Here is a 230,686-nt window from a genome sequence, read left to right on the forward strand (position 1 = left end):
CGCCAGCGGAATATCCACCGACTGTAGCGACAGCGTATGGCCCATCTGACGCCAGTCGGTTGCGATCATATTGGTCGCCGTCGGCAGACCGGTGGCGCGACGGAACTCCGCCATCACTTCACGACCGGAGAAGCCCTGCTCGGCGCCGCACGGATCTTCCGCGTAGGCCAGCGATCCCTTCAGATATTTGCCGATCTTAATCGCTTCATTCAGCGACCACGCGCCGTTCGGATCCAGAGTTACGCGCGCCTGCGGGAAGCGCTTCGCCAGCGCGACGATAGATTCCGCCTCCTCTTCCCCGGCCAGCACGCCGCCTTTCAGTTTAAAGTCGTTAAAGCCATATTTCTCATACGCCGCTTCCGCCAGGCGCACCACCGCATCCGGGGTCATCGCTTCATCATGACGCAGGCGATACCAGTCGCATTTGTCATCCGGCTGGCTCTGATACGGCAGCGGCGTGGCTTTACGGTTACCGACGAAGAACAGATAGCCGAGCATTTCCACTTCGTTGCGCTGTTGACCATCGCCCAGAAGAGACGCCACGTTCACGCCCAGATGCTGGCCCAGCAGATCCAGCATCGCCGCTTCGATCCCGGTCACTACGTGAATTGTGGTACGCAGATCGAAGGTCTGCAAACCGCGTCCACCGGCGTCGCGGTCGGCGAAAGTATTGCGCACGGCGGTCAGCACGTTTTTATACTCACCCAACGTCTTACCAACCACCAGCGGGATCGCATCTTCGAGAGTCTTGCGGATTTTCTCTCCACCGGGGATTTCGCCGACGCCGGTATGGCCGGAATTATCTTTAATTACCACAATATTACGCGTGAAGAACGGGGCGTGCGCGCCGCTCAGGTTCATCAGCATGCTGTCGTGGCCCGCGACCGGAATGACCTGCATAGAAGAAACAACGGGGGTCGAAAATTGTGCGCTCATAGTTCAATCCTTATTCAAATCAGTGACGACCGAAAACGGGGCGTTTACGGTCAAAAGTCCATCCGGGGATCAGGTACTGCATTGGGCCTGCGTCATTACGCGCGCCGCCGGGCAGCCTTTTATAGGCCTCATGTGCCTTCTGTACCTGCTCCCAGTCCAGCTCAACGCCAAGTCCTGGCGCGTCCGGAACCGCGATTTTTCCGCGCTTAATCTCCAGCGGATTTTTGGTCAGGCGGCAATCTCCCTCCTGCCAAATCCAGTGGGTATCAATGGCCGTGGGGTTACCCGGCGCCGCCGCGCCGACGTGGGTAAACATGGCCAGTGAAATATCAAAGTGGTTATTGGAATGGCAGCCCCAGGTCAGGCCCCAGTCATCGCAAAGCTGCGCCACGCGCACCGCGCCGGACAGGGTCCAGAAGTGCGGATCGGCCAGCGGAATATCCACGGCGTTCAGCATCACCGCATGGCCCATTTCGCGCCAGTTGGTGGCGATCATGTTAGTTGCTACCGGCAGACCGGTAGCGCGGCGGAATTCCGCCATCACTTCGCGGCCGGAAAAGCCCTGCTCGGCGCCGCAGGGGTCTTCGGCGTAGGTCAGCACATCGTTCAGCCCTTTACACAGAGCGATGGCTTCGTCCAGCAGCCAGGCGCCGTTAGGGTCGACCGTAATGCGCGCATCCGGGAAACGCTTCTTCAGCGCGCGGGCGGTTTCGATCTCCTGCTCGCCGGGCAGCACGCCGCCTTTCAGTTTAAAATCTTTAAAGCCGTAGCGATCCTGCGCGGCTTCCGCCAGGCGCACCACCGCCTCGCTGTTCAGCGCTTCCTGATGGCGCAGGCGATACCACGCGTGGCTGCCCGGCGTGCTTTCCAGGTAGGGCAGATCGGTTTTCGTACGATCGCCTACATAGAACAGATAGCCCAGCACGGTCACCGCATCACGCTGCTTGCCCGGCCCGAGCAGTTCGCAAACCGGCACGTTGAGCGCTTTGCCCAGCAGATCCAGCAGCGCTGCTTCCAGCGCCGCCACCGCGTTCACCCGCAGTTCGAACGTCCAGGCGCCTTTACCGAAGGTGTCAAAATCCGCGGCCTGGTTGCCTTTATGCACCTGCTGAACCACTTTATTCAGGCGGGCGACTTCCTGGCCCAACACCTGCGGGATAGCGTCAACCAGCGTCTGATAAATCACCTCGCCGCCTGGCGCTTCGCCGACGCCTGTATTGCCGGCGTTGTCGGTCAGCACCACGATATTGCGGGTGAAATACGCGTTATGGGCGCCGCCGATGTTGAGCAGCATACTGTCCTGCCCGGCCACCGGGATAACCTTCATGTCCGTGATAACGGGACTCGATTGCGTTGTCATGATGATTATCCTGCCACTGGTTTCAGTTCAATACGCTTAATATCACCGACCAGCACCAGATAGCTCAGCACCGCCACCAGCGCATGGACACCCACATAAATCAGCGCGCCGTTAAACGAACCGGTGGTTCCGACGATATAGCCGATGGCAATTGGCGTCACGATGCCGGAGATATTGCCGAACATATTGAACAGACCGCCGCTCAGGCCGCTGATCTCTTTCGGCGCCGTATCCGCCATCACCGCCCAGCCCAGCGCGCCGATGCCTTTACCGAAGAAGGCCAGCGCCATAAAACCGATGATCATCCACTCCACGTTGACGTAGTTACAGAACACCATCACCATCGACAGCAGCATTCCCATCACGATCGGCGTTTTACGCGCGATGTTCAGCGAGCCGGTACGCCGCATCAGCCAGTCGGAAATAATCCCGCCGAGCACGCCGCCCGCGAAGCCGCAAATTGCCGGCACCGACGCGACAAAACCGGCTTTCAGAATGGACATGCCGCGCGCCTGCACCAGATAAACCGGGAACCAGGTGATGAAGAAATAGGTTAAAGCGTTGATGCAGTATTGACCGATATAGACGCCGATCATCATGCGGGAACCCAGCAGCTGCTTGATTTGCCCCCATTTTACGCTAAATGGCACTTTGGCTTTGGCTGCCGCCTGATCCATGTTGATCAGCGCGCCGCCTGCGGCAATGTAATCCAGCTCTTTTTGGTTCACACCCGGATGCTGGTTCGGTTCATGAATCACCTTCAGCCAGACAAAGCTGATGATAATCCCGAGGCCGCCCATAAAGAAGAACACGTGCGACCAGCCCACCTCATGGGTCAGCCAACCCATGATTGGCGCAAAAATAACGGTGGCAAAGTATTGCGCGGAGTTAAAAATAGCCACCGCCGTGCCCCTCTCCTGGGCGGGGAACCAGGCCGCGACGATACGGCTGTTTCCGGGGAAAGATGGCGCTTCGGCCAGGCCGACAAGGAAACGCAGGGTAAACAACGCGACGATAATGCCGAAGCCGCTAAAGATATCGACGAAGCCCTGCAGTAGGGTAAACATGGACCAGATAAAAATGGACCAGAAATAGACGCGTTTTGAACCGAATCGGTCAAGCAGCCAGCCGCCTGGGATCTGACCGATAACGTAGGCCCATGAGAAGGCGGAGAAAACATAACCCATGCCAACGGCGTCAAGACCAATATCTTTGGCCATCTCCGATCCGGCAATGGATAAGGTGGCGCGGTCGCCGTAGTTGAAGGATGTGACGATAAACAGCATCACCACTATCCAGTAGCGAGCATTGGTGCGCTTTTCAGCGCCGCTCGCCGCCTGACTTAATGAACTCATTGTTGCACTCCTGAATCATAGCGTTAGCTACGTTCATTCTGAACAGCACAACCTGTAGGGTACTCAGAATGACGTGTTAGTGTTTTTCATTGTTTTCGTTATATCTGGCACTGCATTGGGAACTGGCAGGGAAAGTATAAAAAGAGGGGCTGCCGGGCTCACCGTGCAAATACACAGCTTTCACCGGCTGAGCAAATCTGATTTATGGCGTATGCCTAACGAGATGGGGGATGGTTCACGGAAATGAAAAACCGCGCCCGTTGAGAGGTGGAGAGGGCGGTACAAAAGACAGGAGTGTGAATCAACTCTCTTGACCCCGTGAAATAGCCCGGTAAAGACCCTGGCATAACACAGGTTTTAAGGCAAATGCCCGAAGCCAGCCGCGCGGAGAATTGGTACGATCTTTTTGACCGTTAATCTGGCACTGGCATTGAACATCAGTAATAAAAGGGGCGCCCTCTATTGTAGGGAGAGGGCGAAACTTTTTAATCAAGCAGCGTCGCCCACTGCGTTACCCATGGGTTAGAGACGCTTTCGGGTTCCGGATCTTCGCTGGCGTCAATCATCAGCATATCGCCCACGCGCGTGCCGCCCTGCTCCTGCAATAACGCATCAAACTTCAAACCGCCGCCGCAGAAGTTGGCGTAGGTGCTATCGCCCAGGGCGATAATGCCATAGCGTAAATGCGGCTGGTACATATCTTTGATGCCTTCGTACAAGGGCACAATGCTGTCCGGTAAATCGCCCTGCCCGGTGGTCGAAGTCACCACTAGCGCATATTTCCCGGTATATGACTCCCAGTCTTTGACTTCAGGATCTTCAAAGACTTTCGCCTGATGACCCAGCCCGCTCAAAATAGCCTGCGCCTCTTCGGCGACCAGGAGCGAATTTCCATACATCGTACCGACAAAAATTCCGACTTCCGCCATGACTAGCTCCCTGAATTGACCTGTATCTCTTCATCCTGACCGCAGTCGTCGGCAAACTCAACCCTTTCATTTAGCGGGAGAAGGCCGCGCCAGCCAAACTGCGACAGCGCGCGCATCCAGACGTCGTCAAGACCGGCGCGAATGACCAGCGGTTCGCCGGTAAAGGGATGCGTTAACGAGAGCTGGCTGGCGTGCAGCATCAGCCGATCGCAGCCAAAATGTTCCGCCGCGCTGCGATTCTGCCGCAAATCGCCGTGTTTGCTATCGCCGATAATCGGATGGCGAAGATGGGCAAGATGGCGACGCAGCTGATGTTTACGTCCGGTTTTCGGTTCCAGTTCCACCAGGCTATAGCGGGTCGTGGGGTAACGTCCGGTCGCCACCGGCATCTCTACCGTCGCCAGGCCGCGATAATGCGTCACCGCCGGTTGCGGGTCTTTATTTTCGCGAGCGAACTTATCGGCGATTTTATCCAGCTCCTCAACCAGCGGATAATCAAGCACCGCTTCGTCGTTGAGCCAGCCGCGGGCGATCGCATGATAGCGTTTCTGCATTTGATGCTGCTCGAACTGCTGCGACAGCAATCTTCCTGCTTCGCTCGATAGCCCCATCAACAACACGCCGGACGTCGGCCTGTCGAGACGATGGGCGGTGAACACGTGCTGGCCTATCTGGTCGCGCACGGTCTGCATTACCACCACTTTTTCATCACGATCCAGCCAGCTACGGTGCACCAGCCAGCCCGAAGGTTTGTTTACCGCGACCAGCCAACGGTCCTGATATAAAATTTCCAGCATCAGGCTTCGCCGCCGGCAAACAGCGCATCCAGCAGGACCAGTTCGGCCAGCAACCGCTCGCGTACGGGGTGAGCGTTATCGAGAGCCATCTCATAATAGGGGGCAACGGCGAAGTTCTGCGGTAGCGGCATTCCGCTTTCCAGCAGCTGGCGCATACGCGGAATCAATACCCACTGCAGCCATTCAATCGGCTCCATGGTGTCGAGGCAAAACGGCTGTTCGCTGGCAAACGCGCGGCTATCGGGGGCACTATCCTGCCAGTGTTCCGTTTCGCGCAGCAGCGCTTCAATGGCGAGCAGGCGCTCGCGCACGCGATGGTCAAGAGTCATGGGAAACCTCGGTGAGTTGAAAACCGGCGCAGAATAGCAAATTCAGACGAGAAATAAAAAAAGGGAGCACTGTATAAAACAGTGCTCCCGGTTCGTTTTGCAGCAATCCAGCTACATTGGTGCTCCCTGCTCGTCCTTGAAAACTTTTCCTGAGGTCTCCTGACCATGTTCATCCATAAACAGTTGCATCCTGCTTTCACACCACCCCGATGCGAAATAACTCATCCTTAAGTCTATCCTGATCTTCCTGATCCACCGAACGTCCCGCTCGGCTCTCGTTCTCCTTCCTGGAGGTGTCCTTTTACGCAATCCTGCGTTATCCTGTGCTTCATCCTGAAGCCTGTCCTTGCAACGCCGTCCTGGCGGGTCCTGCAGAAGCGTCATCATCCTGATGTTCACTTCGTTTATCAACTCCCTGTCGATGTGTATAGAATCCCTGATTCCGCCCTGTCTTACAACCCTTGTTAAGACAATATCTTAAGATTATTCGTCAGTATCCTTAATAAGAAAATCATTAATCACTTGAAAAATCTTAAATTTCTTAAAATATAGTCCTTGAAGGATCGGCTTAAATGATGACGATCTCTTACAGGTCTTGTAAGAGATCTCTCACAAAAATTTGAGTAGTCTGGATTACAGAACAGGCTTAAGGGAATTGAGGAAACTCGCAAGCGAGGGGGAAAGGGTCGCGCGTTTTCGGGTGCCAAGGGTCTCTTTGATCACTTCACCGCTCATATTACAGACCGAAATGACATCCAGTTCGCTGTCGAGGGTGGCGATAAACAGGGTCGGCGACAGCTTCAAACGCTTTTGCACCAGCAGATGACCGATCAGATTTTCCTGCACCCGCTGGAAATCATCCGGGCTCCAGGTTTGCAGCAGCGTCATGGTTTCATCGGCGAAACGCGCCTGCATATCACCGGCAAACTGAGTGGTATAATAAGCATGAAGCGGTTGTTGTACCACAATCTCCAGCGCCCGTTCAACTGCGTGAATGTTTTGTTCTAATGAAAACGGCTGCGGCTGCCAGAAAACACCGTCATCATCCGTGCCGTTGACGCACGGCGACGGAATACCGTAAAGCTCTTCGCTACGCGGCAGGCTGGAGCGCTGCTGCTGCCACGCCTCACAGTAACGTTGGGTAAATGCTTGTAGCGCTTCTGCGGTTTGCTGATCCACCGGTTTCTCTCTTCACGTTAGACAGGATACACTTGGCATATAGTGTAACCGCTTTAACTATGGTGAAACATGTCTTCTTACGATAATCATCAGGCGCTGGCCGGCCTCACGCTCGGAAAATCAACCGATTACCGCGATACCTACGACGCCAGCCTGCTTCAGGGCGTCCCGCGCAGCCTGAACCGCGACCCGCTGGATCTGCACGCCGATAATCTGCCGTTTCACGGCGCCGATATCTGGACGCTGTACGAGCTCTCCTGGCTGAACGCCAAAGGTCTGCCGCAGGTCGCCGTGGGCCACGTTGAGCTCAGCGACACCACCGTAAATCTGGTGGAATCAAAAAGCTTTAAGCTCTATCTCAACAGCTTTAACCAGACGCGTTTTGCCGACTGGCAGGCGGTCGAGGCGACGCTGGCGCGCGATCTCAGCGCCTGCGCCGAAGGGGAAGTGAAGGTGTCGCTGTATCGCCTTGATGAGCTCGAAGGCCAGCCGGTGGCCCATCTGCACGGCACCTGCATCGACGACCAGGATATTGAAATCGATAACTACCAGTTTAGCGCCGATTACCTGCAGGACGCCGCTGCCGGCAAAGTGGTCGAAGAGACCCTGGTCAGCCATCTGCTGAAGTCCAACTGCCTGATTACCCATCAGCCTGACTGGGGCTCGGTGCAGATTCAGTATCGCGGGGCGAAAATCGATCGCGAAAAACTGCTGCGCTATCTGGTGTCATTCCGCCATCACAACGAATTCCACGAGCAGTGCGTAGAGCGCATCTTTAACGATATTCAGCGTTTCTGCCAGCCGGAAGCCCTTTCGGTTTATGCGCGCTACACGCGACGCGGCGGTCTGGACATCAACCCGTGGCGCAGCAATACCGATTTTGTGCCGGCCACCGGTCGCCTCGCCCGTCAATAATCAACATTTTCACAATTTGCGTGCGTTAACCCGCGCGCAAGGTTGTGAAAACGCCATCAGCAGGGCTATTGTAATCACAGGAAGACGATAATCGTCCTGTAAGGAGTTCACTTGATTACACATGTTAGCCCGCTTGGTTCAATGGATATGCTGTCGCAGCTGGAAGTGGATATGCTTAAACGCACCGCCAGCAGTGACCTGTATCAACTCTTTCGCAACTGCTCGCTTGCTGTGCTCAACTCGGGGAGCCTGACCGATAACAGCAAGGAGCTTCTGTCTCGTTTTGAAAACTTCGATATTAACGTGCTGCGTCGCGAACGCGGCGTGAAGCTGGAACTGATCAACCCGCCGGAAGACGCTTTCGTTGACGGGCGTATTATCCGTTCCCTGCAGGCCAACCTGTTTGCCGTACTGCGCGATATCCTGTTCGTCTACGGCCAGATCCACAACACCGTCCGCTTCCCGAACCTCGATCTTGAAAGCTCGGTGCATATCACCAACCTGGTCTTCTCCATTTTGCGTAACGCCCGCGCCCTGCACGTTGGCGAAGCGCCAAATATGATTGTCTGCTGGGGCGGCCACTCGATTAACGAAAATGAGTATCTGTACGCCCGCCGCGTAGGCACCCAGTTGGGTCTGCGCGAACTTAACATCTGCACCGGCTGTGGACCGGGCGCGATGGAAGCGCCAATGAAAGGCGCCGCCGTCGGCCACGCGCAGCAGCGTTACAGAGACAGCCGCTTTATCGGGATGACCGAACCGTCAATTATCGCCGCCGAGCCGCCGAATCCGCTGGTGAACGAACTGATCATCATGCCGGATATCGAAAAACGTCTGGAGGCGTTCGTGCGCATCGCCCACGGCATCATCATCTTCCCGGGCGGCGTGGGCACGGCGGAAGAGCTGCTCTATCTGCTGGGCATTTTGATGCACCCGTCGAACAAGTCGCAGGTTCTGCCGCTGATCCTCACCGGGCCAAAAGAGAGCGCCGATTATTTCCGCGTACTGGATGAGTTTATCGTCCATACGCTGGGCGAATCCGCCCGTCGTCACTATCGCATCATCATCGACGACGCCGCAGAAGTTGCCCGTCAGATGAAAAAAGCGATGCCGATGGTCAAAGAGAACCGCCGCGAAACCGGAGACGCCTACAGCTTCAACTGGTCGATGCGTATTGCGCCGGACCTGCAGATGCCGTTCGACCCCACCCACGACAATATGGCCAACCTTAAACTCTATCCGGACCAGCCGGTGGAAGTGCTGGCAGCGGATCTCCGCCGCGCCTTCTCCGGTATCGTCGCCGGTAACGTTAAAGAGGTGGGTATCCAGGCTATCGAGAAATTCGGCCCGTATAAGATTCACGGCGATCCGGCGATGATGCGCCGCATGGATGACTTGCTGCAGGGCTTTGTGGCGCAGCATCGTATGAAGCTGCCGGGCGGCACCGCCTACATCCCCTGCTACGAAATCTGTTCCTGAGTTCTCTTGTGCTCTTCTCCCGGGCGGCGGCTTACGCCCCCCGGGCATTTCTCCCCGCCCTTGCCGCAATATTTCCCCGCGTCTTCAGTTCTCAATACGCCCGAATGCTTTCCAAATAAATCATTCCTTTTATGAATTTTTAGCGCCATTTCCACAAAAGCCAATCGTTTGCGTTTCCAAAAATGGCAATAAATATCACCAGGAAAGATGACTTTTAACGTAAAAACGTCGAGAACATCGCATTTTTACAGTAAAAACCTCGTTATTACGTCCCGCCACTATTCTCTCATATGCTGAAAATGATAGCCTCCGCGCCACAAATCTCTGGCTGATCACCAGAAACAGGCTGTTGGACTAAAATTGCTTACATTTAAAGTGGATTATTGCATTTGAGATCGCGATCACTGATGCATTCACCATATAAATGTATCTTCCCGCACCAATTGTTACGGAGAAAATGCCTAAAAAACCGTAAACAAACGAATTTCATATTATTTGGTCTTTTTTATTCAATAGATTTTGTTGCTTCCTCCAGGAGATACAGATGGAAACCACTCAAACCAGCACCATCGTTTCGGATGCTACCCGTAGCGGTTGGCGTAAGACGGACACCATGTGGATGCTGGGCCTGTACGGCACGGCTATCGGCGCGGGCGTCCTGTTCCTGCCGATCAACGCCGGCGTCGGCGGTATGATCCCGCTGATCATCATGGCGATTCTGGCCTTCCCGATGACCTTCTTCGCCCACCGCGGGATGACCCGTTTCGTGCTGTCCGGTAAGAATCCAGGTGAAGACATCACCGAAGTGGTCGAAGAGCATTTCGGCGTCGGCGCAGGTAAGCTGATTACCCTGCTCTACTTCTTCGCCATCTACCCGATTCTGTTGGTTTACAGCGTGGCGATCACCAATACCGTCGAAAGCTTTATGCTGCACCAGCTGCATATCACGCCGCCGCCGCGCGCGATTCTTTCCCTGATTCTGATTGTCGGCATGATGACCATCGTGCGCTTCGGCGAGCAGATGATTGTGAAAGCGATGAGCGTGCTGGTGTTCCCGTTCGTGGTCGCGCTGATGATCCTGGCCTTTTATCTGATCCCGCAGTGGAACGGCGCGGCGCTGGAGACACTCTCCCTGAGCAGCGCGACCGCGACCGGCAACGGCCTGTGGATGACCCTATGGCTGGCGATTCCGGTCATGGTGTTCTCCTTTAACCACTCGCCGATCATCTCCTCCTTCGCCGTGGCGAAACGCGAAGAGTACGGCCAGGGCGCAGAGAAAAAATGTTCCAGCATTCTGGCCCGCGCGCACATTATGATGGTGCTTACCGTGATGTTCTTCGTCTTCAGTTGCGTACTGAGCCTCTCCCCGGCGGATCTGGCGGCGGCGAAAGATCAGAACATCTCGATTCTGTCTTACCTGGCGAACCACTTTAACGCGCCGATCATCGCCTGGATGGCGCCGATCATTGCGATGATCGCCATCACCAAATCCTTCCTTGGCCACTACCTGGGCGCTCGCGAAGGCTTTAACGGCATGGTGATTAAATCCCTGCGCGGTAAAGGCAAGTCCATCGAAATCAACAAACTGAACAAAATCACCGCCCTGTTCATGCTGGTCACCACCTGGATTGTGGCGACGCTGAACCCCAGCATCCTTGGGATGATCGAAACTCTGGGCGGCCCGATTATCGCGATGATTCTGTTCCTGATGCCGATGTACGCGATTCAGAAAGTCCCGGCGATGCGCAAATACAGCGGCCACGTCAGCAACGTATTCGTAGTGATTATGGGCCTGATTGCTATCTCCGCGATTTTCTACTCTCTGTTTAGCTAATATCCCCCGCGCCGCTTAACGGCGGCGCGCCTCCCGACAGCACTGGATGCATCATGATCAGCGTATTCGATATTTTTAAAATCGGCATTGGCCCTTCCAGCTCCCACACCGTTGGACCGATGAAAGCGGGCAAACAATTCACGGACGATCTTATTGAGCGCGGGCTGCTTCCCGAGGTAACCAAAGTCGTCGTCGATGTCTACGGCTCCCTTTCCCTGACCGGTAAAGGCCACCATACCGACATCGCGATTATTATGGGCCTGGCGGGCAACCTGCCGGATACCGTCGATATCGACGCGATTCCCGGCTTTATCCAGGACGTCAACACCCATGGCCGCCTGATGCTGGCGAACGGCCAGCAGGAAGTGGCGTTCCCGGTCGATCAGTGCATGAATTTCCACGCCGACAACCTGTCGCGGCATGAGAACGGCATGCGTATTACCGCCCTCGGCGGCGAGAAGGTTCTCTACAGCCAGACGTACTACTCCATCGGCGGCGGGTTTATCGTCGACGAAGACCATTTCGGCGTGACCGCCGAAGCGCCTGTCGCCGTCCCTTATCCGTATAAAAGCGCCGCCGACCTGCAGCGCCACTGCCGCGAAAGCGGGCTATCGCTCTCCGGCCTGATGATGCAAAACGAGCTGGCGCTGCACAGTAAAGAAGCGCTGGAGCAGCACTTTGCCGCGGTCTGGGAGGTGATGAGCAGCGGAATTGAGCGCGGCATTACCACCGAGGGGGTTTTGCCGGGCAAGCTGCGGGTTCCCCGTCGCGCCGCCGCGCTGCGCCGGATGCTGGTAAGCCAGGACAATACCAACAGCGACCCGATGGCGGTCGTTGACTGGATTAATATGTTCGCCCTGGCGGTTAACGAAGAGAACGCCGCCGGCGGGCGCGTGGTGACCGCGCCGACCAACGGCGCCTGCGGTATCGTACCTGCGGTGCTGGCCTACTATGACAAGTTCATCCGCAAAGTGAACGCCAACTCGCTGGCGCGCTATATGCTGGTCACCAGCGCCATTGGCTCGCTCTATAAGATGAACGCCTCAATTTCCGGCGCCGAAGTGGGCTGCCAGGGAGAAGTCGGCGTAGCCTGTTCAATGGCGGCGGCCGGTCTGGCTGAACTGCTGGGCGGCAGTCCGGGTCAGGTATGCATCGCTGCGGAAATTGGTATGGAACACAACCTCGGTCTCACCTGCGATCCGGTTGCCGGCCAGGTGCAGGTGCCGTGCATCGAGCGTAACGCTATCGCGGCGGTCAAGGCGGTCAACGCCGCGCGTATGGCCCTGCGCCGCACCAGCGAGCCGCGGGTGTGCCTCGATAAAGTCATCGAGACCATGTACGAAACAGGCAAAGATATGAACGCCAAATATCGTGAAACCTCGCGCGGCGGCCTGGCAATGAAGATTGTCGCCTGCGATTAACCCCTCTCCCGGTATGCTGCGGTATGCCGGGCTGTCTTTTCCCTGCCCTCACCCTTCATTTATGTTATATAAATGATAATTTAGTTATTTATTAGTTATAAAGACGATTTGTTACCTTACGGAAAACCGCTCAAGGAGAACAAATCATGCTCAGATTATCCCGCCCGACGCTGCTGCTCCTGCTTGCAGGCTTATCCACTTCCGCGCTGGCGAAGGCGCCGGAGACCGTGAACATCGGTTATCAGAAAGCGAATATCTTCGCGCTGCTTAAATATCGCGGCACCCTCGATGAAAGCTTCAAAAAGCAGGGTATCGCCGTACGCTGGATTGAATTTCCCGCCGGGCCGCAGATGCTGGAAGGACTGAACGTCGGCAGCATCGATCTTGCCGCCACCGGCGATGCGCCCCCGGCCTTTGCCCAGGCGGCGCAGGCGGATCTGGTCTATTTAGCCCACTCTCCGGCGAACCCAAAAACCGAAGCCATCGTGGTGGCGGAAAACTCGACGATTAAGAGTGTCGCCGACCTTAAAGGCAAGCGCGTGGGGCTCAACAAAGGCTCCGACGTGAACTATCTGCTGGTGACCGCGCTGGAGAAAGCCGGGCTGAGTTATAAAGATATCACGCCGGTCTATCTGCCGCCTGCTGACGCCCGCGCCGCCTTCCAGCGCGGCGCCATTGACGCCTGGGTTATCTGGGATCCGTTCCTCGCCGAAGTGGAAACGAACGCCAAAGCGCGGCAGATTCGCAATGCCGAAGGGCTGGTGCCGCACTACACTTTCTACCTGGCCAGCCGCAAATTTGCCGACACGTATCCGGATACCGCAAAGCAGGTGGTGGATGAGCTGGGTAAACTGAGCGAATGGGCCAACGGTCATCAGGACGATGCCGCCGGGATCCTCTCCACCTCTACCGGGCTGGATAAAGCTATCTGGCTGAAGACGCTGGCGCGTCTGCCTTATGGCGCAGAGCGTATGACGCCTGCGGTCTATAACGAACAGCAGGCGCTGGCGGATACCTTCACCCGTATCGGCCTGCTGCCGGTGAAAGTCGATGTGCGTAGCGCAACCTGGTCGCTGGATAAACAGTAAGCCTTCCCTTCCTTCCCGGGTCGCGGCGCCAGCGCCTTACCCGGGCTACCGGCCCGCAGATGGTGATAGACCCTTAGCCCGGACAGGCTTGTCAAGCGCCGCCTCCGGGAAAAACCTTCCGCCCCACAGTTCAGCCCCTCACCCTTCGGGGAGAGGGGGACCGGCAAAATTAACTCACCTTCTCTTCACGTCCGACCACGACCTGCGCGCCGTAGCGATAGCCTGCGCCCGGATGCGGCGCAGCCAGCCGCGGGCCGGCGCCAAACAGCTTCTCGCGCAGGGTTCCCTCGCGATACTCCTGCTTAAACACGCCGCGCTTTTGCAGCTCCGGGACCAGCAAATCCACCACGTCGCGGAAGGTTTCGTGGGTCACTGCATAGGCGAGGTTAAAGCCATCGACGTCGGTCTCCTCGACCCAGGACTGCAGCTCATCGGCGACCGTCTGCGGGCTGCCGACCACCAGTGGCCCGAAGCCGCCGATCCCCGCCCAGTCCGCCAGCTTCTGTACGGTCCACTGGCTATTCGGATCGGCGGTGGAAAACGCCTCTACCATCGACTGAATCGCGTTGGTATGCAGATACTCCAGCACCTGATCCGGCTGATACTGACCAAGGTCGATGCCGGTCCAGCCGGAGAGCAGCGCCAGCGCCCCTTCGTAGCTAACGTACGGTTTATACTCCTGCCATTTCGCCTGAGCTTCACGGTCGGTTTCGCCGACAATGACCGTCTGCATATTGAAGATCAGGATGCTGCGCGGATCGCGCCCGGCCTCCTCGGCGCGACGGCGAATATCCGCCACCGTCTTTTTCAGCAGCACTTTCGACGGCGCGCCGACAAATACGCACTCCGCGTGGCCGGCGGCGAACTGCTTGCCGCGGCTGGAAGCGCCCGCCTGATAGAGCACCGGCGTACGCTGCGGCGATGGCTCGCAGAGGTGGATCCCCGGCACCGAAAAGAAGTTGCCCTGATGGTTAATCGGATGAATTTTTCGCGGATCGCTGAAGATCTTACGTTCCCTGTCGCGTAGCACCGCGCCATCCTCCCAGCTCCCTTCCAGCAGCTTATAGACCACCTCCAGATACTCATCGGCGTAGTCGTAGCGGGCATCGTGGTCGGTCTGCGCTTTCTGGCCAATATTACGCGCCCCGCTCTCCAGATAGGAGGTCACGATATTCCAGCCCACTCGCCCCTTCGTCAGATGGTCGAGCGTCGACAGGCGGCGGGCGAACGGATAGGGATGCTCAAAAGAGAGCGAAGCGGTCAGACCGAATCCGAGATGCTCCGTCACCAGCGCCATCGGCGTAATCAGCGCCAGCGGATCGTTGACCGGCACCTGCGCCGCCTGGCGGAGCGCCGCATCGCCGTTGCCGTTCAGCACGTCATAGACGCCCAGCACGTCGGCGATAAACAGCCCGTCAAACTTGCCGCGCTCCAGCAAACGCGCCAGGTCGACCCAATACTCAAGGTCTTTATACTGCCAGGAGCGGTCGCGAGGATGGGCCCACAGCCCCGGCGACTGATGGCCGACGCAGTTCATATCAAAAGCGTTCAGACGAATTTCACGTTGTGATGACATAGCGCTCTCCACGACGCGCCCCGCTGTCGGGACGCGCGCATAATCATTAAAGGAATCAGGGGATAAAAGGCGTTCAGAACGCCGGACATCGGGCGGATTGCTTAATGCCCAGCGCCAGTAATGCTTCGGCAGCTACGGCGGCGGCATGGTCAGCTACCTGCGGTAGCCCCATCAGTTCACCGAAGTGGGCCCGCGCGGCGGGCCCGGAGACCAGCAGATTGGGCGCGACCCGCCCTTCCCGGCCAATCGCCCGCGAGCGGCGATCAACGTCCAGCCCGAGGCCAAACGCGTCGGCGCGAATCAGCCCATCCTGGCTCAGCTGGCGCAGCAGCGGCTGGCTGTCGGTGAGGGCCCCGTGCGCCGGGCCGGTGGTTAAAATAAAATGGTCAACGCTCACCCGCTGCGCTTCACCGCCCCGGGGCGAGAGGGTGAGCGTCAATTTTTGCGCGTCGCCTGCCAGCGCAGTAATCCTGGCCGCCAGCACTCGCAGGCTGCCGTTGCGCTGGCGCTGCTCAAGAATCCCGGCGACCTGGGGAGCGATACGGTAGCGGTGAACGTCCCAGTAGCTGCGTAAATGACGCAGGAAGCGCTGACGATCGGCCACCGACAGCGCCTGCCAGATCTCCTGCCCCTGATTACGCACCGCGTCCAGCACCACCTGCCAGGCCTGCCCCCGCTCTGCGGCGCGGTCGATATCCCGGCGGATTTGCCGCAGCCGCTGGCGCAGCGATCCGTAGGTATACTCGCCTTCCCAGGGGTCAGCGCTGCCGCTCAGGTTGCTGCGGGAGAGTAGCCCACGGCGTGAAAATGCCGTTATCGGCCCCCGATGTCCCAGCCGCGTCAGCGTCGCGACGGTATCCGCCATCGTCAGGCCGGTGCCCATGACCGCGACGCTCGCCTCCGGCGCGATAGCGTCCAGCACGCCCGTTCGCCAGGGGTTAGCGATGAGCGCCGGATGGATCGCGAACGGCGTCGCCAGCGACGGCAGAGAGGGCGGCGGATGGCTGATGGCCAGCACCAGCAGATCGGCCCGCAGCCGATGCCCGCCATCGGTGATAATCTCGCCATCTTCAAACCTTAGCGCCTGCTCGCGCAGATGCGTCAGCCGCCCACCGCTGGCGCGCGCCTTCTCGGCAAAACGCTGGGCGACGTAGCGGCCAAACTGGCCGCGCTGCGGATAGACCGCGCCGTCTTCCAACAGAGCCTGCGGATCATCAGCAAAAGCAGGCTGGCTGCGGTACCAGCGGTCGAATGCGCCCTCCTCTTCCCCGGCAAGCTGCATCCGTGCGGCGGGAACGTTAATCCGATGGCTCGGTTCGGTCGTGGAGTAGGCCACGCCCGCACCGGGCACCTCGCGCGGCTCCAGCAGCGTGACCCGCACGCCAGTCGGCGCCAGGCGCAGGAGATGAATAGCCACCGCCGCACCGCTAAATCCGCCGCCGACGATCACTACGTGCGGTTCAGTTTGCATAGCCCACCGCCTTCAGAAACCGGTGTAACATACGCGCCTCCTCAGCTTGCGCTGACCTGTTTCACCGGACGCTTATCGCCGCCGATGGTTTCGCCGAACGGGCCGGTATTGACGCTACGCGCCTTCGGCTGATCGTGGCCTGCCAGCGGCAATAGCGGCATGACCAGGTCAGCGAAACGATGGGCTTCTTCCAGATGCGGATAGCCGGAGAAGATAAAATTGGTGATACCGAGCGCCTGATATTCGCGAATGCGTTCTGCCACCTGCTGCGGATTGCCGACCAGCGCCGTTCCCGCCCCGCCGCGCACCAGCCCTACGCCCGCCCACAGGTTCGGCGCAATACGCAGATTGTCGCGCGATCCTTTATGCAGCGAGCTCATGCGCGCCTGGCCGGTGGAGTCCATACGGGCAAAAATTTTCTGCGCCTGGGCGATGGTCTCGTCATCAAGGTGAGAAATCAGCCGATCGGCGGCGGCCCACGCCTCCTCTTCGGTTTCGCGAACAATCACATGCAGACGAATCCCGTACTGCAACGTGCGGCCCCGGGCGGCGGCGCGCTCGCGCACTACCGCCAGCTTTTCGGCCACCAGCGCCGGCGGCTCCCCCCAGGTCAGGTAGGTATCGATTTGATCGGCGGCAACGTCGATGGCTTCCTCAGAGGAGCCGCCAAAAAACAGCGGCGGGCCGTTTTCCTGTACCGGCGGAAACAGCACTTCCGCGCCTTCCACGTGGATATGCTCGCCGTGATAATCCACCTTTTCACCTTTCAGCAGGCGCGAGTAGACGTCGAGAAATTCGCGGGTGACCTGATAGCGTTCGCCGTGGCTGAGGAAAATACCGTCGCCTTTGTTTTCCACCGGATCGCCGCCGGTGACGACGTTAATGAGCAGCCGACCGCCCGACAGACGGTCGAGCGTCGTCGCCATCCTCGCCGCCAGCGTCGGCGGCTGCAGGCCCGGACGAACGGCCACCAGATAGCGCAGGCGACGGGTCAGCGGCGCCAGCGCCGAGGCCACCAGCCAGGAGTCCTCGCAGCTTTTCCCCGTTGGGATCAGCACGCCGTAGTAGCCGAGGCTGTCGGCCGCCAGCGCTACCTGCTGCAGGTAAGGCAAATCAACCGGCCGCCCGCCCTCCGCGGTGCCCAGGTAGCGACCATCGCCGTGGGTGGGCAGAAACCAGAACACATTGATTTTGTCGTCGGTTTTTTGCGTCATTATCGATTTCCTATATAACCATATTCGATATTTATCGAAGAGTTGTTTTAATTTGGTTATATGAGTGTTAGCGATAATCGTGCCAATGGTGAATAAAAAATTAACAATACAAAATCAGTCGGTTAGATAAAACGGGACCGTATACCGCTGTTGCAAATGCCGCAGCCAATGCGTTCGGACTGCGGCATTTGCAACTGACCGGCGAGTTAGCCCTCTGGTTTCCGTCCCCGGCACAGGATAACTTCAGGATATCAAAAGCCGGAGGTCAACCATGCTGAATCCTGAATTTCCATCCTCAACGCCCACGCTGATCGACCCGGCGTCGAAAGCTTTTCAGAGCCTGCTGGATAAACTGGCCCCAACAGAGGCGACCGTACTGATCGTCGGCGAAACCGGCACCGGTAAAGAGGTCGTCGCCCGCTACCTGCATCACCATAGCCCGCGCCGTCACCGGCCGTTCCTGGCCGTCAACTGCGGCGCGCTCAGCGAAAGCCTGGCGGAAGCGGAGCTGTTCGGCCATGAAAAAGGAGCGTTTACCGGCGCGGTACAAAGCCATCCCGGCTGGTTCGAAGCGGCGGAAGGCGGCACGCTGTTGCTCGATGAAATCGGCGAGCTTAGCCTGGCGCTCCAGGTGAAACTGCTGCGCGTCCTGCAGGAGCGCGAAATCACCCGCGTCGGCTCGCGCAAGGCCATTAAGGTCGATGTGCGGGTGATCGCCGCCACCCACGTGGATCTGATGCAGGCCATCCGCGAGCGTCGTTTCCGCGAAGACCTCTACTATCGACTGAATATCGCCATCGTGCCGCTGCCGCCGCTGCGCCAGCGTCGCCAGGATATTCCGGTGCTGGCGGACCATTTTCTCTCGCTCTACGCCCGCCGCTTAGGTCGCCCGGTTCGCCGTCTGGCCCCGGAGACGCTGGCAAGACTGATGGCGTACACCTGGCCGGGCAATATTCGCGAGCTGGAAAACACCCTGCATAACGCGGTATTGCTGAGTAAAGAAGAGGAGATCGGCCCCGCCCAGCTGCGGCTGACGACCCTGAACAACGAGCCCTCGGCAGTTGGCGATAATGAACTCGACGATTTTATTCGTCGTCAGCTTTCCCTGCCGGGCGAACCGCTGTGGGAAAGGGTCACCGGGGCGCTGATACGCGGCGCGATGGCCCACAGTGACGATAATCAAAGTCAGGCCGCGGCGCTGCTCGGTATCAGCCGCCACGCGCTGCGCACGCAGCTGGCAAATTTAGGCATCATTAAAAGCCGCCGCCGTCAGGAGCCCCGCTACAGCGCGGCGGTCAAAAAGATCTCTCGCGACCGGGAACTGCGTATCGGCTTCCAGCGCTTCGGCAATCTTGGCATCCTGAAAGCGCGACAAAGTCTTGAGCAAGCCTTTGCCAGCCGCGGCGTCAGCGTGCTGTGGAGCGAGTTCCCCGCCGGGCCGCAGCTGCTGCACGCGCTAGCCTGCGATGAAATCGATTTTGGCACCACCGGCGAAGCGCCGCCGGTTTTCGCGCAGGCCAATAACAGCGAGCTGGTCTACGTCGCCTGGGAACCACCCGCGCCGCAAAGCGTGGCGATGGTCGTCCCGCAGCACAGCGACATTCGCACCCTTACCGACCTGCGCGGCAAGCGTATCGCGCTGAATAAAGGTTCTAACGTGCACTGGCTGCTGCTGCATATCCTGGAAGAGGCCGGGCTGGGATTACATGACGTCAAAGTGGTCTATATTCCGCCGAAATATCCACTGACCGCCAGCGATTACCTGGCTGTGGACGCCTGGATGATGTGGGATCCGCTGCTCAGCGACGCGGAAGATAGCGGTGAATTACGGGTTGTCGCCAGCGGCGAGGGGCGCGTCAATAACCACCAGTTCTACCTGTCGCGCCGCGACTACGCCAGCCGCAATAGCGATATCATGCAGCGCCTGCTGGCGGAACTGACGCAGACCGGGCAGTTTATCGACCAGCATCGGGAGGAAGCCGTCGGACTGCTCTCCGCCGAGCTGGGGCTTAACGCCGCTTCTCTGGCCCGAGCCCTGGCGCGCCGCAGCCATCGACCGCGGCCAATGGATCTCCACGTGATTCGCGCCCAGCAAAGTATCGCCGATCGTTTTTACGCGCTGGGCCTGATCCACAAACCGGTGTCGGTACGCGAGGCGGTCTGGTACGGCGAGGCCACTCATAGCGATCCTCGCCTGCTGATGCACGTTGGTTAGCCCGAAACTGCGAGGCATCTTCCTGATTTTCCTGGTGCCAATAGCCTCATCCGCGCGGTGGTGTTACCCTAAAAGACGTTGAGAATAAGGGGGATCCGTGGCCGTTCATTTGCTAATCGTCGACGCACTTAATCTGATTCGCCGCATCCATGCGGTGCAGGGGTCACCCTGCGTCGATACCTGCCTGCATGCGCTCGAACAGCTGGTGGTTCATAGCCAGCCGACCCACGTGGTGGCGGTATTTGATGATGAAGACCGCGGCCACGGCTGGCGGCATCAGCGCCTGCCCGATTATAAAGCCGGGCGCGCGCCGATGCCGGAGACCCTCGAAGCGGAAATGCCGGCGCTGCGGGCGGCGTTTGAGCAGCGCGGGTTTCGCTGCTGGGCGCTCAGCGGCAGCGAAGCTGACGATCTCGCCGCGACCCTGGCGGTAAAGGTGGCGCAGGCCGGCCATCAGGCAACCATCGTTTCAACCGACAAAGGCTACTGCCAGCTGCTGTCGCCGACGATTCGCATCCGCGACTATTTCCAGAAGCGCTGGCTCGACGCGCCGTTTATCGCCAAAGAGTTTGGCGTGACGCCGGAGCAGCTGCCCGACTACTGGGGGCTGGCGGGCATCAGCAGCTCAAAGGTTCCCGGCGTGGCGGGGATTGGTCCAAAAAGCGCCGCCCAGCTATTAACCGATTTCCAGGATCTGGAAGGAATCTACGCGCGGCTGGCGGACGTGCCGGAGAAGTGGCGCAAGAAGCTGGAAGAACAGCAAGAGATGGCCTTCACCTGCCGGGAAATCGCACGTCTGCAAACCGATTTACAGCTGGACGGCAACCTGCAGCAGCTGCGGCTGGCCCGCTAGCGCTGGGGCTTCCCGGAGGCAATGCTGCGCATCTTTCCGGGCTACCGATCCGCAGACGGTGATGACCCAGTAGCCCCGGTAAGGCGCCAGCCACCACCGGGGGAATAAGCGAAGCCGCACTGGATCTGTTTCCCGGAAGCCGTCGGCAGAAACCTTCGCTTACGGCATCACTCTTCGATACGCAATCCGTAGGTTTTGAATTTCTCCAGCACAACGGCGATGGCCTCGTCATCAAGAACCGGCACCGGATCGATAATCGCCAGGGTACTGAGATAGAGCTGCGCCAGTACCTCAACTTCATGCGCCAGCCACAGGGCCTTTTCCAGATTCTCTTCACAAGCGATCAGTCCATGGTGCTGCAGCAGCGTCGCTTTACGATTTTTCAACGCCACGGCCACATGTTCAGACAGCTCGCGGGTACCGAACGTGGCGTATGGCGCGCAGGGGATAGAGTTGCCCCCCGCCGCCGCAATCATATAGTGAATGGCGGGAATGGGGCGATTGAGGATCGACACCGCCGTGCAGTGAACCGCGTGATTATGCACCACCGCGTGCGCGTCAGGGCGGGTCTGATAGGCCGCCAGATGAAAACGCCACTCGCTGGACGGCAGTTTACCCTGTTCGTGCTGGCCTTCGGCATCGATATACACAATATGCGCCTCCGTCAGCTTTTCATATGGAATACCCGTCGGCGTGATCAGCATTCCCCCTTGATAACGCACGCTCACGTTGCCGGCGGTCCCCTGATTTAACCCCAGCCGGGTCATTTCCAGGCAGGTATCAATAATCTGCCGGGCCAGTCTATTTCGTTCCATTCTTTACCTCTCTTTATGATGCGCAATGCCACAACAGACGGCTCGTCGGATAAGACGCGCGACGCTGTTGAATAACTCGAATAATTGCCCATCATCTTCATCCCGAATAATCAGAAAGGAATTTACATTCACCGGTTCTGTGATACCTCTCACTTATTTCAGGCTAAAAAAAGCGTTCTCTCGTTTTTGCCTGATAAAAAAATGCCCGTTCTTACTCATAGATTTAAAAACGGGCATTTTGCTGATAGTTTTAACAACTGACCGTTTTCTTTATTATAAATTAAATCGGGCATTCAACCTGTGGGTTTTAGAATTAACTTCCTCAAACGGTCATGTTTTTCTGATAATTAAAGTGATGATAATCACATAAAATCACCGAGGGGATGCTAAATGTGACCGTCATCATATTAAAAGGCGTTTTTAATTTGAAAATGCATTCATGAGTTCATTCCGTGATGTTTATTTCACTGTTGACGTCGCCGCAAGAGCTCACCTGATTATTGTGGTCTGGTGGGCATAAGCCGGCCGCTGAACACGCTTCTGAACCAATGAGGATGCTATGGGAAACACAACAATACAAACGCAGAGTTTTCGTGCGGTAGAGACAGGGAAAAGCAAGCGCTACATTATTCCCTTCGCCCTGCTGTGCTCGTTATTTTTTCTTTGGGCGGTCGCTAATAATCTCAACGATATTTTATTACCACAATTTCAACAAGCCTTTACGCTGACGAATTTTCAGGCCGGACTGATTCAATCCGCCTTTTATTTCGGCTATTTCGTCATCCCTATTCCGGCCGGAATCTTGATGAAAAAGTTAAGTTATAAAGCCGGCATTATTACCGGACTGTTCTTATATGCTTTTGGCGCCGCGCTATTCTGGCCCGCCGCCGAGGTCATGAATTACACCTTATTTCTGATTGGCCTGTTTATTATTGCTGCGGGCTTAGGGTGTTTAGAAACCGCGGCAAACCCGTTTGTTACCGTGTTAGGCCCAGAAAGCGGCGGTCACTTCCGGCTTAATCTTGCCCAGACCTTTAACTCGTTTGGCGCCATTATTGCGGTGGTTTTTGGGCAAAGTCTTATTTTGTCTAATGTGCCGCATCAATCGCAGGATGTGCTCGATAAAATGGCTCCGGAGCAGCTTAGCGCCTATAAGCACAGCCTGGTGCTCTCGGTGCAAACCCCGTATATGATCATCGTCGCGGTTGTCTTACTGGTCGCTCTGTTGATTATGTTGACCAAATTTCCGGCCCTGCAGAGCGACGACCATAGTGACGCCAACCAGAGTTCTTTCTCCGCTTCCCTTGCTCGCCTGGTCCGCGTTCGCCACTGGCGCTGGGCTGTGCTGGCGCAGTTCTGCTACGTTGGCGCGCAAACCGCCTGCTGGAGCTATCTGATTCGCTACGCTATCGAAGAGATCCCCGGCATGACGCCCGGTTTCGCCGCCAACTATCTGACCGGCACCATGGTGTGCTTCTTTATCGGCCGCTTCTCCGGTACCTGGCTCATCAGCCGCTTCGCGCCGCATAAAGTGCTGGCGGCCTACGCCCTGCTTTCCATGATCCTGTGCCTGATTTCCGCTTTCACCGGCGGCCACGTGGGTCTGCTGGCCCTGACGCTGTGCAGCGCTTTTATGTCCATTCAGTATCCGACCATCTTCTCGCTGGGCATCAAAAACCTGGGGCAGGACACCAAATACGGCTCCTCTTTTATCGTCATGACCATTATTGGCGGCGGGATCGTCACCCCGGTGATGGGCTTTGTCAGCGACGCCGCCGGCAATATTCCCACCGCGGAGCTGGTTCCGGCCCTGTGCTTTGCCGTCATCTTCATTTTCGCCCGTTTCCGTTCGCAAACGGCAGCTAACTAAACATTTATCCGAATAACGTGAGGAATCTGTAATGAAAAAAATCAGCTTACCGAAAATTGGCATTCGCCCGGTGATCGATGGACGCCGCATGGGAGTACGCGAGTCGCTGGAAGAACAAACCATGAACATGGCGAAAGCCACCGCCGCGCTGATCGCGGAAAAACTGCGTCACGCCTGCGGCGCGCAGATTGAGTGCGTCATCGCCGACAGCTGCATCGCGGGTATGGCGGAGTCCGCTGCCTGCGAGGAGAAATTCAGCAGCCAGAACGTCGGCGTCACCATTACCGTCACCCCGTGTTGGTGCTACGGCAGCGAAACTATCGATATGGATCCGCTGCGGCCAAAAGCCATCTGGGGCTTTAACGGCACCGAGCGCCCCGGCGCGGTTTACCTTGCGGCGGCGCTGGCGGCGCATAGCCAGAAGGGTATTCCGGCATTCTCCATTTATGGCCACGACGTACAGGACGCCGACGACACCACCATTCCGCCGGATGTCGAAGAAAAACTGCTGCGCTTTGCCCGCGCCGGCTTAGCGGTCGCCAGCATGAAGGGCAAAAGCTATCTTTCCGTCGGCGGCGTGTCGATGGGGATTGCCGGTTCTATCGTCGATCACAACTTCTTCGAGTCCTGGCTCGGTATGAAAGTGCAGGCGGTGGACATGACCGAACTGCGCCGCCGCATCGACCAGAAAATCTATGATGAAAGCGAGCTGGAAATGGCGCTGGCGTGGGCGGATAAAAACTTCCGCTACGGCGAAGACCAGAACGCGCAGCAGTATAAGCGCAATGCCGAACAGAGCCGCGCGGTGCTGAAAGAGAGCCTGCTGATGGCGATGTGCATTCGCGACATGATGCAGGGCAACAGCAAGCTGGCGGAAAAAGGGCTGGTCGAAGAGTCATTGGGCTATAACGCCATCGCTGCGGGTTTTCAGGGCCAGCGCCACTGGACCGATCAATACCCCAACGGCGATACCGCCGAAGCGCTGCTCAATAGCTCGTTCGACTGGAACGGCGTACGCGAACCCTTTGTCGTCGCCACGGAAAACGACAGCCTCAACGGCGTGGCAATGCTGATGGGCCACCAGTTGACCGGCACCGCTCAGGTATTTGCCGACGTGCGCACCTACTGGTCGCCGGAAGCGGTAGAACGCGTCACCGGACAACCGCTCACCGGGCTGGCGGAGCACGGCATCATCCACCTGATCAACTCCGGTTCGGCGGCGCTGGACGGCGCCTGCAAACAGCGCGATGCGGAAGGCAAGCCAACCATGAAACCGCACTGGGAAATCAGCCAGCAGGAGGCCGACGCCTGCCTGGCGGCCACCGAATGGTGCCCGGCGATTCATGAATACTTCCGCGGCGGCGGCTTCTCCTCCCGCTTCCTGACCGAAGGCGGCGTGCCGTTCACCATGACCCGCGTGAATATCATCAAAGGTCTTGGCCCGGTACTGCAAATCGCCGAAGGCTGGAGCGTAGAGCTGCCGAAAGCGATGCATGACCAACTCGATGCCCGCACCAACTCCACCTGGCCCACGACCTGGTTTGCGCCGCGCCTGACCGGTAAAGGCCCGTTCTCCGACGTCTACTCGGTGATGGCGAACTGGGGCGCTAACCACGGCGTGCTGACCATCGGGCACGTCGGCGCCGACTTTATCACCCTGGCGTCGATGCTGCGGATCCCGGTCTGCATGCATAACGTAGATGAGGCGAAAATTTATCGCCCCTCCAGCTGGTCTGCGCACGGTATGGATAGCGAAGGCCAGGATTACCGCGCCTGCGAAAACTACGGCCCGCTGTATAAACGTTAATGCGGCTTTGCCCGGTGGCGCAGGCTTACCGGGCCTACAGAACCGTAGGCCGGATAAGCGCGGCGCCATCCGGCGACGTTTATGGAGTTCACTATGAAAAAAGACGTCATCCTGGTCCTCGACTGCGGCGCCACCAACGTGCGGGCGATTGCGGTTGACCGCCAGGGGAACATTATCGCCCGCGCCGCAACGGCCAACGCCAGCGATATCGCCGTGGAGAACAGCGCATGGCACCAGTGGTCGCTGGAGGCGATCCTGCAACGTTTCGCCGAGTGCTGCCGGCAGATTAGCGATGCGCTCTCGTCCTGCACGGTTCGCGGCATCACGGTCACCACCTTCGGCGTCGACGGCGCGCTGGTGGATGAACAGGGCAAGCTGCTCTATCCGGTCATCAGCTGGAAATGTCCGCGTACCGCGGCGGTGATGGACAATATCGGCCGCTTTATGCCCGCGCAGCAGCTCCAGCAGATTGCCGGCGTCGGCGCATTTGCCTTCAACACCTTGTATAAGCTGATCTGGCTGAAAGAGAACCACCCGCAGCTGCTGGAGCAGGCCCATGCCTGGCTGTTCATCTCCTCGCTTCTCAACCAGCGTCTGACCGGGGAATTCACGACCGATATCACCATGGCGGGCACCAGCCAGATGCTGGATATCCACCAGCGGGATTTCAGCGCGCAGATCCTGCAGGCGACGGGGCTGCCGCGCCGCCTGTTTCCCCGGCTCGTTGAGGCGGGCCAGCAGATCGGCACGCTACAAAGCGATGCCGCGAATATGCTGGGTTTAGCCGTCGGCATTCCGGTTATCTCCGCCGGACACGATACCCAGTTCGCGCTGTTTGGCGCGGGCGCGGAGCAGGATGAACCGGTGCTCTCTTCCGGCACCTGGGAAATCCTGATGGTGCGCAGTGCTCAGGTGAATACGCCGCTACTCAGCCACTACGCGGGATCCACCTGCGAGCTGGATAGCCAGCCGGGACGCTATAACCCCGGCATGCAGTGGCTGGCCTCCGGCGTGCTGGAATGGATACGCCAGCTGCTGTGGACGCCTGAAACGCCGTGGCAAACGTTGATTGAAGAGGCCCGCGCCCTCCCCGCCGGCGCTCAAAAAGTGAAGATGCAGTGCGACCTGCTATCCAGCCCAAATGCGGGCTGGCAGGGCATCACGCTGAATACCACTCGCGGTCACTTCTACCTCGCCGCGCTGGAGGGATTAGCCGAACAGCTGGCGAACAACCTACAAACGCTGCAAAAAATCGGTCACTTTAACGCCAGCGAGCTGCTGCTGGTCGGCGGCGGCAGCCGCAACGCGCTGTGGAATCAGATCAAAGCCAACAGGCTGGAGATCCCGATTAAAGTACTGGATGACGCCGAAACCACCGTCGCCGGCGCCGCCATGTTTGGCTGGTATGGCGTCGGTGAATTCAGCAGCCCGGAGCAGGCCAGAGCGCAGGTGAGCTATCAGTATCGCTATTTTTACCCGCAAACCGATCCCGAACTGATTGAGGGAGTATGAGATGCTAAAAACAATTTCCCCGTTAATATCGCCGGAGCTACTGAAAGTGCTGGCGGAAATGGGGCACGGAGATGAGATCGTCTTTTCCGATGCCCACTTCCCGGCGCACAGCATGGGGCCACAGGTCATTCGCGCCGACGGCCTGCAGGTCAGCGACCTGCTGCAGGCGATTATTCCGCTGTTTGAGTTAGACAGCTACGCTCCGCCGCTGGTAATGATGGCCGCCGTGACCGGCGACGCCCTCGATCCGCAGGTGGAAACCCGCTACCGCGAGGCGCTTTCCGGCCCCGCGCCCTGCCCGGATATCACGCGCATCGACCGTTTTGCTTTCTACGAGCGAGCGCAAAAAGCCTTTGCGATCGTTATCACAGGTGAGCGCGCTAAGTACGGGAATATTCTTTTAAAAAAAGGAGTAACGCCGTAATCTCATGCCGGAGCGCCCGTCTGATGCGGGCGCTCAGCGAACGCCAGGGTGAGAAAAATGAAAGCGGCACGACAGCAAGCGATACTAGACCTGCTCATTAACCATAACAGCCTGACCACCGAAGCCTTATCGCTGCAGCTGAACGTCAGCAGAGAAACCATCCGCCGCGATCTCAGCGAGCTCCAGTCCCAGGGAAAAGTGCTGCGTAACCACGGCCGGGCAAAAGTCATTCACCGGCAAAGCCGGGATAGCGGCGACCCTTTTCATATCCGTTTGAAAAGCCACTACGCGCACAAAGCGGATATCGCCCGCGAGGCGCTTGCGTGGATAGAAGAGGGGATGGTTATCGCCCTTGATGCCAGTTCCACCTGCTGGTATCTGGCCCGCCAGTTGCCTGATATCGACCTTCACGTCTTTACCAACAGCCAGCCAATTTGCCAGGAGCTCAGCAAGCGAGAGAACATTCAGCTCACCTGCTCCGGCGGTACGCTCCAGCGAAAATACGGCTGCTACGTCAGCGCGTCGCTTATCCCACAGCTCAAAGCGCTGGAGATCGACCTGTTCATTTTTTCCTGCGAGGGTATCGACAGCGAGGGCGCGCTCTGGGACTCAAACACGGTGAACGCCGAGTTCAAATCGCTGCTGCTCAAGCGGGCGTCGCAATCGTTATTGCTGATTGATAAGAGCAAATTTAATCGCTCAGGAGAGGCGCGGATCGGCCATCTGGATAATGTGACGCATATTGTTTCGGACGTGTCGCAGTCGTAACGGCTATGGCAGCGCCGGATAGCAACTTAGAGCCTATCCCAATAGGCGTTATTGGTGCAGTCAGTTTGAACACGGACAGCGCGGAAGAACCGGAGCGTACACGTAGTACGTGAGGATTCTGAGCACTGCCCAGGTTCAAAATGGCAAACAAAATAGCCCTAATGGGATAGGCTCTTAGTGCCCTATCCGGCCTACAAGCGGGCAAACTAGCGTTCGTCGCGGCGACCGCCGACGGCAGCCCACAGGCGGCGAACGTGAACCGTCACCTCTTCGCGATCGTGATACAGCTGGCGCGCCTGGATCTGCGCGTTGATACCGTGCTCGTCGAGCTGTTCCTGAATATAGGCCAGGTTACGCGATAGCTCTTCGTAGCGTTTTTTCATCGGCAGCTTCAGGTTAAAGATGGTTTCCCGGCACCAGCCGTTCACCAACCACTGCGCCATCAGCGCAGCCACTTTCGCCGGTTTCTCTACCATATCGCACACCATCCACGAGATGTTGCTGCGCGTTGGGCGATACTTGAAGCCATCTTCACGCAGCCAGGTCACCTGGCCGGTATCCATCAGGCTTTGCGCCATTGGGCCGTTATCCACCGAGGAGACCCACATATTGCGTTTCACCAGCTGATAGGTCCAACCGCCGGGGCAGGCGCCGAGATCCACCGCGTACATACCGTTCGCCAGACGCTCATCCCACTCATCCGCCGGGATAAAGACGTGAAACGCCTCTTCCAGCTTGAGAGTCGAACGGCTTGGCGCATCGGACGGGAACTTGAGGCGAGGAATGCCCATATAGAACGGCGAGTTGTTGTTAGACAACGAATAGCCGGTGTAGCAGCAGCCCGGCGCGATAAAGAACACGTGGACCACCGGACGTTTTGGCGTTTCATAGTTGGTCAGCACGCCCGCTTCGCGCAGCGCCGCGCGCAGCGGTACCGTAAACTTGCGGCAGAACTTCATCAGCTCTTTGCTTTCGTTGGTATCGGCCACTTCCACGCGCAGCTCGCCGCCCTTCTCCACCACGCCCTGCAGCATACCGACGATCGGGGAAATACGGTCTTCCGGCGGCAGGTCGCGCAGCAGTTCGCCAACCACAAACATCTGGCGGGCAAACACCAGCGAGCTGAACGGCAGCTCGCGCACCAGCTTTTCGCCGTCTTCGGCCTGATAGCACTCAAAAATCACATAGCCGGAGTCGTCTTTGACTCGGGCAAAACCAAACACCTCAAGGCGCGAGGCCTTATCGGTAATTTCTGCTGCGCACTCTTTCTCAAACCCAGGGCGACAATAGAGGACAACTTTATTCATGAACAACGCCCTTACGTTTCAGACGAATTGCACCAATTAACATTAATACCCAACCGGCGAGGAAGCAGACGCCCCCGACCGGCGTAACGAACGCCCACAGGCGTAAATGCGAGAGCGCCAGACAGTAGAGGCTGCCGCTAAAAAGAACGGTACCGAGCGCCATAAAGACGCTGCTCCAGTAAAACCAGATGCTGATCCGGCGCTGCATCGCCACCGCCAGGCCAAAGATCGCCAGCGTATGGAAAGCCTGATACTGCAGGCCGGTGTGGATCCAGCCCATTTCCGCAACGCCCATCGTTTTACTTAAAACATGCGCGCCAAAAGCGCCCAAAGCCACAAAGATAAAACCGCTTATCGCGGCGAAAATCAGCATAAAACGGCTGGTCATGTGTTTACCCTACGATGATTTATTGTTCATAACGAAAGCGAAATTTTTCTTGTTCATTAGCCGCTTTTGCCAGAATCCACTGGCGGAAGGCGGCTATTTTACCCAGTTCTGCCTGACTGTCATGACAAACGAGATAAAACGCATTCTTACTGACCAGAACATCATTAAACGGACAGACCAAACGGCCTGCCTCAATCTCGGACTGCGCCATCACATTGTTGGCCAGCGCGACCCCCTGTCCATGGATTGCCGCCTGCAGTACCATTGCGCTGTGGCTAAATATAGGTCCCTGTTGAACATTGATATGGTTTAGACCCAACTGACGGGTATAAGTTTGCCAGTCGCGGCGGGAAGCGTCGTGCAGCAGGGTATGTTGCGCCAGATCGGCAGGCATTTTCAACGCTTTATCACCGGTGAGTAACAGCGGGGAGCACACCGGGAGCAGATATTCGGCGTATAGTTTTTCCACCCGTAGCCCCGGCCAGTTGCCGCGGCCGTAAAAAATCGCCACGTCGACATCGTCGGCTAGCTTATCTTCCTGACGGTCCACGGCCTGGATTCTGACGTCGATTCCCGGATAAGCTGAGTTAAAGCTTGTGAGTCTCGGCACCAGCCACTGAATGGCAAAACTGGGCAGCATACTGACGGTTAAAGCCCCTTTTGCGCTTCGCGCCTGAAGCTTGCGGGTCGCTTCGGTGAGCTGCGAAAAAATCTCTTTGATATCCTGAAAATAGCTCTGCCCCTCCTCCGTTAAAAGAAGAGAACGATTGCGTCGACGGAACAGCTTGAGGCCGAGGAAATCCTCCAGAGACTTGATTTGGTGGCTGACTGCGGCCTGGGTCACAAAAAGCTCATCGGCGGCGCGAGTGAAGCTAAGATGACGGGCGGCAGCATCAAAAACACGTAATGCATTCAGAGGTGGCAAACGCTTGGACATAGTTATTCTGGCTTAGATGTTAAGGCAATTTAACAAACAGGAAACAATAGTTAACCTATTAGTTTTTTTTATCTGAGCTATTATAATTTGTCCGTTGAGCTTCTACCAGCAAATACCTATAGTGGCGGCACTTCCTGAGCCGGAACGAAGAGCTTTTTTTGGAATGCGTGTTCCAACAAGCTTTTGGCTTACGGTTGTGATGTTGTGTTGTTGTGTTTGCAATTGGTCCGGGTTTGCGGACCATGGTAGCTCAGCTACCCCTTTTCACTTCCTGTACATTTACCCTGTCTGTCCATAGTGATTTAATGTAGCACCGCACTGCGCGGTGCTTTTTTTTGCCTGCTATACCCGTCATACTTCAAGTTGCATGTGCGTTGGCCTCGGATTACTCGGCCGATCCGTGGGCCTCACCCTGGCGGGCCGTCGCAAGCGACGTTCAAATCTGCTCCCGGCAGATTTGTCGTTCACTCCAGTCACTTACTCGATAAGCTCCTGGGGTTCGCTCACTTGCCCCCTTCCTGCAACGCGAATTATTTAGGGTATATACGCTAATCACTTATCCAGCTCGCCCAGCTGTTTGACGTCAGAACGGTTAATCTGCTGCTTGTTACCCCAGGCATCTTTGTACGAAATCATGCCAGTATCATTATCCGTTTGCGGTTTGCCGTCGGTCACGATGGTGCGCCCATCGTTGGTATGCATCACGTAGTTGGAGGAGCACGCGCTCAGGCCAAAGGTCAGCACACAGGCAGTAATAATTGCGGCAGTCTTATTCATTTTCATCTTTCTCTCCTTTCGACTATTTATACTGTTTATGATTCGTTCTGTACCAGGTTAAAACGCAAACCCAACACTATTCAGCATAACTATCTTTTACCCACCCGAAGCCATATTCAGAAAATTCCAGTCGTTAGCACAAACCTTGTATCACCCGCCGATTTGCGCGACGATCCTGATATCGATACGAGGAATCTCATGAACGCATTCAACCCCGTCCAATTTCGCGCCCAGTTCCCGGCGCTGGCCGACGCCGGCGTCTATCTTGATAGCGCCGCGACCACCCTCAAACCGCTGGCGGTCATTGAGGCCAGCGACCAGTTCTATCGCCTTAGCGCCGGCAACGTCCATCGCAGCCAGTTCGCCGCCGCCCGGCAGCTAACCGAACGCTATGAGAACGCGCGCGAACGCGTGGCGGCGCTGCTTAATGCCCCATCCGGCGAAGATATCGTCTGGACGCGCGGCACCACCGAAGCCATTAATATGGTGGCGCAGAGCTACGTGCGCCCGCGTCTGAAACCCGGCGATGAGATTATCGTCAGCGAAGCGGAGCATCACGCCAACCTGGTGCCGTGGTTAATGGTTGCAGAGCAAACCGGCGCGCGGGTGGTGAAGCTGCCGCTGGCGGGCAACCGTCTGCCGGACGTAGCGGCGCTTGGCGCGCTCATCACGCCGCGCAGTCGGGTGCTGGCGATTGGCCAGATGTCCAACGTCACCGGCGGCTGCCCGGACCTGGCGCTGGCGATTCGCCAGGCTCGCGCTGCCGGGATGGTGGTGATGGTCGACGGCGCGCAGGGGGCGGTGCATTTCCCGGCGGACGTCCAGGCGCTGGATATCGACTTTTATGCTTTTTCCGGCCATAAGCTCTACGGGCCGACCGGCATCGGCGCGCTGTATGGCAAACGCGAACGGCTGGCGGAGATGTCGCCGTGGCTCGGCGGGGGAAAAATGATTACCGAAGTCACCTTCGACGGCTTCAAAACCCAGCCCGCCCCCTGGCGCTTCGAGGCCGGGACGCCCAATATCGCCGGGGTGATTGGCCTGAGCGCGGCGCTGGAGTGGCTGGAGGAGACGGATATCGCGCAGGCGGAAAACTGGTGCCGCAGTCTGGCCACGCTGGCGGAAGAGGAGCTGGCGAAACGTCCGGGATTCCGTTCGTTCCGCTGCCAGGGCGCCAGCCTGCTGGCGTTTGATTTTGACGGCGTTCACCATAGCGATATGGTGACGCTGCTGGCGGAATCGGGTATCGCGCTGCGCGCCGGTCAGCACTGCGCTCAGCCGCTGCTGGCGGCGCTTGGCGTCAGCGGCACGCTGCGGGCCTCCTTCGCGCCTTATAATACGCAAGACGACGTTTACGCGCTGGTGCACGCCGTTGACCGCGCTCTGGAAATTCTGGTGGACTAATGACGACTTCTCACCCTTTTGGAACCCGCATCACCGAGGCATTTCTACGGCAGACCTTTACTCCGCTCAGCCAGTGGGAGGATAAATACCGCCAGCTGATTTTACTGGGCAAGCAGCTTCCCGCCCTGCCGGACGACCAGAAAGCGCGCGCCAAAGAGATTGCCGGGTGTGAAAACCGCGTCTGGCTGGGCTATTCCGTCGATGCCGAGGGCAAGCTGCATTTCTTCGGCGATAGCGAAGGCCGTATCGTGCGCGGCATGCTGGCGGTGCTGTTGACCGCCGTTGAAGGCAAAAGCGCCGCCGAGCTGCTGGCGCAGGATCCGCTGGCGCTGTTTGATGCGCTGGGAATGCGCGGCCAGCTGAGCGCCTCGCGCAGCCAGGGGCTCAGCGCCCTGAGCGAGGCGGTACTCGCCGCCGCCCGCGAGGTTGAGGTTTAAGCTCATCCCGGGGGCGGCGCCTGCGCCGCGACCCGGGAATTTACGCCGTCAGCCGCTCCGCCTTCGCCAGCATTTTCTTCAGCGCGTGGGAGACGGCGACAAAACCAAAGGTCGCAGTCACCATCGTCGCGGCGCCAAAACCGGATGCGCAATCCATTCGCTTCGGCCCCTCAGCGGTGCTTTTCATCGCGCACACGCTGCCGTCCGCCTGCGGATAAACCAGCGCTTCGGTGGAAAACACACAATCCACGCCGAGCTTACCTTTGCTGTTCTTCACCACCCCGAACTGGCTCTTCAAACGCTCGCGCAACTTTGCCGCCAGCGGATCCTGGATGGTTTTCGCCAGATCGGCGACCTGAATTTGCGTCGGATCGATTTGCCCGCCCGCGCCGCCGGTGGTCACCAGCGGAACCTTATGGCGACGACAGTAAGCGATCAGCGCCGCTTTCGGGCGCACGCTGTCGATGGCGTCAATCACGTAGCTAAAACCAACGCCAAGATACTCCGCGACGTTTTCCGGGGTGATGAAATCGTCCACCACCGTGACCCGGCACTCGGGGTTGATCAGGCGAATGCGCTCCGCCATCACCTCGGCTTTCGCCAGGCCAACGTTACCGCCAAGCGCGTGGATCTGGCGGTTGGTGTTGGTCACGCAGACGTCATCCATATCGATGAGGGTTATCGCGCCAATCCCGGTTCTCGCCAGCGCTTCCGCCGCCCAGGAGCCCACGCCGCCGATGCCGACCACGCAGACGTGCGCATCGGCAAAACATTGCAGCGCCTTTTCACCATATAAACGCGCCGTGCCGCCAAAACGCTGGCGCCAGGCATCGCTGATTACAACAGACATAAAACCTCAGAATAAGTGGATATTCCCGGGCCGCGGCGCAAGCGCCTTACCCGGGCTACCGTAGCCCCGGTAAGCGCAGCGCGACCGGGGAAAAGAACGTGAGTACTAGCCGCTAAAGACGTTGCCCGCGCCCGGCGCGTTTTTCAGCACCCATACGCGGCCATAGTGGTTATACCAACCGGCACGGTGTCCGGCATCCGGACCAATGCCCTGGTAAATATCGAAGTGCTGGCCTTTAATCGCGCCGCCAACGTCGAGGGCCACCATTAAACGCAGCTCGTACTGGCCGTTGAACTTACCGTTATTGTCCAGCAGCGGCACTTCCGCCAGCAGCGTGGTGCCAGCAGGAACAATGGAACGGTCGGAGGCCACCGACGCGCGGCCAATCAGCGGCACCGCGCTGGCGCCTTTCACCGGCGCAAAGGACTGCGGTTTAAAGAAGACGAACGACGGGTTCTGCTCCAGCAATTCACGAACCTCCGCCTCGCTGTGCTTTTCGCCCCATTCGCGGATCGCCTGCATCGACATATCTTCGCGCTTCACTTCGCCGCGGTCGATCAGCACTTTACCGATGCTGTAATAGGGCCAGCCGTTTTTCCCGGCATAGCTGAAGAAGTTCAGCGGCGAACCGTCGCCAAAGTCAATGTAGCCGCTACCCTGCACGTCCATGATGAAATTATCCATCAGCGAGTTGCTGTAGGCCAGGATGTAGTTGTCGCTCAGAGCGCCGGCGTAGATGCTGGCGCGGGACGGCAGCTTGCCGCGCTTCGGCGGCATCCGGTAAATCGGATACTGGAACTCGCCCTGGCGAGTATGACGCGCCTGCACCACCGGCGTGTAGTAGCCGGTAAACTGAACGTTACCGTAGTTATCCGTCCCCTGCATCTGCCAGGCGTCGATACCAAACTGGCTCAGCGTGCGAGTGTCGCCGCCGGAACGCAGCCACTCCTGAATCGCATTGTAGACGTTGCTCTGGCTGGTGTAGAGACGCGGAGAGGCACTACGAATCTGTCTCACCTGCTCGGAGAAGTCGCCGGCGTTAATCGGCGAGCCGACCGCATCAGGTTGGTTAACCAGCGAAAACGGCTGGGTGAGTTTACCTTCATTATACTGCTGACCGCGATCGGTCGGTTTTGAGGAACAGGCGGCCAGCATTGCCAGCATCGCGCCTGTTACTGCATATTTTGCCCAACGTCCTTTCATGGTATCTCTTCTTTATGCTGCTAAGCCCGGGTGCGTGATGAAGATAACAAACCGCCAGGGCTAATGAAATGCGCTTGGGCACCGCAAAGGCAGTTTTGCGCAAAAAACAAGCGGGAAGTGCTTCTGTATGCACCATTTTTTACAAAATCGACGATTTCTGTCAAAAAGGGTTGCATCAAAACGTTAGCGGAGTATAGTGCGCTTCCACGGACGCGGGGTGGAGCAGCCTGGTAGCTCGTCGGGCTCATAACCCGAAGGTCGTCAGTTCAAATCTGGCCCCCGCAACCAATTAAAATCAGAGAAGTAACGTTACTCGATGGAAGAGTAATGACGGACGCGGGGTGGAGCAGCCTGGTAGCTCGTCGGGCTCATAACCCGAAGGTCGTCGGTTCAAATCCGGCCCCCGCAACCAATTAAAATCTGATGCAAGTTTACTCGATGAAGAGTAAAGACGGACGCGGGGTGGAGCAGCCTGGTAGCTCGTCGGGCTCATAACCCGAAGGTCGTCGGTTCAAATCCGGCCCCCGCAACCAACATCATAAACACCCTCAAGGGTGTTTTTTTGTTTCTGCGTTCCGCAAAATCTTCCATGTGATTCAGGGAACGGCGCAGCGCCGCTCCCCAGCCCTTTCTCAGCCCTTCGGCAACACAATATTGCTCGCCGCCAGCATGCCCATCTCGTGGTACATCGCGCAGGCTGCTTCAACGATCGGCATCGCCAGCGCCGCGCCGCTGCCTTCGCCCAGGCGCATCCCCATATTCAGGTAGGGCTCCAGTTCGAGATGCATCAGCGCCGTACGCGCGCCCTTCTCTGCCGAATAGTGGGACGGGATCAGATAGGGTTTCACTTCCGGCGCAATTCGGCACGCCGCCAGCGCCGCCGCGTAGGAGAGAAAGCCATCGAGCACCACCGGCAGGCCGCAGGAGGCCGCGCCCAGCATCACGCCCGTCATCCCCAATAAATCAAAACCGCCCACTTTCGCCAGTACATCCAGGCCATCATTCGGGTCGGGTCGATTGACGGCAATTGCCCGACGCACCACCTCCACTTTGTTAGCGACTTTCGCCAACGGCAGATTAGCGCCAATCCCGACCACCTCCTGGGCATCGCTACCGGTCAGAACGCTGACAATCGCCGCCGCCGGGGTGGTATTGGCCATTCCGAGCTCCCCGACGCCAAACAGCGTCACGCCATCCTGCGCCAGCCCTCGCGTATAGCGCATCACCTCCAGCAGCAGCTCTTCCGCCTGGCCGCGGCGCATTGCCGGACCGACGGCGATATTGCCGCAGCCGCGCGCCACGCGCATGTTGATAACGCCCGGAATAAGCTCGGCATCGATCCCGACATCAATCACGTGCACCTTCGCACCCGCCTGCGCCGCCAGTACGCAAACGCCAGTTTTGCCCAGCGTCATATTCGCCGCCTGAATCGCGGTCACCGCTTTTGGCGAGATGGCGACCCCTTCGTCCCACACGCCGTGGTCGGCGCACATCACCAGCAACGCCTTCTTTTTCACCTGCGGGACGCCGTCAAGGCCAGGCATGCCCGCCAGCTGCACGGCAAGATCTTCAAGGCGTCCAAGGCTTCCGGGCGGCTTCAGCAGACCATCAATATGAAGCCGGGCGCGCGCCATCGCTTTTTCATCAGGCGCAGGGATCGCACTCAGTAGAGAGGTTAAGCTTTGCATAAAGGTTCTCGTCATGTTGGCTGGCTCAGGGCAGAGCCAGCAAGAAGAATAACGCCCGGTACGGCGCGCCTGATTTACTTGATTTTCACACCAATGCCCGACACCACCAGCCAGACCTCGTCCGCCGCCGCCGCCAGGCGCTGATTGACGCGCCCGGCGATGTCGCGGAAATGGCGGGCCAGACGATTCTCCGGCACAATCCCCATTCCCACTTCGTTGGTCACCAGCACCACGCGGGCCGGACAGCGCTGGCAGGCGGCGATCAGGACGTCGATTTCGGCGTCGATCGCCCGCTCCATCGCCGCATAATCCCAATCGTCCGGCGCGCTGTCGCCGCCCAGCGCAAACAGCAGGTTGGTCACCATGGTGGTAATGCATTCCAGCAAAATCGCCTCTTCCGGGGCGATATCCGGCGTTATCAGCTCATCAAGCTGCCGCCAGCGCTCGGCGGTGCGCCAGTGTGCGGGCCTGCCATCGCGGTGGTGCTGGATCCTCGCCGCCATCTCGTCATCAAAGATCTGTGAGGTAGCGATGTACAGTACCTGCGGCGCATGGGCGATCAGCGCTTCGGCATGACGGCTTTTACCGCTGCGCGCCCCGCCGGTGACTAAAGTCAGCATACGGGCTCCTGATGTTGACGCATGATGGCGTAGATTTTTTCGATATCGATATGCTGGCGCATCGCGTCGGCCAGCAGATCGAACTGGCGGGATTTATACTGCGCATATTCGACATCGCTATCCAGCGCCGCCAGCCCTTTACGCTGGCGCAGGCCGTTAACCAGCGCGCGGGTAAATTCATCGCTATCAAACAGGCCGTGCAGATAGGTGCCAAACGCCAGGCCGTCATCACTGACCGCGCCGTCCGCTACGCTCAGCCCATTTTTATGGAGTTGCATCAGCGAACGGCAGCCATCGCGCAGCTCAGTTTCGCCCATATGGATCTCATAGCCGCGCACGGCCAGCCCCGCCGTTGCCGCCAGCCACGCCGGCAGCCCTGGAGCGAGGGTCGCCCTCACCTGGGTGGTCGTTTTGCTGTGCGCAAAGTGGGTGACGGTATTGAGCAAACCCAGCCCCGGCTGCGTGCCAAGCCCCGACTCCACCTCATCGATAATGGTTTCGCCGAGCATCTGGTAGCCGCCGCAGATCCCCAGCACCGGTACGCCCCGATGCCGGGCCTGCAGCACCGCGTGCGCCATGCCGCTCTCGCGCAGCCAGCCCAGGTCGCCAAGCGTATTTTTACTGCCCGGCAGGATCACCATATCCACGCCCGCCAGTTCCTGCGGCTGGCGAACATAGCGGACGCGGACGTCCGGCTGCGCCGCCAGCGCGTTGAAATCGGTAAAATTGGCGATGTGCGGCAGCTGAACCACGGCAATCTCAATGTCGCGCCTGTCGGTGCGCAGATATTTGCCCTTTTGCAGCGCGACGCCGTCCTCATCTTCGAGATCGACGTCCAGCCACGGCATCACGCCGAGTACCGGGACGCCGGTGAGCGCTTCTATCTGCTCGATCCCGGAATATAGCAGCGCCACATCGCCGCGAAATTTATTGATAATCACCCCTTTGACCCGCGCGCGCTCGTGGTCGTGCAGCAGCGCGAGGGTGCCGTAGATAGAGGCGAATACGCCGCCGCGATCGATATCGGCCACGAGGATCACCGGGCACTGGGCCATCTCGGCCATGCCCATATTGACGATGTCGCGATCGCGCAGGTTGATCTCCGCCGGGCTGCCCGCCCCTTCCAGCACCAGCACGTCATGTTCGGCGGCCAGGCTATGATAGACCGCGAGGATCTGTTCGCGCAGGCGCGGCTTGTATTCGTGATAGCTCACCGCGTCCATATCGGTCGCCACCTTGCCCATCAGCACCACCTGCGCTTTGCGGTCGCTGGTCGGCTTAAGCAGCACCGGGTTCATGCGCACGTCCGGCGCGATCCCCGCCGCTTCGGCCTGGAAAATCTGCGCGCGGCCCATCTCTTTGCCATCCGGCGTAATACCGGAATTGAGCGCCATATTCTGCGATTTAAACGGCGCGGTGCGCTGCCCGTCCTGATAAAAAATACGACACAGCCCAGCGACCAGCACGCTTTTACCGACGTCGGAAGCGGTGCCCTGTAACATAATTGCCAGCGTCATGACGCCTCCTTCATCGCGTTGCTTCGCATCCGCGTAAAAAATTCTTCTTCGGTTTTACACAGCGGCAGCCCGAGCTGCGCGTGCAGCTTCACCAGCCACGGCTGGGTTAGCCCGGCCTGGGCCATCAGTTCGCTGCGGGCAAACACCTCGCCGGGTTCGCCATGCGCCAGCACTTCGCCGCGGCGTAACACGTAAACCGCATCACTGACTTCATAGATCAGATCGATATCATGGCTGGAGATCGCCACGTGGTTGCCCCGATCGGCAATACGCTTAATGATGTCGATCATCTGCGCGCGTCCCGAAGGATCGAGCCCTGCCGTAGGCTCGTCGAGCAGTAAATAGCGCGCCTGCAGCACCAGCGCGCCGGCTATCGCCACGCGCTTTTTCTGCCCGTGGCTCAGGCACTGAATCGGCTGGTGACGAAACCCCTGGGCATCGACGAGAGTCAGGGCATCGTCCACCCGGCGGGCAATTTCCTCTTCCGCAACTCCCAGGTTACGCAGGCTAAAGGCGATATCGCTGTCGATATCGGTATAGAAAATCTGCTGGTCCGGGTCCTGGAAAACGGTCGCCACCTGCTGACGCAGCGCCAGCAGGCCGCGCTTGCTGTAGTCCAGCGGATTTCCCTGCCACAGCACCGCCCCGCTCTGCGGGCGCAGCAGACCGCTCAGGTTCATAAACAGCGTCGATTTTCCGCAGCCGTTCGCCCCCACCAGTCCGGTCACCGCGTGATGGGAAAAATCCAGCGTCAGCCCCTTCAGCACCGGCTCGTCCTGATAGCGAAACCAGAGATCGGTCGTGGCAAGCATACTTATCCTTAGAGGTGAAAATCACCCTGATACAATTTGATATCCAGCGTGGTGCTCATCTGCTGGTAGCGGATCATCACCCGGGTAAACAGCAGCCCTACCAGCATCGCCAGCGAACGATAGCCCTTCGGCACGCTACGGTAGCCAAAACGTAATGTTTGCGCACGGTGAATCGCCAGCGCTTCGTCTAACAGAATAAAAATAAAGCGCCAGGTCAGCAGGATTTGCTCGGTCAGCAGCCGCGGCACCCGCCCGCGCTTGAGCAGCACAATAAGCTGCGGGAACGGCAGATTCAGCACCAGCCAGAAGGTGGACGCCAGCGCCGCCAGGCTGCGCCAGAAGGTCTGATTGGCGGTCGTCAGCCCCTCCGACGTGATGCCCAGCCAGACGCTGCCCAGCGGCAGGCTCACCAGCAGATCCTGCGGATCGCGGCTGACGCTGAACAGAATGGTCAGCACGCCGATCAGTAGGAAGCCAAACGGCAGCGCCATCCAGCGGCACCAGCGCCACGGCGAGACCCGCAGCAGCCAGCAGGTTAAGGCGGCAATCAGCGCCATTTCGATACCCTGCCCCAGCGGGGGCAGGGTAAAGGCCAGTCCCATCAGCAGCAGCCAGAACAGGAACTTGCGCTCCGGCGCGACGTGAAACCAGCGGCTCTGATAGCTGAGTCGGTCAAACCCGGTCATCACGGCGCTGTCTGCCTTTGCTGTAGCCCAGAATATAGAATATCACCGCCGCGCCAAGCGAGCCCTGGAGCGTAAACAGCAGGCTCTCAATCTCCCCGCTTGCCGGTTCATACAGCGGCTGGAACCACGGCTCATAATGCGGCGCGACCACCTGAATCTGGCTCTCCGCCTCGCCGTCCGAGCCGCCAAACTCGCCGCCGTGATTGATAAAGAACGGTAGGATCACCAGCGCCACCACCATGGCTAACAATATCAGCGTCTTTTTCATGTTAATGCCCCTGTGCGGTAATCAGCTGACGTTTGGTCAACTGGTCGTAGATCATGACGGTTAACAGCCCTTCAGCAATGGCGATCGGGATCTGGGTCAGGCAGAAGATCCCCATAAACTTAACGATCGATCCGGTCGCGCCGGCGGTCGGATCCGGGAAGGCCACGCCGAGCTGGACCGAGGTGACAAAGTAAGTCACCAGATCCGCCAGCATGGCGCAGAGAAATACCCCGACATCGCGACGAATGCCCGCGCGGCAGGCCATTTTCCACACCATATAGCCGACCACCGGCCCGATGACCGCCATCGACATGCCGTTCGCGCCGAGCGTTGTCAGCCCGCCGTGCGCCAGCAGCAGCGCCTGGAACAGCAGCACGATGGCGCCAAGGATCGCCACCACGCCAGGCCCGAAGAGAATCACCGCCAGGCCGACGCCGGTCGGGTGCGAGCAGCTGCCGGTAACGGAAGGAATTTTCAGCGCCGAGAGGACAAAAATAAACGCCCCGCACAGCGCCAGCAGCACCTTCTGGTTGTTATCTTCCTGCACGATGCGGCGCAGGCGCACCAGCCCGTACCACAGGCAGGGTAAAAACAGCAGCCACCACGCCAAGGCCCACATCGGCGGTAAAAACCCCTCCATGATGTGCATCGCGAAAGCCTTTTCGGGCACCACTATCAGCAATAGCGCTGAAGCTAACCCGCTGAAAGACAGCTGTTTTAGCTGTTGTTCAAGTTTCATTCTGCATACTCCCACTGTTTGTTGACCAGAATGGTCGAGAAATAGGGCAGCGGCTGGTCGTCGCTGACTTCAGCCAAATGACGCCAGCACTGCTCGCCCGGCAGCGTGGCTTCGGACATCATCAGGGCGGCATCCAGCAGGCCATTTTTCGCCAGCAGCGCTTTAATGCGGGTAAAGCGTCCGTAGACTTTCATCAGCACCAGGCTTTCATGCTGGCGCAGCGCCTGTTCGATTTCCGTTTCCGGCGCGGTGCAGGAGATCACCGCCAGCGACTGCTGCTCCATGGCCAGCGGCGTTTTTGAACGCGCGGCAATGGCGGCGAAAGAGGTGACGCCGGGTACAATCTCCAGCCACTCCGGGCAGCCGATGCGCTGGAGTAAGAACACCCAGGTGCTGAACAGCATGGCGTCGCCGAGGGTAATAAAGCCGACCTGCTTGCCCGCCGCCACTTCCTCAACTAGCGCGGCGGCGACCTCGTCCCACACCGCTTCTTTTTCCGCACTGTCGGCGCTCATCGGGAAATGGCAGCAGCGCACTTCAGTCTGCTCGCCGATATATTCACGCACGATGGAGAGCGCGAGGCTGTCGCCGCCTTTACGTCCGGCGGGCGCGTAGAGAATGTCCAGCGTGCCCAGCACGCGCGCCGCGCGCACGGTGATCAGATCGGCGGCGCCGGGGCCGGTGCTCAGGGCATACAGTTTGCCGCTCATGCCGCCTCCTCCATCGCCAGGCTCAGCGCCTGCTGCAGGTGAGCGACGAACATCGCGCGCACCGCCGGATTCTCTCCCAGCCCGTTCAGCCACGGCGTCGCCGTGATACCGGCGGCGTTGAACAGCGTTTTCCAGGAATCCTCTTCGTCCGAGGCCATATCGTTAATGGCGTGATCGCCGGCCACCAGCATCAGCGGCATCAGGTGCACGCCCTTCACCCCCTGCCGGCGCAGGCTGTCGATAAGAATATCGACCTCCGGATAGCTTTCGACCGCGCCGACCCGCGCCGGAAATCCCTTCGCCGTCATCATATGGTCCAGGCAGGCGTAGGCGGCGAAAGCGTGATGGCTGGCGCCGTGGCCCATAAAGACCACCGTTTCATCGGCGGCAAGCGGCGGCATCTGCTGGCGCAGCGCCTGCATCAGCTGAACGTAATCGTTATGGCTGCTCAGCAGCGGCGCCCCCAGAGTCAGGCGGAGGAACAGCGGGCGCAGGCTCTGCACTTCGCGGACGATCTTTTCATACTCATCGCCGTTGATAATGTGCAGCGACTGAATCGCCACATCCTGGTAGCCCTGCTCGGCCAGCTTCTGCAACGCCTGCAGCGGCGTATCAATCTCGATACCGTCGCGCTGTTTGAGCTTGCGGATAATCATCCCGGAGGTAAAGGCGCGAAACATGTCGCGGTCCGGGCAGCTGGCCGCCAGCTCGCGCTCGCAGGCGACGATGTTCTTTTCACAGGTGTCGGGATAGCTGGTGCCAAAACTGACCACCAGAAGCGCTTTTTTCATTTCTGACTCCTTAAGCAGCGGCCAGCCAGCGCGCTAAGCGCCGGGCAAAGGCAGCCTGACTTTCCAGTAATTCTTCACCGGTCACCAGCGGCGCCGGGCGCGTAATCACGATGCAGGGGATACCGGCATCCAGACAGGGTTGTACTTTTTCCTGATAGCCGCCCTCGGCGCCGGAGGCCTTAGTGATCACCACATCGGCCCGGCACTGGCGGTAGAAAGCGGCGTTGAACTCGGCGCTGAACGGCCCGCACAGGGCGAAGATCTCGCCAACGCCAAACCCCAGCGCGGCGCACTGCGCGATGACATCGGCTACCGGCAACACACGGGCCAGCAGCGTTTTTTCGCCTAATCCCGTCCGCCAGCGCGCCAGATCTTTGCTTCCGGTGGTGAGCAGCACGCGCGGACCGAAGCGCCGCGCGACCTCGCAGGCCTGTTCAACGCTCTCCACGGTATAGAGCAGCGGATGGGTCAGGCCGCTCAGCTGCTCAGGGCGCTGATAGCGGCTCAGCAGCACGCCGGCGGTTTCGCAGGCCTGGACGATATTGCGGCTCACCGCTTCGGCGTAGGGGTGCGAAGCATCAATCACCCAGCGGGTCCGGTTAGCCTTCAGCCAGGCGATCATCTCCTCCAGCTCAAGACGCCCGCAGCGCACCCGGCCGCGAATATCCCCCGCCAGCTGCTGGCCGGTCGGCGTCGCTACCGACAGGGTGTAGCGAACCTGCGCCGCGTCAAGCTGTTGGCACAGCGCCCGCGCGTCGCTGGTTCCCCCCATCACCAGCACCTCGCCGTGGCTCACAGCACGTAGCCCCGCGGCGTGATCATCAGGCCATCCTGGATATAGGTCGCTTTGTTGCCGACGATCACCAGGCTGGTCATATCGACCGGTTCAAAATCCATCTCCCCCAGGGTGGTCAGCCATTTCTCCTGCTTTTTACGTCCGGCGGACTTCACTACCCCCACCGGGGTCTGCGCGCTTTTGCTGGCCGACAGCAGCTCGAAAGCGCGCGCCAGATGCCCTTCGCGGCCGCGGCTGCGCGGGTTGTAAAAACAGATCACAAAGTCGGCTTCCCCGGCGGCGACAATGCGCTTTTCAATCACCGGCCACGGGGTCAGCAGGTCGCTGAGGCTGATATGGCAGAAGTCGTGCATCAGCGGCGCGCCCAGCAGCGAGGCGGCGGCGATGCTGGCGGTCATCCCCGGGATCAGGCGAACCTCCACATCCAGCTTCTGCTTGCTGACCAGTTCAAGCACCAGTCCGGCCATGCCGTAAATACCGGCGTCGCCGCTGCTGATCAGCGCCACGTTATGCCCGGCCTGCGCCAGCTCAATCGCCGCCTGGCAGCGCTCAATCTCTTTGCACATCCCGGTTTTGATCACCTGCTTATCGCCGGTAAAGGCTTTCACCAGGTGGGTGTATGTTTTATAGCCAACGACGATTTCCGCCGCCTGCAGCGCTTCAATGGCCTCCATGGTCATCATGGACTGCGAGCCAGGGCCGATTCCGATTACGCTTAACATCAGTGTGAAACTCCCAAAGTAATAGTGACGCCCTGTTCGCGCAGGGTTTCGCCCAACAGTTGTCCATGGCTCAGCAGCCAGGCCGCCGGGCCGGATACGCTCCCCACGCCGACGGTGTTTCTGACGAACGATGAAGCGGGAAAGTGATGCTCATGCTCGCGCAGCGCATCAGCGGTAAAGGTTTCAAACGGCACGCGGCAGCAGGAGGCCAGCTGAATCAGCCCCTGTTCGTGTTTCTTCAGCGTGACGCTGCCGATGGCTTTCAGCGCCAGCGGATCGAGGCGCTGCGCCTCAAGCTGGCGCGCCAGCAGCGCCGCTAACAGCGGGAATGGCGTATCGCGACGGCAGCCAATTCCGGCGACTACCCGCTGCGGCACCAGCTTCCAGTGCGGCACGTCGATCGCCGGCAGTTCGTTGCGCAGGGTGACGCAGACCAGCGCGTCCAGCTCGGGAAGCTGGTGCAGATCGGTCACGGTAATAAACCCGCGCCGGTCGCAGCGGCTGACGTCTTCATCCAGCTCGTCGTCCCACCACAGGCCGACGCGTTGATGGCTGACCAGCATCTGGTTGACGGTTTTCACCGCCGCGCGGAAGTCGACCATTCGGGCATTAAGCTGGAACGCCAGGGTATCCAGCGCCGCCATCTCGTTGACGTCGGTGGCGGTGGTGATCACCGGGTCGGCGCCGAGCATCCCGGCCAGATAGCGGCTCAGGGCATTCGCGCCGCCCGCATGGCCGGAAAGCAGGCTAATAACGTGCTGGCCGCGCTCGTCAATCACCACCACCGCCGGGTCGCTAAACTTGTCATTCACCAGCGGGGCCAGCACGCGTACCGCGATCCCGGTGGCGCCGATGAAGATCAGCGCCGAATAGCTGCTGAAGGCCTCGCGCGCGGCGCTGGCAAAACCGTTTTCAAAGGGAAGAAACCCCTCCTCCAGCAGCTTCTCGCTGGTAAAACAGGTTAACGGCAGCATCGCCGCCAGCCGTTTCGCCAGCCGGACGCCGCCTGGGGTCAGGCAGAAAAGCGCAATCGATTCAGGCTTTACGGTATTCATGGCTAAAGTCCGCCGCGTAGAGTTTTGAGTAGTGATACTCAGAGCCCAGGAAATTCCCGACCAGAATGAGCGCCGTTTTGCGGATCCCCGCCTCGCGCACCTTGTCGCCGATATCCGCCAGGGTGCCGCGTACGGTCTGGCTTTCCGGCCAGGTCGCTTTATAGATCACCGCCACCGGCGTGGTTGCCGGGTAACCGCCTTCAATCAGGCGCTCCGCCACCCGATGAATACGCTGCACAGAGAGGTAAATCGCCATCGAGGTCTGGTGGCTGGCAAACGACTCAAGCTGCTCACGCTCCGGCACCGGAGTGCGCCCTTCGAGGCGGGTAATAATCAGGCTCTGGGAGACTTCCGGGACGGTGTATTCGACCCCCAGCTCCGCCGCGGCGCCGAGAAACGCGCTGACGCCCGGCACCACCTGCCAGTCGATGCCGCGTTTAGTCAGCTCTTCGCCCTGCTCGCGTACCGAGCCGTACAGCGACACGTCTCCGGTCTGTAAACGCACCACCGTTTTCCCGGCGTTAACTCCGGCTTCCATCAGGTTAAGAATTTGCTCCAGATGCAGTTCGGCGCTGTCGTGACACTCGGCGCCAGGAGGACAGTACTCCAGCAGCTCGGTGTTAATCAGCGACCCGGCGTAGATCACCACCTGGGCCTGCTGAAGCAAACGGTACCCCTTGAGGGTAATCAGTTCACGATCGCCCGGCCCTGCGCCAACGAACCACACACTACGGGGATCAAATGTCTCAGCCATGGTTTTCTTCCTTCTGACAGGCGATAACAAAAACGGGATTATTCGGTTTGAAATAGTGGCCGCTGCCCAGCGTGGTCAGCGCTGAAACGTTCAGCTGCAGGCAATCAACCTGTTCGATTCCCTTCAGCCGCAGATAGTCGAGAGCGGCATTCAGGTTCTCCTGGAGGATAAAGGTCATCACCAGACGACCGCCGGGGTAGAGCTGCTGCCACGACCAGTCAATAAGCTCGTCGAGGCGGCCGCCGCTGCCGCCCATAAATATGGCGTCGGCCCGCTCGGTCATCACCATCGGCGCTTCGCCGGGCAGGATCTCAATGTTGCCGCAGGCGAAATGCTGGCGGTTTTCGTCCAGCAGCTGCAGGGCCGCGGGATTGCGTTCGATCGCCGTTACCTGCAGCGAGGGGTACTGCAGCGCCGCCTCAATCGACACGCTGCCGGTACCGGCGCCGATATCAATCAGGTGGCTTGCCCGGTGCAGTTCAAGTTTGGCCAGCGCCAGCGCGCGAACCGCCTCTTTGGTCATCGGCACCTTCTCGCCGCGCAGAAAAAGCTCATCTTTCATCGAGGATCACCACCGCGTTCATCTCATATTCACCGTTGACCTCACTGACCGGTAGCCAGCGGATCCGCTCGTTATCCATCGCCAGATTTTCGCCAATCACCATCCAGCGATACCCTTTTCCCCGCGCCGCCAGCTGGGCGGCGATTTCCCGCGGCCCGCAGCGCCCGTCGGTCACCATCGCCACCTTGCGCTGGCGCGCCAGCTCATCAAAACAGACCTCCCGCCCGTGGCTGCTGGTCAGCCAGATATCGTTCATATCGATACCAGCCTTCGCGCAGAGATACTGCACCGCGCTGATGCCGGGGATAATGCGCACGCGCTCGATGCCAAAGTGGGCTATCAGCCGCGTACCGATGCCGTAAAACAGCGGGTCGCCGGAGGCCAGCACCACCACCTTCTGCGCGTCACGCTCGCCGAGCCATTCCAGCAGTTCGGCGATATTGGCCCCCAGCGCAAACCGTTCGCCGTCAAACTCAGGGAACTGCTGCAAATGCCGCTTGCCGCCCACCAGCGCGTCCGCACTGGCGACCGCGTCCCGCGCCGCCGGCGTCATCAGATGCAGGCCCGACGGGCCCATGCCAACGACCGTTAACATGACATCTCCCGCGCAATCTCGGCGATCGGCCGATTGCTGCCGAGGACCTTGTTATCAAAGGAGAACATGATGGCGTCGCAGACGGGCGGCGCTTTGGTAAAGCGCAGCATCTGCGTCACCCGCAGGCAGATGCGTTCGGCAAGATGGTGATAGATATGCTGAAAACCGTACGCGTCGATGTGCTCCATCGCCGCTTCGGTGGTATCGCATTCGCTCACCAGCTGCAGAAGCGCCAGCGGCGCGCCCAGCAGCGCCAGATGCGCGACCAGGGTTTCCATCCGCGCATCGGCGATATGGCTGTGGGTGTGGAAGATCCCGGCGGCGACTTTAATCAGCTTGCCAGGGTGGCCGATCAGCACAATCTGGCGGAACCCGAGGCGCACGGCCTCTTCAATCATGTAGCCGACGAAGTTGCTCATGGTGACCACCACCTGCGCATCAATACCCATCTGCTCGCGGACGAAGCGCTCGCCGTGGTTGCCCGGCACCAGCACCACCCGCTCCAGCCCCGCCGCGCGCTTAATTTCCAGCTCCAGCGATAGCGAACGCTTCCAGCTCTCCTCCGACATCGGCGTCACGATACCGGTGGTGCCGATAATCGAGATGCCGCCCAGGATCCCGAGCCGCGAGTTATAGGTTTTCTGCGCCCGCGCCTCGCCTTCCGGGGCGAAAATCTCGACTTCGGCTCCGCGCGACGGGCCAATCGCTTCGCGCACCGCCGACTCAATAGTGTGGCGCGGGGTACGGTTAATCGCCGGGCTGCCGATGGGCAGGCCGATTCCTTTGCGGGTGACCGTGCCGACGCCTTCGCCGCCGCGCAGGATAATCTCGCCGGAATCGTCGAGCGTCACGCGGGCAAAAATCAGCATCCCGTGGGTGGCGTCAACATCGTCGCCGCCGTCTTTACGAATGGCGGCGATCGCCTGCTGCCCTTCAACGTGCGGCGACTCGACGTTAAGGCACAGGGTGACGCCGGAAGGGGTGACAATGGAGACCTGATGAATCAGATGCTGGCGCATCACCATCAGCGCCGCGACCTTGGCTGCCGCCGTCGCGCAGGATCCGGTGGTATAGCCTTTGCGCAGCGCCTTGCCGTTGTGCCACACCGGGGCGTCAAAGGATTGCTCGCTCATCGCGCCCCCTGCAGGTGGTACAAAATGGCGTTGACGATGGCGGCGGCGACGTTGCTGCCGCCTTTACGACCCAGCGCGGCGATGCCCGGCAGGCCGCTCTGCGTCAGGGCCTCTTTCGACTCCGCCGCGCCGACGAAACCGACCGGCACGCCGATCACGCCGTTGACCGCGACGTCATGCTCCAGCAGACGAAACAGTGCGGTGGGCGCATTGCCAAAAACAAACACCTTCTCGCCCTCTTCGGCGACCGCGATATCGACCGCCGCCATCGAGCGGGTCATCCCCTGCGCTTTGGCCTCCGCCACCACCCGCGGATCGCTGATATAGCAGCGGCACTCGCCGCCGAATTTCGCCAGCAGAGTTTTATTGATCCCGGAAAGGGCCATGGTGGTATCGGTATAAAGCGTGCAGGGATGGCTCAGGGCGGCGCTTAAGCGCGGAAGCACGTCGGGCGAAAACCACAGGATATCCAGCCAGTCAAAATCGGCGGTGGTGTGGATCACCCGCTTGATAATGGCTTCGTGCAGCGGGCTGGCAAAGCGGTAGTCCGGGCGGGTCTGCGCAATAATGTCGCCAATAATGTCGAAGCTTTTCGCCTCAATCGCCTGCGGTTGCTGGATATAGTGCATTCATTTGTCCTCAGGCTGCGCCGACCAGCCAGTACCGGACCGCCATAAACAGCGCCAGCGCCAGGGTCGAAGACACCCACATCAGTCGAATCGTTCGGGAAATATCATCTACGGAAATATCGCGCGTCGCGTCGCCGATCCACGGCTTCTCCACGCGCTGGCCAAAGTAATCGTTAGGGCCGCCAAGCCGGATGCCGAGCGCCCCGGCGACCGCCGCTTCCGACCAGCCGCAGTTCGGGCTGCTGTGGTTGTAGCGGTCGCGCCAGCCGATACGCAACGCGCGGCCGCCCGCTTCACCGCAGAGGAGAGCGGCGAGGCTGATAAGCAGCCAGCTCAGGCGGGCGGGGATAAAGTTGGCGACATCATCGAGGCGGGCGCTGACCATGCCGATGGCACGATATTTTTCGTGCTTATAGCCAACCATCGAGTCCAGGGTGTTGACCGCTTTATAGGCCATCGCCAGCGGCGCGCCGCCCAGCAGCAAAAAGAAGAGCGGCGCGATAATGCCGTCGACGGTGTTCTCCGCGACGGTTTCCACCACCGCGCGATTAATCTGCTGCGGCGCAAGCTGCGACGTATCTCGCCCGACGATCCACGACAGTTTGATACGGCTCTCCACCTGATCGCCCGCGCGCAGCGGACGCTCGACATCCCGCGCCGACTGCGCCAGACAGCGTCCGGCCAGCACGGTGAAAATCATCCATACTTCAACGAGCCACCCAAGCCACGGATGGATCGCCTGCGCCAGGGTCAGCACGCCCCAGGAGACGCCCCACGTCAGCCCGACCACCACCAGCCACATCATCGCGCCGCCGAGGCGCAGGGCCGCATCGCTGTGACAGCAGCGACGCACGCCGCGCTGAACGACGGCGATCAGGTTGCCAATCCAGCGCACCGGGTGCGGCCAGCTCTGCGGATCGCCGATGAAAAAATCAAGGAGCCAGGCAACGCCCCAGGCCAGCAGCGTCATAGCGCGCTCCTTGCCGCAGCCAGCCAGTGGTTAAGCATCATGGGACGCTGCGCAAAGTGCAGGTGCAGATAACTGGCGAACGTGTTGCCCACCTGCCAGCCGCCCGACCACTGCTGGAGGGTGATGCCGTCGCGGACTTTGCGGCAGGCCAGGACCGCAGGGGACTCGGGGGTAAAATCCGAGTAGTGAAACTCGTGCCCGCGCAGGATTTCGCCGGGCGCCGCCAGCAGCGTTTGCCGCATCGCCCGCGCCTCACAGTAGCCAAAGCGGGTGAGCCGTTTGCCCATCTTGCTGTGACCGGGAATAAGGTTGGCCATCGGATAGATGTCGCCGCTGGCGTCTTCAAGAGTGCTGCCGAGATACATCAGGCCGCCGCATTCGGCGTAAATCGCCACCCCGCGCCGGTGCGCCTCCTGCAGCTGCGCCAGCATCCGCGTGTTCGCCGCCAGCGCGGCGGCATGAATTTCCGGATAGCCGCCGCCGAGCCAAATCATCTGGCACGGTGGAAGCTCGCTATCGCGCAGCGGGCTGAAGCGCACGATATTCACCCCGCAACGTTCGAGCAGCGTGAGGTTATCCGGGTAGTAAAAGTTGAAGGCTTCGTCGTCGGCCAGCGCCAGCGTCAGGCCCGCGCCGGCGTCGGGCGACGGCAGCGGGGACCACTCCCCGGCGGGTAGGGTAATGAGTTGGCTAAGGGCAAGGAGCCGTTCAATATCCAGCGTTTGCGCCAGCGTGTGGGCAAAATCGCGCCACGGCTGCTGGTTAACCAGCGACTCGCGGGCGGTAACCAGTCCCAGATGGCGTTCCGGTAACGCCACCCCTTCCACCCGCGGCACGTAGCCGAGCACCGGCAGCCCGCAGTAGCGTTCAATGGCGCCTTTGAGAAGTTGATAATGGGTGTCGCTGTTGACGCGATTGACGATAACGCCGGCGATATTCAGGCTGGGGTCGAAGTGCTGAAATCCCATCACCGTGGCGGCGATGGAGGTGGAAACCGCTTTACCGTCTACCAGTAAAATGACCGGACAGCCGAGCTGTTTGGCCATCGCGGCGGTACTGCAGTAGCCGGGGTCGGCGCCGAAACCGTCATACAGCCCCATGACGCCTTCAATGACCGCGATATCCGCCCGCTGCATCCGTTCGCAAAACAGCGCGTTAAGCACTGGCTCCGGGAGCATAAAGCCATCGAGGTTGCGGGAAGCGACGCCGCTGACGGCGGTGTGCCAGCCGGTGTCGAGGTAGTCCGGGCCGACTTTGTACGGCTGCACCCGCATGCCGCGCTGCTTCAACAGGCTGAGCAGACCAAGCGTAACGGTGGTTTTACCACAACCGCTGCCGGTACCTGCGAGAATAAATGCGTGCTGCCTGGCTGCCATACCCCGATCCTGTGCCGGGTGGTAGGGCTGCGTGCATTCCCAGTCTTTCGACTGTACGCATCTGAGCAACCCACTTCCCACCGAAGTTGTTGATTATTACCGGCAGGCAGGTCTTCTGGCTTAGCGTCGTCCTCCCCCATCCTTCCCAATCCGGTAAGCAGATCAGTGGCTAAATATGGGTTCGTCAGCATCACAGCAGCGGGGGCTGCGGGGGATTCACACCCCCTTCCCTGGCGCCTGTCGGTTTAGTCCGTCGTGATTCGAGCGGGACTGCCCGGCTCGAATGCTTTCAGGAACATCTTACGGAAGCTGGATGGCTCCCGTCGTGTTTAATCTTTAATTGCAAAGGCTGCTTCATTACGCCGATAGCGCTCTGAAAAGCATTTCAGTTGTCACTCTATCCCATCAAATAAATAAAAACTGGTGCAGCTTATCGTTCTCTCATTATTATTTTGTTGCGCTATGACAATTTATTGCTCTGAATGAGATATTTTCATTTTATAATGAGCCAGATACGAGGGCATATCAAAAATCGGCAATAACAAAATATTGTCATTTAAATTGACTCAGTTTGTGATCTGGCGTTAATTTGCTGGCGATAGGCCTGCGGAGTGACCTGATAAGCCTGGCGAAAAACTTTGCAAAAATAGCTGGTTTGCGAAAATCCTAAATTCCGCGCAATGCTGGCGATGCTCCAGTCGCTGTGGCAAAGCAGCTCTTTGGCGCTCACCATCCGCTGATGGTTAACCCACGCGTTAAAACCGATTCCCTGATATTTTTTGAACAGCTTACTGAAATAGTAGGGACTGAGATAAACGTGGGCGGCGACGTCTTCCAGGCGAAGCTCGTCGGATAAATGGGCGTCAATGTAGCGCAGCGCCTTCTTCATTTTACTGTCGTGGGGGCTGACCGCCCGGCTGGCGCGCGCGGGTTCAGGCGGCTGGGGATTGTCTTTAATCACCACAAAATTAAGCTGCTTTTTCAGGCAATTCTCGACGATCAGCTTCAGTAAATCCGCGGAGGCAATCACTCTGGAGTAGTCCATCTCCGGCACGTCGCGGAACGCTTTAAGCAGCTCGGGGTCAGCCTGCCAGCGGTCGTCAACGTTGAGGATATCCACCAGTTCAACGTCGTTGCTTAAGCGCACCTGGCCACAAAGCACGAAGCCCACAAGGTGCCCGGCGATAACCAGCGGAATGGAAAAATCGGTTAACCCGGCGTGGCAGCGGTAGATACAGAGCGCATCGGTTTTCGAGGCCTCGAGTCCGCCGCAGCGGTCGCTCATTCGGCAGCGGGTGCTGTGCTGGGGATGCTGGCGCATCAGCTGGCAGAAAGGAGTGAAATTAAACAGTTCGGATATTTCATCACCGTGAATATTGACAACCACAACCGCCAGACTGGTGGCCTGCGCAAAATCCTGTGCGATTTTATTAATGAGTTCTGAGTTCAGTGTGCTCGCAGAAATCATGATAAAACCTCTCAGTTAATTTTTTGTTATAAATAAAACATTTTTTTAATATTCACTGCCTTTCATCATCATTTACCGCCAACGATAAAAGAATATTACGATAGCAAAAGTCTCCCATCCGTGGGAGACGTTTTTGGCCAGTTCGTGATACCGGTTCATGAAATTTTTTAGCTATTTCAGCCGATACATTAATCCTCTAATTTACAGGTATTACACGGTAAGTTATTCCCTATCAGATAACGATAGATCGCCGCGCCGAGGCAGGCGCCGATCAGCGGCGCAATAATCGGTACAATAAAATACGGAATATCCCTTCCGCCGGTCATCGCGATATCGCCCCAGCCCGCCATCCACGTAAACAGCTTCGGTCCAAAATCACGTGCCGGATTCATCGCGAAGCCGGTCAGCGGCCCGGTTGAGGCGCCAATGACCGCCACCAGCAGACCGATCAACAGCGGGGCCAGCGGCCCTTTCGGCACGCCGTTGCCATCGTCGGTCAGCGCCATGATCATCCCCATCAGCATGGAGGTGATTACCACTTCGACCAGCGCCGCGTGCCAGATGCTCAGCGACGCCGCCGGGTAGGTGCTGAAAATACTCGCCAACTGCAGGCTCTCCACACTGCCGCGAGCAATATGGTGGGCGGATTCAAACTCGGTAAACATAGTGCTGTACAACACATAGGCCAGCACCGCGCCGCCAAAGGCGCCCGCGACCTGTGAAACGATATAGGGGAACACTTTTCGTCCGGGAAAGCAGGCAAATAGCCATAAAGCCACGGTCACCGCCGGGTTGAGATGGCCGCCGGATATTCCCGACGTCAGATAGACGGCAAGCGAGATCCCCAGCCCCCAGATAATGCATATCTCCCATAGCCCGAGGCTCGCGCCCGCCACTTTCAACGCGCTCAGGCAGCCGATGCCGAAAAACAAAAACAGCCCGGTGCCCAGAAACTCGGCGGTACATTGCGCTTTTAACGAATCATTCATGGTGACACCTTCTTAGCAGAGTTCGTGTCCTGACCAGCCAACCTCCTGCTGGCAGTAGAGTACAACGAGCATCACTATATGAACTCCGCTCCACAAATTGTTGGCAACCTGCCGACGGCGGCTCCGGAAAATTCGGGCATCAATAACAAATTATTGTCATGGAATAAGCCGGAAGAGCTACGCTGACGCGTGGATTCTGTAATTAACCTGTCCCTTTGGCATGCAAAAATATTGCTAAAACCAACTCCTCTTTTTCCAACAAACATCACAAATCAGTTTTTCTCGCATAGCAGATAAAATTAAATTCGTCATGAATAAATTTGTAAATATGGAATATACAAAACAAGATAATCACATAAGACAAAATAAAAATATATAATAAAATCATTGCATTAAATTTATAAATGACAATTTTATATTATTAAACACCCACTATTTTTTCACCATCAAATTCAAGTCAGCCATTCTTTTTCCTCGCATCTTCTTATAGTCCCAACTATCGGAACACTCCATGCGAGGTCTTTATGCAACAAGAAGCACTAGGAATGGTAGAAACCAAAGGCTTAACCGCAGCCATAGAGGCCGCTGATGCAATGGTGAAGTCAGCCAATGTGATGTTAGTGGGCTATGAAAAGATTGGCTCCGGGCTGGTCACCGTCATCGTGCGCGGCGACGTTGGCGCGGTGAAAGCGGCCACCGATGCCGGTGCCGCCGCCGCACGTAACGTGGGAGAAGTGAAAGCCGTACACGTCATCCCACGCCCTCACACCGATGTAGAAAAAATCTTACCGAAGGGAATTAGCCAATGAGCAGCAATGAGCTGGTTGAACAGATCATGGCTCAGGTGATTGCCCGTGTGGCAACGCCGGAACAGCAGGCCATCCCTACTGAAAACCATCCAATACGAGAGACGGCTATGGCAGAAAAAAGCTGCAGTTTAACGGAATTTGTCGGGACCGCCATTGGCGACACCCTGGGCCTGGTGATCGCCAACGTCGATACCGCCCTGCTGGACGCGATGAAGCTTGAAAAACGCTATCGCTCCATCGGCATTCTCGGCGCCCGCACCGGCGCAGGCCCGCACATTATGGCGGCGGACGAAGCGGTGAAAGCAACCAACACCGAAGTGGTCAGCATTGAGCTTCCGCGCGATACCAAAGGCGGCGCGGGCCACGGTTCGCTGATTATTTTAGGCGGCAACGACGTTTCCGACGTTAAGCGCGGTATCGAAGTCGCCCTGAAAGAGCTCGACCGCACCTTCGGCGATGTTTACGGCAACGAAGCCGGACATATCGAGCTGCAGTACACCGCTCGCGCCAGCTACGCCCTGGAAAAAGCGTTCGGCGCGCCGATTGGCCGCGCCTGCGGCATCATCGTCGGCGCGCCGGCTTCGGTTGGCGTACTGATGGCCGATACCGCGCTGAAGTCAGCCAACGTTGAAGTCGTGGCCTATAGCTCCCCGGCGCACGGCACCAGCTTCAGTAACGAAGCCATTCTGGTGATTTCCGGCGACTCCGGCGCGGTCCGCCAGGCGGTCATCTCGGCGCGCGAAATCGGCAAAACCGTCCTTGCGACCCTCGGTTCTGAACCGAAAAACGATCGCCCGTCCTACATCTGATACCCACGAGGCTGATTCATGAGATCGAAAAGATTTGAAGCACTGGCGAAACGCCCTGTGAATCAGGACGGCTTCGTTAAAGAGTGGATCGAAGAAGGCTTTATCGCAATGGAAAGCCCGAACGACCCGAAACCGTCGATTAAAATCGTTAACGGCGCGGTAACCGAGCTGGACGGGAAACCGGTAAGCGAATTTGACCTGATCGACCACTTCATCGCCCGCTACGGCATCAATCTGAACCGCGCTGAAGAAGTGATGGCGATGGATTCGGTCAAGCTGGCCAATATGCTGTGCGATCCGAACGTCAAACGCAGCGAAATCGTCCCGCTGACCACCGCGATGACGCCGGCGAAAATCGTCGAAGTGGTTTCGCATATGAACGTGGTCGAGATGATGATGGCGATGCAGAAAATGCGCGCTCGCCGCACCCCGTCCCAGCAGGCCCACGTCACCAACGTCAAAGATAACCCGGTACAAATTGCCGCCGACGCCGCCGAAGGCGCATGGCGCGGATTTGACGAACAAGAAACCACGGTTGCGGTAGCGCGCTATGCGCCGTTTAACGCCATCGCGCTGCTGGTGGGCTCGCAGGTAGGCCGTCCGGGCGTGCTGACTCAGTGCTCGCTGGAAGAAGCCACCGAGCTGAAGCTCGGCATGCTGGGCCATACCTGCTACGCCGAAACCATCTCCGTCTACGGCACCGAGCCGGTCTTTACCGACGGCGACGACACCCCGTGGTCGAAGGGCTTCCTGGCCTCGTCCTACGCCTCTCGCGGCCTGAAAATGCGCTTCACCTCCGGCTCCGGCTCGGAAGTGCAGATGGGCTACGCCGAAGGCAAATCCATGCTTTATCTGGAAGCGCGCTGCATCTACATCACCAAAGCCGCCGGCGTTCAGGGGCTGCAAAACGGCTCGGTAAGCTGCATCGGCGTACCGTCTGCGGTGCCGTCAGGCATTCGTGCGGTGCTGGCGGAAAACCTGATCTGCTCGTCGCTGGATCTGGAATGCGCCTCCAGTAACGACCAGACCTTTACCCACTCCGATATGCGTCGCACCGCGCGCCTGCTGATGCAGTTCCTGCCGGGAACCGACTTCATCTCTTCCGGTTACTCCGCGGTGCCGAACTACGACAACATGTTCGCCGGCTCCAACGAAGACGCCGAAGACTTTGACGACTACAACGTTATCCAGCGCGACCTGAAGGTGGACGGCGGTCTGCGTCCGGTTCGTGAAGAGGACGTCATCGCCATCCGTAACAAAGCCGCCCGCGCGCTGCAGGCCGTGTTTGCCGGAATGGGGCTGCCGCCGATTACTGATGAGGAAGTTGAAGCCGCGACCTACGCCCACGGTTCGAAAGATATGCCGGAGCGTAACATCGTCGAAGACATCAAGTTCGCCCAGGAAATCATCAATCAAAACCGCAACGGTCTGGAAGTGGTGAAAGCGCTGGCGCAGGGCGGGTTTACCGACGTGGCCCAGGACATGCTCAACATCCAGAAGGCCAAGCTGACCGGGGACTATCTGCATACCTCCGCGATTATCGTCGGCGACGGACAGGTGCTATCAGCCGTCAACGACGTTAACGATTATGCCGGTCCGGCAACGGGTTATCGCCTGCAGGGCGAACGCTGGGAAGAGATCAAAAACATCCCTGGCGCTCTTGATCCCAACGAGATTGATTAAGGGGTGAGAAATGGAAATTAATGAAAAATTGCTGCGCCAGATAATTGAAGACGTGCTTAGCGAAATGAAGGGCAGCGATAAACCGGTCTCGTTTAATGCGCCGGCTGCCTCCGCAGCGCCTGCCGGCGACGGCTTCCTGACCGAAGTGGGCGAAGCGCGTCAGGGAACCCAGCAGGACGAAGTGATTATCGCCGTCGGCCCGGCTTTCGGCCTGGCGCAGACCGTCAATATCGTTGGCATCCCGCATAAGAGCATTCTGCGCGAAGTGATTGCCGGTATTGAAGAAGAAGGCATTAAAGCGCGCGTGATTCGCTGCTTTAAATCCTCCGACGTGGCCTTCGTCGCCGTTGAGGGCAATCGCCTGAGCGGCTCCGGCATCTCTATCGGCATCCAGTCGAAAGGCACCACGGTTATCCACCAGCAGGGGCTGCCGCCGCTCTCCAACCTGGAGCTGTTCCCACAGGCGCCGCTGCTGACCCTGGACACCTACCGTCAGATTGGTAAGAACGCCGCCCGCTATGCGAAACGCGAATCGCCGCAGCCGGTCCCGACACTGAATGATCAGATGGCGCGGCCGAAGTACCAGGCGAAATCGGCCATTTTGCACATTAAAGAGACCAAGTACGTGGTGACGGGTAAAAACCCGCAGGAACTGCGCGTGGCGCTTTGATAAAGGATAACTCCATGAATACCGACGCAATTGAATCGATGGTCCGCGACGTATTGAGCCGCATGAATAGCCTGCAGGGCGAGGCGCCTGCGGCGGCTCCGGCGGCTGGCGGCGCGCCCCGTAGCGCCAGGGTCAGCGACTATCCGCTGGCGAACAAGCACCCGGAATGGGTGAAAACCGCCACCAATAAAACGCTGGACGACTTTACGCTGGAAAACGTACTGAGCAACAAAGTCACCGCCCAGGATATGCGTATCACCCCGGAAACCCTGCGCTTACAGGCGTCTATCGCCAAAGACGCGGGCCGCGACCGGCTGGCGATGAACTTCGAACGCGCCGCCGAGCTGACCGCGGTACCGGACGATCGCATTCTTGAAATCTACAACGCCCTCCGCCCCTATCGCTCGACGAAAGAGGAGCTGCTGGCGATCGCCGACGATCTCGAAAGCCGCTATCAGGCGAAGATTTGCGCCGCTTTCGTTCGCGAAGCGGCCACGCTGTACGTCGAGCGTAAGAAACTTAAAGGCGACGATTAACTTTAGGGGTAAACAATGCGATATATAGCTGGCATTGATATCGGCAACTCATCAACGGAAGTCGCCCTGGCGACTCTGGATGCGGCCGGCGCGCTGACGATTACACATAGCGCGCTAGCGGAAACCACCGGGATCAAAGGCACGTTGCGTAACGTGTTCGGCATTCAGGAGGCCCTCGCTCTCGTTGCAAAGCGCGCGGGGATCAATGTCAGCGATATTTCGCTCATCCGCATTAACGAAGCCACGCCGGTGATTGGCGATGTGGCGATGGAAACCATTACCGAAACCATCATCACCGAATCGACCATGATCGGTCATAACCCGAAAACGCCCGGCGGCGTGGGGCTTGGCGTTGGCATCACTATTACGCCGCAGGAGCTGTTAACCCGCCCGGCGGACGCCCCCTATATCCTGGTGGTGTCATCGACCTTCGATTTTGCCGATATCGCGAACGTTATCAACGCCTCCCTGCGCGCCGGGTATCAGATTACCGGCGTCATTTTGCAGCGCGACGACGGCGTGCTGGTCAGCAACCGGCTGGAAAAACCGCTGCCAATCGTTGACGAAGTGCTGTACATCGACCGCATTCCGCTGGGGATGCTGGCGGCGATTGAAGTCGCCGTTCCGGGGAAGGTTATCGAAACCCTCTCCAACCCTTACGGCATCGCTACCGTATTCAACCTCAACCCGGAGGAGACGAAAAACATCGTCCCGATGGCCCGCGCGCTGATTGGCAACCGTTCCGCCGTGGTGGTCAAAACGCCATCCGGCGATGTCAAAGCGCGGGCGATCCCCGCCGGTAACCTGGCGTTGCTGGCCCAGGGGCGCAGCGTGCGCGTAGATGTCGCCGCCGGCGCCGAGGCCATCATGAAAGCGGTCGACGGCTGCGGCAGGCTCGATAACGTCACCGGCGAGGCTGGCACCAATATCGGCGGCATGCTGGAACACGTGCGCCAGACCATGGCCGAGCTGACCAACAAGCCGAGTAGCGAAATATTCATCCAGGACCTGCTGGCCGTTGATACCTCGGTACCGGTGAGCGTCACCGGCGGTCTGGCCGGGGAGTTCTCGCTGGAGCAGGCCGTCGGCATCGCTTCGATGGTGAAATCGGATCGCCTGCAGATGGCGATGATCGCCCGCGAGATCGAGCAGAAGCTTAATATCGACGTGCAGATCGGCGGCGCCGAGGCCGAAGCCGCCATCCTGGGCGCGCTGACCACGCCGGGCACCACCCGACCGCTGGCGATCCTCGACCTCGGCGCAGGCTCCACCGATGCCTCCATCATCAACCCTAAAGGCGAAATCATCGCCACCCACCTCGCCGGAGCAGGCGATATGGTGACGATGATCATTGCCCGCGAGCTGGGGCTGGAAGACCGCTATCTGGCGGAAGAGATCAAGAAATACCCGCTGGCTAAGGTCGAAAGCCTGTTCCATTTGCGCCACGAGGACGGCAGCGTGCAGTTCTTCTCAACGCCGCTGCCTCCCGCTGTATTCGCTCGTGTCTGCGTGGTGAAACCGGAGGAACTGGTGCCGCTACCCGGCGACTTAGCACTGGAAAAAGTACGCGCCATTCGCCGCAGCGCCAAAGAGCGGGTCTTTGTCACCAACGCCCTGCGCGCGCTGCGTCAGGTCAGCCCGACCGGCAACATTCGCGATATTCCGTTCGTGGTGTTGGTCGGCGGCTCGTCGCTGGATTTCGAAGTCCCGCAGCTGGTCACCGATGCGCTGGCGCACTACCGCCTGGTTGCCGGGCGGGGAAATATTCGCGGCAGCGAAGGCCCGAGAAACGCGGTGGCCACCGGGCTGATTCTCTCCTGGCATAAGGAGTTTGCGCATGGACAGTAAGCACAGCGCCCCGGCCATCGTCATTACCGCCATCGACGGCTGCGACGGCCTGTGGCGCGAAGTGTTGCTGGGCATTGAAGAGGAAGGCATCCCTTTCCTGCTCCAGCATCAGCCGGCCGGAGAGGTCGTGGACAGCGCCTGGCAGGCGGCGCGCAGTTCGCCGCTGCTGGTGGGCATCGCCTGCGACCGCCATACGCTGGTCGTGCACTACAAGAATTTACCCGCATCGGCGCCGCTTTTTACGCTGATGCATCATCAGGACAGTCAGGCCTATCGCAACACCGGTAATAACGCGGCACGGCTGGTCAAAGGGGTCCCTTTCCGGGACCTGAATCGCTAAGCAACAGGAGAACAGCAGGATGAATAACGCACTGGGACTGGTTGAAACAAAAGGGTTGGTGGGCGCTATTGAAGCCGCCGACGCCATGGTGAAATCCGCCAACGTGCAGCTGGTTGGCTACGAAAAAATTGGCTCTGGTCTGGTGACCGTGATGGTTCGCGGCGACGTCGGCGCGGTCAAAGCGGCGGTGGACGCGGGCAGCGCGGCGGCAAGCGTAGTGGGTGAAGTGAAATCCTGCCACGTGATCCCGCGTCCGCACAGCGACGTTGAGGCCATTTTACCGAAATCAGCCTGATTGATGGCGAATAAGGAGCACCGCGTGAAGCAATCACTGGGATTACTTGAAGTTTGTGGTCTGGCACTGGCTATTAGCTGCGCCGATATCATGGCGAAATCCGCTTCTATCACGCTGGTCGCCCTCGAAAAGACCAATGGTTCAGGCTGGACGGTGATTAAAATTACCGGTGATGTGGCCTCCGTGCAGGCGGCTATCACCACCGGTGCGCAGTTTGCCGAACAGCGAAATGGCCTGGTGGCCCACAAAGTCATCGCCAGGCCAGGAGAAGGGATCCTGCGCACGCAGACGCCCCCTCTCTCCGTCATGCAACCTGAGCCTGAAGCGTCAGAGACGGCAGATAGGGTTTCCGAAGCGCTCCCGCAGGAACAGGGTCTGGTTAGCTGCAACCTGTGTCTGGACCCGAAATGTCCGCGCCAGAAGGGCGAGCCGCGCTCGCTTTGCATTCACCCCGGCAAGCGAGGTGAGGCGTAATGGATAAACAGCTTCTGGAATCAACGGTCAGTAAAGTTCTCGACGAGATGCGGCTACGGCCCATCCCGCTGGGGGTTTCAAATCGTCATATCCACCTGTCCGCGGCGGATTACGAACGCCTGTTCCCCGGCCATCCCATCAGCGAGAAAAAAGCGCTGCTGCAGCCGGGACAGTATGCCGCGGAGCAAACCGTCACCCTGGTGGGGCCGAAGGGGCAACTGAAAAATGTACGCCTGCTCGGCCCGCTGCGCTCGGTAAGCCAGGTGGAAATCTCACGTACCGATGCCAGAACCCTGGGCGTTGCGGCGCCGCTGAGAATGTCCGGCAACCTCAAGGGCACGCCGGGCATCCGCCTGGTCAGCCCTTTTGGCGAGCTGGAGCTGGCGTCAGGGGTTATCGTCGCGCAGCGGCATATTCATATGTCGCCGCTCGATGCGCTGATCCTGCGGGTCGCCCACGGCGACAGAGTTTCGGTGGCCATTGAAGGCGACGAGCGCGGGCTGATCTTCAACAACGTGGCGGTTCGCGTTTCGCCGGACATGCGCCTCGAAATGCATATTGATACCGATGAGGCTAACGCCGCCGGGGCCGATAGCCCGCAGGTCTTTGCCCGGCTGGTAGGCCCGCGATGAACACTGAACTTCTGCAGCGCATTGTGGAGACGATCGTCTCCCGGCTGCAGCGGCGTGCCGAAAGCACGGCGACGCTGAGCGTTGCGCAACTGCGTGATGCCGACTGCCGGAGTCTGTTCTGCCAGCACGCGTCGCTGCGCATCCTGCTCGTCGACCTGCCGCTGCTGAACCAGTTGGCGGAGGCGGACACCGACGATGCCGCCGCCCGCAACATTCACGATGCGCTGGCTTTCGGCATCCGCGTGCAGCTCACCCTGCACGGCCAGCTGCTGCCGGTTATCCCGGTTAAAAAACTGGCTCGCCTGCCGCTGACCTTTGCCGACGAACGCGGGCTGCCGCTGGTTTTACACGCCGGTTCGGTGCTCAGCTATCGCGACGTCGCGCCGCTAGGTCACGGGCGTCTGGTTATTCAGCGCAAATGCCTCGTGACCGCCCTGGCGCGCGACGCGGCGCGCGCGCGGAATATTCAATTAATTAAGCAGGAGTAAATCATGCATCTGGCACGAGTCACGGGCGCGGTTGTCTCCACGCAAAAATCGCCTTCCCTGGTCGGGAAAAAGCTGCTGCTTGTGCGGAGGGTCAGCGCCGATGGCGAACTTCCCGCCTCGCCCACCTCCGGCGATGAAGTCGCCGTGGATTCCGTCGGCGCGGGGATCGGCGAGCTGGTTCTGCTCAGCGGCGGCTCCAGCGCCAGGCACGTTTTTTCCGGGCCAAACGAGGCCATCGACCTCGCCGTCGTCGGCATTGTCGATACGCTTTCACGTTAAGGAGCGAATATGGCGATTTATACCCGAACGGGCGACGCTGGCACCACCTCACTCTTTACCGGCCAGCGGGTGAGTAAAACCCATCCGCGGGTTGAAGCCTACGGCACGCTGGACGAGCTGAATGCCGCGCTGAGCCTGTGCGCCTGCGCCGCCGCGGATGAAAATCACCGCGCCCTGCTCGAGGCCATCCAGCAGCAAATTTTCTGGTTTAGCGCGGAACTGGCCAGCGACAGCGAACGGCCGTCGCCCAAACAGCGCTACATCAGCAGCGAAGAAATTTCCGCCCTGGAAGCCGCCATCGATCGGGCCATGGCCCGCGTCGAACCGCTGCACAGCTTTATTTTACCCGGCCGCTGCGAAGCTGCGAGCCGCCTGCATTTTGCCCGTACGCTGGCCCGCCGGGCCGAACGCCGCCTGGTGGAGCTGGCGGCGGAAGTCAATGTGCGCCAGGTGCTGATGCGCTACATCAATCGCTTATCAGACTGCCTGTACGCCCTGGCCCGCGCCGAAGATAGCGACGCGCACCAGAACAACCTTATCCGTGAAATAAGCCGGCGCTATCTGGCCGCCAGCCAGCCGAGCCGCAGTAAGGAGACGACGCCCGTGGCCCTCTCATTCCACGATCTACACCAGCTCACCCGCGCCGCCGTCGAGCGCGCGCAGCGGCTACAGGTGCCGGTGGTGATCAGCATCGTTGACGCCCACGGTACCGAGACCGTGACCTGGCGGATGCCGGACGCCCTGCTGGTCAGCAGCGAACTGGCGCCGAAAAAGGCCTGGACCGCGGTGGCGATGAAAACGGCGACCCATGAGCTGAGCGATGTAGTTCAGCCGGGCGCCGCGCTTTATGGCCTCGAAACGCATTTACAGGGAAAAGTGGTCACCTTTGGCGGTGGTTACGCCCTGTGGCGCGACGGCTTATTAATCGGGGGTCTTGGCATCAGCGGCGGCAGCGTTGAGCAGGACATGGACATAGCACTGGCCGCCATCGCGGCCATTAATGTGGGAACTCATCAATGAATACTTCTGAACTCGAAACCCTTATTCGCACCATTCTTAGCGAGCAATTAACCACGCCAGCGCAAACGCCGATCCAGCCGCAGGGCAAAGGGATTTTCCAGTCCGTCAGCGAGGCCATCGACGCCGCGCACCAGGCGTTCTTACGTTATCAGCAGTGCCCGTTGAAAACCCGCAGCGCCATCATCAGCGCGATACGTCAGGAGCTGACGCCGCTGCTGACCGCGCTGGCGGAAGAGAGCGCCAATGAAACGGGAATGGGCAACAAAGAAGATAAATACCTGAAAAACAAGGCTGCGCTGGACAACACCCCCGGCGTGGAAGATCTCACCACCACCGCGCTGACCGGCGACGGCGGTATGGTGCTGTTTGAGTATTCGCCGTTTGGCGTAATCGGGTCGGTCGCACCGAGCACCAACCCAACGGAGACCATCATCAACAACAGCATCAGCATGCTGGCGGCGGGCAACAGCGTCTACTTCAGCCCGCATCCGGGAGCGAAAAAGGTCTCACTCAAGCTCATCAGCCTGATTGAAGAGATTGCCTTCCGCTGCTGCGGCATCCGCAACCTGGTGGTCACCGTGGCGGAACCGACGTTTGAAGCGACCCAACAGATGATGGCCCATCCGCGCATTGCGGTCCTCGCTATTACCGGCGGCCCCGGCATTGTGGCGATGGGCATGAAGAGCGGTAAAAAAGTGATTGGTGCTGGCGCGGGCAACCCCCCCTGCATCGTTGATGAAACCGCTGACCTGGTCAAAGCGGCGGAGGATATCATCAACGGCGCCTCGTTCGATTACAACCTGCCCTGCATTGCCGAGAAAAGCCTGATTGTGGTGGAGAGCGTCGCTGAACGTCTGGTACATCAAATGCAAACCTTCGGCGCGCTGCTGCTAAGCCCGGCCGATACCGACAAGCTCCGCGCCGCATGCCTGCCGGAAGGCCTGGCCAATAAGAAGCTGGTCGGAAAAAGCCCATCGGCGCTGCTGGAAGCCGCCGGGATCGCCGTTCCGGCGAAAGCGCCGCGCTTGCTGATCGCTATCGTCAACGCCGACGACCCGTGGGTCACCAGCGAACAGCTGATGCCGATGCTGCCGATCGTGAAAGTCAGCGATTTCGATAGCGCGCTGGCCCTGGCGCTGAAGGTTGAAGAGGGACTGCATCATACCGCCATTATGCACTCGCAAAATGTGTCGCGCCTGAACCTCGCAGCCCGCACCCTGCAAACCTCGATTTTCGTCAAGAACGGCCCCTCTTATGCCGGGATCGGCGTCGGCGGTGAAGGCTTTACCACCTTTACCATTGCCACGCCGACCGGCGAAGGGACGACCTCGGCGCGCACCTTTGCCCGCTCCCGTCGCTGCGTGCTGACCAACGGCTTTTCCATTCGCTAACCGAGGTCGCGATGAAGACTTTCTCACTACAAACGCGGTTGTACAGCGGTCAGGGTAGCCTGGCGTCGCTCAGGCGCTTTACCAACAAGCACATCTGGATCATCTGCGATGGCTTTCTTGCGCGCTCGCCGCTGCTGGAGACCCTGCGCAACGCATTACCCGCAGATAACCGCATCAGCGTCTTTAGCGAGATAACCCCGGACCCCACCATCCGCACCGTGGCGCAGGGCATTGCGCAAATGCAGGCTCTGCAGCCACAAGTGGTTATCGGCTTCGGCGGCGGCTCGGCGATGGATGCGGCGAAGGCTATCGTCTGGTTCAGCCAGCAGAGCGGCATCAATATCGAAACCTGCGTGGCGATACCAACCACCAGCGGCACCGGTTCGGAAGTGACCAGCGCCTGCGTGATTAGTGACCCGGATAAAGGCATCAAGTATCCGCTGTTTAACAACGCGCTCTATCCCGATATGGCGATCCTTGACCCGGAGCTGGTGGTCAGCGTGCCGCCGCAGATTACGGCCAACACCGGCATGGACGTACTGACCCACGCGCTGGAGGCGTGGGTCTCTCCGCACGCCAGCGACTTTACCGACGCGCTGGCGGAAAAAGCCGCCAAACTGGTGTTTCAGTATCTGCCCACCGCGGTGGAAAAAGGCGACTGCGTGGCGACGCGCGGGAAAATGCACAACGCCTCAACCCTTGCCGGGATGGCCTTCAGCCAGGCGGGACTGGGGCTTAACCACGCCATCGCGCACCAGCTTGGCGGACAGTTTCATCTCCCGCACGGTCTTGCCAACGCGCTGCTGTTAACCACGGTTATCCGCTTTAACGCCGCTGTTCCCCGTGCTGCCAAACGCTACGCGCGGTTGGCAAAAGCCTGTGGATTTTGCCCGCCAGAGGCCAACGACGTTACGGCGATCAATGCCCTGATCCAGCAAATCGAACGGCTCAAGCAGCGCTGCGCGCTGCCTTCGCTGGCGGTGGCGTTGAAAGAGGGACGATCCACATTTTCAGCGCGCATTCCGGCGATGGTGCAGGCCGCGCTGGCTGACGTCACGCTACGCACCAATCCTCGCCCGGCCAGCGCCGAGGAGATTCGGGAACTGCTGGAGGAACTGCTATGAGTCACGCCGTCAACGCTGTTGAAATGGCCCTGAGCGCTGATGACATCCGTGAGCGCGTTCGCGCAGCGGGCGTGGTCGGCGCGGGGGGCGCGGGTTTTCCCGCCCACGTGAAGCTGCAGGCGCAGGTAGAGATTTTTCTGGTGAACGCAGCCGAGTGCGAACCGATGCTCAAGGTCGACCAGCAGCTGATGTGGCAGCAGGCTGCGCGTCTTGTCCGCGGCGTACAATACGCAATGACGGCAACCGGCGCGCGCGAAGGGGTGATTGCCCTGAAAGAGAAATACCGCCGGGCTATCGATGCGCTCACCCCGCTGCTGCCTGCCGGTATTCGCCTGCATATTCTGCCCGATGTCTATCCCGCAGGCGATGAGGTGCTGACTATCTGGCTGGCGACCGGTCGCCGGGTCGCGCCCGCCGCGCTGCCGGCCAGCGTCGGGGTCGTGGTGAATAACGTGCAAACGGTGCTCAACATGGCCCGCGCGGTCGAGCAGCAGTTTGCGGTGACCCGCCGGACGCTGACCGTTAACGGCGCGGTCGCCAGGCCGCTGACCGTCACCGTCCCCATCGGCATGTCGCTGCGCGAAGTGCTGGCGCTGGCGGGCGGCGCGACGGTCGACGACCCCGGTTTTATTAACGGCGGCCCGATGATGGGCGGCCTGATTACCTCTCTCGATAGCCCGGTGACCAAAACCACCGGCGGCCTGCTGGTGCTGCCGAAAAGCCATTCGCTTATTCAGCGACGGATGCAGGATGAGCGCACGGTGCTTTCCGTGGCCCGCACCGTCTGCGAACAGTGCCGACTCTGTACCGATCTCTGCCCGCGGCATCTGATCGGCCACGAACTCTCTCCGCACCTGCTGGTACGGGCGGTGAACTTTCATCAGGCCGCCACGCCGCAGCTGCTGCTGAGCGCCCTCACCTGCTCAGAGTGCAACGTCTGCGAAAGCGTGGCCTGCCCGGTGGGGATCTCGCCGATGCGCATCAACCGCATGCTCAAACGCGAGCTGCGGGCGCAAAACCAGCGCTACGAAGGGCCGCTCTATCCGGCAGATGAGATGGCGAAATATCGCCTGGTGCCGGTGAAGCGGCTGATCGCCAAACTGGGGCTAAGCCCCTGGTATCAGGAGGCGCCGCTGGTGGAAGACGAACCGGCGGTCGCAACCGTGACGTTGCCGCTGCGCCAGCATATCGGCGCCAGCGCGGTAGCCAACGTTGCGGTAGGAGAACGCGTTACGCGCGGGCAATGCGTTGCCGATATCCCGGCAGGCGTATTAGGCGCGCCGATTCACGCCAGCATCGACGGCGTGGTTGCGGCCATCAGCGAACAGGCCATCACGGTGGTAAGAGGTTAACCATGTCTCAGGCTATAGGAATTTTAGAACTCACCAGCATTGCCAAAGGAATGGAGCTAGGCGATGCGATGCTGAAAAGCGCCAACGTCAATCTGCTGGTCAGCAAGACTATCTGCCCGGGTAAGTTTTTGCTGATGCTCGGCGGAGATATCGGCGCTATCCAGCAGGCCATTGAAACTGGCGCGTCGCAGGCCGGCGAAATGCTCGTTGACAGCCTGGTGCTGGCGAATATTCATCCCAGCGTACTTCCGGCCATCAGCGGCCTGAACAGCGTAGATAAGCGCCAGGCAGTCGGCATCGTTGAAACCTGGAGCGTTGCGGCCTGCATCAGCGCCGCCGATCGGGCGGTGAAAGGCTCAAACGTCACCCTGGTGCGGGTGCATATGGCCTTCGGCATCGGCGGTAAATGTTACATGGTGGTGGCGGGCGACGTATCCGACGTCAATAACGCGGTCACGGTGGCCAGCGAAAGCGCGGGCGAAAAAGGGCTACTGGTTTATCGTTCAGTGATCCCGCGCCCGCATGAAGCGATGTGGCGACAGATGGTGGAGGGATAATGGAAAGACAGCCGACAACGGATCGCATGATTCAGGAGTACGTGCCGGGGAAACAGGTCACCCTCGCGCACCTGATTGCCAATCCCGGAAAAGATCTCTTTAAGAAGCTCGGTCTGCAGGATGCGGTTTCCGCCATTGGCATCCTCACCATTACCCCCAGCGAGGCGTCGATTATCGCCTGTGATATCGCCACCAAATCCGGCGCGGTGGAGATCGGTTTTCTCGACCGTTTTACCGGGGCCGTGGTGCTGACCGGCGACGTTTCCGCCGTGGAATATGCCCTCAAGCAGGTGACGCGCACTCTGGGCGAGATGATGCAGTTCACCACCTGCGCAATCACCCGGACGTAGCGCAATGAAGCGCCTGATGTTTATCGGCCCCAGCCAGTGCGGCAAAACCTCGCTAACGCAAAGCCTGCGCGGTGAAGCGCTCCATTATAAGAAAACCCAGGCTATCGAATGGTTGCCGATGGCCATCGATACGCCGGGGGAATATCTGGAGAACCGCTGCCTGTATAGCGCTCTACTGACCAGCGCCTGCGAGGCTGACGTTATCGCCCTGGTACTGAACGCCGACGCCCAGTGGTCGCCGTTTTCGCCTGGGTTTACCGCCCCGATGAATCGCCCGACGATTGGCCTGGTCACCAAAGCCGACCTCGCCGACCCGCAGCGGATATCGCTCATCGCGGAGTGGCTTATGCAGGCTGGCGCCGGGCGGATTTTTGTTACCAGCGCGTTGAACAATTCGGGACTCGACGCGGTGCTGGATTTTCTGAATTCGAAGGAACCCCTATGTCTTACAAAATAATGGCCATCAACGCCGGCAGCTCATCGTTAAAATTCCAGCTGCTGGAAATGCCCCAGGGCGAGACGCTCTGCCAGGGATTGATTGAACGTATCGGTATGGCAAACGCCCAGGTGACCCTCAAAACGCCGGCGCAGAAATGGCGGGAATCGGCGCCGATCGCCGATCATCGCGAAGCCGTCACGCTGCTGCTGGAAAAGCTCCTCGGCTACCGCATTATTGAGAGTTTGCAGGATATTGACGGCGTCGGCCACCGCGTGGCGCACGGCGGCGAGCGCTTTAAAGATTCGACGCCGGTGACCGATGAAAGCTTAGCGGAAATCGAGCGTCTGGCCGAGCTGGCTCCGCTGCATAACCCGGTTAACGCCCTGGGAATCAAAGTCTTCCGCCAGCTGCTGCCCGATACGCCGTCGGTAGCGGTGTTTGATACCGCTTTTCACCAGACGCTGGACGAGCGCGCGTTTATCTATCCGCTGCCGTGGCGCTACTACAGCGAGCTGGGCATTCGCCGCTACGGCTTCCACGGCACCAGCCATAAGTACGTCAGCGCGACGCTGGCGGAAAAGCTGGGCGTGCCGCTGAGCGCTCTGCGCGTGGTTTGCTGCCATCTCGGCAACGGCAGCAGCGTTTGCGCCATTAAAGGCGGGCGTTCGGTGAACACCTCAATGGGCTTTACGCCGCAGTCCGGGGTGATGATGGGCACCCGCAGCGGTGATATCGATCCGTCGATTTTACCGTGGCTGGCGCTGCATGAGGGGCAAACGCCGGAGCAGCTGAATCAGCTGCTGAATAACGAATCCGGCCTGTTGGGGGTTTCCGGCGTCTCACACGATTATCGCGATGTCGAACAGGCGGCGGACGGCGGTAATCGTCGGGCGGCCCTGGCGCTGGCGCTATTTGCCGAGCGTATTCGCGCCACCATCGGCAGCTATATCATGCAGATGGGTGGAATTGATGCGCTAATCTTTACCGGCGGCATCGGCGAAAACTCGGCCCGTGCCAGGAGCGCCATCTGCCATAACCTGAATTTCCTCGGGCTGTCGGTAGATGAAGAGAAAAACCAGCACAACGCCACCTTTATTCAGGCCGAACATGCGCTGGTCAAAGTGGCGGTCATCAATACCAATGAAGAGCTGATGATTGCCCGCGACGTGATGCGCCTCGCGCTTCCCGAAGCGCAGACATTAACCGTTTCAGCCTGAGCTCGCCGTCCCGCAAGTTGCGGTGAATCATGGTAATAACGGGATCGGCATGACACTATGCGCTTAAAATTCTGAAACTTTACCCTAAATAATTCAAGTTACAGGACAAAGCACTTGTGCTTTGAACAGCGCTTGCGCTGGCCCCGTAGGGGCGAGGCCGCAGGCCGAGTAACGCGGCAAACGAGTGACAAATTCGTCTGGAACGAATTTGAACAGCCAAAGGCTGGCTTTAGTGAGGGACAGGGATGTCCCTCATAGTCCCCAGGAGCTTACATAAGTAAGTGACTGGGGTGAATGAGAGCAGCCAACGCTCCTGTAGCTTGAAGTATAACGGGTAAAAAGGTGAATACGTGGCCGTAGCACAATGCCCCGCCTCCTGTGGGGAACTTATCCAGGGCTGGATCCTCGGCAGCGAGAAGCTGGTCTCCTGCCCCGTTGACTGGTACAGCACCGTCGAGGTGGACTACGGTTCGCCTCGCGCGGATGAACGCCCGCTGTCGCGGGCGATGGTTGACCGGCTGCTGAGCTACTGGCGCTATCCGCCAGCGCTGAGCAAAGAAATTCGGATCGATATTTGCTCTACGATTCCGGTCGCCAAGGGGATGGCCAGCAGTACCGCGGATATCGCCGCGACGGCGGTGGCCACCGCGCATCATCTCGGCCATCCGCTGGATGAAGCCACCCTCGCCCGGCTCTGCGTTTCCCTGGAACCCACCGACAGCACCCTGTTCCGCCAGCTGACCCTGTTCGACCACAACACCGCCGCCACGCAAATTGCCTGCAGCTGCCAGCCTCAGCTCGATCTGCTGGTACTGGAAAGCCCCGCCACGCTGCTGACCACCGATTACCACCGCCTTCCCCGGCTCGAAAAGCTGCATGCCCATTCCGCCGCGCTGCATCAGGCCTGGGAGAAAGTTCAGCAGGCCTGCCAGACCGACGATCCTCGACGGATGGGCGAGGCGGCGACGCTGAGCGCCATCGCCAGCCAGCATCTGCTGCCGAAGCCGGGTTTTGATACGCTGCGGGGGCTGGTGGAAGAGTGCGATTTATACGGCATTAACGTGGCGCACAGCGGCAGCGTGGTCGGCCTGATGCTCGACCGCCAGCGTCACGATATTGAGTATTTGCAGCGGCGGCTGCAGGAAACGAGGCTTAGCGAGCTCTGGCCCCGGCAACATCTGCTGCGCATGGTGCAGGGCGGCGTCAAGCTTCGCTAACGCTACAGCAGCCATACCTCCCCGGAGGCGGCGCTGCGCGCCTGTCCGGGCTACCGGTCCGCAGACGGCTATGAATCCGTAGCCCAGCTAAGCGCAGAGCGAGGCGGGGATAAGCTGCACCGATGCATTAATCCCGGCGCATTCCCCGGGTTGCGGCGCTGCGCGCCTTACCCGGGCTACCGGACCGCAGACGGCTGTAAACCCGTAGCCCGGTCAGCGCAGCGCCACCGGGAAGAACGCAGACGAACAATGGCGGCAGACGCCCGGAACATCTACCCGTTAAAAACCCGCCTGAAAGCCGTTAGCAGCTGCGTATTCTCCTGCTGGCTGCGGATCGCGACGCGGAAGTAGCGTCCGTCGAGCCCGGGGTAGTTAGCGCAGCTGCGGATCAGGATGCGCCGTTGCAGCATCACGTATTGCAGATCCAGATCCGGCACGTCGCAGCGCAGAAACAGATAGTTGGCCTGCCCGGGATAGACCGTCAGACCGGGAACGTGGCGCAGCTGATGGTAAAAGCGCTGCCCCTCTTCCGCCAGCCACTGCCAGGTTTTCTGCTGATAGACGCTATCCTGGAGAATAATTTCCCCGGCCAGCGCGGCAAAAGCGTTGATTGACCACGGCATCTGACGCTCGCGCATGCTCGCCACCGCTCGCGCATCGCCATTGACCAGATACCCCAGACGCAGGCCGGGAATGGCATAAAACTTAGTCAGCGAACGCAGCACCCACACGTGCGGGTTGCGGCTCAGTAGCGGAATAAACCCCGGCTCATCGGGGATAAAATCGATAAATGCTTCATCGAGAATCAGGGCGATTCCCAGCGACTTACAGCGTTCAGCAATCATCTCCAGCAGACGGCGCTCGGGCAGCAGACCGGTTGGGTTGTTCGGGGTGCAGAGAAACAAACAGTCCAGATCCGGCGTCAGAGCGTCAAGAATCGCCCCGGTGAGCTGCCAGCCATCCTCTTCACACAGCAGAAATTCCCGTACCGCGCAGTCCACCGACTGCAGCGCCCGGCGGTATTCGGCAAAGCCCGGAGTGACGATCATCGCCTGGCGCGGCTTGAGACCCTGAACCAGCGTAAAGATCGCTTCAGTTTCGCCGTTTCCGGCGAGGATCCATGAGTCGGGGATCTGATGGTGTTCCGCCAGCGCGAGGTGCAGCTGCTGATACTCAACGTCAGGATAGCGTTCGGCGCAGGCCATATTGTCGATGATGGCGTGCTTTAAGCTTTCCGGCATCCCCAGCGGATTGATATTGGCGCTAAAATCCAGCAGCTGTTCCGCACAGATGCCCAACAGCGCGGCGGCCTCGCGGATATTGCCGCCGTGGGCGCTCTTCAGTAGAGCCATGTCCTTTTCCTGTTGCGTTACCCTCGCCTTGCCAGCGTCGCGCCGTCGGCGAAGTAGGCTTTAATCCCTGCCAGAATCGACTCTGCTACTTCCTGCTGGAATTTCGCCGTTTTCAATTTACGCTCTTCTTCGACGTTACTGATAAACGCGGTTTCCACCAGAATCGATGGAATATCCGGCGCCTTCAGCACCGCGAAGCCCGCCTGCTCAACCCGGTTCTTGTGCAGGTTATTAATGTTGCCCATCTTTTCCAGCACCGCCTTGCCGAACTTCAGGCTGTCGGCGATGGTCAGCGACTGCACCATGTCGAACATCGTGTGGTCGACGTAGCGGTCGCCGCTTTTGCTGACGCCGCCGATCAGATCCGAGGCGTTCTGGGTCTGCGCCAGATACTTAGCCGCGGTACTGGTGGCCCCTTTGGTTGACAGGGCAAACACCGACGATCCGCTGGGCTGACGGCTGGTAAAGGCATCGGCGTGAATAGAGACAAACAGGTCGGCGCGCTGCTTCTGCGCCTTGGCGACGCGGACCTTCAGCGGGATAAAAACGTCCTCGTTGCGGGTCATATAGACCTTCATATTGCCCTCTTTCTCGATCAGCGCGCGCAGCCGTCGGGCAATCTGCAACACCACGTCTTTCTCGCGGGTGCGGTATTTCCCCACCGCGCCGGAGTCTTCGCCGCCGTGGCCGGGATCGAGCATGATAACAATGGGCCGATCGCGCCCGGCTTTACCCGGTTTAGGCCCGCTCTCCGCTGGCGGAACCTGCCGCTGAAGATCGCCTTTGTTGTAATCCTCAAGCAGCGCCAGCAGCGGATCCTGCACGTCGGTGGCGTTAGCGGGATAGAGGTCCATAACCAGACGCTCTTTAAACCCGGCGACCGGAGCCAGCGCGAACAGCTGCGGTTTCACGTTCTGTTTTAGCTCAAACACCATGCGTACGGTTTGCGGATCGAACTGCCCCACGCGGGCGGATTGAATATAGGGGTCGTCGCCGCGAATCTGCCCCCCCATGCCTTTAAGTACGGAATTGAGATTAACCCCTTCCAGATCCACCACCAGACGTTCAGGATTGCTGAGCGCAAACTGCCGATATTTCAGGATATGGTTGGACTCCACGGTCACGCGGGTGTAGGTCGACGATGGCCATACGCGTACGGCAACCACCTGCGCCGCGGCAGCCAGGCCAACCGGGCTCACACTCATTAACCACATGGCGCCCGCCCCTTGTAAAAAACGGCGGCGGCTTAATCCTGACTTGTATCCCGACATGCCACTCCCAAGCAGTAAGAAATCATTCGTATTGAAAACAAACAGATTGACCGGAAACTTTAACGAAAGGCGTATAACCTGTCATCTATAAAAGGGTAAACAATCTTTGACACCCTGATTTGGCTCACACCTTTTTCCTGGCTCCGTCCAAAATTGGGGCTTGCGTTTGCCGACAAAACAGAATAAAAATACATTAATTACGAATAATCATGCATTGAGGTTGTGTCATGGTGAAGGAACGTCGCACCGAACTGGTAGAGGGATTCCGCCATTCTGTTCCCTATATTAACGCCCATCGGGGTAAAACGTTTGTCATCATGCTGGGCGGAGAAGCCATTGAGCATGATAATTTCTCTAGTATTGTCAACGACATTGGTCTGCTTCACAGTTTGGGCATTCGCCTGGTGGTGGTCTATGGCGCTCGTCCGCAGATTGACGCCAATCTGGCCGAACATCGCCATGAGCCGGTTTATCACAAACAAACCCGAGTGACTGACGCTAAAACGCTCGAGCTGGTTAAGCAGGCGGCGGGCATGTTGCAGCTGGAAATTACCGCTCGCCTGTCGATGAGCCTCAACAACACGCCGCTGCAGGGCGCTCACATCAACGTGGTCAGCGGCAATTTCATTATCGCGCAGCCGTTAGGCGTGGACGACGGCGTGGATTACTGCCACAGCGGGCGCATTCGCCGCATTGATGAAGAAGCGATTCACCGCCAGTTGGATAACGGCGCGATCGTGCTGATGGGCCCGGTTGCGGTGTCGGTCACCGGCGAAAGCTTTAACCTGACCTCCGAAGAGATTGCCACCCAGCTGGCGATTAAGCTGAAAGCTGAAAAGATGATTGGCTTCTGCTCATCGCAGGGGGTTTACAATCAGGACGGCGAGATCGTCCCCGAACTGTTCCCCAACGAAGCCCAGGCGCGCGTCGAAGAGATGGAAGCGGATGAAGACTACAGCTCCGGCACGGTGCGCTTCCTGCGCGGCGCGGTAAAAGCCTGCCGCAGCGGCGTGCGCCGCTGCCACCTGATCAGCTATCAGGAAAACGGTACCCTGCTGCAGGAGCTGTTCTCACGCGACGGTATCGGTACCCAGATAGTGATGGAGAGCGCCGAGCAGATCCGCCGCGCCACCATTAACGATATCGGCGGTATCCTCGAGCTGATTAGCCCGCTGGAGCAGCAGGGCATTCTGGTCAGGCGTTCGCGCGAACAGCTGGAGATGGAAATCGACAAATTCACCATTATTCAGCGCGACAACACCACCATCGCCTGCGCCGCGCTCTATCCTTTCCCGGAAGAGAAGATCGGCGAAATGGCCTGCGTGGCGGTGCATCCGGATTACCGCAGCTCATCGCGCGGCGAAGTGCTGCTCGAACGCATTGCCGCGCAGGCGAAGCAAATGGGCCTCAGCAAGCTGTTTGTGCTCACAACCCGCAGCATTCACTGGTTCCAGGAGCGCGGATTTACGCCGGTCGACGTCGACCTGCTGCCGGAGAGCAAAAAAGAGATGTACAACTATCAGCGCCGCTCCAAGGTGCTGATGGCAGACCTGGCCTGATAATATTATCCCCGGAAACGCATCCGTAACCGGGGATAATTATCTCTCGTCCAATAACCCAATTATTTATAATCTATTCCCCTGATAGCTGGCCTCGCTTATAGTAGCTTAAGAACGGAGTTGCAATATAAGCATGGAGAGCAGTCTGAATGATCCTTTTTGAAAACGGTTCCCCTCGCTACAGGCGAATAATTGCCACACTACTCTCTTTATATCCCTGGCTGCTGATGGTGTTGGTCTCTCTTAATGTCAGGAATAAACTCGCAGGCGGATTTTCAGCGCAGGCGCGGCATTTGCTTGTGCGCTGGCCACCCTGTCATTCATTAATTTTATTATTTCCATAATTTTCATCATGCTAATTAATATATTTATCACGACCAGAGAAAAAGTAAATGCCGGTTATTTCTGGGCAATAAACTCTATCTCTTTACTGTGGGTAATTTTCCCGATATTTAATCTCTAAGCGTTTCATTGCAAAACACAAAGGATGTGTACTTATTATGCAGAAATCACCAAACTGGTTTGTGAAGAATATAAAGCTAATCGTCACCGTTATTGCGCTTTATCCCTGGTTACTCGTTCTGCTGATGATGATGGGCAGCGGCGGCGCTTCCGGAAGCACCCTGGGAGCCGGGCTGTTCATTTTCTTTGTTTTCATTGTCCTGTCTATCATTAACCTTGTGATTTCAACCGTGATTATCGTGGTGGTTAATGTCTCAACGCCTCCGATCCCCAAAGGCTCGGCAAAGTATTTTCTCGCCATGAATTCCATCTCGCTGCTATGGCTGATGCTTTTACTGGTGTCCTAATAGCCGCCGGGCTCTCACCCGGCGGAAAAAATATCCCCCAGGCCGCTGCGGCGTTCGGTACGCGCGACAACCGCCTGGGTCAGCACCTGCTCATCGGCATAAATCGACAGCTGCCGTTTCGCACGCGTAATAGCGGTATAAACCAGCTCGCGGGTTACCAGCGGCACGCTGCGCGAAGGCAGGATCAGCGCCGCGTGATCGAACTCTGACCCCTGCGATTTATGAACCGTCATCGCCCAGGCGGTATCGTGCTCCGGCAGACGACTTGGCTGAACCGACTTGATGCTGCCATCGGGCATCGGGAACCAAACGCGCAGGCCATCGCCTCTTTCCAGCGCAATACCGATATCGCCGTTAAACAGCCCCAGCGCGCTGTCGTTGCGGGAGATCATCACCGGCCGTCCTTCATACCAGCGCGAATAGCGCGGCAGAGCAATCGCCCGCTTGCGGTTCAGCATCTGCTCCAGCTGTTCGTTCACGCCGCTAACGCCATAAGGACCATCGCGCAGCGCGCAGAGCAGCTGAAACTCGCTAAAGGCGGCAATCAGCTCTGCGGGCTCGGCCCGTTCACGCAGCAGCTGCAGAAAACGGCCGTAACCTGCCTGCGCCTGAACGAGCATCGCTTCATACTCCTCGGTGGAGCTCAGCGGATGCAGGGCGATATCGTCGAACGACTGACGCAGCGTCTCCCTGACCGCGCGGCGTTCACCGCTGTTCACCGCCCAGGCCAGATGACCGATACCGGAGTGGCGGCCAAAACGGTAGCTTTTTTGTAGCAGGCACAGGCTATCGCGCAGGGCGCCGGCAATCTCGCTTTCGCCTGCCGGCACCGGCTGACCGGTCAAGCGGCCAAGCTGCGCCGCCCGCGCCGGGGTGAACCCTGCATTAACCCACGCGCAAATATCCCCCAGCACCGCGCCGGCCTCTACCGAAGCCAGCTGATCGCGGTCGCCAAGGAAAATCACCCGCCCGTGTTCAGGCAGCGCCTCGATCAGGCGCGACATCATCGGCAGGTCAATCATTGAGGCTTCATCGACCACCAGCACGTCAAGATGCAGCGGGTTCCCGGCATGATAACGCATCCGCTGGCTTCCCGGCTGCGCGCCCAACAGGCGATGGAGGGTGCTGGCTTCGGTCGGCACCAGCGCCTTTTGTTCGTCGGTAAGAGGGAGGCGGCGCAGCGCAGCGCCGAGGGATTCAGTCAGGCGCGCGGCGGCTTTACCGGTCGGCGCCGCCAGACAAATACGGCAGCGCGGGCTGGTGTTGGTTTGAATCAACGCCGCCAGCAGTTTGGCGACGGTGGTGGTTTTACCGGTCCCGGGGCCGCCGGAGATCACCGAAATCCGTCGGGTCAGAGCAACCGCGGCAGCAACCTTTTGCCAGTCGATTTCATCCCCTGGCGGAAACAGCGCGTCGAGCGTCGAGGCCAGCCGGGTTTCATCTATCTCCAGCACCTGGTTGGCTTCGTTAAAGAAGCGCGCGACGGTTAATTCGTTGCGCCACATGCGGTTGAGATAGAGCCGTTCGCCGCAGAGGATCATCGGCGTCGGCCGCTCACCGCGGCTCACCGCTTCCGAATCGAGCAGCAGAGGCAGCCAGCCCTCCGCAGCGCCGGTCAGTTCAAGGATTTGCTCACTCAGAGCCGTTGTCTTTGCGCTCAGGAGTTCATCGTCGGCAAGACGTGAAATCGGCAGGCAGACGTGCCCCTCTCCGGCATCGCGGCTGAGAATTGCGGCAGTCAGCTTCACCGCCGGATGCGCCTCCTGCGCCACCATGAGCGCAAACTGGACGTCCAGCGGGCGCAGCAGGCGCTGTTCAACCGCCTGCTGCAACAGTTCATCCATGGTCATAGCACAACCTCCAGGGTTTCCCCGGCAAACAGCGCATCGAGGCCGTTAATCAGCGGCAGCGCCGGCCGGGTGGTGAAGATCCCCTGCCCGCCTTCCTGCCCGTCCATGCCGCGTAAAAAGAGATAAATAACGCCGCCGAAATGGCGTTCGTAATCATAATCGGCCATACGGTGGCGTAAATAGCGGTGCAGCGCCAGGCTATAGAGCTGATACTGCAAATCGTAACGATGCGAACGCATTGCCTGCCTCATCGCCTCCTGGGTATAAGCCTCGCGGTTTTCCCCAAGCCAGTTGGATTTGTAATCCAGCAGGTAGTAGCGGCCGTTGTGGCGAAACACCAGGTCGATAAAGCCTTTCAGCATCCCGCGCACCTGGCGGAAATCGAGCGTTGGGGTATCCACGGAGAGCGAATCATACTGACGAATCAGCGCATCCAGACGCAGGGGATCCAGCGGCTGTTCGATGGGGAGATAAAACGCCATCTCCACCTGTTTATCGCGCTCGCTCAGCTGATTGAGGGCGATCCCCGCGCCAGGCAGAGGGGTACGCAGTACGCCGTCGAGCCATGCGGTCAGCACGGGGGTCCACTTTTCCTCGAAGCCGCTCAACTGAAGTTTTTCCGCCATCCAGTCGGCGGGAATCGGCTGGGTAAAATCGAGATCTTCGAACAAACTGTGCAGAAACGTTCCCGGCGACGAGCCGCGCGGGAACTGGTGCGGCGTAAGCTGCGGCTCCTCCACGACCTTACCGACGCCAGCGGCATCGACATCCAATCGCGGCAGAAGATCCTGCGCCACGCTGTGTCCATTCTGCTGCAGGCCGGAATAGCTGGTGACCCGCCAGTCATCGGTCACCGACCGCTCAAGCATACGGGCTGAAAGCGGCGGCAGCTCCGCCTGCGGAGCCTGCCACGGCATCTGCGCCGCCATATCCGGCAGCTGCAGGGCAATGTCCCCGCTGCAGAACACCTGCAGGCGCGCCATCAGCCCCGCGGCATCCATCGCTTCCCCGCCCTGCAGCAGACGGCCCAGCGCGCTGTGATGAAAATCGCTGGCGCCAGGTTTGTCGCTGCGTCGGGTGCTGAGCGGCGCCACGCCAAGGCTACAGTGCCAGACCGCGCGGGTCAGCGCGACGTAAAGCAGACGTAAGTCTTCGGCCAGACGCTCGGCCTCCGCCAGCTCCATGCTGCCCTCATCCTGGCCCAGGTCGAGAACGGCGGCAAAGGAGCTTCTGTCGTGATAAAACGCCTGATCCTGCTTACGGAACCGCGCGATAAACGGCAGCCAGACCAGCGGATACTCCAGCCCTTTCGATTTATGGATGGTGACGATCTGCACCAGATGCTTATCGCTTTCCAGCCGCATCTGCTGGCTGGAGGCGTTGCTGTCCGGTTCGGCGATATGCTGCGCCAGCCAGCGCACCAGCGCATGTTCGCTCTCCAGCTGGTTCGCCGCCTCCTGAAGGAGCTCGCTGATATGCAGAATATCGGTCAGGCGCCGCTCGCCGCCGTTGGTCGCCAGCAGATTTTCAGCGATGCTCCGCGCGCTCATCAGCGCGCGGAGCATCGGCATGACGCCCCGCTGCCGCCAGACTTGCCGGTAGCGACTAAACTCCTCAACCAGCTCATCCCACGCCCGTTCGTCGTGATTGAGATTTTCGATATCCAGCGCGTTAAGGCCAAACATCGACGTCGCCAGCGCGCTGCGCAGCGTATTTTCGCGTTCAGGTGCCAACACCGCCTGGAGCAGCCACAGCAGCTCCTGCGCCTCCGGCGTTTCAAACACGCTATCGCGATTGGAGAGATACACGGAAGGAATCGACAGCAGCTGGAGGGCATCGCGGATTAAAGACGCTTCCTGGCGATTACGCACCAGTACCGTGATGTCTGAAGCCCGCACCGGCTCCGCTTTTTCACCGCGCCACAGCAGCGCCTTGCCCTGCTGGCCGGCACTGAGCCAGTCGCGGATTTGCGCCGCGCAGAGCTGAGCCATAAACGTCTGGTAATCCCCCGCGCCCACAGCCTCGCCCGACATCAGCCAGATATTCATCGCCGGTACCGCAGCATCATCGACGGTAAAGCGCAGCCCCTGGTTTTTATCGGCCGACTTCACCGGCATAAACGGGATTTCACGGAACATAAAGGGATTATCGCTGAGACTAAACAGGCGATTGACGCTGTCAACCATCCCCGGAGCGGAGCGCCAGTTGGTGTCGAGCGTATAGTGGGCGGTGACGTCCCCGCGCGCCTTCATATAGGTGAAAATATCCGCGCCGCGGAAGGCGTAGATAGCCTGTTTTGGGTCGCCAATCAGCAGCAGCGCAGTGTCCGCCTGACGCCGCCAGATGCGGCGAAAGATGCGGTACTGCTGCGGGTCGGTATCCTGAAATTCGTCGATCATCGCCACCGGAAAGCGCTGGCGAATCGCGCTTGCCAGCGCTTCGCCGCTCTCCCCGCGCAGGGCGTCATCCAGGCGGCTGAGCATATCGTCAAAGCCCAGCTCGCCGCGGCGGCGTTTCTCCCGCGCGACCGCTTCGCGGATTTCAACCATCGCCCTGGCGATCACCAGATCGGTCAGGGTTAACGGTGTCGCCAGCAGCGCTTCTACCGCGCTGAACAGCGGGTGTACTGGCGGCGCGCCGTCCGCTTTGGTGCGCTCAAGCAAGAAGACCTGGGAGAACTTCTCCAGCGCATCCGGAAGCTGGTAGCTCAGGGTCTCTTCCTGGGCCCAGGCGGTCACTTTCTCCAGCCATTTCCCCTGATTGCCGCGATTGAACTTGCGCCGGTCGAGGCCCGAGTTTTCCAGCACCGCCTCAACCTCGCCCACCTGTGCCAGCCACTGCTGCTTCAGCGCGTTGATGCGTTCGATAATTTGCTGATGGCGTTCGGCTAGCGTTTCGTCAGCCGGCGGCGGAGATTTAAGCTGCGGCGCCTCTCCCTGTAGCCAGCGGTCGATGGATTTCAACAGATCGCGCGGCCCTTTCCACGCTTCGTGGATAACCGCCGCGATTTCGCGCGGCAGCGGGTAGCAGTGGCGACGCCAGAAGTCGGCGCAGGCCTGATAGCGCAGGCGGGACTCGTCTTCAATCAGCTGCTGTTCGAACAGCATGCCGGACTCAAAGGCGTTGAGGCTCAGCATCCGCTGACAGAAGCCGTGAATGGTAAACACCGCCGCTTCGTCCATCTGGCGTTCGGCCAGCAGCAGCGTTTGCGCGGCCTGGGTTTTATCGGCGATTTCCGCCAGCAGCCCGGCGTAAAGCGGGTTGTCGGCGCTGTCGCGCAGGCAGGCGATACGCAGCTCGTGGATGTTGCTGCGAATACGCCCGCGCAGCTCTTCGGTAGCCGCTTCGGTAAAGGTCACCACCAGCAGCTCTTCCACGCTAACCTGCCGGGGAAAGGCGGATTCACCGCCCAGCCCCAGCAGCAGCCGCAGATAGAGCGCGGCGATGGTAAAGGTTTTTCCTGTGCCCGCAGAGGCTTCTATCAGGCGCTCGCCCGTCAGGGGCAAGCGCAGGGGGTCAAGAGACTCGGCGGTGTCGGTCATTCATTCTCTCGCATCAGGGGTAAGGATTTCTGCAATGCGCTGACGTTCTCCCAGACTTTGCCATCCTGAGGATGCGCGTATTCCGCCTTGCCATTCTGGCTACCGGAAACCTGGGAGAGCATTGCCATGCCCTGCGGATCCACCACCGTCTGATGGAAGAAGTCGGCAAGCTTTTGCGGCGTCAGCAGTTTAATCTGAGCCACTACTTTATCACGTGAATCGAAACGCATATTACCGCGATCGAAATCTTTGCTCAGCTTCGACGCTTCATCGCCCAGCGTTTGCGGCGCTTCCAGCATCTGACCAATTACCGCCTGCTGAATTTGCGCAAACTCTTCCGGCTTCATCGCCCGCAGTTTGGCTTCCGCCGTGGGGAAGAAGGCCTGGAAACGCTGCCAGAGATAAGCCGGCTGCTTATCGTTGCTTTGCAGCAGGAACCCCATCCCCCACTGGCGGCCCACGTTCATCGAGAAGGCGAAGACCGCGTAGCCCAGCTGTTCTTCCGTACGCAGCTGGTTATAGAACCACGGCTGTACGATTTGCCCGAGAAGCGAGCTGGCGGCGGAGCTGGCGTATTCGTCAACGTTCGGCGGCGCGAAGACGGCGGCCAGCGCGGAATCGGTGCTGTTGCCCGCTTTTTCAAAAATCGCCAGCTGTTTATGGTCGACCAGCACGTCTTTGTTGCGGCACCACTCGTTGCCGTCGGCGCCGAGCTGTTTTTGAATCTGCCGCGCCATGGCGGTGGATTGATCGGCGGTAAGATTACCGATGACCATCAGCTCCGGTCGCCCTTTCGCCTTGAGATTAGCGCGGTACTCCAGCACCTCTTTCAGCGTAATCGACGGCAGCAGCGCCCGCCGCTCTTCACGCTGGAAGTACGGCACCTGCGAAACCATCTGAATCGGCATGATCGCCTGATCATAGGCTTTGCCTTTATCCGCCGAATCCATCATCTGAGCGTACCAGGATTTGGCCTGCTCCAGCTGTTCTTCGGTTGGCGTATAGCTGAAGTAGCCGTCGAGCAGGGCGTTAAACAGCTCAGGCAGATGCTGGGTATAGCCGTTGGCGTTAACCATCAGGCCGTTATTCGCGCCGGTAGAGAAGCTGATCCCCCCGACCGCCGCCTGGTTGCTGAGCTGGTCGAGCGCAATGCCCGCCAGATAATCATTGAGCGCAAACATCACCTGGCGGCGGGCGCTGTCCATCGCCTGCGGGTTCCGCAGAACCAGCGAGATATCCGCTTTCGGTTCGCTGGCGAAGTACTGGCTCGGCGCGTAAATCACCCGCAGCGTCGGTTCATCAACGATCAGCTGCGGATGCGGGTAAGCCTTATCGTTTTTGATTAAGCTGAAATCATCCGGAATATAGGGGTTCAGCACCGGCAGCTTGAGGTCGATGGCGCTGGACTTCTGCTGCCAGTCGGCAAAGGTCTGCTCGCTGATTTTATCCACCTGATAGGGCGCATTGACAAAGTAGGCTGTCTTGTTATGTGGCTCTTTCGGGCTGATGTACCAGATGCGGGCATTTTGCGGCGTCATCATCGCCAGGCGGTCTTTGATTGCCTGCGGATCGTAGCGATCGGCAATGTTGACCACGTCCAGCGTATGCTCCACCGGCACGCGGATCATGGTGTCCGCCAGCCATTCGACGTAATCCATATTGCGGTTGATGGATGGGTAGCGGAAGTCGAGCGCCAGCACGTGGGCCAGCTCATCAAAATAGCGTTTATCAATCCCCTGGCTGCGCAGCAGATTGAGGTAGCTAAAGATGGCTGCGGTAACTTCATCGCGGTGTGCCAGACCTTTGTCCGTCAGGGTCGCAGATATCGCCAGCACCCCGCTGTTGCCGTTGACCACTGGGTCAGAGTCCGCGCGAATGCCTTCAACCAGCCCCTGCTTTTGCAGCCAGTCGGAGAGCGTGCCGGGACTGCGATTACCGATCATGTAGGTCACCAGCTCATCGGTTTTGCTGCGGAACTTGTCGCTATTGTTATCAATGCGGAATTCCACGCGCAGCACTTTACGCGGCATCGCCGGGACGTAGTGAATGATAATGCCCTTTTGCGCATCGGTCACCACCGGGACGGTAATCTCCGGTTTGCTGATATCGTGGTTCGGCACGCGACCGTAGGTGGCCGCCGCGATGCTTGCCAACTCCGGCAGAGGCTTGTTGCTGTAGATCACCGCCTTCATCAGGTTGGCGGAATACCAGCTATCGCGGAAAGCGTGCAGGGCATCAAGCACCGGTTTGCCGGGCTTATCGCTCAGCGTTTCAAGGTTACCGCCGGAAAACTGCGAGCCGGGGTGCGCCGGGTTGATGGTTTCCGCGCTAACCTGCGCCATTCGCATCCCGTCCCGGGTACGCGCCATCGTGAGCTCGGCATTCACCGCATTACGCTCGCGGTCGGCATATTTTTTATCCAGCAGCGGCGCGGCGATGGCGTCGGCCAGGCGATCGACCGCGCCGTCGAGGGCGTCGTTTTCCACTTCAAGATAGAAGGCGGTGCGATACGGCGCGGTGCTGGCGTTGTGGCTGCCACCGTGCATTTTGAGATACTCTGCGAGGCTATCCGGCTGCGGGTACTTTTTCGAGCCCATCAGCGTCATATGCTCCAGGAAGTGGGCCAGCCCTTGATGCTCGGCGGGATCCTGCAGCGATCCCACGGGAACGACCAGCGCCGACAGCGATTTTACCGCCTGGGGATCGGAAACCAGCAGCACCACCATGCCGTTATCGAGGCGGATCGCCTGATATTGACGGGTATCTTTGTCGCTTTTACGGATGGTTTCCTGGATCGGTTGCCATCCGGTGTCTGCCTGACTTAACGGCGCCCAGAGGGCGGCCAGTAAAACAATAACCTTGAACCATAAACTGCGGGGCATTCACGGACCTCATCATTAACAAACCTGGCGCTGCATAATTGGCAGCCTTAGAGCTTTTCCCGGTAGGTGTCATTGTTGCAGCCAGTTTGGACGCGGACAGCGCGGAACAACCGGAGCGTACACATAGTACGTGAGGATTGTGAGCACTGCCCAAGCCCAAACAGGCAAATAAAATAACCTAATGGGATAAGCTCTTAATAAAACATCAGTCCGTGATTCGCTGCGCATCATAATTGAACTGCCGTCCAGTGCGCAATTTTTATACTATTACAATGTTATTCGGACTGATGGAAACGAAACACCGGTAGCAAATAACGCTGCGTATGCGTAAGGATCTCTTCATAGTATTCTGGTTCCAGGGTACGCCACAGGCGCTGATACCAGACGTCGGTACCTTCACCGCTGACCACCATGTTCCCTTCATAAGCCTGTAGAAATTTACTGCGCGCTTTTTGCTGCGTCTCTTCGTCCATTAACATGACATCCTTTTCGGCGTCATAACAGACTTTTAGCCATGCGCCGCCGCTTTCCGGCAGCAGCAGCAGCGGTTTGGACATTCCCTGCAGGTAACCGTCAACCAGATCGTTAAGGTAGCCCTGGGCCTGCTCCTGCGCCAGCGGTGGAAAACGCCACTGGCCCTCTTTACGCACAAACAGCCGACTTTCGCCGCTACCGCCGCTAGCACAATAGACAAGATGCTCCAGCCAAAGTTGCATCCCTTGGGCCACGCTTAATAGCGAAGGCCGCCAGCGCAGCAAACCGTCGGATTGTACCTGCTGCAGCCAGCCAGTTATGTTGACTCCGTTGCATTGCAGATCGATTTCCATGCTTTGCCCCGGCTGGCGGCAGGCAATCACCCGTTCGGCCAGGTTTTGCATCTCCTGACGCTGGGTTTCCCAGGCCAGCTCGCCGAAAGCGCCGTAGGGTAGCTCGCCGGCGGCACGGAAGCGGCGATACATCGCCGAGGCGTCCTGCTCTTCAATCAGGGTGTTGAGCAGCTGCTGGTTCAGCTGATAGCGGCTCAGCCCTTCGAGGATAAAAGGTTCATCGTCGGGGATCTCGCTCTCCTCCGAGCGGAAATTCACCCGCAGCCGCTGCTGAAAGAAGGCGCGAACGGGGTGTTGCCAGAAGCGCAGCAGCTGTTCGAAAGGTAAGCGATCGATTTCCGGCGCCGGCAGCGGCTGGATGAACGCGCTGTGCGCTTCCCCCTGCTGGCTGGCGGCCGCCAGCCATTCCCGGGCATAGCTTTGATCTTCATTGGCCAGAAAATTAGCGGCATCGAAAGGCATGCGGGTATGTAGATGCGTGATGTGCTCCTTGACGCGGCGTTCGCTGGCATCGCAGTCCAGCTCCTCGTCGCCCTCCAGGCAATGGCTCTGGCCGATGTAGTCCGACAGCTCCTGAACCAGAACGGAGGGATAGCGTTCACTGTTATCCTGAATAGAACGGCCGATATAGCTGATGTACAGCTTCTGTTCGGCCGACATCAGGGCTTCAAGGAACAGATAGCGGTCGTCATCGCGACGGCTACGGTCGCCGCGCTGCGGCTTCTGGCTCATTAAATCAAAGCCCAGCGGCGCCAGGGTGCGCGGATAAACGCCGTCGTTCATTCCCAGCAGGCAGACCACCTTGAAAGGAATCGAACGCATCGGCATCAGGGTACAAATATTGACTGGGCCGGCGAGAAAGCGCTGGCTGATACGCTGCTGATCGAGCCTCTGGGACAGCTCATCGCGGAGTAGCGACAGCGGTACCGTTTCGCCATATTGCGCGTCGACGCCGCCGTCAATCACCGCCTGCCACTGCTGTTCTATCAGCGCCAGGGCGGCCTCCGTTTCGCTGTCCGGAAGGAAGAAGTCGTTCAGAAGGTCTCGGCATAGCGGCAGCCACTCGGCTAATGGGCGATCCTGGGCCAGCCCGCGACGCCAGAGATTGAGCTGCATCAGCAGCGACGCCAGGTTGCCCACCAGCTCGGCGATAAGACCGCTCGACTCATCATAAGGCAGCACCGAGCGCCACTCCCCCTCGCTGCTGTCCATGGCGTAGCCCAATAGCATACGCGTCAGGCCAAAGCGCCAGGTATGCTGGCCGGTAGCAGGGAGGTCGAGCTCGCGCACGTTGTCGTCATCCATTCCCCAGCGTACGCCGGATTCGTTAACCCACTGGCGCAGGTAGCGCAGCCCCTCTTCGTCGATGTTAAAGCGCGCGGCCAGTACCGGAACGTCGAGCAGCGCCAGCACGTCTTCGCTGGCGAAGCGGCTGTCGGGCAGCGAAAGGAGAGTGATAAACGCCTGCAGCGCCGGATGCGATTCACGGGCGCGCCGGTCGGATATCGCCCACGGCAGCCAGCGCTCGCCGCTGGCGCTGCCGAAGACCGCCTGGATATAGGGGCTGTAGCTATCGATATCCGCCACCATGACGATAATATCGCGCGGGGTGAGTTCGGGATTCTCTTCCAGCATCGCCAGCAGCCGGTCGTGCAGCACCTCAACCTCGCGCTGCGGGCTGTGGCAGACATGAATCGTCAGGCTACGGTCATCCGCGGCCAGCAGCCGCTTGCTGCCGCTGTTGGCAAACTCCTCGGCGCTGCGCCCGGCCACCGCCGCATTGCGCAGCTCAAGAATATCCGCCTGCAGATTATGCAACAGGTTATCCGGCGCGATATCGACAAAGGCGTCCAGCTCTTCATAGCGCTCAAGACCCGCCAGCAGATAAATATAGTCGCGCCCCAGCTTGCCCCAGGAAGCCAGCAGCGGATTACCCACATCCTGCTCCCCGGCGTCGTTGAACAGCCCTGGAGCCTGTTCCGTATCGCGAAACAGCGGCAGCGCTCGCGTCGTTTCGCGGTGGTGACGGCGCTGGCGGGACAGCAGTTTTGCGAGAAATGCCGGGTCTTTAATGTCGCCCCAGTAGTAGCGACACGGGTTAGTGAAAAGGACATAGACGTCGACATGCTTACCCAACGCCTGTAGCGCCTGCAGATATACCGGCGGCAGCGCCGAAATCCCGCAAATAAAGACTCGCGACGGCAGCCCGGCGGGCGGCTCTTCGGCCGCTTCAAGCGCGCTGATAAAGCGTTGGTACAAATTGGCGCGATGCCACAGCGGCTGGCCCAGCTCGGCGGTATATTCCACGAGAGCTTTCCACAGCGGCGCCTGCCACTCCTGCGCATCGCCCAGGCCGTCCACGCGCCGATCGGCCTCCCAGCGCATCAGCCACTCGGGGCGATAAACCAGATACTGGTCATAGAGATCGGCGACTCTGGCGGCCAGCTGGAACAGCTTACGCTTGTCGCTATCGTCGTGCAGGTAGTGGCGCAGTAGCGTAAAGGATTCATCGTCAAGCCGCTGCGGTAGCAGGGTCATGAGTTTCCAGCTCATACTTTGTTTGCTGAACGCGCTTTCTCCGGGAATATCTTTCAGTACCCGCACGAACATATCCCAGATAAAGCTGGCGGGCAGCGGGAACTCAATGTTGGCCGCGATGCCGAAGCGCTGCGCCAGCGTCATCTGTAGCCACTGCGCCATCCCGGTACTCTGCACCAACACCATTTCCGGCATAAAAGGGTCATCCAGCCGCTGGCGCTCGACGATAAACTCCATCAACGCTTCAAGCACATCCAGACGGTTTGAGTGGTACACCCTTAACATATTCGCTCCTGGTTACTGACTGACCGGGCAATGCAGCCGGGTCATCTGCGCCCGCCTGGCTGCGGGCATGGTGATCGTTACCGTGATGCTGACACATCTTTGCACCGATGTCTGCACACGGGATACCTGGCGATTCGCGGGAATCACCGGTGGGCTAAGCTGAGCGAATCGCCACGCATCGCGCCACAGCTGACGGTACTGGTTAAGCTGCATAAAGCCGTTGGCCAGCCCTCGCTGATAGCCGGCCAGCGCGGTCACGGTTGCGATAAGCAAGACTAAAGCCAGCAACGTTTCAGGCAGGCTAAACCCTCTCTGCCGCCTCAGGGCATCTGGCATAGGCTCGCCTCCTTTAACGGGCAAAAATCGCTCCAGCCGTGAGGCGAAAAGCGAACGCGGCTTTGTTCGATTGCGCCTGACTGCCACAGCAGCATGCCGCCGCCATCGCTGCCGCCAATTAGCAATACCGAGGCGTCGCTAAAGATCCGCAGGCAGGCGCGCCAGCCGAGCGCCGCGTTCTGCTGGCAGCTAATCGTTTCCTGAAGAGACCAGGCGAGCCCCTTCCCCCACTGCAGCGCAGAATGCGCGCCAGCGGCATCGCGAAGCGCCTGTGTTTCGCTGGCCGTCTGCGCTAACAGCGAACGCTGCTGCTGGTTCAGCCCCTGGAGTAATAAACTGCCGAGCGCTAAAAGCAGCAGTACCATCAGTAGCGAAGAGAGCCCGCGCTGGCGATTCACAGGTTATATCCCGTTACGGCGTATTCCGCCCGCGCGCGGATTTGCGGGTCGGCGACCGAGTGCGCCGCCAGCGCGATCGATAATTCAGGCGAGAAGCCCGCCCTCTCCAGGCGCGTAACCTGAAACGCGGTGACCTGAATCGCCGCCGGGTTGGTCATTTTCTCCCAGCCTTTGCCGCTACAGGCGCTTGCTCCGCGCAGGGTTTCCAGCGCGCCATCGCGCAGACGAAACCCGGTGGTATCCGATTCCGATGACGGCGCGCTATTCCAGACGCCATCGCTGTTGCTATCCCAACTCACCAGCAGGCAATCACCGCCGCCTGCAATATACAGCGCCTGCCCGCGACAGAGGCCACGGCAATAGCCGGCGCGCTGCAGGTGCTTCGCTACGGTGTAGATTCGCTGCCAGAGCTCATTTTCCAGCGACTGCTGGCGGGTCTGGCGAAGCGTAGCCCACTGCAGCGCCGGGAGAAAACGCGCGCTGCCGAGCAGCAGTACGGAGCTGATAGCCATCGCGATCAGCGTTTCCGGTAGCGAAAAACCGCGGCATGTTACAGGCATGATGCTATCTCCTCGCCGCGACAGAGGCGGATTCGCCCCCAGTTTGAAACGATTATGTTCCAGCCGCCGGCCGCGCTTTGCAGGCGGATATGCCCGGCCCAGGCGGTATTACGCAGGCCATAGAATCCCAGCCCCGGCGTCATCGCGCTGAGCGAAACCTCCGGCCAGAGCGGTTGCAGCGTGAAAGCGTTCCTGACGCTACAGTCGGCCATCGGCCCGCTGGCGCTCAGGCACCACCCCGCCGCGCCCTGGCCGACGCTTAACACTCTATCGCGGTTGTGCCAGTTGGCGTCATCGCGTAGCAGCACCAGGTAGTCGCGGACCTGACAGGCGGTTTGCCACAAGCGCTGCTGCCGTTGCCAGCTCTGCCAGCCGTAAAGCCCGCTGGCGCCAAGAATGACGACCACGACCATCGTGACCAGGGTTTCAATCAGGGTGTAGCCATGTTCTCTGTTCATGGCCCAAGTATGCGGAGCATTGAGGCTTTATTCGAACAGTAAAATGCGGGTTTGCGTCGCGCTTCAGAGAGTATTTATGGTATTGCAACGGGTTGCAGAGACGCAGGATACCTGCTCGCAAAAAAGTCTTCTGACAGCGGGTTACTGCGCCGTTTGGCCTTGCTGGCGCATAAAAAAACCGGCGCTCGCAGGCACCGGTTTTTTGTCGTCACTTCCGGGTTAAATCGCCACTGGCGCTTTAATCCCCGGATGGGGGTCGTAGCCTTCGATTTCGAAGTCTTCAAAACGGTAGTCGAAAATCGATGCCGGCTTACGTTTGATCACCAGCTTCGGCAGCGCCCGTGGTTCGCGGCTCAGCTGCAGGTGCGTCTGCTCCATGTGGTTGCTGTACAGGTGCGTATCACCGCCGGTCCAGACAAAATCGCCCACTTCGAGGTCGCACTGCTGCGCCACCATATGCACCAGCAGCGCGTAGCTGGCGATATTGAACGGCAGGCCGAGGAATACATCGCACGAGCGCTGATAGAGCTGGCAGGAGAGCTTGCCGTCGGCGACGTAGAACTGGAAGAACGCGTGGCACGGGGCCAGCGCCATTTTGTTCAGCTCGCCGACGTTCCATGCCGAGACGATAATCCGGCGAGAATCCGGGTCGTTCTTCAGCTGTTCCATCACCGTGCTGATCTGGTCGATATGACGGCCGTCCGGCGCGGGCCAGGAACGCCACTGCTTGCCGTAGACCGGCCCCAGATCGCCGTTTTCATCCGCCCACTCGTCCCAGATAGTGACGTTGTTTTCGTGCAGATACGCCACGTTGGTGTCACCCTGCAGGAACCACAGCAGTTCATGGATGATGGAGCGCAAATGACAGCGTTTGGTCGTCACCAACGGGAATCCTTCCTGCAGGTTAAAACGCATCTGGTGGCCGAAGATAGAGACGGTGCCGGTACCGGTGCGGTCATTTTTTTGCGTGCCCTCGTCGAGCACTTTCTGCATCAAATCAAGATACTGTTTCATGGTTCCTCAAGAATTTTGTTGCTGCGGACGACAACGGTACGCCCAGACCATCATGATGATACCCGCAAGCACCATCGGGATCGAAAGAATCTGACCCATGCTGATGTACTGTACCCAGCCGCCGGTGAACTGCGCATCGGGCTGGCGGAAAAACTCCACGATGATGCGGAACAGACCATAGCCAATCAGGAACAGACCGGAAACCGAACCTGCCGGACGCGGCTTGCGGATAAACAGGTTCAGGATCAGGAACAGCACGACGCCTTCCAGCGCCAACTCATAGAGTTGGGAAGCGTGACGCGGCAGCGCGCCGTAGGTATCGAACAGCGATTGCCACTCAGGATGTGACGGCAGCAGCGCCAGGTCTTCCGCCCGAGAGCCGGGGAAAATCATGGTGTAGTGGAAGTTCGGATCGACGCGGCCCCACAGTTCGCCGTTGATAAAATTGCCCAGACGCCCGGCGCCGAGGCCAAACGGAATCAGCGGCGCAATAAAATCGGAAACCTGGAAGAAGGTACGCTTCGTGCGTTTGGCGAAAATGATCATCACCAGAATCACGCCGATCAGGCCGCCGTGGAAGGACATACCGCCGTCCCAGACGCGGAACAGATAGAGCGGATCGTCGAGGAACACCGGTAGGTTGTAGAAGAAGACATAGCCAAGACGCCCGCCGAGGAAAACCCCAAGGAAGCCAGCGTACAGCAGGTTTTCAACTTCGTTTTTTGTCCAACCGCTGCCCGGACGATTGGCCCGACGGGTGGCCAACCACATCGCAAATATAAACCCAACCAGGTACATCAGGCCGTACCAGTGAAGGGAGACCGGTCCAATGGAAAAAATTACCGGATCAAACTCCGGAAAATGCAGGTAGCCACTATTCATCTGTCACCATAAACACTTGTTATTCCGCCGAAAGTGGACAGCGGGGATCGTTCGCGCGCGTCAGAAACGGGCGCTCCAAAGGCTGCGAATGATAGCATAAGCGCGAAGGGCGATCCGCGCCGGACATGTAAAAGATATGTATACGAATGCGAATTCGCGGTTGAGCATTCCCGGAGGCGGCGCGCTGCGCCTGTCCGGACGACCCAACCCTCAGGCCGCTCGAATCTCGTCAGCGTTGTCCCGGGTCACGGCTAACGCCTTACCCGGGCTACAAATTCATGAACCGTAGCCCCCGCTACCGGCCGCCGCGAATCAGGCCGCCGAGTCCGCGTCGCTCCATAAAAGCCGCGACCTGATGGCGCACTTCGGCGGTCATCTGCGCGTCCAGGCTACGCTGGGAAAGCTCCTGGGCTTCATTGATATCGATGCGCCGCAGCAAATACTTCACTCTCGCCACCGAACGACCGTTCATCGACAGATGGCGATAGCCCATCCCGATCAGGATCGTCACGCACATCGGATCGCCCGCCATTTCGCCGCACAGGCGCAGGTCGATACCAAAACGCTCGGCGTCGCGGGCAATCATCGCCAGCGCCCGCAGTACGCCCGGATGCAGGCTGTCGTACATACTGGCGACCCGGGTATTGTTGCGATCCACCGCCAGAATGTACTGGGTCAGGTCGTTGGTGCCAACGGAGATAAAATCAACGCGGTTCGCCAGCTGCGGCAGCATAAAGACCATCGACGGCACTTCCAGCATCACGCCAAGACGCGGGCGGGGAATGGCGTAGCCAATCATCTCCTCCACTTCGCGGCTGGCGCGATCGATCAGGCGACGAGCCTCATCCACTTCATCGAGACTGGTGACCATCGGTAGCAGGATGCTGAGGTTTCCGGTTGCCGCGTTGGCCCGCAGCATCGCGCGGACCTGTACCAGAAAGATCTCCGGCTGATCGAGCGTGATCCGAATGCCGCGCCAGCCAAGGCACGGATTCTCTTCGCTAATCGGCATATACGGCAGCTGTTTATCCGCCCCGATGTCCAGCGTGCGCAGGGTGACCGATTTCTCGTTGAACATCTGCAGCATGCCCTGATACTGGGCAACCTGCTCCTCTTCAGACGGGAAGCCGCTTTGCAGCATAAAGGGGATTTCGGTACGGTAAAGGCCGATACCGTCGACGAAATTGCCGAGCTTTTCTTCGTGCTCGGGGCTGAGGCCCGCGTTGAGCATCACTTTTACCCGCTCGCCGCTTTTCAGTTCGGAAGCGCGTTCAAGATCGTCCTCAGCCAGGCGGCTAAGCTCGTTCTCTTCGCTGATCAGGCGCTGATACTCTTGCAGCAGCACCGGCTCCGGGTCGACCAGCAGCTCGCCGCGATAGCCGTCGACAATCAGAGTATGCCCGTGCAGCAGCGAAGGCTGAATATCCGCGCCCATCACCGTCGGAATGCCCAGCGCGCGCACCATAATCGCGGCATGGGAGTTGGCCGCGCCATCGCGCACCACCACGCCGGCTAAACGATCCTGAGGAACCTCCGCTAAGGTGGTGGCCGACAGTTCATCCGCCACCAGCACGATACGCTCCGGCCAGGTGTTTGGCCCCTGAATACTGTCATCAAGATGGAAAAGCAGCCGCTGGCCCAGCGTGCGCAGATCGCCCGCGCGCTCTTTCAGATAGCCGTCGCTGAGCGCGGCAAACTGTTCGGCAAACTTCTCGATGATCTTCTTCACCGCCCATTCAGCCACCGCGCCTTTATCGACTTCGGCGAACAGTTCGCGGCGCAGGCGCGCGTCGGAAAGCAGATGCGAATAGAGGTCAAAGATAGCCGCCGTCTCTTTCTGCGCGCCGGCAGAGTAGCGCTTGCTGTAGCGGCGAAACTCATTCGCCGCCTCTTCCAGCGCGCCGGTCAGCCGCTCGCGCTCGGAAGCGGTATCGAGCGTCGAGGCTTCATACACCTGCTCCATCAGCGGCAGGCTGACGTCCATCCAGCCTTCGGCAATCGCCACGCCTGACGAGGCGGGCAGCGCGCGGATGCGGGTCTGACGGTATTGACCAAACAGCGCGTTCAGCTGGGACTGAGAGAGAATGCCGGCGATTTGCGTGGCCAGAGTGACCAGAAATGATTCTTCGCTTTCGTCAAACTGGCGCAGTTCGCGCTGCTGCACGACCAGCACGCCGAGCAGCTGACGCCGCTGGATAATCGGCACGCCGAGGAAGGCGCGAAAACGGCCCTCTTTTACTGCGGGAATGTATTTAAAGCTGGGGTGCTTTTGCGCGTCGGCGAGGTTAATGGGTTCCGCCAGGCGGCCCACCAGGCCGACCAGGCCTTCGTCAAAAGCAAGCGCAACGATGCGCCCGCGGGGCTTTTTCAACCCGCGCGTCGCCATCAGGTAATAACAGCGTCGGTCATTGTCAGCCAGATAAACCGAACAGACTTCCGTCTCCATCGCGGCGCAGATATCGGTGACCAGGATATCCAGCGCCTCGTTTAAACGCGGCGCACTCGCGACCTTCTCGACTATTTCTCGCAACCGAGTGAGCATAATGTGCGTGGCTTAACCTCTTTTACGTCGATATGCAGGCGCGCTTTGCGGCTTAGGCGTGCTTTCCGCCAGCGCCATCGTGACGCTGGCGAACTCTTTCATCACCCTGCGGTATACGTCGCGCTTAAACGACACCACCTGGCGCACCGGGTACCAGTAGCTTACCCATCGCCAGCCATCAAACTCAGGTGTACTGCTGGTTTGCATATTGACATCCGCATCGCTGCCGATCAATTGCAGGAGAAACCACTTCTGTTTCTGGCCGATACATACCGGCTTAGTGTCCCAACGCACCAAACGTTTAGGCAATTTGTAACGCAACCAGTTACGGGTTGAAGCGAGGATCCGCACATCTTTGCGGCTTAACCCGACTTCTTCGAACAATTCCCGATACATCGCTTGCTCTGCTGATTCTCCTGGATTTATGCCCCCTTGCGGGAACTGCCACGAGTGCTGACCATAGCGCCTGGCCCACATAACCTGGCCCTGGCGATTACAGATTACAATACCGACATTTGGGCGGTAGCCATCGTCATCAATCACCGGACTACCTCAAAATAAGCTTCAATGTGAATGATTGTTTCACACTCGCTGGAAACGGTAAACCACTCTGTGAGAGCGATGAGTTCGAATAACATTTGAATAACTCACAGTAATACCCAGAGTTATAAACAGCGAAAGCCATACCCGGACGATTTTATTCACTTTTTCTGTGGATAGAGTTGTGAAGAAGTATGGAATTAACCCGGGAAAACCCGGAATCATCCGAACGGCGTAGCCATAACCATTAATAATAATGATCTAATTTTCATTATGTTAGCATGTTTAAATTTCATAATTCACAGTATAACGTGACGATCATCACATAAGCGATCCTGGAACTGATGAAAGATCGAGCAATGTTGATTTTATCCACAGATTACACAAGCGAGCTGGGCATATTTTGTCTAAAAACTCGATTTTCCTCTCACGTCAAGGCTGTAAATGGAAACAGTAGTGGCGCTTTTCCCCAGTTATCCCATTTTTCTGTGGATAACAGGGTGTAAGATCCTGTTCATTGTCGGTGACCAGTTCTGGAAAACCCGGTTTCACCATTTTCACAGCGACAAAAAAATGAAAAAAAAGCCATACGAATCATCAAATTGTCATACTTACTCAAGAAAAGGTAAACTCTATCCACAATGGATGAAATTACTGCTCACTTTTTAGCCAGAGGTTTTACGTTATGCCGACCATCGCGCCGCTCTTATCCCCCCCGCAAAGCCAGGAGCAACTTCTGGCCCAGGCGCAGCAGTTGGCAGGCTATTCGCTGGGTGAACTGGCCCAGCTTGCCGGGATTCCGATTCCGCGCGATTTAAAACGCGATAAAGGCTGGATCGGCATTCTGCTGGAGATATGGCTGGGCGCCAGCGCAGGCAGTAAGCCGGAGCAGGATTTCGCCGCCCTCGGCGTCGAGCTGAAAACGATCCCCATCGATTCTTCAGGCCGCCCGCTGGAAACCACCTTCGTCTGCGTCGCGCCGCTCACCGGCAACAGCGGCGTGACCTGGGAGAGCAGCCACGTGCGCCATAAGCTCAAGCGCGTGCTGTGGGTGCCGATAGAGGGCGAGCGGACGATCCCTTTGGCCGATCGCCGCGTCGGCGCTCCGCTGCTGTGGAGCCCCAGCGAAGAAGAAGATCGCCAGCTGCGGATGGACTGGGAAGAGCTGATGGATCTGATCGTGCTCGGCCAGGTCGAACGTATTACCGCCCGCCATGGCGAAGTGCTGCAGCTGCGCCCGAAAGCGGCAAACAGCAAAGCGCTGACCGAGGCCGTCGGCGCCCGCGGCGAGCCGATCCTCACCTTACCGCGCGGTTTCTACCTGAAGAAAAACTTTACCGCCGCCCTGTTGGCCCGCCACTTCCTTCTCTCCTCCTAAATAACGGCCTGCGGATGATTATTTTTTTGTTCTGCCGTAGCGGTTGCATATAATCGCATCTTTCTATTTTGCAGGACTTTGAACGATGTTATTTGCATGGGTAACCGATCCTAACGCCTGGCTGGCGCTTGGTACGCTGACGCTGCTGGAGATAGTGCTCGGGATCGATAATATTATTTTCCTCTCTCTGGTGGTCGCTAAGCTGCCCACGGCGCAACGGGCTCACGCTCGCCGCATTGGGCTAATGGGTGCGATGATCATGCGTCTGGCGCTGCTGGCGTCAATCGCGTGGGTCGTCAAGCTCACCAATCCGCTCTTTACCGTGTTAGGCCAGGAGATCTCGTTTCGCGATCTGATCCTGCTGCTGGGCGGGCTATTCCTGATCTGGAAGGCGAGTAAAGAGATTCACGAATCCATTGAAGGCGAAGAAGAAGGGCTGAAAACCAACGTCCATTCCTTTATGGGCGCTATCGTGCAGATTATGCTGCTGGATATTATTTTCAGTCTCGATTCGGTGATCACCGCCGTCGGGCTGTCGGACCATCTGTTTATCATGATGGCGGCAGTGGTCATCGCGGTGCTGGTAATGATGGTCGCCGCTCGTCCGATAGGCGATTTTGTTGACCGCCATCCTTCGGTGAAAATGCTGGCGCTGTCGTTTTTGATCCTCGTCGGCTTCACGCTGATGCTCGAAAGTTTCGACGTGCACGTGCCGAAAGGCTACATCTACTTCGCGATGTTCTTTTCGATTGCAGTTGAAAGCCTCAACCTGCTGCGCAATAAAAAAAATCCGCTGTAGCCCGCTAAAATGCAGCCCTGAAACGGGCTGCAATCCTTTTTTAAGACTTAACTGCTTTTTATGTCTCATAAATCAGGCTATTAATATACTGGTACGAGGTGCGGCTATAATAGGGGTGATAACGATGAAAAAATGGGCAGTATTGATTTCCGCCGTAGGACTGGCGTTCTCGGTTTCCGGTTGCAGCAGCGATTACGTCATGGCAACCAAAGATGGACGCATGATTCTGACCGATGGTAAGCCCGCCATAGATGACGATACCGGCCTTATCAGCTACGAAGATCAGCAGGGTAATAAAATGCAGATCAATCGTGACGACGTTTCGCAGATTATTAAACGTTAAGACCCGCCGCCGGGCAGCGATGTCTCATTTATCGCCGGGTTGAGCAGCTTTCATTATTCTTCAGATTTAAGAAAAGAGTCGGGACAAACCGGATCTGCCCGCCAGCATTAAGCGGGCCGGAGCGCGTCAACCCGGCTTTTTTGATTTTTTACTTCCCCTTTTTCTCCCCCTCTGCCATTTTTATATTCCTTTGTCGGGTAATGCCTGACCTTGTTGATAAAAAAAGGAAGCCGGCTATGCAGTATCACCGTATCCCACACAGTTCTCTTGAGATCAGCACGCTGGGGCTGGGCACAATGACGTTTGGTGAGCAGAATAGCGAGGCAGACGCGCACGAACAGCTCGATTACGCGGTGAGTCAGGGCATTAACCTGATTGATGTCGCGGAAATGTATCCCGTCCCGCCGCGCCCGGAAACCCAGGGCCTGACGGAAACCTACGTCGGCAACTGGCTGGCGAAGCGCGGCAATCGCGAAAAGCTGGTTGTCGCCTCTAAAGTCAGCGGCCCCGCCCGCAATAACGACAGCAGCATTCGTCCTGACCACAAGCTGGATCGCAAAAACATCCGCGATGCGCTGCACGATAGCCTGAAGCGTCTGCAGACCGATTATCTCGACCTCTATCAGGTACACTGGCCTCAGCGCCCGACCAACTGTTTCGGCAAGCTGGGCTACACCTGGGCCGATTCCGCGCCGGTCGTCACCCTGCTGGATACGCTGGACGCGCTGGCCGAATTCCAGCGCGCAGGTAAGATTCGCTATATTGGCGTCTCCAACGAAACGGCGTTTGGCGTAATGCGCTATCTCCACCTGGCGGATAAGCACGATCTGCCGCGCATCGTGACGATTCAGAACCCGTACAGCCTGGTGAACCGCAGCTATGAAGTGGGCCTGGCGGAAGTCAGTCAGTATGAGGGCGTGGAGCTGCTGGCCTATTCCTGCCTGGCGTTCGGTACGCTGACCGGGAAATACCTCAACGGCGCGAAACCGGCTGGCGCGCGCAACACGCTGTTCAGCCGTTTTACGCGCTACAGCGGCGAGCAAACGCAAAAAGCGGTGGCGGCCTATGTCGATGTCGCCAGGCGGCACAACCTTGATCCGGCGCAGATGGCGCTGGCCTTCGTGCGTCGTCAGCCTTTTGTCGCCAGCACCCTGCTCGGCGCGACGACCATGGAGCAGCTTAAGACCAACGTCGAAAGCCTCCATCTGGAGCTAAGCGCAGAGGTTTTAGCCGAGATTGAAGCGGTGCATCAGGTTTATACCTACCCGGCACCGTAAGGCCGTAAAAGCTCCCGGAGGCGATGCTACGCATCTGTCCGGGCTACAAATTCGTGCGGTTTGTAGCCCGGACAGGCGCGACGCGCCGCCTCCGGGAAAATACGTATACGGTCAGCGAAGCGCCACCAGAGAGACTATCTGCGTCGTCCCCAAATCCACAGGGCAGTAATCGCCAGCGCGAACACCACGCCAAAGCCAATCCCTACGCCCACGACAGGAATACCGATGCTCACCGCCAGCGAATAGAGGCCCAGCATCAGCAGCATCGCCACGTTTTCGCCGAGGTTCTGCACCGCGATAGCGTTACCCGCGCCAACCGTATGTTTGCCGCGCTCCTGAAGCAGCGCGTTCAGCGGCACGATAAAGAAGCCCCCGAACGCCCCGAGCAGCAGCAGCAGAGCAAACGCCGGCAGCAGCGCCTGTTGGATGGCGAAAAAGATAACCGCCACGCCAATCAATATCCCGGCAGGCATACAGCGCGACACCGTTTCCAGCGTCACCAGCTTCGCCGCCGCGCCGGCCCCCAGTACGATCCCCACCGCCACCATCGCGTTAAGGTAGGTTGGCATGGCGTTGCTGGTAATGCCCAGCGCCACCGGGACCCACAGCACCAGCAGGAAGCGAAGCGTCACGCCCGCCCCCCAGAACAGGCTGGTGCCGACTAACGAAAAGCGGGTCTCACCGTTGCGCCATAGCGTCGTACAGGCGCTGAAGAAGCTGTGGGTCATCGGCCTGAAGCGCCACGACTGTCCGGGGCGAGCCGCCGGCAGCTTCGGGATCCACAGGTTGGCAACGACCGCCCCGGCATACACCATCGCGCAGACGCTGAGCGCCGCCACAACGTGCCAGTCGGCGAGAATACCGCCCGCCATCGAGCCGAGCAGGATTGCCGCAATGGTCGATGACTCCATCAGGCCATTCGCTTTCACTAACTTATCGCCGGCGGTCAGCTCGCCGAGGATGCCGTATTTAGCCGGAGAATAGGCGGCGGCGCCGATGCCCACCAGCGTATAGCCAATAAACGGATTCACGCCGAAGCAGATACAGCCTGCGCCTACCAGCTTCAGGCCGTTCGCCACCATCATCACCCGCCCTTTGGCAAAGCTATCGGCAAACTGTCCGACAAACGGCGCGAAGAGAATGTAAGCGCCCACAAACAACATCTGTAATACCGGTTGGCTCCACTCCGGGTAGAACAGCTGCTTCATCAGCGCCAGGGTGGCGAACAACAGCGCGTTATCGCCAAATGCCGAAAGAAACTGGGCGCAGATAACCGCCATCATCCCTTTCGAATACAGCGACGTGTTAGTGTGTACTGACTCACTCATCCGAATCTTCCGCCTGTTCAACCATGCCTTTAAGGGTGACAAAGTCCGGCTTGCCGCTGCCCAGTACCGGGAGCTGCTTCAGCCAGCGAATGTCGCGCGGTACCGCCAGCTCCGGTACGCCGTGTTCACGGGCATAGCGCAGCAGTTTTTCACGATTCAGTTCATTATCGGTAGTAAACAGCACCAGCGCCTCGCCTTTGCTGGCGTCCTGTTTAATCGCCGTAGCGTGCATTTTGTCCGGCGAAACCGCCAGCGCCACCTGTTCGACCATCTCCAGCGACACCATCTCACCGGCGATTTTGGCAAAGCGCTTCGCGCGGCCCTGAATCCGCACGTAGCCCTGCTCGTCAAAGCTGACGATATCCCCGGTGTCGTACCAGCCAGCCTCGATGACGCCATGCTGATTTTCCGCCGCTGGCGCTTCCAGTACCCCAGGATTTTCCACCCGCAGATAGCCGTTCATAATGTTTGGCCCTTTAAGCTGCAAACGGCCCCCCTCTTCAATTCCCGGCATCGCCAGCAGACGCGCGTCCATCCCCGGCAGAATGCGGCCAACGGTGCCCACTTTCGCCGCCATCGGCACGTTGATCGAGACTACCGGCGCGCATTCGGTGACGCCGTAGCCTTCAAGAATGCGCAGGCCAAACTTGTCCTGCCAGATCTGCTTCGTGCTCTCCTGCAGCTTCTCCGCCCCGGCGACAACGTAGCGCAGGCGGTAAAAATCATACGGATTCGCGAAGCGGGCGTAGTTGCCAAGGAAGGTGGAGGTGCCGAACAGCACGGTACAGTTGCGGTCGTACACCAGCTCCGGCACCACGCGATAATGCAGAGGGCTGGGATAGAGGAACACTTCCGCGCCGGTAAACAGCGGAGTCAGAAGGCCGACCGTCAGGCCAAAGGAGTGAAACAGAGGCAGCGCCGACATAAAGCGATCGCTCGCGGTAAAGTCGGCAATGGTTTTAATTTGTTCGACGTTGGCCAGCAGGCTTTTATGGCTATGCACCACCCCTTTCGGGTTGCCTTCCGAGCCGGAGGTAAAGAGGATCATCGCCGCGTCTTCCGGCTGCTGCTTAACCTGAGCCAGCTTCGGCATCATCAGGTGAGCAAAAATCCACAGCTTATCGCCGGCGGTGACGTCGCCTTTTAAATCTTCGAGGAACACCCAGCGCACCTGAGTCAGCTGCTCCGGCAGGTGCCAGAGTTTGCCTTTTTCGAGGAAGGTGCGTGAGGTGAACACGGTTTTGATTTCCGCGGCAGTAATGGCGCTGCTCAGGCCTTTGACTCCGGCGGTATAGTTCATCATCGCCGGGACCCGGCCGCGGGCGATCGCGCCGAAAATCACCGCCGCGCTTATTCCGGCGTTCGGCAGCATCAGGCCGATTTTTTCGCCCTGGGCGCTGTATTTTTCCAGAATGCGCGCCACGAAGAGGGTTTTGGTCAGCAGCTTACGGTAGGTGTCCGGCTGAAAATTGATATCTTCCACGCAGTTTTTGCGCGCGCCGAAGCGGTACTGGGCCGCCAGCAGCGACTCATACAGCGTTTCGCGCGGGCGCACCGCCATCCGCGCTTCCATCATGATCTGATGCAGCATTTCACCGGCAATTTTACGCCGCTCGCGGGCGCGAGGCGCATCGGGCATCGGCAGATGCGTCGGCGGCAGCAGGTGCAGCTGAATGCGCGGGAACAGACGGCGTTTGACCAGCCCTTTCAGGCGGCTAAAGGGGGTTAATTCAGCGCCTTCGATTCTCAGCGGCACGATGGTCGCCTGCGACTTCGCCGCCACAAAGGCGGCGCCGTCGTAAATTTTCATCAGCGAACCGCTCACCGTGATCCGCCCTTCCGGGAAAATCACCACCGGGCGCCCCTGCTCAATCAGGCGGACCAGATGTTTTATCGACATCGGTTTGGTCGGGTCCAGCGGCACAAAATCAATAATCGGCTTTAGCGCGCGCATAAACCAGCGATCGCTGATTGAGGAATAGACCGCAAACACCGGGCGCACCGGCAGGAAAAGCGCCAGCAGTACGCCGTCAATAAATGAGACATGGTTTGGCGTAATCAGCACCTTTTGCTGATACAGCGCCTGCGGGTCACCGGTTAACTTGACCCGGTACAATCCTTTGAAAAGCAGTCTAAAAAATCCCAAAAGCATAACAACTCCGTTTGACCGGTTAATCAGTCAAAGCAGGTTACATGAGAAGGGGCGGAAAATGCACCAGGAGGAGCGGAATTCAGGACAAAAAAAACCTGCGCATCCGCGCAGGTCGGTGCAAGATAATCAGTACGAAAAGCGTACTTAAAAAACTCACCAATCAATACCTCTGGGATCCTGATTGTCTCGTTTTTCCCGCCGCCGCCGCCAGCCATAAAACGCAAAGGAATGAGCCTAAGTGCAACCAGTTATTACTTTTTTCGCGAACTGTAACAATGGCCAACGGCGGGCAAAAAAAAACCTGCGCATCTGCGCAGGCTGGTGTAATTAAGTGGTCAACCTGAAGTTGACTCCACCTATCAATACCTCTGGGATAGCCAGAATATCAATGCAATGAATGGGTAAACCAGCGAACATTCGCAACAGCCAATCGCAAAGTGTAAGCAAAGGTGTGAATTGTCGTTTTCCGGAATCATTCTCCGCTCGCCTGTGGGTAACTATTTCACCAGCAACGCTAATCTGCGTCACAATTGCATGAACCCAAAAGTAGCAACCCTTGAATCTGCCGCGCTTTCCCGTAACATAAACGTTATGTAAACGCTTACCCTAAAAAAGGCCTGGTATGGCGACTATTAAGGATGTAGCCCGGCTCGCAGGAGTTTCCGTCGCTACCGTCTCCCGCGTTATCAACAATTCCCCGAAAGCCAGCGAAGCGTCGCGCCAGTCGGTAGGCGCCGCGATGGAAACGCTAAATTATCACCCCAACGCCAACGCCCGCGCGCTGGCGCAGCAGTCAACGGAAACCGTCGGCCTGGTGGTGGGCGATGTCTCCGACCCCTTCTTCGGCGCGATGGTGAAAGCCGTCGAGCAGGTCGCCTACAATACCGGCAATTTTTTGCTGATCGGTAACGGCTATCACAATCTCCATAAAGAGCGCCAGGCGATTGAACAACTGATTCGCCACCGCTGCGCCGCGCTGGTGGTCCACGCCAAAATGATCCCCGATGACGAACTGGCCTCGCTGATGAAGCAAATTCCCGGCATGGTGCTAATTAACCGCATCCTCCCCGGCTTCGAGCAGCGCTGCGTTGCGCTGGATGACCGCTACGGCGCATGGCTCGCGACCCGCCACCTGATCCAGCAGGGCCACACCCGCATCGGCTATCTCTGCTCAAACCACGCTATTTCCGATGCCGAAGACCGCCTGCAGGGCTACTACGCGGCGTTAAAAGAGAGCGATCTGCCGTGCAACGATCGCCTGGTGACTTTTGCCGAACCCGATGAGAGCGGTGGAGAACAGGCCATAACCGAGCTGCTGGGTCGCGGCAGGAACTTCAGCGCCGTAGCCTGCTATAACGACTCAATGGCCGCCGGTGCTATGGGCGTATTAAACGATAACGGGATTGATGTGCCGCGCGAGATTTCGCTGATTGGCTTTGATGACGTGCTGATTTCGCGCTACGTGCGCCCGCGTTTGACCACCGTACGCTATCCGATTGTCACCATGGCGACGCAGGCCGCGGAGCTGGCGTTAGCGCTGGCGGAACATCGCCCGCCGCCGGAGATTACCCACCTTTTCAGCCCCACGCTGGTCCGCCGTCACTCGGTGATTGCGCCTCTCGATAGCGATAAATCGTAGCGGTATAAACTGACGGCGGCGGCCGGATAATCCAGGCCTTCGCCGATATACTGCCAGCCGAAACGTTCATAAAAATCGCGGCAGGCGGAGTAGAGAAACAGCTCGCTATAGCCCTGCGTTCGGGCATAGCCAATCACGTGCTGCTGTAGTTTCCCCGCCAGCCCGCGCCCGCGCGACTCAGGAGCCACGTAGAGCGCCGCCATCCACGGATAAAGGTCCTGACGGCTGATTAAATCGCAGCGCCACAGGCCGACGGTGCCCAGCAGCGTCTCCCCTTCAGCGGCAATAAAGGTCATCGGCAGCGCCCCCGGCGTCTGGCTATGCCCGACAATGCTGGCGAAGAACGCCTGCGGCAGCGTTTCACCGCCAAAAGCCTGCCATAGCCATCCCGTCACCCGTGAAGCGTGCTGCGGCGCGGCGTGCAGGGGCTGAATGATCACACCAGCTTCCCCTGAAAAATGGGCACCGATTCAAACAGATAGCCGTCAAAGTCCGGCGCGTCTTCATCGGAGAGCTCCAGCAGGCTGTTTTTGACGTTTTCAAGATGCTGCCACATTGCCTGCCAGGCCCCCATCACATCGCGTCGGCGCAGGGCGGCGAGGAGCGTTTGCCGGTCGCCGAGCCACTTCAGCCGGTACGCCCGGCTGGCGATATGCACGTTGAACTGCTGCCACAGCGGGCTGCTGTCCATCTGCAGCCAGATGCGCTCGACCGTCGCCAGCAGCATCTGATTTTGCGTCGCCCCGGCCAGCACCAGGTGAAACAGCCGGGCGTTATCCTGGCTGGTATCGTTGGCGGCAATAGCCCGCTGCTCCTGCTCGATAATACGCTTCAGGTTATCGATATCGGCGCGGGTCGCCATTTTGGCGGCAAAGGCGGCGATATTGCTCTCCAGCAGCTGGCGGGCCTGCAGGATTTCGAACGGCCCGACGTCGCTGCTCAGCATCTGCTCTTCCTCACTATCGTCCTCGTGCGGGATGCGCATGACGTACACCCCGGAGCCCTGGCGAATATCGACCGTCCCCTGCAGCTCCAGCATCAGCAGCGCTTCGCGCACTATGGTCCGGCTCACGCCGTAGGTCTCGGCGATATTGCGTTCCGGCGGCAGGCGCGACCCGATGGGGTAGCGCCCCTGCGCAATCTGTGCGCGTAAATCATCACCTATTTCCTGGTAGGGTTTCTTTTCCGGCGGAATGATAGCCTTCTCCACAATATCACCTGTGCGTTATGAACCTGCGAGTCAATATCGGCCGCTATCTTAGCAAAATTTCCGCCCGCCTAGCGCCACTCATCGTCAATATCCAGCGTCAATTCGCGACTCTCGCCTAGCTTACGGAACCAGCTGGCGGAAGCCTTGGGCCGCCGGGCACGATTATTTTGTAAATCGATTTCAATCAGCCCGTAGCGATTTTTAAACGCGTTCATCGGCGAAACGTTGTCGGTAAAGGCCCACAGCATGTAGCCGTGACAGTTGGCCCCCGCTTCCCTCGCGCGCAGCGTTTGCCACAGATGCTCGCTGATAAAACGGATCCGGTAGTCGTCGGCGATAGCGCCTTCGCGATTGCGAAACTGCCCTTCGTTTTCCACGCCCATGCCGCTTTCCGCCACAAACCACGGAATATTGCGATAGTCCTGCTTGATCCGCATCGCCATATCAAAAATGATTTGCGGATAAATTTCCCAGCCGCGAGAGCTATTCATCCGCCGCCCCGGTAGCTCAAAGGGCTCATAATAGTAAGCCGGGTGGAACGGCGTCTGCGGATGCCAGGCGCGCGAGGGAGCTTTGACGCGATGCGGGTAGTAAAGGTTAATTCCCAGCTCATCGACGGTGTTTTCGCGGATAAGCGCCAGCTCTTCCGCGTCATAATCCCAGGAGACGTGGTGCTGTTCGAGCAGGGTCAACAGCTCGGGCGGGTAGATGCCGTGTACCAGCGGATCGAGGAAAACCCGGTTATAAAACAGATCGTAGCGTTCGGCGGCGCGCACGTCGTGCGGCGCGTTTGAACGCGGGTAGGTGACCTCCGGGTTAAGAATGCAGCCGACCGTGCCGCGATAGCCTTTCTCGCGAAACAGCCGGACCACTTTTGCCGTCGCCAGCACCTTGTGGTGATTCCACTGCATCCAGGTGCCGGTGTTCTGCTCGTAAGGCCAGCGCAGCGCGTCCAGATAAACGCGGGTCTGCACCACGATCGGTTCATTGAAGGTAAACCAGCGCGTCACTTTGTGGTGATAACGGGCGAACACTTTCTCCGCGTACTGCACAAACAGCTCAACCACCTTTTTCGACGCCCAGCCGCCGTACTGCTCCAGCAAATGGCCGGGAAGTTCATAATGCTCAAGGCAGATCATCGGCTCGATGCCGTTGGCCAGCAGTTCATCGAAGAGCTGGTCGTAGTACGCCGCATAGTCTTCATCGACCGTGACGTTTTCATAGTCGGTGAGAAAGCGCGACCAGTTAATCGACGTGCGGTAGTGGGTCAGCCCCGCCAGCTTCATCAACTGCACGTCTTCGCGAAAGCGGTTGATAAAATCGGTCGCCACCGCCGGGCCGTAGCCGTTATGCCAGACGTGGCGGTCGTTTTTGTACCACAGATCCGGCCAGGAGTCCTGGCCCTCTTTTTTGCCGCTCCAGCCCTCGGTTTGCCACGCCGAAGCGGCGGCGCCGAGGATAAAGTCGTGGGGGATCGCCATCCTTACTGTCGTCATCGTGTCCTCATATCTGTTGGCTAGTGGGGGTATTTTCCGCCTGGCGCTGTGCGTTTTCCGCGCGACGGGAGGCAATTTTGACGAACGGCAGATAGATCAGCACCGCGGTCAGGATACAGATAAGCTGGGTCACCACCGCGCCCATCGAACCTGCAGTGGAGAGCCAGGCGTTGATCAGCGGCGGCGTGGTCCACGGCACCATCACTACCGCTTTACCGGCAAAACCGGCGGCGGTCGCGAAGTAGCCGATGCTGCCGGTCACCAGCGGCGTGATGATAAAGGGGATCGCGAGGATCGGGTTGAGCATGATCGGCATGCCGAAAATCACCGGTTCGTTGATGTTGAACAGGCCCGGCCCAATCGACAGCTTAGCGATCTCTTTCATCTCTTTGCGTTTGGTGGCGATCATCACCGCGATCAGCAGGCCAATCGTCAGCCCCGATCCGCCGATGCTCATATAAACATCCCAGAAAGGCATGGTAATGATATTCGGCACCTCTTTGCCCTGCTCAAAGGCGCTCATATTGACGGTGATCGCTCCCAGCAGCAGCGGTTCGCGGATCGGTTTGATCATCTGGTTGCCGTGGATACCGATAACCCAGAACAGCTGCGCGACAAACATCAGCAGCAGGATCCCCGGCAGGCTTTGCACCACGCGTTCCAGCGGCTGCTGCACCACCTGATAGACCGCGTCATACAGGTACATGCCGGTGGCCTGATGAAAAATAAAGCCAAAGGTGGCGATCGCCGTGGTGGTGATAATGGCCGGGATCAGCGCGGAAAATGACGCCGAGACGTTGGGCGGCACGGTATCCGGCATCTTGATCTTCAGCCCCTTGCGACCCTCCAGCCAGCAGTAGATCTCCACCGACAGAATGGCGATAAACATGCCGAGGAACAGGCTGCGGGTATCGGAAAACTGGCGCAGCAGCACATCTTTCACTTCATGCATTTGGCCGTCGACCATCATCTCGACGGTGGTCGGCGTGACGCAGATAAAGCAGATCACCGCCAGCAGACCGGGGAACAGGCTCTTGATGCCGTTAATCCGCCCCAACTCGATGCCGATAAGAAAGACCGCGCCAATATTGAGAAAGTTAAGGGTCGCATAATTGATGGCGCTGGTAATCGGTTTGAGCGCCGCCAGAAATGAGAGCGACTGAAAGCTGGCGAGTCCGTTTTTCGGATCCAGCACCATATTGGAAATCAGCACCGAAAAGGCGCCAACGATGATCACCGGCATCAGGGTAATAAAAGCGGATTTTATCGCCATGATGTAGCGGTAGCTGTTGAATTTCGTGGCGAAACTCCCCAGTGAGTCGATCAGTTTGTCCTGCAATGCCATAGAGGATACCTCAGGTTTAAGGGCTTATAGCGCACCAGGTGTACAGCCAAACACCTATTGGCATACCAAAAAATAGCGACTGGTGAAAATAAGTTCTGTGATTAAGCTCTCAACGCGCTCATTGGTATTCCAGAATGGCGATAATTGGCATACCGCATTGGCGGTTTTATTTTCCACTCGATCAATTCCTGTAAAAGCGTGATCGCGATGGTTTTTTTGCCGCGCCATGAGGCCATATCCCCCTGAATGTCTGTGATAAACTGCGGGTTACCACGTGATATCAGGAATCGGATGAATGGCTACAATGCTGGATGTCTCAATTCGCGCAGGCGTCTCTAAAGCGACGGTTTCCCGCGTGTTGAACGGCACGGGTCAGGTAAAAGAGAGCACCCGCCAACAGGTTTTTAAGGCGATGGAAGAGCTGGGCTATCGGCCTAACTTTCTCGCCCGCTCGCTGGCGAACCGCACAAGCAACAGCATCGGCCTGGTGGTTTCCACCTTTGATGGCTTCTATTTTGGCCGCCTGCTGCAGCAGGCCTCCCGCCAGACGGAAGCCTGGGGCAAACAGCTAATCGTCACCGACGGCCACGATGCGCCAGAGCGTGAAGAAGAGGCGGTGCAGATGCTGGCCGATCGCCAGTGCGACGCCATCGTGCTCTACACCCGCCATATGAGCGAAAAGAAGATCATGTCGCTGATTGAGTCCATCGCCATGCCGCTGGTGGTGATTAACCGCGATGTTAGCCAGGCGCGGGAACGTTGCGTGTTCTTTGAACAGCAGGATGCGGCGTTCCAGGCGGTGGAGTACCTGATTACCCAGGGCCATCGCGATATTGCCTGTTTGACCGTGCCGATGCACACGCCGACGGGCAAAGCCCGCCTGGAAGGGTATCGTAACGCGCTGAAAAAGCACGGCATCAAGTGGGATCCGGCGAAGGTGAAATACGGTGACTCCACCATGAGCCGCGGCTATGAGCTGTGCTGCGAGCTGCTGGAAGAGAAGACGCCCTTTAGCGCGCTGTTTTCCTGTAACGATGATATGGCGCTGGGCGCGTCGAAAGCGCTGCATCAGGCAGGGCTGCGGATCCCGCAGGATATTTCGCTGTTTGGTTTTGATGACGCGCCGAGCGCCAAATGGCTGGAGCCAGGGCTGTCGACGGTCTATTTGCCGATCGATAACATGATCACCACCGCTATCGATCAGGCCATCAAGCTGGCCAACGGTCAGCCGATCGAGACCATCCCGCCGTTTACCGGCACCCTGGTGCTGCGCGAATCGGTGACAATTGGGCCGTATTACCCATAATGAGCGGGCCCGATAAGCGAAGCGCCATCGGGCACCACCTTACAGCAGCTCAAGCGCCAGCAGCTCTTCAATGGTCTGGCGACGGCGGATCAGCCGCGCTTTGCCGTTGTCGAACAGCACCTCCGGCAGCAGCGGACGGCTGTTGTAGTTTGAAGACATCGACGCGCCGTAAGCGCCGGTATCGTGCAGCACCAGATAATCCCCCGGCGCCACCGCAGGCAGCAGGCGGGTTTCCACTTTCCCACCCTCCTGCTGGGTAAAGACATCGCCCGATTCGCACAGCGGCCCGGCCACCACGGTTTCAACCTCCGCCGCAGCGCGCAGATCGCGGCCGTCCGCGGCGAGAGCGGTAATATAGTGATAGCTGCCGTACATCGCCGGGCGCATCAAATCATTAAAGCCGGCGTCAATCAGCACGAAGTGGCGGCTGCCCATCTCCTTCACGCTGCGGACCTGAGAAACCAGCACCCCGGATTCCGCCACCAGGAAACGACCCGGCTCGATCTCAAGCTTCACCGGATGGCCCAGATGTTTAGCGATCTGCTCGCGCGCGGCGTTCCACAAGCCGAAGTAGTGATCGGTGTCGATCGCCTCTTCACCTTCGTGATAGGGGATCGACAGCCCGCCTCCGGCGGAGATCGCCTGCAGATCCTGACCGAATTCAACCACCTGGCGCACCATCGCGCCGCAAACCTGTTCCAGGTGGCCATAATCGACCCCAGAACCGATATGCATATGAATACCCACCAGCTGGAGCTGGTAACGGCGCATCACTTCCAGCGCCGCCGTTAAATGACTGTGCCAGATCCCGTGCTTGCTGTTCTCGCCGCCGGTATTGGTTTTTTGGCTATGGCCGTGGCCGAAGCCCGGGTTAACCCGCAGCCAGACGCGATGGCCAGGAGAAACTTCGCCCAGTTGGCTCAGCATATCAATTGAGCCGGCGTTGACCGGGATCTGCAGCTCTTTAACCCGCGCCAGCGTCGCGTCGTCGATCAGGTCAGCGGTAAAGACAACATCGTCCGGATGCTGATGCGGATCGTACCCTGCCGCCAGCGCGCGCTCGATCTCGCCCAGCGACACCGAATCGACCTTCACGCCCTGCTCGCGCATCAGGCGCAGAATGTGGATATTGGAGCAGGCCTTCTGCGCAAAACGCACCACGTCGAACTTGCTCAACTGGGCAATCTGGCGGCGGATAATCTGCGCGTCGTAAACCCAAACCGGGCAGCCGAACTCGGCGGGCAGACGCAGCAGGTTTTCTGCGCTCAGGTCGGTATCAGTGGCGTAAAGCGAGTGTGGCATAAAGAACTCCGGTGCTATGTGTGTGCGTTATCTCTGTTTTTTACGATTACGCCACAGCGCGTACGTAATAAAAAATATCGTTTTATTGCCAGTCTATGCAAAAATGATATGGCTTGCGCCACTTAAGGAACACCCATGCCCGCCGTCAACCTGCGCCATATTGAAATCTTCCATGCGGTGATGACCACCGGCAATCTGACCGAGGCCGCACGTATGCTGCATACCTCGCAGCCCACCGTTAGCCGCGAGCTGGCGCGTTTTGAAAAGGTGCTGGGGTTGACGCTGTTCTCCCGTACCCGCGGGCGCCTGCAGCCTACGGTTCAGGGATTACGTCTGTTTGAAGAGGTCCAACGCTCCTGGTATGGCCTGGACAGAATCGTCAGCGCCGCGGAAAGCCTGCGCGAATTCCGCCAGGGGGAGCTGTCGATAGCCTGTCTGCCGGTCTTCTCCCAATCGCTATTGCCGCTACTGCTGGCGCCGTTTTTAGCCCGTTACCCGGACGTCAGCCTGCAAATCGTCCCTCAGGAATCACCGCTGCTGGAGGAGTGGCTGTCGGCCCAGCGCCACGATCTGGGATTAACGGAAACCCTGCATACCCCCGCCGGAACCGAGCGTACGCCGCTACTGACCCTCAATGAAGTGTGCGTACTGCCGCAGAGCCATCCGCTGGCGGCAAAGCCGGCGCTGACGCCGGCGGATTTTCGCGGCGAAAACTACATTAGCCTGTCGCGCACCGATAGCTATCGCCAGCTGCTCGATGCCCTGTTTGTCGAACATCAGGTCAAACGGCGGATGGTGGTGGAGACGCACAGCGCCGCCTCCATCTGCGCGATGGTGCGGGCCGGGGTCGGCATTTCGGTGGTTAACCCGCTCACCGCCCTCGATTATGCCGGGAACGGCGTGGTGGTACGCCGCTTTAGCGTGGAAGTGCCTTTTACCGTTAGCCTGGTGCGCCCGCTGCACCGTCCCGGCTCCGCGCTGGTCGATGCCTTCGCCCGCCATCTGCAAGAGAGCATGCCGCGCATCCTGACGCCGCTCGAAGCAGTACTTACGACAGCATAAATTCCACCGCGTCCGCCGCATGGATCGCGGCCGTATCAAATACCGGCAGCGGGCTGCTCTCTTCCGGCACCAGCAGGCCGATTTCGGTACAGCCGAAAATCACCCCTTCCGCACCCTGCTCCGCCAGGAGCTCAATAACCTGAAGATAGTAGTCGCGCGAGTCTGCGCTAAAGGTTCCCAGGCACAGCTCGTCGAAGATGATCTGGTTGATACGTTCGCGATCTTCCGCCTCCGGAATCAGCGTGTCGATAGCGAACTGCTGCTGCAGGCGGCCGCGATAAAAATCCTGCTCCATGGTATAGCACGTCCCCAGCAGAGCCACGCGGCGCTGGTCCTTCGCGGTAATCGCCCGGCCGGTCGCATCGGCAATATGCAGGAACGGCACATCGCAGCGCGTTTCAATGGCCTGCGCGACTTTATGCATGGTGTTAGTGCACAGGACAATCCCCTCGGCGCCCGCCTGCTGTAGCCCGAGCGCCGCCCGGGCGAGGATCTCGCCCGCCCGATCCCAGTCGCCGGTGGACTGGCAGACTTCAATTTCGTGGAAATCTACGCTATGCAGCAGCAGGCTGGCAGAGTGCAGGCCGCCGAGGCGCGATTTAATACCTTCGTTAATAAGACGATAGTAAGGAATCGTCGATTCCCAGCTCATGCCGCCTAACAGACCAATTGTTTTCATCATCCCTCCGTGCGTGAAGTTTCAGTAAAACAAAGTTGTGATCGACTTTCCACTTCTCCAGGCGATCGTTTCCTTTTAGAAGATTATGCGATAGATTAAATGAAACATTGTTTCATTTAATTACAGGACCAGCGGATGTTTATTTTTCATAAAGAGACCACCCTTGAAGATCTGGGCAATGGCGTCACCCGCCGCATCCTTGCGCACGATGGCAAGATGATGGCGGTTGAAGTGAACTTCGAAGCGGGTGCTATCGGGCCGATGCATAATCACCCGCACGAGCAGCTCACCTATGTGCTCTCCGGCGAGTTTGAGTTCACCATCGGTGATGAAAAGCACGTGGTCAGCGCCGGCGATACGCTCTACAAGAAACCGAACATTATGCACGGCTGCGTGTGCCTGAAACCGGGCACGCTGCTGGATACCTTTACCCCCGTTCGTCAGGATTTTCTGCAAAAGTAATCTCTCCTCCCTGGGGCATGCCGCGCATGCCCACCATTTTCTGAACTTTTCCGCCAATAATAACTGTCATAATGTATGTCATGTCGCAATGATTAGCCGAGCAATTAATCCCACCTGAATCACCTCACTGCGCCTGTCTCTCATCCTTTTCTATGACCGCCCCCTGGCAAAATGCGCGCGCCAGCACCTTTTTGAAACATCGTTTCGACTTTGATCACATTTCCGCGATGAACCGAATGACTCCGTAATAAATAGCAATAAAATAAAATTAAAACGGCGTTTTACAAAATCAGAACGCTGGGTAAGACAAAATCAAAAAACATATGCTCTCCAGGGATGATAAGAGCGCAAAAGTTCTCAACAAACGCACAGTTAACAAGGAAGCATTTACCGCCGACATACCAGGAACGCATTAACTCTCCGGCGGCTACCGCGGGAGAGACAGTCAACCCGAATCCGTATTACAAACTCGCAAGCCAGGTAGGTATGTATGAATGAAAACAAAATGCTGGGATTGGCATGGATATCGCCCTATATCATAGGGTTGATAGTCTTTACCGCCTTTCCCTTTGTTTCATCTTTCTTCCTCAGTTTCACTGAGTACGATTTGATGAGCCCACCGGTGTTTAACGGCATCGAAAACTATCGCTACATGCTGACCGAAGATGGCCTCTTCTGGAAATCCATGGGCGTGACGTTCGCGTATGTCTTTTTAACCATCCCGTTAAAACTGGCTTTCGCTCTGGGGATCGCGTTTGTCCTCAACTTTAAGCTGCGCGGCATTGGTTTTTTCCGTACCGCCTACTATATCCCGTCCATTCTCGGTAGCTCGGTGGCGATTGCCGTATTGTGGCGCGCGCTGTTTGCTATCGACGGCCTGCTAAACAGCTTTATCGGCGTGCTCGGCTTCGATCCGGTCAACTGGCTCGGCGAGCCTTCGCTGGCGCTGATGTCCGTCACCCTGCTGCGCGTCTGGCAGTTCGGTTCGGCCATGGTTATCTTCCTCGCGGCGCTGCAGAACGTTCCGCAATCACAATATGAAGCGGCGATGATCGATGGCGCGTCAAAATGGCAGATGTTTATGAAGGTCACGGTGCCGCTGATCACGCCGGTGATTTTCTTCAACTTCATCATGCAGACCACCCAGGCGTTCCAGGAGTTTACCGGCCCGTACGTCATTACCGGCGGCGGCCCGACCTACTCCACCTATCTGTTCTCGCTCTACATCTACGACACCGCCTTTAAGTACTTCGATATGGGCTACGGCGCGGCGCTGGCGTGGGTGCTGTTCCTGGTGGTCGCGGTCTTTGCCGCCATCGCGTTTAAGTCTTCGAAATATTGGGTGTTCTACTCCGCCGATAAGGGAGGCAAAAATGGCTGATATCCAACACATCTCTGAAGCAAGGGACATCGCCGAACGTGAAGTCGCGCGGACGCTGCGTCGTGAAAAAATTAGCCGCTCGATTCGCTATGTGATCCTGCTGTTCGTCGGCCTGCTGATGCTCTACCCGCTGGTATGGATGTTCTCGGCGTCGTTCAAACCGAACCACGAGATCTTCACCACCCTGAGCCTGTGGCCTGCCCACGCGACCTGGGATGGCTTTATCAACGGCTGGAAAACCGGTACCGAGTACAACTTCGGTCACTACATGCTGAACACCTTCAAGTATGTGATCCCGAAAGTACTGCTGACCATTATCTCCTCCACCATCGTGGCCTACGGCTTTGCCCGCTTCGAAATCCCGTGGAAGAAATTCTGGTTCGCGACGCTGATCACCACCATGCTCCTGCCGAGCACCGTACTGCTGATTCCGCAGTACCTGATGTTCCGTGAAATGGGCATGCTGAACAGCTATCTGCCGCTGTACCTGCCGCTGGCTTTCGCCACCCAGGGGTTCTTTGTCTTCATGCTGATTCAGTTCCTGCGCGGCGTTCCGCGCGACATGGAAGAAGCGGCGCAGATCGACGGCTGCAACTCCATTCAGGTGCTGTGGTACGTGGTGGTGCCGATTCTGAAACCGGCGATTATCTCGGTGGCGTTGTTCCAGTTCATGTGGTCCATGAACGACTTTATCGGTCCGCTGATTTACGTCTACAGCGTGGATAAATATCCGATCGCGCTGGCGCTGAAAATGTCCATCGACGTCACGGAAGGCGCTCCGTGGAACGAAATTCTGGCAATGGCGAGCATCTCCATTCTGCCGTCCATCATCGTGTTCTTCCTGGCACAACGCTACTTCGTACAGGGCGTTACCAGCAGCGGAATTAAAGGTTAAGAGGGAAATATCATGGCTGAAGTTATTTTCAACAAACTGGAAAAGGTCTACTCCAACGGCTTCAAGGCGGTACATGGTATCGATCTGAAAATTGCGGACGGCGAGTTTATGGTTATCGTTGGACCGTCCGGCTGCGCCAAATCCACCACCCTGCGCATGCTGGCCGGTCTGGAAACCATCAGCGGCGGCGAAGTGCGGATCGGTGAGAAAATCGTAAACAACCTCGCGCCGAAAGCGCGCGGTATCGCGATGGTGTTCCAGAATTACGCGCTCTATCCGCATATGACGGTGCGTGAAAACCTTGCCTTCGGCCTGAAGCTGAGCAAGCTGCCGAAAGATCAGATTGAAGCCCAGGTTAACGAAGCGGCGAAAATCCTTGAGCTGGAAGAGCTACTGGATCGTCTGCCACGTCAGCTCTCCGGCGGCCAGGCGCAGCGCGTGGCGGTTGGCCGCGCGATTGTGAAGAAACCGGATGTGTTCCTGTTCGATGAACCGCTCTCTAACCTTGACGCCAAGCTGCGCGCCTCGATGCGCATCCGTATTTCCGACCTGCATAAGCAGTTGAAGAAATCCGGTAAACCGGCGACCACCGTGTACGTTACCCACGATCAGACCGAAGCGATGACCATGGGCGACCGCATCTGCGTGATGAAGCTGGGTCATATCATGCAGGTGGATACCCCGGACAACCTCTACCACAAGCCGAAAAACATGTTTGTGGCCGGATTTATCGGCGCGCCGGAGATGAATATTCGTCCCAGCAAGCTGGTTGAGCAAGCGGGCCGTCTGCATCTGACCGTTGGCGATGGCCTGCTGCCGCTCAACGACAGGCTGCAGAGCAAGGTCGACACCCACAAGAACCAGCAGGTGTTCTTCGGCGTGCGCCCGGAGTTTGTCTCCATCTCCGATGAACCGTTCGCCGAAGGTTCATGCACCGGCGAAATGGTACGCGTGGAAAACATGGGCCATGAATTCTTCGTCTATCTGAAGGTCGCCGATTATGAACTGACCGCCCGCGTGCCGTCAGATGAAGCGAAGCCCATGATTGAGAAAGGGCTGCATCGCAAGGTGCATTTCAAATTCGATCTCAACAAGTGTCATATCTTTGACGCCAAAACTGAACAGAACATCTCTCTGTGAACCCTGGAGTATTAAAATGAAAAAAGTGCTTTTAAGCGCCGCAATCTCCGCAACTTTGGCCCTTACCGCGTTGCCTTCCATGGCGAAGGATGTCGACCTGCGTATGTCATGGTGGGGCGGCAACGGCCGCCACCAGGTGACCCTGAAGGCGCTGGAAGAGTTCCATAAACTCAATCCGGATATTAACGTGAAGGCGGAATATACCGGCTGGGACGGTCACCTTTCGCGCCTGACCACGCAAATCGCCGGCGGCACCGAGCCGGATGTGATGCAAACCAACTGGAACTGGCTGCCGATCTTCTCGAAAAACGGCGAAGGCTTCTACGATCTGAATAAGATGAAGGATGTGATCGACCTGAGCCAGTTTGACGCCAAAGAGCTGCAGTCCACCACGGTGGACGGCAAGCTTAACGGTATTCCGATCTCCGTCACCGCGCGCGTGTTCTACTTCAATGACGAAACCTGGAAAAAAGCGGGCGTTGAGTACCCGAAAACCTGGGACGAGCTGATGGCGGCGGGTAAAACCTTCGAGAGCAAGCTGGGTAAACAGTATTACCCGGTAGTGCTGGAGCACCAGGACACCCTGGCGCTGCTGAATTCATATATGATTCAGAAGTACAACCAGCCGGCTATCGATGAAAAAACCAAAAAATTCTCCTACAGCAAAGAGCAGTGGGTCGAATTTTTCCAGATGTATAAAAAGCTTATCGACAGCCACGTCATGCCGGACACCAAGTACTACGCCTCGTTCGGCAAGAGCAATATGTATGAAATGAAGCCGTGGATTCAGGGCGAGTGGGCGGGAACCTATATGTGGAACTCCACCATCAACAAATACTCCGACAACCTGAAGCCGCCGGCGAAGCTGGAGCTGGGCAGCTATCCGATGCTGCCGGGCGCCACCGACGCGGGCCTGTTCTTTAAACCCGCGCAGATGCTCTCGATTGGTAAATCGACTAAAAACCCGGAAGCGGCGGCGAAGGTGATCAACTTCCTGCTGAACAGCAAAGAAGGGGTTGAGACGCTGGGCCTGGAGCGCGGCGTGCCGTTGAGCAAAGTCGCGGTGCAATACCTGACCGAAAACGGCGCGATCAAAGAGGACGATCCGGCGGTATCTGGCCTGCGTCTGGCGCAGTCCCTGCCGGCCAAACTCTCGGTGTCGCCATACTTTGACGACCCGCAGATCGTTGCCCAGTTCGGCACCTCTCTGCAGTACATCGACTACGGGCAGAAAACCGTAGAAGAGACGGCAATTGACTTCCAACGTCAGTCTGACCGAATCCTGCGCCGCGCGATGCGCTAATTAACCGCTATCCGTATCTACCCCGCAGCTCCGGCTGCGGGGTATTTTTTTAGCAAGGAGTGAATCGAATCATGAAAGGCAAAATCATCCCGCTGAGCTTTCTGCACACGCAGGACCGCGAAACCGGTCACCAGGTGATCCGGATGACGCCACCGCATGTTATCTGCCACCGCAACTACTTCTATCAAAAATGCTTTACCCGGGACGGCAGCAAACTGATTTTCGGCGGTGCCTTTGAAGGCCACTGGAATTACTATCTACTCGATATCGCCGCCCAGCAGGCCACCCAACTGACCGATGGGCCGGGTGATAACACCTTTGGCGGTTTCCTGTCCGCCGACGACCGGTCGCTGTGGTACGTGAAAAACAACCAGCAGCTGCGCCGCGTGGACCTGGCGACGCTGGAAGAGCAGGTTGTATATCAGGTGGATGACCAATGGGTGGCCTACGGAACCTGGGTCGCCAATAGCGATTGCAGCCAGATGGTCGGTATCGAAATCAAAAAAAGCGACTGGCAGCCGCTGACCGACTGGGGCAAGTTCCGCGCCTTCTACTTCACCGAGCCGGAGTGCCGGTTGATTAATATCGACCTGCGCAGCGGCGAACAGCGCGTGGTATTGCAGGAAAAACGCTGGCTCGGCCACCCGATTTACCGCCCGTTTGATGACGGCACCATCGCCTTCTGCCACGAAGGCCCGCGCGATGCTATCGATGCCCGAATGTGGCTTATCAACGCTGACGGCAGCCATATGCGCAAGGTTCGCCAGCACCAGCCGGGGGAGAGTTTTACCCACGAATTCTGGGTGCCGGATGGATCCGCGCTTTATTATGTCGCGCATCAGGAAAACGATCCGCATCGCTATCTGTATCGCGCCGACCCGGCAACCCTGGAAAACCGCCAGCTGATGGCCATTCCTCCGTGCTCACATCTGATGAGCAATCACGATGGCTCGCTGGTGGTCGGCGACGGCGCGCCGCACAGCACCGGCGATATACAGCTTAACGATCCGTTTATCTGGGTGTTTGATATAGCCGCCGATAAGCAGACTGCGGTGTGCCGCCACGACTCCACCTGGAAAGTGATTGAAGGCGAGCGGCAGGCGACGCATCCGCATCCGTCATTTTCACCGGATAACCGCTGGGTACTGTTTACCTCCGATAAAGAGGGCATGCCGGCGCTATATCTGGCGGAGGTGTAGTGATTCGGCAACGTCCCGGCTCGCGCGGTGCTTAGCCGGGCTACGGGTTCACCGCCGTCTGCGGACAGGTAGCCCGGACAGATGCGCAGCATCGCCTCCGGGAATTATCACCCTGCTTCCCCGGGGGCGGCGCAAAGCGCCTGCCCGGGCTACAGGTTCACCACCGTCTGCGGACAGGTAGCCCGGGTAAGGCGTTGACGCCGCGACCCGGGAAGACCGTCAGAAGAAATATTTAAACCGCACCCGCGCGCCGTAGCGTTCATCGGTATTGCCGCTTTTCGCCGCCGATGAATCGAGCCATGACGCATAGGCTCCGAGATAAATATTAAAGTTCGGCATATCCATAATATTCGGCAGATGCCATGAGGTATGAAGGGTGTGGATATCGTAGCGCCCCGGCGCCAGGATGGCGCAGTCGCCATCGCACTCCGCGTTGACGCCGGACATATTAAACTGGTCGATTTTGTTATGCGCATAGATATAGCCCAGCTCCACGCGATGCCATAACGCATTGATACCGGCGCTGAAATCCTTTTCGTCCGCCGCATCAAGATACGCGGTGCTTACGTTCACCACCGCCCCGTTCTCGGCATCGGTTTTCAGCGTATTCCAGCTCATGGTCATACCGTAACCGGTACGGCTGGATTGATCGACCCAGCGGCCGTTCTGATTCTCATAACCGTAAGCATTATTAACGAGGTTACTTTCCATCGCTCCCGCCACCGACCAGGCGCCGGATTGCCAGGCCGCGACCGGACGCACGTAAACCACATTTTTACGGTTATCCAGCGCGTTGCCGTGATAATTCTGGTCCACGAACAGCGAGCTGCCGTCCTCCACCAGCGTATTCACCTCAAAATACCAGTTATCGAGATTTTTACTCAGCAGGAAATTGCCGCCGCTGCTGCTGCGTCCGCGCCCCTCTTTCATCATATAAATATAGCCGTAGCCGTCGCTATACAGATCGTTCGCCGTGTTGCCGGAATATTCAACAAACGTATCCTGATTTAGCGGGAACATATCGTAGGCTTCGAAGCGACCGATTTTAATTTTCCAGTCATCCTGCTGACCAAAGAAAAAGGCCGCATCATCAAGATTCATTTTACCGTTCATATCCGCCAGCGGCTGTACGCTGAAACCGGCATATTTACCGTTAGCCCCTTTGCGTAATCCATCAAAGCCCAGAAGAATACGGCCGTTAATATCCCAGCGCTCTTTATCTCCCGGCGCCCAGTTTTTATTAGCGCTGGTTTTCACCGACGTCAGGCTACCGGTGCGGCTGGCGCCGTCCATATTAAACTCAACGTCGCCATAGAATTTTAATTCACCATAATCATTAAGTTGTAAAGCGGGTTTAGCTGGCGCGGCGCTGGCCACCGTCGTCGCTTGTGCCTCCTGTTTTTTTAGCGCGCGGATTTCCGCCTCCGCGCTGGCCGCCCGCTGCTCTGTCGCCTTTAGCCGTTGTTCCATTTGCGCCAGCCGCTCCTCAAGGGATAACGGCGCCTGAGCATTAGCCAGAGGGGTAAATAAAGACGTCAGAACACACCCGACCCAGATTTTATTCATCGGAATAACCCTTTATTATTTAGTTAAATAGTATTTTTTATTTATGGGTAAAGCTCGACAATAATAACCCGTCCACCGTCAAAGACGGGTTATTAACAACTATTCAGTAAAACTTATTCCAGCTGCCAGGCACCTGCTTCTTTTAAATGCGCCGAACCGCTCCAGGAAAATAACGCTAATTCACGGCGAGCGGCGTCAGGATATATACGACTGCTGAGACAGGCCTCGCCATCATTAACAAACACTTCTACCGAAGAGCTATCGAAGAATATTCTTAGCTTCAGATCGGCGCCTTCGGTCAACGGGACGCTGCGGGTGCCGCAGAGGCCATACTGCGGATAGTGTCGCTCAAGCACCAGGCGCTGCATCTGCGCATCCACGTAAACGCGCAGACCTTCGCCGAAGCTGAGGCCATACTGCTCGGCGCTGCTGCTGGCGCAGTCCCAGTGCAGGATCACCTCCATCGCCTCGCAGTTTTCCACCGTCGTGGTCTGCTGGTTCTTCAGCGTCGTCACCGGCCACGGGAAGCTGGCGCCGCGCATGCTCTCGACCTCTTTCGCCGGACGCATCTGCAGACGGTTATCGGCGCTCAGGCTCAGCTCGCGCGGCAGCGAAAGCATGCCCGCCCAGCCGTCCTGCTGCTCCGGCAGCGGCGATTCCCACATATCCAGCCAACCGATGACAATGCGGCGACCATCGGGCGTGAGGAAACTCTGCGGGGCGTAGAAATCGTGCCCGTGATCCATTTCGACAAACTCCCCCTCGCGTACAAACGCCTGCCCCGGCTGCCACTCACCGAGCAGATAGCCGCTCTGGAACAGGTTGCGGTTGCGATAGCCTTTCGCCGCCAGCCCCTGAGGGGAGAACATCAGGATATGTTTGCCGTTGAGGGCGAAGAAATCCGGGCATTCCCACATGTAGCCCATCTCTTTTTCCGCTTCATCAAGCACGCCCGCGTCCTGCCACTGGCGCAGATCGGCTGAGCGATACAGCCGCACCTGGCCGGTATCGCCATCGCGAGCGCCAACGATCATGTACCAGCTGTCCCCTTCTCGCCACACTTTCGGGTCGCGGAAATGGTGCATGCCCGGCGGAGTGTCGACCACGATCCCCTGGCGCTCGAAGTGAATCCCGTCGCGACTGGTCGCCAGACACTGCACCTGATACAGGTTGGCTTCATCGCTGGGATCGCCATGGAATTTATGCCCGGTATAAATCAGCGCCAGCGTATCGCCATCCACCACTGCGGAGCCGGAGAAGCAGCCGTCTTTATCCTCCGGGCCTTCCGGGGCCAGCGCCACCGGCAGATGCTCCCAGTGCACCAGATCCTTACTGCGCGCGTGACCCCAGTGCATCGGTCCCCATTGGGTGGAGTACGGATGGTGCTGGTAAAAGGCGTGATACCAGCCGTCGAACCAGACCAGGCCATTGGGATCGTTGATCCAACCCGCGCGGGCGGCCAGGTGATAGCGCGGATACCAGCGCAGGTTCAGCTTTTCATGTTTGGCCTGCAGTTCTTGCTCGGCCCGGGGAATGGAATAAGTCATATTCATTACTCTTTTGATTCAGATAGCGGAAGTTTGCGGCATCAGCGGGTCCGAAGAGGACTTACTGGAACGCAACAAGAAGATGGAGATAAAGGTGGTGCAGAACACCAGCAGTCCCATAATCAGATAGGACTGGGCGAAGCCGTATTTCTCATAGCTATAGCCAGCCAGCGGCGACAGCACCGTCGCGATAACCGAGCTGGTGCAGGCAAAGCCCACCAGATAAAGCGTTGAGGAGAGACGCTTGTCGAAGTTCAGGCTGTTGTATTTAAAGATGGAGACCAGCAGCACCGGCAGCTCGACCGCGTGCAGCAGTTTAGTAATGGAGATAAGCAGCGGCCCTTCCACCAGCCCGGACGCCACCATACGCATCGCCATCACCATCCCGGCGAAGATCAGACCATTTTTCGCGCCAATACGGTTAACCAGCCACGGCGCGCAGAACATACCGGCAGCTTCAAGGAACACCTGGAACGAGTTCAGGTAGCCGTACATCTCGTTGCCTTCCTGTAAGGTCGGGAACTGGGAAGAGAAGTAGACCGGAAACTGCTGATCGTAAACGCCGTAGATACAGGTGCCGATGACGAAGAATACCAGCGCCCAAAAGCGCGGCAGGGTCAGCAGACGCAGAGCGTCCTCCAGCGTCACTTTACCGCCCGATACCGCCTCCTGCATGGCGTGCGGCGCGGAAGAGACCCGCAGTCGCGCCAGTAGTATAAAAAAGACCAGTCCGGAGCAGCTGGCCACCGCGAAGTTTAAATGCGGATTAATATTAAACAGCAAACCGGCGAAGAACGTCGCCACCGCCCAGCCCAGCGAGCCCCACATCCGCGCTTTGCCGAATTCAAACTGGCTCTGGCGCGCGACGCGCTCGGTATAGGACTCCAGTACGCCGATACCGCCGTTGAAGGTCAGTCCGATATAAATCCCGCCGAAGATGCTGCCGAGCAACACGTTAATTTTGAGCAGATAGCCAAACAGCATATAGGCCGGGCCGGAGAGGATCAGCAGAACGGTAATGTACCAGAGCAGATTTTTACGCAGGCCGAGTTTGTCCTGAATAAAGCCGTAACACACCTGCGCGAAAAGCGCCGAGACGGAAAGCACCGAGAAGATAATCCCGGTATCCCCCGGTTTAAGGCCCACTTCCTGGTGCAGCCAGATCGAGAGCAGCGAACCTGAAGAGGACCAGGTCACGAAAAAGAAAAACAGTAACGCGCTGAGTAACGGATAGCTTTGTGAGGGGTGCGCTTTCATCATGACATTCTCATGTAGGAGTAATGCTGATATGGTAACGTTAACAAAAAACGAATCTCATGTCATTTTGCTAAGATTCATGATGTTAATCACAAAAGTTAACGTTAACATAATGAGAGTGGGATCGCGATCAAATATTCCTCGTCTGCATCGGCATCGGGTGTACGATAGAATATCGCATGATCCTTTTACATCAGTAACTTAGTAAAACCCGTTGCCGACGGCATGGGTGGAGCACTTAATATGGCATCTCTGAAAGATGTGGCAAAGCTGGCGAATGTGTCGCTGATGACGGTCTCCCGGGCGCTAAACAGCCCGGAAAGACTCAAGCCGGAGACCCTGGCTCGGGTCCAGGCGGCTATCGAAGAGACCAACTATGTCCCCGACCTGTCGGCGAAGAAAATTCGCGGCGCCCACGCGACGCCAAACACCATCGGGGTGCTGGCGCTGGATACCGTCACTACGCCGTTCTCGGTGGAGATTACGCTCTCCATCGAAGAGACCGCGCGGGCGCACGGCTGGAACAGCTTCGTGGTCAACATGTTCTCTGACGATAGCCCGGAAACTATTGTCGACCTGCTGCTCTCCCACCGTCCGGACGGGATTATCTATACCACGATGGGCCTGCGCCAGGTGCCGCTGCCGGCCAAGCTGTTAACCCTCCCCTGCGTGCTGGCCAACTGCGAAAGCCTGCACGATCCGGTGGCCAGCTATATCCCGGACGACGAACAGGGCCAGTATACGGCGGTGCAGGCTCTGCTGGCCGCGGGCTACCGCCGTCCGCTGTGCCTGCATCTCCCGGTGAATCATCTGGCGACCGTCCGCCGCCGTCAGGGGCTGGAACGCGCCTGCCGGGAAGCGGGGATTGACCCGGATACGCTCCATCACAGCTATATGGCCTATGGCGATGAGCACTATCGCGATATTCCCGCTGTCGTGCTGGCGCATATTCAGCAACCCACGCTGCCGTTCGACTCGGTGATTTGCGGCAACGACCGCATCGCGTTTATGGTCTATCAGACGCTACTGGCGCAGGGGCTGCGCATTCCGCAGGATGTGGCTGTGGTGGGTTACGACAATATGGTGGGGATCGGCGATCTGTTTTTTCCGCCGCTCTCAACGGTACAGCTCCCGCACTATGATATTGGGCGCCTGAGCGCCCTGCACATTATTAACGGCGACAGCCATCGGGAGACGGTACGGGTTGCCAGCCCGTGGCTGCCGCGCGAGTCGTTATAGTTAATTGCCGATATTGCGCAGCTTCTCGCCGGACATCAGCTTGCGTTCAATATGCTCAAGGGTGACGTTTTTAGTTTCTGGGATCAGCCAGAACGTCACGCCGATAAAAGCGACGTTCAGCGCGGTATATAACCAGAAGGTTCCCGCCGCGCCGATCGCGTCCAGCAGCGTCAGGAAGGTCGCGCCGATAATCATGTTTGACACCCAGTTGGTGGTGGTTGAGCAGGTGATACCGAAATCGCGACACTTCAGCGGCTGAATTTCCGAACACAGGATCCACACCACCGGCGCGGCGCTCATCGCATAGCCGGCGATACACATCATGGTCATCCCCACCGACAGCCAGGAGAGACCGCTGGAGGCGGTGCCGTTATCAAACTGCATCAGGCAGTAGCCCAGCACCAGCGTGCCGATGGCCATCACGCTAAAGCCGATTTTCAGCGCCGGTTTACGCCCGGCCTTATCGACGGTAAAGACGGCGATAAAGGTGGCGAACATAAAGGTCAGGCCAACCACCAGGGTCGCCACCATCTGCTGCTCGGTAGTGGTGAAGCCGGCCATTTTGAAGATGCGCGGCGCGTAATACATGATGATATTCATCCCGGTAAACTGCTGCATCGCCTGCAACAACATGCCGAGGAACACCGCCCGCCGCACGTTGCGGTTGACCTTAAACAGCGCCCAGCCCCCCTGCTTCAGCTTGAGACTTTCGCGGATCTCATTCAGCTCGTCGCGGGCTTTTTCAGACGTGTCGCGCAGCATCCGCAGCACCTCTTCCGCCTCCACGTGACGCCCTTTTTCCGCCAGCCAGCGCGGGCTATTCGGCAGGAAGATCACCAGAATAATCAGCACCAGCGCCGGCAGAGCCAGTACGCCAAGCATCGCTCGCCAGTTGCCGCTGTAGCTGAACGCGGTATCGGAGAGAAACGCCATCACGATCCCCAACGTTACCATCAGCTGATACATGCTGATCATCTTGCCGCGCACGTTTTCGCTCGCCATTTCCGACAGATACAGCGGCGCGGTATAAGAGGCAATCCCCACCGCGACCCCGAGAACGATCCTCGCCGCCAGCAACATTTCGACGCTGGCGGCAAAAGCGGAGCCCACGGAACCGGCCACGAACAGCACTGCGCCCACCATCAGGCTGTATTTGCGCCCAAGGCGAAAAGAGAGCCAGCCGTTAAATAACGCGCCGATGGCAGCCCCCAGCATCATGCTGCTCACCACCCACTCCTGCAGGCGGCTGGATAAAACAAAATGATCGGTAATAAAGGGCAGCGCCCCGGCGATTACGCCGATATCAAGGCCAAACAGCAATCCTGCCACCGCGGCGGCAACCGAGACAAACTGATTCATGCGCCGGGTATCGCGCAGCGTACGCGGCATAGTTGTAGAGTCGTGACTGATTGAGGTCATTTTTTTCCCGCCAGACGAAGTAAGACATACGATGAAACTACGGGATCGGCGGCGCAAGGTGTCAGGCGTGACAAGCCAAAGATATGGATTAAGTTGCTACAGGCAATGGTTTTGTGATGGACATTCAACTTTCGAAAGAACAGAAAATAAGCATTTCAACTTCACCGACCCTTGTTAAACATAGATACTCTGCTGAGAAACAAGTAAATCATATGGACTATTTCAATTTCATCATATGGACAATTGTTATTCAGCCATAAAAAAACCCTGCCGAAGCAGGGTTCCATTTTGCGCTGATAACGCGGCAAATATTAGCGCGCCAGCCAGCCGCCATCCACCGCCACGGTGTAGCCGTTGATGTAGTCAGAAGCGCTGGAAGCCAGGAAGACCACCGGCCCCATCAGGTCGCTTGGCAGGCCCCAGCGTCCCGCCGGGATACGGTCGAGGATCTCGCTGCTGCGCTGTTCGTCGGCGCGCAGCTGCTGGGTATTGTTGGTCGCCATATAGCCCGGCGCCAGCGCATTGACGTTGATGCCGTGCTTGGCCCACTCGTTCGCCAGCAGACGGGTCACGCCCATCACCGCGCTTTTTGACGCCGTGTAGGACGGTACGCGGATCCCGCCCTGGAAAGAGAGCATCGAGGCGATATTGATAATCTTGCCGCCGGTACCCTGAGCGATAAAGTGTTTCGCCGCCGCCTGAGACATAAAGAACACGCTCTTAATATTCAGGTTCATCACGTCGTCCCAGTTTTTCTCGCTGAATTCAATCGCGTCTTCGCGACGGATCAGACCGGCATTGTTAACCAAAATATCGATATGACCGAACTCCGCTACCGCACGCTCCAGCAGTTGTGGAATGCCGTCAATCTGGCGCAGATCGGCGGTCAGGCTGAGAAAACGACGGCCCAGCGCCGTAACGCGCTCAATGGTTTCCGTCGGTTCAACAATATTGATACCCACGATATCGCAGCCGGCTTCCGCGAGGCCAACCGCCATACCCTGGCCCAGACCCGTATCACAGCCGCTGACCACGGCTACTTTGCCCTGCAGGGAGAATGCGTCGAGAATCATACTTGGTTCCTTAATCTTTCAGAGCCTGTGTAGGTACAGGCAAGGTTCTGATAGTCCAGCCTGCTGCTTGTGCAGACCCTTATGGTTTGAAGAACTCTCAGGGATTGACCCTTCTAAAAATAAAACAGAGTTCCGTTTTACTGTGAGCACATCTTATCCCCGGCTAAAGTCATTTTCAATTATTATTAAAACATCGTTTCAATTTTAAGACTGCTAAATGTTAAAAATGCAAAACAGATCACGAAGCGCCGGAGAATTGATCCGGAAATATTTATTTAATTCTTTAAAATACAGTTAGTTAAAATGAACTTTAAAAAAAGACCAGGGATCGAAAAAAATCGACAAGAAAACAAAGACCGCCGGGATACCTGCCGCACGTAAAGCAAAAAAACGCGATCTGCAGCAAGAAGTTGTTGCGAATTGCGTCCGCCATCACAAATAATGAAACGATGTTTTGATAAATTAACACCCATCTTTTAAATCTACTTCCACTGGCCGGTCAACGCAGGCGGGCGACATCTCAGGAAGGAAAAGGAGTACATCATGGCTAAAGGCATGCGGGTTAAACTGAATTATGACGTCAGCCGCGATCCGGACACCGGCGCGGAGATCACCCGTTTAACCCCACCAGAAGTGACCTGTCATCGTAACTATTTCTATCAGAAGTGTTTTTTTAACGATGGCAGCCATTTGCTGTTCGCCGGCGAGTTCGACGGTAACTGGAACTACTATCTGCTGGACCTCGCAAAAGCCGAGGCGGTGCAGCTAACGGAAGGCGCTGGTGATAACACATTTGGCGGTTTCCTTTCCCCGGATGATAAATCCCTTTATTACGTGAAGAACGACCGGACGCTGCTGGAAGTTAACCTCACGACGCTGCAAGAGCGCGAAGTTTATCGCGTTGCCGATGACTGGGTTGGCTACGGCACCTGGGTGGCCAACAGCGATTGCACCAAACTGGTTGGCATTGAGATTGCCAAAAGCGACTGGACGCCGCTTAACGACTGGCAGATTTTCCACGATTTCTTTCACAAAGGCCCCCGCTGCCGCCTGCTGCGCGTCGACCTGCAAACCGGCGAAAGCAGCGTGATCCACGAAGAGAAGAAATGGCTAGGCCATCCGATTTATCGTCCGTTCGATGACAATACCGTCGCCTTCTGCCATGAAGGCCCGCACGACCTGGTCGATGCGCGGATGTGGATGGTGAATGAAGACGGCAGCAACGTGCGTAAAGTTAAAGCGCATGCGGAAGGCGAAAGCTGCACTCACGAATTCTGGGTTCCGAACGGCTCCGCGCTGGTGTACGTCTCTTATCTGAAGGGCCAGCAGGGTCGAACAATTTATAGCTTCAACCCGGATACCGGCGTCAATGAAGCGGTGATGCAGATGCCTGCCTGCTCGCATCTGATGAGTAACTTTGACGGCACGATGCTGGTTGGCGATGGCTCCGGCACCCCGGTGGACGTCAAAGACACCAGCGGCTACACCATTGATAACGACCCGTATCTGTACGCTTTCGATGTCGCGAAGCAGGCCTATTTCCGCGTCGCGCGGCACGATACCTCCTGGGCAACGGTGGCCAATAGTCGCCAGGTGACCCACCCGCACCCGTCCTTTACGCCGGACGATAGCGCCATTTTGTTCAGCTCCGATAAAGACGGCAAACCTGCCGTTTATATCGCGAAGCTGCCGCCGCAGCCTGAGATGCTGAAGGCATAGCGTTAGCCACTGTTTGAGTTAGTGTTTCTGTAACTGGCCTTGCCCTCCTTTCGGAGGGCTTTTTTATGCCCGACGTTTGCCCCGGATTGCGCTGCGCTTATCCGGGCTACATGACGTGTAGCTGGGGCGCGCTGCGCCGCCTCAGGGAAGAGGGATTCATACCAACAGAAAACCCCGGCTGACCGCTCCGGGGTAAACGATGAAGACATTTTTTAATTTAGAACGAGTAGGCGACACCTACGCGGAAGCGGGTCTGGCGGTCGCTGCGATCGTTGACGCCGACGTTGCCGAGCTCGCCGTACGGCGCCCAGTTTTTATCCAGCTTATAGGCAACCTTGAGGTTGTACTCCTGCGAGTACGGTTTGTTGTCGTTGCGCTTAACTCCTTCGCTACTGCGCGCGTAAACGTAGTTCAGCTCCGTACGCCAGTCGCCGAAGACGTAACCGGCCCACGCATCGCCACGGTTAACTTTGTCATCGTCTTTCCCTGCATTCGCCGGGTAGCGGGTATAGTCATAACGATAGCGGGCAGCAACGTAGAAGCCATTATCAAAGCTGTACTGCACGCGCAGGTTTGGCTTGTAGATCGAGCGGCTATCGTTACTTTCAATATTGAACCCCGGCGTGACCGAGAAGTTTTTGTCCGCTTTCCACTGCCAGCTAATGCTCTCTTCATGACCATTGCCGACGAAATCGGAATAAGGCTGGCTGGTGTTCTCGCCGCCCGATTTCCACTTCGCCTCAACGGAGAAGCCGAAGCCGTTAGCGAAACGGTGGGAGACGGAAACGCGGTCGGCGTTACTCTTATCCGTTTTCCCGCCATCAATGAATTCGTGACGTAAATCTACCGTGACAGCTGAAGCCGCGAAGGACATGCCACAGAGTGCAGCAAGGGCCAGAGATCTTGCGAACATAAATTACCCCTCATAATTAAAATATCGTTTCGTTTTTATAAAACCGTATTTTATTTTTTAGGCAATAATGTTTTAGTGATCGCGATCGTAAATATTTGTTTCAAAAAAGGTGGCACAAAAAGACGTGACAACGCTCACCAAAATCGCGCGTCAAAAAGGAGTTTTTTTGGAGGGAAACGCCTGGTGGGAAGAAAAAAAAAGCCTCCACAGGGAGGCTCAGTTAACGCATATTAGAAAAGACTTATTAACGTTCCACCGCCAGCGCCACGCCCTGACCGCCGCCGATACACAGCGTGGCAAGCCCTTTACGGGCGTCGCGTTTGATCATTTCATGCACCAGGGAAACCAGGATCCGGCAGCCGGAAGCGCCGATCGGATGGCCCAGCGCAATAGCGCCGCCGTTGACGTTCACCCGCCGCTCGTCCCATTCCAGCACCCTACCCACCGAAATGGCCTGGGCGGCAAAGGCTTCGTTGGCTTCAATCAGATCGACTTCATCCAGCTTCCAGCCCGCTCGCTCAAGGCAGCGGCGGGTAGCATGGACCGGGGCGATGCCCATTAGCGCCGGATCGACGCCAACGCTGGCAAAGGCGCGGATCCGCGCCAGTATCGGCAGCCCCAGCGCCTCGGCTTTAGTCTCGCTCATCATCATCACCGCCGCCGCGCCGTCGTTAATGCTCGACGCGTTGCCCGCGGTGACCGAGCCCTGCTGGTCAAAAGTCGGCAGCAGACTGGCCAGCGCTTCAGCGCTGGGGTCAACGCGCGGCTGCTCATCGGTATCCACCAGCCGCGGAATACCGTTGAGTTCGCTGGTCACCGGAACGATTTCATCGCGAAAGCGGCCGGAGTCAATCGCTCGCCGCGCTTTGTGCTGCGAGCTAAGCGCCCACGCGTCCTGCAATTCACGGCTAATACCGTACTCGCGCGCCAGGTTCTCCGCCGTCACGCCCATATGGTAGTCATTAAACGCATCCCACAGGCCATCATGGACCAGGCTGTCGATAAGCTGGCTGTTACCCAGCTGCGCGCCGGTCCGGCTATCGGTCAGCACATGCGGGGCGCGGCTCATATTCTCCTGCCCTCCGGCGATCACCACGTCCGCTTCGCCGCACTGAATCGCCTGGGTTGCCAGGTGCAGTGCCTTCAGCCCGGAACCGCAGACGTCGTTGATGGTAATGGCAGAAACAGTATTAGGCAGCCCGCCACGTATCGCCGACTGACGTGCCGGATTCTGTCCGGTTCCTGCCGTCAGAACCTGGCCGAGGATCACCTCATCAATACTCTGCGGATCGACGCCGCTGCGCTCCACTAACGCCTTTACCACAACGCTGCCCAGCTCCACCGCAGAATGACGCGATAGCGTGCCCTGAAAACAGCCGATTGGCGTTCGCAACGCGCCGACGATTACGACATCTTTCATCCTCTACCTCTGCTCCGCCTCTGCGCAAAGAAACAGCATCATAGTAGTGAATTGTTATCAAAAAATTTCGCAATTGTTTAAAAAAAGTGAGGGAAATCACAAAGATCGTCGACGATGGCATAAATGGCCCCTATTTGCGCCCATGCCCCTGCAGATGCTGACGCAACCAGCTTCCGGCTTCGCCCGGCGGCGCTTTTTTATTCCACAGCAAATCGGTAGAGATCATCCGCGGCCAGCCGGCAATATCCAGCGCCACCAGGCTTCCGCTCCCGGCAAACTCCTCCACCAGCGCGCTGGGTAAAATACACCACCCCAGCCCCTGAGCCGCCATGCTGAACAGCAGCAGATAGTTTGGCGCCGACCAGACCAGACCGCGCGCCGGTTCCGCCGAATTGTCCAGATAGGTGCTCAGGCGCAGCTCGCGCCAGCTGAACAGCTCGTCACGGGTGACTCTCCCCTGGGCCGCCAGCGGATGCCGGGGCGCCACGAAGATAGCCATTTCGGTTTGCATCGGCAGGCGGATACTGGCTATCTCTGTCGGATAGCTGTCCCTGGCCTCAATCAGCCCCACCTGCGCCCGCTCTTTTTGCAGCAGATCGATAACATCGTCATCTTCGCCAATCAGGCACTCAAATTCGGTATGCGGAAAACGGCGATCGAACTGCGCCAGCAGATCTTCAAGCACATCGGGATGCAGCGTATCGGAGAGCACAAAGGTCAGGCGCGCTTCGGTGTTGCCAGACAGCGAAATGGCCAGTTCATCCAGCCTGTCGCTGGCCGCCAGAATCGCTTTCACATAACTCAACACCTGTTCGCCCTGCGGCGTCAGCGTCGGTTGCCTGGAGGTGCGATCGAACAGCGTGACGCCAAGATCGGCCTCCAGATTGGCGATTGCGGTACTGATGGTGGACTGGCTTTTACGCAGCCGCCGCGCCGCGCCAGAGAACGAACCGCAGGCCACGGATTCGACAAAAGCGGTTAAAGCTTCGGGAGAATAGCGCATGAACTATCTACTTTATCGATGGATACTATCTTTTGTTTATCATATTTATCCATAAAATGCCGGGTAATTTCTTATAAAGTCCGGAGGCAACAAGCCATGCAACAAGTTAACGCCCAGCGCAAAACGCTGACGGAACGGGTCATTCACGCTATCAGCTTTGAAGGTCTGGCGACGCTGATCCTCGCCCCGACCGCCGCATGGCTAATGCAGCGTTCGGTAGTCGAAATGGGCGGGCTCAGTATCCTGCTCGCGACGCTGGCGATGGTCTGGAACATTATCTATAACGCCCTGTTTGACCGCCTGTGGCCGGTTTCCCGTGTCGTCCGCAACCTGCGGGTCCGCGCGCTGCACGCGATCGGCTTTGAGTCAGGCTTTATTCTTATTGGCGTCACCATGGTCGCGCTGGTGCTGGGCGTCTCGCTGATGCAGGCGTTTATGCTGGAAATCGGCTTCATGCTGTTCTTCCTGCCCTACACCATGGCCTTCAACTGGGCCTGGGATACGCTGCGCGAGCGCGTGATGAAGGTTCGCCTGCAGCGAATCGCCGCTCGCCGCTCATCCTGCACGGATCGCCCGATCGATTGACGGGCGCTCCGCCGCTTCACTTATTAGCCAGAAACTATCGCCGCAGCCCATTCATAAATGTGATAAATTGCACTCCTTTTTGTTCGTTTTCTGGTTGATAAAGTCGCATAATGTCTAAAATTTGGTCTAAAGAAGAAACTCTCTGGAGTTTCGCCTTATATGGCACTGCTGTAGGCGCTGGCACGTTATTCTTGCCGATCCAACTGGGATCCGCGGGCGCCATTGTTCTTTTCATCACCGCGCTGGTCGCCTGGCCGTTGACCTACTGGCCGCATAAAGCGCTGAGCCAGTTTATTCTCTCCGCCAACATCGCCCCGGGCGAGGGGATTACCGGCGCCGTTAACCATTACTACGGTAAAAAGATCGGCAACCTGATTACCGGCCTCTATTTCCTCGCCTTTTTCGTGGTCGTGCTGATCTACGCGGTCGCCATTACTAACTCGCTCGCGGAGCAGCTATCCCGACATGTCCCCATCACCTCCCAGGTACGGGCGCTGCTCAGCCTGGCCGTTGTACTAGTGCTGAATCTGATCTTTTTAATGGGCCGCCACGTCACCATTAAGGTGATGGGCTTTTTAGTCTTCCCGCTGATCGCCTGTTTCCTGTTCCTCTCCATCTATTTAATGGGTAGCTGGCAGCCGGCTTACCTGACCAGCCAGATGCAGCTGACCCCGCACACGTTCCACCAAATCTGGATCTCCATTCCCGTGATGGTTTTCGCTTTTAGCCATACGCCAATCATCTCGACTTTTGCTATCGATCAGCAGGAAAAATACGGCGAGCTGGCCATGGGTAAATGCAAAAAAATCATGAAGGTGGCCTACACCCTCATCTGCGCCAGCGTGCTGTTTTTCGTCTTCAGCTGCCTGCTGTCGATACCAGCGGGCTATATCGAAACCGCGCGCAATCAAGGGGTCACCATTCTTTCCGCCCTGTCGATGATGCCGGGGTCACCTGCGTGGCTGGCGGTCACCGGGATTATTGTGGCGGTGGTGGCGATGTCGAAATCGTTCCTGGGTACCTATTTTGGCGTGATTGAAGGGGCCAGCGAAATCGTCAAAACGTCTCTCGCTCAGGCGGGTATTCGCAAGAGCCGCGCGTTCAACCGGGCGATGTCGATCCTGCTGGTATCGACGCTGACCTTCGTGGTGTGCTTTATCAATCCCAACGCTATTTCAATGATTTACGCCATTAGCGGCCCGCTTATTGCGATGATCCTGTTCATCATGCCGACCCTCTCCACGTACCTTATTCCGGCGCTGAAGCCCTACCGCTCGGTGGGTAACTTCATTACCCTGGTTATCGGTTTGCTCTGCGTATCAGTGATGTTTTTTAGCTGATCCTTGCTCTGCGGCGAGTTTCTTGCTCGCCGCACGTTCTGCCAACATTCTCATCCCCCCAATCTCCCTGACGGACATACACTGATCCTTTGCATACCATTAGAGCAGGGGTTTATATGTCCAGCGTAAAATTATCCGGTACCGCGACGTTAGGCGATCGTCAGGTTTATCGTCTGGGATACGGGGCGATGCAGCTTGCGGGGCCCGGCGTCTTTGGGCCGCCAAAAGATCCGCAAACCGCTATCCGCGTACTGCAGGAAGCGGTCGAGTCGGGCGTCAATCATATCGATACCTCCGATTTTTATGGCCCGCACGTCACGAATCAGCTCATTCGCCAGGCGCTACATCCCTATTCCGACGATCTGTGCATCGTGACCAAAGTCAGCGCTCGCCGCGATGAAAAAGGCAACTGGCTCCCCGCGATGTCTCCCGCGGAGCTCACTCAGGCGGTGGAAGATAATCTACGCAATCTGGGCCTCGACGTGCTTGAGGTGGTGAATCTGCGCAGTATGCTCGGCACTCACGGTCCGGTAGAAGGTTCGCTGGAGGAGCCCTTAACCACCCTGCTGGAGCTTAAAGAACGCGGGTTGATTCGCCATATCGGGCTGAGCAACGTTACCGCCAGACAGGTGAGCGATGCGCAAAAAATGACGCCCATCGTCTGCGTTCAGAACCAGTACAACGTGGCGAACCGTCAGGATGACCCGCTTATTGACGAACTGGCGGCGCAGCATATCGCCTGGGTGCCCTTTTTCCCGCTCGGCGGCTTTACGCCGCTGCAGGCCCGGGAGCTTAACGATGTCGCCGCTTCGCTGGACGCGACCCCGATGCAGGTGGCGCTGGCATGGCTGCTTCAGCGCTCGCCGAATATTCTGCTCATTCCGGGTACCTCTTCGCTAGCGCATCTGCATGAAAATCTCGCCGCCGCGCAATTAACGCTTCCGCCTGAAGCGCTAACCATTCTCGATAATCTCCAACCCCACGCCTGATTTCAGGCTTCTGCGGATGAATATTCGCAGAAGCCTTCATCTCAATATTTGCCTGGAATTACCTTAACGCCGCTGGCACTATACATCCTACAAATTAGGGGTTATCTGCTTTATTCTCTTACGGATAACCCTATGCAAAGCATAGCTTTATACTTTTCCGACTGGCCTCCTAATTGGAGGCTTCTGTCGTTTTTGTCTCACCAAAAATTTCGGAGTCTTGATTACAGGAAAAACAATATCTCATTCAAAGTTTATACAAATCAATTTAGCTGCAAAGATAGCTAACAACATCAAACGCTCATAAAAACATCTGGTTAACACAATCAGAATGTTTGCATTGCTATATAAAAAATCAACCACACACAATAACAATTTACAAGGATTGCACATGACAGAGGGAACGATAAAGACCAGTAAGTATGAAATCATTGCTATTTTCAGGGAAGAGCTCCGAAAGCAGGCGGAGATAGAAGTTTTTGTTAATAACAAAAGCACTATTACCCAGCTAACGCGGGTGGATTTTGCCGAGTTTCATATCTTAACCACCAGCAAAATCCCCACCGGGCATAAAGTTAAATTTATTCTGCATAGCGATTCAGGAAAAATCGAGTTTTGCTCCACGCTAAAGAAAAGCTACGCCAGCGGCGAAGGAAAATGCCACAAGGTCGCTTTTACCTTGCCGGAATGTATCCAGGTGGTACAACGTCGGCGCGATCCCCGATTCCGTTTGCGCCACGAGCACGAATTCTTCTGTCACGGTCGGCATAAAAATGGAGAAAATTATCTATTCGAAATCAAAGACATTTCGGATGGCGGTTGTGCGCTGATGACCAAGAGTCCCAATCTGAAATTCCTCAGCCATAACGCCATCCTTAAGAACGCCATACTGGCCCTCGCTGAATATGGCGAAGTTACCGTCGATTTAGTTATAAAAAACGTTGTCATGGTGACTTTAGATGATAACGAAAAGTCGGATAGCTACTACCAAATTTCTTGCCAGTTCAAATTTCGTCATCTTGATAACAAGAAGAGAATAGAGAAAGTGCTGCTCGACTTGATTATGGAAGCCAAGAGAAAAAAGAGAGTCTGAACCATTGGACAGTATATTGCTTTACACCGATGATAATATCATCGGACAATCAGTTCATGATTACTTGATCGATCACGCCACTGACATCACGACCCTGAACTTTCAGGATATCGTGAAAGGAGTCTGCGCTTCCCCGACAGCGACCGTTATTATCAATATCATCCATAAAGATATCTCAGCGGCCACAACGGTTGACTTACTGAACACTTTGCGCAATCGCCTCGCGCATTGCGCCATGCTGGTTCTGATAGTCAAAAGCGAGCTCTCCAGCCTGTACCGGGAACTGCTTGATCTGGAAAACCTATTGATTCTTACAGAAAAATCCTCTTTGTCAGCGTACTCAGCCATCCTCAGCAGGCCCTTAACCGCCGAGGGCTGCCAGGGTCTATGTACCCGCAGAAAGCTCACTGCCAGGGAGCTTCAGGTGCTGGAGTTAATTATTGCCTGCAATAACAATAAAAGGATTGCGGTGCTTCTCGACATTGATCATAAAACGGTTCACAGTCATAAGGTACATATTATGAAAAAACTAGGAATGAATAGTTCGCGGATAATGAACAAAAGCATAGTCAATATGTATCAGTGTTGAAACTAAAAATATGTGGGTGACCAATCAAAAGCCGATAATTTATTGGCAACAAGCCATTAATAATCATTCCCACCGGCAGAAAGGTCACCTATAATATCCACCTCTCTTTACCTCTGACCTTATTTTGACGAGAGATAATGAACGCAACTCTTTTTTCTGATCATAATTTATCACGTAGCGATATATCCGTTCGTTATGTCTTTCAAAAAATGTTTTCCCCAGAAGGTACGCTCGTCGCCGTGGAGTGCCTGAGCCGCTTTGACCGCATGTCCATATCGCCGGAATACTTCTTTCGCTACGCCAATACCGGATTACGTGAAAGCATTTTTATGGAACAGCTGGCGCTCATTGAAAAACATAAACAGTGGTTTAAGCAAAATGGCATCTCGGCGACGATCAACGTTGATGACCATATACTTAACGTATTGCTACGCCCGGAGATTAAAGCGCTCGTCAACCATATCGGCTGCGTCCATTTTGAAGTTACCGAGAACTCAAATAAATTATTAAATAAGGCGCTCGCTACCTGGAGCAACCCGCAAAGCACCACGCTCTGGCTCGATGATTTCGGTTCTGGCAACGCCGGTATTAGCGCCATTCGCGACTATCATTTCGATTATGTCAAAATCGATAAAGACTTCTTCTGGCTTTTAATGCAAAAAGATTCCGGCCGGCCGTTAATGGATGCACTGGTCACCTTCCTTACCCGCAATCACCATAATGTGATTATTGAAGGCGTAGAAAGCGAAGCGCATAAGGCGTGGTTACAGGGAATGGAGTGGTTTGCTATTCAGGGACACTACTGGAAGGAAGTCAGCATTGAACAGCTGGTCAAAGAAGATCTCACCGTTTAAATAAATGCCGGATGATTCCGGCATCAATTGTAACATTTGCGCAAGGCCATCAACCCTTCAATTGTAAACAAGTTCCCAGGTCGCCCAGCTGGTCAACGGACCGCTGGTTGCTTTTTCCGGCGCTGGCGTAACGTAGCCAATGTAATAGGTAAATACGCCGCCATCCACCGCTTTTTCTACCAGCGGTACCCGGTTTTGTAAGGGGTCGGCGGGAACAATTTTATTGCTTTTATCCAGCGTATTATTGTCATTGGTCGACAGCGCGAGGAAAATATGGCTGGCGCCGTCCGCCCGCGTATTCCTCAGATAACCAGCATTCTCATTGCTGACCGCATTGACCGTAAATCCGTCAACCCAGCGCACGTTAACCAGGCGGATCTCGTTTTTATCCGCCGCGCCGCCGTCGTGCCGCAGCTGGCAGTTCGAGAGCTCCAGCGTGAAGGGCTGCGGTTTCATAAATGCCCCGGCGCCGCGCTCGTGGACTTCCGCCAGGCTGACCGGCGCCAGCCAGACGCTGCCGCTCCCGGCGTTGTTGCCGCCGTTTAGGGCCACGCTGCATGAAATATCGGTGACCCGTCCGGCAAAATCCACCCGTCCCCGATCGTAGTTGGTCTCAAAAGCCGACGCAGGGGAGGCAATCAGCATCCCGCTTATCAGGGCCAGCTGAATGAGTCGTTTGCTATTTTTCAATTGTGCTGAATCACGCATACCCGCCTCCCGAATTAATCGTACGTCAGGTTAAAGATCATGTGCGACTCCACCTCACCGGTACTGGTGGTCGGCGCATATTGATAGAAACGCGCGTGCAGAGGCAGGGTGATGTATCGCGTTTCTTGCGTGCGCAGCGTACCCACGCTGTATTTCTTGTTGAATTCCAGCGGTACGCCCTCTTTGAGGACCTGGATACCAATCCCTTTCGCCAGCGAGGAGCCGGATTTTTCGTTCAGCAATGCGCCCCGGCTCACCGTGGTGCCAGTGGCCAACGTGCCGGAGAAAGAGGTCTGGATATTGGCGTATCCCGACTCGCTTAGCCCGCCGCTGCACTGCAGCTCAATATTAAAATCCTTCCCGCCCGCGGTGGTGCCGACGCCATTGAGATCGCTGCGCTTGATGGTGCCGACATCGACGTTCATGTTTTTGCCGCTCAGGATGGTACATGAGGGCGATACCACGGTGATGGCGTTGGCGCTCAGACGGGTTTCGAGGATCGGGTTATTGCCGTTCTCCCAGTCATAAGAGGTGTACTTACCTGCCGCCAGGGTACCGCTGCCGGTCACGCTCGCGGTTTTAATCACCTCCAGCGTAAAGCGGGAACCCTCCAGCGAATAGTTTGTGGTCCTGCTAACGTAGCTGGAGAAAGTGTCAGGATAGATGATATTGACCGTCGCCCCGCCGCGGCTAAACCGCAGGCCGATACCTGGCACGTTGGTGGAATAAATTTTATTCCCCAGATCGGTCGCCCCGGGGGCGACGATTTTGGCCACAAAGCGGTTAGTGCCGCTGCTACAGCTATAGCTGGCCCCGCCCGGCGCCGACATTGTCCAGTCGCGGGAAACGATCACCGACCCTACCGGCAGATCCGGTGGAACCACCACCCGGCCCACTACCATGTCGAGGCTTACCGTCGGCTGCGACAGGCGCGTACAGTACGCCCACGCCGACGTAGTCCCCATCGCCATTAAGCCAATAAAAAGCGTCAGTTTTTTCATTAGCGACATAGCGTTTCCTTTGTTTTTTCCTGACTTAATTCCACCGAGCACTGTCCGCCGCTCCACTTAACCGTGGCCTTCGGCGCGCTGGCGTCGCTGATAAACATCATGCTGCCCTGCCCCACCACGCCGATCTCTTTCCCGGAAGGGGTGTAAATTGTCGCGGCGAACGGTAGCGGCAGGCCGTTTGCCTGGCGCGCCCGCAGAGTGATGTTGTTCTGCAGCGTGGTATCGAAGGAGACCTTGACCACGCTACCCTCCCACGGCACAACCTGCGCCACGGTACTGCCGAAGGCGACATCGTCGTTGCTGCCTTTCGGGTCAATCTCAACGGCGTTAATCCGGTAAGGCCGCAGATACGGCAGAATGGCGTAGCCGTTGCTATCGATACGGGTCCCCGGCGAACCGGGCAACATCGCGCCCGCGGCATCTTTCGCTTCGATCAGCGCCATAGTGGTGCCGGTTTCCGGCGAGAATACGACGCCGTGCTGATGCGCGATTAGCGTCCCGCTGGCGCCCACGCCGCTCTGGCGATAGCCTTCGCCCTGGCTATAGCTGCCGTTCAGCGTCGTCCACGGGGTACGGTAACTGCCGTTCAGCGCCACATCGTGCTGGCCGCCAGTGGCGGTGGTCGTCGACACGCCGTAGTTAAGGTTGTTTTCGCTATCCAGCGAACCGTTGACGCCAATCTGCGAGCTGGCGAAACGCGAATTGTTAAACGCGGTATTCGATGTCAGGTTAGCGGTGCGGTTTTCACCGAACCACAGCGGGTAGCTAAAGTTGAGAGAAACGCGATCGTCGCGGCGGTGGCCGGAACTATCCGGGGTATAGACGCGCTGGGCGCTGACCGACCACGAGAGCCGACCGTACATGTTGTTGTAACTAAACTGATACTGCTTTTCCGTCCCCGAACGGTTCCAGTAATCCGCTACCCGACCGCTCAGGTAAAAGCCGCCCCAGCCGTCCGGCAGGTTTTGGTTGACGGTAAACGTCATGCCGTTTTTCTGCCGCCATACGGTGTAGTTGCTGCTGTAGTTCTTCTCCTGATCGACGGCGTACAGAGCGTCGTTCAGGTTGTAGTAGCCTTTGGTGGAGTAGCGATACGCCGCCAGCACGATGCTGGTCTGGGTTTCGGTAAACATGCGGTTAAAGGTGGCGCGATAGCTCTGGCCGTGCTCGTCGAGGGTCTCGCTCTTCAGCCGCGAATGGGTAACGTCGAATGACAGCGCGCCGATGCCGGTGTTCATCCCGGTCCCCAGCAGGAACGCCTGATAGTCATCAAATCCGGTGACGCCGGTATAGCCGGTGAACAGGTTATTGATACCGTGCTGCCAGGTTCCCTGGTAGAGCATCGGTTTATTACGCAGCGAACTATCGTCGACTTTACCGGCAGAGAGCGCATAGCGGGTCATCCCTGGACGCAGCAGCTGCGCCACCGAGGCGTAAGGCACGCTGAATACCTCGACCGAGCCATCGGCCTCTTTAACCGACACTTCAAGGTCGCTACCGTAGCCGGAAGGATATACATCCTGCAGGGTAAACGGCCCCGGCGGCACCGTGGTCTGATAGATAATATTGCTGCCCTGGCGCACCGTCACCAGGGCGTTGCTTTGCGCCACGCCGCGAATTTCAGGGGCGTAGGAGCGCATGCCGTCCGGGAACATATTGTCATCGGTCGCCAGATTGATCCCGCGCAGGCCGATGGTGTCAAAGAACTCGCCGTTGGTAAAAATCTGCCCGCCGCTGACTATCGAATTAATCTGCGGGATAGGCCGCTGCAGGTAGGTCTGGTTGCTGTTCCAGTGCGCTTTCCCCTGCTGCTGCTGCCAGTTCAGGTTACCGATATGCTTGAGCAACCAGCCATCCCACGACAGACCCGCGTTAACGCCAAGATACGCGCTACTGTTATCGGAGCCGTTGGCCGAGGAGATATGGCTGTTCCAGGCGTTGGCCATCCAGCCTAAATTCAGCGCCGCAACGCCTTTATCCCAGAATTCCGGGCTGACAAAGTTTTTCAGGCGCTGATCTTCGTAGATTTGCGGTACGGCAATATCCAGTCTCAGGGAGGACTGAATCAGCGTGTCTTTGACGTTGGCCTCGTTGCGCCACTCCTGTAGGCGTCCGCAGAAGCCCTCTTTTTCGCTGAGCTGCGGGTTAAACTTTTCCGGCGAGATCCCATATTGCATCAGCATCGCTTTGGTGTAGCAGATGCCCATTTTGCCATCTTTATCGGCGGTGATTTTCAGATCGTAGCGCCCTTTCCACTCGCCGTTGGTATACACATCAAGGGAATAGACGCCTTCGCTAATCGCGCTGGTCGAGAAACGCGACAGGTCGACCTTTTCGCGACTGCCGACGATAAAACCATCGTTAAATTGATAGATCGTTCCCGGGTTTTCCTGTCCGCTGGAAAATGGCGGAAAGCAGCACAGCGCAACCGCGATAGCCGTGCTTAATCTTCCCGGGCAGATTGACCTCTGCTTCATGATCGTTTCCCTTATTTGACGGTAACTTTCACTGCGACATCTGCGCCATAATCATTAATGTTGTTAACGGTCAGGATCTCGCCTTTGCTCACTGCGGAAGAGAGGGCGATGGTCTGGCTGGACTGTGGGGCAAACATGACCGTTTTGCTGTTGAGCGCTTTGCCGCCGTTACGGGAGATACGGCTTACGGTGATATAAAAGGGCGTCGGGTTACTGACGGACAGGCTGTTGCCATTAGCGGAGAGCGCTAATTTCTCTGCCGCGGCGTCGCGATTGCCTAATCCGCTGGGACGATAGATAAACTTAAAGCGCGAACGAATCGCCAGCTGCAGAATATTTTGCCCTTCATTCTTCTGGCTGGCCTCAACCGGCGGTATTTCCAGCAGGTTCAGCCACCACAGCGTCTCTTTATCTTTAGCGAGACCCGCGCTGCTGCCGAGCTTAATACGCAGAGTCTGACCGCTTTTCGCATCTACGCGGGAAATAGGCGGCGTGATAATAAATGGCGTCGTAATGGTATCCGGCGTCGCGTCGGCATTACCGTTGTCCAGCCAGGCTTGCGCCAGCGCTGGACGGTCGGCGGTGTTAGAGAGCTGCACCGTTATTTCTTTTTCATTTCCTGGATAAATAAAGCGGGTGCCGTTGACAATAATATTATTGGCGTGGGCCGCAAAACTAAAAATGAAACAGAAAAAAAGGGCAATACGCTTCATGCTGACCTCAGAATAAAAAAATAAGCGGCAGCAGTGGCCGCTTTATTATTGTTGTATACCCTAAATAATTCGAATGACGGGTATAAACCGCCCCGGCGCGAGGCGGCCTTTATCTCTCAGTCGATATTACTGGTAGGTAATTTCGTAAGTCGCATAGCTGTTAACCACACCGGTGGTAACAGTCGTCGGGGTGCTGGTCGCGTAGCCGACGTAGTAAGTGAAGCGCGCGCCATCCTGAACGGCAGATGCGTCGCCGACCGCTTTAGGCTGAGTGCTGTCGCCCGGGATGATTTTTTTGGTCAGCGCGGTAGCATTGTCGGTAGAAAGAACCAGCTGGATATTCTTCGCGCCAGCGGCTTCAGTGTTAGCCAGGTAGCCCTGCTGTTTAGCCGTTGCGCCAGCCAGCAGGTTACCGCCGGTCCAGTTCACGCCCAGTTTGCTCACATCGTCCTGTTTAGTACCATCAGCAGCCTGGCAGTCAGAAACATCGATGGTGAAAGATTTCGGTTTCAGATAAGTATCCGCCGCGGCAGCTTTAACTTCAGTTAAAGTAACCGGAGACAGATATACGTTCGCATCGCTGCCCTGGCCGTTTACGGAAACAGTACAAGATACGTCGGTAACTTTACCGAAGAAATTAACCTGACCGCCGCCTACATTGGTATCAGCAGCATTTGCAGCCATACCAAAAAACGCAGTCGCCATTGCAGCAGAGAGAAGAACCTTTTTCATTGCCATTTCCTTGTCAGAGTGAATTAAGTATCAATGAGCAAACAGTTAATTCGCACAAAAGTCAGAAGCGATTTGCGATGCTCACTTGTGCAACTGTTAATAGAAACTTCGACTGACCGGAGGCCGCAATATTTAAGGCGTCAGGAACGAATTCAATGAAAGAATTCGTCGAGGCTGTCGGCGTCAAAGAATGCTATTTTTCGCTGACAAATATACATATGTTCACGAGCTGTTAATCAATGTAACAGATAGCTCACAACTATTAATTGTGGGGGATTGATAGCAAGAAACGAAACCATTGTTATTTACATTGAACAGGGAAAAGCGATATGGAATTAACAAAACAGCAACCTATCTTGTCATAGAAGGCTATTTCTCCACATAGAGAACACTCTTAATTAATCATCCACGACGATCTTTCCGCCAGTTGAAAATGCAGATGCAACGCGCGCCATCCTGCCGGCGTAATCGTCACTTCGCGAAATCCCGCGGTGGTGGTAAACCAGCCTTTCTGCAGACCGTGCTGCAGCAGCGCCGCCCCAGCCGCCCCGCCAAGGTGAAGGCGGCGTTCGCTCCAGTCCAGACAACCGCAGCACGCTTTACGCCGCGAGGTGCGTTTCACCGTCACCCCCAGGCGGGTAAAGTGCGCTTCCCCGGCGGGCGTCAGGGCCGTGCCGTCAGGCGCTATCCACGCTTCGCGCAGCATAAAATCATATAGCGATACCGCCACTTCTCCGGCCAGATGATCGTAACAGGTACGCGCAACGCGCAAATTTACCGGCGTGCTGGTTGAGAGCGTCACCGCGCGCTTGCCGGCCATGGCCATCATATTCTCCAGCAAACCGGCGACATCGCTACCGGCGAGACGGTAGTAGCGATGGCGGCCCTGGGCAAGGCAAATCAATAAATCGCTGTTGATCAGGCGGCTAAGATGCGCGCTGGCGGTCGAGGGGGAAATATCCGCCACGGCGGAAAGCTCGGTGGCCGTCCACGCCCGGCCATCCATTAAGGCGCAAAGGATCTTTAGCCGCGAGGCATCGGCCATCGCCGACGCCACTACCGCCATCGCCTCGGCCAGCGACTCGTCGTCTTCAATCAGCTCAACAGGTTTTAACATAGCGCCTCGCTTATTTTCCCCACGGCAAAACATAACCCTATTACAGGGGATCGGAATGTGAAGAACGGTATTCGCGCAGCACCTGAGCCACTCGAATGTGATAACAGGCGAAAATGCTCTCCCGCCCCTCTTTCTGCGCAGCCTGATGGCAAAGGTTGCGTTTCCATGCCAGCACCGCGTCCTCATCCCGCCACCAGGAGAGTGACAGAATTTTCCCCGCCGTGCTCAAACTTTGAAAACGCTCAATGGCGATAAAGCCGTCAATGTCGTTCAGCAGCGGCTTCAGTTCCGCCGCCAGCGCCAGGTAACGTTCCTGGCTCGCCGGAGTGACCTCGGCTTCAAAGAGTACTGCAATCATTTCGTCGTCCTCACGCAATCAGTATGAGAGCCACAGTAGCTTTTCACCCGAGCCCAATGCTTCGTTAACGAGCGAAATATGGCCGCCTTTTTGCTCAAAAAACACCCATTGCATTCACAAAAACAATGATTAATAAGCCGATGCAGGAAAATTGCGCTTCTGGTCAGATTATTTTCCGTGACCAAAAATACGATTCACGACAACCCATCCTTTTGTTTTTATTGAAAATAAAAAGTTAAAATTTGCACACCCGTCATCATATCGTCATAAAAATGTGATCTAAATCGCACTTTTTGCAACGCGCGTTATAGTTAGCAGACTTATTATAAGTCCATCGAAAGCAAACACGCTTTCCACCATAAAAGTTAAAAGGATAAACACCATGAAAAACGTAAAATTACTTGCCGCTGCCGGTATGCTGTCTCTGGTCTCTTTCGCTAGCTTCGCTCAGCCTGTTAGCGTAACCGCAGATACGCTGGACAACGCCGAAGCCAAAATCGCCGCCATTGCTAAAGACCAGGGCGAGTCTTACCACATTACCGAAGCGTATACCGGTAATCAGGTGCATATGACCGCCGAGCTGTCTAAATAACCGAATGGTTGCAGAGGGAGCTGCCGGACAGGTCGCCTGACGGCGGCTGGTCTGGCTCCCGCCACATAATAAGCACGCAGCAATGTCGAGCCCCTTAATGGGGCTTTTTTGTTGCTGGCGAACAGTGAACCCACAGCCCGGGCTGTGGGTTCACTGCCGTCTGCAGTCCGATAGCCCGGACAGATGCGCAGCATCGCCTCCGGGATGTTATCGGCCCGCGACGGCGCTCTTATTCGATAACGCACGCTGAATCGACAGCACGCTGAACAGCACAATCACCAGCCCCACCAGCGCCATTCCCTCAATTTTTTGTCCAAGGAAGATCCAGCCTAACAGCACCGCCGTCACCGGACTCAGCAGGCTCATCGCCGACACAGCCACTGGAGACAGGCGGCCGATGCCGCGAAACCACAGGCCATATGCCAGCATCGCCCCGGCAACGCACAGCCAGAGATAACCCGCCGCCTGAGTCAGCGTCACCTGATGCAGCGGCGGATCGACCAGAAACGCCATCGGCGCCAGTACGATACTGCCAATCAGCAGCTGCCAACCGGTCAGCGCGATGACCGGCAAAGCGATCGCCCAGCGCCGCGATAGCCAGGTTCCCAACGCCATACTCATCGCCCCCAGAAACGCGGCGGCGATCCCCAGCGGTTCGAGGGTGGTTTGCGGCGACAGCAGCAGCATCGCCATTCCCGCGATCCCCATCAATGCCGAGAGTACCGCCAACCAGGGCGATCGCTGACGATCGACGCACCAGGCCAGCAGCATCACCAGCAGCGGTTGAATGGCGCCAATCACCGCCGCCAGACCGCCCGGCAGCCGATAGGCGGCAATAAACAGCAGCGCCTGAAACGCGCCGATATTCAGGATCCCGGTGACGATCAGCTTCCACCACTCGGCGCGCAGCGGGAAACGGCGGCTCCAGATCAGCAGAGCGATCCCGGCCGGCAGAACCCGCAGCAACGCAGCGATAAACGGCCGATCGGGCGGCAGGAACTGCGAGGTCACAATATAGGTGCTGCCCCAGATGGCGGGCGCCAGCGCGGTCAGCAGTAAATCAACGATCACATTACGCGAAACAAAGGCCATGATTTTATCTTCATATCAAGGTAAATTGTGGCCTAAGTATGTACCGACAATTATCTTGATATCAAGACAAGTGAGCATGAATGGACAAATCACCGCAGACCGACGCCGTGGATCGCATTCTTGAACAGTGGAAACGGGAGCGCCCCGATCTCGATTGCAGCCCGATGGGGCCGATCGGCCGCCTGAAACGCTGCACGATGCTGCTGGAGCCGCGCATCGAAGCGGCCTTTGTGCGCCACGATCTGGTGCGCTGGGAGTTTGATATGCTGGCAACGTTACGCCGGGCGGGCGAGCCGTTCATGCTGTCGCCCACCCAGCTCTTTTCAACGTTAATGATCACCTCCGGCACCATGACTCATCGCCTGAAGGCGCTGGAAAAACGGGGGTTTATTTGCCGTCTACCAAACCCGGAAGATGCCCGCAGTATGCTGGTGGCGCTAACGCCAGAGGGACGAGAGCTCATCGATAAGGCGGTGGAAAGCCACGTGGAGAATGAGCGGCAACTGCTGAGCGGGCTTTCCGCAGCGCAGCGCCTGCAGTTGGATGAAGCGCTGACGGTTTTTATGCGCCTGCTGGAAAAAGAGTAATACCACTTTGCTTTGACAGGGTGCTCATACTGCTGCCGGAGCATCTTTGATGAAGCATCACCGTTATTTCCCCGGAGGCGATGCTGCGCATCTGTCCGGGCTGCGCTCACCCCTTACCGAGCGGAAACGGGCGATCCTGCACAACCGTCTTCATCACCAGCGTAGAGCGCAGGTGCTGCACGCCCGGCATCGCCGAGAGCTTGTCATCATACAGTTTCTGGAACGCCGGGAGATCGCGCGTCACCACGTGCATCAGGTAGTCCGGATCGCCAAACAGGCGCTGTGCCAGCACGATCTGGGGGATCTCTTCTACCTCGTCCTCAAACGCGCTCACCGCTTTCTTATCGCCCTCTTTTAACGTCGCGAAGACAATCGCCAGGAAGTTGAAGCCCATTTTGGCCGGATCAAGATTGGCCCGGTAGCCGGTAATGACGCCTTCCTGCTCCAGCGTCCGCAGCCGTCGATGACAGGGAGAAAGGCTGAGATTCACCCGCTCGGCTAGCTCGGTTATCGACAGTCGTCCATCGGACTGGAGTTCAGCAAGAATTTTTCTATCAATGCTATCCATTTGGAATATTTTCCCTCAGAAGACCGCTTAAGAGCATAACATTGAAAGCTCATTGCGCAATAAACTCGATATTCTTTCCTTCAAATAATCGCCGCTTTACGAGGGAAAATGATGAGAAACTGCCGTTACCACGCAGAGGTGCGCTGTCCATGGAAATGAGCTTTATCGCCAGCTTTTGGCTGGTCTCCTTTCTGCTGATCATCACGCCGGGCGCTGACTGGGCCTATACCATCAGCGCGGGAATCAACGGACGCCGCGTGATACCCGCCGTCGCCGGACTGATGTCTGGCCACCTACTGGCCACGCTGATCGTCGTCGCCGGAATCGGCGTGTTAATCGCCGGCCACCCGCTGGCGCTGTCGACGATTACCCTGCTGGGCGCGGGCTATCTGATGTGGCTGGGAATCGCTATTTTGCGCCATCCGCCAACGCCAGGCACCCAGCAATACAGCGCGGATAGCTGGAATCGCTGGGCGATTAAGGGGCTATGCATTAGCGGTCTGAACCCAAAAGTCTTTCTTCTGTTTCTGGCCCTGCTGCCGCAGTTTACCGACCCCCAGGGAAGCTGGTCTCTGGCTCAGCAGATGTCGGCGCTGGGCGGCATTCATCTGGTGACCTGCACGCTGGTCTATTTACTGGTCGGCTACGGCGCCAGAGCGCTGTTGGCAACCCGGCCTCAAATCGCACGCAAGGTCAGTATGGCTTCCGGCGTGATGATGGTCGCCGTAGCCGCCGTGCTGTTCGTGGAGCAGTTGAGGTAGGGGGGAAGTATGAGGCGTGAGCGACCGGCCTGTTCGCGCCAGTGCATTATTAAGAAAAAACGTACAGTAAAACGCCCCGCCTCACGGTTATTTTTGCATCAGCCATAACCTCCCTGAAGTTAGCCCACAGGCGACTCCGGGATCCTTATCAGCCTGATTTTTGATTATGTGCCCTTCCGATATAATCCTCTTAGCAGCAGCTAAGGTTTATCTCACTTTAAATAAAATAACTCTTACCATCCGCCAGAATTCTTGCGCATCCTGTTTCCCCTATTCATAAGAAGGTTTTTGCAGTATGGTTAACAATATTAGAAGTTATATACTGCTGTATACCCACTTAAGGAGAAAACAATGAGCAGGATATGGGCCCTACCCCAAAGAGTAACGCCAAACAAAAATATAAATATAAAAACTGCCTATCCAAAAGAAGCCACAACGCTTAAATATTGCCCGCCGCAGCAATAAATAATGCACATGCAGACGAGCTTAATCATTACCTGATAACGGCCAAAAAATGCGCTAGCCGGCTGCATAATAAAGGGAACTCAATGAAAAGCAATGCTATTTTAAAAAAAAGGAACTTCCTGACTCACAACGAAATAGAGTCATTACTCAAAGCGGCCAACAGTGGCGCACATGCCACGCGTAATTATTGTCTGACATTATTATGTTTTATTCATGGATTACGCGCCAGTGAAATATGCCGCCTGCAAATTTCCGATATCGACCTTAGTTCTAAATGCATCTATATTCACCGTCTTAAAAATGGATTTTCGACAACGCATCCTTTGCTGAATAAAGAAATCCGCGCATTAAAAAACTGGCTGCATGTCCGCGCCTCATACCCGCAGTCCGACAGCGAATGGTTATTTCTCTCACGAAAAGGTAATCCTTTGTCTCGCCAGCAGTTTTATCAGATTATTTCCGCCTCTGGCGATAATGCCGGGCTGTCGCTCGAAATTCATCCGCATATGCTCCGTCATTCATGCGGCTTCGCCCTGGCCAACATGGGCATTGATACCCGCCTTATCCAGGACTACCTGGGCCACCGCAACATTCGCCATACCGTATGGTATACCGCCAGTAACGCTGGCCGTTTCTATGGTATCTGGGACGAAAGCAGAGACAGACAGCGGAGCCCTGTTCTGCCGTAATGCTCGATGCCATGGAGGGCGTCAAAATAACCGTCAGGCAGCGGTAAACATTAATAAACATTAACCATACGGTGTTTATGATTATTGTTCCGGCAAGTTCACAGCGCTACGATGATTTATCTTATTACCCCTCGGGCATGACCCAGCATATAAATGCACCAACTCCCTTCCGTTTAAAATAGCCGCAACCATGCTTTTTTCCTTTTAATTTTATACACCTGAAAAAGAACCGCGGCGCAGAGGTTGCCGCCATCAATAAAATCTATAAGAATAAGATTTATCATCTGGCAATATTCTGTCCCACAGCCGCTACAATGTCATTATTCAACTATGCTTAATCCCCTTCATATAATACGCGATTAACCTTGCGAATTATTTGTGAGCGCCCCCTGCTGTCAGCAGGGTCGTGTTAATTATCAAGATCATATCAGGAGTTATTTATTGTGAACCGACGTCGTTTTCTTACCGGTAAAGAAGTTCAGGCGATGATGCTGGCAGCCCGTCACGGGCAAACGGGAGAGCGGGATTACTGTCTAATCCTGCTCGCTTTTCGTCATGGTATGCGCATTAGCGAATTACTCGATCTGCACTATCGCGACCTCGATCTGGTCGAAGGCCGCATCAATATTCGACGGCTGAAGAATGGATTCTCCACCGTACATCCGCTGATGGTCGATGAATGTGACGCCATCAGGCGCTGGAGCCAGGTACGCGGCGCCTGGAAAGGCGCGCAAAAAACCGATGCGCTGTTTATATCGCGACGCGGTACTCCGCTTTCGCGTCAGCAGGCCTACCGAATCATCCGAACCGCTGGCGTAGACGCTGGCACGGCTACCCATACTCACCCGCATATGCTGCGCCATGCCTGCGGTTACGAGCTGGCGGAGAGAGGGGCCGACACCCGCCTTATCCAGGACTACCTCGGCCATCGAAACATTCGCCATACCGTACGCTATACGGCCAGCAACGCCGCGCGATTCGCCGGACTCTGGGAACGCAACAACCTGATGGAGTGGAATTTACAAAATCAGAGAATGGAAAATAAGAATTTGATAAATAAGGGGAAATAGCTTACCGAACAGGTCAATTGGGGCCAAACTGTGTGCATCATAAAAATATTCAGTAACCTTTTGCAACCATCGAATGCATCAAACAGAGTGTAAAAACCAATATCACATTGATTAATAATATTTTTTTATTTTTAATTTTTTCCAGAAACATTCTTCTTTCCGCTACCCATCCTTCGTGGCCCCGCGTTGCCGATAGCCATCCATGGCTTATTAAGCCTTAACTATTTCAATTCATTATCTCGAAAAACAACAACAAAGCAGATTAAAAAACCAAATCTTTTATAAAAAAGCCATATTTTCAGTGAATTACGCCAACGAGTCAAAATGGCCCCAAATGTCTCATTTTTTGGGTGAAAAACATGCAGAACCGCAGCCGAAAACTTCGGCTGAAACATGAAATACCTGGAGGTCATGATGACGGCCAGATCGGTTCGTAATCCCGATATTGTTCAAAGGAAAACAACATGAAAATCAAATCACTGGCAATCGTTGTTCTGTCAGCCCTGTCTCTGAGCTCCGCGGCGGCGCTGGCCGACACCACGGTAAATGGCGGCACGGTGCATTTTAAAGGGGAAGTCGTCAACGCAGCCTGCGCCATTGACGCGGGTTCAATCGATCAGACCGTTCCAATGGGCCAGGTTCGTTCGGCAAAACTCGCTACTCCAGGCAGCACCAGCACGGCTGTCGGCTTCAATATCCAGTTGAACGATTGTGACACCACCGTTGCCACCAAGGCCGCCGTCGCCTTCACCGGCACCGCAATTGACAGCACCAACACCACCGTACTGGCGCTGCAAAGCTCCGCAGCAGGCAGCGCGAATAACGTCGGCGTGCAGATCCTGGACCGTACCGGTACGCCGCTGGTGCTGGATGGCGCGACCTTCAGCGCAGCTTCCACCCTGAACGATGGCACCAACGTCATCCCGTTCCAGGCGCGCTACTATGCGACCGCTGCAGCCACTGCCGGTACCGCTAACGCTGACGCGACCTTCAAAGTGCAATACCAGTAATTCATTCATCAGGCAGGGAAGCATATCGGGCCAGGAAGGCCCGTTATCCATAACGGAACTCGGGTGATAACGATGCAAAGGATGAAGTCAGGTCTGTTGATATTTTTGCTCCCATCGCTGGCGCTGGCCGGTAATCAATGGAACGTCACGCTGCCCGGCGGAAATATGCGCTTTCAGGGCATCATCATTGCCGAGTCCTGCCGCGTTGAAGCTGGCGACCAGCAGATGACGGTCAATATGGGACAGATCAGCAGTAATCGGCTTCATTCAGCCGGAGAAGATACGAATCCAGTTCCCTTCGATATCCACCTGCAGGAGTGCAGTACCGCCGTCAGCCAGCGCGTTGGCGTGGCCTTTCACGGCGTCGCCGATGGTAAAAACCCGGACGTGCTCTCGGTGGGCGAAGGACCGGGAATAGCGACCGGCGTGGGTGTCGCTCTGTTTGATAAAGACGACCATCCGATCCCATTGAACGGTCCTCCCGCCGCCTGGACAAGATTGTATACCGGGCCAACCACATTGCATTTTGTAGCGAAATACCGGGCAACAGGGCACCAGGTCACCGGTGGCGCGGCCAACGCTCAGGCCTGGTTCTCCCTGACCTACCAGTAATGAATCAGCAGACGAACCGAAAACAGGAAACGACGGTGACGATAAAAGGGGTAAACGTGAGAACAACACTGGCGATAACGCGCGGTTTACTGGCGGGGGCGCTGATGATAGCCGCCATGGGATTTACCGCTCGCGCCGAGGCCGGCGTGGCGCTGGGGGCAACCCGCGTCATCTATCCTGCCGGGCAAAAGCAGGTTCAACTGGCGGTCACCAACAACGACGAAAAGAGCACTTATTTGATCCAGTCATGGGTGGAGAATGCCGATGGCGCGAAGGACGGCCGCTTTGTCATCACCCCGCCGCTGTTCGCCATGCAGGGGAAAAAAGAGAATACCCTGCGCATCATTGATGCCACCAACAACCAGCTGCCGCAGGATCGGGAAACGCTGTTCTGGATGAACGTCAAGGCGATCCCGTCAATGGATAAATCAAAGCTCAGCGACAACACCCTGCAACTGGCGATCATCAGCCGCATTAAGCTCTATTACCGCCCGGCAAAGCTGGCGCTGCCGCCGGATCAGGCTGCGGAGAAACTGAAGTTTCGCCGCGGCACCGGCACGCTTACGCTGGTCAATCCCACCCCCTACTACCTGACGGTCACCGAACTCAACGCCGGAACCCGGGTGCTGGAAAATGCGCTGGTTCCGCCGATGGGTGAAGCCAGCGTTAAATTGCCCGCCGATGCCGGTCGTGAGATTACATACCGGACGATTAACGACTACGGCGCGCTGACCCCACGGATGCAGGGCGTCACGCAATAACCGACGGGAGGCCGCGTCCTCCCGGAAATAAAAATAAGAACTGACAGCCGGGCGACTTTGGACCGGAGGGACTATGTCACATCTGAAATATGGACTCGACGGCCTGGACTCCGGGCGTAAAAGCAGCCACGGGCCGGGGAATACGCGCGCTTTCGCTCAAATCACGCTGGCTCTGTTACTTGCCGCACCGATCTTTTCTGTGCAGGCGGAGCTCTATTTTAATCCGCGTTTTTTAGCGGATGACCCTGCCGCCGTGGCGGATTTATCAGGATTCGCCAACGGCCAGGAGGTCCCTCCAGGAACCTATCGCGTCGATATTTACCTCAATGACGGGTTTATGACCACCCGCGATGTCACTTTTAATAGCGGAGAAAACGATCGCTCGCTGGTCCCCTGCCTGACGCGCGGGCAGCTGGCCGGGATGGGTGTCAACACGTTATCCATTGAAGGGATCGGCGCTCTGGCATCCGATGCCTGCGTACCGTTAACCGAAACCATCAAGGACGCCACTACCCGCTTCGATGTCGGTTTGCAGCGGCTGTATCTGACCGTACCCCAGGCGTTTATGGGCAACCGCGCCCGCGGCTATATTCCCCCCGAACTGTGGGACCACGGGATTAACGCCGGCCTGCTGAACTACAACTTCACCGGCAACAACGTGCACAACGACGTTGGCGGCAGCAGCAATTACGCGTACCTGAACCTGCAGAGCGGGCTCAACCTCGGCGCCTGGCGCCTGCGCGACAACACCACCTGGAGCTACAGCAGCGGCGGCAGCTCGTCGACCAATGAAAACAAGTGGCAGCACATCAATACCTGGCTTGAACGTGATATTACGCTGCTGCGCTCGCGCCTGACCCTCGGCGACAGCTACACCAACGGCGACGTCTTCGACGGCATCAACTTCCGCGGCGCGCAGCTTGCCTCCGATGACAATATGCTGCCGGACAGCCAGAAAGGGTTTGCCCCGGTCATTCACGGCATTGCCCGCGGCACCGCTCAGGTATCGGTGAAACAGAACGGCTATGAGATTTACCAGAGCACGGTACCGCCCGGCCCGTTCACCATCAACGATCTCTACTCCGCCGGCAATGGCGGCGATCTGCAGGTGACCATCAAAGAGGCCGACGGCAGCAGTCAGGTCTTCACCGTCCCTTACTCGTCCGTTCCGGTGCTCCAGCGCGAGGGCCATACCCGCTATGCCGTCACCGCCGGGGAGTACCGCAGCGGCAGCAATCAGCAGGAAAAACCGAAGTTCTTCCAGAGCACCGTAATGCGCGGTCTTCCTGAGGGCTGGACGCTGTACGGCGGCACCCAGCTGGCGGACCGCTACCGCGCCTTTAACCTCGGCGTCGGCAAAAATATGGGGGAGCTGGGGGCGCTGTCGCTGGATATCACCCAGGCCAACGCCACCCTGCCCGATGACAGCGATCGTCAGGGCCAGTCGGTACGTTTCCTCTATAACAAGTCGCTGACGGATACCGGCACCAACATCCAGCTGGTGGGCTACCGCTACTCGACGCGCGGCTATTTCAGCTTCGCCGACACCACCTACAGCCGGATGAACGGCTACAACATCGAGACCCAGGACGGGGTGGTGCAGATGAAGCCGAAGTTCACCGATTACTACAACCTCGCGTACAACAAGCGCGGCAAAGTGCAGCTCAGCGTTACCCAGCAGCTGGGACGCACCGCCACGCTCTACCTGAGCGGCAGCCATCAGACCTACTGGGGAACCAACAGCGCCGACCAGCAGCTCCAGGCCGGGCTTAACGCCGCCGTGGACGATATCAACTGGACCCTGAGCTACAGCCTGACCAAAAACGCCTGGCAGCAGGGTCGTGACCAGATGCTGGCCGTCAACGTCAGTATCCCGTTCAGCCACTGGATGCGCTCCGACAGCAAGTCGGCCTGGAGAAACGGTAACGCCAGCTACAGCATGTCCAACGATCTGAACGGCAGGACCACCAGCCTGGCGGGGCTGTACGGCACGCTGCTGGAGGACAACAACCTGAGCTACAGCGTACAGACCGGCTACGCCGGCGGCGGTGAGGGCAACAGCGGCGGTACCGGCTACGCGGCGCTGAACTACCGCGGCGGCTACGGCAACGCCAACGTCGGCTACAGCCGCAGCGACGGCATCAAACAGCTGTACTACGGCCTGAGCGGCGGCGTACTGGCCCACGCCGACGGCATCACCCTGAGCCAGCCGATGAACGATACGGTGGTGCTGATCAAAGCCCCCGGCGCGGATGGCGTGAAGGTAGAAAACCAGACCGGGGTACGGACCGACTGGCGCGGCTACGCCGTTCTGCCCTACGCCACCGAATACCGGGAAAACCGGGTGGCGCTGAACACCAATACGTTGGCCAACAACGTCGATCTTGATGATGCGGTGGTCAGTATTGTGCCCACCCACGGGGCGATTGCGCGCGCCGAATTTAAGGCCAGCGTCGGCATGAAGCTGCTGATAACGCTGACCCACAACGGTAAACCGGTTCCTTTTGGCGCCATAGCCGCCGCTGTCGATAGCCAGAATAGCAGCATCGTCGCCGATAACGGCCAGGTTTATCTGAGCGGGATGCCGCTGGCGGGCAAGGTGCGTGCGAAGTGGGGAGACGGACCCGACGCCAGCTGTGAAGCCGACTACCGTCTGCCGCCGGAAAGCCAGAACCAGGCGTTAAGCCAGCTGTCGGCAGCGTGCCGCTAAGGAAAGCATGATGATGAGAAAAAACCTGTATCTGCTGGGCGCCATACTCTCTCTGGTCTCCTTCAGCACCCCTGCCGCCGATAGCACTATTACGATTAGCGGATACGTAAGGGATAACACCTGCGCCGTGGCGGGTGAGTCAAAAGATTTTACCGTCGACCTGATGAATAACGCCGCCAAACAGTTTAATGCCGTCGGCACGACCACGCCGCTGGTGCCTTTTCGCATCGTGCTATCGCCCTGCGGCGGTTCCGTCACCGCGGTCAAAGTCGGTTTTACCGGCGTAGCGGATAGCGACAACACCAGCCTGCTTAAGCTGGACAGCGGCGTATCAGCAGCATCCGGCATCGGCGTGCAGATCCTTAACGGCAGCCGGGCCCCCCTGCTACTCAACGCCCCCTCGTCAAACATCGCGTGGACCACGCTGAAACCCGGGCAGACCAACACTCTGAACTTTTACGCCCGGCTGATGGCCGCGCGCGTCCCGATTACGGCAGGACACGTTAATGCCACCGCAACCTTCACGCTTGAATTTCAGTAACCGGAGGCTGAAATGAAATGGACTCATGCACCCTGGCTGCTGGCGGTAATCATGACCTTCGCCAGCGCCCCCCAAGCCGCCGATGTGACCATTACCGTTAACGGCAAAGTGGTGGCCAAACCCTGCACCATCGCCACCCCAAAGGCCACCGTCGACCTCGGTGATTTATACACCTTTAACATGCTTTCACCCGGCTCGGCATCAGGCTGGCATGACGTCACGCTCGAGCTCAGCAACTGTCCGGTTGGTACCTCACGGGTCACCGCCAGCTTCAGCGGCACGGCGGATGCCACCGGCTATTACAAAAACCAGGGGACGGCGGGCAACCTCCAGCTGGAGCTGCAGGACACCAGCGGCGCCCGGTTTAACAACGGCACAAGCAAAACGGTGGCCGTCAACGATGCCACGCAATCCACCCGCTTTCCATTGCGCGTCAGGGCGCTGACGGTTAATGGCGGGCCAACGCAAGGAACAATCCAGGCGGTGATTAACGTCACCTACACCTGGCTATAAGGCAGGAGAACGTTATGAATCAGCGGATTACCGCTCCCCGTAGATGTCATATGGCGCTGGTCAAGGCGCTGTGGCTGGCGATTGTGTTAGCGGGCTTTTCCACCAGCGTCAGGGCCTATACCTGCTACGACTCCACCGGCACCATATTAAATAGCGATTCCGGCGGGAAAGTATCCAACGTCTACGTGAACCTGCAGCCAAGCCTCGGGGCCGGGCAGAACCTGGTCGTCGACTTATCCAGCTCGATTTTTTGTAAAAATGACGCGCCGGACCGGCGCAACGACATGGTAAGCATGCTACAGGGCTCGGCCTATAGCGGCCTGTTGACCAATTTTACCGGCTCTTTAAAGTACTATGGGGTTAGCTATAGCTTCCCGCTAAACTCCCCGACCGCCAGCCACAACTTTACTTCCGGTAACTACACCAGCTGGAATACCCAGCTCTACCTGACGCCAATATCCACCGCCTCCGGGCTGGCGATCAGCGCCGGCTCGCATATCGCCACGCTGGTCATGTATCAGGTGGGTTCCGATATCAACGGCGGCGGTAACGTTCGTACCTCAAAATTTACCTGGAATATCTATTCCAACAATAGCGTGATTATCCCGACGGGCGGCTGCGATGTTTCCGCTCGCAACGTCACGGTAACGCTGCCTGAGTACCCGGGTTCAACCGCTGTTCCGCTTACGGTACGCTGCGGGCAAAATCAAAAGATAGGTTTTTACCTCTCCGGCACCACGGCGGATAGCGCCAACACCGTTTTCACCAATACCTCTTCCGCCTCACCGGCTCAGGGCATTGGCGTTCAGCTACTGCGCAATGGCACCATCCTGCGTTCAAACAGTACCGTCTCAATGGGAACCGTGGGCACCTCCGCGGTCAACCTGGGACTCACCGCAACCTATGCGCGCACCAGCGGCCAGGTCACCGCGGGCAACGTGCAATCCATTATTGGGGTGACCTTTGTTTACCAGTAACGCGCCTGCGGCGCGTGATAGAACGGGAATGGACTATATTCTTTCGCCCTGCTCGCTGGTCGCCGATGGATTAGTCAAAGTGATGATGGCCAACAGCATGCAGCCCGTTGTGCTGCCGTCGGATGCGACGAGGCTTCCCGGCGACGCGAACATTCGCCGCATCATCGTTTTTCTGCCGGAAACGCCGGCCAGGCTGCTCGCCACCCTACAGCAGGCCGCTGCGTTTCTCGAACGTTCGGCAACGCCGCTGCCGATGCTGATCCTTAGCCGCAGTCCGGCCAGTTGGCTGTGGCACACGCTGCTGCATCAGGTCATCGATCGACATTTACTTTCTGAAGTGCGATCCGCCGCCTCGGACCTGCCCGTCCCCAGCCTGACCGCAGTGCTCCAGGACTACATTCTGCAAAGATATCCTTCGCTTAAGCAGTTGGCCGACGAAGAGATACGCCTCGGCGGAAAGCGCCCCGGCGGGCTCACCAGGCCGGAGCTCAATGCCATTCTCGGTCTACTCAGCGGATACAGCGTCAACGCCCAGGCAAAGCGCCGCGGCATTAGCCACAAAACGCTTTATAACCAGCGCACAGCAGGACTGAAAAAAATGGTGGAACATTATCCTCAGCTGGCAACCCGTTTCCCCGGCAGCCAGACCAAAGGGCAGAAGATCCAGCCGGATGCCGCGCTCTCCGCCTTTGAGCGCGAATTTGTCCACGCGATTCACTGTCGGCAAATTTTCCCGGTCTTCCAGCCCATCACTGACGATCGGATGCGGCTAAAAGGTTTAGAGATCCTCTGTCGCTGGCGGCAAAAAGGTCAGGTTCTGCTTCCCGGCGAGTTTTTACCGCAGATACGTTCCGCGTACGCCTGGCTGGTGTTGACAGCCTTTATGCTTCGCGAGGCCGTGGAGAGTATCAATTTGCATCCAGGTGAGTTTTATTTCTCAGTCAATATTCCCGCCGCTATCGCCAGCAATGACAACCTGATCCGCATGCTGGAGACCGCGCGCCAACAGCTGCGCGAGCCCCATCTGTCCTCGAGGTTGGTACTGGAATTTGCTGAAACCCTGGACCTCAACCTGCAGAGTAAAATTGCCGATAATATTTCCCGGCTACGCAAGCAGGGCTTTGCCATTATGCTCGATGACTGCTTTTCACAAAGCAGCGTCATGTTTCCAGTGAGGTCGGTCAGGTTCAGCGCCTATAAGCTGGATATGAGCATCGTCAACGATATGCAGCGCGATCCTCACGCCATGGCCCTGATCAAAAGCCTGCTTTACTACTGCCAGCTAACCGGTAGCCGCTGTGTTGCCGAAGGCGTGGACAGCCTGGATAAATTCAACCGGCTGAGAGCTCTGGGGATCGACCGTTTTCAGGGTTATCTCATTTCGCCGCCGGTGGAGCGGGAAAACGTCAGTGACCTTATCCACCAGCTTTTATCCGGCCGCAATCTGAGCCTTATCGACGGATGAAAAATCCCCAGAAGACGTCGCCGACCGCGCCAGGCTAAAATAGTTGCGCCAGCGCGCTGGCGCATTTATTCAGGCGCGGATATCGTCGTACTCGCGGGTATTATCAAATTCATGTTTGGCAAACGGGCATAGTGGAATAATTTTGCGCTGCTCGCCGCGCATTTTTTCTACCACTTTCGCCACCAGCTTTTTCCCTACCCCCTGTCCTTTCAGGCTGGGGTCGACGTCGGTATGCTCAATAATGCTGAGGTGCTCGCCCGTAGGCACAAAAACAATTTCCGCCACCTGATTCCCGTCGGCATCATTGACGTAAAACTTATTATGACCTTCCAGTATTTCCATCGTTTCCTCGCTTATTTTTGGCGATACTTCAGTGCGCCGCTCGGGCAGGTATCAATAACCTTAACCACCGTGTCCACGTCCACTTCATCGGGGACGATCCACGGTTTGCGTTTCAGGTTGAAAAGCTTCGCGCTGCCGCGCACGCAGTTGCCCGAGTGCTGACAGATATCGGTGTTAAAATAGACATCGATTTTCTCGCCGGTATAGGCGCGATAACCCGCGTCCAGTAGTTCTTTATCCATGACATTGCCTCAGTTCTGACTATTTTTTATAACTTTGTCTCTAAGCATAGTCCTGCCAACAACCGCTGACTATCGGTAACGGGTGAAATTTTATTTCGGTAGCCGCACGCCATTAATGCAGAATGAATGATTTTCTATGCACTCTTTAGCCAAAGAAAATGTTCTGATTGCCGATAAAGTACGGACGCTTCTGTTATATCCATCTTTAATTTCCCTGGCAGTGAGATTAAACTCATTCCATCCTAACCCGAGCACTCAGGTATTTAGTCTTGAATCGCATTGTAAAGCTGGCGCGCCCTTCGCTCTTATTCTCGCTATTTACGCTCACCGGCTGCTCATTATCCCCGGCGATTCCGGTATTAGGCGCTGCCTTTCCAGGCTGGTTCTTCTGCTTATTAGGCGCCTCGCTATTACTTATTCCCTGCCATATCCTGATTGTGCGTAAAGGATGGCAGTCGCGATTTTCTCCGCTGGTCTTCAGCTATCTGGCGCTGATGTTCCTGTTCGCCACGATTCTGTGGTTCCTGTTCTTCGTAAACTAGATACCTATGACTCAATCCCGCTCAAGCGTTATCCGCAAAAAATGGCCCCTGCTGGCGCTCGTTCTCGCCGCTATTGTGGCGCTAATTGTGGTTATCTGGCAGCTGCAAACCTCGCCGGAAACCAACGATGCCTACGTCTATGCCGACACCATCGACGTGGTGCCGGAAGTGAGCGGGCGGATCGTCGAGATGCCTATTCGCGACAATCAACGGGTAAAAAAAGGCGACCTGCTGTTCCGCATCGACCCGCGCCCCTACCAGGCGATGCTCGACGATGCCAAAGCCCGCCTGACCACGCTTGATGCGCAGATTATGCTGACCCAGCGCACGATCAAAGCGCAGGAGTACAACGCGCAGTCGGTCAGCGCCGCCGTTGAACGCGCTAAAGCGCTGGTTAAGCAGACCACCTCTTCACGCATACGCCTTGAGCCACTGGTACCGCAAGGGTTTGCCTCACAAGAAGATCTGGATCAGGCGCGAACGGCCGAAAAAGCGGCGCGCGCCGAACTGGAGGCCACCCTGCTGCAGGCGAAACAGGCTTCCGCCGCCGTGACCGGCGTCGATGCCATGGTGGCGCAGCGCGCGGGGATCCTCGCGCAGATTGCGCTGGCGGAGCTGCACCTTGAATTCACCGAAGTGCGTGCGCCGTTTAACGGTGTAGTGGTGGCGCTGAAAACGACGATCGGCCAGTACGCCTCGGCCCTTAAGCCGGTCTTTACCCTGCTGGATGACGACCACTGGTACGTGGTGGCGAACTTCCGTGAAACCGACTTGCAGAACGTGCGGCCCGGCGTTCCGGCAAGAATCACCGTCATGACCAACCACAGCCGTACCTTTGAGGGCGTGGTCGACTCGGTCGGCACCGGCGTTCTGCCCGACGGCGGCAGCGTCATCGAGGGCCTGCCGGTCATCCAGAAGAGTATCAACTGGGTCCACGTCTCCCAGCGCTTCCCGGTCAAAATCGCCGTCAAAGACCCCGACCCGGCCCTGTTCCGTATGGGCGCCTCCGCCAGCGCCGTTCTGCAGCCGCAATAAGGAGACGGCATGCAGAGCTTATGGCCGTTTCTCACCCGTGAACTCCACGATGCGCCGGGGCGGGCGAACTACACCCTGCGCCTGACGCTCAGCTGCGCGGTGCTGATCGTGCTGTTTATGACGTTGCATATTCCCTTCCTCGCCGTCGCCCTGATCGTGGTGTTTTACGTCAGCCAGCCTAACGTGCTGATGATTAAGCTGGTCAGCGTGGTTTTCGTGCTCACCGTCAGCGTCGCGCTCGGCGGCGTGCTGCTGATTATCAAGTGGACCTATGACTATCCGCTGATCCGCCTGGTCGCCTCGGTGATCCTGTTCTTCTGCGCCATTTATCTGATGCGGGTGCTCGGCAAGCTGGGGCTGGCATTTTTCGTGGTGGCGCTGGCGGTCATCTACGCCCAGACCTTCCCGTCGATGACCAGCCAGAGCGAAATTCTGGTGCGCCTGCTGCTGTGGCTATGGGTAGCAATTAATACCGCCATTCTGGTGACGCTGCTGGTCAACGCCTGTTTCCAGCAGGCCTTTCCCGGCTATCAGTTTAAAGCCCGGCTGGTGGTGATGCTGCGCCAGACGGCGAAGGTGCTTAGCCAACCGGATGCTGGAGAGTCGCAGCCTACCTTTACCGAGATCGCCGGGCAGTTTAACCAGCTGCAGTCCCTGTATCAGCAGGCTGCACGCGCCACGCCGGAGATCGCCGCCGACCCGCAGGCCTGGCAGGCGCTGATGGCCGCCGCACTGCGCTGCTATCATTTGACGGCGCTGCTCCAGCCGGGCGACGACCATTCCGATGCGCGTCAGCGGATAGCCCACGAACTTAACGCGCTGGCGGATAATTTGCCCAGCCCCACGGCGGTGGATATTGAGCCGTTGATGGTCCCGCGCGACGGCGCCAACGGCGCCATTTTGCAGGAGATCGCCGAGGTGCTGGCGCGGCTGGCGCGCGGCGAAGACATCGCGTTACCGCAGGGTGAAGTGGAAAAAGCGCCGCTGCTACTGCCGGACGCGTGGTCCAATCCCGCCTATCTACACTTTGCCCTGAAAACGCTGCTGGCGACGCTGCTGTGCTACGTTTTCTATACCGCCGCCGACTGGCAGGGCATCCACACCATCATGCTGAGCTGCGTGATCGTCGCCCAGCCGGGCCTGGGCGCCACCATGCAGAAAACGTGGCTGCGCATCGGCGGCGCGCTGCTGGCTACGCTGATTGCGCTTCTGCTGATGGTCTTTGTGCAACCCTGGACCGACTCGCTAAGCGGCCTGTTGGCGATGACCCTGCCGGTTTTCGCGCTGGCGGCGTGGATTGCGGCAGGCTCGGAGCGCATCGCCTACGCCGGCATTCAGATAGGCTTTACCTTCGCGCTGGCGTTCCTCAGCTGGTTTGGCCCGCTCAGTAACCTTACCGAACTGCGCGACCGGGTTATCGGTATCCTGCTCGGCGTGCTGGTCTCCTCCATTGTTCATCTCTATTTATGGCCCGATAGCGAAGCGCCGCGGCTTAAGGCGCGTCTGGCGCAGCTGTATCGTCAGCTGGCGCAGACCCTCGCCGCCCGCGACGATGAGGTTCAACTGGTACCGCTCTTTGCCGCGCTGACCGAAAGCGAAACCTTAATTAACCGGGTGTCCGCCGAGCCGTTGGGAACCTACGCGCACCCGTGGCCGGAAGCGAAAAACTGGCCGACGCGGGCGACTTTTCGTCAGGCAGAAGAGATCCTGCGCCTCAGTGAAGGCTATCGCCTGAATGCGGCGTCGGGGGATACCTTTTTATCCCGCTGCGCCCCGCGGCTTGAGGACTACGCCGTCAGTATCGACGCGCAGCAAACCACCGCAGAACGCTCTCAGGCGCTTCTCCCGGACCCGGCGAATCCGTTTGGCGCGCCGCTGGTCCACGCGTTGGCCGCCCTGCCGGCGTGGCCCTTTGCATCCTCCGTTATTCCGCGACAGGCAACCCGCTCATGATAAACATCACTCCTCCTCCGCGCGTCTGGCGTACCCCGGCGCTTGCCTTCGCCCTGACGCTGTTAACCGGGTGCGCGTTAATTCAGGACGATCCCGGCCAGGTGCCGCTGGTCAAGCCGCAGCAGGCCGAGCTGGCGCAGGTGATCCATCTGGCGAATAGCGGCTGGCCGACGGCGCGCTGGTGGGAAGGCTATCAGGATCCGCAGCTCAATATGCTGGTCAACCGCGCGTTGCAGAATTCACCCACTATGCAGGCTGCGCGGCTGCGTATTTCGCAATCGCAGTCCACCGTGGAGCTGGCGCAGTCGGCAATGGGCGTGCAGGCCACCGCCGTGGCGGCGCAAAACCGCCTGCGGGTGACCAATAAACAGTTCACCTGGCCCTACTCCTTCTCCCTGCCGGTGGATAAAAACGGCCCCTGGTACACGTTGAATACGGTCGGCGTAGGGGCAACGCTGAATATCGATTTATGGGGCGCCGACCGCGCCCGCGTCGCCGCCGCGATTGGCGAAAAGAACGCCCGCCAGGCGGAGACCGCCGGTATCGAGCTGGATCTCGCCAGCAGCGTCGCCCAGCTCTATTTCGCGATGCAGGCAACCTTCCAGAAAATCGAATTACTTAACCAACTGGAGGCCATCGCCAGTCTCTCGGTGCGGGCCCATGAGCATCGTACCGCGCGCGGCGTCGAGGATAGCGTCGATGTCGCCAATGCCCAGGCGGAGCTGCTGGCGGCGCAGCAGCAGGTGATTACGGCGCAGGGAACGATAACGCAGTATCGGGAAACCCTGCGGGCACTGATCGGCGCTGATGCGCATAGCATGCCGGAGATCCATCCGGTGGCGCTGCCGGCGCTGCAGGAAACGCTCCCGGACTCGCTCTCGTTTGAGCTGCTGGCCCGCCGCCCGGACCTGCAGGCGCTGCGCGGCTACGTTAGCGCCTCGATGAGCCAGGTGGACGCGGCAAAAGCGGCCTTTTACCCGCACTTTGATATCAAGGCCTTCTGGGGCTACAACGCCCTGAGCGTCGGCGACCTGTTTAAGTCCTCCTTCCAGCAGATCAATATACTGCCGGGGCTCTATTTACCGCTGTTTGACGGCGGGCGCTTAAACGCCACCCTGAAATCGACGCGTACGGCGAGCAATATCCTGATTAAGCAGTACAACCAGGCGGTGCTGGACGCGGTGCGCGACGTGGCGATTAGCTCCAGCCAGTTGAACGATTTGAACCAGCAGGCCGCCCTGCAGCAGCAGAAAGTGACGGCGGCGATGGTGACCACCCGCAGCGCCAGCGCGCACCATCAGCGCGGGCTGGTCAGCTACTATGCGGCGCAGGAGGCGCGTCGCCCGGCCATCGCGCAGCAGCTTTTGCTGCTGGATATCCAGGCCCAGCGGCTCAGCACTGATATCACGTTGATTAAAGCATTGGGCGGCGATTACCGCGGCCCGGCGCTGAGCGAGAACGCCCCATCGCGCTAGCTTAACAGGCGCCATTCGCGCGCCTGGTTTACCGCCTGGATGCGTCCCTTCACCTGCAGCTTTTCATACAGCTGCTTAAGGTGCCATTTGACGGTTTCCGCCGAAATACCCAGCTCGCGCGCGACGCCCTTATTGGAATAGCCGTCGGCAATTAAACGCAGGGTCTGCTGCTCCCGTTCGGTCAGCCGCAGGGCGGGCGGCTGCGGGCGGGCGCTATCAATCGCGATGTCGGCGGCGGCGAAACGCGACAGCACAGCGGCGATATCGGCGGTCAGCGCATCATCCGCCGCGCCGCGCTTGTGTATCTCCGCCAGCAGCGCAGCCATCTCTTCCCTCCCCTCCAGCAGGCTGCGCCATAACCCCTGATGCAGCGCGCGCGCAAGCGCCGGTCGGCAGATAGTCATCGCCTGCTCCCGCTCGCCGGCACGCCAGAGGGCGAGCGCCTGCCTGAGCCGCAAACGCACGGCGAACAGCCACTCGCCGCTAGTTTCCCGTACGCCGGCCAGCGTATCCAACAGCCGCGCGGCGGCCAACGGTTCGCCGGCGGCGATAAGGAGGCGGCTCTGGCTGAGCGCGATATATCCGCCGGCAGCCTCCGTCTGGCTAAGGGTCTGCAGACGAAGCAGCAGCGCCTCAGCGGCCAGTTTGTCGCCCGCGTGAAGCGCGACGGCGATCCGCTCCGCCAGCAGCGGCGCCTGCGCCCGCAGCCAGCCGCGCTGGGCCGCCAGCCCTTCGGCATGCAGTAATAGCGATTCGGCCTCCGCGAGCCGCCCCGTTTCTCGGGCCTGGCGGGCCAGGACGATGTAGGTGCGGCTAAGGCCGTCCGGCGGACAAAAGCTGTCGATAGTCTCCAGACGCGGAACCAGCAGGCTTTGCGCTTGCTCTCTCTTCCCCTGCTCCCAGGCGATCTCCGCCAGGATGGGCGCCAGGGTTGCGCCGCTGCTGGCGTTCTCACCGGCGTGCCGCTCCGCGTAGCGCAGCGCCCGTGCCGCCTGGCGTTCCGCTTCGGCAAGATTTCCCTGACGCAGATAGCTCTGCGCCATGACGAACGCCCGGTAAACCGTCACGAACAGGTTGCGGTTAGCGAGGTTAACGCCGGATACCCGCTGCTGAACCTCCAGCGCCTGCTGCGGCCGGGAGTCCGCCAGATGGCAGTAGCTGAGGATGTTGCATACCAGGCCATCGACCCAAATATCGCCGCAGGGCACCTCGCGCAGCAGCGGTTCGACAATGGCGATACTGCGGTCGATATTGTCGGCAAAGGCTTCGCAGATCGCGCGCACTACCCGCAGCTTAACCCACGCGCTGTGGGCCAGCGCCTCGCCATGCGCCGCCGATTGCATCTCAATGGCATCCAACAGCTGGCGGGCTTCGCTGAATCGGAAACGGTGGGCTAGCGCCCAGGCCAGGTTTAGCTGCAGCGCAATGCGCGACGGGTCAGGATGCGCAGGCAGATAACGGATCCACTGCACCAGGGTATCGATATCCCCCTCTTCCGCCAGCGACTGCGCGCCGGCTTCCGCATCCTTCGCCGCCGACGTCCCGGCGGCCAGAGCATGGCGTATCGCCTCGGCCCACAGCTGCTGTGAGGCGAACCAGCCGCTGGCGCGGTCGTGCAGCTGGCGAATATCAATCTCACCGCTGTGCCGCAGGCGGTGCAGCAGCGCGTCGCGCATCAGCGGGTGATAGCGAAACCAAAGGCCGCTTTCATCCAGCGCGGAAAGAAACAGGTTATGCCGCTCTATCCACGCCAGCATCGCGCTGGCGTTATTGCGGCCGCAGACGACGTCGCACAGCGCCGGATGCAGGCGATTAAGCATCGAGGTCTGCAGAAGGAAGTCGAGCACCTCTGGCGGCAGCGGCGCGAAAATCACCTCATCCAGATAGCGGGAGATTGACCGCGAGCCGGCGCTGTGCCCCATCGCCGTGGAGGCGTCCGCAGAGAGCGCGGCCATTTTCATTCCCGCGATCCACCCTTCCGTGAGCGCGATTAGCCGCGGGATCGCCTGCGGATCCAGCCCCGATGCGCCGGAGAACCAGGCGCGGGCTTCGCTGGGGGTAAAGCGCAGCTCGGGGTCGTACACCTCCAGCAGCTGATCCTGCATATGCAGACGGCTGAGGGCTAAAGACGGCTGACTGCGGCTACCGATAATCAGGTGCAGCGCCGGCGGCGCATGGTTCAGCAGCCAGCTCATTCCCTGATGAATCGCCGGATCGCTGATGCATTGATAGTCGTCGAGGATCAGATACAGCGGGTGCGGGCACTGATTAAGCTGATTAACGAGTTCAGCAAAGAACAGGGGGAGATCGGCCGGAAGCTCGCCTTGCAGCAGCTGCAGAAACGACGGGCTCCACCCCTGCCACAAGGGCCGCAGCGCCTCCTGCAGATAGCGTATAAACAGTAGCGGCGCGTTGTCATCCTCTTCAAGGCTCAGCCAGGCCAGCGCATCCCCTTGTCGAAGGCGGTGCCGGTACCACTGCGCCAGCAGGGTGGTTTTGCCAAATCCGGCGGGCGCGCGCACCAGGGTTAAACGGCGGGAGACGGCGGCGTCGAGGCGCTGTAGCAGGCGCTCCCGCGACAGCAGACTTTCCGGCGTACGGGGCGGCGTAAAGCGCGTGGAGATAAGCGGCAGCGTCCCCGTGAAGCGTAAAGGTTCCTGATGAACAAGCGCTGCCAGCGCATCATCCGCCGAGGATAAAAAGGCCATACCACGATTACTCCTTAATCCAGTCCGTACGCTCATTATCCCCCCCATCAGGGGGGTAGGCCACGCTTATCGCGCCCGATAGAGTAGTGCCATTCGCCGCAGCGGCTACGACGACATCGGCCGCGGGCCTCCCTAGTTTATTAATCAGTACAAGGTGAGTACAGACATGGCTATCGAAAATAAAGTTGCGCTGGTAACCGGCGCCGGTCAGGGCATTGGCCGCGGTATTGCGTTGCGTCTGGCCAAAGACGGCGCGTCGGTGATGCTGGTCGACGTGAACCCTGAAGGGATTGCCGCCGTCGCCGCCGAAGTGGAAGCGCTGGGACGCAAAGCAGCCACCTTCGTCGCTAACATCGCCGATCGCGCGCAGGTGTACGCCGCCATTGATGAAGCGGAAAAACAGCTGGGCGGCTTTGATATTATCGTGAACAACGCCGGGATCGCCCAGGTTCAGGCGCTGGCCGATGTGACGCCTGAAGAAGTGGACCGCATCATGCGCATCAACGTTCAGGGTACCCTGTGGGGTATTCAGGCGGCGGCGAAAAAATTCATCGATCGTCAGCAGAAAGGGAAAATCATCAACGCCTGCTCTATCGCCGGTCATGATGGTTTCGCGCTGCTGGGCGTTTATTCCGCCACCAAATTTGCCGTACGCGCCCTGACGCAGGCGGCGGCGAAGGAGTATGCCAGCCGCGGCATTACGGTTAATGCCTACTGTCCGGGGATTGTGGGAACCGGGATGTGGACCGAAATCGATAAGCGCTTTGCGGAAATTACCGGTGCGCCGGTGGGCGAAACTTATAAAAAATACGTTGAAGGCATCGCCCTTGGCCGCGCCGAAACGCCGGACGATGTGGCAAGCCTGGTCTCTTATCTGGCAGGCCCGGATTCCGATTATGTTACCGGTCAGTCGATTCTGATCGATGGCGGTATTGTTTACCGTTAAGGGATAAACCCGGCGCAGAACGCGCCGGGTTTTTGCGGGGTTACGCGTTAGCCGCGGGCTCCTGCGGCTTGTCGCTACGGGTGTTTTCCAGCATCCGGCGAACCGGAACAATCAGCAGGCACAGCACCGCGGCGCAGATCAGCAGCGCAATAGAGCAGCGTGCGAACAGGTCGGGCAGCATATCCAGCTGATCGGCCTTCACGTGACCGCCAATCAGACCCGCCGCCAGGTTCCCCAGGGCGCTGGCGCAGAACCACAGCCCCATCATCTGGCCGCGCATTCTTTCCGGCGCCAGCAGCGTCATGGTCGCGAGGCCAATCGGGCTGAGGCACAGCTCGCCCAGCGTCAGCATCAGAATACTGCCCACCAGCCACATCGGCGAGACGCCCGCGCCGTTGTTGCTCAGGACGTTTTGCGCCGCCAGCATCATCAGGCCAAAGCCCGCCGCCGCGCATAAAATACCGATAACAAACTTGGTGATGCTGCTCGGACGCACGTTTTTACGCGCCAGCGCAGGCCACGCCCAGCTAAATACCGGCGCCAGCAGAATAATAAACAGGGCGTTAATCGACTGGAACCACACCGCCGGGATCTCGAAGGAGCCGAGCATACGGTTGGTATAGTCGTTAGCGAACAGGTTAAACGAGGTCGGTTTCTGCTCAAACGCCGACCAGAAAAAGGCGGCAGAGATCAGCAGGATAAAGCATACCAGCAGGCGGGCGCGCTCTTTGCGGCTCAATCCGGCGAAGACGAACAGGTAGATAAAATAGAGTACCACCGACGCCGCAATCACGTAGACCAGTACGCTGGCGACCGCCACCGGGTTAATCACGATAACGCCCTGGGCAATCAAGGCGATGATAACCGCCACGCCCACCGTTAGCGCCAGCAACCATGCGCCGACGCCATTTCGTTTCACTACCGGGCTGTTCCAGGTGGAATCGAGGCCGACTTCACTGTCGTAGCGTTTCATCGCCGGGACGGCAAAAACGCGGAAGATAATCAGCGCGACCAGCATCCCGATGCCGCCGATGCCGAAGCCCCAGTGCCAGCCGTGGGATTTAATCAGCCAGCCGGAGATCAGCGGGGCGATAAACGACCCCATGTTGATGCCCATATAAAACAGCGAGAAGCCGCCATCGCGGCGCGCATCGCCTTTTTTGTAGAGGGTACCGACCATCACCGAAATACAGGTTTTAAACAGGCCGGAACCGAGCACGATAAACATCAGGCCAATAAAGAACAGGCTATCGCCCATCACCGCCGACAGGGCGATGGAGAGATGGCCCAGAGCGATCAGTATCGAACCGTACCAGACCGCCTTTTGTTGCCCGAGCCAGTTATCAGCCAGCCAGCCGCCCGGCAGCGCGGCAAGATACATGGTCCCGGCAAAGATCCCGACAATGGCCGACGCGTTCTCGCGCGCCAGCCCCATCCCACCGTCATAGACGGTGGCCGCCATAAACAGGATCAGTAACGGACGAATACCGTAAAACGAGAACCGTTCCCACATTTCGGTGAAAAACAGTGAACCGAGGGGGTAAGGATGACCAAAAAAGGTCCGAGTTTCATTTTTATTAACAGAGGAATGCATAACTTCTCCCAAAGATGTCCGCAGCGCTTTAACGCAGCGGAAAGCGTGTTGGCCTTTTATACATAAGACCAATCATTCACATTTAATGTGACGTAATTTAACCATTTGATAACCTAATAATGGTCCTGTCTAGTCCCTTCCCCCAACTTTTTAGATGAAAAGTCGACAAACGTCTACTTTTACAGATTTAAAGTTGGTGAGAGGGGAAATGTGATTGACAGAGGCATTCATGACAAAAATGATACTTTTCTATTTAATTACAATAAGTTAATAAATTACCATAGCAACCTCATCCCACCAGGAAACCCGGGCGGTAAAAGGGGGAAAAGCAGGAAAAAACAGCATTAATGGTGGGCTTTATTGAGTAACGCCGTTTAATGGCATTCTCATCGACTCAAACAAGACGGGACTCGCGGCAGGGAATATTCCAACCGGCAGCCGGAGGAACGCTCGTAGCGAGCATCCCGACTAGATGGCCCGCTGACGGAGAGGAAATATCTACAGATAGCGGATCAAAAAGACGATAAGCCCCTCAATCATTTGTGGCTTCATGACTCTAAAAAGATACTTAAACTTTTTATGGGATATTTTTACAATGCGCCATTTCGCTTTTGATGTCACCAGCCTCAGGGTGAGCCTGACTTTCAGCGATAGACTTTCTTCAGATACAACGATCCGCACTTTATTTCTTGCATAGTCATATTTGAAACTAATATCAAAAAAGAAGCCATCGTTTGCCACGGTTATTTTTTTGGTATCACCAAAAGATCCCTTGGTAACTTTATTATCAGGGTTAGCTTTTAGATGTGACAATATTGAGACATACAAGCACACGAATTTTATTTTAAACTCATGCCGCTGTCGTTTTATTTTCTCCTTTTCTTCCCTTAATCTTTCCAGGCTATTTGTCATCGAACTCATTTATTCTTCCTGCCATATGATGTCTATCCTACATAATCACCAGCGAAGTTTTTAAAATAGGATAGCATCACGATAATTCTCCATGCGGATAATCAGACAACGCCTCAGAATATTATTTCTGTAGCGTTCGGTAATAACCGCTCATTATGGCTTGCATAATGACAATATATAAAATATGGTTTTTACTGTCATAACGCGATTCTGACATAAAGATTGAAATAAAATCCACTTTTTATTTCATTAGACATGTTTTTCAGAAGTTTCACGTAACATTTTAAATGTCTACTTGCTAAGGATTATATTAGCTATGCGCATAATGTATTGAAAACTTTTAAAAAGCGGGAAAACCAGTGACCCGTTTGTTCGTTGACGGATAGGCCGATGCTCCCGATGGCATACAGGTACGTTTGAGGCGCTATACCCTCCGGGGGTATCTTTCCTGTACGCCACTATCAACGACGATTTCATCCAGCGTGGTTTCATTTCGCTATATTCTGGAGAAGCCATCACTTTCTCAGCGCCGGGTTTATCTTAGCCAACAGCGGGTATCCTTTACGCAGCGCATTACCGAGCCCTTTACCGTGGCACTCCGGGTCCGGTGGCGCCGCTGCCGGAACAGAACGCTAGGGGTGCGCCTCTTCATCCAGGGAGATCACCTGAATGCCGGCGTTGCGATACGCCTGAACGTCATCGGGCAGACGATCGACCACCACGGTATCAATCCGATCCGCGGCGGTAAATTGGGCAAGGGAGGTGTTATTCAGCTTGCTGTAGTCGCAGACGATAATCACCTGGCTGGCGTGTTCAACCATGCCGCGTTTCGTTTCTGCCAGCATGATATCGGCCACGCAGGCGCCGTGTTTCAGCGATAGCGAATTGGCGCCCATAAACGCTTTATCGACGTTCAGCGTATCGAGAATGGAGCGCCCGTTGATAGCCACCACGCAGTGGTACCCCTTCTTCACGATCCCACCCAGCAGAATGGTTTGAATAGAGGGGCTGGCTTCCAGCTCGCGGGCGATTTGGTAATCGTTGGTCACCACCGTGACGTTTTGTCTGTCGCGAATATTGCGCGCGATATGCAGGGTCGTGGTACCGGTATCCAGCACGATAATGTCGCCATCCTCAACCAGCGCCGCCGCGCGCTGGCCGATGCGCTCTTTCGCGCTGAGGTTGACGATTTCGCGCGCGTCAGAGGCCTGTTCAAAGCTTGCCCGCGTGCGAAGAACGGCGCCGCCGTGGGTACGGGTCAGCAGCCCCTCCTCTTCCAGCTGTCGGAGATCGGCACGAATGGTGGCGCCAGATACATTAAAGACGTCACACATCTCAGAAACAGCCACTTTGCGTTTTTCCCTGAGAATACTGAGCAACTTCTCCTGTCTTTCTTCTGCAAACATTCTGCCTCTCTCTATATTTACGGCGCTCTCCGCGCGATAGCATACCTTCAGTCTGGTCCCGCACTCAGCGCATCCAGCCTGTCGTATAAGGCGGCGGATTGCCGGTAGAGCGTATCAAAAAGCTCGCTGCAGGCCTGGTAATATTCCCGCAGACGGGGATCCGGCGAAATCAGCTTGTCGAACTGCACCGTCTGCCGCACGCCGCTGGCAAAATCGGCGTAAAGCCCTGCGCCAACCCCGGCGATAATACCGCATCCGGTGACGCCATTCTCCTGATTGCGCGTGGATAATATCGGAAGATTGTACGCCGCCGCTTTGATTTCAAGCCACAGCGGGCTGCGCGCGCCGCCGCCGGAAGCGATCATTTGCTGCGGATATTGCCCGCACGCTTGCAGCTGGCGAAGGTTGCGCCAGGACGCAAAGGCCACCCCTTCCAGAACCGCGCGAAATAAATGGCCGCGGCGATGCTTGCGCTGCAGGCCGAAAAACTGCGCCCGCGAGTTCGTGTGCTCGGCCAGGCGCTCTCCCGTCAGATAGGGAAGAAAGAGCAGCCCTTCCGCACCGGCAGGCACCGCGGCTGCTTCCTGCAAAAGCTGCGGGTGCGTTATCTGGTTATCGGCCAGCGCCAGCCGCGCCCAGCGGACGGCATCGCCTCCGGCATCCAGAATCGTAAATCCACCCCAGGCCGCGTTAGCCAGATGAAGATTATTGACCAGCGGATGACGTAACGGCCGCTGCGATACCACCGTTATTAGCGTCGACGTGCCGGTGGAGTCGGACGCCATCCCCGGCTCATACACGCCAGAACCGAGCAGAGAGGCCGCCATATCGGACGTGCCTGCCACCACCGGGATACCGACAGGTAGCCCCGTCGTATCGGATGCGCGCGGCGTCACCTGGCCGATGATGTCGCTGGAAAGTTTAAGCTCAGGTAGCTGATCGACCCGCAGGCCAAACGTTTCGCAGGCTTGCGAAGACCAGTTGCGGGTTTCGCTGTCCATCAGGAAATAGCAGGACGCCTCGCTATAGTCGGTCGCCAGGGCGCCGGTGAGCATGAAATTAATATAGTCCTTCGGCATTAACACTTTGGCGAGCTTTGGCCAACGCTCCGGATGATGTTCACGCCACCAGGCTAATTTAAAAGCCGGCCAGGCCGCCGCGGGCGGATTATTTAAATGCGCCAGCCACTTTTCCCGCCCTTCGCGCGCGGTAAAGGCATCCACCTGCGGCTGGCTGCGCTTGTCATTCCACAGCAGCGCCCGGTCCTCCACCAGCTCGCCGCAGTCGTCCAGCAGGACGGTGCCGTGCATCTGTCCGCAGGCGCCAATGACCGCAATCTGCGTAACCATTTCAGGATAGCGGTAGAGCACCTCGCGTATGCATTCACAGGCGGCCCGCCACCATAGAGAAGGAGCCTGTTCTGACCAGCCCGCACGCGGCGTGGTCTGCTCATACTCCCTCTGCGCAAAGCCGACCATCGTGCCATCAACGCACAAAATAGCGGCGCGGGTACTACCAGTGCCAACATCAATCGTGAGTATTTTATCTTTCATCACTGACTCCGGTGACGTTTTATGGCGGGCCATCAGGCCCGCGGTCTCTCAGTTTAATCGGCGTTCAGCTCGGGAAAGCGCTCCGGGTGCTGCTCCAGTTCAGTCAGCACTTTGCTGACCGCACCGTGGCTCATGCCAAAGCGGCGGACGCCAAGCTGGTAAAGCGCGCGCACCGTTTCCAGATCGCGAATGCCTCCTGCGCCTTTGATATCGATTCGGCCTTTAAGCTGGTCGGCAATGATGCTGACTTTCTCCACCGTCGCGCCGGTCGGCGCCCAGCCGGTGGAGGTTTTGACCCACTTCATCCCCACCTCTACGGCGATATCGCACACGCGGCGAATCTGCTCCTCATTGAGATAGTGCGTTTCGAGGATCACCTTCGCCGGTACCGGCGCGGCGGCGTCCACCACGCGGCGTAAATCCTCGCGCACATAGTCATAATCGCCGGATAACACTTTGCCGATGTTCACCACCATATCGACTTCGCGGGCGCCATCGGCAATCAGCTGCCGCACTTCCTGAACCTTGGTATCAGTAGCATGCCCGCCGCCGGGAAAGCCGACCGGCCCGCCAATCATCACCTCTCCCGTTCCCTGCTGCGGCAGCAACGTACTGAGAAAACGCGTCCAGCAGGGCAGCACATGGACGGAAATAATGTTGTATCGGGTAGCCAGCTCGGCGCAGGCGCGAACGTCCGCTTCGGTACTGGTGGCCTGGACTGCGCTCAGGTCGACTAAACGCGCAAAACGACGGGTTGTTTCATTCATGGTTTCATCCTGCTCTTTGTTTTTATTTGCTTTCATTTAATGCTGTTAATCGGCTTAAATCCATTTAAAAACGCATTAAATGAAAATAACGTGATCAAATTAGCATTTTTTTATTTTCATTTGTTTTTAATTAGCAGACGGAAAATGAGCGAAGCTCTTGCTGAACGGGCGTAAATGGGCATAAACGGGCACAACCGCAATATTGCATTTATTTTTGTTTGTTTTTGTTTGTGACCGGATAACGAGCGAGGTAGCGGAAACGGGTGCCGGGAGGGAGGTTGAAATGCGTTTCCTGTCACACTCTCCGGCGACGAAAAGATCGCCTTCAGAGGATATTCCCGCGCTCTCAACGCCCCGCGCAAGGGAAAGGTAATCTGATTATGTACTTCAGGAGAGAGCTATGTTGCCGCTGGAACGTCACCGTTTGATTGTCGAACTGCTGGGCCAACACGGCGTAATGCGGGTCAATGAGATCGCGCAAGCGACCCAGGTTTCCAGGGAAACGATTCGCCGCGATCTGAGCGCGCTGGAACGGAAAGGGATCTTAAATCGGAGCCATGGAGGAGCGTTGGCGGCGGAGAACCCGCTGCCGGCAATCCGGGCGGCGTCGCCCGCTCTGCCGGTCGAAGATAGCCAGGGAAGCTTTCAGCAGAGAACGCTACTGCACAGCGAAGGAAAAATGCGCGTTGCCCGCAAAGCGCTGCAGTTTCTGCAGCCGGGACAGACCATCGTCCTGGACGGCAGCAGCACCAGCTGGTTTTTGGCCCGGCAGATGCCGGAGATGGCGCTAACGGTGATTACGCCCTCCATCCGCATCTTGCAAACGCTGATGAGCAGACGCTCGTTGCATCTCGTGGGACTGGGGGGCGATTTTTCCCCGACCGAGGAGTCGTTCTTCGGTGAAACCGCCTCACGAACGCTGCGGGAGTACGCCGTCGATACGCTCTTTTTCTCCTGCCAGGGACTGGAGCGCGATAGCGGCTTATATGCGGGTACGGAAGCCCACGCCGCCCTGTTGAAACAGATGATGCTGGCCGCCCGTCAGACGGTGGCATTAGTCGACGGCAGCAAGCTGGGGCGAACAGGCGTCGCGCGGATCGGCGGGTTAGGCGAACTGGACTGTTTAATTACCGAAAAGTTTACCGATCCGCTGCTGGAAAAAGAGATGACCTGGCACAACGTCGGCTTACAAATCGCCTGAGTGCGCCGTCATGACGTGACGGCCAATACGCGCATTGTCGAAACGCTGCTTCACGCGGCAGGGCCAGACTTTGCCTGAAATCAGCCACTACCGGAATAAAAAGAGGCCTTATGCGTTATTACCTTTCTCCCTCGCTCATGTGCATGGACATGATGCAAGTGACCGAACAGCTGCGCTTTTTAAATAGCAAAGCCGACAGGCTGCACGTCGACGTGATGGACGGGCACTACGTTAAAAATCTGGCGCTATCAGCCAGCTTTGTCGCGCAGATTCGTCCTTACACGTCGCTGCCGATCGACGTCCATTTGATGGTTGAGGAACCTGCGGCATTTATCCCGGCGCTGATAGAAGCCGGAGCAGACGCCATTTCACTGCATCCGGAAACCATTTGCCGGGAAGCCTTTCGCATCATCAATTCCATCCGCCAGGCGGGTAAAGCGGTGGGCATGGTGCTCAATCCCGCCACGCCGGTTGAGAGCATGCAGCACTATCTGCATCTGCTCGATAAGGTCACGGTGATGACCGTCGATCCGGGCTATGCCGGTCAGCCGTTTATTCCCGAAATGACCGCCAAAATCGTGCAGCTTCATCAGCTAAAAGAGACCCGCGACCTCCACTTCTTGCTGGAAGTCGACGGCTCATGCAACCGCACCACCTACCGTGAGCTGCTGGGCGCCGGGGCGCAGGTATTAGTGATGGGCAGCAGCGGCTTATTCCGCCCGGATATGCCGCTCGAGCAGGCCTGGGAAAAAATGTCCCGGGAACTGTCCGCCGCGCTGCACTCCCCCGAGTGCGTATAAAGGAGCGAATGATGTCAGGAAAAGTCTGCGTTTTTGGTTCATTCAATTTCGACATGGTGGCCAGAGTGGAACGCTTTCCCGTCCCGGGCGAGTCGTTAGTGGCCTGCGGGAGCATGACCAGCGCCGGCGGAAAAGGGGCGAACCAGGCCACCGCCGCGCTAAAAGCGGGAGCGAATGTCCACTATATCGGCAAGATTGGTAATGATACGTTCGGCCATTTTGCCCGCCGCCATCTAAAAGGCGTGGGGTTTAACGCCGTAACGCTGCTGGTCGCCGAAGATGTCCCCACCGGCAATGCGCTGATTTATGTGGCCGGCAACGATGCCGAAAACATGATCGCCGTCGACCCCGGCGCGAATATGACGGTTAGCGATGATGAAATCGCCAGCTGCGTCCCCGCTATCGGCTGCGCGGATGTGGTTCTGGTTCAGCTGGAAAACAATCTTTCCGCCATTGAACAGGTCGTTGACGCCGCGAAAGCAGCCGGGGCCTTCGTGGTGCTCAATCCCGCCCCCTGGCAGCCCGTTGAGCGCGCCTTTCTAAGCAAAGTGGATCTGCTCACGCCGAACGCGACGGAGGCCGGGCTAATGACCGGGCGCCGGGTTGACAGTCTGGCGGCCGCGGCCGAGGCCGCCGATATGCTCCATGCTCAGGGCGCGCGCAATGTCATTATCACCCTTGGCGCAAAGGGCGCCCTGTTGAGCGAGCAGGGCGTGAAATCCCCTATCCCGTGCTTTCCTTCTCATCCCCGCGATACCACCGGCGCGGGCGATGCCTTTAACGGCGCGCTGGCGGCGCGTCTGGCCTGCGGCGAGCCGCTGCATACCGCGGCCCGATTCGCGGCGGCCTATGCCGCCGTCAGCGTCGAAAAGCAGGGCGCATCATCTTTACCGGATTACCAGGAGGCACGAGAACGGCTTTTGCGTGCCGCCTCTGATTATCAAATGGCATAAACCCTACTGTATAAAAACCATTAAGAGGATAGCTCAATGAGTACGCTAATAACGGATAAGGTCGATAAAGCGGCGGTCCACCATGAAAAACTGGACACCAGCGCGTATTTAACGCACACCCCCTGGCTGCAATTTTTACTGGTCTGTTGCCTGTTTGCTCTATGGGGCATGGCGGGTAACCTGAATGATATTTTGATCGCCCAGTTTAAAAAGGGCTTCGATTTAACGGATACCCAGACGGCGCTGGTGCAGTCGATTTTTTTCCTCGGCTATTTTTTTGTCGCCCTGCCTGCGGCGGCGCTGATTAAGCGCTATTCCTATAAAGCGGCGATTATTATTGGGCTGTGCCTGTACGCCCTCGGCTGTTTCCTGTTCGTTCCGGCCGCGCAGATCATGACCTACGGCGCGTTCCTCGCCTGCCTGGGGGTGATCGCCTGCGGACTCTCTTTTCTGGAAACGTCGGCAAACACCTACTCAAGCCTGCTGGGCCCGATTCAATCGTCCACCCAACGCATTAACTTTTCGCAGATCTTCAACTCGCTGGGCGTGATTTCCGGCGTGCTGATTGGCCAGGTGATGGTCTTTGGCGAAAACGATCCGAGCCATGAACAGCTGCTGGCGATGCCCGCCGCCGCCGCGGACACCGCGCGCCATCAGATGGTCGGCCAGGTGGTCGGGCCCTATCTGATTATCGGCTCCGTGCTGGTAGTACTGGCGCTGGTGTTCGTGTTTATTAAATTCCCGTCGTGCAAGGGCACGCCGTCTCAACAGCAGCAGATCCCGACAGAAAGCATGGGACCTACGCTGAAACGCCTGTTTGCTATCCCGCGCTTTCGCCTCGGGATCCTGTCGCAGTTTTTGTACGTCGGCGCCCAGGTTGGCGTATGGAGCTTCACGATTCGCTTTGTGCAGCTCGTGCAGCAGGGCACCAGCGAGCACTCCGCGACTTACTGGCTGCTGGCTTCTCTGGTGATTTACGCCGTGGGTAAAACCGTGGCCACCTGGTTGATGAACCGCCTGAATCCGGCGCTGCTGCTCGGTACCTTTGCCCTGGCCGCCACTGTCCTTTTATTGGTCGCCGTGTTCAGCAGTTCAATGCTGGCGGTCTATGCACTCATTCTGGTCAGCTTCTGTATGGCGCCATGCTGGCCGACTAACTTTGGCCTGGTCATTAAAGGCATGGGGAAAGATACCCAGACCGCGGGCTCGATCGTGGTGATGTCGATTATCGGCGGGGCCGTTATTCCGCTGGTGATGGGCATTATCTCGGATATGAACGGCGGCAATATGCAAATCGCCTTTATCGCCCCGCTCCTGTGCTTTGTATATGTCGCTTTCTACGGTTTCTGGTGCGTGCGTAAGGGGGTATGAAATGCGTGAACTGGTTAATAAAATTGCTCATATCGGCTATCAGGTCAGCGACTTAACGCGTTCGCTGGCCTTCTATGAACCGCTGGGCTTTCAGCGCCAGCAGCGGTTTAGCAAACCTTCGCCGCAGGGCGCCATTGAAGTCGCTTTCCTTGAAATGGGGGGCGCCGTTCTTGAGCTGTACCAGCTGCCCACAGGAACGCCTTTTGACGCTCCTCGCTGCGGTATCGATCATCTGGCGCTGGAAGTTAGCGACCTGAATGCGGTGCAGCGGCGGCTGGCGGCGCTCGGTTATCCGCTCGATGAAGGGCCGATTGAGGAAGAAAATGTGCGCTTCCTGCTTATTCGCGGCCCCGACGGCGAACGGCTCGAGTTTGATGCCTTTAAGCGCTAAGCGGCCGGCCTGATTCCCTTCTCCCTTTTAGGCCCGGTTAATACGGGTCTAAAAGCGGGCTTCCTCTGGCTTTACAAAAACCGGGGTAATTCGAGGATTTCTCTCCCCTACCCAGCCTCTCCTGCCTATTGTGCAATGTTACAAAATTGCTTCTGTTTTGTTGATTTTCTATTGTGAGCCATTCGGCAATTTCCTCTCCTGAATTTCCCCAGACTACATTCAGTCAATACGCGATATCAGGAGAGACAAATGAGCAGCACCTCCGCCGACTTCCAGAATCTTTACCAGGCCCTGAGCCGCAGCGCCACCCGCAGCCCGGATGCGCTGGCGCTGGCGTTTGAGGATCGGCGCTATCTGTACCGCGATTTTCACCTGCGGGTACAGCGAGCGATGGCGCAGCTTGACCAGGTCTGGTCGCTGCGCAAAGGCGATCGAATCCTGCTGGCCTGGGGGAATCATCCCGCTTTTTGCGAAGTCCTATTTGCCGCGCTGGGTCTGGGCATCGAAGTGGTCCCTTTCAGCACTAAGCTTAAGCAGGCCGAAAGCGAGGAGCTGGTGGGTCATATCGCCCCCCGGGCCGTGCTGTTCGATGCGACCGTGCAGGACTGGCTGAAACACACTCCCGACGCCCGCTGCATTTCGCTCAGCGAATGGCAGGCGCTCTCTCTTCCCGATCCGCTAACCCGTCTGCCGACCCCGGTTAACCGCGATGATACGGCGGTGATGATGTTTACCTCCGGTACCACCGGCGAGCCTAAAGGGGCGATTATCACGCACCACAACCTGCTCTGCGCGATTGACGCTTACACGCAAAAACTGCATCTTACCGCCGCGGATAGCACCATTCTGGCGGTGCCTATCTATCACATCACCGGCCTGTCGGCGCTGCTGGCGCTGTTTATTAGCCTTGGCGCGAGCATCTGGCTACAGCACCGGTTCAACGCCCCGCAGGTAATCAACACCCTGCGCGAGCAGAACATTACCTTTCTGCACGGCTCGCCAACCATTTTTATCCTGCTTTGCCAGGCTGCGCGCGAGCAGAGCGCCAGCCATCCTGGCGATTTCCCCGCGCTGCGCACGATTGCCTGCGGCGCGGGCCACCTGAGCGACGGACTGATCGCGGAGCTAAAAACCCTGTTCCCGCATACGGCGATTCAGCCGATCTACGGTCTCACCGAAACGACCTCACCCGCGACGATTTTTCCGGGCGACGTCTGGGGCAGCGCTAAATGCGGCAGTTCGGGCCAGGCGATCCCCGGTCTCGCCATTACGATCCGCAACGATCGCCAGCAGCCCCTCCCCGCCGGGCAAATCGGGCATATCTGGCTAAAAGGCGATGTGGTGATCCGCGAATACTGGCAGCACAGCGAACGACGCCCGAGCTGCGATGCGCAGGGCTGGTTTTGTACCGGCGATCTTGGCTATCTCGACGACGAAGGCTGGCTGTACATCAAAGACCGTAGCAAAGACATGATCAATCGCGGCGGAGAGAAGATCTACTCGCTGGAGCTGGAGAACATCCTCTCTACCTATCGGGGCGTGCGGGAAGTTGCCGTGATCCCGACCCCCAGCCCGGTCTATGGCGAAGAGCCGGTGGCGTTTATCGTGCCGGACGGTCAGCACCACCTGACCAGCGAAGAGATCCTCGGCTGGCTGAAGGTCAAAATCGCCCGCTTTAAGCTGCCGGCGCGCATTATTTTCACCCGCGTTTTACCGCGTACCCATAACGGAAAAGTGAGCAAACAGCAGCTTAAAACGCGCCTCGCGGAATCCATCATCACGCTATCAACGGAGGATAAAAAGTGAGCAACAAATTTATCAGCGCCCATCAAGCGGCGCAGCGGGTCGCCAGCGGAGACACCGTCTGTACCGTCGGGATGACGCTTATCGGCGCGGCGGAATCCATTTTAGGCGCCATCGAAGCGCGTTTTCTGAGCGGAGGCGAGCCGCGCGATTTGACGCTGCTGCATGCCGCAGGGCAAAGCGATCGCCAGCGCGGTATCCAGCACTTCGCCCATCCGGGTATGGTGACGCGCCTCATCGGTTCGCACTGGGGCCTGGCGCCGCGCTGGATGGCGATGATCAACAACAACGAAGTGGAAGCCTGGTGTCTGCCGCAGGGGCAGATCGTTCATCTCTATAGCGCGATGGCTGCCGGACTTACGGGGCGCCTTTCCCCCGTCGGGCTCGGTACCTTTGTCGATCCGCGCATGGAAGGCGGGCGGATGAACGTCCGCACCCGCGAACGGCCCGATCTGATCGAGCACGTGACGTTTCGCGGCGACGAGTATCTGTTCTACCCGGCCATTCCTCTGGACGTGGTCATTGTGCGCGGCACCCATGCTGATGAAGACGGCAACCTCACGACCGATGAAGAGGTGATGAAGCTGGAAGTTCTGCACGCGGTTCTCGCCGCCAGACGCTATGGGGCGAAGGTGCTGGCGCAGGTGAAATATCGCGTGGCGAAAGGCTCGCTGCATCCGAAAAGCATCACCGTTCCCGGCAACCTGATCGACGCCATTGTGGTGTGCGAAGAGCCGCAGACGGATCACCGCCAGACCTCCAGCTGGGACTTCGATCCGGCGCTGTGCGGCGATATCCAGCTTCCCGCCGCGCAGAACGCGCCGCTGCCGCTCGACCTGCGCAAGCTCATCGGGCGGATTGCCTGCCGCTATCTGACGCCCGGCTGCGTCATCAATCTCGGCACCGGCATTCCCAACGACGTTATTGGCGCCATCATTCACGAAGAACGGCTCGGCGAGCAGGTCACCATCACCGTGGAGTCAGGGATCTACGGTGGGCAGCAGGCGGGCGGCGTTGATTTCGGCATCGGCCGTAATCTGAGCGCGATGATAAGCCACCAGGATCAAATGCTCTATTACAACGGCGCCGGGGTCGATATCACCTTTATGGGCGCCGGCGAGATAGACCCGCACGGCCACGTCAACGCCACGCGGCTCGGCACCTCCTGCCCCGGCGCGGGTGGTTTTATCGATATCACCCAGAATGCCCGCCACGTCGTGTTCTGCTCCTCTTTTACCGCCAAAGGGCTGGAGATCGCCTGTGAACAAGGAGCGCTGCATATCCGTCGCGAAGGCGAGGTACGCAAATTCGTCGCCGGGGTTAATCAGATTTCTTACAACGGCGAGCTGGCCCGCGCCAAAGGACAAACCATGCATTACGTCACCGAACGGGCGGTTTTCGAACTGCGCCCGGAGGGGCCGGTGCTGACGGAAATCGCCCCCGGTATCGATCTTGAGCGCGACATCCTGGCGCATATGGATTTTCGTCCGACGATCGCCACGGATCTTCAGGTTATGGACAGCCGCTTGTTCACCCCGCAGCCCTGCGGCCTCGCGGAACATCTGTCCCGGAATTCATCCTCTGACTCATAAGGAAATTAGCTATGAAACTTGCCAGTAAAACCGCCATTGTCACCGGCGCCGCTCGCGGTATCGGCTTTGGCATTGCCCAGGTGCTTGCGCGGGAAGGCGCGCGCGTGATCATCGCCGATCGCGACGCGCACGGCGAAGCCGCCGCTGCCTCCCTGCGCGAATCGGGCGCGCAGGCACTGTTTATCAGCTGCAATATCGGTGAAAAAGCGCAGGTCGAAGCGCTGTTTTCCCAGGCCGAAGAGGCGTTTGGCCCGGTGGATATTGTGGTGAATAACGCCGGAATTAACCGAGACGCCATGCTGCACAAACTCTCCGAAGCGGATTGGGACACGGTGATCGATGTCAATCTGAAGGGCACTTTTCTCTGTATGCAGCAGGCCGCCATCCGCATGCGCGAGCGCGGCGCGGGCCGCATTATCAATATCGCTTCCGCCAGCTGGCTTGGCAACGTCGGGCAAACCAACTATTCGGCGTCAAAAGCCGGCGTGGTGGGGATGACCAAAACCGCCTGCCGCGAACTGGCGAAGAAAGGCGTCACGGTTAACGCCATCTGCCCGGGCTTTATCGATACCGATATGACGCGCGGCGTCCCGGAAAACGTCTGGCAAATCATGATCAATAAGATACCCGCGGGCTACGCCGGGGAGGCGAAAGACGTTGGCGAGTGCGTGGCGTTTCTGGCATCCGACGGCGCACGCTATATCAACGGTGAAGTGATTAACGTCGGCGGCGGCATGGTGCTGTAAGGAGAAAAACGATGACACAGGCTAATGATATTGTGGTTGTCAGCGGCGTTCGTACCGCTATTGGCACCTTTAACGGCAGTCTTAAGCATACCCACCAGCATGACCTCGGGGCAGCGGTTATTCGCGAAGCGGTCAACCGCGCCGGGCTTGCGCCGCAGGATATCGACGAAACGATCGTCGGCAACGTCGGGCAAATCGCCGAAAGCGGCTTTATCGCCCGCATCTGCCAGCTACGGGCGGGGATCCCGCAGGAGAACACTGCCTATTCGGTTAACCGCCAGTGCGGATCCGGGCTCCAGGCCCTCGCGGACGGCATGATGCAGCTGCAAAGCGGCCAGGCCGAGGTGGTCGTCGCCTGCGGAACGGAAAATATGACCCAGCTCCCCTACTACCTGCGTAAAGCGCGCGATGGCTATCGCATGGGCCACGGCGAGCTGGAAGATGGGCTGATCTCCATTCTTACCTGGCCGGAAGGGCCTTATCACAACGGCATCACGGCGGAAAATGTCGCGCAACGCTTCGGTATCTCTCGCGAAGCGATGGACGATTTCGCCTGGGCAAGCCAGCAGAAAGCGCTGAAGGCGATCGCTGAGGATCGCTTCCGCGAGCAGATTCTGGCCCTTGAGGTGCCGGACGGCAAAAAATCGACCCGCCTGTTTGCGACCGATGAACACCCGCGCGACACCCCGCGTGAAAAGCTTGCCGCGCTACGCCCGGCATTTAAAGCCGACGGCGTGGTGACGGCGGCCAACTCCTCCGGCATTAACGACGGTGCGGCCGCGCTGGTGATGATGACCCGCCAGCAGGCGGAAAAACGCGGCCTCACCCCGCGCATGCGGATTCGCGGCTGGGCGGTTGCCGGCTGCGGCGCGGATATTATGGGGTTTGGCCCCTCTCCCGCTACCCGGCGTCTGATGGACCGTCTCAATATGGATGTCCACGCCATCGATTTAATTGAACTCAATGAGGCCTTCGCCGCCCAGGCGCTGGCGGTGATGAACGATCTGCATCTCGATCCGGCCCGCGTTAACGTCAACGGCGGCGCGATCGCCCTCGGCCACCCGGTGGGCGCCAGCGGTGCCATCCTGCCGGTCAAACTGATGTATGAAATGGCGCGCAGCGGCGCGCGCACCGGTCTGGTCACCATGTGCATCGGCGGCGGCCAGGGGATTTCTATGCTATTCGAGCGCGAAGGCGCTTAGGAAAAGACGGCCCGAAGTGGGGCTTCGGGCCGGGCGTCGTTCGGGTCAGCACCCGGCGACAACCTGTGAGCTGACGAACGGGATCGACGCGATCCCGGCAAGGCTTCTGACCACGAATACGGGGAAATAATAACCATGTCCGCAATAAATGAAAAGGCGGTAAACGGGACGCAGCTACAGCGCACCCATAAAAAGATCTACCGTCATTTGATGCCGCTGCTTATCGTGGCGTACATCATCAGCTTTATTGATCGTACCAATATTGGCATGGCGAAAGCGACCATGTCGGTGGATATCGGCCTTTCCGCAACCGCATTCGGCCTCGGGGCCGGGTTGTTTTTTCTCACCTACGCAGTGCTGGAGATCCCCAGCAACCTGTTTTTAACCCGGATTGGCGCGCGGCGCTGGATCGCCCGCATCATGATCACCTGGGGGATCATCTCCTGCGGCATGGCGTTTGTCACCGGGCCTACATCCTTTTACGTGATGCGCCTTTTGCTCGGCGCCGCCGAAGCGGGGCTGTATCCGGGCATTATTTACTACCTGACCCTCTGGTTTGGCCGCGAAGAGCGCGCTAAAGCCACCGGCCTGTTCCTGCTGGGGGTCTGTCTGGCCAATATTATCGGCGCGCCGCTGGGCGGATTGTTATTAAGCCTTGATGGAATGTCCGGCTGGCACGGCTGGCAGTGGATGTTCTTTATCGAAGGGCTGCCTGCGATAGCGCTGGCGTTCGTCGTCTGGCGCAGGCTGCCGGATAAACCCGCCGACGCCCGCTGGCTGGACAGCAACGACGTGCAGGCAATCACTGCGGTGCTGGAGAAAGAAGCCGAGGAGACGCGCCATACGCCGAGCCGTTTTTCCCTGAAAACCGCGCTCACCACCCGCGTATTTTTGTTGCTGGTGCTGATTTACTTTACCCATCAGTTTTCGGTTTACGGCCTGAGTTATTTCCTGCCAGGGATCATCGGTAGCTGGGGCCAACTGACGCCGCTACAGATCGGTCTGCTGACCGCCATCCCGTGGATCGCCGCCGCCGCGGGCGGGATCCTGCTGCCACGTTTCGCCCGGACGGAACAGCGTTCGCGCAGCATGCTGATGGCCGGGTATCTGGTCATGGCGACCGGCATGGCGATTGGCGCAATTGCCGGCCACGGCGTGGCGCTGCTTGGCTTCTCGCTGGCCGCCTTCATGTTCTTCGCCATGCAATCCATCATCTTTAACTGGCTCCCCTCGATCATGAGCGGGCATATGCTGGCGGGCAGTTTCGGCCTGCTTAACTGCCTCGGACTGTGCGGCGGATTTCTCGGGCCGTTTATCCTCGGCGCGTTTGAGGACCGCACCGGCGCGGCGACGTCCGGCTTATGGTTCGCCGTCGCGCTACTGATCGTCGGCGCGCTGGCATCTCTATTGATTAAAAGTTCGTCATCCTCTACCCCCGCCTCGGCAAAACAGGCCCGCGGCGAAAACGCTTAATCAGGAGCGCCTTATGCGTATCGAAGTGTTACTGGATTTAAAAACTCGCCTCGGCGAGAGTCCTGTATGGGATGTCGAGCAGCAGCGTCTTTGGTGGGTAGATAGCCTCGACGGGCGCCTGTTCGCCTGTAATGCGCAGGGCAGCGCGATTAAGAGCTGGGACGTGCGGCAGAAAATTGGCTCTTTCGCCCTGCGCCAGAACGGCGAAGGCGCGGTGGTGGCGCTACAGAATGGCGTTCATCTGCTCGACTTCGCCAGCGGCGAGCTGGCGTTGCTGCACCAACCGGAAGCGGATCGGCCCTTTAACCGGCTCAACGACGGTAAAGTCGATCGTCAGGGACGCTTTCTGTTCGGGTCGATGGATATGCGCGAAGAGGAGCCAAGCGGCGCGCTATATCGCCTGGATACCGATCTGTCACTGCACGTGTTGAAGAAAAATATCATTGTCTCTAACGCCCCCTGCTGGAGCCCCTCCGGCGAAACGTTCTACTTTGCCGATACCTGGACAGGCGAGATCGGCGCCTGGGATTACAACACCGCGACCGGCGATCTCTCTGGCGAACGAGTCTTTTGCCACGTCGATCGCAGCGAAGGCGGCGCGGCGGATGGCGCCACCGTGGACAGCGAAGGCTATCTGTGGAACTCGCTGGTCTACGCGGGCAAGCTGGTGCGCTACACGCCGGAGGGCGAGGTCGATCGCATCATTGAGATGCCGGTGAAAAAAGTTACCAGCGTGATGTTCGGCGGCGAAAACCTCGACGTGCTGTACGTCACCTCAATGGCGCAACCGCCGCTACCGCGCTTCCCGGAAGATAATCAGCTACGCGGCAGCCTGTTCGCCATTTACGACCTGGGTGTGACCGGCGTAGCGGAACGGCGCTTTGCCGGTTAAGCGAATCTCCGGCTCGCCGCGATAACAATAATACCCGGCGAACCCACTCTGACCCTGATACCTGGCGGCGCGCCATGCTGTCGCGACGCCGCGGAGTAAACACGACTATGACAACAATCAATCACACACCTGCCGGCGAACAAGGCGCAAAAAAGCGGCTGATACATCGTTTCTCCTGGGTTTCGCTGCTGGTTTGCTGGCTAATCTGGGTGCTTAACGCCTACGACCGGGAGATGATCCTGCGCCTTGGCCCGGTCATCTCTAAAGAGTTCTCGCTCTCGCCGGAACAGTGGGGCAACGTCGTCGCGCTGATTATGGTTGCCCTGGCGGTGCTGGATATCCCCGGCGCCATCTGGAGCGATCGCTACGGTTCAGGCTGGAAGCGAGCGCGCTTTCAGGTACCGCTGGTGCTGGGCTATACCGCCCTCTCTTTTATTTCCGGGATTAAAGCGATCAGCCACGGACTGACGGCGTTTGTGCTGCTGCGCGTTGGCGTCAACCTCGGGGCCGGCTGGGGCGAGCCCGTCGGCGTCAGCAACACCGCGGAGTGGTGGCCGAAAGAGAAGCGCGGCTTCGCGCTGGGGGTACATCATACCGGCTACCCGATTGGCGCGCTGCTGAGCGGCGTGGTGGCAAGCCTCGTGCTTTCCGCATTTGGCGAAGGCAGCTGGCGCTACTGCTTCCTGCTGGCGCTGATCGTCGCCATACCGCTAATGATCTTCTGGGCGAAATATTCCACCGCCGATCGCATCAACACGCTTTATCAGCATATCGATAGCCAGGGGATGACGCGCCCGGCGACGCAGGAAAGCAGCCATGTTGCCAAAGGCGAAGGGATGAAGACATTTTTACGCACCCTGCGCAACCGCAATATTTCGCTGACGGCGGGCAATACCCTACTGACGCAAATTGTCTATATGGGCATTAACGTTGTGCTGCCGCCGTATCTTTATCACGTCTCCGGCCTGTCGCTGGCGGCATCCGCCGGGCTAAGTATTATCTTCACGCTGACCGGTACCCTGGGACAGATAATCTGGCCCTGGCTGTCCGATAGCTTTGGCCGTAAACGTACCCTGATCGTCTGCGGTCTATGGATGAGTATCGGCATTGCGCTGTTCTATTTCGCCACCAATATGCCGCGTCTTATCGCCATTCAGCTATTTTTTGGCCTGGTGGCCAACGCCGTGTGGCCTATCTATTACGCAATGGCCTCGGACTCCGCCGAAGAACGCGCCACCTCTACCGCCAACGGAATTATCACCACGGCGATGTTTATCGGCGGCGGCATTTCGCCATTGCTTATGGGCTGGCTCATCCAGTTTGGCGGGGGATGGGAAAATCCGGCGGGTTATATCTACGCCTTCTTTACCATGGCGGGATGTGCGCTGCTGGGGATGTTGTTGCAGCTCATGACCACCGATAAAACGCCGCGCAAAGCGCATTAACGCAGGAGAACGCATGAAGATTGTTATCGCGCTGGATTCGTTTAAGGGCAGCTGTAGCGCGCAGGCCGCTTGCGCAGCGGTAGCACAGGGATTGCGCCGGGTTGACGCGGCGCTGGAGCTGGTCGAAATGCCCGTCTCGGACGGCGGTGAGGGATTGCTCTCGACCCTTGCGGAAAGTCCGCAGCTGAAGGGCGCGAGGTGGCAGCAGCAGCGCTGTACCTCGCCTTACGGTGTCTCCATGCAGGCCGCGTTTCTGATCCTGCCCGGCGAGCGGGCCATCATTGAGATGGCGCAAAGCTGTGGGCTGGAGCTTACGCCGAAAGCGCAGCGGGATGTGCGTCTGGCCAGCAGCTTTGGACTGGGCGAACAGGTAAGAGCGGCGCTGGATGCCGGTTGCCGGCGTCTGATTATCGGGCTGGGCGGCAGCGCGACCAACGATGGCGGCATCGGTTTTGCCCAGGCGCTTGGCGCACGGTTCTGGCGTAAGGACGGCACGCTGCTGCCGGTTCCCGCCGCAGGCCAGGATCTTGCGCATATCCAGCGCATCGATTTAAGCGAACTGGACCCACGTTTACGGCAAGCCGAAATTCAGGCCTCCTGCGACGTCACCAACCCTCTGCTTGGAACCGATGGCGCCACCTGGGTTTATGGCGCGCAGAAAGGGGCGGATGAGGCGGCGCTGAACGAGCTGGAGGCGGGTATGACGCACTACAGCCGGCAGCTTACGCAAACGCTCGGCTACGACGTCAGCGAAGTGCCCGGAGCCGGGGCCGCGGGCGGAATGGGAGCTGCGCTGATCGCCTATGCGGGCGGCACGCTGCGTCCGGGCATTGACCTGGTGCTGGAATTGCTAAACGCCGACCGTCATCTTAGCAATGCCGCGCTGACCATCGTCGGTGAAGGCTGGCTCGATCGTCAGAGCGCATTTGGTAAAGCCCCGGTGGGCGTAGCGGGCAAAGCCGCGCGCCATGGCGTACCGGTTGTGGCCCTTTGCGGAGGACGCGATGAGAGCAGTCGGCAATTATATCAACACCATATTGACGCGATGTGGTCTATCTGCCAGCGCCCTATGCCGCTGGCGGAGTCGATGAACACATGCGAACAGCTCCTCGCCGACGCAGCGGAGAATGTTCTACGAACCTTTCTGAGCGGACGGCGCGGAGAGGCACATAAGCGGATAACTGTATGATTATTACGACGGCGCTGGCTAATGAAATTGTCGCCCGGGCAATGGCGATAATTCATCATAACGTGAACGTGATTGACCATCATGGACAGATTATTGCCTCAGGTGAACGTCATCGTATCGGCGAACAGCATGAAATCGCTCGCGAGGTGATACGCACCGGTAAACGCATTTGTATTAATAACACCGTGGAAGCGGCGCGTTTTCAGAATGTGCATCCCGGGATTAATCACCCCATTATGTATGACGATCGTGTGGTGATGGTAGTGGGCATCAGCGGCGATCCTGCGGCGATCAGCCGCTATGCTGAACTGGCGGTGCTCACCGCCGAACTACTGGTCCGCCAGGCCATAGAGATGCGGGAAACTAACTGGCGACAGCGTCTGCGCGACACTCTGTTTTGTCAGTACCTTGAGCAAGGAGCCGCGCCCGCCGGACAGGAAGCGCTTCATCGCCTGGTGGAGCTCGGCTTCAGTTTTAATGCGCCGCTGATGCCGGTTGTGGTGACCGTGCAGGTCGAACAGCACCAGCTAAGCGAAGTACTGAGTACGCTGCTGCGGGAATTCTCGCAGCTGTCCGGGGTAAGGGACGTCATTTTGCTGGGCAGCAATGAAATACTTATCCTCAATACGCTATGCGACCCCCAGGAGACGATGCTGCGAGGCATCGAGTTTGTTCTCAGCAATCAGATCAGCCATTACCATATCGGGATTGGCGTGCAGGCGGACAACGCCCCGGATATTCGCGAGGCCATCCGATTCGCCAGGTCGGTGATTGAGGTGGGGAGCAAAGTGCAGCCGCAGCGACAAATCTACTACTTTCGCGAGATGGCGATGCTCTGCCTGTTTCGGGTGCTGGAGGACAGCTATATGGTGAATTTTTTTATCAATAACGTACGCCAGCTGCTTGAGCATGATTCCGGCGAAGTGCTGCTGGATACTCTGAGCAGCTTTATAGCCAATAACGCCGAGCCGGGCAAAACGTCGCTGCTGTTGGGGATTCATCGTAATACGCTCACCTACCGGCTGCAGCAGATTAAAAAGCATATTCAGCTCGATCCGATGGTCTTCACCGACCTGACGCAGCTGGCGGTGTCGGTACACTGCTATCGTCGGCAGAACCCGCGCCAGAGCGAATGGATTGATACCTTAAGCTAAAGAGCGGCGGGTGCTCTCGCCCGCCCTGCAGGGAAATACGCCTTAGCCATGTGCTCCGGCCATGTCCGGGAGGAGACGGCCCGAACGTACAGGTCGCGGCGTATCACTCTGAGACCGACGTTTATCAAAATAATAGCGCGCCCGGCATTTTTATCGCGAGTGGGGCGCCCGTCGCCGGTGGCGGGCTTTTCGCCTCAGCCGTTCGGCGAAGCTTGCTCGCTTCAGTCGCCATTTCTGTACATATTTTAATCAAATGGCATCTTTCTTGCCTTTTATCTACGTTCCCCGACGGCGGCATTCGTCGGCCAATATAGACAAAAAGGACAGGAAAATGGCGCAAATGAATGAAAACATCGCGACCGCACCGGTCTCTCCCTTACGCGATTTTTTCGCGAAACCCCGTATCATCGCCAGGCCCGGCTTTAACCGCTGGCTGGTGCCACCGGCCGCGCTGGCGGTTCATCTCTGCATAGGTATGGCCTATGGGTTTTCCGTTTACTGGCTGCCTATGTCGCAGTTAATAGGAGGAAGCACGTCCTTGCAATGCCCCGTCAATATGTCGTTCTGGCAGCAGCTGTTTACCCGCGATTGCGACTGGAAAATCTCCATGCTCGGCTGGACCTACACGCTGTTTTTTGTTTTTCTCGGCTGTTCGGCGGCGCTGTGGGGCAGTTGGCTGGAGAAGGTTGGACCGCGGCTGGTGAGCTTTATTGCCACCTTGTGCTGGTGCGGCGGCCTGCTGCTATCCAGCGCCGCTATCTATTTCCATCAGCTATGGTTGCTGTGGCTGGGGGCCGGGGTCATCGGCGGAATCGGTCTCGGACTGGGCTATATTTCACCGGTTTCGACGCTGTTGCGCTGGTTCCCTGACAAGCGCGGAATGGCGGCAGGGATGGCGATTATGGGTTTTGGCGGGGGAGCGCTGGTGGGCGCGCCGCTGGCAAACGGTCTGATGAATTACTTTGCCGGTCCGGCCGGCAACGGGGTATGGCAAAGCATTCTGGCGCTGGCGGCGATTTATGCCCTATTTATGCTTGCCGGTACCTTTGGCTATCGCCTGCCGCCCATGGGCTGGCATCCTTCGGGTGAGAAGGCGCAAAAAACGATCCGCAATAATCCCACCATCCAGGTGCACGTCCGCGTTGCCTGCCGCACTCCGCAGTTCTGGCTGCTGTGGATGGTGCTATGGCTCAACGTCACCGCGGGAATCGGTATTCTCGGTATGGCCTCGCCGATGCTGCAGGAGATCTTTGCCGGTAAACTGCTGTCGCTCGATCTCAGCTGGCATGAGCTGAACGGCGAGCAGCTGAAACGCATTGCTACCATGGCCGCAGGATTTACCGGCCTGCTCAGCCTGTTTAACATCCTGGGACGTTTTTTCTGGGCATCGGTGTCCGACCTGTGCGGGCGCAAAATGACCTTTGCGATTATTTTCTGCCTGGGCGCCGTGCTGTACGGGACGTTGCCGCTGGTGAATCACGGCGGCTATATCGCGCTGTATGTCTGCGCGATGTGCATTATCATTTCGATGTACGGCGGAGGCTTTGCCAGTATTCCCGCCTATCTGGCCGACGTCTTTGGTTCACAAATGGTGGGCGCGATTCACGGGCGCTTGTTAACCGCCTGGTCGGCGGCAGGGATCAGCGGCCCGGTGCTGGTGAACTATCTGCGCGAGTATCAGCTGACGCACGGGGTTCCGCCCGAGCGCGTCTATGATATTACGCTGATGGTCCTGACCGGCCTGCTGGTAATGGGTTTTATCTGTAATCAGCTGGTGCGTCCGCTGACGGAAGAGCATGCGATGACCGCGGAACAGCAGCAGCAGGCGAAAGGTCTGTATACTATCAATAAGGATGCCCAGCTCACGTGGGAGGCCCGTCCGTCCACGCTGCTGTTAACCGTAAGCTGGTTAGCGGTGAGCGTGCCGCTGTTATGGGGAGTCGGCACCACCCTCCAGCAGGCCGTGAAGTTCTTTATGTAGGTTCTTGCCGCCGATGCCGGGCAGTATCCCGGGAGGCTATTTATGCGCTTACCGGCGTGCCAGGCCGCCTGACTGGATATGTTGAAGGATCCTCTCGACCGCCTCTTCGGCGGTCAATACAGAGGTATCCAGAGTCAGGCTGGCGGTGCGCCAGGGCTCATACTCACGGGTGATCACCTTTTGCCAGTCCGGCAGGATATGGCCGCGAATATCCGCCGCGCGGTTTTCCACGCGATACCGATGCTGGGTTTGGTCGGTGCAGGTCAATTCTATCTCCAGAAACGGCGCGGCATTCCCGGTCGCGACCGCTCTCCAGGCCTGGCGGGTAATGGCTATAGGGTTAACTGAGTCGGCAATCACCACGTTGCCCAGCCTGAGGTTATCCGCGGCAATGGCGTACGCCACCAGATATCCAGCCGGCCCTATATCGTGCAGGGTGACGGTTTTGGCGCGGATCAGCGCCTGCTCAATCGAATCAATCCGTAACCAGACGGCGCCCAGCCTGGCGGCCAGCAGGCGAGCGATAGTTGATTTCCCGGTACCGGGCAGACCGCCAAAGATCAGTAACATCGATTTCCCGTTACGGCAGCGTCATGTTATTGCCGCTGGCGATGATTATTGGTGATTTTCCAGCTTACCTGACCACGGATCTTTTTCAGCCAGGTATTATTAGTATTCAATACTGGCTGAAACGACATCAGGATGCATCTACAGATAATCGTCACGTCCAGGGCAACGTTCAGTGATAGTGATACCGTCCCGCTGGAAATTTACTTCAGCCTTTTGCCCTTATCATCCACCACTTTCTCGCCATCTTCCTTTTCAAACGCGCCCTTTTGCGCGTCAGGAAGGATATCCAGTACCACCTCCGATGGGCGGCACAGGCGCGTTCCCAGCGGCGTCACCACAATCGGGCGATTAATCAGGATCGGATGCTGCAGCATAAAGTCGATTAACTGGTCATCGGTAAATGTATCTTCCGCCAGGCCCAGTTCTTCATATGGCTCAACATTTTTACGCAGCAGCGCCCGTACCGCGATCCCCATATCGGCAATGAGTTTGACCAGCTCATCGCGTGGCGGTGGATTTTCAAGGTAATGAATAACGGTGGGTTCAGTACCGCTATTGCGGATCATCTCCAGCGTATTACGCGACGTGCCGCAGGCCGGGTTGTGATAAATAGTAACGTTGGTCATTTTGGTATCTCATGACAAAGTGAAAGAGAGACGTAGCGCCAGCGTGGCCAGCGTTACAAACAGCACAGGCAGAGTCATGACAATCCCGGTGCGGAAATAGTAGCCCCAGGTGATGGTCATATTGTTCTGTGAAAGTACGTGCAGCCAGAGCAGCGTTGCCAGGCTACCGATCGGCGTAATTTTCGGGCCCAGATCGCAGCCAATCACGTTGGCGTAGATCATCGCCTCTTTAATAACGCCGGTTGCGGTGCTTCCATCGATAGAGAGCGCCCCCACCAGCACGGAAGGCATGTTGTTCATGATCGAAGACAGGAAAGCCATCAGGAAGCCAGTACCCAGCGTCGCAGCCCAGAGTCCTTTATCCGCCAGTACGTTCAGTACTCCTGAAAGGTATTCGGTTAGCCCGGCGTTGCGCAAACCATATACCACCAGATACATTCCCAGTGAGAAAATCACGATCTGCCAGGGCGCACCGCGTAACACTTTACCGGTATTGATGGCATGACCTCGTTTCGCCACGGTAAACAGTATTACCGCCCCTACCGCGGCAATCGCGCTGACCGGAATGCCAAGCGGCTCGAGGACGAAAAAACCGACCAGCAGCAGAATCAATACTATCCAGCCGGTGCGGAACGTAGCCGGATCTTTAATTGCGTTTGCCGGTGATTTAAGCAGGGCCAGATCGTAGGACTGCGGGATATCTTTGCGAAAGAACAGGTGCAGCATCACCAGCGTGGCGCCAATGGCGGCAATATCGACCGGCACCATCACCGACGCATATTCGGTGAATCCCAGCCCAAAGAAGTCCGCCGAGACGATATTCACCAGGTTCGACACAATAAGCGGCAGGCTGGCCGTATCGGCGATAAACCCGGCAGCCATCACGAAGGCCAGCGTCGTGCCCTTGCTGAATCCTAGTGCCAGCAGCATGGCAATCACGATTGGCGTCAATATTAATGCCGCGCCATCATTGGCAAACAACGCCGCCACCGCTGCGCCGAGCAGAACGATATACGTAAACAGCAAACGGCCACGACCGTTTCCCCAACGAGATACGTGCAGCGCTGCCCATTCGAAAAAGCCGGACTCATCAAGCAGCAGGCTGATAATAATTACGGCAATAAAGGTCGCCGTCGCGTTCCAGACGATATTCCACACCACCGGGATATCATCGACATGTACGACGCCAACAATCAAAGCCAGTACCGCGCCCAGCGTCGCGCTCCAGCCGATGCCTAACCCCTTCGGCTGCCAGATAACCAGAACAATGGTCAGGACAAAAATAGCACCTGCCAGTAGCATACCCCCCCCCTGAAAATCACATTCGAAAAAACATATATGTTACGGCAAATTTTTAAAGGCAGAACGCTTTACCGCTCCCAGAACAGTTTGCTGATGCCAGCTTGCGGGCGATGGTCTGTACGATCTCCTGTTGGCTTAACCAGGCCTGCTCTATTACCTGTGCCGCCCATGCAGGCATATGTGGTGATAAGCGATAGTGCACCCACTTACCCTGCTTGCGATCCAGCAACAATCCGCTTTCCCGCAGCATAGCGAGGTGACGGGAGATCTTGGGCTGCGACTGATCCAACGCCGTGCAGAGATCGCACACGCACAGCTCCCCCATCTCTTTAAGCAGCAGCACAATACCCAGGCGGGTTTCATCGGACAGATTTTTGAAAAGCTGTAAGGATGTTAATGACATCATTCCTCCCGATCGTCGACGGACAGGATACTCCACAGAGATATAAGTTCAACACCACATATGAAAAATCATATGTGTTAGAGTCATGCCGGCGGGTCAGGTCAGTCATGCCTATCGAGCATTCAGTGTTCATGACTGTCTTAAAAATGAACGATAACGCCATTTGGTTCCATCATCATTGATGATTTCATACTGCACCTCCCCCGCTTTCACTGTTTTATTCAGGGTGATTTCCTTTTTCTCTCTTGGCGCTAACATGATGCTATCAATTTTCATATAACCAGACTCGAATGTCGCTATCGTCATATACCATGGCGTTGGATTGCTCATAATGACAACCTGTTGATTGTTATTTTTAATCTGAAACTGCAGTCGCTCTCCATCAGTCTGCTGAGGTCGTGGGACATTAACGGGTCGTACAAAAACTTTCAGGCGTAATCGCAGGGGAAGAATAACGCGCTTCTCATTAGCCGGACCGATCGTATTGGGCGGCACCTGATAAATATTCAGCCAGTAAAGAGATTCCTTATCTTGCGGAAAATTATCCCGAGAGATCAACTGCAGCTTTACATCGCGCAGTTCACCCGGCTGTAATCGAAACACCGGAGGGACGGCAATAATCGGTGTTCTGGCGTTTTCTGGAGACATAAATAGATCCCCCTCATCAAACCAGAGTTGTACAAGGGAGGGCTCCCCCCCTGAATTTATCAGATTCACCGATGAAACCATTTCTCCGGCATTAAATATTACCCGGGTACCTTCTACATTCACAACGGCGAAACCAGGCTGCGCCAGCACGAATAGTACGCAGCATAACCATTTCACCTTGATAATTGTTTTACTGAAAGCTGACAACAACCTGTAACTGCGCATTTACGGACCCCGCGGTAACTGTCTGACCAGTGATTGCACCCAACTCTGCAGTGAAATCTCCTGTATAAATATCGGTGCCGCTTCCCGTCCCAGTTAAGGACAATAAATCTTTAAAACCATACCATCCGTAGCTGTTTCCTGAGCCAAATGATGATTTAGCGGGTAAAAGATTGAGCGCACTTCCACTATTGTTAAGAATTTGAATACCGACCCCTGAGGCTTCCCCTGCACCGTTTCCATAATTGGTATCCAGCAGCCAGGTGAGACCACCACCGGAAGTCACCAGCCCCAGACTTTGCGCTTTACTGACCGCGTTTGCCTGATTCACCATAAAACCCATAGCAACATTTGCCGAAGAACTTGTTGAATTCGATGTACTGGAAACAGCCCCCGATTCACATTCCAGACTGATGGAGAATCCGGCGCGGCTGGTATTTCCCGCATTAAGCTCGCTAACTGAAATAGTTGGCAACAGTACAACCGAAGGGAAATCCTTAACAAGACATGTCGCCCCTCTGACGAACGTCACATAATTCGTCAGACCAAAACCGGCAGGCCAGTACCCATACCATCCCGAGTAGTTACTAGCAGAATCAGCGCCGTTATAAAGTCCAGAGCTTAAGCTCCCCCCCTGAAATGCAACATAACCGGCAGGCTGAGCGCTCCCTGTACTCCACCAGTTATAGGTGTAGAAGTTTGAGCTATTCTGACTCCCGTAAGTTCCGTCAACCTTAAACAGCTCAACAAATACATCAGCGAATGCACTCGCGGGGATATAAGTATAGGTATCATCTGAATACCAGTCGTCAGCGGTAAGCTGACGGGATTTCCAGTACCGTGAATAATATTCCCCTGTCTTCATATTCGTTAATCTGATAGCAACATTTTTTACATACGTAAAATAAGAGCCGTCTACTTCGCTGGCGGCATTTTTACCACTGTAGTTTTCGTCACCATTAGTGGCATAAAACTCATATAATCCCGCATCCACTGCAGTCTGATTGCAGCGAAATAAAATCTGATTTGCCGGGTATGTCTCCTTGTGACCAGACGTCAGAAAGGAGGCTGCTGAACTACCAAGAAGGGTTCCAGACGGCTGAAAACTACTGGAACCACTGATCGTTATAATACCGGGCAACCCAAGACTTGTGACCGTATTAGCATCAGAAGCACCGGTCCACGATGCGGCAGTATAGCCCGCATTCAGCGCAGCAGTGGATAGTTGACTTGTCGACGTTACTTTTGTGCAGGTACCTGCAGCAAAGCTTATCTGGCTCCAGCCGAAAAAAATAACCGGAACTAGCAGGAAAATAAAAATCCGCGGCTTCTCTTTTTTACTTTGGAAGGTCATCATCTCTGTTATTTCCTCTCACAGGGCAGATGAATTTGTGTTACCGGCTGATTATCTGCTTTCGGTAGGCGATATTTGATTTCACAGCGCTGACCATCCTGCTTTCCCCATTTAACAGTCAGTTTTCCTGTATTATCTTCAACGCGGGCATAAATTTGACCGCCCTGACCTACCATTCCTATTTCGTTACCAGCAGAATCAAAAACATCAGCGCCCATCGGAGGCATTTCCCCCTCAAAGCTCGCGGTGATTAAAATGGCTCTACCATGCAGCGTTTCGAAAGACACCATCGGCATGGCTCCTGCGTAAGGAACCACTTTCTTACTGCCTCCCTGCAGCTCAACGTCAGAATTAATGAATCTCGAGTCAAGTCCAACATTGTTATACTGGTAAGGGGTTAGCGACGGATGTATAGCGTAGCCAAAGCGATCTATTGTTGCTCCCTGGCCGTTCTTGACAATTGCCCCACTGGCGCCCGGCGCATGGATGATTGCAAACGTATCGCTTGCATAGGGTCCTACCGTGAGCCCGCCGCGGTGAGCAACCAGCGTGCCAGAATATCCTGCGCCGAACTGCCGATAGTTTTTACCTGCAGAGAGGTTTGCGCGAAAAGCGCCCACGGATGTGTTCTGCTGACCGCTCCCTCCCCAACTGGTGGCATTACCGCTGTTATGGTAATTTTCAGCACCACCATATAGGGAATAAGTAAAATTACTCTGTTCCCCGGCAGAACCATTGATACCTACCTGCGCACTCCGGGTGTCTCTATTTTTATTTAAGCCAAAAGTCAGGTTGGATCGATTTTTGCCAAAATCAAGTGGTACAGAAAAACCCAATGAGATGGTATTTTCTGTATACCTTTGTCGGTTTCCCGTGTCGTAATCGCTATCCCTAAGACTATAAAAGTATCTGCCGTTCGTCATAATGGTCTGCTGACGAGCAATACTCAGGTTATAACTGAGTTGTCCCCAGTTATTACTGTATCCCAATTGCAATTGTTTAATTCTGCCTCTCCCATCATAATAATCGGCAGTACTGCCTGAGAGGTTAAGCATCCCCCATTCATCCATAGGCTGACTGACGGTTGCTGAAAACTTATTTTTTTGCCTTAACGTATCTGACCAGTATTCAGTGCCATTATGATACTGACGCCTGACGCCAAGGACATCCTGTAAATCCCTGAAGCCACTGGTTGAATAGCGATACGCAGCAAGAACAAGATTAGTTCCTGTGTCAAAGGTTCTGCTGTAGCTGGCTTCTGCACGCCAGCCGCTGGTGGTCTGCTCATTTTCAACTCGGGTATGAGAAAAAGTCGTGTTTAATCCGAATGCCCCTGCTCCAGTAGCAATAACGCCTCCCAGCAAAGCGGCCTGATAATCCTCAGCAAGACGAATACCGCTGTTCGCGGTGAGCATGTTCGACATGCCCCGCTGCAGTGTTCCTTCAATAAAACGATTGTTAACGCTGTAATAATTTCTCACCCGTCCTAACGATACAGAATACTCCCAGTTACCTGGTCGTACAGAATCAGGTACAGAAGAGTAGGGGACGGTGAACGTTGAAATATTACCACCAGCCTCAATAACCTCTACATGCAGGTCTCCCTTGCTTTTCGTGTTATAAAGATCATTAATAACAAAGCTCCCCGGCGAAACGGTAGTCTCATACACTACCGTCCCCTGCTGACGGATGACAACCCGAGCTGTTGTCGCTGCAACGCCTCTGACTTCTGGTGCGTATCCCCGCTTTCCCTGAGGCCACATTCGTTTATCGGTAGCCATCTTTACGCCATTAAAAGACAGACTCCCGAACAGGCTGTTGCTGGTGTAGCTATCACCGACAGTGAGTACGCTTTCTAATGCAGGAATAGCACGTTGCCCCCATGTCCTGGCCGCATTATATTTATATTCACTACCGCCAAGGTTACTGTCAGCATATCTTAAATTTCCTGTATGCCTGAGCTGCCACAATCCAAGGTTCGTCCCTGCATTAATATTGCTCCAGAGATAATTATATTTAAAATTTGTTCCTGTATTCTCGGTGCGTGTGAAATTGGTGTTATGGCGCAGAAAAAGCGCCATAACCCCGCTATCCCAGCTTTCGACAGGAATAAAACCACGGGGATTTTGAAACATATTCGACTGTGGTACAGACAGGTTGAGACGAGACTGTGATAAGTCCACCTCAGCCTGAATAGTCGCCCCGGCGTCAGACACAAGTACACACTGATGACTTTCTGCAGTCACTACAGCATTTATTCTGATGGCCAATTTAGCGATCAGTTCCCGAGTCAGACAAGGTTCTGTTTTTCCATCTTCACGCTCCATTATATTGATGGTCTCGCTTATCGAAATTAGCGTGTTGTTAACATAGACATCGAGAACATATTTCCCGGATTGAACAGGCGTGATTTTTTTATTGAATCGTTCCATATCCTGCCCAAGGGCAGAACCTTTCAGCAATGCCGGGTCGAAGTAATAATCCTGTGCACTGGCGGAAGGAATATATGTAACAACAAACGATATTGTTAATATGATTTTGTTAAACCGCCACCAGATATTACTAATGCAGATATTGTTATAAATTGAATTCCGCATTCAGTCGTGCTCCCTGATCGTTTACCACTGTCACAGTGATTTTTTTACCCTTAACTGAACCTGCTCGAGAAATATTGAAAATATGAGATCCTGAAGGCTCAATCATACCCGACCCAGAAGACAATCTCCGTTGCTTCTCTGTTAATGCAACGCTGCTGACAGTGACATAGAAAGGCGTGTGGTTTTTTATCATCACTGCTGAGGCATTATCTGCAACAGGCGTTACAGATATATTGGGCACCCCCCTGCCTGGACCTGATACCAGAGATGCAGGGCGATAGAAAATTTTAACTCTGTTACGCAGCATGACGAGCATTTTATTTTTTACGTCATTTTTGTTAATATTTGCTGGAGGAACCTGCAAGAAATTAAAATAAAACACAGACTCTCTATCATCTGGAAGATTCAAACCACCCGTGAATGTCACTTTAACAACCTGACCTGCACCCGGCTGAATTCGAAAAACAGGGGGGGAGGCGATAAAGGGAACCCTTACAGAGGCATCCGGTCCACTAGACATCTTCCCGTCATCAAACCACGTCTGTACAACATAGGGGAAATCGCTCTGGTTTTTAAGGTTAACATCAACTGAACGACTGCCCTCATTATATATAATCCGAGTACCCGTCATAATAACGCTGGCATTAAGCTGAAGAGAAAATAACGCTAAAAAAGTAAAACAAAAGAACGAAAAGGATCTATATAGAAATTTCATATTTCTCTCCATTAATAAAGCCAGTACACAGCCTGGCCCGGTAAAAATGGCCGGAAAAAATTCCGGCCATAGTTTTACAGGTAGGTCACGGCATACTGTAATGAAGCGGTAACATCACCCGCTGTTGGCGTACCAGCTGAATAGTACTGAGCGGTATAATTAGCACTTGCCGATGTTTCACCTGCGGTTAACGTCAGGTCAGCATCACCAGTGAAATAGCTGGTAAAATCAATAACCGTTCCCGTAGTGTCGAGGATCTGGATTTCCACATCACCTGCACTACCGGTATTTCCCAGATTGCCAGAGGTAGTCACCTGATTACCTACAAAAACGGTAGAAATTTCCCGATCGGTCGTTTCAACCGCGCAGCCACTGACACCGACTTCAAAATTTGTGGCGCCAGCAGTTGTCGAACTTGCGAAATCGGAAATACTCACCGTCGGTAATAAAACCACCGGTGATACCGCGTTTCCGTTGATGGTCACCGCGCAGGTCTGGTCAGTGACTTCGCCCTGGAAAGTAATAGTGTTATCAGATGCAGCAAAAGCTGAAACAGCGGATGACAAACCGACAAAAACACTCAGGGCTATGATCTTTTTATTCATAAATAAATTCTCCACGTACATTATTAATAGCAACGATATTATAAACGCTATATTTCAGCCTGCCTGGTGATGGCACAGCACTCTGATATTATGCAAACCTCCTTATTTTCATTCCTATCTTACTCTCAATTCTTTGCCTGATATTATAAACAGCCTTGACATCGAGTGACATTTCCGTGGAAATATCAGCCACGCCTTTATGCTTTAGCGTTAAATAGAGAACTTGCCTTTCTTTTTTTGTTAATGCTCTGCCAGACCGACGAAACAAAGGTAATCCAATAAACACTTTCCTGAAGTTAATTAAGGTCGCCCCTAAACCTTCAGAGAGGTAGAGTACCTCTGTTACTCTCTTTTCAGTTTGTTTGTAATAATTGGCCAGCGCTGCCATTTTTACATCTGCCAACAATATTATCTTCATATTCGTACTGGCAAGGTATTCAACCCACTCGTCATTCATAAAGAAATGAATGTTCCGCCAGGAAAAATCCACAAAAATAAAACCTTCAGAAGAGGTGATAATACTTATTGAATTAACCAGAAACCTCACCCCCGCCTCAAAAAAAACATTTACTCCCGGCCAGATACAAACCTTAGGATTAAGACACTGAGAGGCGCTAAACTCTTGTTCAGGAAGGATTTGGCATTTAACACTACAACTCTGACACAGTACATTCCCATGCTTCATACCCCTCCTTGAAATATCCTAATAATCACCAGGAACTTTCCTACATAATATATTCAGATATAAATTTTACAACTTGATTTTTTTGAATTAATAAACTCTAAAAAAGAAGAAAAATCTTAACTCAGGGATGATTAAACCTACCTGATATACACAAAAATTAGGAATCCCCCCCATGCACTTAAGAATATTCTTGCGAAATAATGAATTTTGCGCTGAAGTCAGGCCACAAAAAAGTCAAATTCAGAGCTTTTCACTACCAACAAGTGAAATTCAAATACTTAATAATAAAAAAAACATGATTACATTTCTTTTGAAGGGTTATTTTGTTAAAAAGTAAAATAACGCCCTAAAGGAAATACCATTATCCTTTTAGAAAAGGGTTGATTTAGCATCTCATCAAAAAAACTGACAAAAATTAAAAAAAAATCACCCCACTTTGTGCAGATTGCGTTATACAGTACTCATTAGTCATTTAAACAAAATTTATGCTATCAATCATGATAGCAGTGCTCTGCTAAAAAAAAATAGCTATGCATATCCTTGCTTAACAAATAAATACTGTATCGCATGGCTGACGTTATTCAGCTATGTAGAAAATAAAACATACTACCGCAGAAGCTTTTCCTTTATTTCTGCATACTCACGTTCAGTGATAATGCCTGAGACCTTAAGCTCATGAGCTTCAATTATTTGTTCAGTAATACTCTTCCTTACACTGGGGTACCCTGAGTAAGAATGTTTATGGTGATGATATCGCTGTCTTTCCGCCATTCCCTTCCCCCTAACCAATAGATAAATAATTGAGCAAATGACAGGGATGAAGAGTAATAAAACGATCCAAACTACTTTAAAAGAAATATGCAAGTCATCATCACGAAAAAGATCCGTCAGAATCTGAAAAATTAACATTAAATAAGCAAGAAAGAACAAAATCGTAAAAAATGACATAACAATATCCGAGAATGTCATTGAATGTAAATTCATTAAAGAAACCCTCCATAAGCAATCGGCATAAAATGGGAAATGAGTTAATTAAAAAACAGCTTAATTAATCCTGTCTCCCCCAGACAGCAATATTATTCAAAGAACATACAATGAGAATAATTCTACAATTGAGCGACAGGAGTAATGGTAACCTGCCCCCTTAGTGACGTAATATTAACCTGCTGCCCGACAAAAAAAGGCGTTTCTCCCATCGGTTGAACAATGACAAATTCATTACCATGCACTGGTCGGATGAAAAGCTCCACAGCATTTATTTGAGATCTATTGCGCTGAATCGCTTGCCCGGTCAAAGCACCGGCAACGGCACCGCCTGCCGTAGCGATGCGTCTGCCACTTCCACCACCTATAGCATTGCCTGCTACGCCACCTAATACCCCACCTGCTGCCGCACCGGCAATATTATTATCACTGTCATTCTGGATTGTAATATTTCTTACTCTGGTGACGGTACCCTGGGTAACAGCCATGGGCTGCCCCGTCAAAGCCATATTAATATTATCAGCCGAGCCCACAGGATTTCCACTGCAGCTCACTAAAAATAAGGAACCAACAGACACTAAAATTAATTTCAAAAACATAACCTCTCCTGTTATTGACAACGTAATTCATCTTTAATTAACAGGAACCGCCACTGTGGTCGCTCCCTGACATACATAGTTTAATACTTATCACTGCTTTTTATTCAGTAAGCAATTTTGCTATCACATTACTGATATCATCAAATATGGCCATAATAAAAATGGTCATGAATTTGTGGCCACACGGCTATGGTTTGCTATACACACTGAATGTATTGTTATTTTTAAAACTTCGGCATTAGATTTAATCTATACTGCAACTCTCACTATAATTTATGAGGATGGTATTTCCACATCTACCTGGTACAAGCAAGGATGCTTTTATATTTAATGGTCAATAAAATTTTTTGCATCCAGATAATATCCATCACCTCTTTTATTTTCAATTCTGGCACATTTATAAGGTGCGATTTTTTTTCGCAACCGCCCAATGAGTACTTCTACAGTATTATTGTTTTGATTAAATATATCATCATGCAAATGCTTCATAATTTCATATTTACTGATGAGCTTGCCACTTTTTTTAATAAGCAGTCTCATTATCTCAAACTCATAGTTGGTGAGTTTTATTTTTTCATCTGCAATAAACAATGCTCTACTTCCAATGTTAAGCTCAATCTTACCTGCAGCCATTTTTTTTGTCGGTTCCAGACAAGACCTACGAATAAGTGTTTGTAAGCGAACAATGAGTTCTTCTATCCTGAATGGTTTGACAATATAATCATCAGCGCCTCCATTTAAAGCACGCACTTTATGCTGCAGGTTTTCTTCATTGCTGATCATTAAGATCCTAATATTTTCTCCCATTTTTCGCCAACGCCGAATAGCCTGGACACTTTCGGAATCACGAGGAGTCGTAGTCATTACCATAACATCTGGTTTATTCGATATCATGAACAGCCATGCTTCTTTTAAGCTCGAACAAACATCCACAACAAACCCAGCATTTTCCGTCTGAGATCGTAAGTAATTTTGACTAATGACATTTGGATCTAATATTAAGGCACGCACATCCGAATCCTTATCCTTGTTAGAAAATGTTCCTACTTTGTATAGCCCCAGGCTTTTAATCTATTCCATCGCAAAACATATAACTTATAATTCCATCTGGTACCAACGCTGGTGATCTCATCCAATTGAACATACCTGAACATGGCAACAATTGTTACGCTATTTGTCAGGCAAGGCAATAGAGCAAAAAGTCATACTGAATATACAAATTATTATTCTAAAACCTGTAATAAATTATAAAAACATCATAGACAATCATAACGAATCAGCACATAACTCCAATAATCAAATAAAATCTAGTTTTTCACGCTACCAAGATAGCTTTAATTAAGAAAGGATTATACAACTGACTGCCTTTAGCTGGTGTGAAAATAGGTGCATTGGTAAGATTTTTTATAACTTCACGTAAAGCTCACATTTTTTTGTTCAATTTTCACACGCTTTTACAAAGACAATTCATAAACCTGACAACTGTAAAATCGATTAAAATTATAGATATTTATGCCCTCTACAGGAAAATTTTTTAACCATCACTCACTGGAAATAGTTATTGCCATTTTTTATTCAGCTCAGAAAAACCAGAAAGAAGGTATTTCACTAGATTTACGATCAAATGTAATCCCTATAATTTTTAACTTGTGCCAGTATTGCCATGTAGTTAAAGAAACAACATGCTTTGATATAATTCAGGCAGGGATAGAGTTTGCTTTTTCCTGATAAATATTTTGCATAAACTGTTTATGAATAAATCAGGAGTTAAAAAGGGATACTTCATCAGGGCAGGAAGATGTATGTTACCTATTCGGATATAAACAATACAAACAGAAGAAGGAGAAAGAAATGCCAGTTCGATTGCCACATTGAATAACCACATAAATGGTTAGCGCAGCATTACGTCAAAAGAGAGTGAGGGACAAGAAGATATATTCCTGTTGATAGCTATATTTTCATGCCCAGATTTTTACAGGAGTTAAAAGCAGTTATCGAATAGCTATAAAAGAAAAAATAGTTAACTTGCTTTATCACTGATTACCAGTATTCAATGTCGATTATTAAATCAATACGGCTTACTGTCGCTATCATTGATTAAAAAGAACATACGACAGTATAAAAATTGCATACACCTTTATAAAAACCATGAGCTAACATTATTAATTCACTGGTGAATAAAATAGATCATCTGCGACACATGAAAATAGTACGTTGCAGATCGCTAATACGCCATGTGACTTCATCTATTTTCTGAATTTTATAAAAAAATACAGACTGACTTGAAGTAAGTTTCTCCGTCAATTCTGGCGGAGTTGTATCCTGCTTGTTGGCTGTAAAACGCCCTTTAACTACTTTATGAAAACCATTTTCCGTATTTTTGGTGATAGTCATATCACCTGAACGGTCAACAATATATTCCTTCCCTTCATTCTCGAGAGTACCATATTCATTAACAACCACATGTCCTTTCTCTGTTATATGAAAAACAATTTTAACATTACCTGTGATAACGTTTTTTTCTCCCTGATTGATGTAAAAACTAGACATACAGTTCATTGGCAAATATTTATCTATGGCAAATAACTTATAACCAATAAAGGCAATAACCAGCAACAATATAATATTAACAGCTACGCTAAATATTTTTAATATTGAGATAGTTTTCACATTGATTACCTTTATTCAATTTATTTGCTTTGCAAACAGCTACGTGCGTAGAGTACGTTTTATCTTTTAAAGATGTTTTATTATCATCAAAAAATATCGTTTGGGTCATGTTCTTACAAGTTTCAATGATTTTCTTACCAAGTATGGTATCGAAAAAAACGGATACATTATTAATGTTTGTTAAGCTTTTATCAACATATACATCACATTTCCCTATCGTTTTATATTTATATAATACACTGCTTTTTTCATCATATTTGATGTAAAGACATATGAGGAGTATGCTAAAACATATAAAAATGAAGAAATTAAGCTTTAAGCCAGTGTTACGTAACACTTTGTGTTTTATTTTTTTTGTATTATTTTCTTGAGCTTGGGATATTAACTTAAAATCACAATGCAACCTGAACCCTTGTTTAGGTATCGTTTCAATGATATCTGACAGACCTAATTCTTGTAACGTTTTCCGTAATATAGAGATATTTCTGTTTAGATTGTGGTTAGATGCCACTAAACCATACTTCTCCCAAACTTTCTCAAGAATTTCAATTCTGCTTAACTGCTCGTTATTTTTTTGTAACAATAAAGACAATAGCCTCGCGGCCGATACAGGAAGTATTATCTCTGTATTATCGTTCTCTAAAGCTCGCGACTCTTCATTGTAATGAACCAAATTCTCAAGTAAGTAATTCATTGCACATCGCTCCTGCAATTATATTCTTTTTATTATAATTTGATTAAATAGGTTATGCAATTCGTATGCAATTGGTTACTTTTTGAACTTAAAAGGCGCAAGTTATACTAATTTCAGGAGAAATCATTTATTTTCATCTATTTTCGCTAATATATTTGATTTTTTTTTGATATTAAGCACGTACATATCGTATGTTTTTTATAATACTTGTTTTTTATCAGTACGTTGCAGTTTATCTCTATTGGCGGACTTCACTTTAACCTGCGTATCACATAATTAGCAGCATAAGTTTATTCTTATAATTGTGTTATGACCTTAACCTTGGTAACTTACTGATTTGCTAATTATTGCCGTCTGCGATCGCCATCCTCGCAGTGAAAACGTCCGCGATTGAAAGCATACTCTGTCTAACTAGACGCTATCGTCCATCTGGTGCCCAGGCTGACCCTGTGTCCTCTATGAATATAGTCTACTTTCAAAGAGTTGAGTGAGATTCTAGCATAAGCAAATGGTGGTCAAATTCGTAGTAACAGCGACCAGCCAAGAATCGTGCATGAGCACAGATCAATCACCAACGCATCGTGGGTTAATACTCAGATGATGTCCCTATACTAAGTGATAGCGACGTTTGTAGGCACCATTCATTCGTTTTGAGAAATTAAGGCTGGCGTCCATAGCGGACTCTATTCAGGAAGTGGAGCGAGTGAGGGGAATCGAACCCCCGTCATTTGGTTGGGAACCAAAAGCTCTACCATTGAGCTACACTCGCCCAGACAGGATCCGATAAAGCAAATTCACCCATTTGGATTCTTGTCAGGGATGTAATCAGTTTTACAACAGACTACTTTAAGACAACCATGCAATGCCTTACTCCTCCTCCTTGAAGCGAAGAGGTGCGAGGGCCATTATAGACCTTACGCACCCGCTGACAAGCCCAAACCAGGCTAACTGCCGATAAAATAACCTTTTAGCACTTGGGCTTACTGCCCTGCGGCGGCAAATAGCGCAGCGGGTCGATCGCCGTCGCCCGGTAGCGAATCTGGAAGTGCAGACGCACGGAATCCGCATCCGAGCTGCCCATGGTGGCGATCTGCTGGCCGATCTTCACGCTCTGGCCATTGTTCACCATCAGCTTGTCGTTGTGCGCATAGGCGCTGATATAGTCCTCATTATGTTTAATCATAATCAGGTTGCCGTAGCCGCGCAGCTGGTTGCCCACGTACACCACTTTGCCCGCCCCTGCCGCATACACCGGCTGGCCGCGCTTACCGGCGATATCGATACCTTTATTGCCGCCATCGCTGGTGGAGTATGGCAGCACTACTTTACCGCTGGTTGGCCAGCGCCAGCAGCGTTGCCCGACCGGTGGCCAGGAGGACTGCGGCACTGCCGAAGATGGCGTCACGGCTGCGGTACGTTTCGCTGACGATTTCTTGCCGGATGCCCCCGCCTTCGCCGTAGTCCCTGAGCCGCTGTTCAGCTTCAGCTTTTGCCCAACTTCGATGGTATAGGGAGGTGAAATATTATTGAGACGGGCGAGATCCCTGACGCTGGTGCCAGTGGAACGTGAAATAGCGTACAGCGTGTCGCCGCGCTTCACGGTATAGGTGGAACCGGAATCGGATGAGCTGGAACACCCCGCGACGATCAGGCTGCTCAACAACATTATTGCGATAACAAAGCGTTTTCTCATCAGGCGTCCTGCGCTTAACACAAACATTCACCTCAAAACCAGGGGGGATTATCATACCAGTCCCCAGGGCAATCCCCAATCGCTACCCTTCATACAGAAGTATTAAAGGCCGGCTAAGCGGCTACATATCATCGCCAGGATCTTCATGATGCTTCGGGTTAAACGGCTAGTTAATCCATGAGCCGCCTGGCGGCGCATCTGTAATATCACACTCTCCCCCGTGGCCAACATGTTTTGGTAATGCCTTTGTCCCATTTATGGGCTACCCTAGTGGCCTGAGTACATGACCCGGCGGGTTTGTGCCGGGTCATTTTCTATTTCAGGAGTTGTCATGGCCGGGGAACATGTCATTTTGCTGGACGAGCAAGATAAGCCTACAGGTATGCTGGAGAAGTATGCCGCCCACACCCTCAATACCCCTCTGCATCTCGCGTTTTCCAGCTGGCTGTTCAATGAACAAGGCCAACTGCTGGTCACGCGCCGCTCGCTGGGCAAAAAAGCCTGGCCAGGCGTGTGGACAAACTCAGTCTGCGGGCATCCGCAAACCGGCGAAACCTTCGAACAGGCCGTTGAGCGCCGCTGCCGCTTTGAGCTCGGCGTTGAGATTACCCGCATCGTCCCGGTCTTTCCGGAGTTCCGTTACCGGGCCGTCGCGCCGAATGGCATTGTCGAAAACGAGGTCTGTCCGGTCTATGCGGCACGAGTCGCCAGCGCATTACGGATAAATCCTGACGAAGTGATGGATTTTCAATGGAGCCATCTTGCGGATGTGTTAAGCGGGATTCGCGCGACGCCGTGGGCTTTTAGCCCGTGGATGGTGCTGCAGTCGGCGGACGATAATGCGCGTAACGCATTAATCAGCTTTAGCAATCAGGCATAAAAAAACCCAGCTCTGCTGGGTTTTTTTATTCGCGTAATGCTTATTTTACCGGACGCATCGCCGGGAACAGGATCACGTCGCGGATGGTGTGGCTGTTGGTAAACAGCATCACCATACGGTCGATACCGATACCGAGACCCGCAGTCGGCGGCAGACCATGCTCCAGCGCGGTCACGTAGTCTTCGTCATAGAACATCGCTTCGTCGTCACCGGCGGCTTTCGCGTTAACCTGATCGAGGAAACGCTGCGCCTGGTCTTCCGCATCGTTCAGCTCGCTAAAGCCGTTACCGATTTCACGCCCGCCGATGAAGAATTCAAAACGATCGGTGATTTCCGGGTTCTCGTCGTTACGACGCGCCAGCGGAGAGACTTCTGCCGGATATTCGGTAATGAAGGTCGGCTGGATCAGATGCGCTTCCGCCACTTCTTCGAAAATCTCGGTCACGATGCGGCCCAGACCCCAGCTCTTCTCAACGTGAACGCCGATGCTTTCCGCAATGGCTTTTGCAGAATCGAAGTTATCCAGATCGGCCATCTCGGTTTCCGGACGGTACTTCTTGATCGCTTCGCGCATGGTCAGTTTTTCAAACGGCTTGCCGAAATCGAAAGTCTGATCGCCGTAAGGCACTTCAGTATGGCCGAGAACGTCCTGCGCCAGGGTGCGGAACAGGGATTCGGTCAGCTCAATCAGATCTTTGTAGTCCGCATAGGCCATATAGAGTTCCATCATGGTGAACTCTGGGTTATGGCGAACGGAGATACCTTCGTTACGGAAGTTACGGTTGATCTCGAACACGCGCTCGAAGCCGCCAACCACCAGGCGCTTCAGGTACAGTTCCGGCGCGATACGCAGGTACATATCCAGATCCAGCGCGTTGTGATGGGTGATGAACGGACGCGCAGATGCGCCGCCAGGGATCACCTGCATCATCGGGGTTTCGACTTCCATAAAGCCGCGACCGACCATGAACTGGCGGATGCCCGCCAGGATCTGCGAACGCACTTTAAAGGTGTTGCGCGATTCATCGTTGGAGATCAGATCCAGGTAGCGCTGACGATAGCGCGCTTCCTGATCCTGCAGGCCGTGGAATTTGTCCGGCAGCGGGCGCAGGGCTTTGGTCAGCAGACGCAGCTCGGTGCAGTGGATAGAGAGCTCGCCGGTCTTGGTTTTGAACAGCTTACCGCGCGCCGCGATGATATCGCCGAGGTCCCATTTTTTGAACTGCTCGTTATAGACGCCTTCCGCCAGATCGTCGCGGGCAACGTACAGCTGAATGCGGCCGCCAACGTCCTGCAGCGTAACGAAGGAGGCTTTACCCATGATACGACGGGTCATCATGCGGCCAGCGACGGCGACTTCAACGTTCAGCGCTTCCAGCTCTTCGTTTTCTTTGCCATCGAAGTCAGCGTGCAGTTGGTCAGAGGTGTGGTCACGACGGAAATCATTCGGGAACGGGATACCCTGCTCACGCAGCGCGGCCAGCTTCTCACGACGGGCTTTCAGTTCATTATTAAGGTCAATTGCCGCGTCAGCGCCCTGTGCTTGTTGTTCAGACATGTTGGTTCCTCATAACCCTGCTTTCAAACTTGCTTCGATAAATTGATCCAGGCTGCCGTCCAGCACCGCCTGAGTGTTGCGGGTTTCCACCCCGGTGCGCAGATCTTTAATGCGGGAGTCATCCAGCACGTAAGAACGGATCTGGCTGCCCCAGCCGATGTCGGATTTGGTGTCTTCCATCGCCTGCTTCTCGGCATTTTTCTTCTGCATTTCCAGCTCATAAAGCTTCGCTTTCATCTGCTTCATGGCCTGGTCTTTGTTCTTGTGCTGTGAACGGTCGTTCTGGCACTGGGTCACTAAGCCGGTCGGAATGTGGGTAATACGCACCGCGGATTCCGTACGGTTAACGTGCTGACCGCCCGCGCCGGATGCGCGATAAACGTCAATGCGCAGATCCGCCGGGTTAATGTCGATATCAATATCGTCATCCACTTCCGGATAAACGAACGCGGAGCTGAAAGAGGTGTGGCGGCGGCCGCCGGAATCGAATGGGCTCTTACGCACCAGGCGATGAACGCCGGTTTCGGTACGCAGCCAGCCGTAGGCGTAGTCGCCGATAATCTTGATGGTCACGGACTTAATGCCCGCCACTTCGCCTTCAGACTCTTCAATAATCTCGGTCTTGAAGCCGCGCGCTTCTGCCCAGCGCAGATACATGCGCGTCAGCATGCTGGCCCAGTCCTGCGCTTCCGTACCACCGGAACCGGCCTGGATATCGAGGTAGCAATCGGCGCTGTCGTATTCACCGGAGAACATGCGGCGGAATTCCAGCTGCGCCAGCTTCTCTTCCAGCACATCGAGCTCAGCGACGGCTTCGTTGAAGGTCTCTTCGTCGTCGGCTTCAACGGCCAGCTCCAGCAGGCCGGAAACGTCCTCCAGCCCCTGAGACATCTGATCCAGCGTATCCACGATAGCTTCCAGCGAGGAACGCTCTTTGCCCAGCGCCTGTGCGCGCTCGGGCTCGTTCCAGACGTCCGGCTGCTCCAGCTCTGCGTTTACTTCTTCGAGACGTTCTTTCTTAGCATCGTAGTCAAAGATACCCCCTAAGAACGCCCGAGCGCTCCGTGAGGTCCTGAATGCGGTTTTTTACCGGATTTATTTCAAACATGGTCGGTTTCTTTTAATGGATTCGTCAAAATGCGGTGATAAGAGCGGAATTCTACCGGATTCGCGCTCTCATTAATATACTGTTGTCAATTTGGCCAGAGGTGGTCGATGATCAGCTGCAGGCTGCGGTTGCCGCGGAACTCGTTGATATCAAGCTTATAGGCAAGCTGAACTTCGCGAACGCCGTTATCCGGCCAAAGGGAAGTATCAACATTGAACGCGATACCGTCCAGCAGCGGGCCGCCGCCGACCGGTTCAACCATCACCTTCAGATGACGCTCGCCGACCAGCCGCTGCTGCAGCAGACGAAAACGCCCGTCAAACAGCGGCTCGGGGAACATCTGCCCCCACGGCCCGGCGTCGCGCAGCATCTGCGCGACCTCCATGCTCATTTCTGCCGCCGCCAGCGGACCGTCGGAGACCACTTCGCCCTGCAGCAGCGCCGGATCGAGCCACTCGGTCACCAGCTCGCCAAAGCGCTGCTGGAACTCTTCAAAGCGCGCCTCTTCCAGCGATAGTCCTGCCGCCATGGCATGGCCGCCAAACTTCATAATCAGCCCCGGATAGAGGGTATCCAGGCGCTCCAGCGCATCGCGCATATGCAGCCCCTGAATCGACCGGCCGGAGCCTTTGAGCGTACCGTCGCCTGTAGGCGCAAAGGCGATAACCGGGCGATGAAAACGCTCTTTGATACGCGAGGCCAGAATACCGACAACGCCCTGGTGCCACTGCGGGTGGTACATCGCCAGGCCGCCGGGTAGCGTCTCGCCGCTGCGCTCCAGCTTCTCACACAGGGTCAGCGCTTCCGCCTGCATCCCCTGCTCTATCTCTTTACGCGTCTGGTTCAGCGCGTCCAGCTCATTGGCCAGCACCCGCGCTTCGCCGGTGTTGTCGCATAGCAGCAGCGCCACGCCGACGGACATATCGTCCAGCCGTCCAGCCGCGTTCAGGCGCGGACCGAGCGCAAACCCGAGATCGCTTGCCGCCAGCTTTTGCGGGTCGCGGTTGGCGATTTCCAGCAGCGCTTTAATGCCCGGACGGCATTTCCCCGCCCGAATGCGGCTCAGCCCCTGCCAGGTCAGGATCCGGTTGTTGGCATCCAGCGGTACGACGTCCGCCACGGTGCCAAGCGCCACCAGATCGAGTAAATCAGCCAGATTCGGCGGCGCGATGCCGCGCTCCTCAAACCAGCCTTTATCGCGCAGAAAAGTGCGCAGCGCCAGCATCAGATAAAAAGCCACACCCACCCCGGCCAGCGATTTCGACGGGAACTCACAGTCGCGCAGGTTCGGGTTAATAATCGCTTCCGCCGCGGGCAGCGAATCCCCCGGCAGGTGGTGATCGGTCACCAGCACCGGAATACCCAGCGCGTGTGCATGATCGACGCCAGCGTGCGAAGAAATGCCGTTATCCACGGTCATAATCAGCTGCGCGCCGCGGGCGTGAGCCTGATCCACCACTTCAGGACTCAGGCCGTAGCCATCCTCAAAACGGTTTGGCACCAGGTACGAAACGTTGCTATACCCCAGCGCGCGCAGGGCCAGCACGCTCAGCGCGGTGCTGGTGGCACCGTCGGCGTCAAAGTCGCCGACCACCACGATGTGCAGCCCCTGCTTAAATGCGCCATAAAGTATCTCTACTGCTTTTTCGACGCCGGTCAGCTGCGACCACGGCAGCATGCCTTTCACCCCCCGCTCCAGCTCCTGCGCGCTGCGCACGCCACGGCTGGCGTACAGCCGCTGCAACAGCGGCGGGAGATCGGCAGGTAAATCGACGCCGTCAACCGCCTCACGGCGGCGTAGTTGTATCTGTTGTTTCACGCGAATCAGTTACCGCTTGTCTGTTTTTGATGCTCATCAAGGAGCGCTTTCAGGTCTTTAGGATCGCGATAGCCGGGCATCAGCGTGCCGTCGCTCAGCACCATCGCCGGCGTGCCGTTAACGCCAAGCTGAACGCCGAGAGTGTAGTGCTTAGCGATATCAACATCGCAGCTGGCCGGCTGTACGCCTTTGCCACTCATCGCGTTATCCAGGGCTTTGTTGCGATCCTTGGCGCACCAGATAGCCTTCATGTTCTGTTCGGCTTCGCTTTGCAGCCCCTGGCGCGGGAAGGCCAGATAGCGCACGGTAATCCCCAGCGCGTTGTAGTCGCTCATCTGTTCGTGCAGTTTATGGCAATAGCCGCAGGTAATATCGGTGAAGACGGTGATGACGTGTTTTTCCTGCGGCGCCTTATAGACGATCATCTCTTTTTCCAGCGCGTTCAGCTTACCGACCAGCAGCGTATTGGTGACGTTTACCGGCCGCGCGCCGCTGACGTCGTACATCGGCCCCTGGATAATGTGCTTACCGTCATCGGTAACGTATATCACGCCGCTGTCCGTCAATGCGGTGCTGATGCCTTTGATCGGCGAAGGTTGCACGTCCGAACTCTGCACGCCCAGCTTCGCCAGCAGTTGCTTAATCGCCGCGCTATCCGCATGCGCCGCACCAGATAAGGTGGTCGCCAGCAGAGTGAACATCAGTAAACCTTTTTTCATACTCAGTCCTTTTTTTCAGCACTCACGCACGCGGGTGATGCTGTTGATGGAGTTGTCGCAGACGCTCGGTCGCCACGTGGGTGTAGATCTGCGTCGTGGAGAGATCGCTGTGTCCTAACAGCATCTGCACCACGCGTAAGTCAGCGCCATGGTTAAGTAAATGCGTAGCAAACGCATGGCGTAACACGTGCGGGGAGAGCTTTTCGCTATCAATCCCCGCCAGTACGGCATAATGCTTAATTCGATGCCAGAAAGTCTGGCGCGTCATCTGCTGCGCGCGCTGGCTGGGGAAAAGCACATCGGACGCCACGCCGTTCAGCAGCCAGGGACGGCCGTATTCAAGGTAGTTCTCAACCCACAGCACCGCCTCTTCGCCTAACGGTACCAGACGTTCTTTATTTCCTTTACCAATCACGCGCAGCACGCCCTGGCGCAGGCTAATGTCGCTCATGGTCAGGCCCACCAGCTCGGAAACGCGCAGACCGGTGGCGTACAGCACTTCCAGCATCGCTTTATCGCGCAGCTCCAGCGGCTGTTCAACCAGCGGCGCCTGGAGCAGTCGCTCCACCTGCGCCTCGCTCAGATCCTTCGGCAACCGCTGCGGCAGCTTTGGTGAGGCCAGCAGCGCGCTGGGATCGTCCGGGCGAATTTTCTCCCGGTAAAGATGCTGGAAGAAGCGGCGCACGGCGCTTAGCAGGCGCGCGGTGCTGGTGGCCTTGTAGCCACCGGTTTGCCGCTCCGCCAGCAGCGACTGGAGATCTTCGCCGCTGACGCTGGCAAGCGACAGGCCACGATGATGCAGCCATTCGACCACCATCGTCAGGTCCCGGCGATAGGCGCTTAGCGTGTTTTCAGCCAGATTACGCTCCAGCCATAAGGCATCAAGAAACTGCTCGATTCGTGCGAGATCCTGTTCCACTCCGGCCTCTTTGCTTATTAAAACGGCGCCATTATACCCTAAATAATTCGAGTTGCAGGCGGGCGCGGCCTTTCTGGTACACTAAGCGCAAAGTCACAGCAAGAATTGAGACGTTTCCGCGATGAACATAGGTCTTTTTTACGGTTCCAGCACCTGCTACACCGAAATGGCGGCAGAAAAAATCCGCGATATTATCGGCCCTGAACTGGTCACGCTGCACAACCTGAAAGATGATTCCCCTACCCTGATGACGCAGTATGACGTGCTGATCCTCGGCATTCCGACCTGGGATTTCGGCGAGATCCAGGAGGATTGGGAGGCCGTCTGGCAGCAGCTTGATACGCTGGATCTGCAGGATAAAATCGTCGCGCTGTACGGCATGGGCGACCAGATCGGCTACGGCGAATGGTTCCTCGACGCGCTCGGTATGCTGCACGATAAGCTGGCGACCAAAGGGGTTAAGTTCATTGGCTACTGGCCTACCGAAGGCTATGAATTCACCAGCCCGAAACCGGTCATCGCCGACGGCCAGCTGTTCGTTGGCCTGGCGCTTGATGAAACGAACCAGTACGACCTGAGCGATGAGCGCATTCAGAACTGGTGCGAGCAAATCCTCGGTGAAATGGCTGAGCAGTTATCCTGAGCCCTTGCCTACTCTTGCGTCGGTTTCTGTAACACTAGCCGACGCAGGTCGCGCCATTCTCCCGCGTCCATGCTATCCGCCGCGACCCACAAATGCTGGGTACGTTGGTTTTCCGTATTCCGCAGGCGCAGCAGCATGCCGCTGTTGATTACCCACGGCGTGCCGATGATATCCCACTCTGCCTTTTGCCAGCGCAGACGCGAGTCGATCAGCAGCTTTATTTCACCCTGACGGGCGTGGATTCGCCGCTGGCTGCGTACGCAGTCGAACACTACCAGCGACAGCAATATCAGCCACAGCGGGGTATAGCTCAGCGGCCAGGGCAATACCAGCACCAGCGCCGCCACCACGCCGTGCATCAGCAGTGAGAACCACTGCGCGCGCCACGAGATGCGTAAATCAGATTGCCACAGGACCACGTTCCCGATTCCGAGTCTGAATTAATTTTACCATCCGCTGCAGTTCAGCATCAGCCGGCTCGCCATGATTCATCAACCAGTTGAACAGATCCGGATCGTCATTTTCCAGCAGGCGGATGAATAACGCCTTATCGCCATCGCTTAGCGTGTCGTACTCATGCTCGAAAAACGGCATGATGGAGATATCGAGTTCACGCATACCTCGACGACATGCCCAGTGGATGCGGGCTTTATTGTTAATGTCCATGTTTTACTTCCTACTTATAAATATCTCTTAGTTTAACCCGTTTTCGGCGCTGACTTCACTGGAATATCAAGATTCGCGAGCGCTATTCCATGAAATCCTTAAAATGATCAGGTTATTGATTATTTCGATCGTTTTAGCTCCCGGTTTTTTAGGGCACGAATGGCCTGTCAAAAGCGCTTGCATTGCACCATAGCTCTTTTACCATTAGTCACACACTCTGCGTTAAGCTATTCAGGATATGACTATGGCTTTTACACCTTTTCCTCCGCGTCAGCCTTCCTCTTCCGCTCGTCTGCCGTTAACGCTGATGACGCTGGACGACTGGGCGCTGGCGACGATTACCGGTCCGGATGGCGAAAAATATCTGCAGGGGCAGATTACCGCCGACGTCAGCCACCTGACCGACGAGCAGCATCTGCTTGCCGCGCATTGTGACGCCAAGGGCAAGATGTGGAGCAATCTTCGCGTTTTCCGCCGCAACGAGGGTTTTGCGTGGATTGAGCGCCGCAGCCTGCGCGATGCGCAGCTGACCGAACTGAAAAAATACGCGGTGTTCTCTAAGGTGACCATCGCCGCCGATGATGAATCCGTGCTGCTGGGCGTTGCCGGTTTCCAGGCGCGCGCTGCGCTGTCGCCGCTGTTTAGTCAGCTGCCGAACGCCGAGAAACAGGTGGTCAGCGAAGGCGCTACCAGCGTGCTGTGGTTTGAGCATCCGGCCGAGCGCTTCCTGCTGGTGACCGATGTGGCAACCGCCACCCGCATCACCGATACCCTGCGCGGCGAAGCGCAGCTCAACAATAGCCAGCAGTGGTTGGCGCTGAATATCGAAGCCGGTCTGCCGGTTATCGACAGCGCCAACAGCGCGCAGTTTATTCCGCAAGCCACCAACCTGCAGGCGCTGGGCGGCATCAGCTTCAAAAAAGGCTGCTACACCGGCCAGGAAATGGTAGCCCGCGCTAAATTCCGCGGCGCCAACAAGCGCGCCCTGTGGTATCTGGCGGGAACGGCCAGCCGCGTGCCTGAAGCCGGGGAAGACCTGGAGCTGAAAATGGGTGAAAACTGGCGCCGTACCGGCACCGTTTTAGCTGCCGTACAGCTGGACGACGGCCGTCTGCTGGTGCAGGTGGTAATGAATAACGATATGGAGCCGGACAGCGTGTTCCGCGTGCGCGACGATGCCGGTAGCCTGAGCATTGAGCCGCTGCCGTATTCGCTGGAAGAGCGTTAAAGCGACATTCCCGGCCGCCTTCTCCCCGGAGGCGGCGCTACCCTACCCGCAAACCACGAAACACCCGCGACCGCGCTTTGCGCAAATGCGCCATCTCTGGCCCAGGCCACTTTCTTGCGTAGAATAATAGTGTATGTTCTGAACAATCATTTATTTCTTAAGCGGTAAAGAGATGAGACGGATTGAGGTCATACTGGGGGAACTGGAGCGGCTAACGCGCGGGCTGAGTCTTGCGGATCTGGAACAGGAAACAGCTTTTACGGCGGAAGCCATCGGCTTTAACCTCGGGCTTGCGCGTAACTCGGTCAGTAAAGACCTCAATCAGTTATGGAACGACGGCCTGGCGATTAAAAGCAAAGGGCGACCGGTGTTCTTTCTGCACCGTCAGGCAATGGAAACGCTGTTGGGGCGCAGACTGAATGATACCGAATGTGAAGTGCGCACGGTTGGCGACCTTCTACCGCATCAGGAAGATCGCTCGCCGGATGACCCCTTCAGCGGGCTGATTGGCTACGACCGTAGCCTCCGTGACGCGGTGGAAAAAGGCCGCGCCGCGGTGCTTTATCCTCACGGGCTCCATGTGCTGTTGACTGGCCCCTCCGGTGTGGGAAAAACTTTCTTTGCCGAACTGATGCACCGCTTTGCCTGCGAACACGCCGCGGGCTCCCCCCCGCCGCTGGTCTACTTTAACTGCGCCGAGTATGCGCACAACCCGGAACTGCTCTCTTCGCATTTATTTGGTCATCGGCAGGGCGCCTTTACCGGCGCCAGTGAGAATAAAGCCGGTCTGGTGGAGCAGGCGGACGGCGGGTATCTGCTGCTTGATGAGGTGCATCGCCTGCCTTATGAAGGGCAGGAAAAACTCTTCTCCATTCTCGATAAAGGTCAATATCGCCCGCTCGGTTCAAGCGCCACGGCGCGTTCCATCACGGTACGCTTGATTTGCGCCACTACCGAACCGGTCAGTTCGGCGCTGCTGCGAACGTTCCAGAGGCGCATCCAGGTCTGTATCGATCTTCCTGGGATCCGTCAGCGCTCGGTGGAGGAACAGGTGGAGCTTATCGTCGGTTTTCTCCAGCGTGAGAGCCGCAAAATTGAGCGTACGGTCAGTATCGACAAAACGCTGTTGCTCTGGTTGCTGAATAAGCCGCTGGAAGGCAATATCGGCCAGCTCAAAAGCGATATCCAGTTTCTTTGCGCCCAGGCGTGGGCCGCGGGAATGACCGAGCATAACGACACGCTCCGGCTGGATAAACGGCTGGTAGACATGCCGTTCAACGCCACCCCGGAACAGCGCCTGCTCGTCGATACCTTGTTTGACGGCCAGGATCGGCTAAGCGTCGATGCGCGCACGTTACCCGCATTGAAAACCTCTCTGGCGACAGGAGCGGAGATCGAAGAAAGCGATCTGTTTTACAGCTTCCTCACCCGCGAATACATCAACCTGCGCAACAGCAATGTCCCACCGGCTGAGACGCTGGCGATCCTCAAAAACAAACTCAGTTCAATCTTTGAATATGGTCTCTACAGCCGCGACAGCGTGGCCCATCCGCCGCGCTACGGCGATCGGATTGAAGAGCGGGTGACCCTGCTGATTGGCTGTGTGGAACAGGTGCTGGGCTTTACGCTGCCAGAAAACCTGATGAATCCGCTGCGAAAACACTTTCTGGCGCTGATTGGCTACGTCCAGCGCGGGCTGATCCCGCAGCTCTACTCCTCCAGCCTGATCCTCGACCGCTGCAAAGACGAGTATGAAAACGCGACTCTGCTGTGCCGGAAAATCAACGAGCTGCTGCATATTCAGTGCCCGGCGACGGAGATTGTCTGGTTATGTCTGTTCCTGAAAGAGTGCCGCCATTATCGCCAGCGTATCGACGCCAGTCCCGACTGCGGCGTCATTTTAATCGCTCACGGCGCGACGACCGCGACCAGCCAGGCCCAGTACGTCAATCGAGTGCTGGAGCGGGAGCTGTTCAGCGCCATCGATATGCCATTTGAGCAGTCGGTGCATGACACGCTGGAAACGCTAACCCAGCTGATCCAAACCCAACGCTACCGGCGGCTGATTCTGATGGTGGATATCGGCTCACTGGTGCATTTTGGCAGTACCATCAGCAAGTTATTCCAGATTGACGTCCTGTTACTGCCAAATATTACGCTGACCAGCCTGCTGGAGCTGGGTCTGGATTTAAGCTATGAAACCAGCGAGCTACCGCAGCTTGCGGAATTAATGCAGAGTAAAAATATCCCCTGTCAGCTCTGTACTCCGCAGCAGGAGAATGGCGGTAAGGTGCTGGTGATCTCCTGCATTACGGGCATGGGAACCGCAGAGAAAATCAAAAAAGTGCTGGAGGAAAGTTTTGGCGAGCTGATGTCACAGGATACGCGAATGGTAATCCTTGATTACAACGAGGTTCGCAGCCTGGAGCGCGTTCAGCAGTCGCTGCTGGCCGGTGAGCGGCTAGCGGGGATTGTCGGCACCTTCCAGCCGGGGCTACCGGACATTCCGTTTATCTCACTTGAAGAGCTGTTCTCCGAGCAGGGGCCGGAGCTGGTGCTTAGCCTGCTCACGCCGGACCTTTCAAGCAGTGAGCGCCGTCTGGAGATGGAGCGCAGCGCGATGCGATTTATCAGCGCGCTGACCATGGAAAGTATCATCAACCATATTTCGGTACTCAACCCCCAGCGTATTCTTAAAGAGATGGAAGGCGTGTTTAACCATTTAACCACCTCGCTTTCGCTAAAACCCAGCCGCCAGGTGACACTACGCTTCCTGATCCACTGCTGTTGTATGGTCGAGCGTATCGTGATTAACCGAAAACCGTTACAGATGTCGCTGGAGAGCCAGCCCGCGCTGGACGTCCGCGCGTTTAGTGTCATTAAATCCGCCTTCCAGCCGATCGAAGAGGCTTATGCCATTAGGTTATCCGACGCGGAATATTTTTATATCTACGAACTGCTGTATCGCTAACCCCTTAACTGGCGTGGCTTTACGCTGCGCCAGCCCCTCTTATCCCCCCATGTGACACAAATTCTGGCATAGCCTTTGCTCTTATTACGTATGTCAACGTAATAGCGCCAGGAGGCCATTTTGATTACCACTGAACCCTTGTCCCAGATCCTGCTGCTGACCCATGGCGGCTGGGGACAACAGCTCTGCAACAGCCTGTGCATGGTGACGGGCGAAATTAAAGGCGTAACGGAAATAGCCCTGATGCCCGTCGATACATTGGGCGAGTTTTATCAGCGCGTAGAAGCTGTCGTGAAAACCCTCCCCGAAGGCTCACTTATTCTGACCGATTTTATCGGTGGGACTACCTCTAACGTGGCCGCGCGGCTAAGCGCCGATTATCCGGTGGCGGTGATTTCCGGACTGAATGCCTCGCTGCTGCTGGAGGCGCTGGACAAGCGTGAACAGGGGCCGCTATCCGCCTGCGTAGCCGACTTAGTTGAAGCCGCGCGCAGCAGCTGTCTGGACGTTGTCGCCCACGTTCGTCAGCTACAACAATCACAATAAGGAAAAAATATCATGGCTAACATCGTGTTATGTCGTATCGACAGCCGCCTCATTCATGGTCAGGTGGTGACAAAATGGGTCGGACAATCCCAGGCCAACCGGATTGCGGTAGTGAGTGATGAGCTGGACGCCGATCCGTTTATGAAAAATATCTATCTGATGGCGGCACCGCCAAACATCAAAGTGGATTGCTACAGCAATCAGAGCTTTGCCGCATCGTGGAAAGAAAACCAGCTTGGTGACGGCAGCGTGTTGGTGCTGTTCCCTTCCCTCGCGGCGATTCAGGAGGCCGTACAGCTCGGGTTTGATGTTTCCGCCATTCAGGTTGGCGGCTTAGGCGGCGGGCCGAACCGCAAGGTCGTTTTCCAGAACATCACGTTGGATGAAAAAGACGTTGCCATTCTTCACGACCTGAAAAGTCGAGGGATTAAGGCGGTCTTCCAGACTATCCCGGAAGATAAGCCGCAGTCGCTGGACGATATCCTGAAAAAATTCTAATCCTCTGATAACAGGGTAAATAATTATGGATACTTTAGTCTTTGCAAGCCTGATGGGATTGTATTACTGGTTTGCCCGCTTACGCCTTGGCTACACCTTCTCCGCCATGCTGCTTCAACCCGTGGTGATCGCCGTTTTTGTCGGCCTGCTGCTGGGCAACATGGAAACAGCGATGATTATTGGCGCTGGCATGCAGCTGGTTTACCTCGGCGTGACCTCAACGCCCGGCGGTAACGTGCCGTCAGATCCGGCGCTGGCCGCCTGCATCTCAATTCCTATTGCCGTAAAAGCCGGAATGGATCCGAACCTGGCCATCGCGCTGGCCATCCCGTTTGGCGTGATCGGCGTATTCCTTGACCAGCTTAGACGCACGCTGAACGCCGCGTGGGTCCATATGGCGGATAAACACGCGGAAACGGCCAACATGGGCGGTATTATGCGCTGCGCGTTCCTCTACCCGGCATTGCTCGGCCTGGTGCTGCGTTTCCCGGTGGTGTTTGCTGCCAACTATTTTGGCCAGGACGTGGTGGAAAGTTTCCTCAAGCTGATGCCGCACTGGTTGACTCACTCCTTTGAAATTATGGGCGGCATTCTGCCGGCGCTGGGCTTTGCCATCACCATTATGGTGATCGGCAAGAAGAGCCTGCTGCCGTGGTTTATCGGCGGATTCTTTGCGGTGCTGTACCTGAAGGTGGACATCATGGCGATGGCGATCTTTGGGACCTGCGTGGCCTTCCTGATTAAAGGCCTGGCGAAAAATGAAGGAGCAGCATGATGAGTAGCGACGTAATGCAGCATGAACTGGTTGAGCGCGCACGTGAGAGCGGTACGCTGACCAAAGCGGACATCACCAAGGCCTGGTTTATCTACTGGCTGGGCGCGGAAGTTTCCAGCTCCTATGAACGTTTACAAAGTCTGATTTTCTGCGCCTCCATGACGCCGATTATCAAAAAACTCTACCCGCAAAAAGAAGAGCAGGTGGAGGCGCTAAAACGCCATCTGAACTTCTTCAACTCTGAGCAAACCTTTGGCGCGGTGATTCAGGGGATCTCGATTGCGATGGAGGAGCAGAAAACCCGCGGAGAACCGATTAGCGACGCGTCTATCACCGGGATTAAGACCGGGCTGATGGGGCCGCTGGCCGGGATGGGGGACTCGATCATCTGGGCGGCCGTCATGCCGTTGCTGATTGCGATTTTCATCCCGTTCGCCGCCAGCGGCAGCGCGATGGGCGGCATTGTGCCCTTAATTCTCTATCCGGCCATTACGCTGGCGATCAGCTACGGCATGGTGCACAAAGGCTACACCCTGGGACGCGACTCAATAATCGGCCTGCTCCAGGGAGGACGAATTAAGGAGCTTATCTACGGCGCGAACGTGCTGGGCCTGATTATGATGGGCGCGCTCTCCGCAAGCTACGTCAAAATCACCACCCCCTTAAAGCTCAGCGCGCTGAAGGGCTCGGAGGTGGTGGTCCAACAAATTCTCGACTCTATCGCGCCCGGCCTGTTGCCGCTGGCGGCGGTGTTTGCCATCTACTTCTATCTGGTGAAGAAAGGGCCGCGCTACACCACCATTCTGCTGTCAATTGTCGCGCTCAGCGTGGTCTGTTCGCTACTGGGAGTGCTGTAAACCATGACGCAGAATATCTATCAACAGCTGGGGTTAAAACAGGTGATTAACGCCTGCGGCAAAATGACGATTCTGGGCGTTTCCAGCGTGGCGCCGGAGGTGATGCAGGCAACGGCGCGGGCGGCATCGGCCTTTGTGGAAATCGACAGGCTGGTAGACCGAACCGGCGAGCGGGTCTCCCGCTTTACCGGTGCGGAGGACAGCTATATCACCTCCTGCGCCTCGGCGGGAATCGCCATCGCCGTGGCCGCCGCGATTACCCATGGCGACCAGGCGCGAGTGATGCAGATGCCGGACAGTCGCGATATGGCCAACGAAGTCGTCATGCTCCGCGGGCATAACGTCGATTACGGCGCGCCCATCACCAGCGCGATTCGCTTAGGCGGTGGGCGCGTCGTGGAGGTCGGTTCAAGCAATCTGGCGGCGCGCTGGCAGTTGGAGAGCGCGATCTCTACCAGCACCGCCGCCCTGCTGTACGTGAAGTCGCACCACTGCGTGCAAAAAGGGATGCTGAGCATTGAGGACTTCGCCCAGGTCGCGCAGCGCCACAACCTGCCGCTGATTGTCGACGCCGCCGCCGAGGAGGATTTGCGCGTCTGGGTCGCGAGCGGAGCGGACATGGTTATCTATAGCGGGGCAAAAGCGTTTAACGCGCCCACCTCCGGATTCATCACCGGGAAAAAACAGTGGATCGCGGCGTGTAAGGCGCAGCATCACGGTATTGCGCGGGCGATGAAAATCGGCAAGGAGAATATGGTCGGTCTGGTTTATGCGCTGGAACACTATCATCAGGGACAGAAGGCGGTCGCTGCCGAGGAGCTCCAGCCCGTCGCGAAAGCGATTTCAGAGATCAAGGGCTTAACCGCCGATATTGAGCAGGATGAAGCCGGACGCGCTATCTGGCGTATCCGCATTCAGGTGAATGCCGAGGAGCTGGGCCTGGATGCCCGCGAAGTCGAAGCACAGCTGCGCAACGGCGATATCGCCATTTACGCCCGGCGCTATAACCTCCATCAGGGGGTTTTTAGTCTGGACCCACGAACGGTGGCTGAAGGGGAGATGGCCCTGATCGTGACGCGCTTAAAGGAGATTGCAAACCATGCAGCAAATTAATTTTTATCGCCAACGAGTGGCAATTAACGTACTGGCGAAAGATATCGCCAACGCCCGGGAAATTTATGATGCCGCCGAAGGCCATGCGGCGATCGGCGTCCTTTCGGCACAGTTTGCCTCCGTGGAAGAAGGTATCCAGGAAGTCAAACGCTGGATGGCGGAGATACCCTCCCTCTCCGTCGGCCTGGGGGCCGGCGATCCAGCACAGTATTACAAAGCAGCGATGATCGCGTCAGCGCTGCACCCGGCGCACGTAAATCAGACCTTTACCGGCAGCGGGTTTGCCGCAGGCGCGCTGGCGGCTACGGGCGGGCAGCAGACCTACATTAATGCGCTGGTCAGCCCGACGGGAACCCCAGGCGAGGTGCTTATCTCCACCGGCGTCAGCAGCTGTCAGGGCACGCCGGCCCGCGTCTCCTGCGATGCGGCGGTACGCATGATGCAGGATATGGGGGCCCATGCGGCGAAGTTTTTCCCCATGGGCGGCGAGAAGTCGCTACCGGAGCTGTATGTGCTGGCGACCACCGCTGCGCGCAACGGGATGACGCTGATAGAACCAACCGGCGGAATCGATCTCGATAACTTTGGCATTATTTTGCAAAGCTGTCTGGAAGCCGGCGTACCTCGCGTGATGCCTCATGTTTACAGCTCGATAATCGACCCGCAAACCGGCAATACCCGGCCAGAAGATATCCGCAGATTAATGGATATTGTGAAAGCCGTGGTCTGAATCAAAAACACCAGGCCGTAGCCCAGGCAAGCAAGCCATCACCAACGGAGAATATCCCGGAGGCGGCGCTGGCGCGCCATGTCCGGGCTACCAGCCCTCAGGCGACGGTGAACCTGTAGCCCGGCAAAGCGTAGCGCGAGCCGGGAGATTTCGCGAAATTTATACCTGCCCGACGTACAAATAAATGGCCAGGAAGTGGCACACGCTGCCGCCCAGGACAAAACCGTGCCAGATAGCGTGGTTGTACGGAATACGTTTGCAGACGTAGAAAATAACCCCCAGCGAATAAATAATCCCGCCAACGGCCAACAGCGTCACGCCGCCCACCGCCAGCTTAATCGCCAGTTGATAAACCACAATCAGCGACAGCCAGCCCATAGTCAGGTAGGTCACTAAAGAGAGGATCTTAAAACGATGCGCAATCGTCAGCTTAAACAGGATCCCCAGCAGCGCCAGGCTCCAGATGACGATCATCAGCCCGCGCGACAGCGGCGAATTGAGCCCCACCAGCAGAAACGGCGTGTAGGTCCCGGCAATCAGCAAATAGATGGCGCAGTGGTCGAATTTTTTCAGCCACAGCTTTGCCCGCTGATGCGGAATAGCATGATAGAGCGTAGAGGCGAGAAACAGCAGAATCATGCTGCCGCCGTACAGGCTGTAGCTGGTGATGGCCGTTGCGCCGGCGTTGCTGTCCACCGCCTGTACTAGCAACAACACCAGACCGACAATACCGAACACCAGCCCAATCCCGTGGCTGATGCTGTTGGCAATTTCCTCTGCCAGAGAATATCCCTGCGTGATTAACGATTTGCGAACCATATTTGACTCCGAAAACAAGTACGCTTTCAATAGCACACTTAGGTTAACTGAGAATGATTCCAGTGAACACCTGTTAGCTAAAATAAAAGGATGAATATTTGTGAACAGTATAAAATCAATAGCTTACATAAATATTTCAACTAACAGGCGTTCACTATTTAATTAAAGTTTTTCGAATTCAATAACATAAAACTGCTTTTCTTCGGGGTAGATTTCCGCTATCACTTCGCGCAGCTGCGCCAGGGTCATATTCTCCTGCTGCGCATGCCATTCGCTCAGCGTATCCAGCGTCACCGTCGAGGTTGCGACTACGCGAATGGTGCAAAAATAGCCGTCATCTTCATAGCGGCCAACGCGCAGTACATCGCCTGCTTTAAAGTGCGATTCCGCAGCATCGCGGAGGGTAATGGTTTTACGTCCAGCGAGGATGTCGTCCTGAAAACGCTGAAAAAAGGTTATGTTATTTGGCTGCATGATATCATTCCGTCCTGGTCATTATGAATTGTGAGTTTGCCACTGTGAGTATCTTCTCCCACGCCGCTATCGCCAGTCTCAATAATCTTGAGATGATGGTGTATCACTATGTCATTAAAAATCGCGACAAAGTGATGTACATGACCATCCGCGAACTGGCGGAAGCGGCCGGAGTCTCCACGACCACCGTCCTGCGCTTCTGCCGCAAGCTGCAGTGCGAAGGCTACTCGGAATTCCGCGTACGCTTTAAATTATATCTGGAGCAGAATGAGCCTCAACAGGCAAATATCGGTGCCAGCGAAATAATGAGCTTTTTTAAAAGCGTTAATAACGATGAATTTGACCAACTGCTCGAGCAGGCGGTCGATATTATTCTGTCGTCGGAACGTATTATTTTCGTCGGCGCCGGCACCTCCGGCGCGCTGGCGAAATATGGCGCGCGTTTTTTCTCTAACGTCGGGAAATTCAGTAACCATATCGATGACCCTTATTTCCCGGTGACCAATGATATGGCGCGTAATGCGCTGGCGATTGTGCTGTCGGTCTCCGGCGAAACCGAAGAGATCCTGCGCTTTGCCAGCCAGTTCAGCCTGCATCGCTGTAAAGTGATGTCCATTACCAGCCACGAGCACTCGCGGCTGGCAAAGCTTGCCGACTTTAATCTCTCCTGGCACGTTCCGCAAACGCGCATTGGCGGCGTCTATGACATTACCACCCAGATCCCAGTCATTTATATTCTGGAAACACTGGGGCGTAAATTAGCGCGCAAACTCCGCTGAAAATAACAGGATGTTTTTTCAATGTAACAAATTCCATTCAGGGAAAATTGTTATATCGTGACATTTATATCGCCTTTGTTAGACTCGAAACCAACAAGTAATTATGACGAGATGAGCAAAGATGAAGAAAATTCCTTTACCAAAAGACTTTTTATGGGGCGGCGCCGTCGCCGCGCACCAGGTTGAAGGCGGCTGGAATAAAGACGGTAAAGGTCCGAGCATCTGCGACGTGCTTACCGGCGGCGCGCACGGCGTGCCGCGCGAGATAACCCAGCAGGTAGAGCCGGGCAAGTACTATCCGAACCATGAAGCCATCGACTTCCATGGCCGCTACAAAGAAGACATCAAGCTCTTCGCCGAGATGGGCTTCAAGTGCTTCCGTACCTCCATCGCCTGGACGCGCATTTTCCCGCTGGGCGACGAAAGCCAGCCGAATGAAGAGGGGCTGAAATTCTACGATGACATGTTCGATGAGCTGCTGAAGTACAACATCGAGCCGGTAATCACCCTCTCCCACTTTGAGATGCCGCTGCATCTGGTTCAGCAGTACGGCGGCTGGACCAACCGCAAAGTGGTCGATTTCTTTGTGCACTTCGCCGAAGTGGTCTTCGAGCGCTATAAGCATAAAGTGAAATACTGGATGACCTTTAACGAGATCAATAACCAGCGTAACTGGCGCGCGCCGCTGTTTGGCTACTGCTGCTCCGGCGTGGTCTATACCGAGCATGAAAACCCGGAAGAGACCATGTATCAGGTGCTGCACCATCAGTTTGTCGCCAGCGCACTGGCGGTGAAGGCGGCACGTCAAATCAATCCGCAGATGCAGGTTGGCTGCATGCTGGCAATGGTCCCTCTCTATCCGTTCTCCTGTAAGCCGGAAGACGTGATGTTTGCCCAGGAATCCATGCGCGAACGCTACGTCTTTACCGATGTCCAGCTGCGCGGCTACTATCCGAGCTACGTCCTGAACGAATGGGAACGTCGCGGCTTCAGTATCAACATGGAGGACGGCGATGCCCAAATCCTGCGCGAAGGCACCTGCGCGTATCTCGGCTTCAGCTACTACATGACCAATGCGGTGAAAGCGGAAGGCGGCAGCGGCGACGCAATTTCCGGCTTCGAGGGCAGCGTGCCCAACCCGCATGTCAAAGCCTCCGACTGGGGCTGGCAAATTGACCCGGTAGGCCTGCGCTATGCGCTGTGCGAACTGTATGAGCGCTATCAGAAACCGCTGTTTATCGTCGAAAACGGCTTCGGCGCGTACGATAAAGTCGAAGAAGACGGCAGCATCAACGACGACTACCGCATCGACTATCTGCGCGCTCACGTCGAAGAGATGATCAAAGCGGTGACTTACGACGGCGTTGAGCTAATGGGCTATACCCCGTGGGGCTGCATCGACTGCGTCTCCTTCACGACCGGTCAATACAGCAAGCGCTACGGCTTTATCTACGTCAACAAACATGACGATGGTACCGGCGATATGTCCCGCTCGCGCAAGAAGAGCTTTAACTGGTACAAAGACGTTATCGCCAGCAACGGCGAGAAACTGTAATCATCTTGCCCCTTTCCAGCCGGAATGGGGCAAAACTTCCCACAAAACAGACACTTCTTTACAGCTTTAGCATTGCTAACGCGCGCTCAGCCGATAAGATAAACCACATCAAACGTTGAGCCGCTGACGCTTACTCCGCGAATCAACGCCGCACGCTGCCGGCCTTTCCGGCGCATCACTATGTAGAAAAATGATGCTAAACGTCTTCAGACAGATCCTGATATGGCTGCTGATTGTCGCCGCCGTTAGCCTGGCGGTGGATTACCTGCGCAGGCCCGCGCTGCCGCAGAATTTCTCCAGCACGCCGCTGCAAACGCTTGATGGCCGAACGGTCGATCTGGCGGCCTTGAGCCACGAGCGCCCTTTGCTGCTGTACGTCTGGGCCACCTGGTGCGGCGTTTGCCGCTATACCACGCCTTCGGTGGCCGCATTGGCCGACGATGGCGGCAACGTCATGACGGTAGCGCTCCGTTCCGGCGACAACGCCGCCCTGACGCGCTGGCTGGCGCATAAAAAAACGGCGCTGCCGACGATCAATGACGCTACAGGTCAGCTATCCCAACGGTGGGAAGTGCAGGTCACGCCGACCCTGATCGTGATTTCACGCGGCGAGGTTAAGTCAATCACCACCGGCTGGACCAGCGGCTGGGGGATGCGCCTGC

General features: G+C 56.7%; 213 protein-coding genes, 4 tRNA genes, 2 pseudogenes and 1 riboswitch (2 of these 220 running past the window's edge). Of the genes and pseudogenes, 109 read left to right on the top strand and 110 right to left on the bottom strand.

The window, feature by feature from the left end:
• From gudD to syd, 7 genes are all read right to left on the bottom strand, one after another.
• On the bottom strand, window positions 1–936 hold the 5' portion of the coding sequence (gudD, locus tag IYV58_RS21990) for a glucarate dehydratase (RefSeq protein ID WP_004124355.1). Its footprint begins 405 nt before the window's first position; 936 of the gene's 1,341 nt are visible here — the first part of the coding sequence; it begins with the start codon at window positions 934–936; the stop codon falls past the left edge of the window.
• A gap of 19 nt (window positions 937–955) precedes the next feature.
• Entirely contained in the window at window positions 956–2,296 is a 1,341-nt protein-coding gene (locus tag IYV58_RS21995; protein ID WP_004124358.1) for an enolase C-terminal domain-like protein, read from the bottom strand.
• Window positions 2,297–2,301: 5 nt separating this feature from the next.
• Window positions 2,302–3,651, bottom strand: coding sequence for a galactarate/glucarate/glycerate transporter GudP (gudP, locus tag IYV58_RS22000; RefSeq protein WP_142446847.1), 1,350 nt, complete (start codon window positions 3,649–3,651; stop codon window positions 2,302–2,304).
• Window positions 3,652–4,136: 485 nt separating this feature from the next.
• Complete coding sequence (locus tag IYV58_RS22005) at window positions 4,137–4,580, bottom strand: flavodoxin (protein ID WP_004124364.1); 444 nt, start codon at window positions 4,578–4,580, stop codon at window positions 4,137–4,139.
• A gap of 2 nt (window positions 4,581–4,582) precedes the next feature.
• Window positions 4,583–5,377 (bottom strand): tRNA pseudouridine(65) synthase TruC, encoded by a 795-nt coding sequence (truC, locus tag IYV58_RS22010; RefSeq protein ID WP_004853649.1) that lies wholly within the window; start codon window positions 5,375–5,377, stop codon window positions 4,583–4,585.
• Window positions 5,377–5,706, bottom strand: coding sequence for a YqcC family protein (locus IYV58_RS22015; RefSeq protein ID WP_004124369.1), 330 nt, complete (start codon window positions 5,704–5,706; stop codon window positions 5,377–5,379). The genes truC and IYV58_RS22015 overlap by 1 nt, the downstream gene beginning before the upstream one ends.
• 633 nt (window positions 5,707–6,339) lie before the next feature.
• Window positions 6,340–6,885: a SecY-interacting protein gene (gene syd, locus IYV58_RS22020; protein ID WP_004124370.1), complete on the bottom strand. Its 546-nt coding sequence runs from the start codon at window positions 6,883–6,885 to the stop codon at window positions 6,340–6,342.
• 69 nt (window positions 6,886–6,954) lie between these two features.
• On the opposite strand from syd, the gene queF reads away from it, so the two are divergent.
• From queF to IYV58_RS22045, 5 genes are all read left to right on the top strand, one after another.
• Entirely contained in the window at window positions 6,955–7,800 is an 846-nt protein-coding gene (gene queF / locus IYV58_RS22025; RefSeq protein ID WP_004124372.1) for an NADPH-dependent 7-cyano-7-deazaguanine reductase QueF, read from the top strand.
• A 111-nt stretch (window positions 7,801–7,911) separates the two neighbouring features.
• Window positions 7,912–9,279: a nucleotide 5'-monophosphate nucleosidase PpnN gene (gene ppnN / locus IYV58_RS22030; protein WP_004124374.1), complete on the top strand. Its 1,368-nt coding sequence runs from the start codon at window positions 7,912–7,914 to the stop codon at window positions 9,277–9,279.
• Between the two features lie 544 nt (window positions 9,280–9,823).
• Window positions 9,824–11,113, top strand: a complete 1,290-nt coding sequence (locus IYV58_RS22035) for an HAAAP family serine/threonine permease (RefSeq protein WP_004124376.1) — start codon at window positions 9,824–9,826, stop codon at window positions 11,111–11,113.
• A 53-nt stretch (window positions 11,114–11,166) separates the two neighbouring features.
• Window positions 11,167–12,534, top strand: a complete 1,368-nt coding sequence (locus tag IYV58_RS22040; RefSeq protein ID WP_004124379.1) for an L-serine ammonia-lyase — start codon at window positions 11,167–11,169, stop codon at window positions 12,532–12,534.
• Between the two features lie 146 nt (window positions 12,535–12,680).
• Window positions 12,681–13,622 carry an aliphatic sulfonate ABC transporter substrate-binding protein gene (locus tag IYV58_RS22045; RefSeq protein WP_004124383.1) on the top strand — a complete coding sequence of 314 codons (942 nt, stop codon included), beginning with the start codon at window positions 12,681–12,683 and terminating at the stop codon, window positions 13,620–13,622.
• Window positions 13,623–13,791: 169 nt separating this feature from the next.
• On the opposite strand, the gene IYV58_RS22050 is transcribed toward IYV58_RS22045, so the two are convergent.
• The 3 genes from IYV58_RS22050 to ssuD all read right to left on the bottom strand — a co-directional run bounded on the left by IYV58_RS22050 (window position 13,792) and on the right by ssuD (window position 17,883).
• The gene (locus IYV58_RS22050; RefSeq protein ID WP_004124386.1) at window positions 13,792–15,198 is read right to left on the bottom strand and encodes an LLM class flavin-dependent oxidoreductase; all 1,407 of its coding nucleotides are present in this window, start codon (window positions 15,196–15,198) and stop codon (window positions 13,792–13,794) included.
• A 73-nt stretch (window positions 15,199–15,271) separates the two neighbouring features.
• Entirely contained in the window at window positions 15,272–16,669 is a 1,398-nt protein-coding gene (locus tag IYV58_RS22055; protein WP_195729260.1) for an FAD/NAD(P)-binding protein, read from the bottom strand.
• A 41-nt stretch (window positions 16,670–16,710) separates the two neighbouring features.
• Window positions 16,711–17,883 carry an FMNH2-dependent alkanesulfonate monooxygenase gene (gene ssuD / locus IYV58_RS22060; RefSeq protein ID WP_049088640.1) on the bottom strand — a complete coding sequence of 391 codons (1,173 nt, stop codon included), beginning with the start codon at window positions 17,881–17,883 and terminating at the stop codon, window positions 16,711–16,713.
• A 271-nt stretch (window positions 17,884–18,154) separates the two neighbouring features.
• Between ssuD and IYV58_RS22065 the strand changes: the two genes are divergently transcribed.
• Complete coding sequence (locus tag IYV58_RS22065; protein ID WP_195729261.1) at window positions 18,155–20,098, top strand: sigma-54-dependent Fis family transcriptional regulator; 1,944 nt, start codon at window positions 18,155–18,157, stop codon at window positions 20,096–20,098.
• A gap of 97 nt (window positions 20,099–20,195) precedes the next feature.
• The gene (gene xni / locus IYV58_RS22070) at window positions 20,196–20,951 is read left to right on the top strand and encodes a flap endonuclease Xni (protein WP_004124395.1); all 756 of its coding nucleotides are present in this window, start codon (window positions 20,196–20,198) and stop codon (window positions 20,949–20,951) included.
• A gap of 167 nt (window positions 20,952–21,118) precedes the next feature.
• Here xni and fucA read toward each other — a convergent pair whose 3' ends face one another.
• On the bottom strand, window positions 21,119–21,766 hold the full coding sequence (gene fucA / locus IYV58_RS22075) for an L-fuculose-phosphate aldolase (RefSeq protein WP_004124398.1): 648 nt from the start codon (window positions 21,764–21,766) through the stop codon (window positions 21,119–21,121).
• Between the two features lie 559 nt (window positions 21,767–22,325).
• Between fucA and fucP (IYV58_RS22080) the strand changes: the two genes are divergently transcribed.
• The 5 genes from fucP (IYV58_RS22080) to fucR all read left to right on the top strand — a co-directional run bounded on the left by fucP (IYV58_RS22080) (window position 22,326) and on the right by fucR (window position 28,147).
• Complete coding sequence (fucP, locus tag IYV58_RS22080; protein ID WP_004124401.1) at window positions 22,326–23,636, top strand: L-fucose:H+ symporter permease; 1,311 nt, start codon at window positions 22,326–22,328, stop codon at window positions 23,634–23,636.
• A gap of 31 nt (window positions 23,637–23,667) precedes the next feature.
• Window positions 23,668–25,443, top strand: a complete 1,776-nt coding sequence (gene fucI, locus IYV58_RS22085) for an L-fucose isomerase (RefSeq protein ID WP_004124404.1) — start codon at window positions 23,668–23,670, stop codon at window positions 25,441–25,443.
• Between the two features lie 93 nt (window positions 25,444–25,536).
• Complete coding sequence (gene fucK, locus IYV58_RS22090) at window positions 25,537–26,955, top strand: L-fuculokinase (RefSeq protein WP_112166480.1); 1,419 nt, start codon at window positions 25,537–25,539, stop codon at window positions 26,953–26,955.
• Window position 26,956: 1 nt separating this feature from the next.
• A complete protein-coding gene (gene fucU / locus IYV58_RS22095; protein WP_004124410.1) occupies window positions 26,957–27,379 on the top strand; it encodes an L-fucose mutarotase in 423 nt (140 codons plus the stop codon).
• Between the two features lie 57 nt (window positions 27,380–27,436).
• Entirely contained in the window at window positions 27,437–28,147 is a 711-nt protein-coding gene (fucR, locus tag IYV58_RS22100; protein WP_112166482.1) for an L-fucose operon activator, read from the top strand.
• A 206-nt stretch (window positions 28,148–28,353) separates the two neighbouring features.
• On the opposite strand, the gene rlmM is transcribed toward fucR, so the two are convergent.
• The 4 genes from rlmM to IYV58_RS22120 form a co-directional block, all read right to left on the bottom strand.
• Window positions 28,354–29,454: a 23S rRNA (cytidine(2498)-2'-O)-methyltransferase RlmM gene (rlmM, locus tag IYV58_RS22105; protein WP_004124420.1), complete on the bottom strand. Its 1,101-nt coding sequence runs from the start codon at window positions 29,452–29,454 to the stop codon at window positions 28,354–28,356.
• Window positions 29,447–29,842 (bottom strand): DUF423 domain-containing protein, encoded by a 396-nt coding sequence (locus tag IYV58_RS22110; RefSeq protein ID WP_004105073.1) that lies wholly within the window; start codon window positions 29,840–29,842, stop codon window positions 29,447–29,449. Before IYV58_RS22110 ends, rlmM begins: the two co-directional genes overlap by 8 nt.
• 19 nt (window positions 29,843–29,861) lie before the next feature.
• Window positions 29,862–30,779: a glycine cleavage system transcriptional regulator GcvA gene (gene gcvA, locus IYV58_RS22115; protein ID WP_004124422.1), complete on the bottom strand. Its 918-nt coding sequence runs from the start codon at window positions 30,777–30,779 to the stop codon at window positions 29,862–29,864.
• A gap of 552 nt (window positions 30,780–31,331) precedes the next feature.
• Entirely contained in the window at window positions 31,332–31,556 is a 225-nt protein-coding gene (locus IYV58_RS22120; RefSeq protein WP_032742197.1) for a YgdI/YgdR family lipoprotein, read from the bottom strand.
• 198 nt (window positions 31,557–31,754) lie between these two features.
• On the opposite strand from IYV58_RS22120, the gene csdA reads away from it, so the two are divergent.
• Both csdA and csdE read left to right on the top strand, forming a co-directional pair.
• Window positions 31,755–32,960, top strand: coding sequence for a cysteine desulfurase CsdA (gene csdA, locus IYV58_RS22125; protein ID WP_123828864.1), 1,206 nt, complete (start codon window positions 31,755–31,757; stop codon window positions 32,958–32,960).
• On the top strand, window positions 32,960–33,397 hold the full coding sequence (csdE, locus tag IYV58_RS22130; RefSeq protein WP_004124433.1) for a cysteine desulfurase sulfur acceptor subunit CsdE: 438 nt from the start codon (window positions 32,960–32,962) through the stop codon (window positions 33,395–33,397). The genes csdA and csdE overlap by 1 nt, the downstream gene beginning before the upstream one ends.
• 40 nt (window positions 33,398–33,437) lie before the next feature.
• Here the strand turns inward: csdE and tcdA are convergent, their stop codons facing one another.
• Both tcdA and mltA read right to left on the bottom strand, forming a co-directional pair.
• Complete coding sequence (gene tcdA / locus IYV58_RS22135) at window positions 33,438–34,247, bottom strand: tRNA cyclic N6-threonylcarbamoyladenosine(37) synthase TcdA (RefSeq protein ID WP_004124436.1); 810 nt, start codon at window positions 34,245–34,247, stop codon at window positions 33,438–33,440.
• 105 nt (window positions 34,248–34,352) lie between these two features.
• Window positions 34,353–35,450: a murein transglycosylase A gene (gene mltA, locus IYV58_RS22140; protein ID WP_004124438.1), complete on the bottom strand. Its 1,098-nt coding sequence runs from the start codon at window positions 35,448–35,450 to the stop codon at window positions 34,353–34,355.
• A gap of 211 nt (window positions 35,451–35,661) precedes the next feature.
• Here mltA and IYV58_RS22145 point away from each other — a divergent pair.
• The 3 genes from IYV58_RS22145 (at window position 35,662) to IYV58_RS22155 (ending at window position 35,983) form a co-directional block, all read left to right on the top strand.
• Window positions 35,662–35,738, top strand: a tRNA-Met gene (locus tag IYV58_RS22145).
• A gap of 47 nt (window positions 35,739–35,785) precedes the next feature.
• Window positions 35,786–35,862, top strand: a tRNA-Met gene (locus IYV58_RS22150).
• 44 nt (window positions 35,863–35,906) lie between these two features.
• Window positions 35,907–35,983 (top strand) — tRNA-Met (locus tag IYV58_RS22155).
• Window positions 35,984–36,082: 99 nt separating this feature from the next.
• Here the strand turns inward: IYV58_RS22155 and cobT are convergent.
• From cobT to pduF, 21 genes are all read right to left on the bottom strand, one after another.
• A complete protein-coding gene (cobT, locus tag IYV58_RS22160) occupies window positions 36,083–37,138 on the bottom strand; it encodes a nicotinate-nucleotide--dimethylbenzimidazole phosphoribosyltransferase (RefSeq protein ID WP_142446853.1) in 1,056 nt (351 codons plus the stop codon).
• 74 nt (window positions 37,139–37,212) lie between these two features.
• A complete protein-coding gene (gene cobU, locus IYV58_RS22165; protein ID WP_004124443.1) occupies window positions 37,213–37,758 on the bottom strand; it encodes a bifunctional adenosylcobinamide kinase/adenosylcobinamide-phosphate guanylyltransferase in 546 nt (181 codons plus the stop codon).
• A complete protein-coding gene (locus IYV58_RS22170) occupies window positions 37,752–39,275 on the bottom strand; it encodes a cobyric acid synthase (RefSeq protein ID WP_049112537.1) in 1,524 nt (507 codons plus the stop codon). The genes cobU and IYV58_RS22170 overlap by 7 nt, the downstream gene beginning before the upstream one ends.
• Window positions 39,272–40,087, bottom strand: a complete 816-nt coding sequence (locus IYV58_RS22175; RefSeq protein WP_004124450.1) for an energy-coupling factor ABC transporter ATP-binding protein — start codon at window positions 40,085–40,087, stop codon at window positions 39,272–39,274. Before IYV58_RS22175 ends, IYV58_RS22170 begins: the two co-directional genes overlap by 4 nt.
• Before the next feature lie 8 nt (window positions 40,088–40,095).
• Window positions 40,096–40,773 (bottom strand): energy-coupling factor ABC transporter transmembrane protein, encoded by a 678-nt coding sequence (locus IYV58_RS22180; protein ID WP_139529744.1) that lies wholly within the window; start codon window positions 40,771–40,773, stop codon window positions 40,096–40,098.
• The gene (locus tag IYV58_RS22185; RefSeq protein WP_004124454.1) at window positions 40,760–41,041 is read right to left on the bottom strand and encodes an energy-coupling factor ABC transporter substrate-binding protein; all 282 of its coding nucleotides are present in this window, start codon (window positions 41,039–41,041) and stop codon (window positions 40,760–40,762) included. Before IYV58_RS22185 ends, IYV58_RS22180 begins: the two co-directional genes overlap by 14 nt.
• A 1-nt stretch (window position 41,042) precedes the next feature.
• Window positions 41,043–41,780 carry a cobalt ECF transporter S component CbiM gene (gene cbiM / locus IYV58_RS22190; protein WP_112166490.1) on the bottom strand — a complete coding sequence of 246 codons (738 nt, stop codon included), beginning with the start codon at window positions 41,778–41,780 and terminating at the stop codon, window positions 41,043–41,045.
• Entirely contained in the window at window positions 41,777–42,490 is a 714-nt protein-coding gene (locus IYV58_RS22195; protein ID WP_087829898.1) for a cobalt-factor II C(20)-methyltransferase, read from the bottom strand. The genes cbiM and IYV58_RS22195 overlap by 4 nt, the downstream gene beginning before the upstream one ends.
• Window positions 42,487–43,281 carry a sirohydrochlorin cobaltochelatase gene (gene cbiK, locus IYV58_RS22200; RefSeq protein WP_004124462.1) on the bottom strand — a complete coding sequence of 265 codons (795 nt, stop codon included), beginning with the start codon at window positions 43,279–43,281 and terminating at the stop codon, window positions 42,487–42,489. Before cbiK ends, IYV58_RS22195 begins: the two co-directional genes overlap by 4 nt.
• 10 nt (window positions 43,282–43,291) lie before the next feature.
• The gene (locus IYV58_RS22205) at window positions 43,292–44,077 is read right to left on the bottom strand and encodes a cobalt-precorrin-6A reductase (RefSeq protein WP_032741940.1); all 786 of its coding nucleotides are present in this window, start codon (window positions 44,075–44,077) and stop codon (window positions 43,292–43,294) included.
• A complete protein-coding gene (locus tag IYV58_RS22210; RefSeq protein WP_004124467.1) occupies window positions 44,074–44,799 on the bottom strand; it encodes a precorrin-3B C(17)-methyltransferase in 726 nt (241 codons plus the stop codon). The genes IYV58_RS22205 and IYV58_RS22210 overlap by 4 nt, the downstream gene beginning before the upstream one ends.
• Window positions 44,799–45,854 (bottom strand): cobalt-precorrin 5A hydrolase, encoded by a 1,056-nt coding sequence (cbiG, locus tag IYV58_RS22215; RefSeq protein ID WP_004124469.1) that lies wholly within the window; start codon window positions 45,852–45,854, stop codon window positions 44,799–44,801. The genes IYV58_RS22210 and cbiG overlap by 1 nt, the downstream gene beginning before the upstream one ends.
• Entirely contained in the window at window positions 45,835–46,608 is a 774-nt protein-coding gene (locus IYV58_RS22220; RefSeq protein WP_195729262.1) for a cobalt-precorrin-4 methyltransferase, read from the bottom strand. Before IYV58_RS22220 ends, cbiG begins: the two co-directional genes overlap by 20 nt.
• Window positions 46,601–47,170, bottom strand: coding sequence for a decarboxylating cobalt-precorrin-6B (C(15))-methyltransferase (locus IYV58_RS22225; RefSeq protein ID WP_004124476.1), 570 nt, complete (start codon window positions 47,168–47,170; stop codon window positions 46,601–46,603). Before IYV58_RS22225 ends, IYV58_RS22220 begins: the two co-directional genes overlap by 8 nt.
• Complete coding sequence (locus IYV58_RS22230; RefSeq protein ID WP_004124479.1) at window positions 47,160–47,765, bottom strand: cobalt-precorrin-7 (C(5))-methyltransferase; 606 nt, start codon at window positions 47,763–47,765, stop codon at window positions 47,160–47,162. Before IYV58_RS22230 ends, IYV58_RS22225 begins: the two co-directional genes overlap by 11 nt.
• The gene (gene cbiD / locus IYV58_RS22235; protein ID WP_004124482.1) at window positions 47,759–48,898 is read right to left on the bottom strand and encodes a cobalt-precorrin-5B (C(1))-methyltransferase CbiD; all 1,140 of its coding nucleotides are present in this window, start codon (window positions 48,896–48,898) and stop codon (window positions 47,759–47,761) included. The genes IYV58_RS22230 and cbiD overlap by 7 nt, the downstream gene beginning before the upstream one ends.
• Complete coding sequence (locus tag IYV58_RS22240) at window positions 48,895–49,527, bottom strand: cobalt-precorrin-8 methylmutase (protein ID WP_004124485.1); 633 nt, start codon at window positions 49,525–49,527, stop codon at window positions 48,895–48,897. Before IYV58_RS22240 ends, cbiD begins: the two co-directional genes overlap by 4 nt.
• A gap of 10 nt (window positions 49,528–49,537) precedes the next feature.
• Window positions 49,538–50,497: an adenosylcobinamide-phosphate synthase CbiB gene (cbiB, locus tag IYV58_RS22245; protein WP_004124488.1), complete on the bottom strand. Its 960-nt coding sequence runs from the start codon at window positions 50,495–50,497 to the stop codon at window positions 49,538–49,540.
• Window positions 50,494–51,873 (bottom strand): cobyrinate a,c-diamide synthase, encoded by a 1,380-nt coding sequence (locus IYV58_RS22250; RefSeq protein WP_087829902.1) that lies wholly within the window; start codon window positions 51,871–51,873, stop codon window positions 50,494–50,496. The genes cbiB and IYV58_RS22250 overlap by 4 nt, the downstream gene beginning before the upstream one ends.
• A gap of 87 nt (window positions 51,874–51,960) precedes the next feature.
• Window positions 51,961–52,162, bottom strand: a riboswitch (cobalamin riboswitch).
• Between the two features lie 267 nt (window positions 52,163–52,429).
• A complete protein-coding gene (gene pocR, locus IYV58_RS22255) occupies window positions 52,430–53,341 on the bottom strand; it encodes a transcriptional regulator PocR (RefSeq protein ID WP_049114807.1) in 912 nt (303 codons plus the stop codon).
• Between the two features lie 188 nt (window positions 53,342–53,529).
• Window positions 53,530–54,330 carry a propanediol diffusion facilitator PduF gene (gene pduF / locus IYV58_RS22260; protein ID WP_004105118.1) on the bottom strand — a complete coding sequence of 267 codons (801 nt, stop codon included), beginning with the start codon at window positions 54,328–54,330 and terminating at the stop codon, window positions 53,530–53,532.
• Between the two features lie 524 nt (window positions 54,331–54,854).
• Here pduF and pduA point away from each other — a divergent pair.
• The 21 genes from pduA (at window position 54,855) to IYV58_RS22365 (ending at window position 71,860) form a co-directional block, all read left to right on the top strand.
• The gene (gene pduA / locus IYV58_RS22265; protein ID WP_001183618.1) at window positions 54,855–55,139 is read left to right on the top strand and encodes a propanediol utilization microcompartment protein PduA; all 285 of its coding nucleotides are present in this window, start codon (window positions 54,855–54,857) and stop codon (window positions 55,137–55,139) included.
• Window positions 55,136–55,948, top strand: a complete 813-nt coding sequence (pduB, locus tag IYV58_RS22270) for a propanediol utilization microcompartment protein PduB (RefSeq protein WP_004124503.1) — start codon at window positions 55,136–55,138, stop codon at window positions 55,946–55,948. Before pduA ends, pduB begins: the two co-directional genes overlap by 4 nt.
• A gap of 18 nt (window positions 55,949–55,966) precedes the next feature.
• Window positions 55,967–57,631 (top strand): propanediol dehydratase large subunit PduC, encoded by a 1,665-nt coding sequence (pduC, locus tag IYV58_RS22275; protein WP_004124506.1) that lies wholly within the window; start codon window positions 55,967–55,969, stop codon window positions 57,629–57,631.
• 10 nt (window positions 57,632–57,641) lie between these two features.
• A complete protein-coding gene (pduD, locus tag IYV58_RS22280; RefSeq protein WP_004124509.1) occupies window positions 57,642–58,301 on the top strand; it encodes a propanediol dehydratase medium subunit PduD in 660 nt (219 codons plus the stop codon).
• Between the two features lie 14 nt (window positions 58,302–58,315).
• Window positions 58,316–58,837, top strand: coding sequence for a propanediol dehydratase small subunit PduE (gene pduE, locus IYV58_RS22285; protein ID WP_004124517.1), 522 nt, complete (start codon window positions 58,316–58,318; stop codon window positions 58,835–58,837).
• 15 nt (window positions 58,838–58,852) lie between these two features.
• Entirely contained in the window at window positions 58,853–60,685 is a 1,833-nt protein-coding gene (pduG, locus tag IYV58_RS22290; protein WP_049114663.1) for a propanediol dehydratase reactivase alpha subunit PduG, read from the top strand.
• Window positions 60,675–61,025 (top strand): propanediol dehydratase reactivase beta subunit PduH, encoded by a 351-nt coding sequence (pduH, locus tag IYV58_RS22295; RefSeq protein ID WP_004124522.1) that lies wholly within the window; start codon window positions 60,675–60,677, stop codon window positions 61,023–61,025. The genes pduG and pduH overlap by 11 nt, the downstream gene beginning before the upstream one ends.
• A 19-nt stretch (window positions 61,026–61,044) precedes the next feature.
• Window positions 61,045–61,320, top strand: coding sequence for a propanediol utilization microcompartment protein PduJ (pduJ, locus tag IYV58_RS22300; RefSeq protein ID WP_001057755.1), 276 nt, complete (start codon window positions 61,045–61,047; stop codon window positions 61,318–61,320).
• Window positions 61,321–61,323: 3 nt separating this feature from the next.
• On the top strand, window positions 61,324–61,794 hold the full coding sequence (locus tag IYV58_RS22305) for a BMC domain-containing protein (RefSeq protein ID WP_087829907.1): 471 nt from the start codon (window positions 61,324–61,326) through the stop codon (window positions 61,792–61,794).
• Window positions 61,794–62,426: a phosphate propanoyltransferase gene (locus IYV58_RS22310; protein WP_004124527.1), complete on the top strand. Its 633-nt coding sequence runs from the start codon at window positions 61,794–61,796 to the stop codon at window positions 62,424–62,426. Before IYV58_RS22305 ends, IYV58_RS22310 begins: the two co-directional genes overlap by 1 nt.
• On the top strand, window positions 62,423–62,914 hold the full coding sequence (pduM, locus tag IYV58_RS22315; protein ID WP_004124528.1) for a microcompartment protein PduM: 492 nt from the start codon (window positions 62,423–62,425) through the stop codon (window positions 62,912–62,914). The genes IYV58_RS22310 and pduM overlap by 4 nt, the downstream gene beginning before the upstream one ends.
• 3 nt (window positions 62,915–62,917) lie before the next feature.
• Entirely contained in the window at window positions 62,918–63,193 is a 276-nt protein-coding gene (pduN, locus tag IYV58_RS22320) for a propanediol utilization microcompartment protein PduN (protein ID WP_004124529.1), read from the top strand.
• Between the two features lie 9 nt (window positions 63,194–63,202).
• Window positions 63,203–64,213 (top strand): two-domain cob(I)yrinic acid a,c-diamide adenosyltransferase PduO, encoded by a 1,011-nt coding sequence (gene pduO / locus IYV58_RS22325; protein ID WP_004124530.1) that lies wholly within the window; start codon window positions 63,203–63,205, stop codon window positions 64,211–64,213.
• A complete protein-coding gene (gene pduP / locus IYV58_RS22330; RefSeq protein WP_195729263.1) occupies window positions 64,210–65,604 on the top strand; it encodes a CoA-acylating propionaldehyde dehydrogenase PduP in 1,395 nt (464 codons plus the stop codon). Before pduO ends, pduP begins: the two co-directional genes overlap by 4 nt.
• A gap of 11 nt (window positions 65,605–65,615) precedes the next feature.
• Window positions 65,616–66,728: a 1-propanol dehydrogenase PduQ gene (gene pduQ / locus IYV58_RS22335; protein WP_142469485.1), complete on the top strand. Its 1,113-nt coding sequence runs from the start codon at window positions 65,616–65,618 to the stop codon at window positions 66,726–66,728.
• Window positions 66,725–68,080 carry a cobalamin reductase PduS gene (gene pduS / locus IYV58_RS22340; protein ID WP_049123346.1) on the top strand — a complete coding sequence of 452 codons (1,356 nt, stop codon included), beginning with the start codon at window positions 66,725–66,727 and terminating at the stop codon, window positions 68,078–68,080. Before pduQ ends, pduS begins: the two co-directional genes overlap by 4 nt.
• A 2-nt stretch (window positions 68,081–68,082) precedes the next feature.
• A complete protein-coding gene (pduT, locus tag IYV58_RS22345; RefSeq protein ID WP_004124543.1) occupies window positions 68,083–68,637 on the top strand; it encodes a propanediol utilization microcompartment protein PduT in 555 nt (184 codons plus the stop codon).
• A complete protein-coding gene (gene pduU, locus IYV58_RS22350; protein WP_004124546.1) occupies window positions 68,637–68,987 on the top strand; it encodes a propanediol utilization microcompartment protein PduU in 351 nt (116 codons plus the stop codon). Before pduT ends, pduU begins: the two co-directional genes overlap by 1 nt.
• Before the next feature lie 4 nt (window positions 68,988–68,991).
• Window positions 68,992–69,444, top strand: a complete 453-nt coding sequence (gene pduV, locus IYV58_RS22355) for a propanediol utilization protein PduV (protein WP_195729264.1) — start codon at window positions 68,992–68,994, stop codon at window positions 69,442–69,444.
• Window positions 69,429–70,643 carry an acetate/propionate family kinase gene (locus tag IYV58_RS22360; RefSeq protein WP_004124553.1) on the top strand — a complete coding sequence of 405 codons (1,215 nt, stop codon included), beginning with the start codon at window positions 69,429–69,431 and terminating at the stop codon, window positions 70,641–70,643. Before pduV ends, IYV58_RS22360 begins: the two co-directional genes overlap by 16 nt.
• Before the next feature lie 350 nt (window positions 70,644–70,993).
• Window positions 70,994–71,860: an L-threonine kinase gene (locus IYV58_RS22365; RefSeq protein ID WP_142470351.1), complete on the top strand. Its 867-nt coding sequence runs from the start codon at window positions 70,994–70,996 to the stop codon at window positions 71,858–71,860.
• A gap of 272 nt (window positions 71,861–72,132) precedes the next feature.
• On the opposite strand, the gene cobD is transcribed toward IYV58_RS22365, so the two are convergent.
• Both cobD and amiC read right to left on the bottom strand, forming a co-directional pair.
• Window positions 72,133–73,212, bottom strand: a complete 1,080-nt coding sequence (gene cobD, locus IYV58_RS22370) for a threonine-phosphate decarboxylase CobD (protein ID WP_142446862.1) — start codon at window positions 73,210–73,212, stop codon at window positions 72,133–72,135.
• Window positions 73,213–73,229: 17 nt separating this feature from the next.
• Window positions 73,230–74,483: an N-acetylmuramoyl-L-alanine amidase AmiC gene (amiC, locus tag IYV58_RS22375; RefSeq protein WP_004124560.1), complete on the bottom strand. Its 1,254-nt coding sequence runs from the start codon at window positions 74,481–74,483 to the stop codon at window positions 73,230–73,232.
• Between the two features lie 227 nt (window positions 74,484–74,710).
• Here amiC and argA point away from each other — a divergent pair, with 227 nt between their 5' ends.
• Entirely contained in the window at window positions 74,711–76,042 is a 1,332-nt protein-coding gene (gene argA / locus IYV58_RS22380) for an amino-acid N-acetyltransferase (RefSeq protein WP_004105227.1), read from the top strand.
• Between the two features lie 500 nt (window positions 76,043–76,542).
• The gene (locus tag IYV58_RS22385) at window positions 76,543–76,851 is read left to right on the top strand and encodes a hypothetical protein (RefSeq protein WP_185912917.1); all 309 of its coding nucleotides are present in this window, start codon (window positions 76,543–76,545) and stop codon (window positions 76,849–76,851) included.
• Window positions 76,852–76,865: 14 nt separating this feature from the next.
• Here the strand turns inward: IYV58_RS22385 and recD are convergent, their stop codons facing one another.
• The 12 genes from recD to rppH form a co-directional block, all read right to left on the bottom strand.
• Window positions 76,866–78,701, bottom strand: coding sequence for an exodeoxyribonuclease V subunit alpha (recD, locus tag IYV58_RS22390; protein ID WP_195729265.1), 1,836 nt, complete (start codon window positions 78,699–78,701; stop codon window positions 76,866–76,868).
• Window positions 78,698–82,243, bottom strand: a complete 3,546-nt coding sequence (gene recB / locus IYV58_RS22395) for an exodeoxyribonuclease V subunit beta (RefSeq protein WP_195729266.1) — start codon at window positions 82,241–82,243, stop codon at window positions 78,698–78,700. Before recB ends, recD begins: the two co-directional genes overlap by 4 nt.
• On the bottom strand, window positions 82,240–85,125 hold the full coding sequence (gene ptrA / locus IYV58_RS22400; RefSeq protein WP_112166506.1) for a pitrilysin: 2,886 nt from the start codon (window positions 85,123–85,125) through the stop codon (window positions 82,240–82,242). The genes recB and ptrA overlap by 4 nt, the downstream gene beginning before the upstream one ends.
• A gap of 275 nt (window positions 85,126–85,400) precedes the next feature.
• A complete protein-coding gene (gene recC / locus IYV58_RS22405; RefSeq protein ID WP_142445212.1) occupies window positions 85,401–88,775 on the bottom strand; it encodes an exodeoxyribonuclease V subunit gamma in 3,375 nt (1,124 codons plus the stop codon).
• A gap of 12 nt (window positions 88,776–88,787) precedes the next feature.
• Window positions 88,788–89,111, bottom strand: coding sequence for a prepilin-type N-terminal cleavage/methylation domain-containing protein (locus IYV58_RS22410; protein WP_004124577.1), 324 nt, complete (start codon window positions 89,109–89,111; stop codon window positions 88,788–88,790).
• Window positions 89,096–89,509, bottom strand: a complete 414-nt coding sequence (locus tag IYV58_RS22415; protein WP_004124579.1) for a DUF2509 family protein — start codon at window positions 89,507–89,509, stop codon at window positions 89,096–89,098. Before IYV58_RS22415 ends, IYV58_RS22410 begins: the two co-directional genes overlap by 16 nt.
• Window positions 89,506–90,069, bottom strand: coding sequence for a prepilin peptidase-dependent protein (locus IYV58_RS22420; protein ID WP_004124581.1), 564 nt, complete (start codon window positions 90,067–90,069; stop codon window positions 89,506–89,508). Before IYV58_RS22420 ends, IYV58_RS22415 begins: the two co-directional genes overlap by 4 nt.
• On the bottom strand, window positions 90,060–90,527 hold the full coding sequence (locus IYV58_RS22425) for a prepilin peptidase-dependent protein (RefSeq protein ID WP_004124582.1): 468 nt from the start codon (window positions 90,525–90,527) through the stop codon (window positions 90,060–90,062). The genes IYV58_RS22420 and IYV58_RS22425 overlap by 10 nt, the downstream gene beginning before the upstream one ends.
• A gap of 219 nt (window positions 90,528–90,746) precedes the next feature.
• Window positions 90,747–91,541: a thymidylate synthase gene (gene thyA / locus IYV58_RS22430; protein WP_004124584.1), complete on the bottom strand. Its 795-nt coding sequence runs from the start codon at window positions 91,539–91,541 to the stop codon at window positions 90,747–90,749.
• 6 nt (window positions 91,542–91,547) lie between these two features.
• Window positions 91,548–92,423, bottom strand: a complete 876-nt coding sequence (gene lgt / locus IYV58_RS22435; protein ID WP_004124587.1) for a prolipoprotein diacylglyceryl transferase — start codon at window positions 92,421–92,423, stop codon at window positions 91,548–91,550.
• Between the two features lie 295 nt (window positions 92,424–92,718).
• Complete coding sequence (gene ptsP, locus IYV58_RS22440; protein ID WP_004124590.1) at window positions 92,719–94,965, bottom strand: phosphoenolpyruvate--protein phosphotransferase; 2,247 nt, start codon at window positions 94,963–94,965, stop codon at window positions 92,719–92,721.
• Window positions 94,966–94,977: 12 nt separating this feature from the next.
• Window positions 94,978–95,508 (bottom strand): RNA pyrophosphohydrolase, encoded by a 531-nt coding sequence (gene rppH / locus IYV58_RS22445; protein WP_004124593.1) that lies wholly within the window; start codon window positions 95,506–95,508, stop codon window positions 94,978–94,980.
• Window positions 95,509–95,961: 453 nt separating this feature from the next.
• Between rppH and IYV58_RS28530 the strand changes: the two are divergent.
• The 5 genes and pseudogenes from IYV58_RS28530 to IYV58_RS22465 all read left to right on the top strand — a co-directional run.
• Window positions 95,962–96,102 (top strand): annotated as a pseudogene (locus tag IYV58_RS28530) (hypothetical protein); the annotation flags it as partial.
• Window positions 96,103–96,190: 88 nt separating this feature from the next.
• On the top strand, window positions 96,191–96,883 hold the full coding sequence (gene mutH, locus IYV58_RS22450; protein WP_195729267.1) for a DNA mismatch repair endonuclease MutH: 693 nt from the start codon (window positions 96,191–96,193) through the stop codon (window positions 96,881–96,883).
• Between the two features lie 85 nt (window positions 96,884–96,968).
• Window positions 96,969–97,682, top strand: a complete 714-nt coding sequence (locus IYV58_RS22455; RefSeq protein WP_004132983.1) for a TerC family protein — start codon at window positions 96,969–96,971, stop codon at window positions 97,680–97,682.
• A gap of 124 nt (window positions 97,683–97,806) precedes the next feature.
• On the top strand, window positions 97,807–98,025 hold the full coding sequence (locus tag IYV58_RS22460) for a YgdI/YgdR family lipoprotein (RefSeq protein WP_004105255.1): 219 nt from the start codon (window positions 97,807–97,809) through the stop codon (window positions 98,023–98,025).
• A 236-nt stretch (window positions 98,026–98,261) separates the two neighbouring features.
• A complete protein-coding gene (locus tag IYV58_RS22465; protein WP_142473976.1) occupies window positions 98,262–99,302 on the top strand; it encodes an NADP(H)-dependent aldo-keto reductase in 1,041 nt (346 codons plus the stop codon).
• Window positions 99,303–99,436: 134 nt separating this feature from the next.
• Here IYV58_RS22465 and lplT read toward each other — a convergent pair whose 3' ends face one another.
• Both lplT and aas read right to left on the bottom strand, forming a co-directional pair.
• Window positions 99,437–100,630 (bottom strand): lysophospholipid transporter LplT, encoded by a 1,194-nt coding sequence (lplT, locus tag IYV58_RS22470; protein WP_195729268.1) that lies wholly within the window; start codon window positions 100,628–100,630, stop codon window positions 99,437–99,439.
• On the bottom strand, window positions 100,623–102,782 hold the full coding sequence (gene aas / locus IYV58_RS22475; protein WP_004124609.1) for a bifunctional acyl-ACP--phospholipid O-acyltransferase/long-chain-fatty-acid--ACP ligase: 2,160 nt from the start codon (window positions 102,780–102,782) through the stop codon (window positions 100,623–100,625). The genes lplT and aas overlap by 8 nt, the downstream gene beginning before the upstream one ends.
• Before the next feature lie 622 nt (window positions 102,783–103,404).
• On the opposite strand from aas, the gene galR reads away from it, so the two are divergent.
• Window positions 103,405–104,421 (top strand): HTH-type transcriptional regulator GalR, encoded by a 1,017-nt coding sequence (gene galR / locus IYV58_RS22480; RefSeq protein WP_004853879.1) that lies wholly within the window; start codon window positions 103,405–103,407, stop codon window positions 104,419–104,421.
• Here the strand turns inward: galR and IYV58_RS22485 are convergent.
• The 4 genes from IYV58_RS22485 to IYV58_RS22500 form a co-directional block, all read right to left on the bottom strand.
• Complete coding sequence (locus tag IYV58_RS22485) at window positions 104,382–104,861, bottom strand: GNAT family N-acetyltransferase (RefSeq protein WP_142445216.1); 480 nt, start codon at window positions 104,859–104,861, stop codon at window positions 104,382–104,384. The genes galR and IYV58_RS22485 overlap by 40 nt on opposite strands.
• Window positions 104,858–105,631, bottom strand: coding sequence for a GntR family transcriptional regulator (locus IYV58_RS22490; protein ID WP_004105268.1), 774 nt, complete (start codon window positions 105,629–105,631; stop codon window positions 104,858–104,860). The genes IYV58_RS22485 and IYV58_RS22490 overlap by 4 nt, the downstream gene beginning before the upstream one ends.
• A 68-nt stretch (window positions 105,632–105,699) precedes the next feature.
• Window positions 105,700–107,127, bottom strand: a complete 1,428-nt coding sequence (locus IYV58_RS22495; RefSeq protein ID WP_004124618.1) for a glycoside hydrolase family 1 protein — start codon at window positions 107,125–107,127, stop codon at window positions 105,700–105,702.
• Window positions 107,128–107,134: 7 nt separating this feature from the next.
• A complete protein-coding gene (locus tag IYV58_RS22500; protein WP_004124622.1) occupies window positions 107,135–108,472 on the bottom strand; it encodes a PTS sugar transporter subunit IIC in 1,338 nt (445 codons plus the stop codon).
• Between the two features lie 304 nt (window positions 108,473–108,776).
• Here IYV58_RS22500 and IYV58_RS22505 point away from each other — a divergent pair, with 304 nt between their 5' ends.
• Window positions 108,777–109,778, top strand: coding sequence for a LacI family DNA-binding transcriptional regulator (locus IYV58_RS22505; protein WP_162626078.1), 1,002 nt, complete (start codon window positions 108,777–108,779; stop codon window positions 109,776–109,778).
• Window positions 109,779–109,817: 39 nt separating this feature from the next.
• On the opposite strand, the gene lysA is transcribed toward IYV58_RS22505, so the two are convergent.
• Complete coding sequence (gene lysA, locus IYV58_RS22510) at window positions 109,818–111,080, bottom strand: diaminopimelate decarboxylase (protein ID WP_112166516.1); 1,263 nt, start codon at window positions 111,078–111,080, stop codon at window positions 109,818–109,820.
• A gap of 135 nt (window positions 111,081–111,215) precedes the next feature.
• Between lysA and IYV58_RS22515 the strand changes: the two genes are divergently transcribed.
• Window positions 111,216–112,142, top strand: coding sequence for a LysR family transcriptional regulator (locus IYV58_RS22515; RefSeq protein ID WP_142471585.1), 927 nt, complete (start codon window positions 111,216–111,218; stop codon window positions 112,140–112,142).
• Here the strand turns inward: IYV58_RS22515 and IYV58_RS22520 are convergent.
• Window positions 112,129–112,821, bottom strand: a complete 693-nt coding sequence (locus IYV58_RS22520; protein WP_195729712.1) for an aspartate/glutamate racemase — start codon at window positions 112,819–112,821, stop codon at window positions 112,129–112,131. The two genes, IYV58_RS22515 and IYV58_RS22520, sit on opposite strands and share 14 nt — an antisense overlap.
• Window positions 112,822–112,956: 135 nt before the next feature.
• Between IYV58_RS22520 and IYV58_RS22525 the strand changes: the two genes are divergently transcribed.
• From IYV58_RS22525 to IYV58_RS22550, 6 genes are all read left to right on the top strand, one after another.
• Window positions 112,957–113,283, top strand: coding sequence for a cupin domain-containing protein (locus IYV58_RS22525; RefSeq protein WP_004124635.1), 327 nt, complete (start codon window positions 112,957–112,959; stop codon window positions 113,281–113,283).
• Window positions 113,284–113,773: 490 nt separating this feature from the next.
• A complete protein-coding gene (locus tag IYV58_RS22530; protein WP_004115132.1) occupies window positions 113,774–114,664 on the top strand; it encodes a carbohydrate ABC transporter permease in 891 nt (296 codons plus the stop codon).
• Window positions 114,657–115,559 (top strand): carbohydrate ABC transporter permease, encoded by a 903-nt coding sequence (locus IYV58_RS22535; RefSeq protein ID WP_004124639.1) that lies wholly within the window; start codon window positions 114,657–114,659, stop codon window positions 115,557–115,559. Before IYV58_RS22530 ends, IYV58_RS22535 begins: the two co-directional genes overlap by 8 nt.
• A gap of 12 nt (window positions 115,560–115,571) precedes the next feature.
• The gene (locus IYV58_RS22540) at window positions 115,572–116,699 is read left to right on the top strand and encodes an ABC transporter ATP-binding protein (protein WP_004124642.1); all 1,128 of its coding nucleotides are present in this window, start codon (window positions 115,572–115,574) and stop codon (window positions 116,697–116,699) included.
• Between the two features lie 16 nt (window positions 116,700–116,715).
• Window positions 116,716–118,002, top strand: a complete 1,287-nt coding sequence (locus IYV58_RS22545; protein ID WP_004124644.1) for an ABC transporter substrate-binding protein — start codon at window positions 116,716–116,718, stop codon at window positions 118,000–118,002.
• A gap of 68 nt (window positions 118,003–118,070) precedes the next feature.
• Window positions 118,071–119,201 carry an oligogalacturonate lyase family protein gene (locus IYV58_RS22550; protein ID WP_049123189.1) on the top strand — a complete coding sequence of 377 codons (1,131 nt, stop codon included), beginning with the start codon at window positions 118,071–118,073 and terminating at the stop codon, window positions 119,199–119,201.
• Between the two features lie 219 nt (window positions 119,202–119,420).
• Here IYV58_RS22550 and IYV58_RS22555 read toward each other — a convergent pair whose 3' ends face one another.
• From IYV58_RS22555 to IYV58_RS22565, 3 genes are all read right to left on the bottom strand, one after another.
• A complete protein-coding gene (locus IYV58_RS22555) occupies window positions 119,421–120,767 on the bottom strand; it encodes a carbohydrate porin (RefSeq protein ID WP_004124651.1) in 1,347 nt (448 codons plus the stop codon).
• A 113-nt stretch (window positions 120,768–120,880) separates the two neighbouring features.
• A complete protein-coding gene (locus tag IYV58_RS22560) occupies window positions 120,881–122,314 on the bottom strand; it encodes a glycoside hydrolase family 32 protein (protein WP_162626077.1) in 1,434 nt (477 codons plus the stop codon).
• A gap of 18 nt (window positions 122,315–122,332) precedes the next feature.
• Window positions 122,333–123,574 carry an MFS transporter gene (locus tag IYV58_RS22565; RefSeq protein ID WP_004124655.1) on the bottom strand — a complete coding sequence of 414 codons (1,242 nt, stop codon included), beginning with the start codon at window positions 123,572–123,574 and terminating at the stop codon, window positions 122,333–122,335.
• 240 nt (window positions 123,575–123,814) lie between these two features.
• Between IYV58_RS22565 and IYV58_RS22570 the strand changes: the two genes are divergently transcribed.
• Window positions 123,815–124,810: a LacI family DNA-binding transcriptional regulator gene (locus tag IYV58_RS22570; protein WP_004124657.1), complete on the top strand. Its 996-nt coding sequence runs from the start codon at window positions 123,815–123,817 to the stop codon at window positions 124,808–124,810.
• Here IYV58_RS22570 and IYV58_RS22575 read toward each other — a convergent pair whose 3' ends face one another.
• The gene (locus IYV58_RS22575) at window positions 124,811–126,229 is read right to left on the bottom strand and encodes an arabinose-proton symporter AraE (RefSeq protein WP_004124659.1); all 1,419 of its coding nucleotides are present in this window, start codon (window positions 126,227–126,229) and stop codon (window positions 124,811–124,813) included. It abuts the gene before it with no gap.
• Between the two features lie 311 nt (window positions 126,230–126,540).
• Window positions 126,541–127,302, bottom strand: coding sequence for a 2-dehydro-3-deoxy-D-gluconate 5-dehydrogenase KduD (gene kduD, locus IYV58_RS22580; protein WP_004124661.1), 762 nt, complete (start codon window positions 127,300–127,302; stop codon window positions 126,541–126,543).
• A 543-nt stretch (window positions 127,303–127,845) separates the two neighbouring features.
• On the opposite strand from kduD, the gene IYV58_RS22585 reads away from it, so the two are divergent.
• The gene (locus IYV58_RS22585) at window positions 127,846–129,021 is read left to right on the top strand and encodes an oligogalacturonate lyase family protein (RefSeq protein ID WP_004124664.1); all 1,176 of its coding nucleotides are present in this window, start codon (window positions 127,846–127,848) and stop codon (window positions 129,019–129,021) included.
• Window positions 129,022–129,238: 217 nt separating this feature from the next.
• Here IYV58_RS22585 and IYV58_RS22590 read toward each other — a convergent pair whose 3' ends face one another.
• The 3 genes from IYV58_RS22590 to IYV58_RS22600 all read right to left on the bottom strand — a co-directional run bounded on the left by IYV58_RS22590 (window position 129,239) and on the right by IYV58_RS22600 (window position 132,357).
• On the bottom strand, window positions 129,239–129,934 hold the full coding sequence (locus tag IYV58_RS22590; protein ID WP_004124666.1) for a porin: 696 nt from the start codon (window positions 129,932–129,934) through the stop codon (window positions 129,239–129,241).
• A 244-nt stretch (window positions 129,935–130,178) separates the two neighbouring features.
• Window positions 130,179–131,354: an acetyl-CoA C-acetyltransferase gene (locus tag IYV58_RS22595; protein WP_004124670.1), complete on the bottom strand. Its 1,176-nt coding sequence runs from the start codon at window positions 131,352–131,354 to the stop codon at window positions 130,179–130,181.
• Window positions 131,355–131,484: 130 nt separating this feature from the next.
• A complete protein-coding gene (locus IYV58_RS22600; protein WP_049114630.1) occupies window positions 131,485–132,357 on the bottom strand; it encodes a LysR family transcriptional regulator in 873 nt (290 codons plus the stop codon).
• A 96-nt stretch (window positions 132,358–132,453) separates the two neighbouring features.
• Here IYV58_RS22600 and IYV58_RS22605 point away from each other — a divergent pair, with 96 nt between their 5' ends.
• From IYV58_RS22605 to IYV58_RS22630, 6 genes are all read left to right on the top strand, one after another.
• The gene (locus tag IYV58_RS22605) at window positions 132,454–132,942 is read left to right on the top strand and encodes a multidrug/biocide efflux PACE transporter (protein WP_004124676.1); all 489 of its coding nucleotides are present in this window, start codon (window positions 132,454–132,456) and stop codon (window positions 132,940–132,942) included.
• 110 nt (window positions 132,943–133,052) lie between these two features.
• A complete protein-coding gene (locus IYV58_RS22610; RefSeq protein WP_049114629.1) occupies window positions 133,053–134,282 on the top strand; it encodes an amino acid permease in 1,230 nt (409 codons plus the stop codon).
• 116 nt (window positions 134,283–134,398) lie between these two features.
• Window positions 134,399–135,271: an aldo/keto reductase family oxidoreductase gene (locus IYV58_RS22615; RefSeq protein ID WP_049114628.1), complete on the top strand. Its 873-nt coding sequence runs from the start codon at window positions 134,399–134,401 to the stop codon at window positions 135,269–135,271.
• 388 nt (window positions 135,272–135,659) lie between these two features.
• Window positions 135,660–136,361, top strand: coding sequence for a flagellar brake protein (locus IYV58_RS22620; protein WP_004124685.1), 702 nt, complete (start codon window positions 135,660–135,662; stop codon window positions 136,359–136,361).
• A 4-nt stretch (window positions 136,362–136,365) separates the two neighbouring features.
• On the top strand, window positions 136,366–136,950 hold the full coding sequence (locus tag IYV58_RS22625; protein WP_004124688.1) for a helix-turn-helix transcriptional regulator: 585 nt from the start codon (window positions 136,366–136,368) through the stop codon (window positions 136,948–136,950).
• Between the two features lie 137 nt (window positions 136,951–137,087).
• Entirely contained in the window at window positions 137,088–137,804 is a 717-nt protein-coding gene (locus tag IYV58_RS22630) for a cyclic-di-GMP phosphodiesterase MrkJ (RefSeq protein WP_004124691.1), read from the top strand.
• A 57-nt stretch (window positions 137,805–137,861) separates the two neighbouring features.
• On the opposite strand, the gene IYV58_RS22635 is transcribed toward IYV58_RS22630, so the two are convergent.
• The 7 genes from IYV58_RS22635 to IYV58_RS22665 all read right to left on the bottom strand — a co-directional run bounded on the left by IYV58_RS22635 (window position 137,862) and on the right by IYV58_RS22665 (window position 144,919).
• A complete protein-coding gene (locus IYV58_RS22635) occupies window positions 137,862–138,512 on the bottom strand; it encodes a fimbrial protein (protein ID WP_004124696.1) in 651 nt (216 codons plus the stop codon).
• A gap of 14 nt (window positions 138,513–138,526) precedes the next feature.
• Window positions 138,527–139,522, bottom strand: a complete 996-nt coding sequence (locus IYV58_RS22640; protein ID WP_004124708.1) for a fimbrial protein — start codon at window positions 139,520–139,522, stop codon at window positions 138,527–138,529.
• Window positions 139,513–141,999, bottom strand: a complete 2,487-nt coding sequence (locus IYV58_RS22645; protein WP_004124712.1) for a fimbria/pilus outer membrane usher protein — start codon at window positions 141,997–141,999, stop codon at window positions 139,513–139,515. Before IYV58_RS22645 ends, IYV58_RS22640 begins: the two co-directional genes overlap by 10 nt.
• A gap of 11 nt (window positions 142,000–142,010) precedes the next feature.
• The gene (locus tag IYV58_RS22650; RefSeq protein ID WP_004124715.1) at window positions 142,011–142,712 is read right to left on the bottom strand and encodes a fimbrial biogenesis chaperone; all 702 of its coding nucleotides are present in this window, start codon (window positions 142,710–142,712) and stop codon (window positions 142,011–142,013) included.
• A gap of 126 nt (window positions 142,713–142,838) precedes the next feature.
• Window positions 142,839–143,444 (bottom strand): type 3 fimbria major subunit MrkA, encoded by a 606-nt coding sequence (gene mrkA, locus IYV58_RS22655; protein WP_004124717.1) that lies wholly within the window; start codon window positions 143,442–143,444, stop codon window positions 142,839–142,841.
• Between the two features lie 394 nt (window positions 143,445–143,838).
• Window positions 143,839–144,561, bottom strand: a complete 723-nt coding sequence (locus IYV58_RS22660; RefSeq protein ID WP_004124720.1) for an ArsR/SmtB family transcription factor — start codon at window positions 144,559–144,561, stop codon at window positions 143,839–143,841.
• A 40-nt stretch (window positions 144,562–144,601) separates the two neighbouring features.
• Entirely contained in the window at window positions 144,602–144,919 is a 318-nt protein-coding gene (locus tag IYV58_RS22665) for an antibiotic biosynthesis monooxygenase family protein (protein ID WP_004124723.1), read from the bottom strand.
• Between the two features lie 382 nt (window positions 144,920–145,301).
• Between IYV58_RS22665 and IYV58_RS22670 the strand changes: the two genes are divergently transcribed.
• On the top strand, window positions 145,302–145,511 hold the full coding sequence (locus IYV58_RS22670; protein ID WP_004105360.1) for a YdgH/BhsA/McbA-like domain containing protein: 210 nt from the start codon (window positions 145,302–145,304) through the stop codon (window positions 145,509–145,511).
• A gap of 207 nt (window positions 145,512–145,718) precedes the next feature.
• On the opposite strand, the gene IYV58_RS22675 is transcribed toward IYV58_RS22670, so the two are convergent.
• Entirely contained in the window at window positions 145,719–146,603 is an 885-nt protein-coding gene (locus IYV58_RS22675) for an EamA family transporter (protein ID WP_195729269.1), read from the bottom strand.
• 80 nt (window positions 146,604–146,683) lie between these two features.
• Between IYV58_RS22675 and IYV58_RS22680 the strand changes: the two genes are divergently transcribed.
• Window positions 146,684–147,190 (top strand): MarR family winged helix-turn-helix transcriptional regulator, encoded by a 507-nt coding sequence (locus tag IYV58_RS22680; protein ID WP_049115369.1) that lies wholly within the window; start codon window positions 146,684–146,686, stop codon window positions 147,188–147,190.
• A gap of 106 nt (window positions 147,191–147,296) precedes the next feature.
• Here the strand turns inward: IYV58_RS22680 and IYV58_RS22685 are convergent, their stop codons facing one another.
• On the bottom strand, window positions 147,297–147,758 hold the full coding sequence (locus tag IYV58_RS22685) for an Lrp/AsnC family transcriptional regulator (protein WP_195729270.1): 462 nt from the start codon (window positions 147,756–147,758) through the stop codon (window positions 147,297–147,299).
• A gap of 149 nt (window positions 147,759–147,907) precedes the next feature.
• Between IYV58_RS22685 and IYV58_RS22690 the strand changes: the two genes are divergently transcribed.
• The 11 genes from IYV58_RS22690 (at window position 147,908) to IYV58_RS22740 (ending at window position 159,332) form a co-directional block, all read left to right on the top strand.
• Entirely contained in the window at window positions 147,908–148,519 is a 612-nt protein-coding gene (locus tag IYV58_RS22690) for a LysE family translocator (RefSeq protein WP_004124739.1), read from the top strand.
• A gap of 548 nt (window positions 148,520–149,067) precedes the next feature.
• Window positions 149,068–149,673 carry a tyrosine-type DNA invertase gene (locus tag IYV58_RS22695; RefSeq protein ID WP_004124742.1) on the top strand — a complete coding sequence of 202 codons (606 nt, stop codon included), beginning with the start codon at window positions 149,068–149,070 and terminating at the stop codon, window positions 149,671–149,673.
• A 443-nt stretch (window positions 149,674–150,116) separates the two neighbouring features.
• The gene (locus tag IYV58_RS22700) at window positions 150,117–150,743 is read left to right on the top strand and encodes a tyrosine-type DNA invertase (protein ID WP_004124745.1); all 627 of its coding nucleotides are present in this window, start codon (window positions 150,117–150,119) and stop codon (window positions 150,741–150,743) included.
• A 464-nt stretch (window positions 150,744–151,207) separates the two neighbouring features.
• Window positions 151,208–151,753, top strand: coding sequence for a type 1 fimbrial major subunit FimA (gene fimA / locus IYV58_RS22705; protein ID WP_004124748.1), 546 nt, complete (start codon window positions 151,208–151,210; stop codon window positions 151,751–151,753).
• Window positions 151,754–151,825: 72 nt separating this feature from the next.
• Entirely contained in the window at window positions 151,826–152,365 is a 540-nt protein-coding gene (locus IYV58_RS22710) for a type 1 fimbrial minor subunit FimI (RefSeq protein ID WP_004124751.1), read from the top strand.
• 35 nt (window positions 152,366–152,400) lie between these two features.
• Window positions 152,401–153,126: a fimbria/pilus periplasmic chaperone gene (locus IYV58_RS22715; RefSeq protein ID WP_032742201.1), complete on the top strand. Its 726-nt coding sequence runs from the start codon at window positions 152,401–152,403 to the stop codon at window positions 153,124–153,126.
• Window positions 153,127–153,199: 73 nt separating this feature from the next.
• Window positions 153,200–155,836 carry a fimbrial biogenesis usher protein gene (locus IYV58_RS22720; protein WP_195729271.1) on the top strand — a complete coding sequence of 879 codons (2,637 nt, stop codon included), beginning with the start codon at window positions 153,200–153,202 and terminating at the stop codon, window positions 155,834–155,836.
• A 13-nt stretch (window positions 155,837–155,849) separates the two neighbouring features.
• Window positions 155,850–156,377 (top strand): type 1 fimbrial adaptor subunit FimF, encoded by a 528-nt coding sequence (locus IYV58_RS22725; RefSeq protein WP_162626091.1) that lies wholly within the window; start codon window positions 155,850–155,852, stop codon window positions 156,375–156,377.
• 12 nt (window positions 156,378–156,389) lie between these two features.
• A complete protein-coding gene (locus tag IYV58_RS22730) occupies window positions 156,390–156,890 on the top strand; it encodes a type 1 fimbrial minor subunit FimG (RefSeq protein WP_004124772.1) in 501 nt (166 codons plus the stop codon).
• A gap of 50 nt (window positions 156,891–156,940) precedes the next feature.
• Window positions 156,941–157,867, top strand: coding sequence for a fimbrial protein (locus IYV58_RS22735; protein WP_170100957.1), 927 nt, complete (start codon window positions 156,941–156,943; stop codon window positions 157,865–157,867).
• A gap of 28 nt (window positions 157,868–157,895) precedes the next feature.
• Window positions 157,896–159,332 carry an EAL domain-containing protein gene (locus IYV58_RS22740; protein WP_004124775.1) on the top strand — a complete coding sequence of 479 codons (1,437 nt, stop codon included), beginning with the start codon at window positions 157,896–157,898 and terminating at the stop codon, window positions 159,330–159,332.
• A 69-nt stretch (window positions 159,333–159,401) separates the two neighbouring features.
• On the opposite strand, the gene IYV58_RS22745 is transcribed toward IYV58_RS22740, so the two are convergent.
• Together IYV58_RS22745 and yjdI are read right to left on the bottom strand one after the other, a co-directional pair.
• Complete coding sequence (locus IYV58_RS22745) at window positions 159,402–159,674, bottom strand: GNAT family N-acetyltransferase (RefSeq protein WP_004124777.1); 273 nt, start codon at window positions 159,672–159,674, stop codon at window positions 159,402–159,404.
• Between the two features lie 11 nt (window positions 159,675–159,685).
• On the bottom strand, window positions 159,686–159,916 hold the full coding sequence (gene yjdI / locus IYV58_RS22750) for a 4Fe-4S mono-cluster protein YjdI (protein WP_004124779.1): 231 nt from the start codon (window positions 159,914–159,916) through the stop codon (window positions 159,686–159,688).
• A 269-nt stretch (window positions 159,917–160,185) separates the two neighbouring features.
• Here yjdI and IYV58_RS22755 point away from each other — a divergent pair, with 269 nt between their 5' ends.
• Genes IYV58_RS22755 through IYV58_RS22770 form a run of 4 tightly spaced genes read left to right on the top strand, consistent with a single transcriptional unit; the run spans window position 160,186 to window position 164,921 of the window.
• Window positions 160,186–160,458 carry a YtcA family lipoprotein gene (locus tag IYV58_RS22755; protein WP_004124782.1) on the top strand — a complete coding sequence of 91 codons (273 nt, stop codon included), beginning with the start codon at window positions 160,186–160,188 and terminating at the stop codon, window positions 160,456–160,458.
• A gap of 6 nt (window positions 160,459–160,464) precedes the next feature.
• A complete protein-coding gene (mdtN, locus tag IYV58_RS22760) occupies window positions 160,465–161,493 on the top strand; it encodes a multidrug transporter subunit MdtN (RefSeq protein WP_004124783.1) in 1,029 nt (342 codons plus the stop codon).
• A 9-nt stretch (window positions 161,494–161,502) separates the two neighbouring features.
• A complete protein-coding gene (locus tag IYV58_RS22765) occupies window positions 161,503–163,446 on the top strand; it encodes an FUSC family protein (protein ID WP_195729272.1) in 1,944 nt (647 codons plus the stop codon).
• Entirely contained in the window at window positions 163,443–164,921 is a 1,479-nt protein-coding gene (locus IYV58_RS22770; protein WP_004124789.1) for an MdtP family multidrug efflux transporter outer membrane subunit, read from the top strand. The genes IYV58_RS22765 and IYV58_RS22770 overlap by 4 nt, the downstream gene beginning before the upstream one ends.
• Here IYV58_RS22770 and IYV58_RS22775 read toward each other — a convergent pair.
• Entirely contained in the window at window positions 164,918–167,629 is a 2,712-nt protein-coding gene (locus IYV58_RS22775) for a LuxR C-terminal-related transcriptional regulator (protein WP_195729273.1), read from the bottom strand. The genes IYV58_RS22770 and IYV58_RS22775 overlap by 4 nt on opposite strands.
• 166 nt (window positions 167,630–167,795) lie before the next feature.
• Here IYV58_RS22775 and IYV58_RS22780 point away from each other — a divergent pair, with 166 nt between their 5' ends.
• Window positions 167,796–168,575: an acetoin reductase gene (locus tag IYV58_RS22780; RefSeq protein WP_004124794.1), complete on the top strand. Its 780-nt coding sequence runs from the start codon at window positions 167,796–167,798 to the stop codon at window positions 168,573–168,575.
• 40 nt (window positions 168,576–168,615) lie between these two features.
• On the opposite strand, the gene IYV58_RS22785 is transcribed toward IYV58_RS22780, so the two are convergent.
• The 5 genes from IYV58_RS22785 to deoC all read right to left on the bottom strand — a co-directional run bounded on the left by IYV58_RS22785 (window position 168,616) and on the right by deoC (window position 174,843).
• Window positions 168,616–170,169 carry a peptide MFS transporter gene (locus IYV58_RS22785; RefSeq protein WP_004124798.1) on the bottom strand — a complete coding sequence of 518 codons (1,554 nt, stop codon included), beginning with the start codon at window positions 170,167–170,169 and terminating at the stop codon, window positions 168,616–168,618.
• Between the two features lie 498 nt (window positions 170,170–170,667).
• Window positions 170,668–171,090 (bottom strand): hypothetical protein, encoded by a 423-nt coding sequence (locus IYV58_RS22790; RefSeq protein ID WP_004124801.1) that lies wholly within the window; start codon window positions 171,088–171,090, stop codon window positions 170,668–170,670.
• Window positions 171,091–171,713: 623 nt separating this feature from the next.
• Complete coding sequence (locus IYV58_RS22795; protein ID WP_004124804.1) at window positions 171,714–172,487, bottom strand: DeoR/GlpR family DNA-binding transcription regulator; 774 nt, start codon at window positions 172,485–172,487, stop codon at window positions 171,714–171,716.
• 47 nt (window positions 172,488–172,534) lie between these two features.
• A complete protein-coding gene (locus IYV58_RS22800) occupies window positions 172,535–174,040 on the bottom strand; it encodes a xylulokinase (protein WP_004124808.1) in 1,506 nt (501 codons plus the stop codon).
• A 53-nt stretch (window positions 174,041–174,093) separates the two neighbouring features.
• Complete coding sequence (deoC, locus tag IYV58_RS22805) at window positions 174,094–174,843, bottom strand: deoxyribose-phosphate aldolase (RefSeq protein ID WP_195729274.1); 750 nt, start codon at window positions 174,841–174,843, stop codon at window positions 174,094–174,096.
• Between the two features lie 364 nt (window positions 174,844–175,207).
• Here deoC and IYV58_RS22810 point away from each other — a divergent pair, with 364 nt between their 5' ends.
• From IYV58_RS22810 to IYV58_RS22880, 15 genes are all read left to right on the top strand, one after another.
• Window positions 175,208–176,008 (top strand): DeoR/GlpR family DNA-binding transcription regulator, encoded by an 801-nt coding sequence (locus IYV58_RS22810; protein ID WP_004124815.1) that lies wholly within the window; start codon window positions 175,208–175,210, stop codon window positions 176,006–176,008.
• A gap of 110 nt (window positions 176,009–176,118) precedes the next feature.
• A complete protein-coding gene (gene alsE / locus IYV58_RS22815) occupies window positions 176,119–176,808 on the top strand; it encodes a D-allulose 6-phosphate 3-epimerase (protein ID WP_004124818.1) in 690 nt (229 codons plus the stop codon).
• An 11-nt stretch (window positions 176,809–176,819) separates the two neighbouring features.
• Complete coding sequence (locus tag IYV58_RS22820) at window positions 176,820–177,761, top strand: ribokinase (RefSeq protein WP_004124820.1); 942 nt, start codon at window positions 176,820–176,822, stop codon at window positions 177,759–177,761.
• 36 nt (window positions 177,762–177,797) lie between these two features.
• The gene (fucP, locus tag IYV58_RS22825) at window positions 177,798–179,132 is read left to right on the top strand and encodes an L-fucose:H+ symporter permease (protein ID WP_195729275.1); all 1,335 of its coding nucleotides are present in this window, start codon (window positions 177,798–177,800) and stop codon (window positions 179,130–179,132) included.
• A 1-nt stretch (window position 179,133) separates the two neighbouring features.
• Window positions 179,134–179,523 (top strand): VOC family protein, encoded by a 390-nt coding sequence (locus IYV58_RS22830; protein WP_004124827.1) that lies wholly within the window; start codon window positions 179,134–179,136, stop codon window positions 179,521–179,523.
• 249 nt (window positions 179,524–179,772) lie between these two features.
• The gene (locus IYV58_RS22835; RefSeq protein ID WP_004124830.1) at window positions 179,773–181,329 is read left to right on the top strand and encodes a class I adenylate-forming enzyme family protein; all 1,557 of its coding nucleotides are present in this window, start codon (window positions 179,773–179,775) and stop codon (window positions 181,327–181,329) included.
• Complete coding sequence (locus tag IYV58_RS22840; protein WP_195729276.1) at window positions 181,326–182,918, top strand: acyl CoA:acetate/3-ketoacid CoA transferase; 1,593 nt, start codon at window positions 181,326–181,328, stop codon at window positions 182,916–182,918. The genes IYV58_RS22835 and IYV58_RS22840 overlap by 4 nt, the downstream gene beginning before the upstream one ends.
• Before the next feature lie 11 nt (window positions 182,919–182,929).
• A complete protein-coding gene (fabG, locus tag IYV58_RS22845; protein ID WP_032720110.1) occupies window positions 182,930–183,664 on the top strand; it encodes a 3-oxoacyl-ACP reductase FabG in 735 nt (244 codons plus the stop codon).
• An 11-nt stretch (window positions 183,665–183,675) separates the two neighbouring features.
• Complete coding sequence (locus IYV58_RS22850) at window positions 183,676–184,866, top strand: thiolase family protein (RefSeq protein WP_004124840.1); 1,191 nt, start codon at window positions 183,676–183,678, stop codon at window positions 184,864–184,866.
• A 135-nt stretch (window positions 184,867–185,001) separates the two neighbouring features.
• Window positions 185,002–186,339 (top strand): MFS transporter, encoded by a 1,338-nt coding sequence (locus tag IYV58_RS22855; protein WP_004124842.1) that lies wholly within the window; start codon window positions 185,002–185,004, stop codon window positions 186,337–186,339.
• A 13-nt stretch (window positions 186,340–186,352) separates the two neighbouring features.
• On the top strand, window positions 186,353–187,231 hold the full coding sequence (locus IYV58_RS22860; protein ID WP_142983648.1) for an SMP-30/gluconolactonase/LRE family protein: 879 nt from the start codon (window positions 186,353–186,355) through the stop codon (window positions 187,229–187,231).
• 74 nt (window positions 187,232–187,305) lie between these two features.
• Window positions 187,306–188,676 (top strand): MFS transporter, encoded by a 1,371-nt coding sequence (locus IYV58_RS22865; protein ID WP_162557762.1) that lies wholly within the window; start codon window positions 187,306–187,308, stop codon window positions 188,674–188,676.
• 13 nt (window positions 188,677–188,689) lie between these two features.
• Entirely contained in the window at window positions 188,690–189,865 is a 1,176-nt protein-coding gene (locus tag IYV58_RS22870) for a glycerate kinase (protein WP_004124858.1), read from the top strand.
• Window positions 189,862–191,019, top strand: coding sequence for a CdaR family transcriptional regulator (locus IYV58_RS22875; protein WP_004124860.1), 1,158 nt, complete (start codon window positions 189,862–189,864; stop codon window positions 191,017–191,019). Before IYV58_RS22870 ends, IYV58_RS22875 begins: the two co-directional genes overlap by 4 nt.
• Window positions 191,020–191,350: 331 nt before the next feature.
• On the top strand, window positions 191,351–193,000 hold the full coding sequence (locus IYV58_RS22880; RefSeq protein WP_004124862.1) for an OFA family MFS transporter: 1,650 nt from the start codon (window positions 191,351–191,353) through the stop codon (window positions 192,998–193,000).
• A gap of 48 nt (window positions 193,001–193,048) precedes the next feature.
• Here IYV58_RS22880 and IYV58_RS22885 read toward each other — a convergent pair whose 3' ends face one another.
• Window positions 193,049–193,570, bottom strand: coding sequence for a P-loop nucleotide/nucleoside kinase family protein (locus IYV58_RS22885; protein ID WP_142469417.1), 522 nt, complete (start codon window positions 193,568–193,570; stop codon window positions 193,049–193,051).
• A 23-nt stretch (window positions 193,571–193,593) separates the two neighbouring features.
• Here IYV58_RS22885 and IYV58_RS28400 point away from each other — a divergent pair.
• A pseudogene (locus tag IYV58_RS28400) lies at window positions 193,594–193,677 on the top strand (hypothetical protein); the annotation flags it as partial.
• 93 nt (window positions 193,678–193,770) lie between these two features.
• Here the strand turns inward: IYV58_RS28400 and arsC are convergent.
• The 15 genes from arsC to actS form a co-directional block, all read right to left on the bottom strand.
• Window positions 193,771–194,196 (bottom strand): glutaredoxin-dependent arsenate reductase, encoded by a 426-nt coding sequence (arsC, locus tag IYV58_RS22895; RefSeq protein WP_087828524.1) that lies wholly within the window; start codon window positions 194,194–194,196, stop codon window positions 193,771–193,773.
• A gap of 9 nt (window positions 194,197–194,205) precedes the next feature.
• Window positions 194,206–195,498, bottom strand: coding sequence for an arsenite efflux transporter membrane subunit ArsB (gene arsB / locus IYV58_RS22900; protein ID WP_195729277.1), 1,293 nt, complete (start codon window positions 195,496–195,498; stop codon window positions 194,206–194,208).
• Window positions 195,499–195,550: 52 nt separating this feature from the next.
• The gene (locus IYV58_RS22905) at window positions 195,551–195,901 is read right to left on the bottom strand and encodes a transcriptional regulator (protein ID WP_004124874.1); all 351 of its coding nucleotides are present in this window, start codon (window positions 195,899–195,901) and stop codon (window positions 195,551–195,553) included.
• A gap of 129 nt (window positions 195,902–196,030) precedes the next feature.
• Complete coding sequence (locus IYV58_RS22910) at window positions 196,031–196,774, bottom strand: fimbria/pilus periplasmic chaperone (RefSeq protein ID WP_195729278.1); 744 nt, start codon at window positions 196,772–196,774, stop codon at window positions 196,031–196,033.
• Window positions 196,740–198,128 (bottom strand): fimbrial usher protein StbD, encoded by a 1,389-nt coding sequence (gene stbD / locus IYV58_RS22915; protein WP_049113064.1) that lies wholly within the window; start codon window positions 198,126–198,128, stop codon window positions 196,740–196,742. Before stbD ends, IYV58_RS22910 begins: the two co-directional genes overlap by 35 nt.
• A gap of 5 nt (window positions 198,129–198,133) precedes the next feature.
• Window positions 198,134–200,722 carry a fimbrial outer membrane usher protein gene (locus IYV58_RS22920; RefSeq protein ID WP_195729279.1) on the bottom strand — a complete coding sequence of 863 codons (2,589 nt, stop codon included), beginning with the start codon at window positions 200,720–200,722 and terminating at the stop codon, window positions 198,134–198,136.
• Window positions 200,703–201,437 (bottom strand): fimbria/pilus periplasmic chaperone, encoded by a 735-nt coding sequence (locus tag IYV58_RS22925; protein WP_004124884.1) that lies wholly within the window; start codon window positions 201,435–201,437, stop codon window positions 200,703–200,705. The genes IYV58_RS22920 and IYV58_RS22925 overlap by 20 nt, the downstream gene beginning before the upstream one ends.
• Before the next feature lie 74 nt (window positions 201,438–201,511).
• Complete coding sequence (locus IYV58_RS22930) at window positions 201,512–202,042, bottom strand: fimbrial protein (RefSeq protein ID WP_004124888.1); 531 nt, start codon at window positions 202,040–202,042, stop codon at window positions 201,512–201,514.
• Between the two features lie 88 nt (window positions 202,043–202,130).
• Window positions 202,131–202,727, bottom strand: a complete 597-nt coding sequence (locus IYV58_RS22935; RefSeq protein WP_004124890.1) for a helix-turn-helix transcriptional regulator — start codon at window positions 202,725–202,727, stop codon at window positions 202,131–202,133.
• A 1,106-nt stretch (window positions 202,728–203,833) separates the two neighbouring features.
• On the bottom strand, window positions 203,834–204,310 hold the full coding sequence (locus IYV58_RS22945) for a glycine zipper 2TM domain-containing protein (protein ID WP_049113066.1): 477 nt from the start codon (window positions 204,308–204,310) through the stop codon (window positions 203,834–203,836).
• Between the two features lie 327 nt (window positions 204,311–204,637).
• Window positions 204,638–205,321, bottom strand: a complete 684-nt coding sequence (locus IYV58_RS22950; RefSeq protein WP_195729281.1) for a winged helix-turn-helix domain-containing protein — start codon at window positions 205,319–205,321, stop codon at window positions 204,638–204,640.
• Between the two features lie 1,176 nt (window positions 205,322–206,497).
• Window positions 206,498–206,980: a hypothetical protein gene (locus tag IYV58_RS22955; protein WP_195729282.1), complete on the bottom strand. Its 483-nt coding sequence runs from the start codon at window positions 206,978–206,980 to the stop codon at window positions 206,498–206,500.
• Window positions 206,949–207,674 (bottom strand): winged helix-turn-helix domain-containing protein, encoded by a 726-nt coding sequence (locus IYV58_RS22960; protein WP_049113068.1) that lies wholly within the window; start codon window positions 207,672–207,674, stop codon window positions 206,949–206,951. Before IYV58_RS22960 ends, IYV58_RS22955 begins: the two co-directional genes overlap by 32 nt.
• Before the next feature lie 695 nt (window positions 207,675–208,369).
• Window positions 208,370–208,443 (bottom strand) — tRNA-Gly (locus IYV58_RS22965).
• 198 nt (window positions 208,444–208,641) lie between these two features.
• The gene (gene actS, locus IYV58_RS22970) at window positions 208,642–209,367 is read right to left on the bottom strand and encodes an amidase activator ActS (RefSeq protein ID WP_004124922.1); all 726 of its coding nucleotides are present in this window, start codon (window positions 209,365–209,367) and stop codon (window positions 208,642–208,644) included.
• Between the two features lie 331 nt (window positions 209,368–209,698).
• Here actS and idi point away from each other — a divergent pair, with 331 nt between their 5' ends.
• Window positions 209,699–210,247 carry an isopentenyl-diphosphate Delta-isomerase gene (idi, locus tag IYV58_RS22975; protein ID WP_004124926.1) on the top strand — a complete coding sequence of 183 codons (549 nt, stop codon included), beginning with the start codon at window positions 209,699–209,701 and terminating at the stop codon, window positions 210,245–210,247.
• Window positions 210,248–210,287: 40 nt separating this feature from the next.
• Here idi and lysS read toward each other — a convergent pair whose 3' ends face one another.
• From lysS to xerD, 5 genes are all read right to left on the bottom strand, one after another.
• Window positions 210,288–211,805: a lysine--tRNA ligase gene (gene lysS, locus IYV58_RS22980; protein ID WP_004124930.1), complete on the bottom strand. Its 1,518-nt coding sequence runs from the start codon at window positions 211,803–211,805 to the stop codon at window positions 210,288–210,290.
• Window positions 211,806–211,814: 9 nt separating this feature from the next.
• Window positions 211,815–212,913, bottom strand: a protein-coding gene (prfB, locus tag IYV58_RS22985; RefSeq protein ID WP_098066859.1) for a peptide chain release factor 2 whose coding sequence is annotated in 2 segments (ribosomal slippage) — window positions 211,815–212,837 and window positions 212,839–212,913 — 1,098 coding nt in all. Because the reading frame shifts where the segments join, the coding sequence is not laid out codon by codon here.
• An 85-nt stretch (window positions 212,914–212,998) separates the two neighbouring features.
• Window positions 212,999–214,732 (bottom strand): single-stranded-DNA-specific exonuclease RecJ, encoded by a 1,734-nt coding sequence (gene recJ, locus IYV58_RS22990; protein WP_004124937.1) that lies wholly within the window; start codon window positions 214,730–214,732, stop codon window positions 212,999–213,001.
• A 5-nt stretch (window positions 214,733–214,737) separates the two neighbouring features.
• Window positions 214,738–215,451 (bottom strand): bifunctional protein-disulfide isomerase/oxidoreductase DsbC, encoded by a 714-nt coding sequence (dsbC, locus tag IYV58_RS22995; protein ID WP_049115165.1) that lies wholly within the window; start codon window positions 215,449–215,451, stop codon window positions 214,738–214,740.
• Between the two features lie 22 nt (window positions 215,452–215,473).
• Entirely contained in the window at window positions 215,474–216,370 is an 897-nt protein-coding gene (xerD, locus tag IYV58_RS23000) for a site-specific tyrosine recombinase XerD (protein WP_004124942.1), read from the bottom strand.
• A gap of 121 nt (window positions 216,371–216,491) precedes the next feature.
• Between xerD and fldB the strand changes: the two genes are divergently transcribed.
• The gene (gene fldB, locus IYV58_RS23005; RefSeq protein ID WP_195729283.1) at window positions 216,492–217,013 is read left to right on the top strand and encodes a flavodoxin FldB; all 522 of its coding nucleotides are present in this window, start codon (window positions 216,492–216,494) and stop codon (window positions 217,011–217,013) included.
• 8 nt (window positions 217,014–217,021) lie between these two features.
• Here fldB and IYV58_RS23010 read toward each other — a convergent pair whose 3' ends face one another.
• Window positions 217,022–217,432 (bottom strand): protein YgfX, encoded by a 411-nt coding sequence (locus IYV58_RS23010; RefSeq protein WP_004124948.1) that lies wholly within the window; start codon window positions 217,430–217,432, stop codon window positions 217,022–217,024.
• Window positions 217,413–217,679, bottom strand: a complete 267-nt coding sequence (sdhE, locus tag IYV58_RS23015) for an FAD assembly factor SdhE (RefSeq protein WP_004124953.1) — start codon at window positions 217,677–217,679, stop codon at window positions 217,413–217,415. Before sdhE ends, IYV58_RS23010 begins: the two co-directional genes overlap by 20 nt.
• A gap of 244 nt (window positions 217,680–217,923) precedes the next feature.
• Between sdhE and ygfZ the strand changes: the two genes are divergently transcribed.
• From ygfZ to dagF, 8 genes are all read left to right on the top strand, one after another.
• A complete protein-coding gene (gene ygfZ, locus IYV58_RS23020) occupies window positions 217,924–218,907 on the top strand; it encodes a tRNA-modifying protein YgfZ (protein WP_004124956.1) in 984 nt (327 codons plus the stop codon).
• A gap of 172 nt (window positions 218,908–219,079) precedes the next feature.
• Window positions 219,080–221,878, top strand: a complete 2,799-nt coding sequence (gene dagR, locus IYV58_RS23025) for a transcriptional regulator DagR (RefSeq protein WP_004124960.1) — start codon at window positions 219,080–219,082, stop codon at window positions 221,876–221,878.
• Window positions 221,879–221,998: 120 nt separating this feature from the next.
• The gene (locus IYV58_RS23030) at window positions 221,999–222,424 is read left to right on the top strand and encodes a PTS sugar transporter subunit IIA (protein ID WP_004124962.1); all 426 of its coding nucleotides are present in this window, start codon (window positions 221,999–222,001) and stop codon (window positions 222,422–222,424) included.
• Window positions 222,425–222,436: 12 nt separating this feature from the next.
• Window positions 222,437–222,922 carry a PTS sugar transporter subunit IIB gene (locus IYV58_RS23035; protein WP_004124965.1) on the top strand — a complete coding sequence of 162 codons (486 nt, stop codon included), beginning with the start codon at window positions 222,437–222,439 and terminating at the stop codon, window positions 222,920–222,922.
• 25 nt (window positions 222,923–222,947) lie between these two features.
• Window positions 222,948–223,697 (top strand): PTS mannose/fructose/sorbose/N-acetylgalactosamine transporter subunit IIC, encoded by a 750-nt coding sequence (locus tag IYV58_RS23040; RefSeq protein ID WP_004124968.1) that lies wholly within the window; start codon window positions 222,948–222,950, stop codon window positions 223,695–223,697.
• Window positions 223,694–224,554, top strand: a complete 861-nt coding sequence (locus IYV58_RS23045; RefSeq protein ID WP_162626088.1) for a PTS system mannose/fructose/sorbose family transporter subunit IID — start codon at window positions 223,694–223,696, stop codon at window positions 224,552–224,554. The genes IYV58_RS23040 and IYV58_RS23045 overlap by 4 nt, the downstream gene beginning before the upstream one ends.
• Window positions 224,555–224,557: 3 nt before the next feature.
• Window positions 224,558–225,667, top strand: coding sequence for a D-glucosaminate-6-phosphate ammonia lyase (dgaE, locus tag IYV58_RS23050; RefSeq protein WP_004124974.1), 1,110 nt, complete (start codon window positions 224,558–224,560; stop codon window positions 225,665–225,667).
• Window positions 225,654–226,397, top strand: coding sequence for a 2-dehydro-3-deoxy-phosphogluconate aldolase (gene dagF / locus IYV58_RS23055; protein WP_049115562.1), 744 nt, complete (start codon window positions 225,654–225,656; stop codon window positions 226,395–226,397). Before dgaE ends, dagF begins: the two co-directional genes overlap by 14 nt.
• Window positions 226,398–226,556: 159 nt before the next feature.
• Here the strand turns inward: dagF and trhA are convergent, their stop codons facing one another.
• Together trhA and yqfB are read right to left on the bottom strand one after the other, a co-directional pair.
• Complete coding sequence (trhA, locus tag IYV58_RS23060; protein WP_004124978.1) at window positions 226,557–227,216, bottom strand: PAQR family membrane homeostasis protein TrhA; 660 nt, start codon at window positions 227,214–227,216, stop codon at window positions 226,557–226,559.
• 162 nt (window positions 227,217–227,378) lie between these two features.
• A complete protein-coding gene (gene yqfB, locus IYV58_RS23065; protein WP_049115563.1) occupies window positions 227,379–227,690 on the bottom strand; it encodes a N(4)-acetylcytidine aminohydrolase in 312 nt (103 codons plus the stop codon).
• Window positions 227,691–227,740: 50 nt separating this feature from the next.
• Here yqfB and IYV58_RS23070 point away from each other — a divergent pair, with 50 nt between their 5' ends.
• The 3 genes from IYV58_RS23070 to IYV58_RS23080 form a co-directional block, all read left to right on the top strand.
• Window positions 227,741–228,469: a MurR/RpiR family transcriptional regulator gene (locus IYV58_RS23070; protein WP_024358621.1), complete on the top strand. Its 729-nt coding sequence runs from the start codon at window positions 227,741–227,743 to the stop codon at window positions 228,467–228,469.
• 121 nt (window positions 228,470–228,590) lie between these two features.
• The gene (locus tag IYV58_RS23075) at window positions 228,591–230,024 is read left to right on the top strand and encodes a 6-phospho-beta-glucosidase (protein ID WP_142470261.1); all 1,434 of its coding nucleotides are present in this window, start codon (window positions 228,591–228,593) and stop codon (window positions 230,022–230,024) included.
• A gap of 190 nt (window positions 230,025–230,214) precedes the next feature.
• A protein-coding gene (locus IYV58_RS23080; RefSeq protein WP_004124982.1) for a protein disulfide oxidoreductase crosses the window boundary here: on the top strand, window positions 230,215–230,686 show its 5' portion. 20 nt of this gene lie beyond the right edge of the window; the window shows 472 of its 492 coding nt (coding positions 1–472); its start codon is at window positions 230,215–230,217; the stop codon falls past the right edge of the window.

The sequence above is a fragment of the Klebsiella sp. BDA134-6 genome (assembly GCF_015601345.1).
In the GTDB taxonomy this organism is placed as follows: Bacteria; Pseudomonadota; Gammaproteobacteria; order Enterobacterales; family Enterobacteriaceae; genus Klebsiella; species Klebsiella grimontii.

What these genes read in the sequence shown, in the direction of transcription:
- IYV58_RS22175 (WP_004124450.1), bottom strand. Translation starts at nt 40,087, where the DNA reads ATGCTTGCCACGACCGATCTCTGGTTTCGCTATCAGGACGAGCCGGTG.
- kduD (WP_004124661.1), bottom strand. Translation starts at nt 127,302, where the DNA reads ATGATTCTCGACGCATTCTCCCTGCAGGGCAAAGTAGCCGTGGTCAGC.
- IYV58_RS22630 (WP_004124691.1), top strand. Translation starts at nt 137,088, where the DNA reads ATGAACGCAACTCTTTTTTCTGATCATAATTTATCACGTAGCGATATA.
- IYV58_RS22740 (WP_004124775.1), top strand. Translation starts at nt 157,896, where the DNA reads ATGGACTATATTCTTTCGCCCTGCTCGCTGGTCGCCGATGGATTAGTC.
- IYV58_RS22720 (WP_195729271.1), top strand. Translation starts at nt 153,200, where the DNA reads ATGTCACATCTGAAATATGGACTCGACGGCCTGGACTCCGGGCGTAAA.
- pduP (WP_195729263.1), top strand. Translation starts at nt 64,210, where the DNA reads ATGAATACTTCTGAACTCGAAACCCTTATTCGCACCATTCTTAGCGAG.
- IYV58_RS22730 (WP_004124772.1), top strand. Translation starts at nt 156,390, where the DNA reads ATGAAATGGACTCATGCACCCTGGCTGCTGGCGGTAATCATGACCTTC.
- fucI (WP_004124404.1), top strand. Translation starts at nt 23,668, where the DNA reads ATGAAAAAAATCAGCTTACCGAAAATTGGCATTCGCCCGGTGATCGAT.
- IYV58_RS22570 (WP_004124657.1), top strand. Translation starts at nt 123,815, where the DNA reads ATGGCATCTCTGAAAGATGTGGCAAAGCTGGCGAATGTGTCGCTGATG.
- cbiD (WP_004124482.1), bottom strand. Translation starts at nt 48,898, where the DNA reads ATGAGCGAGCAATCCTTTGACGCCCCGGTGTGGCACAACGGCAAGGCG.
- IYV58_RS22810 (WP_004124815.1), top strand. Translation starts at nt 175,208, where the DNA reads ATGTTGCCGCTGGAACGTCACCGTTTGATTGTCGAACTGCTGGGCCAA.
- lgt (WP_004124587.1), bottom strand. Translation starts at nt 92,423, where the DNA reads ATGAATAGTGGCTACCTGCATTTTCCGGAGTTTGATCCGGTAATTTTT.
- csdE (WP_004124433.1), top strand. Translation starts at nt 32,960, where the DNA reads ATGACGACTTCTCACCCTTTTGGAACCCGCATCACCGAGGCATTTCTA.
- IYV58_RS22015 (WP_004124369.1), bottom strand. Translation starts at nt 5,706, where the DNA reads ATGACTCTTGACCATCGCGTGCGCGAGCGCCTGCTCGCCATTGAAGCG.
- truC (WP_004853649.1), bottom strand. Translation starts at nt 5,377, where the DNA reads ATGCTGGAAATTTTATATCAGGACCGTTGGCTGGTCGCGGTAAACAAA.
- pduJ (WP_001057755.1), top strand. Translation starts at nt 61,045, where the DNA reads ATGAATAACGCACTGGGACTGGTTGAAACAAAAGGGTTGGTGGGCGCT.
- IYV58_RS22065 (WP_195729261.1), top strand. Translation starts at nt 18,155, where the DNA reads ATGCTGAATCCTGAATTTCCATCCTCAACGCCCACGCTGATCGACCCG.
- IYV58_RS22040 (WP_004124379.1), top strand. Translation starts at nt 11,167, where the DNA reads ATGATCAGCGTATTCGATATTTTTAAAATCGGCATTGGCCCTTCCAGC.
- IYV58_RS22910 (WP_195729278.1), bottom strand. Translation starts at nt 196,774, where the DNA reads ATGCGCAGTTACAGGTTGTTGTCAGCTTTCAGTAAAACAATTATCAAG.
- IYV58_RS22860 (WP_142983648.1), top strand. Translation starts at nt 186,353, where the DNA reads ATGCGTATCGAAGTGTTACTGGATTTAAAAACTCGCCTCGGCGAGAGT.
- fucP (WP_195729275.1), top strand. Translation starts at nt 177,798, where the DNA reads ATGAGTACGCTAATAACGGATAAGGTCGATAAAGCGGCGGTCCACCAT.
- IYV58_RS22935 (WP_004124890.1), bottom strand. Translation starts at nt 202,727, where the DNA reads ATGAAGCATGGGAATGTACTGTGTCAGAGTTGTAGTGTTAAATGCCAA.
- mutH (WP_195729267.1), top strand. Translation starts at nt 96,191, where the DNA reads ATGCCGACCATCGCGCCGCTCTTATCCCCCCCGCAAAGCCAGGAGCAA.
- fucA (WP_004124398.1), bottom strand. Translation starts at nt 21,766, where the DNA reads ATGGAACGAAATAGACTGGCCCGGCAGATTATTGATACCTGCCTGGAA.
- IYV58_RS22745 (WP_004124777.1), bottom strand. Translation starts at nt 159,674, where the DNA reads ATGGAAATACTGGAAGGTCATAATAAGTTTTACGTCAATGATGCCGAC.
- IYV58_RS22210 (WP_004124467.1), bottom strand. Translation starts at nt 44,799, where the DNA reads ATGTTAAGCGTAATCGGAATCGGCCCTGGCTCGCAGTCCATGATGACC.
- IYV58_RS22225 (WP_004124476.1), bottom strand. Translation starts at nt 47,170, where the DNA reads ATGAAAGATGAGCTTTTTCTGCGCGGCGAGAAGGTGCCGATGACCAAA.
- pduT (WP_004124543.1), top strand. Translation starts at nt 68,083, where the DNA reads ATGTCTCAGGCTATAGGAATTTTAGAACTCACCAGCATTGCCAAAGGA.
- IYV58_RS22250 (WP_087829902.1), bottom strand. Translation starts at nt 51,873, where the DNA reads ATGGCAGCCAGGCAGCACGCATTTATTCTCGCAGGTACCGGCAGCGGT.
- IYV58_RS22595 (WP_004124670.1), bottom strand. Translation starts at nt 131,354, where the DNA reads ATGAAAGATGTCGTAATCGTCGGCGCGTTGCGAACGCCAATCGGCTGT.
- IYV58_RS22780 (WP_004124794.1), top strand. Translation starts at nt 167,796, where the DNA reads ATGGCTATCGAAAATAAAGTTGCGCTGGTAACCGGCGCCGGTCAGGGC.
- IYV58_RS22460 (WP_004105255.1), top strand. Translation starts at nt 97,807, where the DNA reads ATGAAAAAATGGGCAGTATTGATTTCCGCCGTAGGACTGGCGTTCTCG.
- IYV58_RS23045 (WP_162626088.1), top strand. Translation starts at nt 223,694, where the DNA reads ATGATGAGTAGCGACGTAATGCAGCATGAACTGGTTGAGCGCGCACGT.
- IYV58_RS22930 (WP_004124888.1), bottom strand. Translation starts at nt 202,042, where the DNA reads ATGAATAAAAAGATCATAGCCCTGAGTGTTTTTGTCGGTTTGTCATCC.
- pduE (WP_004124517.1), top strand. Translation starts at nt 58,316, where the DNA reads ATGAATACCGACGCAATTGAATCGATGGTCCGCGACGTATTGAGCCGC.
- IYV58_RS22575 (WP_004124659.1), bottom strand. Translation starts at nt 126,229, where the DNA reads ATGACCTCAATCAGTCACGACTCTACAACTATGCCGCGTACGCTGCGC.
- IYV58_RS22775 (WP_195729273.1), bottom strand. Translation starts at nt 167,629, where the DNA reads ATGGCCTTTTTATCCTCGGCGGATGATGCGCTGGCAGCGCTTGTTCAT.
- IYV58_RS22515 (WP_142471585.1), top strand. Translation starts at nt 111,216, where the DNA reads ATGCCCGCCGTCAACCTGCGCCATATTGAAATCTTCCATGCGGTGATG.
- IYV58_RS22880 (WP_004124862.1), top strand. Translation starts at nt 191,351, where the DNA reads ATGGCGCAAATGAATGAAAACATCGCGACCGCACCGGTCTCTCCCTTA.
- IYV58_RS22465 (WP_142473976.1), top strand. Translation starts at nt 98,262, where the DNA reads ATGCAGTATCACCGTATCCCACACAGTTCTCTTGAGATCAGCACGCTG.
- IYV58_RS22610 (WP_049114629.1), top strand. Translation starts at nt 133,053, where the DNA reads ATGTCTAAAATTTGGTCTAAAGAAGAAACTCTCTGGAGTTTCGCCTTA.
- pduA (WP_001183618.1), top strand. Translation starts at nt 54,855, where the DNA reads ATGCAACAAGAAGCACTAGGAATGGTAGAAACCAAAGGCTTAACCGCA.
- gudP (WP_142446847.1), bottom strand. Translation starts at nt 3,651, where the DNA reads ATGAGTTCATTAAGTCAGGCGGCGAGCGGCGCTGAAAAGCGCACCAAT.
- pduS (WP_049123346.1), top strand. Translation starts at nt 66,725, where the DNA reads ATGAGTCACGCCGTCAACGCTGTTGAAATGGCCCTGAGCGCTGATGAC.
- IYV58_RS22455 (WP_004132983.1), top strand. Translation starts at nt 96,969, where the DNA reads ATGTTATTTGCATGGGTAACCGATCCTAACGCCTGGCTGGCGCTTGGT.
- pduH (WP_004124522.1), top strand. Translation starts at nt 60,675, where the DNA reads ATGGACAGTAAGCACAGCGCCCCGGCCATCGTCATTACCGCCATCGAC.
- IYV58_RS22420 (WP_004124581.1), bottom strand. Translation starts at nt 90,069, where the DNA reads ATGCCTGTAACATGCCGCGGTTTTTCGCTACCGGAAACGCTGATCGCG.
- IYV58_RS22555 (WP_004124651.1), bottom strand. Translation starts at nt 120,767, where the DNA reads ATGAATAAAATCTGGGTCGGGTGTGTTCTGACGTCTTTATTTACCCCT.
- recC (WP_142445212.1), bottom strand. Translation starts at nt 88,775, where the DNA reads ATGTTAAGGGTGTACCACTCAAACCGTCTGGATGTGCTTGAAGCGTTG.
- pduM (WP_004124528.1), top strand. Translation starts at nt 62,423, where the DNA reads ATGAACACTGAACTTCTGCAGCGCATTGTGGAGACGATCGTCTCCCGG.
- pduG (WP_049114663.1), top strand. Translation starts at nt 58,853, where the DNA reads ATGCGATATATAGCTGGCATTGATATCGGCAACTCATCAACGGAAGTC.
- amiC (WP_004124560.1), bottom strand. Translation starts at nt 74,483, where the DNA reads ATGTCGGGATACAAGTCAGGATTAAGCCGCCGCCGTTTTTTACAAGGG.
- pduB (WP_004124503.1), top strand. Translation starts at nt 55,136, where the DNA reads ATGAGCAGCAATGAGCTGGTTGAACAGATCATGGCTCAGGTGATTGCC.
- IYV58_RS22795 (WP_004124804.1), bottom strand. Translation starts at nt 172,487, where the DNA reads ATGTTTGCAGAAGAAAGACAGGAGAAGTTGCTCAGTATTCTCAGGGAA.
- recB (WP_195729266.1), bottom strand. Translation starts at nt 82,243, where the DNA reads ATGACCGACACCGCCGAGTCTCTTGACCCCCTGCGCTTGCCCCTGACG.
- IYV58_RS22660 (WP_004124720.1), bottom strand. Translation starts at nt 144,561, where the DNA reads ATGTTAAAACCTGTTGAGCTGATTGAAGACGACGAGTCGCTGGCCGAG.
- IYV58_RS23040 (WP_004124968.1), top strand. Translation starts at nt 222,948, where the DNA reads ATGGATACTTTAGTCTTTGCAAGCCTGATGGGATTGTATTACTGGTTT.
- IYV58_RS22180 (WP_139529744.1), bottom strand. Translation starts at nt 40,773, where the DNA reads ATGACCGGGTTTGACCGACTCAGCTATCAGAGCCGCTGGTTTCACGTC.
- cobU (WP_004124443.1), bottom strand. Translation starts at nt 37,758, where the DNA reads ATGCTGACTTTAGTCACCGGCGGGGCGCGCAGCGGTAAAAGCCGTCAT.
- mrkA (WP_004124717.1), bottom strand. Translation starts at nt 143,444, where the DNA reads ATGAAAAAGGTTCTTCTCTCTGCTGCAATGGCGACTGCGTTTTTTGGT.
- IYV58_RS22425 (WP_004124582.1), bottom strand. Translation starts at nt 90,527, where the DNA reads ATGAACAGAGAACATGGCTACACCCTGATTGAAACCCTGGTCACGATG.
- pduN (WP_004124529.1), top strand. Translation starts at nt 62,918, where the DNA reads ATGCATCTGGCACGAGTCACGGGCGCGGTTGTCTCCACGCAAAAATCG.
- IYV58_RS22945 (WP_049113066.1), bottom strand. Translation starts at nt 204,310, where the DNA reads ATGTTTTTGAAATTAATTTTAGTGTCTGTTGGTTCCTTATTTTTAGTG.
- trhA (WP_004124978.1), bottom strand. Translation starts at nt 227,216, where the DNA reads ATGGTTCGCAAATCGTTAATCACGCAGGGATATTCTCTGGCAGAGGAA.
- pduO (WP_004124530.1), top strand. Translation starts at nt 63,203, where the DNA reads ATGGCGATTTATACCCGAACGGGCGACGCTGGCACCACCTCACTCTTT.
- dsbC (WP_049115165.1), bottom strand. Translation starts at nt 215,451, where the DNA reads ATGAAAAAAGGTTTACTGATGTTCACTCTGCTGGCGACCACCTTATCT.
- IYV58_RS22605 (WP_004124676.1), top strand. Translation starts at nt 132,454, where the DNA reads ATGCAACAAGTTAACGCCCAGCGCAAAACGCTGACGGAACGGGTCATT.
- aas (WP_004124609.1), bottom strand. Translation starts at nt 102,782, where the DNA reads ATGCTTTTGGGATTTTTTAGACTGCTTTTCAAAGGATTGTACCGGGTC.
- IYV58_RS22850 (WP_004124840.1), top strand. Translation starts at nt 183,676, where the DNA reads ATGACACAGGCTAATGATATTGTGGTTGTCAGCGGCGTTCGTACCGCT.
- IYV58_RS22385 (WP_185912917.1), top strand. Translation starts at nt 76,543, where the DNA reads ATGCAGAAATCACCAAACTGGTTTGTGAAGAATATAAAGCTAATCGTC.
- lplT (WP_195729268.1), bottom strand. Translation starts at nt 100,630, where the DNA reads ATGAGTGAGTCAGTACACACTAACACGTCGCTGTATTCGAAAGGGATG.
- tcdA (WP_004124436.1), bottom strand. Translation starts at nt 34,247, where the DNA reads ATGTCTGTTGTAATCAGCGATGCCTGGCGCCAGCGTTTTGGCGGCACG.
- IYV58_RS22240 (WP_004124485.1), bottom strand. Translation starts at nt 49,527, where the DNA reads ATGCACTATATCCAGCAACCGCAGGCGATTGAGGCGAAAAGCTTCGAC.
- IYV58_RS22785 (WP_004124798.1), bottom strand. Translation starts at nt 170,169, where the DNA reads ATGCATTCCTCTGTTAATAAAAATGAAACTCGGACCTTTTTTGGTCAT.
- IYV58_RS22615 (WP_049114628.1), top strand. Translation starts at nt 134,399, where the DNA reads ATGTCCAGCGTAAAATTATCCGGTACCGCGACGTTAGGCGATCGTCAG.
- IYV58_RS22620 (WP_004124685.1), top strand. Translation starts at nt 135,660, where the DNA reads ATGACAGAGGGAACGATAAAGACCAGTAAGTATGAAATCATTGCTATT.
- IYV58_RS22600 (WP_049114630.1), bottom strand. Translation starts at nt 132,357, where the DNA reads ATGCGCTATTCTCCCGAAGCTTTAACCGCTTTTGTCGAATCCGTGGCC.
- alsE (WP_004124818.1), top strand. Translation starts at nt 176,119, where the DNA reads ATGCGTTATTACCTTTCTCCCTCGCTCATGTGCATGGACATGATGCAA.
- gcvA (WP_004124422.1), bottom strand. Translation starts at nt 30,779, where the DNA reads ATGTCCAAGCGTTTGCCACCTCTGAATGCATTACGTGTTTTTGATGCT.
- lysS (WP_004124930.1), bottom strand. Translation starts at nt 211,805, where the DNA reads ATGTCTGAACAACAAGCACAGGGCGCTGACGCGGCAATTGACCTTAAT.
- IYV58_RS22675 (WP_195729269.1), bottom strand. Translation starts at nt 146,603, where the DNA reads ATGGCCTTTGTTTCGCGTAATGTGATCGTTGATTTACTGCTGACCGCG.
- yjdI (WP_004124779.1), bottom strand. Translation starts at nt 159,916, where the DNA reads ATGGATAAAGAACTACTGGACGCGGGTTATCGCGCCTATACCGGCGAG.
- IYV58_RS22310 (WP_004124527.1), top strand. Translation starts at nt 61,794, where the DNA reads ATGGATAAACAGCTTCTGGAATCAACGGTCAGTAAAGTTCTCGACGAG.
- IYV58_RS23035 (WP_004124965.1), top strand. Translation starts at nt 222,437, where the DNA reads ATGGCTAACATCGTGTTATGTCGTATCGACAGCCGCCTCATTCATGGT.
- IYV58_RS22870 (WP_004124858.1), top strand. Translation starts at nt 188,690, where the DNA reads ATGAAGATTGTTATCGCGCTGGATTCGTTTAAGGGCAGCTGTAGCGCG.
- IYV58_RS22540 (WP_004124642.1), top strand. Translation starts at nt 115,572, where the DNA reads ATGGCTGAAGTTATTTTCAACAAACTGGAAAAGGTCTACTCCAACGGC.
- IYV58_RS23075 (WP_142470261.1), top strand. Translation starts at nt 228,591, where the DNA reads ATGAAGAAAATTCCTTTACCAAAAGACTTTTTATGGGGCGGCGCCGTC.
- fabG (WP_032720110.1), top strand. Translation starts at nt 182,930, where the DNA reads ATGAAACTTGCCAGTAAAACCGCCATTGTCACCGGCGCCGCTCGCGGT.
- sdhE (WP_004124953.1), bottom strand. Translation starts at nt 217,679, where the DNA reads ATGGACATTAACAATAAAGCCCGCATCCACTGGGCATGTCGTCGAGGT.
- recD (WP_195729265.1), bottom strand. Translation starts at nt 78,701, where the DNA reads ATGACCATGGATGAACTGTTGCAGCAGGCGGTTGAACAGCGCCTGCTG.
- dgaE (WP_004124974.1), top strand. Translation starts at nt 224,558, where the DNA reads ATGACGCAGAATATCTATCAACAGCTGGGGTTAAAACAGGTGATTAAC.
- IYV58_RS22495 (WP_004124618.1), bottom strand. Translation starts at nt 107,127, where the DNA reads ATGACGACAGTAAGGATGGCGATCCCCCACGACTTTATCCTCGGCGCC.
- mltA (WP_004124438.1), bottom strand. Translation starts at nt 35,450, where the DNA reads ATGAAAGGACGTTGGGCAAAATATGCAGTAACAGGCGCGATGCTGGCA.
- IYV58_RS22800 (WP_004124808.1), bottom strand. Translation starts at nt 174,040, where the DNA reads ATGAAAGATAAAATACTCACGATTGATGTTGGCACTGGTAGTACCCGC.
- IYV58_RS22695 (WP_004124742.1), top strand. Translation starts at nt 149,068, where the DNA reads ATGAAAAGCAATGCTATTTTAAAAAAAAGGAACTTCCTGACTCACAAC.
- IYV58_RS22500 (WP_004124622.1), bottom strand. Translation starts at nt 108,472, where the DNA reads ATGGCATTGCAGGACAAACTGATCGACTCACTGGGGAGTTTCGCCACG.
- cobD (WP_142446862.1), bottom strand. Translation starts at nt 73,212, where the DNA reads ATGGCTCTACTGAAGAGCGCCCACGGCGGCAATATCCGCGAGGCCGCC.
- IYV58_RS22685 (WP_195729270.1), bottom strand. Translation starts at nt 147,758, where the DNA reads ATGGATAGCATTGATAGAAAAATTCTTGCTGAACTCCAGTCCGATGGA.
- IYV58_RS22360 (WP_004124553.1), top strand. Translation starts at nt 69,429, where the DNA reads ATGTCTTACAAAATAATGGCCATCAACGCCGGCAGCTCATCGTTAAAA.
- idi (WP_004124926.1), top strand. Translation starts at nt 209,699, where the DNA reads ATGGCCGGGGAACATGTCATTTTGCTGGACGAGCAAGATAAGCCTACA.
- IYV58_RS22120 (WP_032742197.1), bottom strand. Translation starts at nt 31,556, where the DNA reads ATGAATAAGACTGCCGCAATTATTACTGCCTGTGTGCTGACCTTTGGC.
- IYV58_RS22170 (WP_049112537.1), bottom strand. Translation starts at nt 39,275, where the DNA reads ATGACGCTGGCAATTATGTTACAGGGCACCGCTTCCGACGTCGGTAAA.
- IYV58_RS22690 (WP_004124739.1), top strand. Translation starts at nt 147,908, where the DNA reads ATGGAAATGAGCTTTATCGCCAGCTTTTGGCTGGTCTCCTTTCTGCTG.
- IYV58_RS22830 (WP_004124827.1), top strand. Translation starts at nt 179,134, where the DNA reads ATGCGTGAACTGGTTAATAAAATTGCTCATATCGGCTATCAGGTCAGC.
- lysA (WP_112166516.1), bottom strand. Translation starts at nt 111,080, where the DNA reads ATGCCACACTCGCTTTACGCCACTGATACCGACCTGAGCGCAGAAAAC.
- dagF (WP_049115562.1), top strand. Translation starts at nt 225,654, where the DNA reads ATGCAGCAAATTAATTTTTATCGCCAACGAGTGGCAATTAACGTACTG.
- IYV58_RS22410 (WP_004124577.1), bottom strand. Translation starts at nt 89,111, where the DNA reads ATGCCAGATGCCCTGAGGCGGCAGAGAGGGTTTAGCCTGCCTGAAACG.
- IYV58_RS22050 (WP_004124386.1), bottom strand. Translation starts at nt 15,198, where the DNA reads ATGTCATCACAACGTGAAATTCGTCTGAACGCTTTTGATATGAACTGC.
- actS (WP_004124922.1), bottom strand. Translation starts at nt 209,367, where the DNA reads ATGAGAAAACGCTTTGTTATCGCAATAATGTTGTTGAGCAGCCTGATC.
- pduU (WP_004124546.1), top strand. Translation starts at nt 68,637, where the DNA reads ATGGAAAGACAGCCGACAACGGATCGCATGATTCAGGAGTACGTGCCG.
- arsB (WP_195729277.1), bottom strand. Translation starts at nt 195,498, where the DNA reads ATGCTACTGGCAGGTGCTATTTTTGTCCTGACCATTGTTCTGGTTATC.
- dagR (WP_004124960.1), top strand. Translation starts at nt 219,080, where the DNA reads ATGAGACGGATTGAGGTCATACTGGGGGAACTGGAGCGGCTAACGCGC.
- IYV58_RS22590 (WP_004124666.1), bottom strand. Translation starts at nt 129,934, where the DNA reads ATGTTCGCAAGATCTCTGGCCCTTGCTGCACTCTGTGGCATGTCCTTC.
- mdtN (WP_004124783.1), top strand. Translation starts at nt 160,465, where the DNA reads ATGACTCAATCCCGCTCAAGCGTTATCCGCAAAAAATGGCCCCTGCTG.
- IYV58_RS22865 (WP_162557762.1), top strand. Translation starts at nt 187,306, where the DNA reads ATGCTGTCGCGACGCCGCGGAGTAAACACGACTATGACAACAATCAAT.
- IYV58_RS22925 (WP_004124884.1), bottom strand. Translation starts at nt 201,437, where the DNA reads ATGAAATTTCTATATAGATCCTTTTCGTTCTTTTGTTTTACTTTTTTA.
- IYV58_RS22005 (WP_004124364.1), bottom strand. Translation starts at nt 4,580, where the DNA reads ATGGCGGAAGTCGGAATTTTTGTCGGTACGATGTATGGAAATTCGCTC.
- cbiM (WP_112166490.1), bottom strand. Translation starts at nt 41,780, where the DNA reads ATGAAACTTGAACAACAGCTAAAACAGCTGTCTTTCAGCGGGTTAGCT.
- IYV58_RS22230 (WP_004124479.1), bottom strand. Translation starts at nt 47,765, where the DNA reads ATGTTAACGGTCGTTGGCATGGGCCCGTCGGGCCTGCATCTGATGACG.
- IYV58_RS22220 (WP_195729262.1), bottom strand. Translation starts at nt 46,608, where the DNA reads ATGGCTGAGACATTTGATCCCCGTAGTGTGTGGTTCGTTGGCGCAGGG.
- thyA (WP_004124584.1), bottom strand. Translation starts at nt 91,541, where the DNA reads ATGAAACAGTATCTTGATTTGATGCAGAAAGTGCTCGACGAGGGCACG.
- pduF (WP_004105118.1), bottom strand. Translation starts at nt 54,330, where the DNA reads ATGAATGATTCGTTAAAAGCGCAATGTACCGCCGAGTTTCTGGGCACC.
- IYV58_RS22735 (WP_170100957.1), top strand. Translation starts at nt 156,941, where the DNA reads ATGGCGCTGGTCAAGGCGCTGTGGCTGGCGATTGTGTTAGCGGGCTTT.
- IYV58_RS22820 (WP_004124820.1), top strand. Translation starts at nt 176,820, where the DNA reads ATGTCAGGAAAAGTCTGCGTTTTTGGTTCATTCAATTTCGACATGGTG.
- cobT (WP_142446853.1), bottom strand. Translation starts at nt 37,138, where the DNA reads ATGCAAAGCTTAACCTCTCTACTGAGTGCGATCCCTGCGCCTGATGAA.
- IYV58_RS22905 (WP_004124874.1), bottom strand. Translation starts at nt 195,901, where the DNA reads ATGTCATTAACATCCTTACAGCTTTTCAAAAATCTGTCCGATGAAACC.
- IYV58_RS22790 (WP_004124801.1), bottom strand. Translation starts at nt 171,090, where the DNA reads ATGAGTTCGATGACAAATAGCCTGGAAAGATTAAGGGAAGAAAAGGAG.
- IYV58_RS22920 (WP_195729279.1), bottom strand. Translation starts at nt 200,722, where the DNA reads ATGCGGAATTCAATTTATAACAATATCTGCATTAGTAATATCTGGTGG.
- IYV58_RS22835 (WP_004124830.1), top strand. Translation starts at nt 179,773, where the DNA reads ATGAGCAGCACCTCCGCCGACTTCCAGAATCTTTACCAGGCCCTGAGC.
- IYV58_RS22505 (WP_162626078.1), top strand. Translation starts at nt 108,777, where the DNA reads ATGCTGGATGTCTCAATTCGCGCAGGCGTCTCTAAAGCGACGGTTTCC.
- IYV58_RS22650 (WP_004124715.1), bottom strand. Translation starts at nt 142,712, where the DNA reads ATGAAGCGTATTGCCCTTTTTTTCTGTTTCATTTTTAGTTTTGCGGCC.
- argA (WP_004105227.1), top strand. Translation starts at nt 74,711, where the DNA reads ATGGTGAAGGAACGTCGCACCGAACTGGTAGAGGGATTCCGCCATTCT.
- IYV58_RS22585 (WP_004124664.1), top strand. Translation starts at nt 127,846, where the DNA reads ATGGCTAAAGGCATGCGGGTTAAACTGAATTATGACGTCAGCCGCGAT.
- IYV58_RS22195 (WP_087829898.1), bottom strand. Translation starts at nt 42,490, where the DNA reads ATGAGCGGCAAACTGTATGCCCTGAGCACCGGCCCCGGCGCCGCCGAT.
- ygfZ (WP_004124956.1), top strand. Translation starts at nt 217,924, where the DNA reads ATGGCTTTTACACCTTTTCCTCCGCGTCAGCCTTCCTCTTCCGCTCGT.
- IYV58_RS22045 (WP_004124383.1), top strand. Translation starts at nt 12,681, where the DNA reads ATGCTCAGATTATCCCGCCCGACGCTGCTGCTCCTGCTTGCAGGCTTA.
- IYV58_RS22530 (WP_004115132.1), top strand. Translation starts at nt 113,774, where the DNA reads ATGAATGAAAACAAAATGCTGGGATTGGCATGGATATCGCCCTATATC.
- pduQ (WP_142469485.1), top strand. Translation starts at nt 65,616, where the DNA reads ATGAAGACTTTCTCACTACAAACGCGGTTGTACAGCGGTCAGGGTAGC.
- IYV58_RS22035 (WP_004124376.1), top strand. Translation starts at nt 9,824, where the DNA reads ATGGAAACCACTCAAACCAGCACCATCGTTTCGGATGCTACCCGTAGC.
- IYV58_RS22725 (WP_162626091.1), top strand. Translation starts at nt 155,850, where the DNA reads ATGAGAAAAAACCTGTATCTGCTGGGCGCCATACTCTCTCTGGTCTCC.
- IYV58_RS22535 (WP_004124639.1), top strand. Translation starts at nt 114,657, where the DNA reads ATGGCTGATATCCAACACATCTCTGAAGCAAGGGACATCGCCGAACGT.
- deoC (WP_195729274.1), bottom strand. Translation starts at nt 174,843, where the DNA reads ATGAAAGCAAATAAAAACAAAGAGCAGGATGAAACCATGAATGAAACA.
- IYV58_RS22520 (WP_195729712.1), bottom strand. Translation starts at nt 112,821, where the DNA reads ATGAAAACAATTGGTCTGTTAGGCGGCATGAGCTGGGAATCGACGATT.
- galR (WP_004853879.1), top strand. Translation starts at nt 103,405, where the DNA reads ATGGCGACTATTAAGGATGTAGCCCGGCTCGCAGGAGTTTCCGTCGCT.
- IYV58_RS22645 (WP_004124712.1), bottom strand. Translation starts at nt 141,999, where the DNA reads ATGAAGCAGAGGTCAATCTGCCCGGGAAGATTAAGCACGGCTATCGCG.
- IYV58_RS22305 (WP_087829907.1), top strand. Translation starts at nt 61,324, where the DNA reads ATGGCGAATAAGGAGCACCGCGTGAAGCAATCACTGGGATTACTTGAA.
- IYV58_RS22885 (WP_142469417.1), bottom strand. Translation starts at nt 193,570, where the DNA reads ATGTTACTGATCTTTGGCGGTCTGCCCGGTACCGGGAAATCAACTATC.
- fimA (WP_004124748.1), top strand. Translation starts at nt 151,208, where the DNA reads ATGAAAATCAAATCACTGGCAATCGTTGTTCTGTCAGCCCTGTCTCTG.
- cbiK (WP_004124462.1), bottom strand. Translation starts at nt 43,281, where the DNA reads ATGAAAAAAGCGCTTCTGGTGGTCAGTTTTGGCACCAGCTATCCCGAC.
- IYV58_RS22635 (WP_004124696.1), bottom strand. Translation starts at nt 138,512, where the DNA reads ATGCGTGATTCAGCACAATTGAAAAATAGCAAACGACTCATTCAGCTG.
- IYV58_RS22960 (WP_049113068.1), bottom strand. Translation starts at nt 207,674, where the DNA reads ATGAATTACTTACTTGAGAATTTGGTTCATTACAATGAAGAGTCGCGA.
- ptsP (WP_004124590.1), bottom strand. Translation starts at nt 94,965, where the DNA reads ATGCTCACTCGGTTGCGAGAAATAGTCGAGAAGGTCGCGAGTGCGCCG.
- pduC (WP_004124506.1), top strand. Translation starts at nt 55,967, where the DNA reads ATGAGATCGAAAAGATTTGAAGCACTGGCGAAACGCCCTGTGAATCAG.
- ptrA (WP_112166506.1), bottom strand. Translation starts at nt 85,125, where the DNA reads ATGCCCCGCAGTTTATGGTTCAAGGTTATTGTTTTACTGGCCGCCCTC.
- arsC (WP_087828524.1), bottom strand. Translation starts at nt 194,196, where the DNA reads ATGACCAACGTTACTATTTATCACAACCCGGCCTGCGGCACGTCGCGT.
- IYV58_RS22055 (WP_195729260.1), bottom strand. Translation starts at nt 16,669, where the DNA reads ATGCAAACTGAACCGCACGTAGTGATCGTCGGCGGCGGATTTAGCGGT.
- fucK (WP_112166480.1), top strand. Translation starts at nt 25,537, where the DNA reads ATGAAAAAAGACGTCATCCTGGTCCTCGACTGCGGCGCCACCAACGTG.
- pocR (WP_049114807.1), bottom strand. Translation starts at nt 53,341, where the DNA reads ATGATTTCTGCGAGCACACTGAACTCAGAACTCATTAATAAAATCGCA.
- IYV58_RS22855 (WP_004124842.1), top strand. Translation starts at nt 185,002, where the DNA reads ATGTCCGCAATAAATGAAAAGGCGGTAAACGGGACGCAGCTACAGCGC.
- IYV58_RS22670 (WP_004105360.1), top strand. Translation starts at nt 145,302, where the DNA reads ATGAAAAACGTAAAATTACTTGCCGCTGCCGGTATGCTGTCTCTGGTC.
- IYV58_RS21995 (WP_004124358.1), bottom strand. Translation starts at nt 2,296, where the DNA reads ATGACAACGCAATCGAGTCCCGTTATCACGGACATGAAGGTTATCCCG.
- csdA (WP_123828864.1), top strand. Translation starts at nt 31,755, where the DNA reads ATGAACGCATTCAACCCCGTCCAATTTCGCGCCCAGTTCCCGGCGCTG.
- fucR (WP_112166482.1), top strand. Translation starts at nt 27,437, where the DNA reads ATGAAAGCGGCACGACAGCAAGCGATACTAGACCTGCTCATTAACCAT.
- IYV58_RS22875 (WP_004124860.1), top strand. Translation starts at nt 189,862, where the DNA reads ATGATTATTACGACGGCGCTGGCTAATGAAATTGTCGCCCGGGCAATG.
- ssuD (WP_049088640.1), bottom strand. Translation starts at nt 17,883, where the DNA reads ATGACGCAAAAAACCGACGACAAAATCAATGTGTTCTGGTTTCTGCCC.
- IYV58_RS22640 (WP_004124708.1), bottom strand. Translation starts at nt 139,522, where the DNA reads ATGTCGCTAATGAAAAAACTGACGCTTTTTATTGGCTTAATGGCGATG.
- IYV58_RS22565 (WP_004124655.1), bottom strand. Translation starts at nt 123,574, where the DNA reads ATGATGAAAGCGCACCCCTCACAAAGCTATCCGTTACTCAGCGCGTTA.
- IYV58_RS22525 (WP_004124635.1), top strand. Translation starts at nt 112,957, where the DNA reads ATGTTTATTTTTCATAAAGAGACCACCCTTGAAGATCTGGGCAATGGC.
- rlmM (WP_004124420.1), bottom strand. Translation starts at nt 29,454, where the DNA reads ATGAATAAAGTTGTCCTCTATTGTCGCCCTGGGTTTGAGAAAGAGTGC.
- IYV58_RS22765 (WP_195729272.1), top strand. Translation starts at nt 161,503, where the DNA reads ATGCAGAGCTTATGGCCGTTTCTCACCCGTGAACTCCACGATGCGCCG.
- cbiB (WP_004124488.1), bottom strand. Translation starts at nt 50,497, where the DNA reads ATGACGCTGCTGGCCTGGGGCGTTGCCTGGCTCCTTGATTTTTTCATC.
- IYV58_RS22665 (WP_004124723.1), bottom strand. Translation starts at nt 144,919, where the DNA reads ATGATTGCAGTACTCTTTGAAGCCGAGGTCACTCCGGCGAGCCAGGAA.
- IYV58_RS22710 (WP_004124751.1), top strand. Translation starts at nt 151,826, where the DNA reads ATGCAAAGGATGAAGTCAGGTCTGTTGATATTTTTGCTCCCATCGCTG.
- stbD (WP_049113064.1), bottom strand. Translation starts at nt 198,128, where the DNA reads ATGATGACCTTCCAAAGTAAAAAAGAGAAGCCGCGGATTTTTATTTTC.
- queF (WP_004124372.1), top strand. Translation starts at nt 6,955, where the DNA reads ATGTCTTCTTACGATAATCATCAGGCGCTGGCCGGCCTCACGCTCGGA.
- IYV58_RS22560 (WP_162626077.1), bottom strand. Translation starts at nt 122,314, where the DNA reads ATGACTTATTCCATTCCCCGGGCCGAGCAAGAACTGCAGGCCAAACAT.
- IYV58_RS22185 (WP_004124454.1), bottom strand. Translation starts at nt 41,041, where the DNA reads ATGAAAAAGACGCTGATATTGTTAGCCATGGTGGTGGCGCTGGTGATC.
- cbiG (WP_004124469.1), bottom strand. Translation starts at nt 45,854, where the DNA reads ATGAATACCGTAAAGCCTGAATCGATTGCGCTTTTCTGCCTGACCCCA.
- IYV58_RS22110 (WP_004105073.1), bottom strand. Translation starts at nt 29,842, where the DNA reads ATGACCAGCCGTTTTATGCTGATTTTCGCCGCGATAAGCGGTTTTATC.
- pduV (WP_195729264.1), top strand. Translation starts at nt 68,992, where the DNA reads ATGAAGCGCCTGATGTTTATCGGCCCCAGCCAGTGCGGCAAAACCTCG.
- IYV58_RS22680 (WP_049115369.1), top strand. Translation starts at nt 146,684, where the DNA reads ATGGACAAATCACCGCAGACCGACGCCGTGGATCGCATTCTTGAACAG.
- IYV58_RS22545 (WP_004124644.1), top strand. Translation starts at nt 116,716, where the DNA reads ATGAAAAAAGTGCTTTTAAGCGCCGCAATCTCCGCAACTTTGGCCCTT.
- pduD (WP_004124509.1), top strand. Translation starts at nt 57,642, where the DNA reads ATGGAAATTAATGAAAAATTGCTGCGCCAGATAATTGAAGACGTGCTT.
- fucU (WP_004124410.1), top strand. Translation starts at nt 26,957, where the DNA reads ATGCTAAAAACAATTTCCCCGTTAATATCGCCGGAGCTACTGAAAGTG.
- fldB (WP_195729283.1), top strand. Translation starts at nt 216,492, where the DNA reads ATGAACATAGGTCTTTTTTACGGTTCCAGCACCTGCTACACCGAAATG.
- IYV58_RS22770 (WP_004124789.1), top strand. Translation starts at nt 163,443, where the DNA reads ATGATAAACATCACTCCTCCTCCGCGCGTCTGGCGTACCCCGGCGCTT.
- fucP (WP_004124401.1), top strand. Translation starts at nt 22,326, where the DNA reads ATGGGAAACACAACAATACAAACGCAGAGTTTTCGTGCGGTAGAGACA.
- yqfB (WP_049115563.1), bottom strand. Translation starts at nt 227,690, where the DNA reads ATGCAGCCAAATAACATAACCTTTTTTCAGCGTTTTCAGGACGACATC.